This is a genomic window from Shewanella sp. AS16 (assembly GCF_021412365.1).
Taxonomy (GTDB): domain Bacteria; phylum Pseudomonadota; class Gammaproteobacteria; order Enterobacterales; family Shewanellaceae; genus Shewanella; species Shewanella salipaludis.
Genome location: NZ_JAKCLK010000003.1, coordinates 229,830 through 460,515 on the forward strand (window position 1 = coordinate 229,830; position 230,686 = coordinate 460,515).

Annotated in this window: 187 protein-coding genes, 9 tRNA genes, 1 other RNA gene and 1 CRISPR repeat array (2 of these 198 only partly in view); of the genes, 128 read left to right on the forward strand and 69 right to left on the reverse strand. The window is 56.0% G+C overall.

All coding sequences use genetic code 11. The features are described from left to right. Positions 1–219, forward strand: partial view of a TetR/AcrR family transcriptional regulator gene (locus LZP73_RS09600; RefSeq protein WP_234234610.1) — the 3' end only. The gene continues 411 nt to the left of window position 1, outside the view; 219 of the gene's 630 nt are visible here — the last part of the coding sequence; the start codon falls outside the window, past its left edge; its stop codon occupies positions 217–219. Positions 220–225: 6 nt separating this feature from the next. Here LZP73_RS09600 and LZP73_RS09605 read toward each other — a convergent pair whose 3' ends face one another. Further along, positions 226–597 (reverse strand): DUF1294 domain-containing protein, encoded by a 372-nt coding sequence (locus LZP73_RS09605; protein WP_234234611.1) that lies wholly within the window; start codon positions 595–597, stop codon positions 226–228. 449 nt (positions 598–1,046) lie between these two features. Between LZP73_RS09605 and LZP73_RS09610 the strand changes: the two genes are divergently transcribed. Beyond that, complete coding sequence (locus tag LZP73_RS09610) at positions 1,047–1,469, forward strand: hypothetical protein (protein WP_234235253.1); 423 nt, start codon at positions 1,047–1,049, stop codon at positions 1,467–1,469. A gap of 32 nt (positions 1,470–1,501) precedes the next feature. Here LZP73_RS09610 and LZP73_RS09615 read toward each other — a convergent pair whose 3' ends face one another. Then, the gene (locus tag LZP73_RS09615; protein WP_234234613.1) at positions 1,502–1,987 is read right to left on the reverse strand and encodes a hotdog fold domain-containing protein; all 486 of its coding nucleotides are present in this window, start codon (positions 1,985–1,987) and stop codon (positions 1,502–1,504) included. Positions 1,988–2,232: 245 nt separating this feature from the next. Between LZP73_RS09615 and LZP73_RS09620 the strand changes: the two genes are divergently transcribed. From LZP73_RS09620 to phrB, 4 genes are all read left to right on the forward strand, one after another. Further along, positions 2,233–3,159, forward strand: coding sequence for a DUF368 domain-containing protein (locus LZP73_RS09620; RefSeq protein ID WP_234234615.1), 927 nt, complete (start codon positions 2,233–2,235; stop codon positions 3,157–3,159). Between the two features lie 352 nt (positions 3,160–3,511). Then, the gene (locus LZP73_RS09625; protein WP_234234617.1) at positions 3,512–4,516 is read left to right on the forward strand and encodes a YbgA family protein; all 1,005 of its coding nucleotides are present in this window, start codon (positions 3,512–3,514) and stop codon (positions 4,514–4,516) included. A gap of 16 nt (positions 4,517–4,532) precedes the next feature. After that, a complete protein-coding gene (locus LZP73_RS09630) occupies positions 4,533–5,516 on the forward strand; it encodes a MerR family transcriptional regulator (protein ID WP_234234619.1) in 984 nt (327 codons plus the stop codon). Continuing rightward, positions 5,509–6,972, forward strand: coding sequence for a deoxyribodipyrimidine photo-lyase (gene phrB / locus LZP73_RS09635; protein WP_234234621.1), 1,464 nt, complete (start codon positions 5,509–5,511; stop codon positions 6,970–6,972). The genes LZP73_RS09630 and phrB overlap by 8 nt, the downstream gene beginning before the upstream one ends. 132 nt (positions 6,973–7,104) lie before the next feature. Here phrB and LZP73_RS09640 read toward each other — a convergent pair whose 3' ends face one another. After that, positions 7,105–7,449 carry a DUF3634 family protein gene (locus LZP73_RS09640; RefSeq protein ID WP_234234623.1) on the reverse strand — a complete coding sequence of 115 codons (345 nt, stop codon included), beginning with the start codon at positions 7,447–7,449 and terminating at the stop codon, positions 7,105–7,107. Between the two features lie 386 nt (positions 7,450–7,835). On the opposite strand from LZP73_RS09640, the gene LZP73_RS09645 reads away from it, so the two are divergent. Both LZP73_RS09645 and LZP73_RS09650 read left to right on the forward strand, forming a co-directional pair. Further along, positions 7,836–9,335 (forward strand): aldehyde dehydrogenase, encoded by a 1,500-nt coding sequence (locus tag LZP73_RS09645; RefSeq protein WP_234234625.1) that lies wholly within the window; start codon positions 7,836–7,838, stop codon positions 9,333–9,335. Between the two features lie 471 nt (positions 9,336–9,806). Beyond that, positions 9,807–10,199 (forward strand): DUF3718 domain-containing protein, encoded by a 393-nt coding sequence (locus LZP73_RS09650; RefSeq protein WP_234234626.1) that lies wholly within the window; start codon positions 9,807–9,809, stop codon positions 10,197–10,199. Between the two features lie 92 nt (positions 10,200–10,291). Here LZP73_RS09650 and LZP73_RS09655 read toward each other — a convergent pair whose 3' ends face one another. Then, on the reverse strand, positions 10,292–10,933 hold the full coding sequence (locus tag LZP73_RS09655; protein ID WP_234234628.1) for a Vgb family protein: 642 nt from the start codon (positions 10,931–10,933) through the stop codon (positions 10,292–10,294). A 36-nt stretch (positions 10,934–10,969) separates the two neighbouring features. Further along, complete coding sequence (locus tag LZP73_RS09660) at positions 10,970–12,190, reverse strand: hypothetical protein (protein ID WP_234234630.1); 1,221 nt, start codon at positions 12,188–12,190, stop codon at positions 10,970–10,972. 185 nt (positions 12,191–12,375) lie between these two features. On the opposite strand from LZP73_RS09660, the gene LZP73_RS09665 reads away from it, so the two are divergent. From LZP73_RS09665 to LZP73_RS09685, 5 genes are all read left to right on the forward strand, one after another. Beyond that, complete coding sequence (locus tag LZP73_RS09665; protein WP_234234632.1) at positions 12,376–13,239, forward strand: sulfurtransferase; 864 nt, start codon at positions 12,376–12,378, stop codon at positions 13,237–13,239. A gap of 367 nt (positions 13,240–13,606) precedes the next feature. Further along, positions 13,607–14,248, forward strand: coding sequence for a hypothetical protein (locus tag LZP73_RS09670; protein WP_234234634.1), 642 nt, complete (start codon positions 13,607–13,609; stop codon positions 14,246–14,248). A gap of 1,102 nt (positions 14,249–15,350) precedes the next feature. Further along, positions 15,351–16,520: a hypothetical protein gene (locus LZP73_RS09675; protein WP_234234635.1), complete on the forward strand. Its 1,170-nt coding sequence runs from the start codon at positions 15,351–15,353 to the stop codon at positions 16,518–16,520. Between the two features lie 49 nt (positions 16,521–16,569). Then, complete coding sequence (locus LZP73_RS09680) at positions 16,570–17,385, forward strand: hypothetical protein (protein WP_234234637.1); 816 nt, start codon at positions 16,570–16,572, stop codon at positions 17,383–17,385. A 189-nt stretch (positions 17,386–17,574) separates the two neighbouring features. Then, positions 17,575–17,949: a hypothetical protein gene (locus LZP73_RS09685; protein WP_234234638.1), complete on the forward strand. Its 375-nt coding sequence runs from the start codon at positions 17,575–17,577 to the stop codon at positions 17,947–17,949. 37 nt (positions 17,950–17,986) lie between these two features. On the opposite strand, the gene LZP73_RS09690 is transcribed toward LZP73_RS09685, so the two are convergent. Further along, the gene (locus tag LZP73_RS09690; protein ID WP_234235254.1) at positions 17,987–19,294 is read right to left on the reverse strand and encodes an NAD(P)/FAD-dependent oxidoreductase; all 1,308 of its coding nucleotides are present in this window, start codon (positions 19,292–19,294) and stop codon (positions 17,987–17,989) included. Between the two features lie 228 nt (positions 19,295–19,522). Between LZP73_RS09690 and LZP73_RS09695 the strand changes: the two genes are divergently transcribed. The 10 genes from LZP73_RS09695 to gabT all read left to right on the forward strand — a co-directional run bounded on the left by LZP73_RS09695 (position 19,523) and on the right by gabT (position 31,409). Then, on the forward strand, positions 19,523–20,071 hold the full coding sequence (locus LZP73_RS09695) for a cupin domain-containing protein (RefSeq protein ID WP_234234640.1): 549 nt from the start codon (positions 19,523–19,525) through the stop codon (positions 20,069–20,071). 365 nt (positions 20,072–20,436) lie between these two features. Continuing rightward, positions 20,437–21,210 carry a gamma-glutamyl-gamma-aminobutyrate hydrolase family protein gene (locus tag LZP73_RS09700; protein WP_234234642.1) on the forward strand — a complete coding sequence of 258 codons (774 nt, stop codon included), beginning with the start codon at positions 20,437–20,439 and terminating at the stop codon, positions 21,208–21,210. Further along, complete coding sequence (locus tag LZP73_RS09705) at positions 21,203–22,558, forward strand: glutamine synthetase family protein (protein WP_234234644.1); 1,356 nt, start codon at positions 21,203–21,205, stop codon at positions 22,556–22,558. The genes LZP73_RS09700 and LZP73_RS09705 overlap by 8 nt, the downstream gene beginning before the upstream one ends. A 324-nt stretch (positions 22,559–22,882) precedes the next feature. Then, entirely contained in the window at positions 22,883–23,989 is a 1,107-nt protein-coding gene (locus tag LZP73_RS09710) for a polyamine ABC transporter substrate-binding protein (RefSeq protein WP_234234646.1), read from the forward strand. Between the two features lie 90 nt (positions 23,990–24,079). Continuing rightward, positions 24,080–25,216 (forward strand): polyamine ABC transporter ATP-binding protein, encoded by a 1,137-nt coding sequence (gene potA, locus LZP73_RS09715; protein WP_234234648.1) that lies wholly within the window; start codon positions 24,080–24,082, stop codon positions 25,214–25,216. Then, the gene (locus LZP73_RS09720) at positions 25,213–26,118 is read left to right on the forward strand and encodes an ABC transporter permease subunit (protein WP_234234650.1); all 906 of its coding nucleotides are present in this window, start codon (positions 25,213–25,215) and stop codon (positions 26,116–26,118) included. The genes potA and LZP73_RS09720 overlap by 4 nt, the downstream gene beginning before the upstream one ends. Before the next feature lie 109 nt (positions 26,119–26,227). Beyond that, entirely contained in the window at positions 26,228–27,046 is an 819-nt protein-coding gene (locus LZP73_RS09725) for an ABC transporter permease subunit (protein ID WP_234234652.1), read from the forward strand. A gap of 195 nt (positions 27,047–27,241) precedes the next feature. Next, positions 27,242–28,528 (forward strand): NAD(P)/FAD-dependent oxidoreductase, encoded by a 1,287-nt coding sequence (locus LZP73_RS09730; protein WP_234234654.1) that lies wholly within the window; start codon positions 27,242–27,244, stop codon positions 28,526–28,528. A gap of 136 nt (positions 28,529–28,664) precedes the next feature. Beyond that, the gene (gene gabD, locus LZP73_RS09735; RefSeq protein WP_169564445.1) at positions 28,665–30,113 is read left to right on the forward strand and encodes an NADP-dependent succinate-semialdehyde dehydrogenase; all 1,449 of its coding nucleotides are present in this window, start codon (positions 28,665–28,667) and stop codon (positions 30,111–30,113) included. An 18-nt stretch (positions 30,114–30,131) separates the two neighbouring features. Further along, positions 30,132–31,409: a 4-aminobutyrate--2-oxoglutarate transaminase gene (gene gabT, locus LZP73_RS09740; RefSeq protein WP_234234656.1), complete on the forward strand. Its 1,278-nt coding sequence runs from the start codon at positions 30,132–30,134 to the stop codon at positions 31,407–31,409. A 99-nt stretch (positions 31,410–31,508) separates the two neighbouring features. Here gabT and LZP73_RS09745 read toward each other — a convergent pair whose 3' ends face one another. From LZP73_RS09745 to LZP73_RS09785, 9 genes are all read right to left on the reverse strand, one after another. After that, positions 31,509–32,258: a DUF6445 family protein gene (locus LZP73_RS09745; RefSeq protein ID WP_234234659.1), complete on the reverse strand. Its 750-nt coding sequence runs from the start codon at positions 32,256–32,258 to the stop codon at positions 31,509–31,511. A gap of 10 nt (positions 32,259–32,268) precedes the next feature. Continuing rightward, entirely contained in the window at positions 32,269–33,771 is a 1,503-nt protein-coding gene (locus LZP73_RS09750) for a tryptophan halogenase family protein (protein ID WP_234235255.1), read from the reverse strand. Between the two features lie 21 nt (positions 33,772–33,792). Beyond that, on the reverse strand, positions 33,793–34,824 hold the full coding sequence (locus LZP73_RS09755; RefSeq protein ID WP_234234661.1) for a cupin-like domain-containing protein: 1,032 nt from the start codon (positions 34,822–34,824) through the stop codon (positions 33,793–33,795). A gap of 10 nt (positions 34,825–34,834) precedes the next feature. Beyond that, positions 34,835–35,557 carry a SapC family protein gene (locus LZP73_RS09760; RefSeq protein WP_234234663.1) on the reverse strand — a complete coding sequence of 241 codons (723 nt, stop codon included), beginning with the start codon at positions 35,555–35,557 and terminating at the stop codon, positions 34,835–34,837. 59 nt (positions 35,558–35,616) lie between these two features. After that, positions 35,617–37,218, reverse strand: a complete 1,602-nt coding sequence (locus LZP73_RS09765; protein WP_234234665.1) for a tryptophan halogenase family protein — start codon at positions 37,216–37,218, stop codon at positions 35,617–35,619. A 240-nt stretch (positions 37,219–37,458) separates the two neighbouring features. Next, positions 37,459–40,452: a TonB-dependent receptor gene (locus LZP73_RS09770; RefSeq protein ID WP_234234668.1), complete on the reverse strand. Its 2,994-nt coding sequence runs from the start codon at positions 40,450–40,452 to the stop codon at positions 37,459–37,461. Between the two features lie 318 nt (positions 40,453–40,770). Continuing rightward, on the reverse strand, positions 40,771–41,772 hold the full coding sequence (locus LZP73_RS09775) for a LacI family DNA-binding transcriptional regulator (RefSeq protein ID WP_234234670.1): 1,002 nt from the start codon (positions 41,770–41,772) through the stop codon (positions 40,771–40,773). Positions 41,773–41,827: 55 nt separating this feature from the next. Then, on the reverse strand, positions 41,828–43,156 hold the full coding sequence (locus LZP73_RS09780; RefSeq protein WP_234234672.1) for a glycoside-pentoside-hexuronide (GPH):cation symporter: 1,329 nt from the start codon (positions 43,154–43,156) through the stop codon (positions 41,828–41,830). A 9-nt stretch (positions 43,157–43,165) separates the two neighbouring features. After that, on the reverse strand, positions 43,166–44,518 hold the full coding sequence (locus LZP73_RS09785; RefSeq protein ID WP_234234674.1) for a GH1 family beta-glucosidase: 1,353 nt from the start codon (positions 44,516–44,518) through the stop codon (positions 43,166–43,168). Between the two features lie 242 nt (positions 44,519–44,760). Between LZP73_RS09785 and LZP73_RS09790 the strand changes: the two genes are divergently transcribed. The 3 genes from LZP73_RS09790 to mak all read left to right on the forward strand — a co-directional run bounded on the left by LZP73_RS09790 (position 44,761) and on the right by mak (position 49,866). Continuing rightward, positions 44,761–46,053: a sugar MFS transporter gene (locus LZP73_RS09790; RefSeq protein WP_234234676.1), complete on the forward strand. Its 1,293-nt coding sequence runs from the start codon at positions 44,761–44,763 to the stop codon at positions 46,051–46,053. Between the two features lie 73 nt (positions 46,054–46,126). Continuing rightward, a complete protein-coding gene (locus LZP73_RS09795; protein ID WP_234234678.1) occupies positions 46,127–48,796 on the forward strand; it encodes a glycoside hydrolase family 3 protein in 2,670 nt (889 codons plus the stop codon). Between the two features lie 161 nt (positions 48,797–48,957). Continuing rightward, on the forward strand, positions 48,958–49,866 hold the full coding sequence (mak, locus tag LZP73_RS09800; RefSeq protein WP_234234680.1) for a fructokinase: 909 nt from the start codon (positions 48,958–48,960) through the stop codon (positions 49,864–49,866). 31 nt (positions 49,867–49,897) lie between these two features. On the opposite strand, the gene LZP73_RS09805 is transcribed toward mak, so the two are convergent. Then, positions 49,898–52,063, reverse strand: coding sequence for a lipase maturation factor family protein (locus tag LZP73_RS09805; RefSeq protein ID WP_234234682.1), 2,166 nt, complete (start codon positions 52,061–52,063; stop codon positions 49,898–49,900). 236 nt (positions 52,064–52,299) lie between these two features. Between LZP73_RS09805 and LZP73_RS09810 the strand changes: the two genes are divergently transcribed. The 7 genes from LZP73_RS09810 (at position 52,300) to cas6f (ending at position 61,864) form a co-directional block, all read left to right on the forward strand. After that, on the forward strand, positions 52,300–53,130 hold the full coding sequence (locus tag LZP73_RS09810) for a WYL domain-containing protein (RefSeq protein ID WP_234234684.1): 831 nt from the start codon (positions 52,300–52,302) through the stop codon (positions 53,128–53,130). 150 nt (positions 53,131–53,280) lie between these two features. Continuing rightward, positions 53,281–54,258, forward strand: coding sequence for a type I-F CRISPR-associated endonuclease Cas1f (gene cas1f / locus LZP73_RS09815; protein ID WP_234234686.1), 978 nt, complete (start codon positions 53,281–53,283; stop codon positions 54,256–54,258). Then, the gene (gene cas3f / locus LZP73_RS09820; protein WP_234234688.1) at positions 54,255–57,620 is read left to right on the forward strand and encodes a type I-F CRISPR-associated helicase Cas3f; all 3,366 of its coding nucleotides are present in this window, start codon (positions 54,255–54,257) and stop codon (positions 57,618–57,620) included. Before cas1f ends, cas3f begins: the two co-directional genes overlap by 4 nt. Beyond that, entirely contained in the window at positions 57,613–59,133 is a 1,521-nt protein-coding gene (locus tag LZP73_RS09825) for a type I-F CRISPR-associated protein Csy1 (protein WP_234234690.1), read from the forward strand. Before cas3f ends, LZP73_RS09825 begins: the two co-directional genes overlap by 8 nt. Beyond that, positions 59,130–60,179 carry a type I-F CRISPR-associated protein Csy2 gene (csy2, locus tag LZP73_RS09830; RefSeq protein ID WP_234234694.1) on the forward strand — a complete coding sequence of 350 codons (1,050 nt, stop codon included), beginning with the start codon at positions 59,130–59,132 and terminating at the stop codon, positions 60,177–60,179. Before LZP73_RS09825 ends, csy2 begins: the two co-directional genes overlap by 4 nt. A 9-nt stretch (positions 60,180–60,188) precedes the next feature. Further along, entirely contained in the window at positions 60,189–61,196 is a 1,008-nt protein-coding gene (gene csy3, locus LZP73_RS09835; protein WP_234234696.1) for a type I-F CRISPR-associated protein Csy3, read from the forward strand. A gap of 11 nt (positions 61,197–61,207) precedes the next feature. Next, positions 61,208–61,864 (forward strand): type I-F CRISPR-associated endoribonuclease Cas6/Csy4, encoded by a 657-nt coding sequence (gene cas6f, locus LZP73_RS09840; RefSeq protein ID WP_234234698.1) that lies wholly within the window; start codon positions 61,208–61,210, stop codon positions 61,862–61,864. A gap of 146 nt (positions 61,865–62,010) precedes the next feature. Next, positions 62,011–67,920: a CRISPR direct-repeat array (repeat unit 28 nt; unit sequence GTTCACCGCCACATAGGCGGCTCAGAAA). 455 nt (positions 67,921–68,375) lie between these two features. Here cas6f and LZP73_RS09845 read toward each other — a convergent pair. The 5 genes from LZP73_RS09845 to rpsU all read right to left on the reverse strand — a co-directional run bounded on the left by LZP73_RS09845 (position 68,376) and on the right by rpsU (position 73,115). Continuing rightward, positions 68,376–68,452, reverse strand: a tRNA-Ile gene (locus LZP73_RS09845). 220 nt (positions 68,453–68,672) lie between these two features. Beyond that, complete coding sequence (gene rpoD / locus LZP73_RS09850; RefSeq protein WP_234234699.1) at positions 68,673–70,508, reverse strand: RNA polymerase sigma factor RpoD; 1,836 nt, start codon at positions 70,506–70,508, stop codon at positions 68,673–68,675. A 134-nt stretch (positions 70,509–70,642) separates the two neighbouring features. Next, the gene (gene dnaG, locus LZP73_RS09855; protein ID WP_169564470.1) at positions 70,643–72,367 is read right to left on the reverse strand and encodes a DNA primase; all 1,725 of its coding nucleotides are present in this window, start codon (positions 72,365–72,367) and stop codon (positions 70,643–70,645) included. Between the two features lie 82 nt (positions 72,368–72,449). Beyond that, positions 72,450–72,893 carry a GatB/YqeY domain-containing protein gene (locus tag LZP73_RS09860; protein WP_169564471.1) on the reverse strand — a complete coding sequence of 148 codons (444 nt, stop codon included), beginning with the start codon at positions 72,891–72,893 and terminating at the stop codon, positions 72,450–72,452. Between the two features lie 6 nt (positions 72,894–72,899). Beyond that, entirely contained in the window at positions 72,900–73,115 is a 216-nt protein-coding gene (rpsU, locus tag LZP73_RS09865; RefSeq protein ID WP_006080725.1) for a 30S ribosomal protein S21, read from the reverse strand. 215 nt (positions 73,116–73,330) lie between these two features. Between rpsU and tsaD the strand changes: the two genes are divergently transcribed. Further along, entirely contained in the window at positions 73,331–74,347 is a 1,017-nt protein-coding gene (gene tsaD, locus LZP73_RS09870; RefSeq protein ID WP_169564472.1) for a tRNA (adenosine(37)-N6)-threonylcarbamoyltransferase complex transferase subunit TsaD, read from the forward strand. Positions 74,348–74,461: 114 nt separating this feature from the next. Here the strand turns inward: tsaD and plsY are convergent, their stop codons facing one another. Further along, positions 74,462–75,067, reverse strand: a complete 606-nt coding sequence (gene plsY / locus LZP73_RS09875; protein WP_425313963.1) for a glycerol-3-phosphate 1-O-acyltransferase PlsY — start codon at positions 75,065–75,067, stop codon at positions 74,462–74,464. Positions 75,068–75,328: 261 nt separating this feature from the next. Here plsY and folB point away from each other — a divergent pair, with 261 nt between their 5' ends. The 4 genes from folB to LZP73_RS09895 all read left to right on the forward strand — a co-directional run bounded on the left by folB (position 75,329) and on the right by LZP73_RS09895 (position 77,939). Next, a complete protein-coding gene (gene folB, locus LZP73_RS09880; protein ID WP_169564474.1) occupies positions 75,329–75,679 on the forward strand; it encodes a dihydroneopterin aldolase in 351 nt (116 codons plus the stop codon). Between the two features lie 33 nt (positions 75,680–75,712). Continuing rightward, positions 75,713–76,216 (forward strand): 2-amino-4-hydroxy-6-hydroxymethyldihydropteridine diphosphokinase, encoded by a 504-nt coding sequence (gene folK / locus LZP73_RS09885; RefSeq protein WP_234234701.1) that lies wholly within the window; start codon positions 75,713–75,715, stop codon positions 76,214–76,216. Positions 76,217–76,236: 20 nt separating this feature from the next. Beyond that, positions 76,237–77,037 (forward strand): undecaprenyl-diphosphate phosphatase, encoded by an 801-nt coding sequence (locus tag LZP73_RS09890; RefSeq protein ID WP_234234703.1) that lies wholly within the window; start codon positions 76,237–76,239, stop codon positions 77,035–77,037. A 65-nt stretch (positions 77,038–77,102) separates the two neighbouring features. Then, a complete protein-coding gene (locus LZP73_RS09895) occupies positions 77,103–77,939 on the forward strand; it encodes a putative RNA methyltransferase (protein ID WP_234234705.1) in 837 nt (278 codons plus the stop codon). 164 nt (positions 77,940–78,103) lie between these two features. On the opposite strand, the gene LZP73_RS09900 is transcribed toward LZP73_RS09895, so the two are convergent. Both LZP73_RS09900 and LZP73_RS09905 read right to left on the reverse strand, forming a co-directional pair. After that, positions 78,104–78,370 carry an Lpp/OprI family alanine-zipper lipoprotein gene (locus LZP73_RS09900; protein ID WP_169564478.1) on the reverse strand — a complete coding sequence of 89 codons (267 nt, stop codon included), beginning with the start codon at positions 78,368–78,370 and terminating at the stop codon, positions 78,104–78,106. A 219-nt stretch (positions 78,371–78,589) separates the two neighbouring features. Further along, positions 78,590–79,840, reverse strand: coding sequence for a multifunctional CCA addition/repair protein (locus LZP73_RS09905; RefSeq protein ID WP_234234707.1), 1,251 nt, complete (start codon positions 79,838–79,840; stop codon positions 78,590–78,592). A 186-nt stretch (positions 79,841–80,026) separates the two neighbouring features. On the opposite strand from LZP73_RS09905, the gene LZP73_RS09910 reads away from it, so the two are divergent. Beyond that, a complete protein-coding gene (locus tag LZP73_RS09910) occupies positions 80,027–81,772 on the forward strand; it encodes an ExeA family protein (protein WP_234234709.1) in 1,746 nt (581 codons plus the stop codon). After that, positions 81,772–82,842, forward strand: a complete 1,071-nt coding sequence (locus LZP73_RS09915) for a general secretion pathway protein GspB (protein ID WP_234234711.1) — start codon at positions 81,772–81,774, stop codon at positions 82,840–82,842. The genes LZP73_RS09910 and LZP73_RS09915 overlap by 1 nt, the downstream gene beginning before the upstream one ends. A 122-nt stretch (positions 82,843–82,964) precedes the next feature. On the opposite strand, the gene nhaD is transcribed toward LZP73_RS09915, so the two are convergent. From nhaD to LZP73_RS09930, 3 genes are all read right to left on the reverse strand, one after another. After that, on the reverse strand, positions 82,965–84,212 hold the full coding sequence (nhaD, locus tag LZP73_RS09920; protein ID WP_234234713.1) for a sodium:proton antiporter NhaD: 1,248 nt from the start codon (positions 84,210–84,212) through the stop codon (positions 82,965–82,967). Positions 84,213–84,714: 502 nt separating this feature from the next. Beyond that, the gene (gene hemL / locus LZP73_RS09925; RefSeq protein ID WP_234234715.1) at positions 84,715–86,001 is read right to left on the reverse strand and encodes a glutamate-1-semialdehyde 2,1-aminomutase; all 1,287 of its coding nucleotides are present in this window, start codon (positions 85,999–86,001) and stop codon (positions 84,715–84,717) included. Positions 86,002–86,027: 26 nt separating this feature from the next. Beyond that, on the reverse strand, positions 86,028–87,047 hold the full coding sequence (locus LZP73_RS09930) for an aspartate carbamoyltransferase (RefSeq protein ID WP_234234717.1): 1,020 nt from the start codon (positions 87,045–87,047) through the stop codon (positions 86,028–86,030). Positions 87,048–87,454: 407 nt separating this feature from the next. On the opposite strand from LZP73_RS09930, the gene LZP73_RS09935 reads away from it, so the two are divergent. Next, entirely contained in the window at positions 87,455–88,750 is a 1,296-nt protein-coding gene (locus tag LZP73_RS09935; RefSeq protein ID WP_234234718.1) for an O-acetylhomoserine aminocarboxypropyltransferase/cysteine synthase family protein, read from the forward strand. Positions 88,751–88,772: 22 nt separating this feature from the next. Here LZP73_RS09935 and LZP73_RS09940 read toward each other — a convergent pair whose 3' ends face one another. Further along, a complete protein-coding gene (locus tag LZP73_RS09940; RefSeq protein ID WP_234234720.1) occupies positions 88,773–90,497 on the reverse strand; it encodes a chloride channel protein in 1,725 nt (574 codons plus the stop codon). 73 nt (positions 90,498–90,570) lie between these two features. On the opposite strand from LZP73_RS09940, the gene LZP73_RS09945 reads away from it, so the two are divergent. From LZP73_RS09945 to LZP73_RS10000, 12 genes are all read left to right on the forward strand, one after another. Next, positions 90,571–91,374 (forward strand): DUF6776 family protein, encoded by an 804-nt coding sequence (locus LZP73_RS09945; RefSeq protein WP_234234722.1) that lies wholly within the window; start codon positions 90,571–90,573, stop codon positions 91,372–91,374. Then, entirely contained in the window at positions 91,367–91,717 is a 351-nt protein-coding gene (gene erpA / locus LZP73_RS09950) for an iron-sulfur cluster insertion protein ErpA (RefSeq protein ID WP_169564488.1), read from the forward strand. Before LZP73_RS09945 ends, erpA begins: the two co-directional genes overlap by 8 nt. 299 nt (positions 91,718–92,016) lie before the next feature. Next, positions 92,017–93,270 (forward strand): serine hydroxymethyltransferase, encoded by a 1,254-nt coding sequence (glyA, locus tag LZP73_RS09955; protein WP_234234723.1) that lies wholly within the window; start codon positions 92,017–92,019, stop codon positions 93,268–93,270. Positions 93,271–93,476: 206 nt separating this feature from the next. After that, positions 93,477–93,926 (forward strand): transcriptional regulator NrdR, encoded by a 450-nt coding sequence (gene nrdR, locus LZP73_RS09960; RefSeq protein WP_234234724.1) that lies wholly within the window; start codon positions 93,477–93,479, stop codon positions 93,924–93,926. A 28-nt stretch (positions 93,927–93,954) separates the two neighbouring features. Continuing rightward, positions 93,955–95,076: a bifunctional diaminohydroxyphosphoribosylaminopyrimidine deaminase/5-amino-6-(5-phosphoribosylamino)uracil reductase RibD gene (gene ribD, locus LZP73_RS09965; RefSeq protein ID WP_234234725.1), complete on the forward strand. Its 1,122-nt coding sequence runs from the start codon at positions 93,955–93,957 to the stop codon at positions 95,074–95,076. Between the two features lie 74 nt (positions 95,077–95,150). Beyond that, the gene (locus LZP73_RS09970) at positions 95,151–95,804 is read left to right on the forward strand and encodes a riboflavin synthase (protein ID WP_234234726.1); all 654 of its coding nucleotides are present in this window, start codon (positions 95,151–95,153) and stop codon (positions 95,802–95,804) included. 76 nt (positions 95,805–95,880) lie between these two features. Continuing rightward, positions 95,881–96,984, forward strand: coding sequence for a bifunctional 3,4-dihydroxy-2-butanone-4-phosphate synthase/GTP cyclohydrolase II (gene ribBA / locus LZP73_RS09975; protein ID WP_234234727.1), 1,104 nt, complete (start codon positions 95,881–95,883; stop codon positions 96,982–96,984). Positions 96,985–97,168: 184 nt separating this feature from the next. Beyond that, a complete protein-coding gene (gene ribH / locus LZP73_RS09980) occupies positions 97,169–97,645 on the forward strand; it encodes a 6,7-dimethyl-8-ribityllumazine synthase (protein ID WP_234234729.1) in 477 nt (158 codons plus the stop codon). 14 nt (positions 97,646–97,659) lie between these two features. Further along, positions 97,660–98,064 (forward strand): transcription antitermination factor NusB, encoded by a 405-nt coding sequence (gene nusB, locus LZP73_RS09985; RefSeq protein ID WP_234234732.1) that lies wholly within the window; start codon positions 97,660–97,662, stop codon positions 98,062–98,064. 77 nt (positions 98,065–98,141) lie between these two features. Next, positions 98,142–99,098, forward strand: a complete 957-nt coding sequence (gene thiL, locus LZP73_RS09990; protein WP_234234735.1) for a thiamine-phosphate kinase — start codon at positions 98,142–98,144, stop codon at positions 99,096–99,098. Next, positions 99,098–99,589 (forward strand): phosphatidylglycerophosphatase A family protein, encoded by a 492-nt coding sequence (locus tag LZP73_RS09995; protein ID WP_234234737.1) that lies wholly within the window; start codon positions 99,098–99,100, stop codon positions 99,587–99,589. The genes thiL and LZP73_RS09995 overlap by 1 nt, the downstream gene beginning before the upstream one ends. 32 nt (positions 99,590–99,621) lie before the next feature. After that, the gene (locus tag LZP73_RS10000) at positions 99,622–99,954 is read left to right on the forward strand and encodes a cupin domain-containing protein (protein ID WP_234234738.1); all 333 of its coding nucleotides are present in this window, start codon (positions 99,622–99,624) and stop codon (positions 99,952–99,954) included. A gap of 101 nt (positions 99,955–100,055) precedes the next feature. Here the strand turns inward: LZP73_RS10000 and LZP73_RS10005 are convergent, their stop codons facing one another. The 6 genes from LZP73_RS10005 to barA form a co-directional block, all read right to left on the reverse strand. Next, a complete protein-coding gene (locus LZP73_RS10005) occupies positions 100,056–100,442 on the reverse strand; it encodes a VOC family protein (RefSeq protein ID WP_234234740.1) in 387 nt (128 codons plus the stop codon). A gap of 78 nt (positions 100,443–100,520) precedes the next feature. Continuing rightward, positions 100,521–100,928, reverse strand: a complete 408-nt coding sequence (locus tag LZP73_RS10010; RefSeq protein WP_234234742.1) for a VOC family protein — start codon at positions 100,926–100,928, stop codon at positions 100,521–100,523. Between the two features lie 410 nt (positions 100,929–101,338). Beyond that, entirely contained in the window at positions 101,339–102,997 is a 1,659-nt protein-coding gene (recN, locus tag LZP73_RS10015) for a DNA repair protein RecN (RefSeq protein ID WP_234234744.1), read from the reverse strand. A gap of 118 nt (positions 102,998–103,115) precedes the next feature. After that, positions 103,116–104,096 (reverse strand): AEC family transporter, encoded by a 981-nt coding sequence (locus LZP73_RS10020; protein WP_234234746.1) that lies wholly within the window; start codon positions 104,094–104,096, stop codon positions 103,116–103,118. A 309-nt stretch (positions 104,097–104,405) separates the two neighbouring features. Beyond that, the gene (locus LZP73_RS10025; protein ID WP_234234748.1) at positions 104,406–105,002 is read right to left on the reverse strand and encodes a YjaG family protein; all 597 of its coding nucleotides are present in this window, start codon (positions 105,000–105,002) and stop codon (positions 104,406–104,408) included. Then, on the reverse strand, positions 104,977–107,781 hold the full coding sequence (barA, locus tag LZP73_RS10030) for a two-component sensor histidine kinase BarA (protein WP_234234750.1): 2,805 nt from the start codon (positions 107,779–107,781) through the stop codon (positions 104,977–104,979). The genes LZP73_RS10025 and barA overlap by 26 nt, the downstream gene beginning before the upstream one ends. A gap of 102 nt (positions 107,782–107,883) precedes the next feature. Here barA and rlmD point away from each other — a divergent pair, with 102 nt between their 5' ends. From rlmD to rpoS, 13 genes are all read left to right on the forward strand, one after another. Further along, positions 107,884–109,221 carry a 23S rRNA (uracil(1939)-C(5))-methyltransferase RlmD gene (gene rlmD / locus LZP73_RS10035; protein WP_234234752.1) on the forward strand — a complete coding sequence of 446 codons (1,338 nt, stop codon included), beginning with the start codon at positions 107,884–107,886 and terminating at the stop codon, positions 109,219–109,221. 158 nt (positions 109,222–109,379) lie between these two features. Continuing rightward, the gene (relA, locus tag LZP73_RS10040) at positions 109,380–111,584 is read left to right on the forward strand and encodes a GTP diphosphokinase (protein ID WP_234234754.1); all 2,205 of its coding nucleotides are present in this window, start codon (positions 109,380–109,382) and stop codon (positions 111,582–111,584) included. A gap of 156 nt (positions 111,585–111,740) precedes the next feature. Beyond that, complete coding sequence (gene mazG / locus LZP73_RS10045) at positions 111,741–112,571, forward strand: nucleoside triphosphate pyrophosphohydrolase (RefSeq protein WP_234234755.1); 831 nt, start codon at positions 111,741–111,743, stop codon at positions 112,569–112,571. A gap of 106 nt (positions 112,572–112,677) precedes the next feature. Then, a complete protein-coding gene (locus tag LZP73_RS10050; protein ID WP_234234757.1) occupies positions 112,678–114,315 on the forward strand; it encodes a CTP synthase in 1,638 nt (545 codons plus the stop codon). A 167-nt stretch (positions 114,316–114,482) separates the two neighbouring features. After that, positions 114,483–115,775, forward strand: coding sequence for a phosphopyruvate hydratase (gene eno, locus LZP73_RS10055; protein ID WP_234234759.1), 1,293 nt, complete (start codon positions 114,483–114,485; stop codon positions 115,773–115,775). Positions 115,776–115,897: 122 nt separating this feature from the next. Beyond that, complete coding sequence (gene ftsB, locus LZP73_RS10060; RefSeq protein ID WP_169564510.1) at positions 115,898–116,203, forward strand: cell division protein FtsB; 306 nt, start codon at positions 115,898–115,900, stop codon at positions 116,201–116,203. Positions 116,204–116,226: 23 nt separating this feature from the next. Next, entirely contained in the window at positions 116,227–116,952 is a 726-nt protein-coding gene (gene ispD / locus LZP73_RS10065; RefSeq protein WP_234234761.1) for a 2-C-methyl-D-erythritol 4-phosphate cytidylyltransferase, read from the forward strand. A 3-nt stretch (positions 116,953–116,955) separates the two neighbouring features. Continuing rightward, positions 116,956–117,456 carry a 2-C-methyl-D-erythritol 2,4-cyclodiphosphate synthase gene (gene ispF, locus LZP73_RS10070; RefSeq protein WP_234234763.1) on the forward strand — a complete coding sequence of 167 codons (501 nt, stop codon included), beginning with the start codon at positions 116,956–116,958 and terminating at the stop codon, positions 117,454–117,456. Positions 117,457–117,472: 16 nt separating this feature from the next. After that, entirely contained in the window at positions 117,473–118,537 is a 1,065-nt protein-coding gene (truD, locus tag LZP73_RS10075; protein ID WP_234234765.1) for a tRNA pseudouridine(13) synthase TruD, read from the forward strand. Further along, entirely contained in the window at positions 118,534–119,283 is a 750-nt protein-coding gene (gene surE / locus LZP73_RS10080) for a 5'/3'-nucleotidase SurE (protein ID WP_234234767.1), read from the forward strand. Before truD ends, surE begins: the two co-directional genes overlap by 4 nt. Then, entirely contained in the window at positions 119,280–119,915 is a 636-nt protein-coding gene (locus tag LZP73_RS10085; protein WP_234234770.1) for a protein-L-isoaspartate(D-aspartate) O-methyltransferase, read from the forward strand. Before surE ends, LZP73_RS10085 begins: the two co-directional genes overlap by 4 nt. A gap of 118 nt (positions 119,916–120,033) precedes the next feature. Beyond that, on the forward strand, positions 120,034–120,891 hold the full coding sequence (locus LZP73_RS10090) for a peptidoglycan DD-metalloendopeptidase family protein (protein ID WP_234235256.1): 858 nt from the start codon (positions 120,034–120,036) through the stop codon (positions 120,889–120,891). Between the two features lie 83 nt (positions 120,892–120,974). Further along, a complete protein-coding gene (rpoS, locus tag LZP73_RS10095; protein ID WP_169564516.1) occupies positions 120,975–121,958 on the forward strand; it encodes an RNA polymerase sigma factor RpoS in 984 nt (327 codons plus the stop codon). Positions 121,959–122,070: 112 nt separating this feature from the next. Here rpoS and mutS read toward each other — a convergent pair whose 3' ends face one another. Continuing rightward, positions 122,071–124,641: a DNA mismatch repair protein MutS gene (gene mutS / locus LZP73_RS10100; RefSeq protein ID WP_234234772.1), complete on the reverse strand. Its 2,571-nt coding sequence runs from the start codon at positions 124,639–124,641 to the stop codon at positions 122,071–122,073. A 330-nt stretch (positions 124,642–124,971) separates the two neighbouring features. On the opposite strand from mutS, the gene recA reads away from it, so the two are divergent. The 16 genes from recA to LZP73_RS10180 all read left to right on the forward strand — a co-directional run bounded on the left by recA (position 124,972) and on the right by LZP73_RS10180 (position 135,968). Then, entirely contained in the window at positions 124,972–126,036 is a 1,065-nt protein-coding gene (gene recA, locus LZP73_RS10105) for a recombinase RecA (protein ID WP_169564518.1), read from the forward strand. Continuing rightward, positions 126,033–126,491 carry a regulatory protein RecX gene (locus LZP73_RS10110; protein ID WP_442800737.1) on the forward strand — a complete coding sequence of 153 codons (459 nt, stop codon included), beginning with the start codon at positions 126,033–126,035 and terminating at the stop codon, positions 126,489–126,491. Before recA ends, LZP73_RS10110 begins: the two co-directional genes overlap by 4 nt. A 182-nt stretch (positions 126,492–126,673) precedes the next feature. Beyond that, positions 126,674–129,298, forward strand: coding sequence for an alanine--tRNA ligase (alaS, locus tag LZP73_RS10115; protein WP_234234776.1), 2,625 nt, complete (start codon positions 126,674–126,676; stop codon positions 129,296–129,298). Between the two features lie 37 nt (positions 129,299–129,335). Next, complete coding sequence (locus LZP73_RS10120; protein WP_326490340.1) at positions 129,336–130,610, forward strand: aspartate kinase; 1,275 nt, start codon at positions 129,336–129,338, stop codon at positions 130,608–130,610. Between the two features lie 118 nt (positions 130,611–130,728). Then, positions 130,729–130,926 carry a carbon storage regulator CsrA gene (csrA, locus tag LZP73_RS10125; RefSeq protein ID WP_006082602.1) on the forward strand — a complete coding sequence of 66 codons (198 nt, stop codon included), beginning with the start codon at positions 130,729–130,731 and terminating at the stop codon, positions 130,924–130,926. Positions 130,927–131,128: 202 nt separating this feature from the next. Then, positions 131,129–131,220: transfer RNA gene (locus tag LZP73_RS10130), tRNA-Ser, on the forward strand. 22 nt (positions 131,221–131,242) lie between these two features. Then, positions 131,243–131,319: transfer RNA gene (locus LZP73_RS10135), tRNA-Arg, on the forward strand. Positions 131,320–131,348: 29 nt separating this feature from the next. Beyond that, positions 131,349–131,425: transfer RNA gene (locus LZP73_RS10140), tRNA-Arg, on the forward strand. Positions 131,426–131,488: 63 nt separating this feature from the next. Beyond that, a tRNA-Arg gene (locus tag LZP73_RS10145) sits at positions 131,489–131,565 on the forward strand. A gap of 28 nt (positions 131,566–131,593) precedes the next feature. Beyond that, a tRNA-Arg gene (locus LZP73_RS10150) sits at positions 131,594–131,670 on the forward strand. A 125-nt stretch (positions 131,671–131,795) separates the two neighbouring features. Beyond that, positions 131,796–131,872, forward strand: a tRNA-Arg gene (locus LZP73_RS10155). Between the two features lie 67 nt (positions 131,873–131,939). Further along, positions 131,940–132,031, forward strand: a tRNA-Ser gene (locus LZP73_RS10160). 33 nt (positions 132,032–132,064) lie between these two features. Continuing rightward, positions 132,065–132,141 (forward strand) — tRNA-Arg (locus tag LZP73_RS10165). A gap of 602 nt (positions 132,142–132,743) precedes the next feature. Further along, a complete protein-coding gene (locus tag LZP73_RS10170; RefSeq protein WP_234234779.1) occupies positions 132,744–133,007 on the forward strand; it encodes an OadG family protein in 264 nt (87 codons plus the stop codon). Positions 133,008–133,029: 22 nt separating this feature from the next. Next, positions 133,030–134,829, forward strand: a complete 1,800-nt coding sequence (gene oadA / locus LZP73_RS10175; RefSeq protein ID WP_234234781.1) for a sodium-extruding oxaloacetate decarboxylase subunit alpha — start codon at positions 133,030–133,032, stop codon at positions 134,827–134,829. A gap of 8 nt (positions 134,830–134,837) precedes the next feature. Then, positions 134,838–135,968: a sodium ion-translocating decarboxylase subunit beta gene (locus LZP73_RS10180; protein WP_234234782.1), complete on the forward strand. Its 1,131-nt coding sequence runs from the start codon at positions 134,838–134,840 to the stop codon at positions 135,966–135,968. 90 nt (positions 135,969–136,058) lie between these two features. Here LZP73_RS10180 and LZP73_RS10185 read toward each other — a convergent pair whose 3' ends face one another. Continuing rightward, positions 136,059–136,247 carry a hypothetical protein gene (locus LZP73_RS10185; RefSeq protein WP_234234783.1) on the reverse strand — a complete coding sequence of 63 codons (189 nt, stop codon included), beginning with the start codon at positions 136,245–136,247 and terminating at the stop codon, positions 136,059–136,061. Between the two features lie 268 nt (positions 136,248–136,515). Further along, positions 136,516–137,811, reverse strand: a complete 1,296-nt coding sequence (locus LZP73_RS10190) for a dicarboxylate/amino acid:cation symporter (RefSeq protein WP_234234784.1) — start codon at positions 137,809–137,811, stop codon at positions 136,516–136,518. Positions 137,812–138,268: 457 nt separating this feature from the next. Here LZP73_RS10190 and LZP73_RS10195 point away from each other — a divergent pair, with 457 nt between their 5' ends. The 4 genes from LZP73_RS10195 to LZP73_RS10210 all read left to right on the forward strand — a co-directional run bounded on the left by LZP73_RS10195 (position 138,269) and on the right by LZP73_RS10210 (position 144,078). After that, entirely contained in the window at positions 138,269–141,103 is a 2,835-nt protein-coding gene (locus tag LZP73_RS10195) for a M16 family metallopeptidase (RefSeq protein WP_234234785.1), read from the forward strand. Between the two features lie 213 nt (positions 141,104–141,316). Further along, on the forward strand, positions 141,317–142,885 hold the full coding sequence (gene gshA, locus LZP73_RS10200; protein ID WP_234234787.1) for a glutamate--cysteine ligase: 1,569 nt from the start codon (positions 141,317–141,319) through the stop codon (positions 142,883–142,885). Further along, the gene (locus LZP73_RS10205) at positions 142,882–143,313 is read left to right on the forward strand and encodes a hypothetical protein (RefSeq protein ID WP_234234789.1); all 432 of its coding nucleotides are present in this window, start codon (positions 142,882–142,884) and stop codon (positions 143,311–143,313) included. Before gshA ends, LZP73_RS10205 begins: the two co-directional genes overlap by 4 nt. A gap of 147 nt (positions 143,314–143,460) precedes the next feature. After that, positions 143,461–144,078, forward strand: a complete 618-nt coding sequence (locus tag LZP73_RS10210) for a transglycosylase SLT domain-containing protein (RefSeq protein WP_234234790.1) — start codon at positions 143,461–143,463, stop codon at positions 144,076–144,078. 6 nt (positions 144,079–144,084) lie between these two features. On the opposite strand, the gene LZP73_RS10215 is transcribed toward LZP73_RS10210, so the two are convergent. From LZP73_RS10215 to LZP73_RS10230, 4 genes are all read right to left on the reverse strand, one after another. Then, positions 144,085–145,320, reverse strand: a complete 1,236-nt coding sequence (locus LZP73_RS10215; protein WP_234234792.1) for a sensor domain-containing diguanylate cyclase — start codon at positions 145,318–145,320, stop codon at positions 144,085–144,087. Between the two features lie 206 nt (positions 145,321–145,526). Then, positions 145,527–146,642, reverse strand: coding sequence for a 5-(carboxyamino)imidazole ribonucleotide synthase (gene purK / locus LZP73_RS10220; RefSeq protein WP_234234794.1), 1,116 nt, complete (start codon positions 146,640–146,642; stop codon positions 145,527–145,529). Next, positions 146,642–147,133 carry a 5-(carboxyamino)imidazole ribonucleotide mutase gene (purE, locus tag LZP73_RS10225; RefSeq protein ID WP_169564531.1) on the reverse strand — a complete coding sequence of 164 codons (492 nt, stop codon included), beginning with the start codon at positions 147,131–147,133 and terminating at the stop codon, positions 146,642–146,644. Before purE ends, purK begins: the two co-directional genes overlap by 1 nt. Positions 147,134–147,351: 218 nt before the next feature. Beyond that, on the reverse strand, positions 147,352–148,482 hold the full coding sequence (locus LZP73_RS10230; protein ID WP_234234796.1) for a PQQ-dependent sugar dehydrogenase: 1,131 nt from the start codon (positions 148,480–148,482) through the stop codon (positions 147,352–147,354). A gap of 484 nt (positions 148,483–148,966) precedes the next feature. Here LZP73_RS10230 and LZP73_RS10235 point away from each other — a divergent pair, with 484 nt between their 5' ends. From LZP73_RS10235 to LZP73_RS10250, 4 genes are all read left to right on the forward strand, one after another. Further along, entirely contained in the window at positions 148,967–149,548 is a 582-nt protein-coding gene (locus LZP73_RS10235; RefSeq protein ID WP_234234798.1) for a sigma-70 family RNA polymerase sigma factor, read from the forward strand. Continuing rightward, complete coding sequence (locus tag LZP73_RS10240; protein WP_234234800.1) at positions 149,535–150,233, forward strand: hypothetical protein; 699 nt, start codon at positions 149,535–149,537, stop codon at positions 150,231–150,233. Before LZP73_RS10235 ends, LZP73_RS10240 begins: the two co-directional genes overlap by 14 nt. A 313-nt stretch (positions 150,234–150,546) precedes the next feature. Next, complete coding sequence (locus LZP73_RS10245; protein ID WP_234234802.1) at positions 150,547–151,329, forward strand: substrate-binding periplasmic protein; 783 nt, start codon at positions 150,547–150,549, stop codon at positions 151,327–151,329. Between the two features lie 149 nt (positions 151,330–151,478). Next, positions 151,479–154,757: a S41 family peptidase gene (locus LZP73_RS10250; RefSeq protein ID WP_234234804.1), complete on the forward strand. Its 3,279-nt coding sequence runs from the start codon at positions 151,479–151,481 to the stop codon at positions 154,755–154,757. A gap of 78 nt (positions 154,758–154,835) precedes the next feature. On the opposite strand, the gene LZP73_RS10255 is transcribed toward LZP73_RS10250, so the two are convergent. The 4 genes from LZP73_RS10255 to LZP73_RS10270 form a co-directional block, all read right to left on the reverse strand. After that, complete coding sequence (locus LZP73_RS10255) at positions 154,836–155,321, reverse strand: OsmC family protein (protein WP_234234806.1); 486 nt, start codon at positions 155,319–155,321, stop codon at positions 154,836–154,838. Between the two features lie 104 nt (positions 155,322–155,425). Beyond that, on the reverse strand, positions 155,426–155,782 hold the full coding sequence (locus LZP73_RS10260) for a DUF3325 domain-containing protein (RefSeq protein WP_234234808.1): 357 nt from the start codon (positions 155,780–155,782) through the stop codon (positions 155,426–155,428). After that, positions 155,779–157,380: a PepSY-associated TM helix domain-containing protein gene (locus tag LZP73_RS10265; protein ID WP_234234810.1), complete on the reverse strand. Its 1,602-nt coding sequence runs from the start codon at positions 157,378–157,380 to the stop codon at positions 155,779–155,781. The genes LZP73_RS10260 and LZP73_RS10265 overlap by 4 nt, the downstream gene beginning before the upstream one ends. Before the next feature lie 3 nt (positions 157,381–157,383). Then, a complete protein-coding gene (locus LZP73_RS10270) occupies positions 157,384–157,704 on the reverse strand; it encodes a hypothetical protein (RefSeq protein ID WP_234234812.1) in 321 nt (106 codons plus the stop codon). A gap of 400 nt (positions 157,705–158,104) precedes the next feature. On the opposite strand from LZP73_RS10270, the gene hpf reads away from it, so the two are divergent. Next, complete coding sequence (hpf, locus tag LZP73_RS10275) at positions 158,105–158,461, forward strand: ribosome hibernation-promoting factor, HPF/YfiA family (RefSeq protein ID WP_169564537.1); 357 nt, start codon at positions 158,105–158,107, stop codon at positions 158,459–158,461. 142 nt (positions 158,462–158,603) lie between these two features. On the opposite strand, the gene LZP73_RS10280 is transcribed toward hpf, so the two are convergent. From LZP73_RS10280 to LZP73_RS10290, 3 genes are read right to left on the reverse strand one after another with little or no spacing between them, the layout of a single operon-like run. After that, complete coding sequence (locus LZP73_RS10280) at positions 158,604–159,116, reverse strand: DUF6622 family protein (RefSeq protein ID WP_234234814.1); 513 nt, start codon at positions 159,114–159,116, stop codon at positions 158,604–158,606. Positions 159,117–159,154: 38 nt separating this feature from the next. After that, positions 159,155–159,856, reverse strand: a complete 702-nt coding sequence (locus LZP73_RS10285; RefSeq protein WP_234234816.1) for a response regulator — start codon at positions 159,854–159,856, stop codon at positions 159,155–159,157. Further along, entirely contained in the window at positions 159,849–160,988 is a 1,140-nt protein-coding gene (locus LZP73_RS10290) for a sensor histidine kinase (RefSeq protein ID WP_234234818.1), read from the reverse strand. Before LZP73_RS10290 ends, LZP73_RS10285 begins: the two co-directional genes overlap by 8 nt. 539 nt (positions 160,989–161,527) lie before the next feature. On the opposite strand from LZP73_RS10290, the gene LZP73_RS10295 reads away from it, so the two are divergent. Next, the gene (locus LZP73_RS10295) at positions 161,528–162,070 is read left to right on the forward strand and encodes a cysteine hydrolase family protein (RefSeq protein WP_234234820.1); all 543 of its coding nucleotides are present in this window, start codon (positions 161,528–161,530) and stop codon (positions 162,068–162,070) included. Positions 162,071–162,138: 68 nt separating this feature from the next. Here the strand turns inward: LZP73_RS10295 and LZP73_RS10300 are convergent, their stop codons facing one another. Then, the gene (locus LZP73_RS10300) at positions 162,139–162,864 is read right to left on the reverse strand and encodes a YebC/PmpR family DNA-binding transcriptional regulator (protein WP_234235257.1); all 726 of its coding nucleotides are present in this window, start codon (positions 162,862–162,864) and stop codon (positions 162,139–162,141) included. Between the two features lie 368 nt (positions 162,865–163,232). Here LZP73_RS10300 and LZP73_RS10305 point away from each other — a divergent pair, with 368 nt between their 5' ends. Both LZP73_RS10305 and LZP73_RS10310 read left to right on the forward strand, forming a co-directional pair. After that, positions 163,233–164,816 carry a methyl-accepting chemotaxis protein gene (locus LZP73_RS10305; RefSeq protein ID WP_326490341.1) on the forward strand — a complete coding sequence of 528 codons (1,584 nt, stop codon included), beginning with the start codon at positions 163,233–163,235 and terminating at the stop codon, positions 164,814–164,816. 341 nt (positions 164,817–165,157) lie between these two features. Continuing rightward, positions 165,158–165,379, forward strand: coding sequence for a TIGR02922 family protein (locus LZP73_RS10310; protein WP_169564540.1), 222 nt, complete (start codon positions 165,158–165,160; stop codon positions 165,377–165,379). 126 nt (positions 165,380–165,505) lie between these two features. Here the strand turns inward: LZP73_RS10310 and LZP73_RS10315 are convergent, their stop codons facing one another. Then, positions 165,506–166,087, reverse strand: a complete 582-nt coding sequence (locus tag LZP73_RS10315; protein ID WP_234234822.1) for a TetR/AcrR family transcriptional regulator — start codon at positions 166,085–166,087, stop codon at positions 165,506–165,508. A gap of 128 nt (positions 166,088–166,215) precedes the next feature. Here LZP73_RS10315 and LZP73_RS10320 point away from each other — a divergent pair, with 128 nt between their 5' ends. Continuing rightward, complete coding sequence (locus LZP73_RS10320; RefSeq protein ID WP_234234824.1) at positions 166,216–167,259, forward strand: alkene reductase; 1,044 nt, start codon at positions 166,216–166,218, stop codon at positions 167,257–167,259. Positions 167,260–167,497: 238 nt separating this feature from the next. Here LZP73_RS10320 and LZP73_RS10325 read toward each other — a convergent pair whose 3' ends face one another. The 3 genes from LZP73_RS10325 to LZP73_RS10335 form a co-directional block, all read right to left on the reverse strand. Next, entirely contained in the window at positions 167,498–167,920 is a 423-nt protein-coding gene (locus LZP73_RS10325) for an organic hydroperoxide resistance protein (RefSeq protein ID WP_234234826.1), read from the reverse strand. A 160-nt stretch (positions 167,921–168,080) separates the two neighbouring features. After that, entirely contained in the window at positions 168,081–168,524 is a 444-nt protein-coding gene (locus LZP73_RS10330) for a MarR family winged helix-turn-helix transcriptional regulator (RefSeq protein ID WP_234234828.1), read from the reverse strand. 298 nt (positions 168,525–168,822) lie between these two features. Beyond that, positions 168,823–171,231 (reverse strand): Lon protease family protein, encoded by a 2,409-nt coding sequence (locus tag LZP73_RS10335; RefSeq protein ID WP_234234830.1) that lies wholly within the window; start codon positions 171,229–171,231, stop codon positions 168,823–168,825. 228 nt (positions 171,232–171,459) lie between these two features. Between LZP73_RS10335 and LZP73_RS10340 the strand changes: the two genes are divergently transcribed. The 3 genes from LZP73_RS10340 to LZP73_RS10350 all read left to right on the forward strand — a co-directional run bounded on the left by LZP73_RS10340 (position 171,460) and on the right by LZP73_RS10350 (position 174,991). Further along, positions 171,460–172,827, forward strand: a complete 1,368-nt coding sequence (locus LZP73_RS10340) for an NfeD family protein (RefSeq protein WP_234234831.1) — start codon at positions 171,460–171,462, stop codon at positions 172,825–172,827. Beyond that, positions 172,824–173,564, forward strand: a complete 741-nt coding sequence (locus tag LZP73_RS10345; protein WP_234234833.1) for a slipin family protein — start codon at positions 172,824–172,826, stop codon at positions 173,562–173,564. Before LZP73_RS10340 ends, LZP73_RS10345 begins: the two co-directional genes overlap by 4 nt. Positions 173,565–173,722: 158 nt before the next feature. Continuing rightward, positions 173,723–174,991: a DEAD/DEAH box helicase gene (locus LZP73_RS10350; RefSeq protein WP_234234835.1), complete on the forward strand. Its 1,269-nt coding sequence runs from the start codon at positions 173,723–173,725 to the stop codon at positions 174,989–174,991. A gap of 110 nt (positions 174,992–175,101) precedes the next feature. On the opposite strand, the gene ssrA is transcribed toward LZP73_RS10350, so the two are convergent. Together ssrA and smpB are read right to left on the reverse strand one after the other, a co-directional pair. Beyond that, positions 175,102–175,457: a transfer-messenger RNA gene (gene ssrA / locus LZP73_RS10355) on the reverse strand. 72 nt (positions 175,458–175,529) lie between these two features. Beyond that, a complete protein-coding gene (smpB, locus tag LZP73_RS10360) occupies positions 175,530–176,021 on the reverse strand; it encodes an SsrA-binding protein SmpB (RefSeq protein WP_234234837.1) in 492 nt (163 codons plus the stop codon). 206 nt (positions 176,022–176,227) lie between these two features. Between smpB and LZP73_RS10365 the strand changes: the two genes are divergently transcribed. Further along, positions 176,228–176,665 (forward strand): SRPBCC family protein, encoded by a 438-nt coding sequence (locus LZP73_RS10365; RefSeq protein ID WP_234234839.1) that lies wholly within the window; start codon positions 176,228–176,230, stop codon positions 176,663–176,665. Further along, positions 176,655–176,987 carry an RnfH family protein gene (locus tag LZP73_RS10370; RefSeq protein WP_169564177.1) on the forward strand — a complete coding sequence of 111 codons (333 nt, stop codon included), beginning with the start codon at positions 176,655–176,657 and terminating at the stop codon, positions 176,985–176,987. Before LZP73_RS10365 ends, LZP73_RS10370 begins: the two co-directional genes overlap by 11 nt. Positions 176,988–177,177: 190 nt before the next feature. On the opposite strand, the gene LZP73_RS10375 is transcribed toward LZP73_RS10370, so the two are convergent. After that, complete coding sequence (locus LZP73_RS10375; RefSeq protein WP_234234840.1) at positions 177,178–177,672, reverse strand: outer membrane protein assembly factor BamE; 495 nt, start codon at positions 177,670–177,672, stop codon at positions 177,178–177,180. A 493-nt stretch (positions 177,673–178,165) separates the two neighbouring features. Here LZP73_RS10375 and LZP73_RS10380 point away from each other — a divergent pair, with 493 nt between their 5' ends. The 3 genes from LZP73_RS10380 to LZP73_RS10390 are packed head-to-tail and all read left to right on the forward strand — an operon-like array spanning position 178,166 to position 181,011. Further along, complete coding sequence (locus LZP73_RS10380; RefSeq protein ID WP_234234842.1) at positions 178,166–178,957, forward strand: SAM-dependent methyltransferase; 792 nt, start codon at positions 178,166–178,168, stop codon at positions 178,955–178,957. Positions 178,958–178,992: 35 nt separating this feature from the next. After that, on the forward strand, positions 178,993–179,208 hold the full coding sequence (locus LZP73_RS10385) for a hypothetical protein (RefSeq protein ID WP_234234844.1): 216 nt from the start codon (positions 178,993–178,995) through the stop codon (positions 179,206–179,208). A 42-nt stretch (positions 179,209–179,250) separates the two neighbouring features. Then, positions 179,251–181,011 (forward strand): tetratricopeptide repeat-containing diguanylate cyclase, encoded by a 1,761-nt coding sequence (locus LZP73_RS10390; protein WP_442800738.1) that lies wholly within the window; start codon positions 179,251–179,253, stop codon positions 181,009–181,011. A gap of 96 nt (positions 181,012–181,107) precedes the next feature. On the opposite strand, the gene LZP73_RS10395 is transcribed toward LZP73_RS10390, so the two are convergent. Further along, positions 181,108–183,546, reverse strand: a complete 2,439-nt coding sequence (locus tag LZP73_RS10395) for a TonB-dependent receptor (protein ID WP_234234848.1) — start codon at positions 183,544–183,546, stop codon at positions 181,108–181,110. 775 nt (positions 183,547–184,321) lie between these two features. Here LZP73_RS10395 and aceB point away from each other — a divergent pair. From aceB to LZP73_RS10410, 3 genes are all read left to right on the forward strand, one after another. Continuing rightward, a complete protein-coding gene (gene aceB / locus LZP73_RS10400) occupies positions 184,322–185,950 on the forward strand; it encodes a malate synthase A (RefSeq protein ID WP_442800729.1) in 1,629 nt (542 codons plus the stop codon). A 142-nt stretch (positions 185,951–186,092) separates the two neighbouring features. Then, positions 186,093–187,418, forward strand: coding sequence for an isocitrate lyase (aceA, locus tag LZP73_RS10405; protein WP_234234852.1), 1,326 nt, complete (start codon positions 186,093–186,095; stop codon positions 187,416–187,418). A gap of 278 nt (positions 187,419–187,696) precedes the next feature. Continuing rightward, positions 187,697–189,151 carry an HDOD domain-containing protein gene (locus LZP73_RS10410; protein ID WP_442800730.1) on the forward strand — a complete coding sequence of 485 codons (1,455 nt, stop codon included), beginning with the start codon at positions 187,697–187,699 and terminating at the stop codon, positions 189,149–189,151. A 1-nt stretch (position 189,152) separates the two neighbouring features. On the opposite strand, the gene LZP73_RS10415 is transcribed toward LZP73_RS10410, so the two are convergent. The 4 genes from LZP73_RS10415 to LZP73_RS10430 all read right to left on the reverse strand — a co-directional run bounded on the left by LZP73_RS10415 (position 189,153) and on the right by LZP73_RS10430 (position 191,951). Continuing rightward, positions 189,153–189,746 (reverse strand): nuclear transport factor 2 family protein, encoded by a 594-nt coding sequence (locus LZP73_RS10415; RefSeq protein WP_234234854.1) that lies wholly within the window; start codon positions 189,744–189,746, stop codon positions 189,153–189,155. A 41-nt stretch (positions 189,747–189,787) separates the two neighbouring features. Next, positions 189,788–190,612, reverse strand: coding sequence for a zinc-dependent peptidase (locus LZP73_RS10420; RefSeq protein ID WP_234234856.1), 825 nt, complete (start codon positions 190,610–190,612; stop codon positions 189,788–189,790). Between the two features lie 261 nt (positions 190,613–190,873). Then, on the reverse strand, positions 190,874–191,248 hold the full coding sequence (locus LZP73_RS10425; protein WP_234234858.1) for a CopG family transcriptional regulator: 375 nt from the start codon (positions 191,246–191,248) through the stop codon (positions 190,874–190,876). Beyond that, positions 191,208–191,951: an AAA family ATPase gene (locus LZP73_RS10430; RefSeq protein WP_234234860.1), complete on the reverse strand. Its 744-nt coding sequence runs from the start codon at positions 191,949–191,951 to the stop codon at positions 191,208–191,210. The genes LZP73_RS10425 and LZP73_RS10430 overlap by 41 nt, the downstream gene beginning before the upstream one ends. Before the next feature lie 517 nt (positions 191,952–192,468). Here LZP73_RS10430 and LZP73_RS10435 point away from each other — a divergent pair. The 4 genes from LZP73_RS10435 to LZP73_RS10450 all read left to right on the forward strand — a co-directional run bounded on the left by LZP73_RS10435 (position 192,469) and on the right by LZP73_RS10450 (position 194,439). Beyond that, on the forward strand, positions 192,469–192,939 hold the full coding sequence (locus LZP73_RS10435; protein ID WP_234234862.1) for a GNAT family N-acetyltransferase: 471 nt from the start codon (positions 192,469–192,471) through the stop codon (positions 192,937–192,939). Positions 192,940–192,999: 60 nt separating this feature from the next. Next, positions 193,000–193,209, forward strand: coding sequence for a DUF3820 family protein (locus LZP73_RS10440; protein ID WP_169564188.1), 210 nt, complete (start codon positions 193,000–193,002; stop codon positions 193,207–193,209). A 76-nt stretch (positions 193,210–193,285) separates the two neighbouring features. Beyond that, the gene (locus tag LZP73_RS10445; RefSeq protein WP_234234864.1) at positions 193,286–193,873 is read left to right on the forward strand and encodes a GNAT family N-acetyltransferase; all 588 of its coding nucleotides are present in this window, start codon (positions 193,286–193,288) and stop codon (positions 193,871–193,873) included. Positions 193,874–193,941: 68 nt separating this feature from the next. Beyond that, the gene (locus LZP73_RS10450) at positions 193,942–194,439 is read left to right on the forward strand and encodes a GNAT family N-acetyltransferase (RefSeq protein WP_234234866.1); all 498 of its coding nucleotides are present in this window, start codon (positions 193,942–193,944) and stop codon (positions 194,437–194,439) included. Positions 194,440–194,454: 15 nt separating this feature from the next. On the opposite strand, the gene LZP73_RS10455 is transcribed toward LZP73_RS10450, so the two are convergent. Both LZP73_RS10455 and LZP73_RS10460 read right to left on the reverse strand, forming a co-directional pair. Then, the gene (locus LZP73_RS10455) at positions 194,455–195,147 is read right to left on the reverse strand and encodes a pirin family protein (RefSeq protein WP_234234868.1); all 693 of its coding nucleotides are present in this window, start codon (positions 195,145–195,147) and stop codon (positions 194,455–194,457) included. Between the two features lie 10 nt (positions 195,148–195,157). Continuing rightward, on the reverse strand, positions 195,158–195,601 hold the full coding sequence (locus LZP73_RS10460; RefSeq protein WP_234234869.1) for a DoxX family protein: 444 nt from the start codon (positions 195,599–195,601) through the stop codon (positions 195,158–195,160). A gap of 158 nt (positions 195,602–195,759) precedes the next feature. Here LZP73_RS10460 and LZP73_RS10465 point away from each other — a divergent pair, with 158 nt between their 5' ends. Then, positions 195,760–196,656 (forward strand): LysR family transcriptional regulator, encoded by an 897-nt coding sequence (locus LZP73_RS10465; protein WP_234234871.1) that lies wholly within the window; start codon positions 195,760–195,762, stop codon positions 196,654–196,656. A gap of 5 nt (positions 196,657–196,661) precedes the next feature. Here the strand turns inward: LZP73_RS10465 and LZP73_RS10470 are convergent, their stop codons facing one another. Further along, entirely contained in the window at positions 196,662–198,386 is a 1,725-nt protein-coding gene (locus LZP73_RS10470) for a bifunctional metallophosphatase/5'-nucleotidase (RefSeq protein ID WP_234234873.1), read from the reverse strand. A 71-nt stretch (positions 198,387–198,457) separates the two neighbouring features. Next, positions 198,458–199,546, reverse strand: coding sequence for a CNNM domain-containing protein (locus LZP73_RS10475; RefSeq protein WP_234234875.1), 1,089 nt, complete (start codon positions 199,544–199,546; stop codon positions 198,458–198,460). Positions 199,547–199,720: 174 nt separating this feature from the next. On the opposite strand from LZP73_RS10475, the gene LZP73_RS10480 reads away from it, so the two are divergent. The 8 genes from LZP73_RS10480 to der all read left to right on the forward strand — a co-directional run bounded on the left by LZP73_RS10480 (position 199,721) and on the right by der (position 208,641). Continuing rightward, the gene (locus LZP73_RS10480; RefSeq protein WP_169564196.1) at positions 199,721–200,842 is read left to right on the forward strand and encodes a bifunctional tRNA (adenosine(37)-C2)-methyltransferase TrmG/ribosomal RNA large subunit methyltransferase RlmN; all 1,122 of its coding nucleotides are present in this window, start codon (positions 199,721–199,723) and stop codon (positions 200,840–200,842) included. Between the two features lie 46 nt (positions 200,843–200,888). After that, a complete protein-coding gene (pilW, locus tag LZP73_RS10485; protein ID WP_234234877.1) occupies positions 200,889–201,677 on the forward strand; it encodes a type IV pilus biogenesis/stability protein PilW in 789 nt (262 codons plus the stop codon). Further along, the gene (locus LZP73_RS10490) at positions 201,674–202,687 is read left to right on the forward strand and encodes a RodZ domain-containing protein (RefSeq protein WP_234234879.1); all 1,014 of its coding nucleotides are present in this window, start codon (positions 201,674–201,676) and stop codon (positions 202,685–202,687) included. The genes pilW and LZP73_RS10490 overlap by 4 nt, the downstream gene beginning before the upstream one ends. Positions 202,688–202,724: 37 nt before the next feature. Then, positions 202,725–203,840, forward strand: coding sequence for a flavodoxin-dependent (E)-4-hydroxy-3-methylbut-2-enyl-diphosphate synthase (gene ispG / locus LZP73_RS10495; RefSeq protein WP_234234881.1), 1,116 nt, complete (start codon positions 202,725–202,727; stop codon positions 203,838–203,840). A gap of 146 nt (positions 203,841–203,986) precedes the next feature. After that, complete coding sequence (gene hisS / locus LZP73_RS10500) at positions 203,987–205,261, forward strand: histidine--tRNA ligase (RefSeq protein ID WP_234234883.1); 1,275 nt, start codon at positions 203,987–203,989, stop codon at positions 205,259–205,261. Positions 205,262–205,278: 17 nt separating this feature from the next. Further along, positions 205,279–205,899 carry a tetratricopeptide repeat protein gene (locus LZP73_RS10505; RefSeq protein ID WP_234234885.1) on the forward strand — a complete coding sequence of 207 codons (621 nt, stop codon included), beginning with the start codon at positions 205,279–205,281 and terminating at the stop codon, positions 205,897–205,899. 10 nt (positions 205,900–205,909) lie between these two features. Beyond that, positions 205,910–207,097: an outer membrane protein assembly factor BamB gene (bamB, locus tag LZP73_RS10510; RefSeq protein WP_234234887.1), complete on the forward strand. Its 1,188-nt coding sequence runs from the start codon at positions 205,910–205,912 to the stop codon at positions 207,095–207,097. A gap of 77 nt (positions 207,098–207,174) precedes the next feature. Further along, a complete protein-coding gene (der, locus tag LZP73_RS10515; RefSeq protein ID WP_169564203.1) occupies positions 207,175–208,641 on the forward strand; it encodes a ribosome biogenesis GTPase Der in 1,467 nt (488 codons plus the stop codon). Between the two features lie 326 nt (positions 208,642–208,967). Here der and LZP73_RS10520 read toward each other — a convergent pair whose 3' ends face one another. Then, the gene (locus LZP73_RS10520; protein ID WP_234234890.1) at positions 208,968–209,819 is read right to left on the reverse strand and encodes a GNAT family N-acetyltransferase; all 852 of its coding nucleotides are present in this window, start codon (positions 209,817–209,819) and stop codon (positions 208,968–208,970) included. An 875-nt stretch (positions 209,820–210,694) separates the two neighbouring features. Here LZP73_RS10520 and LZP73_RS10525 point away from each other — a divergent pair. Then, positions 210,695–213,112 carry a TonB-dependent receptor plug domain-containing protein gene (locus LZP73_RS10525; protein ID WP_234234892.1) on the forward strand — a complete coding sequence of 806 codons (2,418 nt, stop codon included), beginning with the start codon at positions 210,695–210,697 and terminating at the stop codon, positions 213,110–213,112. A 208-nt stretch (positions 213,113–213,320) separates the two neighbouring features. On the opposite strand, the gene xseA is transcribed toward LZP73_RS10525, so the two are convergent. Beyond that, the gene (gene xseA, locus LZP73_RS10530; protein ID WP_234234894.1) at positions 213,321–214,664 is read right to left on the reverse strand and encodes an exodeoxyribonuclease VII large subunit; all 1,344 of its coding nucleotides are present in this window, start codon (positions 214,662–214,664) and stop codon (positions 213,321–213,323) included. 120 nt (positions 214,665–214,784) lie between these two features. Here xseA and guaB point away from each other — a divergent pair, with 120 nt between their 5' ends. The 5 genes from guaB to LZP73_RS10555 all read left to right on the forward strand — a co-directional run bounded on the left by guaB (position 214,785) and on the right by LZP73_RS10555 (position 220,568). Then, complete coding sequence (gene guaB, locus LZP73_RS10535) at positions 214,785–216,251, forward strand: IMP dehydrogenase (RefSeq protein ID WP_169564211.1); 1,467 nt, start codon at positions 214,785–214,787, stop codon at positions 216,249–216,251. A 143-nt stretch (positions 216,252–216,394) separates the two neighbouring features. Then, complete coding sequence (gene guaA / locus LZP73_RS10540) at positions 216,395–217,972, forward strand: glutamine-hydrolyzing GMP synthase (protein WP_234234896.1); 1,578 nt, start codon at positions 216,395–216,397, stop codon at positions 217,970–217,972. A gap of 522 nt (positions 217,973–218,494) precedes the next feature. Next, positions 218,495–218,878, forward strand: coding sequence for a hypothetical protein (locus LZP73_RS10545; RefSeq protein ID WP_234234898.1), 384 nt, complete (start codon positions 218,495–218,497; stop codon positions 218,876–218,878). Positions 218,879–218,983: 105 nt separating this feature from the next. After that, entirely contained in the window at positions 218,984–219,448 is a 465-nt protein-coding gene (locus tag LZP73_RS10550; RefSeq protein ID WP_234234900.1) for a DUF2846 domain-containing protein, read from the forward strand. A gap of 130 nt (positions 219,449–219,578) precedes the next feature. Next, a complete protein-coding gene (locus LZP73_RS10555; RefSeq protein ID WP_234234901.1) occupies positions 219,579–220,568 on the forward strand; it encodes a transposase in 990 nt (329 codons plus the stop codon). Positions 220,569–220,798: 230 nt separating this feature from the next. On the opposite strand, the gene LZP73_RS10560 is transcribed toward LZP73_RS10555, so the two are convergent. Continuing rightward, on the reverse strand, positions 220,799–222,013 hold the full coding sequence (locus tag LZP73_RS10560) for an IS4 family transposase (protein WP_234234904.1): 1,215 nt from the start codon (positions 222,011–222,013) through the stop codon (positions 220,799–220,801). Between the two features lie 720 nt (positions 222,014–222,733). Between LZP73_RS10560 and tadA the strand changes: the two genes are divergently transcribed. Next, positions 222,734–223,291 (forward strand): tRNA adenosine(34) deaminase TadA, encoded by a 558-nt coding sequence (tadA, locus tag LZP73_RS10565; RefSeq protein ID WP_234234906.1) that lies wholly within the window; start codon positions 222,734–222,736, stop codon positions 223,289–223,291. 408 nt (positions 223,292–223,699) lie between these two features. Here the strand turns inward: tadA and mltF are convergent, their stop codons facing one another. Next, complete coding sequence (mltF, locus tag LZP73_RS10570; protein WP_234235260.1) at positions 223,700–225,142, reverse strand: membrane-bound lytic murein transglycosylase MltF; 1,443 nt, start codon at positions 225,140–225,142, stop codon at positions 223,700–223,702. Positions 225,143–225,454: 312 nt separating this feature from the next. On the opposite strand from mltF, the gene purL reads away from it, so the two are divergent. Next, a complete protein-coding gene (gene purL / locus LZP73_RS10575) occupies positions 225,455–229,336 on the forward strand; it encodes a phosphoribosylformylglycinamidine synthase (RefSeq protein ID WP_234235261.1) in 3,882 nt (1,293 codons plus the stop codon). 1,030 nt (positions 229,337–230,366) lie between these two features. After that, a protein-coding gene (locus tag LZP73_RS10580) for a cytochrome ubiquinol oxidase subunit I (RefSeq protein WP_234234908.1) crosses the window boundary here: on the forward strand, positions 230,367–230,686 show its 5' end (the start). Its footprint extends 1,237 nt past the window's final position; only the first 320 of its 1,557 coding nucleotides appear in the window; its start codon is at positions 230,367–230,369; the stop codon falls past the right edge of the window.

The window sequence follows — 230,686 nt, forward strand, 5'->3', positions numbered from 1 at the left end:
GCCCATAAGGACAGCATCATAGGGCTCATAGGCGAGCAGGTGGCCAGTCTGGGGTTGGCGCGCGAGGCCGGCCTGGAACTGACCGAAGCCTTGGGACTGCTCAAGGAAGGGGCGATCGTCAGTGCCCAGTTGCGGGATAACACGGCGGCGCTGCGGGCCCGCTCGCTGGCACAGGCCCTGGTGCAGGGCTATTTGGTCCGGCAGGCCGGAGGGGCATAACCGAGATTAGGCTGGGTTCACTGTACCCGTCAGGTAAAGCAGGGCATATAGCAGCAAGAGATTGCCGGCGACACTGAGCCAGAACATCAGTCTGAAGCTCAGCTTGAGGGACTTATGGCGTAACAGCTGACTGGCGAGCAAGGCCCCGGGCCAGCCGCCACAGAGCGCCAGCAGGTGCAGGCTGCTCTCCTGGGTGCGCCAGGCATCGCGTTTGGCGGCGGACTTGTCCCAGGCATACACCAGGAAAGTCACCAGGCTGAGCAGCGAATAGCCCCAGAGGAAATAGGACGGCAGCCTACCTGCCAGTGTCAGCACCAGCAACAGGCCGAGGAAGCCCAGCGCCAGCAGCAGGCTGGCAAAGCGTTTGTTATTCTTCATCTAAATGCCCTCTATACATGCAGCGCCTGCGGGTGTCTGTATCCGGGATAGCCGCCCTGCATTTCTGTCTAGGTGTTATTTTATCCGTGAGCGAACTTTTTCTGTGAGTGAATTACCACTCTGGCGGCGCCGGAACCAGGCAGGCCGGCATAAGTTGACACAGGCAACAGAACTCCAATCAAAAAACAATCAAAACACAATGAAAACACAATAACAATCAATATATAAGCATAAGTTTAACCGCCGAATGCGCGGCTCCATCTAGGTATCCGCAAGCGCATAACCTGGCCTGGTCTCTATGGAGCAATCAGGACTGGCAACTGATCGTCGCTGCCACTAAGATGAGCCAGGATAAACAACACTCTCAGTGACAGGGAAAATGCCAAGCAAGGGCTGCCGCTGCTTGTCCTCGCCTCTGTCGGGCTAAGGAAGGGGAGATAATGAAGGATATGAACCTGCTCTTGATCGTCGCCGGCGGGCTCAGTGCCCTTGCCGCACTGCTGCACCTTGGTTGCATTTACTTCGGTGCTCCCTGGTATCGCTTCTTCGGTGCCGGTGAGCGGATGGCGGCACTGGCCAGTCAAGGCAGTCGCTGGCCTACGCTCATCACCCTGGGCATAGCTTCCATGCTGGGCATCTGGTCACTCTATGCCTTTTCCGCCGCCGGTGTCATAGGCCGCTTACCCTTGCTGCGTACCTGCCTCATCCTCATCGGCTGCATCTATCTCATCCGCGGCATGGGAGGGTTTTACTTTGTGACTAGGCCCATGGGCAGGAGTCGCGGCTTTTGGATATGGAGTTCGGGCATATGTCTCACCCTGGGCTTATGTCACTTGCTCGGGTTGAAGCAGCAGTGGGCGCTGCTCTCTTAAGGCAGAGGCTCTCTCGAAAGCCAGCGGCTGGGCTATTGACCCTGCTTGGGTTTCTCCGAGATCCACAACTTGATATGACCTTTGACCACCACCACCCCTTGGGTGTCGTAGGCGGTCACTGCCACCTGCATGTCGCCAGGGACCCACTGTTCTTGAGTTACTTCGGCGACGCATAATATGTCGCTGCCGGCCTTGGCGGTGTAATCCAGGCTCATGCCCTTGGGGATCCAGCGCAAATGCTTGGGGATCGAGGCTTCCGCCATCACCCCCATGGCCATCTCCAGGCCGTTGCAGATGGCGATCACATGCACAGTCTTGATGTGGTTATGCACCCCATGACGTTTCTTGATGAGGCAGTGGCAAAGGTTGGGCCTGAGTTCGGTGATCCTCGGCCTTATGGTGCCGAAGTAGGGCGCCATCCGCGCCACTGTCATGGAGAAGATTTTCTTGCCCAAGGGATAGCCTGCGAGTCTGTTGTACAGGGCGAGCACCTTGTTGGGTGTTTGTTGGCTATTCATGGGCTAGGTCCTTCTTCTGCTTAGGGTGTGTCTGCTGCCTCTTCTGGTCGGATGAGCTTAGCATTGAGTCGCACCCGAATGCCAGCTCGCCTCACCCGGGGAAAACTTCCTTTCACAGATCCCGGATGTTGGACGTATAATCGGGCGGATGTTCTTTTCGTTGTTTTTAACTGACTGATTGCATGATTGTTTCTAACGGCAGCAGTTGATGACAATCCGCTAGCCATTCTAGACAAGGAAAACCAGTGAAATACTTGCTGACGTATTTAAAGGGCATGGCCATGGGCGCCGCCGATGTGGTACCCGGGGTGTCGGGTGGCACCATAGCCTTCATCACAGGGATCCTCGACACTCTGCTCGACAGTGTCAGCCGGATCAAGCCCTCGCTCTGGGGGGTGATCAAGTCTCAGGGGCTGAAGGCCGCTTTCCTGCAGATTAACGGGCCCTTTTTGCTGAGCCTGCTCGCCGGGATACTCACCAGCCTGTTCACCTTCGCCAAGCTGATTTCCTGGCTGCTGCTGACCCACCCCATTCCCGTCTGGTCCTTCTTCTTCGGGCTTATCATCATTTCCGTCATCCATATGCTCAGGCAGGTAAGGTATTTCTCTCTGCTGCGTTTCGGCTTATTTGGCCTCGGGGTATTGGCGGCCTGGATGATCACTGTGCTCAACCCGGTTGCGCTCGAGCCTTCCTACATCAATATTTTCTTCGGCGGCTCCATCGCCATCTGCGCCATGGTGTTACCCGGGATTTCCGGCAGCTTCATTCTGCTGCTGCTGGGCCTGTATCCTGTGGTATTGGCGGCGGTCAAGAATGTCGAGTTGGCCATCATAGGGGTGTTTGCCATTGGCGCCCTGGTGGGACTCCTGAGCTTCAGCCGCGTACTGCTGGCCTTGCTACGCAGCTATCATGATGCCACCATCTTCATCCTGACAGGGCTGATGCTCGGCACCCTGGGCAAGATCTGGCCATGGAAACAGACCCTCAGCTGGCGCACCAACTCCCATGGTGAGCAGGTGCCGCTGCTGGAGCAAAATCTGTCTCCGCTGAACTTCGAGCAGGTCACAGGGCAGCCGCCACAGCTGATGCTTGCCATAGGCTGCATGCTGGCCGGCATCTTGCTGGTATGGGGTCTGGAGCAATTGGGCTCTAAAGATAAGCCCGAATCCTAGGCCACAGCGAGCGGCTCTGGCGCGTCCAGAGCCGCTCGGCAGCGCAAGCTGCTGCCCTGGCCAAGGCTGGCCACCGCCTTTGTAACATCCCCTGTCCTCAGCACGCTGGTCTTCAGTGCCTTTCTCTTCAATGCTCTTCTCTTTAATGCCGTTGTCTGCAGTGCTCCTGTTTTCAGTGCTCTTGTCTTCGATGCCGCTGTCCCAAATGCAGAGCCTGGATAGGCGGGCCCGCGCCTGGGTTGAATAAGTGGATTGCAGAAAGTGGTTACAGACAAATAAACTTATACAAAAACTTGATCTTTGTACAAGAGTGAGCCTTAATGAGAGTCAAGGTTATACAAGGGGGCTCATCATGTACAAGTTTAATCCGCAGAAGATCCAGTTGGGGATCAGTGCCTGTCTCCTGGGGCAGAAGGTGCGTTTCGATGCCGGGCATAAGAATTCCGTCTATTGCCAGCAGGAATTGGCGGCCCATTTCGATTTCGTGCCCCTATGCCCGGAAATGGCCATAGGCCTGGGGGCACCGCGCAAGAGCATTCGCCTGGTGCGTGATGATGAACAGATCCTGGTGCAGAGCGCCGATGGCAGTCTGGATGTGACCGACAAGCTGAAGGCCTTCAGTGAGGCCAAGGTTGGGGAGCTGGACTTTCTCGGCGGCTATCTCCTGTGTGCCAAGTCTCCTAGCTGCGGCATGGAACGGGTGACAGAGTATAAGCCCGGGAGCCGCCAGGGTTCCAAGTCCGGGGTCGGGGTGTTTGCCAGGGCACTGATGGCCCGCTATCCCTTGCTGCCTGTGGAAGAGGAAGGGCGGCTGCATGACATGGTGCTGCGGGAGAACTTCTTCACCCGCGTCTATGCCTATCACGACTGGCATTGCCTGCAGCATGACGGCCTGACCAGGCATAAGCTGCTCCAATTCCATTCCCGCTACAAGTACCTGCTGATGGCCCATAGCCCCGCCTGGTATCGCCGCCTCGGGCCCTTGCTGGCAAACTTAGGCGCAGATCCAGGCACCGACATGAGTGTCGCCGATAACTGTGGCCGGGACCTGGCATTGGCGCGCGTCGCCGGGCGCTACTTCGAAGGCCTGATGACGGCGCTGAAGCTCAATGCGAGCCGCAGGAATCACACCAGCACGCTGCAGCATATCCAGGGTTACTTCAAGCAGCGGCTGAGCAAGGCGCAGAAGTCGGAATTGACTGCCTGCATAATGAAATACCATGGGGGGCTGTTGCCACTCCTGGTGCCCATCACGCTGATCAATCATTACCTGCGCGAGCACCCCACGCCCTATATTCAGCAGCAGGTGTATTTAAATCCCCACCCGGAAAGCCTGAAGTTACGTTATGCCTATTGAGATGAAAGAGACCCGGATGCAGCCAACGATAGATGCAAAAAACCAGACAACACAAGTAACAGCAGATGGCGACAGCGCCGGCTTATACCCTATAGGCGAGGTTTCGCGCCTGACCGGCGTCAATGCCGTGACCCTGAGGGCCTGGCAACGCCGCTTCGGCCTGGTGATCCCCAAGCGCACCCCCAAGGGCCATAGGCTCTACAGCGCAGCCGACATAGAGCAGATCCGGGAGATCTGCCGTTGGCTGGAAAGGGGGGTCGCCATCAGCAAGGTGAAGCCGCTGCTGTCCCCTGGCCCGGCGCAGACAAGCGCGCAGCCGCAAGGGCAGGTCGCAGCCCAGGCCCAGACAACACAGACGGAATGGCCGGCACTGATGCAGCAGTTGACCCAGGCCTTGCTCGATTTCAATGCCGCCCGCCTGCATGGCCTGCTGGACGCCAATATCGGCCTCTATCCCTTTGGCCTGCTGCGGCAGCAACTGCTGCAACCCTGGCTCGATGAGGTGGGGCTCAGGCTCTCCGGGCGCCTCGATGCCAGCTGGCTGTTGAGCTGGCTGTACGATCAGCTCAGTGTCCGCTTCGCCGCGCGCCGCTTAGGTGCCAACAAACAGGCCAGGAAACATTTGCTCCTGCTGCGCCTCTTGCCGTCGGCCGTCCCGGATGCGGCTAGGGATGTGGTGCCCGAGGGGGCTTGGGAGTCCATGCTGGTGGGGGCCGAACTGAGCGAGCTCGGCTTTGGACTGACGGACTTGGGCGCCCATGACCTCGCCGCCTTGCCGCTGGTGCTCGACAGGTTGAGCCCGGATGCGCTGCTGCTCTTGCCAGGACCAGGCTACAGTGCCGGTGAGCAGGCCAATATCGCCGCTCAGTTGGCGGCGTTGCCGCTCGAGTGCCACCTCTACGGCCGTTTCGCCCCGGCCCTGAGCGGCTTGGCGCCCTGGAGGCTGACGGAGCTGAGTGCCCTGCTGGCGTCATCCGAGACGGGGGGCGCAGATGAATAGGCCATCGCCACAGGCCCTCGTCTGGTTCAGACAAGATCTGCGCCTGACGGATAATCAAGCGCTCAGCGCCGCCTGTGACTGGGCCAGAGGAGGTGAGACAGGAGCCGCGGAGGGCAGCGGCTCGGTTCGCGCCTTGTATATCGCCACGCCCATGCAGTGGCGGGCCCATGATGTGGCGCCCATTCAGCTGGATTTCATCGAGCGGCATCTCAACTTACTGGCCCAGGGGCTGGCACGCCTGGGAATAGCGCTGGAGCTGGTGCATCTGGACAGCTTCGGGCAGGTGGATGATTTTCTGGCCGCGTATGTGCGGGAGCATGGGATAGGGCGCATCTTTGCCGGCGCCGAACCCGAGTTCAACGAGCGCATGCGCGATCGGCGGCTGATGGCCGCCGGCTTGCCTTTGCAGCTGAGTGATGAGCATTGCCTCCTGCCACCCGGCACTGTGCTTAACCTCGGCGGCGAGATGTACAAGGTGTTTACCCCCTTTGCCAAGTGCTGGCGCCGGCTGGCGAGCCGAGGTGCGATAGCGCCTCTGCCCATCCCCGCCCCTATGGGACCGGCATTGGCCGCCCCAGAGCCTTTGCACTTGAGGTGCGACAAGCTGTCCAGTCACTTGTGGCCGGCGGGAGAAGAGGAGGCGGGGCTTTTGCTGCATGCCTTCGTCGAACAGAGGCTGCAGGACTATGGTGCCGAGCGCGACTTTCCGGCGCTCGACAGCACCAGTCGCCTGTCGCCCTATCTCGCCATCGGGGTCCTGAGTCCGCGCCAATGTGTCGCTGCCTTGCTGGGGCGTTTTCCAGCGGCGCTGGTCGAAGATACGCCCGCCAAGGTGTGGCTCAACGAACTCATCTGGCGGGAGTTTTACCGCCACCTGCTGGTGGCCTTTCCGCGCCTGTCCAGGGGGGGGAACTTCAATCCGCGGGCAGACAAGTTGCCATGGCGCAATGACAGGGAGGATTTTGCCGCCTGGTGCGAGGGTCGCACCGGCTATCCTTTGGTGGATGCCGCCATGCGGCAACTCAGGCAAACCGGCTGGATGCATAATAGATTGCGGATGTTGGTGGCCAGTTTCCTCACCAAACATCTGTTGGTCAACTGGCGTTGGGGCGAGCAGTATTTCCGTCGCCAGCTGATAGATGGCGATCTGGCGGCCAACAACGGTGGCTGGCAATGGTCGGCGGGTGTCGGCTGTGATGCCCAGCCCTATTTCCGTATCTTCAATCCCATGACCCAGAGTGAAAAGTTTGACCCGGATGCCAGTTTCATCCGCAAGTATCTGCCCGAGTTGGCGCCCTGGAGCTTGAAGCAGCTGCACCACCCAGAGCAGCATGGCAGTGACGAGATGTTCGCTCCGCTTTCAGACCGGACGGCAACCTGCTACCCGCGGCCAATAATAGCCCATGCCGTGGCCAGGGCGCGGGCGCTGGATGTGTTGGGGATGTTGAAAAAGTAGTTGGAAAAGTAGTTGGAAAAGCAATTAAAAAAATCAGCGGATTAACACTCGAGCATAGAAGGGGCGGCAAGCATAGGCCGCCGAGGGGCGGCGGTCCATGCTCTTTAGTCATGTGCTGGCTTGCGGGCGAATTCAGCCCGTGAGTTTGCTGTTGTCCGTGGATTTTTTATCGTAATACTCGAACGGGAAGAGGTTGCGTATCATCTGGGTGGTGTTGTCACTGACATTGGCCGACACATGCAGGCGCACGTCACCCGCCTTCTCGGCCCTGATGGTGCAGCTGAGTTTTTCCGCCTTGGCGATGTTGCGGCAGTCGCGTTCGAATTTTTCCGGGATCTTACCCTTGTGGGACGTCATCCTGCCCTTCTTGAAGTGCATCTCGAACAAGGTTAACGCCTGCTTGCTGCTGAAGATCAACTTGTATACCAGGAAGATGGCTAAGGCGATAAAGCCAATTTTAATTAAGATAGGGGTCATGTCAGCTCCTGCCAAATGGACTGATTTAACCATACTCCGGCGCAGCGGATTTGAACAGTATCTCGAGGAGAAATTTCTCCTGCATGCCGGCAGCGATTTCTCTGTGACTCGCTGTTTCATCTGGTTTTTTTCCGAGCTTAGCCGTCTTGGCAACAGGAAACCGCCCCCGGCCAGGGTCGGCGCCAGGACTCGGTATATTCGCCATCTCATGTCAAAAATAACGAACACAAAGAGTGTTTGTGCCGATTTTTGTCGCAGTAAATACATACTTGTAAAAAATATTGAATTCAGACTTGGGGTACGACTATTCTGGAGTCATCGACTCGGGTGAGCCAAGCCGTCACCGGCTCATGTCATCCCATAGCATTTATCAGTAAGAGGTCATCATGAGCACACAGAAAAGCCGCCGCGATTGGGAGAGCCTGGCGGACACCTTGAGCATTCAAGGGCAGGCCTTCATCGATGGGCATTATCTGGAGGCCGCCTCCGGGGCGAGTTTCGACTGTATCAGCCCCATAGATGGCCGCATCCTGGCCAAGGTGGCCAGCTGCGATCTGGAAGATGCCAACCTCGCCGTTGCCAGTGGCCGGGCGGCCTTCGATGCCGGCAGCTGGTCACGACTGGCACCGGTCAAGCGCAAGCAGGTGATGATCCGCTTCGCCGACTTGCTCGAGGCCAATGCCGACGAACTGGCGCTGCTGGAAACCCTCGACATGGGCAAGCCCATACGTTACGCCAGGGCGGTGGATGTGGCGGGGGCCGCCAGGGCACTGCGTTGGTCCGGTGAAGCCATAGACAAGATTTATGACGAGATTGCCCCCACGGCCCACAACGAGATAGGCATGATCACCCGCGAGCCTGTGGGGGTCGTGGCGGCGATAGTCCCCTGGAATTTTCCCCTGCTGATGGCTTGCTGGAAACTTGGGCCGGCGCTTGCCAGCGGCAACAGCGTGGTGCTTAAACCCTCGGAAAAATCCCCCTTGAGCGCCATTCGCCTGGCGCAACTGGCTATCGAAGCCGGGATCCCCGCCGGGGTGCTCAACGTGTTGCCCGGCTTCGGCCATAGCGTCGGCAAGGCGCTGGCGCTGCATATGGACGTGGATACCCTGGTGTTTACCGGCTCGACCAGGACCGCCAAGCAGCTGATGATCTATGCGGGTGAATCCAACATGAAGCGGGTGTGGCTGGAGGCGGGCGGCAAGAGTCCGAATATCGTCTTCAACGATGCCCCGGATCTGAAGGCTGCCGCCGTAGCCGCAGCCTCGGCCATCGCCTTCAACCAGGGGGAAGTCTGCACCGCAGGCTCGCGCCTCTTGGTGGAGTCCGGGGTCAAGGACGAGCTTGTTCGCCTCATCGCCGCCGAGCTGCAGGCCTGGCAGCCTGGGCACCCGCTCGATCCCGCCACCACCTGTGGTGCCCTGGTGGATAAGCAGCAGCTGGAGACGGTGCTGGGTTACATTCAGGCGGGGCGGGACGAGGGAGCCAGCCTGGTGCAGGGCGGCGCCCGGGTGCTGGCGGAAACCGGCGGCCTCTATGTGCAGCCGACCATCTTCTCCGGGGTGCATAACAGGATGAAAATCGCCTGTGAAGAGATCTTCGGCCCGGTATTGTCAGTCATCACGTTCGACGGCATGGAGCAGGCGATAGCGATAGCCAACGATAGCATCTATGGCCTGGCGGCCGGGGTCTGGACCTCGGACATCAACAAGGCCCACAAGACGGCCAAGGCCTTGCGTGCCGGCATGGTGTGGATAAACCACTATGATGGTGGCGACATGACGGCGCCCTTCGGTGGCTATAAGCAGTCCGGCAACGGCAGGGATAAGTCCTTACATGCCTTTGATAAATACACAGAGATCAAGGCGACCTGGATAGCCTTGAACTAATTTTTGAACCCGCTCTGACCCGGCTTCGACCATTTCTTGTATCCCTTGGCCTGGTGTTAAGGGATACATGTCAGCCGCTTTAGCGGTTCACTGCGGGATGCCTTAACCGCATGCCTAATAGCCTGCGGCATGCTCGATAGCCGGCTCGAATGGCATGGCCTGAAATCCATGCCAATAGCCGAGGAAATATATTGTTACCTTTGGCAATACATTGTCACCATATGCACTTCCTGCTGCTTCATTATGTTCCCCTGTCGCCACTATACTTTATAGGCTATCTATGCCTGCTGTATAGCGTTCCATCAATTGGGCAATATTCGATATGCTGGAAACAATCGCCGGGTAATCAAATGGTTGGTGATTGTGGCACCTACTCTTGTGTTATGGCCTTAATGCGCAGGGACAAGATGGCAAGTATTGGTTGGTTGTGAAATGAAATCGGCTATCGCATTGATGATATTGGAGGTTGAGATGAAATCTTACCTTGTTATTTCTACATTGCTACTGAGTGGTTGGGCGATTGATACACAAGCTGAAAATTATGTTTTCGTGGCTGCAAATCATAAACCAGAAACAAAAATTTGTGTTTCGGCTGGCAGTAATCAACAGCCCAAACTTCGGCTTCAGATGAATGCTTACAGTCCTCTTTTAAGATTTACGACTAATAACATCATTTGTAATGACATGAGTCTGACCCAATTTGCCTATCGTTATGGCGCCATGGATTCGTACGCCTATTTGAATCGATATACCAGAAGTTACAATAAGGTCAAAGAAAGGGTCACCATCCATGACATTGCCGCAGTGCCCGGCCACAAAGCAGATGATAATGAAACCGTTTTTGTTTATGTATCTGCAAGATAGGAGGATGATAGCCTGAAGCCGGCATGGGCTTCAGGCTTTTTTCAATCGCAACTCCGCCGCAGGAGCCGCTCAACTAACGGGTTTGCCCATGCCTATTCCCGGCTGCTCCCCGGACGGCGAACGACTCTCAGCTTGCCTGTGCTTCCGCCGCCACAAAAGAAACGGGTATCGCCGTCAGACTCCAGCCCAGACACGCGGATCCCCCTGGGCATCGCCAGCCGCTCCAGCACTTCTCCGGTCTGAGCATCCACTCGCCTCAACTCGCTCTCATCATCTTCCCAGGTGCCGTGCCAGAGTTCGTGGTCAACCCAGGTGACTCCGGTCACGAAGCGATTGGATTCTATGGTACTGAGGATCTTCCCTGTTTCCGGGTCGACTCTATGTATCTTCCGATTCTGATACTGTCCCACCCAGAGCGTCCCTTCGGCCCAGGCGAGCCCCGAGTTGCCGCCATCGGGTGCCGGGATGGTGGCGAGTACCCGACCCGTGTCCGGATCGAGTTTCTGGATGCGGTCTTCGGCGATCTGGAACAGATGTTGGCCATCGAAAGCCGTCCCCGCATGGGCCGGGACAGGGATAGAGTGCAGCGTTTGCCCAGTTGCAGGACTCAGGGCGTTGAGCCTGTCTCCCGATGCAAACCAGACTTGCCGGCCGTCATAGCTGACTCCATGCACGTCATCGACACCGGGAAAAGGTCCGTACTCACAGATGATTTCGGCCGTTCTTGGTTTCATGTGTTGCTCCTTATGGTTCGATTCTACGCCCCAATTCTAGTCGCTCGGCAATGGACCCGGGAGTAACAAAGTTGTCGTGAATCCCGGCACCGAGGGGAGCAGCCAACGACGCGCCCGCCCGCGCCCGAAAGCGTGCACCTTGCCCGCCGCCGCGAGCGAGTCGAGCGAGCGTTGCACAGTGCGCTGACTGGTTCCCAACACCAGGGCGAGTGCCGAGCTCGACCAGGCTTCACCGTCGGCGAGCAAGGCGAGTATCTGCGAATGTTTATCTTCAATGGGCCGTGCCAATACCAGTATCTCGTCGGTATTGTGCGGCCGCAGGATAAAGCCCCGTTTGGTTGCGCTCACCCCGGCAAGGGGCCCGAGGGCGGTGCGCAGCCGCCCGAGTTCAACCCGTAAGCGTGCTCTATGGGACTCATCGGCAGGCGTCAATCTGAAGGCGTGCGCGATCAGCGCGTCCCTGGGAACGTCCTCGGGCCAAGCTTCTGCCAGCACCCGGGCGAGGGCGAATAACACAGGGCGTGTTGCCAGACAAACCCGGTTGCGCCTATCCCGCACCAGATGACGGCAGGCGTCCACTATCAAGGCCTTGGATGCCAGCAACGCCTCTACGTCCTCAAGCAGCAGGAGCCGTTCTTCGCCATGGGCAATCAGGCGCGCGGCCGGGGTGTCCAAGAGAAGACCTGCGCTTCTTGCTTCCGCCGTCAGTAGCGGGTTATGTGCTTGGTGTGCGGCGTCTTCGGCTCGCTTGAGTGCCATTCGTGCCGCCTTAGTCTGCAGGCGGCGTATCGCGAGCCCTGCAACAACCAGCTCGTGGGCGGCTGCAAAGGCGGGTGGGAAGTGCCCTGAGTCCAGCTGGGCGAGTGTCTGTTCGGTTTCGTCGAGGCGCCCCATGAGGAGTTGGCGCCGACTCTTGAGATGCAGTGCATAGGCGGCATTGATGTAGTCGCCGTGTCTCTGCAGGGTTGCTCGCGCGGCGTCGAGCGTCTTGGCGGGCCAGCCGAGATCGCGTGAGATCAGGGCTATCTCGGCTTCGGCGACCACACACCTGGCGCGGGCCACAGACTGCTTCGACCCGAAGGTGCGCGCCGCACTGCGCAACAGTTCCCTGGCTCGCACTATATCGCCGAGCTGTGCCATGGCAATGCCGCGCAGCGCCAGCGCCGGTGCGTCGTCACGCAGGGCGACCCGCTTCAGGGCGCCGAGGGGATCACCTGCGGCCAAGGCCAGTGCTGCGGCTGTGATCAGTGAGTCCATGGGTATCCTGTCATGCGCGTTACTCCCATCCTTCGGTGCCCTTGCTAATCTAGCTCACGACAGTTAATGAGTACAAGTGTGAGCCCATGGGTAGAGTGAGACTCAGGGCGCGGTGCGGTCAGCAGGGTGTCATCTGCCGCCGCATTAGGTTATGTTAACTAAATGAAATGCAACAAGGAGATACCATGAACTATCCATTGGTTAGCACGGCCTGGCTCGAGGCCCATCTGCAAGATGAGAAGCTGGTGTTGCTCGATGCCAGCATGGATACCGTCATAGGCAAGGAGCCACTGATCTACGACCGGCTGGTGTGCATCCCAGGGGCGCGCAGGTTCGAGCTGGAGCGCCAATTCTGCGATTTGCAGTCGAGCCAAATTCACGCCCTGCCAACCGAGGCGCAATTCAGTCTGGGCATACAGGCGCTGGGCATAGCGCCGGACAGCCTGGTGGTGATTTATGACAACCAGGGGATCTACTCTTCGCCCCGCGCCTGGTGGACCTTCAGGGTGATGGGCTTTGACAATGTCTTTGTGCTCAATGGCGGCCTGCCCCAATGGCTGGCCGAGGGCCGCAAAACCGTGAATGAGTATCAGGCCGTCGACGAGACTGCCAAGGGCAATGCCGTAGGTCATTACCGGCCGCAGTTGGTGTGTGATTCGGCCGAGGTGCTCAGGCGGCTGGATGATGCCGGCACGGCGATTTTCGATGCCCGCGGCGCGGCGCGTTTCCAGGGCAAGGCGCCCGAACCCAGGGCCGGGGTGCGCTCCGGGCATATTCCCCATTCCCACAATCTGCCCTTCGCCGAGGTGCTGGACGGTTACAGGCTCAGGCCGGTTGCCGAGTTGCGCCGGCGCTTCGCCGAGCTGAGCGGCGATGATGCAGATGCAGGCAAGAGGTGCATCTGCAGCTGTGGCTCGGGGATCACCGCCTGTATCCTGATCCTGGCGTTGGAGGCTGCAGGTTATGGTCATGCCGTACTCTATGACGGCTCCTGGGCCGACTGGGGCAGCAATCACGCCCTGCCGCTCGAGACGGACCAGGGAGAATGAGGCAGCATGGCGCCTGGCAGCTTAGGCACAGCCAGGCGAGCCTGGAACGCTAAGCTAAGTCCCTGCTTGCATTGTAATTGCTTGCCTGCTTATCACGCTCAAGCCATTGATCTATTGGGTTATCCCCAGGCTGCAGGGCGTCAGGGAAACCGGCGCACTTGTTTTATTCACACTGCAGCGACATCGAGTTGCCAATCCTGCAGTCTATTTCGGCCATGTGGCCGCCACTGCCCTGGTGCTGGTTATCGGCAGTTCGCTTGTGGTGGCACCCTTGTTATGGTTGCCGGTATTGGCTATGGGGTGAGAGTTTGCTCGGTACTTGGAAGCCTGCTGTCATTCATAATGGTAGACACTAGGTGGTATTGAAATGTCTTCTTGCTCCTCGGAGTTCGACCGTTTTGTTGATGTCTACAAAAATGGGGGAACTCTTCGCTTGGAAACCCAGGCGATAACACGGAATGCCAAAACGCTTTTTGATCGCGCGAAAATCGTCAGTAAGTTGGAACAAGCCAAGTTACTTAGAGAACTCTCTGAGACATTATTCGAAAGCCAGCCGCCTTTCAGAGATTTGGCGCTTAACGCCAGCCTCGTCCAACAAGAATTTTACAGATATTTGGAAGACGATATCCTGATAATGGCGGCGTTCGAATTATTTGCCAAAGCGTTCCTGCTGAAGTGTGGTTATCTGATACATAAGATTAAGTCTCCCTCGAACCTGCACAAACAGCAAAACCGCAAGCCTGTGAGCTTCTCCACCTATCGTGCTGAACTTAAGCGTCGTGAAGATATTCAATTATTACTACAAACCCTCAGCGTCTCTACGCTGCTCAAGACAGAGTATGTCCGGCTGTTGGAATTTGCACCTGAGGTTGTGAGCGAGCTGTCGCGGATAAACGAGCGCCGCAACAAGATTCATTTAGTGCTGTGCGGCACAGTGAAAATGGATATGAAGGCGTTGCGGGCAATTGAATATCTTGGACAGCGTATCAATGCCGAACTGATTTTTTAATTTGGGCCAACTTAAACTAATTGGGCTTAGCCGTCTTCTTCGACCGTCCCTCGGCCTCGGTGCCAAGGGATGTACGCCACTCGTTGTTTCAGGCAATCAAGATGGTCCGCAGCTTCACCCGGTTTAGCCGTTCATGGTGCGATACCGACCGTCGAGACAGCGTAGCACTTATTATCTGAATTCAAGTTTCGGCGTTTAGTAAGGTGATCATATACGTCTTCAGTTTTTGAGACCGAGGTGACCATCTCAGCATCCATAATGCTCTTTACAGGAAAATGATCGAAGAACGCAAATTTATAGTGACTTTAGTGCCAATGTGTACACCTGGATAGGTACTGTTGTGCCCTCAGGGATGGCTCTTTTGAGATCAAGAACCAGCGAGTCATTGATGCTTCTGATATAAGAGCTGTGCGAAGGGGTGCTCTATGACATCCCTGTCATTGTGACATTAGTGGTGCATCCCTGCACGGCTCCCACGGCAGGTGATTGGCTGCAAACGTACTTTGCAGCAACACTTTATTAGTGGTAGCACTATGCGCAATTGAGAGTGTCATGATTGAGAAAACGGCCTCATAGCCGAGATAAGCTTGTCTGGAACATCGCTTGAACAGCGATGGCTGGCCCCACTGGGGCGAGTCTCAGGATGAGACGAGTCAAGTCGTGGGCTTTCAGCCCACACCCGAGCAAGGAGGACTGCTCGTCCTATCCTCCTTGCATCCACCATGACGCCCCGACGAAGCGGACAACTCCTCGGGCTATGGGCATCTGAGCTATCGCCTCATATTCGCCATCCCTGGCTCACCTGAGGCTAGCTCGGCATCCATGCCTTGTTCACGCTCATCTGCTCCAACGCCCTTCGGCCGCTCCGAGGGGGAGTGGGTGTACTCTTCCGGCTATGCGCTCACTAGAGAGTGGCGGATGTCCGCATTCTCTGCCACGGCATTTTTATCTGTGTACTTCGTGGGAAAGGGGGCTTCTTATGGCATAGGGGGGGGCAGGCGTGACATGGCTGCCTTGATTCTTTATCAGACATTAACGTTGGATTTACCTGAAATTATTCATTAATATGTCGCACTTAATGGATTACATGGAGTAAATTACTATGGCTTGGAAGCATTCAGGGAAAACAACCGCATTCGATTACACTGGCTTAGACGCCGAAACCGCGCAGGCATATGGTATAGCTTGCGACCCCATCAGTTTAAAAAGCGCCCGCATTTTCATTACCCAGCAAGCTTTGGCCATGCTGGCAAATCTCAATCACTTCGATCAGCGCAAGGTAGTGAAAGAGATCGCCCATGTCTGCAACAATCCCGGCAGTTGCAGCTCAATCAAACACAGCAAGCTCCCCTTTAAACGCCTGTGGCGCAGTAAGGAGCAATTCCAGTCCTATCATTATTTGATTGACTATAAAATTGCCGCTGATGGCCGAGTCGTCATCCACGATATTTATTTCGATACAGATGTTACGGGGGCCAAGACGCGACATAGCCTTGAAAGGAATATGCTGTATACAGTGAAGCGTATTGGCGGTCGTTTTGATGGGGCATTTGATGGCGAGGACTTAAAAAACACCAAAGCGGCTTGGGGAAGACCTGAACCTACTCCGCAGGTGAGAACTCTCCATGCGGCGGTCAATGGCATGCAAAATGATCTTTTAAAAGCCAACTGGTTGATGGGGACTCACTTAGATGTAGCCTACCCAGAGGATGATTTTAAAACCTATACCTTGTTCCACAATCCCACGGATCGTATGTTCTACGATGTGGTTGAATGTGTGTTCGATAAACGCCAAGGCACTAAGTCACAGAATGCGCAACACCTAGCGGCTCTTTTTCAACAGACGCAACAGAAAGGCCAAAAAACCAAGTGGGTGGTGCATAGCCAGGGGGCGATCATTTTCAGCGCCGCCCTGGAGGAATACCGTAAAAGCTATACCAGCGCCTTAACTTGCCACCAAGTTGTCGTGCATTCACCAGGGGCCTGGCTGCCCAGATTGAAGCAAGCCGCGACAGCGCTGGGCATGACTGTCGTCAATGAACGCAGTAATCCCTTCGATATAGTGCCGAATTTGGCTGGGACCAATGATCTTTCGCCCAGCAGTCTGGTCCGCAGTTTGAAGTTTATGGGCTTAACCTTCCTTGGCTCCGAGACGACCAGCCCTCATACGTTGCCTTTCTTGGGCCTGGAGTCCTATCATGCTCAGTTGCGCTTTGCTGGAAATCACAGGCGTGCCAATGATGTCTTGAAATACATGGGAAAACACACTTAGATGGTAACTTATGAGCCAAGGATCTATATTCACCCAATAAGGCAGCTATATGGCACTATTACGTAAATTATTGCGCCGCTATCGCGGTGGCCCAGATTTTCATCAGACATTTACTGAAAACTACTATTTGGGTGAGCAGTTTAAGCTGTCATTTCGGCTGCCGACTTGTAATCCACCTAAGCCCCCGAGAGCCAAGATAGTCAACTATCCATTGGAACAGCTGAATTGGTTTGAGGATAATTATCGGCAAATTGGCCATTCAAAATATATACCTCTACATGAGGCGTACTGGTATTTCTGGCCCTTGATACAAACGCCATTTCGCGGTGAACAGGGGGATTTACGTTTAAATCTGATACTGGGGAAATTAGCGCCAACCCAGCCACAGCCTCAAAGTGCTGCAGAACTGGGGCGGGCATTATTGGATCAATATAATGGCTACTATAATTCGTCCGTCGTTGGCGATTATGCTCTCGGTCGGAATACTGAAATAAGGAATGATGTGGAGGCACATTCGGCCAGACGGGCGACACCTTTCACCGAGGAAGAAAAACAGGAGCTAATCTCCAAAAAGATACAAAACTATGGTTACCCCAAGATCACCGAATATGAGGTGTTTACTTTTAACCAGACTGAATGGGTACTCCACGTAGAAAATGAAACAGGTTTTAAAAAATATCTATATGCAACCTTGCTAGAGCATAATTATTATCTGATGGCTGAATTTACCCTAAGTACCAACATGTCCGACAATACCAAACCTTGGTATAAGGATGCCGAGGCCGCTATCGAGCCTATGATGCAGCAGATTAAACTGCACAAGCTTGAGCTGCTGGCGAGCGATAACCTGCTGGCGGCGCGATAGCCTTCCGTCATTGAGGTGCCTAGCCCGTCGGCTAGGATCGGCCTATGCTGTTCGCATCGTTCGCGGGAAAGCCGACAGTTTTTCGCCTGCCCAGGTGCGATACCCTGCGCTGGAGTATAATTAGGATCAATGATTTAGGGCTTTAGTCGTTGCTCTGTTTGCTCTGTTGCTAAGGGGGAGGGCTGGTTTATGAGTCTGCTGATTTTCCTCTTCGGGATCCTGATCGCCCTGGCCGGTGCTTGGTTGTTGTTCAGGCCCGAGTCTCTGTTCGGATTGCTCATTCGACATGGGCGCTCGTTCGGACTCTATCTTTTTGCCATCTTGATCCGGCTGCTGCTCGGGGCCGTACTCATACAGGGGGCGCCGGACAGCCGCTTTCCGCTGGTGTTGCTGATCCTGGGGGCAATAAGCCTGGTCGCCGCTTCGGCCCTGGTTTTCATGGGACAGACCCGATTCCACAAGCTGCTCGAATGGGCCATTAAGCTCGCCCCTGACTACCGCGTCGTGGCCGGCATGTCGGTGCTCTTGTTCGGCGTTTTCCTCATGTATGCCGTGTACCCATGACTTATGCCAGGTTGTCAAGGCGCACTTGGCACCAGGGCTAAAACAGCTCTTTGAACTTGTGATACAGCATGCCGAGCGCCAGCATGGGGGATCTCAGCGCCGGGCCGCCGGGGAAGGTTATGTGCCGGACCTTGGCGAAGATGTCGAAGCGCTCCGCCTGGGTGGTCAGGGCCTCGGCGATGAGCCTGGCCGCCATATGGGTGGCGTTCAGCCCATGACCAGAGTAGGCCTGGGCATAGAGGACATTGGGCGCGTCCGGCAGACGGCCTATCTGCGGCAGGCGGTTGGCGCCTATGCCCAGCATGCCGCCCCATTGATAATCTATGCGCACGCCTTTGAGTCGGGGGAATACCCGCTCCAGCCTGGGTCTCAGGGCGGCCTCTATGTCTTTGGGATCTTTGCCCGAGTAAGTGCATAGGCCGCCGAACAGCAGGCGCCTGTCCTGGGACAGGTGGAAATAGTCCAGGTCGATGCGCATGTCGGCAAACGCCATGTCGTGTGGAATGATGGCGTCACACTGGGCCTGACTCAGGGGAGCGGTCGCCAGCAAATAGCTGCCGGCGGGCAAGATCTTGCCTCCTATGTAAGGCTCGAGCCTATGGCCCATGTAGGCATTGCCGGCCAATACCAGATAGCGGCAGTTGACTTCCCCCTTGGCGGTGAGGATTCTGGGTCTGTCCCCCTTGATGATTTTCTCCGCCGCGCTGTATTCGAACAGTTTTACCCCCAGTGCCTTGGCAACTCCGGCCTCACCCAGCACCAGGTTCAGTGGATGCAGATGACCACTGCCCATATCCAGCAGGGCGCCTTGGTAGGCATCCGAGCCTATCACCCCGTGGACTCGGCTGCGGTCCAGTAACTCGGTTTTATACAGGTAACCGGCATCCTGCAGTGCCGCCTGCTCCCGGGCCAGCGCCTGCATGTGCCTGGGTTTGACCGCCAGATCGCAATAGCCCAGGCGCAGATGACAGTCTATGTTGTTGTCGGCGATGCGTCGCTTGACCAGTTCCACCGCCTCTAAGCCCATCTGCTGAATGGCGCGTACGCCATCGCGGCCGATTTCATTGCTGAATTGCGCCAGGTCATGACCTATGCCACGGATAAGCTCGCCGCCGTTGCGCCCGGAGGCGCCCCAGCCGATGCGTTTGGCCTCGAGCAAGGCCACGCCGAAGCCCTTCTGGGCCAGCTCTATGGCGGTATTGATCCCGCTGAAGCCACCCCCGACCACGCAGACATCGACCTCCAGGCTTTCGCTCAGCTGCGGCTGTTCGCACCAGGGATTGGCGCTGGCGACATAATAGGATTCCGGGTAGGTGTGGCTATGCACCCGGCTCGTGCGTGGCATCATGGTTTCCAAGAATTGTTTTTCCCATAAAGCTCAGTATACTCGTCAGTTTTTGCACACTTTAACTGACAGGTGTTCGTTTTATTTAACACAGTTTTTGTGTAGAATACAATTCGGTCCGAGTGACTCGGCCATGCCGGGTCGTGCCGGTGTTGGGTGCCCGCGAGGGCATGGAGTCAAGTATTTTTGTCCGGGCCCAGGCTTGGAACCTCTTGGGGGATGTTGGATTTGGATATTGGAGCCAGCCTCAAAACTGTCCGAAAAATGAAAGGCTTATCTCAGCGTGAACTGGCCAAACGCGCCGGGGTAACCAACAGCACTATCTCTATGATAGAGAAGAACAGTGTCAGTCCCTCGGTCAGCTCGCTGAAAAAAGTCCTGGCAGGGATCCCCATGTCGCTGGTGGATTTCTTCTCCATAGAAACCGCTGCCATAGGCGAACCCAAGGTCGTCTACCGTGCGGATGAGTTGCTCGACATAGGCACAGGGCCACTGGAGCTTAAGCTCATAGGCCGTGACTACCCCAACAGGGCCATGTCCGTGATGAGCGAAACCTATCCGCCGGGCGCGGATACCGGCGAAGAAATGCTTAAACATCAAGGTGAAGAAGCGGCCATGGTGATAGCAGGTCGGTTGGAACTCACGGTAGGCGACGAAGTGTACCTGCTGCAGGCGGGTGACAGCTATTACTTCAACAGCGAATCTCCCCACAGATTCCGTAACCCCTTCGATGAACCCTGTTGCCTAGTCAGCGCCACCACACCGGCCAATTTCTAGGCGTTGCAAGCTTTTCCCTCTCTTCTCTGTCTCCCGTCTTGGGCGGCGCTCCCTGGGCTTTAGGCCAGGTAAATAGGCCAGGTAAAGAATATCGACTCAAGCGGCGCCCTGTGTTTTTTCGGCTCCTGGCCAGGGCGCAGCAGACGCGCTTGGGTCGACATCCGCCGGCCGCGCGGCGCCGCCTGCCCGCGCATTATCATCTAAACTCATAGTGCTAAAGTGTAAGAATAATCGCCAGTTAGCCTCGTGGTTAACATTCGGATAACCTCTTGCTTGGGCGAATTTTCCCGTGTACTGTGTGAAAAAGTGAACATTAAACGAGCAAGTGTTCATTATGATATTCATGGCTATGCTGAAGGTGATATATGTCGGGCGCTGAGCTTCCTATCATAGGGGTTGTGGCTTGCAACCAGACGTTGGGTCTGCATCCTTTTAATATTGTTGGTGAGAAATATCTGTTGGCGATAGTCGAGGGCGCCGGAGGCTGGCCCCTGGTCGTGCCTTCCCTCGGCGAAGGGGCGCCGATTTCCGCCATACTTGCCCGCCTGGATGGCCTCCTCTTCACCGGCTCGCCATCGAATGTCGAGCCGCGGCATTACGCAGGTCCGGCGAGCGAGCCCGGTACCCTGCACGATGCCAAACGCGATGCCAGCACTTTGCCACTGATCCGCGCCGCCATAGATGCCGGCATTCCCGTGCTCGGCATCTGTCGTGGTTTCCAGGAGATGAATGTGGTGTTCGGTGGCAGCCTGCAGCAGAAGCTGCATGAGGCCGGGACCTATATCGAACACAGGGAAGACAAGAGGGCGCCATTGGAAGTGCAATACGGCCCGGCCCACGGCATCAGGGTGGAACCCGGGGGACTGATCCACCAGGCCTGGGGCCGCAGCTCAGCAGAAGTGAATTCTGTCCATACCCAAGGCGTAGCGCGCTTGGGTGCAGGGTTGCGGCCGGAAGCGTATGCGCCGGATGGTCTGGTGGAGGCTTTCTCCGTCGCCAATGCAAGAGAATTCGCCCTTGGCGTGCAATGGCATCCCGAATGGAAGGTGAGTGAAAATCCTTTTTATCTGTCTATTTTCAACGCCTTTGGTGATGCATGCAGACGCAGGGCAGCAGCGCGAGTGAAATCATATGGATAAGCTAATCGCTTTTTTGAAAGAGAAGAAAATCACGGAAGTAGAGTGTGTCATCAGTGACATGACTGGCATAGCCCGCGGCAAGATAGCGCCGGTAGACAAGTTCCTGGCCGAGAAGGGCATGCGTCTGCCCGAGAGTGTGCTGTTGCAAACAGTGACCGGCGACTTTGTCGACGACGAGGCCTATTATAAGCTGCTCGACGATGCCGATATCGACTTCGACTGTGTCCCTGATCAGAATGCCGTGTTCCTGTTGCCCTGGACGGTCGAGGCCACGGCGCAGGTGATCCACGATACCTATGACAAGATGGGCAACCCCATAGAACTGTCACCGCGCAACGTGCTCAAGAAAGTGCTCAGGCTCTACGATGAGCAAGGCTGGCAACCCGTGGTGGCGCCGGAAATGGAGTTCTACCTGACCAGCCGCAGCGACGATCATGACCTGCCGCTCAAGCCCCCGGTCGGCCGCTCAGGTCGCCCCGAGGCCGGCCGCCAGTCTTTTTCCATCGACGCCGCCAACGAATACGATCCCCTGTTCGAAGACATGTATGACTGGTGTGAGGCCCAGGGACTGGAGATAGATACCCTGATCCATGAGGATGGTCCGGCGCAGATGGAGATCAACTTCAGCCACGGCAATCCACTGGAGCTGGCCGATCAGGTGTTTGTGTTTAAACGCACCCTCAGGGAGGCGGCGCTGAAACACAATGTCTGTGCGACCTTCATGGCTAAGCCTGTGACCAATGAGCCAGGCAGCGCCATGCACCTGCATCAGAGCGTGCTGAATAAGGAGACGGGCACGAATATCTTCACCAACGATGATGGCACCAAGAGCTCCTTGTTTCTCAGCTACATAGGCGGACTGCAACAATTCATTCCCGAGCTGTTGCCTCTGATGGCCCCCAGTGTCAATTCCTTCCGGCGTTTCCTGCCTGGCACCTCGGCTCCGGTGAACCTGGAGTGGGGCGATGAGAACCGCACCTGTGGTCTGCGCATTCCCGAATCATCGCCACAGAATCGCCGCATCGAGAACCGCATTCCGGGTGCCGACGCCAATTGTTATCTGGCCATCGCCGCCAGCCTGCTCTGTGGCTACATAGGCATGGTCGACAAGCTCAAGCCTTCGACCCCGGTGCAGGGCAAGGCCAATGAGAGCCGCAGCAACAACACCCACAACCTGCCGCTGACCCTGGAAGAGGCGCTGGCGGCGATGGAAGCCAGTGTTGCCTGCAAACAGTATCTGGGCGAGGCATTTACCACAGGCTTCGTGGCGGTCAAGCAGGCCGAGTTGGAAAACTTCAGGCGGGTGGTCAGTTCCTGGGAGCGGGAATTTTTACTCCTGACGGTATAGCGCTGCGGGTGAACCTGGGATAGCAATGCACGCCTTTGGACACACATGCCCCAGGCGACACCTGTGGCTGTTAGTTTTCTCGCGGCGACAGTCGCCGGCATGGGCGGGAGACGCAGCGCGGCATCTGGCCCTTATGGGCGGGGGCGCTAGAGTTGGCATGGAAACTGATTGAGATTTAACCGCGCTACTGCCGCACCCGGGTGTCGCCTGTCTTCTAGACTGAGGTAATGATGGCAGCAAGGGCAGTGCCTGGGCGTTGCTTGAGCCGGCATTAACAGTAACCAGAAGAACCGGCGCCGCCGCTAGCCGATGGAAGGAGAAAGCATGAAACTATTCAACCGAGTGACCATCCTGACACTGGTGACCGCGGGCCTGCTGTCTGCGGGCCTGGCCCTGGCCGAAGATGAGAAAATAGTGCGTGTCTACAACTGGTCAGACTATATCGCCGAAGATACCTTGGATAACTTCAGGCAGGCCACGGGGATCAGGGCCATCTATGATGTGTTCGACAGCAACGAAGTGCTGGAGGCCAAGTTGCTCTCGGGCCGCAGCGGCTACGATATAGTGGTGCCTTCCAACCACTTCCTGGCCAAGCAGATCAAGGCCGGTGCCTTCATGAAGCTGGATAAGTCCAAGCTGACCAATTACAAGAATCTCAATGCCGAATTGATGCAGCAGCTGCAGAAGGCAGATCCGGGCAACGAGTATGCCGTGCCTTATCTCTGGGGCACCAATGGCATAGGTTACAACCTGGACAAGGTCAGGGCGGTGCTGGGTGACGACGCCCCGGTCGATTCCATGGCGCTGATGTTCGACCCCAAGTATGCCGCTAAGCTGGCCAAGTGCGGCATGGCTATGCTGGACTCGGCCGACGACATGGTGCCCCAGGCCCTGTTGTATCTTGGGCTGGATCCCAACAGCACCAGGCCAGGGGATTACGAGAAGGCGGGTGAGGTGCTGGAGAAGATCCGCCCCTATGTGACCTACTTCCATTCCTCGCGCTACATCTCGGATCTCGCCAACGGTGACATATGCGTGGCCTTCGGCTTCTCCGGCGACGTGTTCCAGGCGGCGGCCCGGGCCAAAGAGGCGGGCAATGGCCAGAGGATAGGTTATGCCATTCCCAAGGAGGGGGCCAACCTCTGGTTCGACATGCTGGCCATCCCGGCCGATGCGGCCAATGCCGACAATGCCCTGGCCTTCATAAATTACCTGCTGCGCCCCGAAGTGATCGCCTCCATCACCAACTATGTGTCCTACGCCAATCCCAACGATCCTGCCCAAGCGCTGGTCGATGCGGCCATACGCAACGACCCGTCCATCTATCCCTCCAAGGAAGTGCAGAGCAAGCTCTACATAGGCGAGATCCGGCCATTGAAAATCCAGCGGGTGATGACCCGCGTCTGGACCAAGGTCAAGTCAGGCAGGTAAGGCGCAGGGGCATGGTCCCAGCCAAGCCCAGGACTAGCCTATCTGGAATCCCAAGTCGCAGACCCCGATGACATAGGGGGGAGAAGTGTTATGCAAACCAGCCAGGGCATCACCCATGATTCGCCCCCCAAGACCCAAGCCCAAGTACTGCTCAAAGTAGAGAGGGTCAGTAAGTTATTCGATGATGTGCGCGCCGTGGACGAGGTGTCCCTGACCATCCACAAGGGCGAAATCTTCGCCTTGCTGGGCGGCTCCGGATGCGGCAAGTCGACCCTGCTGCGGCTGCTGGCAGGCTTCGAGAAGCCGAGCGCCGGGCGCATCTTTCTCGATGGTGAGGACATTACCGATCTGCCGCCCTACGAGCGGCCGATCAACATGATGTTCCAGTCTTACGCCTTGTTTCCCCATATGACGGTGGAACAGAATATCGCCTTCGGCCTGAAGCAGGATAGGCTGCCCAAGGCCGAGATCACCCGGCGGGTGCAGGAAATGCTCAAGCTGGTGCAGATGGAATCCTTTGCCAAGCGCAAGCCGAGCCAGCTTTCCGGTGGCCAGTGCCAGAGGGTGGCGCTGGCCCGCTCATTGGCCAAGCGTCCCAAGCTGCTGTTGTTGGATGAACCCATGGGGGCGCTGGACAAGAAGCTGCGCACCCAGATGCAGCTGGAGGTGGTGGATATCCTCGAGGCCGTCGGCGTCACCTGCGTGATGGTGACCCATGATCAGGAAGAAGCCATGACCATGGCGGGGCGGATCTCCATCATGCATGACGGCTGGATAGCCCAGACGGGCTCGCCCATGGATATCTATGAGAGTCCCAACAGCCGTATGATTGCCGAATTCATAGGCACGGTTAACCTGTTCGAGGGCGAGATAGTCACGGACGAAGTGGACCATGTGATCATCAAGCCCAGCAGCCTGTCCCAGCCCTTCTACATAGGCCATGGGGTGACCACCAGCGTCGACGACGCCCATGTCTGGCTGGCGGTACGGCCGGAGAAGACGCTGATGAGCAGTGACAGGCCGGAGGGCGAGTACAACTGGGCCAAGGGCCTGGTGCATGACATAGCCTATCTGGGGGGCATTTCTGTGTTCTATATCAAGCTGGAAAACCAGCAGCTAGTCCAGTGCAAGATGATCAACCGCGAACGCCGCGCCGAATACCCGACATGGCAAGATGAGGTCTACATCAGTTGGGAGGCCACCAGTGGCGTGGTATTGAGAACATGAAGCCGCCCCTCAGGCTGCAATTGCCCGGGGGGCGACTCTGGACCCTAGGGCTGCCCTATGTCTGGCTGCTGCTGTTTTTTGCGCTGCCCTTCGCCATAGTGTTGAAGATCAGCTTCTCCACCGCCGTCATCGCCATTCCGCCCTATGAGCCGACCTTCCACTATGCCGACGAGGCGTTGCAGATCTTCCTCAACCTGGGCAACTATCTGTTGTTGCTGGACGATTCCCTGTACTACATGGCCTACCTGAGTTCGCTGAAGATGGCGCTGGTGTCCACCCTCTGCTGTATGCTGCTGGGCTACCCCATGGCCTATGCCATAGCGCGGGCGCCGGCGCGGCAGCAGACTGTGCTCTTGCTCCTGGTGATGCTGCCCTCCTGGACCTCCTTCCTCATCCGTGTCTATGCCTGGATGGGGCTGCTGAGCAACACCGGGCTCATCAACAACTTACTGCTGTGGCTGGGGCTGATAGGCGAGCCGTTGCAGATACTCAACACCAACCTGGCCGTCTACATAGGCATAGTCTATGCGTATCTGCCCTTCATGGTGTTGCCCCTGTATGCCAACTTGGTCAAGCTGGACATGAGCCTGCTGGAGGCCGCCGCCGATCTGGGTTCCAGCAGCTTCAACACCTTCTGGAAGATAACCCTACCGCTCTCCAGGGGCGGGCTCATCGCCGGCTCCATGCTGGTATTCATTCCTGCAGTAGGCGAGTTCGTGATCCCCGAACTCCTGGGTGGCCCGGACACCCTGATGATAGGCAAGGTGCTGTGGCAGGAGTTCTTCAACAATCGCGACTGGCCGGTGGCCGCCGCGCTGGCGATCGTCATGCTGGTGTTGCTGCTGATCCCCATCACCCTGTTTCATCGCTATCAGTCCCGCAGCATGGAGAAAGAGCAATGAAAAGGAAGCTGAGGTTTTCCTCGGTGATCTTCGCTGATGTTGGCGCAGGTAAGCATCCCTGTCATACAGAGGTTCACCTATATCAGTCCCGCAGCATGGAGAAGGAGCGATGAAAAGAAAGCTGGGGTTTTCTTCGACAGTCCTCTGGCTGGGGTTGGTGTTTCTCTATGCGCCCATGTTGATCCTCATCCTCTATTCATTCAATGAATCCAAGCTGGTGACCGTCTGGGGCGGCTTTTCGCCCAAGTGGTATGCCGAGTTGCTTGGGGACCAGCAGATATTGGATGCCGTCTGGACCAGTTTACGCATCGCCTTTTATAGCTCGACCATGGCGCTGATCCTCGGCACCATGGCGGCCTTCGTCATGGTCCGCTTCAAGCGCTCATGGGGCAAGATGAGCCTGTCGAACATGATCACCGCGCCTCTGGTGATGCCAGAGGTGATCACCGGCCTTTCCCTGTTGTTGCTGTTCGTGCACATGGCGGACCTGCTCGGTTGGCCCAGGGAGCGTGGCATGCTCACAGTCTGGATTGCCCATTCTACCTTCTGCGCCTCTTATGTCGCCGTGGTGGTGGCGTCGCGGCTAAGGGAATTGGACTTGTCGATAGAAGAGGCGGCATTGGATCTCGGCGCCACCCCGCTCAAGGTCTTCTTCCTGATCACTGTGCCCATGATTACCCCCGCCTTGGTGGCGGGCTGGCTCTTGTCCTTCAGCCTGTCGCTCGATGATCTGGTGATCGCCAGTTTTGCCTCGGGTCCTGGGGCGACGACCCTGCCCATGGTGGTGTTCTCCTCGGTCAGGCTCGGGGTCTCGCCCAAGATCAATGCCCTGGCGACCCTGATCATCCTCTTCGTCTCGCTGATCGCCTTCTTCTCCTGGTATATGGCGCGCCGCTCCGAACGCCGCGACAGGCATGCCGGCCGCTAGCCGCTCTTGGGCCGGCGCGCTTGTCCTGCCAGCCGTCAGCATCCCAGGTTGGCGGGGGTCAGGGGCGAGTATGTGTGTGTAAAAAATATAAAACGAAGTGTAAATTATCACGCCTTTCTGGCTAGTGTTCCCACTGGCTTGGGTGTAGGATGAAGTCATTGTGTTATATGCAGAACATTCGCTTGAGGGAGCCAAATGCCAGCCATACCCCATACAGAATCTTATTATGCGGCCAGTGCCAATGATAAGCGTGAGCGCCCGCGGCTGCAGGAAAACCTGGAGACGGATGTCTGCATCATAGGTGCGGGTTATACCGGCCTGTCGGCGGCGCTGCACCTGCTGGAAACCGGCTTCAGGGTGGTGGTGCTGGAGGCGGCGCGTGTGGGCTGGGGCGCCTCCGGCCGCAACGGCGGCCAGATAGTCAACAGCTATAGTCGCGACATAGACACGATAGAGAAGCTGGTCGGCACAGATCTGGGCAAGCTATTCGGCGAGATGGCCTTCGAAGGCGGGCGTATCATACGCGAGCGGGTCGCCAAATACCGCATAGACTGCGATCTCAAGGATGGCGGGGTATTTGCGGCGCTCAATCAGAAACAGCTGAACCACCTGCGGCAGCAAAAACAGCTGTGGGAGCGCCATGGCCACAGAGACAAACTCGAGCTCTTGGATGCCGACGGCATACGCGCCCTGGTCGACAGCGAACGCTATATCGGCGGCATGCTGGACAAGAGCGGCGGCCACATGCATCCGCTGAACCTGGCGCTGGGGGAGGCCAGGGCGGTGGAGTCCCTCGGTGGCAAGATATTCGAAGACTCGGCGGCGGTCCGCATCGAGGAAGGGGCCACTCCCTTGGTGCATACCGCCCAGGGCAGCGTCAAGGCCAGGTTCGTGGTGGTGGCGGGCAACGCCTATCTGGGCAAGTTGCTGCCCGAGCTGCAGGCCAAATCCATGCCCTGCGGCACCCAGGTGATCGCCACAGAGCCCCTGGGAGAGGACCTGGCTCATCGCCTGCTGCCCCAGGACTACTGCGTTGAAGACTGTAATTATCTGCTGGACTACTTCCGGCTGTCGGGCGACAAGCGCTTGATTTACGGCGGTGGCGTGGTCTATGGTGCGCGGGATCCCGCCGACATAGCGTCCATCATAGTGCCCAATATGCTCAAGACCTTCCCTCAGCTCAAGGGAGTGAAGATAGACTATGCCTGGAGCGGCAACTTCCTGCTGACCCTGTCGCGCCTGCCCCAGGTGGGGCGCATAGGACAAAACCTCTATTATTCCCAGGGCTGCAGCGGCCACGGGGTGACTTATACTCATCTGGCGGGGAAACTCATAGCCGAGATGCTCAACGGCCAGGCGACCCGGTTCGACGCCTTCGCCAGCCTGCCTCACTATCCCTTCCCAGGTGGCCACGCGCTGCGGGTGCCCTTCAGTGCATTGGGCGCCTGGTACTACAGCCTGAGGGATAAGTTCGGCATCTGAGACGGCAGCAGGCATGGGGTCATGCAGGGCCAGGAATAAGACAAATAACCTGGGTGAAGCCCGGCAGCCGTCGGCGCCCGCTTCACCCTACATGGGCCGCACCCGAGGTGACGGCGAGAGAAACAAGGAGTCGCTTGTGAAGTTAACAGATCCTGACTTGCTGCGTGAGCAAGCCTATATAGATGGCAACTGGTGTGATGCCATTTCCTATGACACTGTCGTGATTTGCAATCCCGCCAACGGCAGGCCCATAGGCAAGGTGCCTGTGATGGGCGCCGCCGAGACAGAGATGGCGATAGCGGCCGCCGAGGCCGCCCTGCCTGAGTGGCGTGCCCTGAGCGCCAAGGCGCGGGGGCTGAAACTGCGTCGCTGGTTCGAATTGATCCTGGAGCACAGTGACGACCTGGCATTGCTGATGACCACAGAACAGGGGAAGCCGCTGGCCGAGGCCAAGGGCGAGGTGACCTACGCCGCTTCCTTCATCGAATGGTTCGCCGAAGAGGCCAAGCGTGTCTATGGCGATGTGATCCCCGGCCATCAGGACGATAAGCGCCTGCTGGTGATCAAGCAGCCAGTGGGGGTTACGGCGGCCATCACTCCGTGGAACTTCCCGGCGGCGATGATCACCCGCAAGGCGGGCCCGGCCCTGGCGGCCGGTTGCACCATGCTGGTCAAGCCCGCACCGCAGACGCCGTTCACCGCGCTGGCGCTGGCGGAGCTGGCCGACAGGGCAGGTATTCCGCCCGGGGTATTCAACGTGATCACAGGCGATGCCGTCGCCATAGGCAACGAGATGTGCAGCAATCCCCTGGTGCGCAAGTTGTCCTTCACCGGCTCGACCGCCGTCGGCATCAAGCTGATGGCCCAGTGTGCCCCGAGCATGAAAAAGTTGTCGCTGGAGCTGGGCGGCAATGCGCCTTTCATCGTCTTCGATGATGCCGATCTGGATGCCGCCGTCGAGGGGGCGATGATCTCCAAGTACCGCAACGCCGGCCAGACCTGTGTTTGCGCCAACCGCATCTATGTGCAGGATGGGGTCTACGAGGCCTTCGCCCAGAAACTGGCGGCGGCGGTCGCCAAGCTCAAGGTGGGTGAGGGCATAGCGCCGGGGATCACCACGGGTCCCTTGATCAACAGCGATGCCCTGGCCAAGGTGCAACGTCACCTGGACGATGCGCTGCAAAAAGGCGCCAAGCTGCTCGCCGGCGGCAAGCCCCATGCCCTGGGCGGCAACTTCTTCGAGCCGACCATACTGACGGAGGTCGACGCCTCCATGCTGGTGGCGCGGGAAGAAACCTTCGGTCCGCTGGCGCCGCTGTTTCGCTTCAACCAGGTCGATGAGGTGATACATCAGGCCAACGACACAGAGTTCGGTCTGGCGGCCTATTTCTACGGCCGGGATATTTCGTTGATCTGGAAGGTGGCCGAGGCGCTGGAATACGGCATGGTCGGGGTCAATACCGGGCTCATCTCCACCGAGGTGGCGCCCTTCGGTGGCATCAAGTCTTCCGGGCTGGGCCGCGAGGGTTCCAGATATGGCATAGAAGAGTATCTGGAAATGAAATACATCTGTCTGTCGGTATAACAGCACCAGGAGCATCCCATGGCAACAACCAATGATTCCTTGATGGCCCGTCGTCAGGCGGCCGTGGCCGGCGGTGTCGGACAAATTCACCCCATCTTCACCGCCAGGGCCGAGAATACCACTGTCTGGGACGTGGAGGGACGTGAATACATAGACTTTGCCGGCGGTATCGCCGTGCTCAACACCGGCCATCTGCATCCCAAGGTCAAGGCGGCGGTCGCCGCCCAGCTGGACAACTTCTCCCACACCTGTTTCATGGTGCTGGGCTATGAGAGCTATGTGCAGGTATGCGAGAAGCTCAATCAGCTGGTGCCTGGGGAGTTCGCCAAGAAGTCGGCGCTGTTCAACAGTGGCTCGGAAGCGGTAGAGAATGCGATCAAGGTGGCGCGCGCCTACACCAAGCGTGCCGGGGTGATCGCCTTCACCTCAGGCTACCATGGGCGCACCATGGCGGCATTGGCGCTGACCGGCAAGGTGGCCCCCTACAGCAAGGGCATGGGGCTGATGCAGGCCAACGTGTTTCGTGCCCAATACCCCTGTGCGCTCCACGGGGTGAGCGACGATGATGCCATGGCCTCCATAGAGCGGATTTTCAAGAATGATGCCGAGCCGAGTGATATCGCCGCCATCATACTCGAGCCTGTGCAGGGGGAGGGCGGCTTCTATGTGGCCTCGCCCGGGTTCATGCAGCGCCTGCGGGCCCTGTGTGACAGGGAAGGCATAATGCTGATCGCCGACGAAGTGCAGACGGGCGCCGGTCGCACCGGCACCTTCTTCGCCATGGAACAGATGGGCGTCGCCGCCGATATCACCTGTTTCGCCAAATCCATCGCCGGCGGCTTCCCGCTGTCGGGGATCACAGGCCGTGCCAGGGTGATGGATGCCATAGGTCCGGGAGGCCTGGGCGGCACCTATGGCGGCAGCCCGCTGGCCTGCGCCGCCGCCCTGGCGGTGATCGAGGTGTTCGAAGAGGAGCAGCTGCTGGCGCGGGCCAGGGCCCTGGGACTCAGGCTGAAAACGGCACTGGCCAAGCTGCAGGACAGCTTTCCCCAGCTGGCCGAGGTGCGGGGCCTGGGCGCCATGGTGGCGGTCGAGCTGATACAAGACGGCAAGCCGGCGCCCCAGTATTGTGCCGAGATCTTGGCCGAGGCGCGCGCGCGCGGCCTGATCCTCCTGTCCTGCGGCACCTATGGCAACGTGCTGCGCATCCTGGTGCCCCTGACAGCGCCTGATGAGCAGGTAGACAGAGGCCTGGCGATCCTCGGCGACTGTTTGGGGGCCGTGCTCAAGCCCTAGCCGGGTATCTGATCACAGCAAAAGCATCCCGTCCCGGGGCACCCAGGGCGGGATTTTTTATGTCTGTCGTTCGGCTGGAGAGCTCATCCTTGGGCTGGGTCACTTGAATTCGATGAACATATTGGCGGTCAAACGACCGGTTTGCGGGTTGGCATCTATGTCCGTGCCTGGCTCTACCAAGGTGGAATGCAACAGGTTACCAGGGTAAATCAGCAGGCGATTGGGGCGGTATTCCACCTGGTGATACAACTCGTAATGTTCGTTGCTCTGCACAAAATACCCGGGCGGCTCGGTGGCATTTTGACTGACAAACTGCTGCGCCGATTGAAAGTAGGCCGGCATTCGCGAATCGTCGATGCGCTCAAAGCCCGTGGGGATATGGCGGAAAAATGCGGTATTGCCATGGGGGCCGTCGTTGAGATAGTGCAGCAAGGCGAAATAGTGAGGCTGTGGGGTATCGAAGTGCGGCAGGCGCTGCAGCGGCTTGAGCGCTTCGGGATTGGTGCTGATCAGGGAGAAATGCAGTGCCTGCAGCCGGATGCGTTGCCTGGACGGGATCTCATACACCTCATAGAGCAACTTATACAGCCGATTGAGCACATCCTCCACATAGGGCCGCGGCAACGGAGCACGAACGCCAGGATAGAAGGAGTCGGGATCGGCGGCAAATGTGGCCCTGGTGCGGGCGAAATTCCGCAGTGGCGTCAGATCCGCGGCAAAATTATCTATGATGATCAGCGGGGTCTTCTCATGGCCAAGATAGAGAATTTGGGGTGTCAGCCGCACCTTTGGCTCGTTGCCGGCTTGTTGTGCTGTGGCGGCACCTTGGCTGTGCTCGGATACTGTCATGGTCTCTTACCTAGCCCAGGTTGGATTTACAGTAGTGCCGGATGAAATCGGCATGGGGCGGCAGGGCATCGACTTTGCGCTTCACTGTCGATCTTATGTTGCTGAGAAAGGCGTCTAATTCGGCTGCTTCCATCACATCGACTATCGGGTGATATTGTTTGGGCATTATGCCCTGTCCCAGCATCACCTGGATCCAGGAGCTTTCGCCGAACAGCTCATTGCCATGCTTGTATACCTTGCCGCCGTCAGCGAACATCTCGATGCGATGCCGCAGAGATTCGGGTATCGTCATCTGCTTGCAGTAACGCCAGAAGCGGCTGTCTTCGCGGTCGGTGACCTTGTAATGCAATATGATAAAGTCGCGGATGTTTTCTATCTCTGTCTTGGTTTGTTGATTAAATTCATCGACATCTGCCGGCACTATGCCATTGGCGGGGAAGAGCTGCATCAGGCGAATAATGCTGCGCTGAATGAGGTGTATGCTGGTGGACTCCAGCGGCTCGAGGAAGCCGCTCGACAGACCGATGGCGACGCAGTTTTTGTGCCAGTGCAGTCGGCGGGTGCCTGTCTTGAACTTGATGACCCGCGGCGGATTCAGTGGCTCGGCGTCGAGGTTGTCCAGCAACAATTGGGTGGCGGCCTCATCGGACAGATACTTGCTGCAAAACACCAGGCCATTGCCGGTGCGGTTTTGCAACGGAATGCGCCACTGCCAGCCGGACTCACGGGCGATGGAACGGGTGTAGGCCAGAGGCGTGGCCGTTGACTTTGTCTGTACTGCGATGGCGCTGTCACAGGGCAGCCAATGGCCCCAGTCTTCGAAGCCGGTATTGAGTGTCTGCTCTATCAATAATGCCTTGAAGCCGGTGCAATCTATGAAGAGATCGCCCGCGATGCGTTCGCCATTTTCCAGCACCAGGGCCTCTATGTGGCCGTTGAGTTTACTGTCCGGGGCATGATGCTGCAGCACCTGGCTGATCTTGCCTTCGATACGCCTGATGCCCTGTTGCTCCGCCAATTGACGTAAATACTTGGCATAGAGGCTGGCATCCATGTGGTAGGCATGGTTGTAATCCTGGTTGGGCAGCACGGCAAAGCGGCCTTGACGGGCGGCGAGATGCTCGCTGCAATAGTCGCCTATGTCGCCCACCATGCCCAGTTGCCTGCCCTTGAGCCAGAAGTGTTGAAAACCGCAGGCCCAGCAATCCTTGCCCAGGAAGCCGAAGGAATGCAGATAGTCTTTGCCTGTGTCGCGCCAGTTCTCGAAGGCGATACCCAGCTTGAAGGTGGCGTTGGTGGCGGCCATCACCTCCTGTTCTTTCAGTCCAAGTAAGCGGTGAAATATGTGCAGCGTCGGAATGGTGGCTTCGCCCACCCCCACTGTGCCTATGGCGTCAGATTCGACCAGAACCAGGTCCAGATGTTTGCCCATCAGCTTACTCAGTGCCGCTGCCGTCATCCAGCCTGCGGTGCCGCCACCGGCAATCACGACTCTTTTCTTTGTTGTTGTCATCATCTCGGTCCTTAACATGGATTAACGCTTGAGCTTATTGGTCAGATCTGCCCTGAGCTTGCGGGCATTGGACTCATCCAATGGAGTGGTGAGCATCCCCTGCGCCGCCTCGGGTATGTGGGCCAGCGCCTCAGGATCATGGTCAAAAATATAGTGGTCGAACATGGCCTTCCATGCCTGCCGCTGTGCTTTGGGCAAGGAGCGCAGACTGAGAATCGCGTGCAACAGCGCATTGTTGGGGCGGCCGAGGTAGTCCGGGCTATCGCGCCACCAATGGGTGATGAGCACATTGAAATCAGCGCTGGCACGCACATGGTGCCACCACATGCTGGGGATGAATAACACGTCACCGGCCTCCAGCTCGGCGGTCAGTGCCGCCGCCATCGCCATGGCAAACCTGGGAAAGCGCTCAAGATCCGGCTTGTCCGGATCCACCAGGCTGATGTCCCGACCACCTGGGGCAAATGCCATGGGACCTATATAGAGGTTGCCGACTTGCTCGGGTGGAAACAGGGTGAAGGTACGTTTGCCGACGGCGTTACAGGCCAGATTATGGGGCAGATCTAAGTGGGCTGCGATGCGTGATGGGTTGCCCAGCCAGATGTTGATTAACGGCGCTATGGGGGCGAGATCCAGGCTGTTGTCTATGCCGAGTCCCGGCAGACATCTCTGTATCTCAGTGGAGCCCATATAGATGCCGGCGGGCTTGTCGGCTTCAGCCTCTGCCTGCAGCCGTTCCAAGAGCTGCCTCAGGTCCAGCTTGCCGGCCTGATAGTTGAAGCCATCCAGGGTCTCATTGTAAAACACCCGGCCGTCATGTTCAGGCGCCACATGGTAGGCGGTGACCGGCATGCCCTGGTAGAACTGTGCCAGGTAAGCCATCGCCTGCTTGGAGGACCTCAGCCCGGCTTGTACCAGGGGCCAATGGCTGCAGAGGCCGCCGAACACCAGCGGTGTCTCGGCCGTGGCGATGAGGGCCTTCATCTCATCGAGTGAACACTGCTCCAGGCGTTTGACCCGGGCAGTTTGACAGACAGGGGCGGCAGCTTTCATGGTCGTCTCTTTATTGGCGGGCGTTTTTCAGATCCAGCAGCTTGCGCACCCTGGACTGGGATGCCAGCGTCATATAGATGGCCTGCAGATAGCCCTTGCGATGCAGTTGGGCCAGTGCCTCGGGCGGTAATTCGGCCAGGATGTCTTCGTTGATCGTGTAGAAACCTATCATCTGATGCTGCTGACCATTGTCCAGGGTGATGTCCAGGCTGAAAGACTCCAGCAGTTCGTGCTCTATCAGGGCGTCGATAAAGGTTTGGCCGTCGATGAGGCCGTAGTGGATGGTTTCCAGCATGTCGCCTATGTCATCGAGATATTGGGTGTTGCCGCCATAAGGGTGGAACAGCGGCTCGCCTTGGGTGCTGCTGATGCGCGGGCTGTTCATGTCGATATGGATGACGCGCTGTTTCAGCTCCAGGCCGTCTTCATGCACCGTCTGCAGGCCAATCAGGAAAGGCTGGCGCCTCAGGGTCAACGGAATATAAGAGCTCTGCCAGCCGTCGGCGTTCAGAAACAGATTCTCCTTGTGTTGAAAACCATGAAGGGCGACGGCAAAGAACTGACCCGTGGTCTGATCCTTATGGAAAAAAATCGGGTAGTGGGCCTGTAGGCTGCGAAATTCCGCCGGAAAGGTCACGCTGAACCACTGATTGTCGCCGTACTCGGCCGAACGGGCTGTGATGATCTTCAGATCTTTATGGTCAATGTTGTTGAGCAATACATGTTTGTTCATGGGCTGGCTGTTCCTTGTACAGTCTCACTCGGCGCGAGTTATTGTCATTATCTTGCAGGCTATATTTTGGCGAAACCCGCCTGTTTCACCCTGTCCAATAAGTCTCGGTTGGCGGGCAAATTTCGGCTCAGGGCTCGGGTGCGTTGCTGATTTTCGCTGAAGAGCTTTTGCGCCAACTGCTGTTGCGATGGTTTCACATGGGTGGGCAGGGCTGTGTGAAAGCCCATGCCGTAGAGCACGTACTGAAAACTTGCCGCGGGAAACAGGGGCTCCCTGTGGCCTATATCCTGTGGACCCGGAGCCTGGTGCCGCCAGAGCGCCAAATATTCATCGAGACGGGCCGGGACAGAGTTTGCTTCTCTGTGATCACGCCAATACGCGTCCGCCTCGCGGCGACTGACTAGATAGTGCAGCTTCAAGAAGTCGATGATTTGCAGCCAGTGGCGCTCGTAGCGCTCGTTGACCCTGGCGGCTATGGTGTCCATCACGGCGCGGTTGGCGGGCAGCTGCGTTGCCAGGGTGTTGGCGCTCCACTCGACCAATGCCAGGGCCGAGGCCTCCAGCGGCTCGATAAAGCCCGCGGCCATGCCGATGGCGATGCAGTTGTTTTGCCAGCATCTGGCCCTGTAGCCTGGCTTGATGCTGAGCCGGCGTATTTCCGCGGCGCCATGACCTTTGACATTGGGGTTGATATCGCCCAGGTAAGTAAACAGGCTCTGCTCCGCGTCGCTGTCGCTGCAGTGGCTCGAGGAATACACATAGCCTACCCCCCTGCGGCTGGACAGGCCTATATCCCAAATCCAGCCGCAGGGCTGGGCGGTCGACAAGGTGCAGGAGGCAATGGGACTCAGATCATCGGCATAGGGAACCTGAACCGCCAGGGCGCGGTCGTTGAACAGCACTGAATGTTGACTGAGAAACGGCACCTGCAGATGTTCGCCCAGCAGCAGGGATTTGACCCCGCTGCAATCGATGAAGAGATCGCCGTGAATGAGGCCGTTCTCCTTGGTGAGCAGGCTGTCTATGTCGCCATTGGGCAGCCCCTGAATATGGGTGACATGATCGCGGACATGGGTCACGCCTAGCTTCTCTGTGCAGTGCAGCATCAACATGCGGCTGAATTTCCCCGCATCCAGGTGATAGCCGTAATTGTTCTGGAAGTGGTATTCGGGGGTGGCTATGGTCTTGGGTGCCAGCCCCAACTGCGTGAGGCAATCCTGGCTCGAGACGGCATCGGCGAAGCTGACACTGTCCCTGTGGGGCAACCAAAAGGGGCACAGATCCAGCGTCTGGTGACCATGGGGTAAACTGAAGGGGTGCAGATACTGCTTCTGCGGCTGGCCTGGAAGCACCCCATCCTGTTGCCAGTCAATGAAGCGCGATCCCTGTTTGAAGCTGGCGTCGCATTGGCGGATAAACTCGGTTTCGCTTATGCCTATCTTGGACAAGGTATTGCGCATCGAAGGCCAGGTGCCTTCGCCGACCCCTATGGTGGCGACATCGGGTGATTCTATCAGGGTGATATCCAGCCTGGGGGAGGCAGCAACTTGCCCCCTGTCGACATTGTGCTCGGCAGCCAAGATAGCCGCGGTAAGCCAGCCGGCGCTGCCGCCGCCGACTATGACTATCTTGTGGATGGGTGTATGTGCTGCTTGCTGCATTGTGAGTGCCTGTTATTTTTATCTTTGTTTATTAAGGCTTTCTATCGTTACCGCCGCCGGCCCAGGCCGACAGTCTGGTTAGAATTGAATACTTGTCCCGTGATTTCAAGTCTTTGTTGGGTTCGCCGGGGTTAAAAAAAGCGGCTACTCCCTGTAGCCTCAGTGTCATCCTGATAAAAGCTGGGTATCTGGGGATACCCAGCACGACCTTAAGGAAAGATCTGTTGCGCTTTATTAGCCTTAGAAGCTGTAACGTGCTCCTATGCTGTAACGCGCTCCCGTCTGGGTGTAGTTGAGCACTTGCTCGCTGGCGCGGCCATGTACCCTGGTACTCTCATTGGTGATGTTCAGGCCCTCGAAGAAAATGGTTAAACCTGCAACCGCCTCCACATCGTAGCCTATGTTGAAATCGACCTGGGAATAGGCCTCGGTATATTGGGGGTTGGCCCCGGTACCTTGACCCGTCGAGTTCAGGAACTCATCGCGCCAGTTGTAGGCCAGTCGCGCCGAGAAACCATAGTTTTCATAGATGGCAACCAGGTTGGCCGTGTCACTGATGTTGGTCAGGACATTCTGGGTGGCATCACCCGGGCGGCCCAGGTTGCTGTTGTCGTATTCATCTCCGGCATCGACCAGGGTGTAGTTGGCCTGGAGTCCGAAGCCAGATTCACCGAAGAAGTGCTGCACGGCAAATTCCCAGCCGTCGATCACCGAGCTGTTGTCATCGTTGGTCGGTTTGGTGAGGATGAAATTCAGCTCAGGATCGCCAGGGTTACCGGTAATTTCTATGTTGCCGTTGGCCGGATTGATGGTGACGTTCGGATCTGTTGCGCCGTAATTGTCATAGATCCACTGACGCTGCTCGATAGCCGTGATGGCACCGGCGGCAATCGCCTCATCGACATACTTGCCGTGGGACGGGTCCGCAATGTTGTAGATGTTGGAGTTTTCCGGGTTGCTGCTGATGAAGTTGGTCACATCTTTCCTGAAATAACCGATAGAGACATAGCTGGCATTGCCATAATACCATTCCGCCGACAGGTCATAGTTGGTCGATTCCAATGGCAGCAGCCCTGGGTTGCCGGCCGAACCGCTGCCGCCGCCGCGGTAGGCCAGGGTGCTAACCACAGTGCCGCCCTGAATAGAGGTGTAATCCGGGCGTCCTATGGTTTCACTGTAGGCGGCACGCAGATACACATCGTCGACCAGCTCTATGTTGAAATTCGCATTCGGCAGGAAATAGTCGTAATCACCTGTCTGGGTCTGGAAGGCGCGCTCCCCTGTGGCATTCAGGGCTATCTCGGATTCCGCTATCCAGGTCGCCGAGTCGTAGGTTGAGACTGCTGAGGTGGATTCGACATCTGTCTGTTCATAGCGTAAGCCGAGATGCACATCGAATGGCATGTTGCTGATTTCACCGGCATAGTTATATTGCACATAGGCCGACTTGGATTCCTCCTGGGTGAACCTGTCGGTATCGCTGGCGTAATCGGTCGATGGACAGAAGCCGTTGCCACAGTCGCCAACCACGCTGGAGGCGTACAGTTCTGCGGCACGGGCACGGACCTTTTCAAAGTCCCATAGGAACATGGTGTTGAGCGGATCTGTCGAGGCCGAGCCCTGGTAGTCTGAGAAGTCACCCTTGGAACCGTCGAACTTGTCGATGACACCGCTGCTGGGGAACCAGGCGGCATCCAGATCGCCCGCGGCGCCTATGCCGCCCCAGTCATTGCGCTGCACCAACACGGACTGGGAGTGATTATTCACATCCGTCATGGCGAGGCCAAAATCTATGCTGTTGCCGTTGTCGAAGTCATAGTTGCCGGAAATTTGCAGTTGCTCTATTTCCGAGCGGTTGATGGCGTTGGTAAAGGTTGAGCCTGTGACGCGCATGTCTTCGGGACGCACCGCATTGCCGCCGCCAATGGCCAGCACAGGCACCTCGCCGGTGAAGTCGGTTGCGGCACTGGTGCGGATGAAGGCGGCGGTGCTCAGGTTGTTGTTGCTGCCGTAGCGATTATTTGGGGTACGCTCGGCATAGGAGTCGTGATAATCCAGCTTCAGTGTCAGGTTATCGCTGGCATTCCAGGCGAGGTTGAAGCCAAGTGAGCCGCTCTCATCTCGGGTGCCGTAGTCGCCGGCCGCCATCGACATATCGGCGACGCCATCATAGGTTTCCGAGTACACCAGCGGCGAGGAAACCGGGCCGTCGCTCCAGGTGCTTTCCTGGGTCGGCACGAAGTTGAACCAGGCCGAGACATCGTGCGACTGGGTATCTATGTCGTTACGCATGTAAGTGTAATCCAGGGTGGCGCGCAGCGAGTCTATCGGCTCGTATTGCAGCACTAGCTGGCCATTGGTACGTTTACGCTGTTGCTCTTCGAAACGGTATACAGTGGTCTGTGGCACGCTGTAGATGTCACCTTCGCCCGGACGATTGATCTGGTTGGCATCCTTGGGAACGCCGCCCCATTCGGCGTTGCTGCCGCCCCAGTCTTGATCTACCACTCCCGGGAAGCTGCGCCAACCTGTGCCGACCTGGGCCTGCTGATTGCCGCTTTCCCTGTCCTGATAGCTGGCAGAGATGGAGATGCCGAATTTATCGTCGGCGAAGGTATTGGAATAGAGGCCGGAAATCTCGGGGGTGACCGAGCCTTCGTCGGTAGAGCTGTCATCGACCGCCTTGACACCTAAGCTGGCCTTGAGGCCTGGCGAACTCAAGGGCCTGTGGGTCAGTACATTGATGGTGGCGCCTATACCGCCGGTCGGATTTTCTGCCTTGGCGGTTTTTTCCACTTCGACGGCACTGATGGCTTCCGAGGCTATGTTGGCAAAGTCGAACGAGCGTGATCCCGTGGTGACCGGCATCTGCCTGCCGTTCAACAACACCAGGTTCTGATCCGCACCGAAACCCCGTACCGAGACCCTGCTGCCTTCGCCGTTTTGACGGTCGATAGACACGCCCGTGATGCGCTGCAGGGATTCGGCCAAGTTGCTGTCGGGGAATTTACCTATGTCTTCGGCATTGATCGCATCGACTATGCCGTCTGAACTGCGTTTCAGATCCATGGACTTGATCAAGCTGCCGCGTATCCCTGAGACCTGAATGACTTCTATGTTATCTTCGGCTCTTGGGTCGCCGTCGGCGGCATGGGCCGGCATGAGGGCACTCAGGCCCAGCGCCAGCGACAGGCTGGTGGCCAGTCGGGTTTTTTCAAAGGTTTTACGTTCCATCACATTTCCCCGTTAAGTAGGTATACAGACTACAACTCTCTGATTTTTTGGTTTGTCTGAACAAAATCTGTACAGCTCACTCATATTTTTGTTCGAGTTAGGTTATGTAAGCGCTTACATAAAGCTAAGTGAAATCCTTATTCGAGTCAACGTAAAGTTGTGATTATGTTGCATTATGATTTAAGTTGCTGTTTTTGTTGGATGTTGTTTGGCGTGCCCAGCTCAGGCCGGGGTCGTTCCCCGGGGTAGCCCCAATCGACGGGCACAGGTTCGATGCGGGCGACTGCGCGGCTGAGTGAAACTGGGTGAAGCGGCGGGTTAAGGAAGGCGGCGCGCCGAGTCCCGTATGAACAGGCTGGGGGTGAAGCGGTTGGTGACCTCGACATCTGCCTTGTTGTAGACATGCTTGAGCACCCACAGGGCCGCCATCTTGCCCATCTCATGGATAGGGTTGCTTATGGTATTGAGTTTGGGGGAGATGTATTGCGGGAAGGGGATGTTGTCATACCCCATGAACGACAGATCCTCAGGCACCCTCAGCCCCTGCTCCAGGCAGGTGGCAATGGCGCCCGAGGCCATTTGATCGTTGGCGCATACCACAGCGGTGAAAGGGCGCTGTAGGCTGAGCAGGTGGCGCATGCCATCGCTGCCGCTGGACTCCTTGAAGGTGCCTTCATAGAAGAGCTCGCTCTCGTAGGCGACCGCAGATTCGGCCAGCGCCTTCTTGTGGCCACTCAACCTTTGCCTGGCATCGAGCTTAAACAGGGGGCCTGAGATATAGGCTATGTGCCTGTGGCCGAGCGACAGCAGATGCCGGGTCGCCAGATAACCGCCGAGCTCATTGTCCAGGTAGACGCAACGCTCACGGATCTCGGCTATATATCTGTTGATGAAGACTATAGGCGTATGCTGCCGGCAGAGTGCTATCAGGTAATCGTCGGATACGGCTTCGACATCGAGGATCAGGGCGTCGCAGCCGCGATCGAGCAGGAACTCCACCGCCTCCTTCTCCTGGGCTTCATTGCTGTGGCCGGCGGCGATGATCACATGCTTGCCGGCCGCACGCAGCGAGGCTTCGATCTCCGTCATCATGGGGCCGTAGAAGGGGCCATCGAGTTGTGACACCAACACACCTACGCTGTTGGAGCAGTTGGATGCCAAAGATTGGGCTATGGCATTGGGGCGATAGTCCAGTTGGGCCATCGCATCCAGTACCTTTTGCCGGGTTTTTTCACTGACGTTGGTGTTCTTGTTCATCACCCGCGACACAGTCGCGAGTGAGACACCTGCCAGGACTGAAACGTCATAAATGGTCGCCATATCGTCTCTAACTCTGGCCGTTCAAGAGTACAATGGCTCGAAGATTAGCACGTTTCTATTGAGCGACTCTATTTAATTCCATATTGATTTCATCGACTTTGCCATTGTTCAGCCTATACCAACGCATGACGATGGCGACCAGGATTGAACCTATGGCAGGGTACAAGGTGAAAGAGACCAAGATGCCATGCAAGGTGGCCTGCGACTGGACCAGCTCGGCCTGATACCCATAGCCCGCCAGCAACCAGCCGGCGGCGGCGCCGCCGATGGCGACCCCAAGTTTGATGAAGAAGATCACCGAGGAGTAGAGCATGCCTGTGATACGCACCCCCGTCTTGTATTGACCATAATCGACCGCATCCGCCATCTTGGCCCAGAGCAAAGGCGTCGCCATGTTGAAGGTGAAGCCCCAGAGAATGTACAGGGCAAAGGCCAACACCAGCTGATCTTTGGGGATAAAGTAGTGCAGCACGCACAGTGTCGCCGCCAGGATCTGCAAGCCAATGTAAGCCTTGACCTTGCAGACGCGTTTGGCCAGTGGCTCGGCCAGAACGCAGCCGAAGACGTTGCCCAGCATGCCCAGGGTGATAAACAGGGTGATCATCTCAGGCAGGCCAAGAAAGTATTTCACATAGTAGATCGCCAGACTGGTGCGCAGCACCATGCCGGACATCAGGCACACGGCCGCCACCGACAGTACCCGCCATTGATCGTTTTGTAACAGGAACTTGAAGTCCTGCCTGAAGCTGGAGTCTTGATCTGCCGGTGGATGCAGGCGTTCCCTGGTGCCCCAGAAACAGCCCAGGAACATGGCGACCCCCAGAATGCTCATGGCCAGTATGGTCAGCTGATAGCCCTTGGCCTGGTCGCCTTCACCGAGAAACTCCACCAGTGGCAGGGTCAGGCCCGAGACCAGCAGCCCCCCGAGCATGGCGAACACGAAGCGATAGGATTGCACCGACACCCGCTCCCTGGGATCGGCGGTGAGCACGCCACCCAAGGCACAGTAGGGGATGTTGATGGCGGTATAGACCATCATGAGTGCGGTATAAGTCACGAAGGCATATACCATTTTCCCCTGCTCAGACAGATCCGGGGTGCTGAAGGCCAGTACGCTGATCGCGCCGAAGGGCAGGGCGAACCACAGCAGATAGGGGCGGAATTTCCCCCAGCGGGTGCGGGTTCTGTCTGCCAATGCCCCCATCAGGGGATCTGTGACGGCATCGATCAGCCGTACCGCCAGGAACATGGTGCCGACGAATGCCGGTGAGATGCCGAAGATATCTGTATAGAAAAACGTCAGGAACAGCATAACGGTTTGAAAAACAATGTTGCTGGCGGTGTCACCCAGGCCATAGGCTATTTTTTCTCTTATGCTAATCATTTTTTTGCCTTATTTATTATTGTGATGGCTCGAGGCGCTTCGGCTGCAGATGAGGTCTCTGTAGGCCTGGCCACTGGCTTTTATGGTACGTGTCTGGCTTGGATAGTCGACATAGACTATGCCGAAGCGCTTGAGGTATCCCTCGGCCCACTCGAAATTATCCATCAGACTCCAGGCGAAGTAACCCTTAACATTCACTCCTTGCTCAACGGCCGTGTGTACCGCATGCAGGTGGCTCTGGTAATAGGCCAGCCTGTCCGGATCGTCGACCCTGCCATCGACACATTTATCGGCCATGGCTGCGCCATTTTCCGTGATGTAGATTGGCGGCAGCTCATAGGTGTCATTCAGCTTTATCAGCAATTCACTGAAGGCCTGCGGATAGATCTCCCAGCCGATATCCGTCTTGGGAGCCGCGGGCGGCACTTGCTCGAAGCCCTGCTGCGGACAGTGGCGGTACACGGCCCGGGTGTAGAAGTTGACGCCGAGAAAATCCAGCGGCCGGGCTATGATGTCCATGTCACCGTCGAGGATTACGGGTCTATCCTGTGAGTCCAGGGTCTCCAGCAGCGCCGGATAGGCGCCGTCCAGGATAGGCTTGATGTACCACTGATTGAAATAGTCATCGGCCAGCTTCGCCGCGGTTATATCTGCGTCATCGGTACTCTGGGGGTAACAGGGGGTGAAATTAAGCACTATGCCGTTGAGGCTGTGCGGGCTGTTGTTTTGCAACACCTGCATCGCCAGTCCGTGAGCCAGCAGCAGATGGTGGGCGGCCTGGCGGCCATAGGCTTTCTTCGCCAGCCCGGGCGCATGTATCCCAGTCTCGTAGCCAAGGTACGAGCTGCAGAAGGGCTCGTTGAGGGTGGCATAGGAATAGACCCTGTCGCCGAATAGGCGGCTGATTTTATCAGCGTAATCCCGGAACAGGTAAGGGGTCTCGCGGTTTAACCAGCCGCCCTTATCTTCGATATGCTGCGGCAGGTCCCAGTGATACAGGGTCACGAAGGCCTTGATATTGCGGCGTTTCAACTCATCGAGCAAGTCGATATAGAATTGGGCGCCCTGGGTATTGATGCTGCCGTCCCGGTGCAACACCCGTCCCCAGGAGACGGACAGCCGGTAGGCATCGACCCCCAGGGCCGCGATCAGTTCGACATCCTGTTGCCATCTGTCGATATGCTCGCAGGCGCTGTCGCCGTTGGAGCCGTCACGTATCTTGCCCGGGGTGGCACAGAAGGTATCCCAGATACAGGGGAGACGGGAAGCCGCGCTGCCTTCAATCTGGAAGGAAGCGGTGGCCACACCGTAGATGAAGTGTTCGCTCATGAGTCTGGAGTCTTGAGGTAGGGATATTTTCATTAGTTCAGTCACTTAATTTCGGTTCGTTAATGCTTGCAGAGATCTCTGAGTCAGGAAGCGAGTAAGCGTCGCTCGATATTACTTCCTGTGCTCTAAAATCGTTGACTTTGGTTATTGATATGTTAAAAATGAAAGCGCTTACATCGAGGTTAGTGACTAAAGAGATAAAGGTCAATAACCGCAGGCGATAATTTATCCGTTGCCGATATCGCGGCCGACGGGGATCAGAATGGAGTGAAAAGATGGCAGGAATATCGATTGACGCGGATGAGGCGCAGGCCGCCGGGGTGCATCAGCATGGCAACTTCAGGTTTGCCTTGCTGGTGTTGACCTCGTTGTTCTTCATGTGGGGATTTATCACTTGTCTCAACGATATCCTGATCCCCTACCTGAAGAATATGTTCGAACTGAATTACGCCCAGGCCATGCTGGTGCAGTTCTGTTTCTTCGGTGCCTACTTCATAGTGTCGCTGCCGGCGGGCGCCCTGGTTGGCAAGATTGGTTACCAGAAGGGCATAGTCGCCGGGCTGGCGCTGGCCTGCTGTGGCTGCTTGCTGTTTTATCCTTCGGCGAGTTACGCCTCCTACTGGATGTTTCTGGCGGCCTTCTTCGTGCTGGCATCCGGGATCACCATATTGCAGGTGGCGGCCAACCCCTATGTCAGCGTATTGGGACCGGCTCATACGGCATCGTCGCGCCTGACCCTGACCCAGGCCTTCAATTCTTTCGGCACCACGGTCGCGCCCTTCTTCGGCAGCTGGTTGATCTTGTCGACGTCACCTCAGCTGAGCCAATCGGCACCAGATGCGACCTTGGATGCCGCGGCCCAGGCAGGCACAGTGCAGCTACCCTATCTCATCCTGGCGGCAACGCTGGCCGTGCTGGCGCTGGTCTTCATCTCGCTGAAATTACCGCCGCTGGGCAAGAAAACCCTGGCCGCCGCCTCGACATGCGACAAGAACGGTGCCAGTGCCTGGCGTTATCCCCATCTGGTATTGGGCGCCATAGGCATCTTCGTTTATGTGGGTGCCGAGGTCGGCATCGGCAGTTTCCTGATCAATTTCCTCGTCCAACCCGAGATAGGCGGTTTCAGCCATGCCGAGGCGGCGCACTATATCGCCTACTACTTCGGCGGCGCCATGGTGGGGCGCTTCGTCGGTGCCGGCGTGATGCAGAAAATCAAGGCGGGCAAGGTGCTCGCCTTCAATGCCCTCTGCGCCTGTGCTCTGGTGACCCTGGCGCTGGCGAGTACAGGCACCCTGGCCATGTGGGCCCTGCTGCTGGTGGGCCTGTGCAACTCCATCATGTTCCCGACCATCTTCAGCCTGGCATTGCAGGATCTCGAGCAACACACCAGCCAGGGCTCGGGCATCCTCTGCCTGGCGATAGTCGGCGGGGCGATATTGCCACTGTTGCAGGGACTGCTGGCGGACAACCTGGGGATCCAGCTGGCGTTTCTGGTGCCACTGCTCTGTTACGGTTTCATCGCTTTCTACGGCGCCATTGGCTGTGATGCCAAGCGGCCAAGCTTCTGAACCTGCTTCGAGCGGAATGCGGCGTCAGCGGGCGCCGCAGTCTGAGTTTTTTATTTTGCATAAGGCGAACATCATGAGTGTCATCGCAACGAGAAAAAACCTCTCTTCTGGCCTGAGTCTGCTGGCCATAGCTCTGGCGACGGTCCTGAGTGGTTGTCAGGAACAGGCGCCAATCAGCAGTGCCGACCTGGGTGAACAGACAGCAGCAGCGACTGCGCCAACTGCCGAGCACGGCAACAGTCTGGACGGCAAGACCACTGATATAGGTATCTGGCCCAAGCTGGATATTCCCCACAGCAACGAGGCCGAGGTCGAGCGGCGCATCGGCGAGCTGCTGGCGAAAATGACTCTGGAGCAAAAAATTGCCCAGATGATCCAGCCGGAAATTCGCGACATCAGCGTCGAAGACATGCGCAGATATGGTTTCGGTTCCTACCTCAACGGCGGCGGAAGCTACCCCAACGATGACAAGCATGCCACCCCGGCCGATTGGATTGCCCTGGCCGAGGCCATGTATCAGGCCTCAATGGACGATTCGCTCGATGGCATCAGCATCCCCACCATGTGGGGCACGGATGCGGTGCACGGTCACAACAATGTTATAGGCGCCACCCTGTTCCCGCACAACATAGGTCTGGGGGCGGCCCGGGATCCCGAGCTCATTCGCCAGATCGCCGCCATCACGGCCAAGGAAGTCATGGTCACCGGCATCGACTGGGTATTTGCCCCGACAGTCGCCGTGGTGCGTGACGATCGCTGGGGCCGGACCTACGAAGGCTACTCAGAAGATCCCGTTATAGTGAAAGCTTATTCACACGCCATAGTCGAAGGTTTGCAGGGCAGCGGCGACACCGACTTCCTGTCGGATCAGCATGTGCTCGCCACTGTGAAGCATTTCCTCGGCGATGGCGGCACCGAGGGCGGCGATGACCAGGGGGACAATCTGGCATCCGAGCAGGCGTTGTTCGACATTCACGCCCAGGGCTATGTCGGCGGCCTGACTGCCGGCGCCCAGACTGTGATGGCGTCTTTCAACAGCTGGCATGGCATCAAAAACCACGGCAACCCCTATCTGCTGACCGAGGTGCTGAAAAACCGCATGGGCTTCGACGGCCTGGTGGTCGGCGACTGGAACGGCCACGGCCAAGTGGCAGGTTGCAGCAACGAGTCCTGTCCCCAGGCTGCCAACGCCGGCCTGGACGTGTTCATGGTGCCGACCCAGGCCTGGAAACCCCTGTATGACAATACCCTGGCGCAAGCCCGCTCCGGTGAAATCAGCCCGGCGCGCATCGACGATGCCGTCAGCCGTATCCTGAGAGTGAAAATCCGTGCCGGTTTATTCGAAAAGCCAAGCCCGGCTAAACGACTCCTGTCGGGCAAGACAGAGCTGATAGGGCAGGCGAGCCATCGTGATGTCGCCCGCCAGGCGGTACGCGAGTCGCTGGTGCTGCTGAAAAACAATGACCACCTGCTGCCGTTGTCGCCCAAGGCCAAGGTATTGGTGGCGGGCGATGCGGCCGACAACATAGGCAAGCAGAGCGGTGGCTGGTCCATTACCTGGCAAGGCACAGGCAACAGCAACCAGGACTTCCCCGGTGGCACCTCCATCTATGCAGGTATTGCCCAGACCCTGAAAGCCGCCGGCGGCATGGCCATGCTGAGTCCGCAAGGCAGCTTCGATGCGGCCGACAAGCCGGACGTGGCGATAGTGGTGTTCGGTGAGGAGCCCTATGCCGAGGGCAATGGCGATCTGGATAACCTCGAATACCAGCGCGGCAACAAACGCGACTTGGCGCTGTTACAGAAATTGAAGGCCCAGGGCATTCCCGTGGTGGCGGTATTTATCAGTGGCCGGCCGCTGTGGGTCAACCCAGAACTCAATGCCTCTGATGCCTTCGTCGCCGCCTGGCTGCCCGGTACCGAGGGCGCCGGCATAGCCCAGGTGCTGTTCGCCAAGGCCAATGGTGAGATCAATCACGACTTCAGTGGCAGGCTGTCCTTCTCCTGGCCGGCGACGCCACAACAGACCCGGGTGAATGTCAAAGATGCCGATTACCGGCCCTTGCTGCCCTATGGCTATGGCCTGAGTTATGGGCAACCGGATAAGCGCGTCGATGCCGACACTGCCTACGCCCTGGCGCTGACCGGCAACACCCTGTCGGAAGACAACTTCAGCCGCCGGACCGAGTTGGCACCGCGGCCTTTGTTCGAGCGGGCGGTCAAGTCTCCCTGGAAGATGCTGATCGGCAGCATCGAAGGTGAACGGATATCGACCCAGGCCATAGGCAGCAGCGTGCAACACAACTCAGTGCTGAGCATCAAGACCCAGGACAGGCGGGTGCAGGAGGACGCCCGCAGCGTCAGCTTCAACGGCAAGGGGCTGGGCTTTGTCAGCTTGCAGGGAAATTTCCCCGAGGATCTGCGGGCCTACACGGATGCAGGTGCGGCACTGACCTTCGGCATCAAGACTGCCGCCAGGCTGGATGGCGCCGTCAATGTCGGCATGAGCTGTGAGGGTGACTGCCGTGCGGCTGTGGATATTGCCGCCGCCCTCAACGCCGCCCCCCTGGGCAGCTGGCAGGAGATCAGTATCGATCTGGGTTGCTACCAACAACAGGGGGTCAACTTCGGCAAGATCCTCTCGCCCTTCGTACTGTCGACCGCCACGGCGGCCGACATCAGTTTCAGCGATGTGCTGCTGGTGCCCCATGGCGCAGCCGACGCGACGATCTCCTGTCAGTGACATTGCAGGGCAACCCCAGGGGCGGCAGCTTTTGTCGTTAGCGACCCGGACATGGCCATAGCCGGCAAGGAGAGCAGATGAGCAAGACAGGCTGTTTGGACTACTGCATCGAGCACCCGGCCAGCGGCCGGGATAACATTTTTCAGTGAAGGGGTGAACCAGTGGAACAGAAATCCAAATTCAGGATAGGCATCGATTTAGGGGGAACGAAGATTGAGTTGGTGGTGCTGGATGCCGGTGGCGCCGAGCTGTTCAGGAAACGTATCCCCACCCCGCGTGAGTATGTCGCTACCCTGGATGCGATCGCCTCTCTGGTCGGCGAGGCCGAAGCTGGGCTCGACGAAAAAGCCAGCGTCGGCGTCGGCATCCCAGGGGTGATTTCGCCCTTCACCGGCCTGGTGAAAAACGCCAACTGCACCTGGATCAACGGTCATCCGCTGGACAGGGATCTCGGTGAGCGGCTGCAGCGCCCCGTCAAGGTGGCCAACGATGCCAATTGTTTTGCGGTGTCCGAGGCGGTCGATGGTGCGGCGGCGGGCAAGTCCGTGGTGTTCGGGGTGATCATAGGTACAGGCTGTGGTGCCGGCATCGCCATCAACGGCCGGGTGCATGGCGGTGGCAATGGCATAGGCGGCGAGTGGGGCCATAATCCCTTGCCCTGGATGACCGCCGATGAATTCAACTCGACCCGGTGCTTCTGCGGCAATCAGGACTGTATCGAGACCTTTGTGTCGGGTACTGGCTTCGTGCGGGATTTTCGGGCGGCGGGCGGCGTGGCCGCCAGCGGCATAGAGATTGCCGAGATGATGCAGGCCGGAGACGAGCTGGCGACCCAGGCCTTCAACCGCTTCATCGATCGCCTGGCCCGCTCCCTGGCCCATGTGATCAACATGCTGGATCCCGATGTGATAGTGCTGGGTGGTGGCGTGTCCAATATCAAGGCCATTTATCGTCAGTTGCCTGCCGTGCTGTCCGGGTATGTCGTTGGTCGCGAGTGCCATACCCAGGTGGTAGCCAACCTCTACGGCAGTTCCTCCGGAGTACGAGGTGCCGCCTGGTTATGGGGCTGAATGCCGTCTCATCTCTTGAATCTCCATGGCGTTATTGCCGCTCCTGCTGTTCGGGCTGGGGCTCTGGGGCGTTGAGGGGCGAGGCCTTGATCTTGAACTGCACCGCGGGAAAATAGTTGCCTATTTCCCGTCTCTGCCACCAGGCGCCTGTGTCGCTGCGCTCGCGCCGGTTGCTGAAGCGGTAATTGTACAGCCGGGCGCGTACCAGGCGCGGCGGTTGTGCAGTCAAAATCCCCTTCTCTGTCTGCACTTGGTTTTGAAAAGGAGCCGCCTCGAACAGCGCCAGCACCTGGGGATTGTTGAACAGCAGGTTTACCATCAGGTTATGGAACCAGGGGGGCGGGGGCTGTCCGTCCAGTGCGGCAAACCACAGCTGCCAGTCGAGCCTGGGCTGATGGGGAATGTTCCAGAGCGGCGCCCGGGCAGGGTCTCCGGGTTTATAGGGCAGGGTATAGGGCAGCCAGTGCTCGCCATCCATTGAGCCTTCTATCTGTATCTCGGGTCTGCGGGTGGTCATCACGGCGAACACCCCGTAGGGATTGGCCAGGTACCAGGGATCGACGCGGCTCAGCAAGGCTGCGAGTGAGGCAGGCGCCGAGGCCAGCCCCAGACCGAGAAGAATTTGCCCCAGACCCAGGACGCCCAATACTATCCCCAACAAATACTTGGGCAGCTTCCAGACCAGCAGACGTGGGGAATCGGGCTCGGGAGGCTCGGGAGTCGCTGGTTTTCCCCTGGCCCAATCTAGGGCGCAGCGCAACCAGCTGGGCAGGTCGTTGTCGTCCAGCAGCAGCAAGCATAGCGTCAGGGTCAGCAGATTGAAGAAGTTGTAATTGCCCGTCAGCAGTATGCTCAGCTGCAATACCACTATTCCCCAGGCCGCCAGCTTGCGTGGCCGCCGCCCGAGAAAGATAAGCCAAGGCAATAGCAGCTCCATGGTCAGCACCATCAGGGTAAAGAGCTGCAGGCTCCAGGCGGGTAATTGCTGGGCATACCAGGCCAGCGGCGTCGGCAAGGGCTGGGTCTGGAAATGATACTCGAGTGCCGTCAGTCCGGCCCAAGTAGGATCGCCGCTGAGAACCTTGACCGCGCCGGACATGAAGATGAAACGAAACAGCAGCAGGCGCAGCAGCCAGACCCCCAGGCCCTTGCCCTGGACTCTGCCTTGTCCATTTCCCCCCACCAGGAATAGCGCCAGCAAGCCGGTTTCCAGCAACAGCAGATCCCATTGGTATTGCATGAAGTCCTGACCGCCATGCACCAGCGACAGATACAAGAGATACAGGAGCAGCAGGCATAGCCCGGGAAAGAGCCCGGACAAGAGCTCGGATAAGGCAGTGGCCAAGGGCCTGGCTTGGCTCTCGGATAAGCTCGTGGATGAGCTCTTGAAAGAGCTATTGAAAGAGCTTTTGAATAAGTGTTTGGATATGCCTTTGCATGGCTTGTTGAACAGGGCCCGGGGCAGGAAGCCGAACAGCAACAGCAGGCTCAGCCCCATGCCGGCCAGGGTCAGCGCCTGGATGCCGGTATCCGATGCGTCCCACCAGAACAGCGTTGGCAGTTGCCAGTAACCCGTGTCTCCGAACACCTCTTTGGCGGCCCGCATCAAGTCTGCCACCGGCTGCAGGCCATCATGACCTATGAGGCCGAGCGCCTGTACATGAAAGGAGGCGAAGGCGAAGAAATAGATCAGCGACAGCAGCCGCAGAAATAGCCAGCTTATCTGCGTATATTCGGGCGGATACAGCCGCTCACCCAGCAGCAGCTTCTGTGCGCCGAAGGCAAGCTCCCTGTGGCCCGCGACCCAATCATAGACCCACTCACTGAGCGGCGCACAGCCGGGGATATGTCGATAAGCCCAGGCATAGTGGCCCTTGCCCGGAATGCGGCGCAGCACCTCGCAGGCGGCCTCGGCCCCCTGGCAACGGCGGCCATCCTCATCGAAAAACTGGATATGGCCGCGAAAGACGGACTCGTCCAGTTCGGCCAACGACTCGGCCAGCTGCGGATTGTCTGGCTCTTGCAGCTCACTTCCTTGACGCTTGAGCCGCTGATAGGGGGCATAGCCTACCCGCTCGCCGGTTTGCCGCGACCAATAGTCAATCCAGGTCCGACAGAAGCGGCAATCACCGTCATAAACCAGCAGGGTCGAGCCAGCCACGGGAGACATAACAGTCATAGGAGACAGAGAAGTCATAAGGAGTCTTAGAGCTGAATATAGCCCAGTCCAGGAGGAGGCGCAGCCGCCCTGCGGGTATTCTATTGGCTGTTGACAGCCCAAGTGGGAAAGTGTGATGCTGTACGCTGTTTCGATAAATGAAAAAATATAGCATCATCAAATACCTGGAAGTTCATGGTGGTTCACGGAAGCTATGTCGGGGAGTGAGTTCTATCCCCAGGGGTAGGCAAAGGGCAGACCTAAGGATGGATAGAGTGGCCAAGGATAACCTGAGTCAAAGATTGTTGTTTATCGAATTACTCGCCTGGTGGGAAGGCGCTGTGAGCAACAAACAGCTCATGACGCAGTTTGGCGTGAGTCGCCAGCAAGCCTACCAAGATCTGAAAACCTATGCCGAGCGTTATCCGCACAATCTCGTGCGCAGCAACGCAGGCTTTGCGCCCACGGCCAGCTTCATTCCCTATTTTATCTCCACCGACGTCAATCATTACCTGCACTGGTTCGCCGGCGGCCAGCTCTATATCGACAATCCAGCAACACCCGCTGGGGTCAGCGAGCTGCGACTGCCCCCCAGAACTGTCTCGGCCGAAGTGATCCGCGCCCTGGTGCAGGGCATAAGGCAGCAGAAACGCGTCGAGGTCGACTATGTTTCCCTGTCCAACCCGGAAAATGACGGCCGTATCTTTCACCCCCACACCTTCGTCAATACCGGGCTGCGCTGGCACGTGCGGGGCTATTGCGAGAAGTCCCAGGGTTATAGAGACTTAGTGCTCAGTCGCTTTCGCGGCGCCGCCGACGTATTGGACGACTCACCTCATGGCATGGTGGGCGACAGCGCCTGGCAAACCCGAATTACCCTCATACTCCAGCCCGATCCGCGTCTCAGCGCCGCCAAACAGGCTGTGCTGGCCAATGACTACCGGATGGAAGGCGGCCAGCTAGTCCTCAACACCCGCGCCGCCCTGGCCAACTATTTGCTGCATGAGTTACAGGTCAACACCAAGATGCTCGACGGCACCCCGGAGGCCCAACAACTGGTGCTGGTCAACCGGGACGACATCAAACAATGGTTATTCAGCGGTTAACGGACTTTCAATGCAGATCTCGCCGTTAAAGGTAAAGTGAGTTTACCTGAGGATTTTTACAGCATTGCCAGCAGTTTGCAGTAGCGTAGAGTGAAGGGCTATAGCGAAGAGGGACGAGCACAGCATATGAAGACAAGGAGGAAGTAAGCTATGGATGACCTGAGACCATCCGACTTAAAGAGCATTCTGCATTCCAAGCGGGCGAACATGTATTACCTGGAACATTGTCGGATGTTGCAAAAGGACGGCCGGGTGCTCTACCTAACCGAGGCAAAAAACGAAAATCAGTATTTCAATATTCCTATCGCCAATACCACGGTACTGCTGCTCGGCAACGGGACGTCCGTTACTCAGGCGGTGATGCGGATGCTGTCGCAGGCCGGTGTGTTGGTCGGTTTTTGCGGTGGGGGCGGCACGCCCCTCTATATGGCAAATGAAGTGGAATGGCTGACGCCGCAAAACGAATACAGACCAACCGAATACCTGCAAGGCTGGCTGTCTTTCTGGTTCGACGACGGCAAGCGCCTGGCTGCGGCCAAACAATTTCAGCAGGCAAGAATCGATTTTCTGCAACGGGTCTGGCAAAAAGACAGGGAGCTGAAGGGCGAAGGCTTTGCTTTTGACGATCAGCAAATACAAAGCGCCCTAGATACTTTCCATACCCGCACTGACGTGGCGGTTAAACAATCGGACCTGCTGCTGACCGAAGCCCAGCTGACCAAGGCGCTTTATAAATATGCAGCCAACAATACCAACATCAAGGATTTCACCCGCCAACATCAAAGCACCGACAAGGCCAACGACTTTTTAAACCACGGTAACTACCTTGCATACGGCCTTGCCGCCAGTTGTCTGTGGGTGTTGGGAATTCCCCACGGTTTTGCCGTGATGCATGGAAAAACAAGAAGGGGAGCCCTTATTTTTGACGTTGCTGACCTGATCAAGGATGCCCTGGTGCTGCCCTGGGCCTTTATCTGCGCCAAGGAAAATGTCACCGAGCAGGAATTCCGTCAGCAAATCCTCCAGGCCTTTATCGATCATCAGGCACTCGACTTTATGTTTGATACGGTGAAAAACATCGCCTTGCAAGATTACACGTCGGCGAACATTGAGGCACAAAGCCTATGATGGTGACCTTTGTATCTCAGTGTGAAAAGAACGCGCTCAAGAAAACCCGCCGCGTGTTGGATGCGTTCGCCAACCGTATTGGTGACAACACCTGGCAGACACTGATCACCGAAGACGGTCTGGCAACGGCGAAAAAGATGTTGCGTAAAACCGCCAGCCGCAGCACCGCCGTCAGCTGCCACTGGATCCGAAGCCGCTCGCGCAGCCAGTTTCTTTGGGTGGTGGGGAACAGGAACAAGTTTAATGCTGAAGGAGTGGTGCCGGTCAATCGCACCGAGAAGGAGTTGTTAGTAAAAGAACATTTTTCATTGAATGTGGAAATCATTGCATACTTGGCCGCGATTGCAGGTTTTTTCCATGATATAGGTAAGGCAAACCAGCTGTTTCAGCAGAAGCTGGCGGCTAATAATGAAGGGAAGCGTTACGAGCCACTGCGCCATGAATGGGTATCTTTACGATTATTTCAGGCATTTGTCGGGAAAAAAAATGATCAGCAATGGTTAACTGCTTTAGTTGAGATAAATAATTCAACCGAAGAAAAACTGGTTAATGCGTTGAGTGGATATCGAGATCTCATTACCCAAAACATTCCTTGCCCATTTACGTCTCTGCCACCCATTGCAGCCATAGTAGGATGGTTAGTTGTGTCACACCACAGGCTGCCTCAATATCCCCACAAGCTAGATAATCAACCTGATCTGAGTAGTATCAGCCGTTGGCGGGGAATATTTGAATCATGTTGGAATTCGCCACAGTCGGTTTTAGAGTCATGGGCTGATCAAGCAAAAGAAGATAACTGGCACTTTCCGTTTGGCACTCCCTTTAAAAGCGCTTTTTGGCAAACTCACATATCAAATCTAGCGAGACGTGTTTTAAATTGCACGCGGTTATTTAAATCTGACTGGCATGACAATTTATTTACCAGGCACATGGCTCGACTGTCATTAATGCTGGCCGATCATGCAGAATCGTCTCGTCAAGGTATTGATAATACCTTATCCGATCGAAACTACTCGGCTTTTGCCAATACCGACATTAATGAAGAAGGTCAGCGGTATCACAAACAAAAATTGGATGAGCACAACATTAATGTTGGCACTTTGGCATATCAAATAGCCTGTGACGTTCCAAGGTTGAAATATAGTTTAAAGGCGCTTGATGATGTCAAAGCGCTAGGCGAAAAAGTACCGGAAGAATTGGAGCCGGAATTTGGTTGGCAAGATAAAGCCGCCAAATTAGCCGCGTCGATAAAAGAGTTAACACAAGATCATGGTTTCTTTGGTATATCTATGGCTTCAACAGGAAAGGGTAAAACTCGTGCCAATGCCAAAATTATGCATGGGTTATCAGATCCTGGACGTTGCCGCTTTAATGTCGCTCTTGGGTTAAGAACCTTGTCTATTCAAACGGCTAATGCACTTAAGGATGACTTATTTGGAAAAGATGCCGCAAATCGACAATTAGCAGAACAAAACATTGCACTCCTTGTTGGCTCCCAAGCGGTTAGAGACTTACAGCTACTATCTTTAGAGCCGGAGATTAGCCTTGAAGAGCAAAAAGGTAGTCAGTCAAAAGAGTCGCTGCTCAAAGACGAGCTGGCGTTATTAGACAATTTAGACTCTGAGTTACTTGAGAAAATTCCTTGGCTGAAACATGACCCTAAAATATCAAGATTATTACATGCACCGATCCTAGTCAGTACCATCGACTATTTAATACCAGCTACGGAAGGCGTCAGAGGCGGGCGCCAAATCGCCCCTATGTTGCGACTTTTGACCTCTGATTTAGTGTTGGATGAGCCAGATGACTTTAGTCTGGACGATCTGCCCGCTCTATGTCGGTTGGTACATTGGGCTGGAATGTTAGGGAGTCGCGTTTTGCTTTCTACTGCGACCATTTCGCCTTCCCTAGCAAGTAGTTTGTTTGAGGCTTATCAAGCCGGACGCAAACAGTATACACAAGCCAATGGTGAACAAGGGGTCGTCGATACAGTGTGTTGTGCATGGTTTGATGAATGCAATAAACCTAAGTCATTACTTACGGGCTCTGTCGAGCAATTTAAAGAGCTGCACGAAGAGTATGTAAGCAAAAGAGTGAACGAGCTGAAGAAATCTGCACGGCCATTAAGAAAAGGACGATTAGTTAACCTAAACGCTAATTACGAAACTTCACCAAGTCTGGCATTTGCAGATCGCATTTATCAATCCATTACCGAATTGCATTCACTGCACTCAATAGAACTAGAGCAAAAACAGGTTTCTATTGGGCTTGTCAGGATGGCCAACATTGATCCCTTGGTACATATTGCCAGACAGCTGATGAACAGGCCTGCACCAGAAAATACCCGTATTCATTATTGTGTTTACCATGGGCAATATCCGTTATTACAGCGCAGCAGTATTGAGAAAATGCTGGACAAAGCGTTGACGCGCCATGATAAGAACGAGTGGCAACAAAACTCTGGCATTTTAGACATTATTAATTCGACCCTGGAGCACCAGCATATTTTTGTTGTGTTAGCGACCTCTGTAGCCGAAGTGGGGCGCGATCATGACTATGACTGGGCAGTTGTTGAGCCGAGCTCTCAGCGTTCAATAATACAGCTGGCAGGCCGGGTGCAACGCCACCGGAAACAGGTGCCCGAACACGCCAATATTCATGTATTGGCGCAGAACTATAAAGGTCTCAAAGGAAAGTGTCCTAGTTTTATCAAGCCCGGCTTTGAAAGTAAAAAGCTGCAATATTCGACGACCAATTTACTTGATTTAAATATAGAAAAAGATTTATCGGTTATTAGCGCTATTCCCAGGGTTTTGTATGTTCCGAGTAAGGCTAACAGAATGCCGGACTTAACAGAGGAAAAGAAATTCAATAAGTTCTCTGAGTTGGAGCATTTTGCTCAAATGTTGAGGCTACAAGGCAGTGCCAATGATTACAATTATGCGGCGCAGTGGTGGCAACATGACGTCAGTTGGTGCGGCGAAATGCAGCGCCATCAACCGTTTCGAAAATCAAAAAGAACGGACGATTATTGCTTAGCTCTCACCCGAGAGAGTCAACCTAAATGGCAAAAAAAACAGCCAGGTGTTTACCCGATGAAATACAGCAATACAGATGACATAGGTACTCCATCTGAGTCACTTAAGCTAGGGGAGGGGATTGCTTTGTGGCACTACTTTAACTTGCATGAGCAGATAGAAATCCTAGCGCGAAAACTAGATAAAAGCCATAAACAAACGTTACAAGTCTACACGCATGTAGCCCTGAATGAGTTAGAGCAAGATACAGTTCAACAATGGCTATATCAACCAGAATTAGGCATTTATAAGATATTGAGAAAGGATGAATATTTATATGAGTGAGATCCCCGCTGAAAAGCTCCAGGAACGAGTGCTATCTTACATAGATGATGTAGGTGAACAAGCCATAGTAAACAGAACTCATGAGCGAGCACTGAAGGAGTATGTCAATTTTTGGAAGACATTTTTAAGTGTTGAAAAAAAGTTACTTAAAGCTGAATCAGAATACAAAGAGATACAATCTATAACGAAAAAGAAGCTTAAAAAAGAATCTTCTTATTTAGAAAATATACACCATCAAAAGTCTATAGGTTCCGAAGTTGCTCAATTGATTAGAGGAAAAGCAATTGCGTTAAAATTTGATGTTCAATTCTCGGCAGTTAATAAGCAAGTACAGTATCTGCTGTCTTTAAATCACTATGAGCAATGGATTGATTGGGCTCTAGTATTTGGAGAAGGGAGTTATTTAGCCACTCACATTGCAAAGTTAAGTCACTCCAGCAGTAAGGGGGCATCTATTGATGTGAGATACTTCAAGGGAAGTGAAAGCCCGAATAGTAGGTACTTAACAACTACTAATTTTGCTCATTTAGATTGTGCTTATCCAGACAATAAATACTCATCAATTTCTCAACTTTATAAAGTAGATGTTGAAGGTGTATATGTTGGTGATGTGTTAAGGGATCAACCCGAGGTGATTTTGAACGCTATTATCAACAACCGGCAGCTACTTAATAGAGCCAACAGTTGCTTTAGTTTAATGATTAAAAATGAGAAGAAGCAAAGCTACTTTTTATCAAAACAGGTGTATTTTCCCATAGCTGAAAATGACTACCATTTATTGCTCCCCTTGACATCTTCATCCCTTGCTCAGTCTATACATATGGAGCTGCGCAAATACTTTGACGATGAACAAGCGCAAGCTAGAGAGCAGCGAAAGAAAGGCAAATACAGCCCCTTCTCGGTGGTAAGTTATCCAAATAAAGCCAAGATCAACATCACAGCCTCTAACCATTCAAATGCTTCGGCATTAAACGGAAAACGTGGTGGAAAAATAACTTTGCTGTCTGCTCAGCCGCCTACGTGGATTCCTCAAGACATTAGCTATTTGCAAGCGGAAGAATTGTTTGATAAGTCTCTAACGCTTCAATTAGCGGCTGAAATTAAGGAATTGAAAGATTATTTAAAACTATTAAAAAACAAATCGTTGAGTGATAGTGCTCCGGTACGCGCTGCCGCGATTACTCGAAAGCTACAAACAATCATTAGCGCTCTATTTGATCTTGTATTAATGGCAAATATTAATGAAGCACAACCGAAATGGACTATTGAAAGCAAATTACCGCTTGCTTGTCAGTTACTATTCGAGCCTTGGCGTGACGACGAGATAGCCAAAAATGCAAAGCTTTCCGGTGATTGGAAAAAAGAATTAAGTCAAGAATTTGCTCTGTGGCTAAATCGCCAACTGAATAAAAACAGCAAGTTAAACCTGACACCGATCCATGCAGAGCTTTGGTCAACAATATTTACCGAAGAACTCAGAACCTTTATTGCAACACAGGAGGTGGCGCTATGAGTCAATATCTAGTGTTAAGTCACGTTAAAGTGCAAAACGCCAATTCCATTGCTGGTTTTACTTGGGGATTTCCGGCGATAACTCAATTTTTAGGTTTGACTCATGCACTAAATAGGAAGTTTTCTAGCAAATGCAAAGGCTCGTATCAAAGTGAGTTGAGCGGGTGTGCAGTGATTGCCAACCATGCAGATAATAAGGTTTACCAACCTAAGCCGTTTGGTGATTTTGAATTCTTACAAAGTAAAAATCCTCCTGTATTGGCAAGGCACAAAAATACTTCGCCACCCATTATTGAGGAGGGCAAAGTCAACCTGACGGTCAGCTTAGTGATTGAATTATCTGAATCCCTTGTCTTAACTACCGAACAAGCTACTGAACTTGAGCATTATATTGGGGGCTTGTGTCGCTCAATGCGAATGGCTGGTGGCACGGTGCTGGATATAGCCAAAGTAAAACTGCTCTCAGCGAGTACTGAAGAGCAAAAAGCCGACTTACTCACAAAAATAAAACGCCTGACAATGCCGGGTTTTGTGCTTAAGGACCGACATGAGTATTTAAAGCAGCATAGCGAGGCTTTAATCGCTCACGCCGAAGCCGGGCTGGTTAACCCTTTGTTGGATGCTTGGCTTGACTTTTCCGCGTTAAAATACACAGCGCAAGCTGAGTTAAGCGATAAACAGACTGAGCCGGATGAGACAACCAATGCTAATTGGAAATACCAGGCCAAACCATTTCCTGGTTTTTTGGTGCCGTTAATGACGGGCTATAAAGCAATCAGTGAAGTTTATGGACCTGGACAGGTAGGTAACCTTCGTGATCAACAGATACCAGCTCGTTTCGTTGAATCGGTACACAGTATCGGCGAGTGGCTCAGTATGCACAGAGTGGCCGATATAAAAGAATTCATATGGCGTTACTACCAAGATGGCGACTGGTATTTGTGCCAACAGAAAACCTTAAGTACGGCGGATTCTGAACTCTGTTCAGATATTCTGGCGACCCAATCACAAGCGGAAATTAATCAACAAATACTTAACTTATTTTAAGGATGAAACATGACAACATTAACGTTACCTTCCGTATTAGCATTCGACCGAAAATTGGAGCCATCAGATGGCGTGATGTTCTCGGGAAATTGGCAGGATATTGACAATGATAAAAATTGGCAGCCAATTGAGTTATTTGAACGTCGCAATCGCGCGGTAAAAAGTAACTTTAAACAGGAGGTATTGGATGATGAAAATGAGCTACAAAAACAAATAGCCGAATCCAATTTATCATGGGGAGACGATGCTGCGTTAAAACATGGGCAAGATACACTGCGTTTGAGTTTTAGCCTGCGGGTGGTCTCGGGTATTGATACACCGACCGCCTGTAACAAGATGGAGTTTGAGCGTCGGTTTAACGAAGTTGTTGATGGTTATGTCAAAACTGAAATAGAAGAGCTAGCAAAAAGATATGCCTACAACATAGCTAATGGGCGCTTCTTGTGGCGAAACCGTGTTGGTGCCGATCAAATTATGGTTCGAGTCTCAGCCAAAAGTTTGGATGAGCCGTTAGAGTTTAATTCTTACGATTTCCCGCTAAACGTAACTACATCAGATGACATTAATGTTCATAAACTTGCTCAACTCATAAATACTGGATTTACAGGTGAGAAAAGCCCGACACTTAAGATTGAAGCCTATGCCCAATTGGGCGATACGCAAAGAGTATGGCCCTCCCAGGAAATGGTATTAAATATAGCGAAAGGAGAAAAAAGCCGAAACCTATTCTCACTAGATGGGGTTGCTGCTATGCACTGTGAAAAAATAGGCAATGCGCTACGTACCATTGATGACTGGTACCCTGAGTTTGAAATTACCCGCAAGCCGATAGCGATAGAAGCTTATGGCTCAGTAACTCAACGAGGTGTTGCGTATCGATCGAGTAAAAATGACTTTAAAACCTTGTTGTTGAAATGGCTCTGCAGTGAAAGTTCATCGCAGTTAAGTGTTGAAGAAAAACACTTTGTGGTCGCTATGCTGGTCAGAGGCGGCGTATTTGGTGAAGGTGAAAGCTAGGTGGTAACGCAATGAAATATTATCTTGATATCACCTTGCTGCCAGATGCCGATATAAACCTCGGTTTTTTGTGGCATAAGGTGTACCTGCAGATCCACCTGATGCTGGTGGAGCATAAGGTGAGCGACAAAGACTCTGCGATAGCCTTGGCCTTTCCCAAATACGACACTACGCCGTTTCCGCTGGGCGACAAGCTAAGGCTGTTTGCCGAAACCGAGCAGCGGCTTGCCGATTTAAAGGTCGCGCAGTGGCTGGTTCGTTTTGAAGACTATGTGCATATCAAGGGCATCAAAGCGGTGCCCGGCAATATTACCGAATATGCCTACTTCAGGCGTTGGCACTTTAAATCGCCCGACAAGCTGCGCGAAAGTGTCGATTCACGAGCGGCTTATATAGCTCGTAAAAACGGCTTCGTCGTTGATGAAGTGAAAGCGCGTTTATTGGCCTCGATAGATAATTACAAGACCGAATCTATGTTGCCTTATATCAATTTGCGCAGTCTTTCGACGGACAAACACTTAAGTCCCGTGGAGCGTAAAAAGTTTTTACTTTTTATCGAGTGCCGAAAAGTATCCGAACCGGATGACAATCCCTGGCTGTTTAACTGCTACGGGTTAAGTCGACGTTCTGACGATGCGCAGGCAGCCGTCCCCTGGTTTGACGGCTGATCCGCCCGTAGAAATACCCTATATTTTCGCTCTTTAAAAATTAATCGTAAAAACATAGAGTTACAACGAACCGTTTTTGATAAGGTTAAATGAGGACTTTTAACCTAACGGCTTGTTGTAACTTATTTTTATTTTGATAGTCTACTGTTCACCGCCACATAGGCGGCTCAGAAATTGCAATAGCACCTGAGTACAACCATCAGTAAGTTCACCGCCACATAGGCGGCTCAGAAATCATCTACCCCATAACAGCGCACCACCTTACCGTTCACCGCCACATAGGCGGCTCAGAAACTGTCCGAAGAAAAATCATGCGCCCCACTCCAGTTCACCGCCACATAGGCGGCTCAGAAATCTGGTGACCACGTTCAATACTGCCATGCCTTGTTCACCGCCACATAGGCGGCTCAGAAACTTCAGGGCTGAAGCCATGGACAGGGCAACCAGTTCACCGCCACATAGGCGGCTCAGAAATTGATTATCTGGCCATTACACTCACCGCCGATGTTCACCGCCACATAGGCGGCTCAGAAAAGTACCGCACCGCAGCACGTTATTTTCTTGATGTTCACCGCCACATAGGCGGCTCAGAAAATTACCGAAGGTCACAGGGAGCTTCCAAAGCTGTTCACCGCCACATAGGCGGCTCAGAAATCTAACTGATCCGCTGCCATTCGCAGCTAAAAGTTCACCGCCACATAGGCGGCTCAGAAATCGTAATACCAAGCAGCTCATAAGGGAAACCAGTTCACCGCCACATAGGCGGCTCAGAAACAAAGGGCTCCGCAACAATAATCCGCTGAACAGTTCACCGCCACATAGGCGGCTCAGAAACGTTATTCTGGCGACTGATGATGGGTTGTGGCGTTCACCGCCACATAGGCGGCTCAGAAATATGTGGCGTTCGTCTATGCAGTTGCGCTTGAGTTCACCGCCACATAGGCGGCTCAGAAAGATATCGAGTGGCGCTGCATTGTTGCTGTATAGTTCACCGCCACATAGGCGGCTCAGAAACTGAAGGAGCTTTGCTGGACTGGCTTTCAATTGTTCACCGCCACATAGGCGGCTCAGAAAACCGCAGGCCGGGGATCGAGTGACCCGGGCATGTTCACCGCCACATAGGCGGCTCAGAAATGAGCCAATTTTAGTAATTGCAGCTAGGCGTTGTTCACCGCCACATAGGCGGCTCAGAAATTTCAACTTGGCGGTCTGCTGCGGGTCCTTGAGTTCACCGCCACATAGGCGGCTCAGAAAATTTCAAAGAGATGCCTGTTTTGTAGCTGATCGTTCACCGCCACATAGGCGGCTCAGAAAGCTAGTAGAGATGCGGGCACTTGCAAAACACGGTTCACCGCCACATAGGCGGCTCAGAAAAGGTACAGACCCAGGTACAGACCCAGGTACAGGTTCACCGCCACATAGGCGGCTCAGAAAGTGGTTTACTTTCCATCGCGCACCCCCTTGTAGTTCACCGCCACATAGGCGGCTCAGAAATTAACCATTACGTGGCTATCCCCGTTATTCTGGTTCACCGCCACATAGGCGGCTCAGAAAAACCCAACACACACCAGCAGAATCACGTCCAAGTTCACCGCCACATAGGCGGCTCAGAAAGTTAAGGAAAGGCTAGGTTTAATGCCGATAAAGTTCACCGCCACATAGGCGGCTCAGAAATCAAAATTCTGGGTCGTGCGCGACGGCTATCAGTTCACCGCCACATAGGCGGCTCAGAAAAATGGTAGTACGTTTTTGGATTGTTCTGTTGGGTTCACCGCCACATAGGCGGCTCAGAAACCCCTCCTGCTTCCTAGCGAAGTGCAAACTGGGTTCACCGCCACATAGGCGGCTCAGAAATTCCTTAACTGCGCACAATAAGTTATTGATTAGTTCACCGCCACATAGGCGGCTCAGAAATCCCAGGGACAATCCCCCCATAGACGTTGACAGTTCACCGCCACATAGGCGGCTCAGAAACAGGATGAAATTGTGGCTGAGTGTCAGTCATGGTTCACCGCCACATAGGCGGCTCAGAAACTCCCTGAGACGCGCTCTGAGGGACCAAATTTGTTCACCGCCACATAGGCGGCTCAGAAAACCGTCTTCAATCTCAACGATGTGGTCGACGAGTTCACCGCCACATAGGCGGCTCAGAAACGAATGATGTGACGGTCTATTACGCTGATGGTGTTCACCGCCACATAGGCGGCTCAGAAATCAGCATCCAGCTTGGTTTGAGGCAATAAGGGGTTCACCGCCACATAGGCGGCTCAGAAATCATCCCGGCCACAATTATGGCAGTGGCACAAGTTCACCGCCACATAGGCGGCTCAGAAAAATACGATAGCACCAACAGGTCCGCCAACTAAGTTCACCGCCACATAGGCGGCTCAGAAATCAGCCGAAAAAAGCCTGGAGGCCATGAATGCGTTCACCGCCACATAGGCGGCTCAGAAAGAAAACAAACACAGACTCATACCGTCCCAGATGTTCACCGCCACATAGGCGGCTCAGAAATCCCTCAGGATCACGCTGGCCAAGCTGGCTATGTTCACCGCCACATAGGCGGCTCAGAAATATCTTGAGCGTCCATTACCCTGTGCCAAAAAGTTCACCGCCACATAGGCGGCTCAGAAAATGGAGTGGGTGGTCAAGCTCGCTGTGCATATGTTCACCGCCACATAGGCGGCTCAGAAAAATATGGTTTCTGCTGTCTGATAGCCGAAACGGTTCACCGCCACATAGGCGGCTCAGAAACCTTAGTGACGAACTCGAGCACAACCTTGTCAGTTCACCGCCACATAGGCGGCTCAGAAAACTTTAATCAGGAGTTGGTCGGTTCATCAGATGTTCACCGCCACATAGGCAGCTCAGAAAAAGATGGCGGGCCACGCCAGCTCCGAAACAAAGTTCACTGCCGCACAGGCAGCTCAGAAATCGCCGCCATTAGTGTATGTGCCGCCCCGTTCGTTCACTGCCGCACAGGCAGCTCAGAAAGCCGGCCTTCTGCCTGCCGAGGATTTGGATAGGTTCACTGCCGCACAGGCAGCTCAGAAAACATTTTTAACTCTGACATTTGAGCCGGTCGCGTTCACTGCCGCACAGGCAGCTCAGAAAATACGCCCCTTGACGGGCGACATGACCGACGAGTTCACTGCCGCACAGGCAGCTCAGAAAGTATTGTCAGTTTTAGTTATCTGTGCAGCCAGGTTCACTGCCGCACAGGCAGCTCAGAAATAGTCGGCGGTGACTGGATTGGAGCTGAATTACGTTCACTGCCGCACAGGCAGCTCAGAAACACATAGTAGAGTCACCGTAGCAGTGAATAATGTTCACTGCCGCACAGGCAGCTCAGAAATGATTCGTTGCTGCGATATGTAAACTCTACACGTTCACTGCCGCACAGGCAGCTCAGAAATTTTCCGCATCACTCAATAAAGACGGTGATTTGTTCACTGCCGCACAGGCAGCTCAGAAATTGCCCAGTGTTATCACCGTCGAACTGTTCTAGTTCACTGCCGCACAGGCAGCTCAGAAAAGATACCGCTTATTTGTTTCGTGTGTCTACTCGTTCACTGCCGCACAGGCAGCTCAGAAATGAACAAGCTCAGCACGATGGGGCATCCAACTGTTCACTGCCGCACAGGCAGCTCAGAAAGCGAACAGCACACGCTAAAAATTGTCAACGTGGTTCACTGCCGCACAGGCAGCTCAGAAATGATTCGTTGCTGCGATATGTAAACTCTACTCGTTCACTGCCGCACAGGCAGCTCAGAAATATAGTAATTATGGACACTGCAAAATCTAAAAGTTCACTGCCGCACAGGCAGCTCAGAAAGATATGAACGGCAAGGACTGGTTTATCGGTGAGTTCACTGCCGCACAGGCAGCTCAGAAATTGTCGATAACACGTGCAACAAAGTAATCGGCGTTCACTGCCGCACAGGCAGCTCAGAAAAGTACCACGCGCCTGCGGCCAGCACGGCCCCGGTTCACTGCCGCACAGGCAGCTCAGAAAATGGCATGAAAGGCTTGATGGTACTGTGGATAGTTCACTGCCGCACAGGCAGCTCAGAAAACTAAATGCAGGATTAGGCCAATCCTCGTCAAGTTCACTGCCGCACAGGCAGCTCAGAAAAAAGTGCAGACGAGGACTTATATGAACCGGGTGTTCACTGCCGCACAGGCAGCTCAGAAAAACTGCGCCGCCTCCGCCTGCAGGCGCAGCAGGTTCACTGCCGCACAGGCAGCTCAGAAATTCCACGTTTCGTAATAATCAACAGATGCAAAGTTCACTGCCGCACAGGCAGCTCAGAAATGTCGCTGTCCGATTTGCTCAACCTGGATGTCGTTCACTGCCGCACAGGCAGCTCAGAAAACCAGCAAGAGCAAGTGCTTGATGAGCAGGGGGGTCACTGCCGCACAGGCAGCTCAGAAATGTTCGATGATGCAATTCAGGATAAGTGGGCCGTTCACTGCCGCACAGGCAGCTCAGAAAGCTTGCCAGCACGTATCGAAGTTCCTTTACTTGTTCACTGCCGCACAGGCAGCTCAGAAATATCGCTGCTAACCCTGCGTTACCGCCGCTAAGTTCACTGCCGCACAGGCAGCTCAGAAAGTTAGACATATCATGGTCGCATTTGCGACCGGGTTCACTGCCGCACAGGCAGCTCAGAAAGGACGGCGGATATTTTTATTTGGCCGTCCAGAGTTCACTGCCGCACAGGCAGCTCAGAAATATACGGTAGAGCATACGTTTGATGATATTCAGTTCACTGCCGCACAGGCAGCTCAGAAAATCAAGGCCTTCAAACATGGCTGGGCCCTGCCGTTCACTGCCGCACAGGCAGCTCAGAAATGTCCGTGTCGGCCCTGTCCCGGTACCAGCGCGTTCACTGCCGCACAGGCAGCTCAGAAAATACATAAAGCCGGCCGTTGTCGAGAGCCGGCGTTCACTGCCGCACAGGCAGCTCAGAAATGTCAAGCACAGACTCAATGTCCACCTCTTGTGTTCACTGCCGCACAGGCAGCTCAGAAATATGAGAACGCTGAGTTCCTGCCTCCTGATTAGTTCACTGCCGCACAGGCAGCTCAGAAAATCAAGGCGTGTCGCTCAGACTGCCCGCCCTTGTTCACTGCCGCACAGGCAGCTCAGAAAATCCCCATCATCTGTCCCAAGCATCTCATTCATGTTCACTGCCGCACAGGCAGCTCAGAAAGTTGACGGCGCAGTAGATGCAAACACCGCCGTGTTCACTGCCGCACAGGCAGCTCAGAAATTATACAGGTCAAGACCACACCGCTTGACCCAGTTCACTGCCGCACAGGCAGCTCAGAAATTAATCCCGGCGCGGCGATAGATACGGCTGATGTTCACTGCCGCACTGGCAGCTCAGAAAAGTAGTAAAGCTGGCAAACGTAAATGGCGACAGTTCACTGCCGCACAGGCAGCTCAGAAATTCGTACTAAACACTGACATTTACAGCTCCCCGTTCACTGCCGCACAGGCAGCTCAGAAATACTGCGCGTAGGCCTTCTCTGAGTTGACGATGTTCACTGCCGCACAGGCAGCTCAGAAACGTTTCAAGAGTCTGACCGAGCAGCTGGATGCGTTCACTGCCGCACAGGCAGCTCAGAAAAATATGGGTGATGCGGCCAAGCTGGATGTGGCGTTCACTGCCGCACAGGCAGCTCAGAAATGTTCCGGCGCAAGTATTTCCTCAATGGGGCCGTTCACTGCCGCACAGGCAGCTCAGAAAAAGACTCGGCTCATAGTCGTAATAGATAACTAGTTCACTGCCGCACAGGCAGCTCAGAAATCTAAGGAGTATCGCTTTCCTAAGATGCCTAAGTTCACTGCCGCACAGGCAGCTCAGAAATGTCCAGCGGCAATAAGATCAAGACGCTCAGCGTTCACTGCCGCACAGGCAGCTCAGAAATTACGGACTCACATTAAAGACTGAGGGGAAAAGTTCACTGCCGCACAGGCAGCTCAGAAAACGCAGCAACTGGCTGCGGTAGTTCTGCAGCGGTTCACTGCCGCACAGGCAGCTCAGAAAACCAAAGTAAACCTTGAATTCTTGCTCAGCGTGTTCACTGCCGCCAAGCATTCCCCGTGCTCACGGGGATGAATCGATGGGGTTCGCCGAGCAGTTTAGCCGCTCCGAGCGTTCCCCGTGCCCACGGGGATGAACCGCTAGCCAGGATCATCATCAATCACCTGGGCCTGCGTTCCCCGTGCCCACGGGGATGAACCGGAATAGGGGATATGGCATGGATGTGTATAATTGCGCTCCCCGAGCCCACGGGGATGAACCTAATGTCGAACACGCCAAAGAAGTCGCTAAAGCGTGTTCCCCGAGCCCACGGGGATGAGCTGAGACTGAGAGGCATCGCTGATGCCGGCTTTCTGGGAGAGGGGGCAAATAACGTGAAACTTGTAGAGCAGGGATATCGACTGTGGAATTGCAGACACAAAAAAGCCTGCTTGCGCAGGCTTTTTCGTTGAATCTGATGGTGGCCCCTCCCAGACTCGAACTGGGGACCTGACGATTATGAGTCGTATGCTCTAACCAACTGAGCTAAGGGGCCGACTTAAGACAGTCGTCACTGTCGAAAGCGGGGTGAAGTATACGAAGTTTATTTGGGCTTGTCACCCGTGTTTTGCAGAGAATTCACTTCAAACGTTCCGATTGCTTATCTGTTGAGCAAATTAGCTGTTTTGTGGGCAGTTTTCGTTGTTTGTCCCTGTTTGCACTGACAAAAAAGCCCTGCACGTTGGCAGGGCTTTGGGTTTTACGCCGGCCGAAACCTATTCGTCGAGGAACGACTTGAGGATTTCTGAGCGTGAAGGATGACGCAGTTTGCGCAGGGCCTTGGCTTCGATCTGACGGATACGCTCACGGGTGACGTCGAATTGCTTGCCGACTTCTTCCAGTGTGTGGTCCGTGTTCATGTCGATACCGAAACGCATCCTCAGCACCTTGGCTTCACGGGCGGTGAGGCCTGCCAGTACTTCGTGGGTGGCGTTTTTCAGGCTCTCGCTGGTGGCGCTGTCCAGTGGCAACTCGAGGGTGGTGTCCTCGATGAAATCACCCAAGTGCGAATCTTCATCGTCACCGATCGGGGTTTCCATGGAGATAGGCTCTTTGGCTATCTTCAGCACCTTGCGTATCTTGTCTTCCGGCATCATCATGCGCTCGGCCAGTTCTTCGGGCGAAGGCTCGCGGCCCATTTCCTGCAGCATCTGGCGTGAGATACGGTTCAGCTTGTTGATCGTCTCTATCATATGCACAGGAATACGTATGGTACGTGCCTGATCGGCGATAGAGCGGGTAATCGCCTGACGGATCCACCAAGTTGCATAGGTCGAGAACTTGTAACCGCGACGGTATTCGAATTTGTCGACCGCTTTCATCAGGCCTATGTTGCCTTCCTGGATGAGATCCAGGAATTGCAGGCCGCGGTTGGTGTATTTCTTGGCGATGGAAATGACCAGACGCAGGTTGGCCTCGACCATTTCTTTCTTGGCGCGGCGTGCCTTGGCCTCACCGATCGACATGCGACGGTTGATGTCCTTGATGCCGGCGATCACCAGGCCTGTCTCGTCTTCGATGGCGGCCAGTTTGCTGCGACAGCGAATGACGTCGTCTTCGACCATTCTCAGGCCTTCGGCGTAGGGCTTGGTGCCGGCTTTCTCGGCGTCGAACCAGTCGAGGCTGGTTTCGTTACCCGTGAAGGCCTTGACGAAGTTTTTCTTCGGCATCTTGGCTTGTTCGACGCATAGCTTGAGGATCAGGCGTTCCTGTACCCGTACGCGGTCCATCATGGTGCGCATGCTCTTGACCAGGCGGTCGAATTGCTTGGGTACCAAACGGAATTCTTTGAAGATTTCACCTATAACGAACAGGGCGCCGACGGCTTCCGGGTGTTCGCGGCCCTTGGCCTCGATCACTTTCAGCGCATGCTCATAGGCGGTTCTGAGTTGGGCAAATTTTTCCCTGGCTTCTTCAGGATCCGGTCCCTTGGCGCCTTCCTCTTCCTCTTCCTCATCATCCTCGTCATCATCGTCTTCGTCGTCGAGATCTTCGTCGGATAACTCTGAGCCTATGTGGGTCGCAGTGGGAGCCACATCTTCTTCATCGGGATTGACAAATCCAGAGATGATGTCGGTCAGGCGCAGTTCTTCGGCTTCGAACTGGTCGAACTGCTCGAGGATCATGGCGATCGCCTGCGGGTATTCGGCCACCGAACTCTGAACCGTGTTGATGCCTTCTTCGATACGCTTGGCGATAACAATTTCGCCTTCACGGGTCAGCAGCTCGACAGTGCCCATTTCGCGCATATACATACGCACGGGATCTGTGGTGCGGCCCAGCTCGCTTTCTACCGTCGCCAGGGCGGCGGCGGCTTCTTCGGCAGCATCTTCGTCTGTGTTGTCTTCCGACATCATCATGTCATCGGCATCAGGGGCTTCTTCGAACACCCTGATACCCATGTCATTTATCATCTGGATAATATCTTCGATCTGGTCGGAATCGACCATATCTGCAGGTAAGTGGTCATTCACTTCTGCATAGGTTAAATAACCTTGCTCTTTACCTTTGGCGAGCAACAGTTTGAGTTGCGACTGCGGAGTATGATCCATAGATATCATCCAAGTTGGGTAACTGTTACAACGATGGGCAATCAGGCTTCGCCGGATGCCGCGCAAATCGTCAATTATAGCCGTGCGCACATGTGTGTGCTAGTCCAAGTGCTTATTGCCGAGACATTTTCGTCTCAGGCAAGGCCCTTCATGATCGAGATAAGCTTCAGCAGCTGTCTCTTCTCTTCTTTAGTATGGGTCTGTTTCAGACTCAATTCCTGATAGCGTTGCTCAATGTACTGATTGTTCAGCCAGATCAGGGTTTGCTTAAACTTTTCGAGCAAGTTTTCATCCGCCACTTGATGGTCCCATTGGGCTAATTTCTTCAGTGTTCCCAAATGTTTATGGTCTCTGAATTGTTCAAGTAGTTGTGCGCTGTTTAAGGCTTGCTCTCGAGTCATATCCAATAACAGTGTCAGCACTTCAATGCCTGGCATCTGTATATGGCTTAAGGCAGGCTGCGGCGGTAAGGCCACTCCCAATTGCGGATGTTGTACCAGCAAGGCGATGGCGAGTCGCAATGGGGTACCCCGTCCCTTGAGGCCTGCGGCGTTCAATGGGTTTGCCGGTTTGACCCGAAAGCCCATTTTTTTCTTAAGATCGTCCGCGCCGTTCATTCCCAGCTTATGTGCCAGGTTTTCCAGCAACAGGTTCTGTAACACGCTGTCCTGTATTTTCTCTATCAAGGCAATGGCTTGCTTGGCGAGCGTGCCCTTGTCTGTGCCATATTTGCTGGCCAGGGTGTCGAACAAAAATGTCGGCAGGGCCTGGGCCTGATCCGTCATGGCTTCGAAGGCCGCCTTTCCCGTCTGGCGCACCATGGAATCTGGATCCTCGCCCTCGGGCAAGAACATGAAACTGACCTGGTCGCCCGGCTTCAACAGCGGCAGGGCGGTTTCCAGCGCGCGCCAGGCGGCTTCCTTACCCGCCCTGTCACCGTCGTAACAACAGACGACTTCCTTGGCATTGCGCAGCAGCAATTGGAATTGCTCCGCGGTGGTCGAGGTCCCCAGGGAGGCGACGGCATAGTCGACGCCAAACTGGGCGAGGGCCACCACATCCATATAGCCTTCGACTATCAGGATCTTCTGCGGATCTTTATGCCGCTGCCTGACTTCATACAGGCCATAGAGCTCATTACCCTTATGAAATATGGGCGTTTCCGGCGAGTTCAAGTATTTGGGGGTGCCATCCCCCAGTACCCGGCCACCGAAGCCTACGACCCGCCCGCGTCTGTCGCGGATGGGAAACATGAGCCTGTCACGAAACCTGTCGTAGCGTTTGCCGCTGTCGTTGCTGATCAACATACCGGCGGTGAGCAGCTTATCCTGGGCTTCCTGATTCTGGCGATAACGCCCCAGCAGGCCATCCCAGCCATCGGGCGCGAAGCCTATGCCGAAATGGGCTATGACTTCGGCGGATAAGCCACGAAACTCGAGGTAATCTATGACCTTCTGCTTATCCGTATGCTGCCTAAGCTGGCTCTGGTAATAGAGATTGGCTTCGTCCATCAGCTGGTAGAGGTCGCGGCTCAGGCCATTATCATGGCGCTTGCCCGTGCCTTGCTCCCGCGGGACATCCAGCCCCAGCTGACCGGCTAAATCTTCAATCGCATCGACAAACTCGAGTCTGTCGTATTCCATCACGAAGTCGATGGCGTTGCCGTGGGCGCCACAACCGAAGCAATGGTAAAATTGTTTGTCTTGGCTAACAGTAAATGAAGGTGATTTTTCGTTATGAAAAGGACAACAGGCAGAGTAATTCTTACCCGCCTTTTTCAGGGGCACCTTGCGATCGATAAGTTCGACTATGTCGGTGCGAGCGATGAGCTCATTGATAAAATCACGAGGTATTGCCATTAATGCTTAAAATCTCGCTGTGCGCGAATTTAAACAAACAAGCCGCGCATACGCACGGCTTGTTCATACACTGAACGCCTAATTATTGCAGTTTAGCACGTATCATGGCGCCTATGGCTGCCATGTCTGCACGTCCTTGCACCTTAGGTTTCAATGCTCCCATTACTTTGCCCATGTCCGCCATGGTAGAAGCGCCTACTTCGGCAATAGTGGCATCCAAAATGTCTGCCACTTCTGCTTCAGTCAGAGGGGTAGGCAGGAAAGCTTCAATGACTTGAATCTCTGCTGCTTCGGCCTCGGCCAAGTCGTTGCGACCCGCTGCTTCAAATTGAGCAATGGAATCGCGACGCTGTTTCACCATTTTGGTTAAGACAGCTAGCACCTGCTCATCGGACAGAGATTCGCGGGTATCCACTTCAATCTGTTTAATGGCGGCTAATGCCATACGAATAGTTCCCAATCTCGCCTTCTCTTTGGCGATCATGGCTTGTTTCATATGGTCTTTTAGCTGATCAATTAGGCTCATAACGGATTAGTATAAACGTACGCGACGTGCGTTTTCGCGAGAAAGCTTCTTCGCAAGACGTTTAACTGCAGCAGCTTTAGCGCGCTTACGGGCAGTAGTTGGCTTCTCGTAGAATTCACGAGCACGCACGTCGGCTAAGATACCAGCTTTTTCACAAGAGCGCTTGAAACGACGCAGAGCTACGTCGAATGGTTCGTTTTCACGTACTTTAATAATTGGCATACGCCATCACCCCTTAGGTGTAGGTTGTCTGGTTCAATTGCTCGAACCAAGTGTATTTAAAATGGTGCGAAATTCTATACCGAGAGCCTACCTCTTGTAAACCCCTAAAGCAGAACAGGCCCTGGGCTTAGTTTAGCTTGTGGTCGCAACAACTGGAGTAATAGTGCATCAAAGGGTAGAATCAGCGCCCATTAATGATATGACTATGAGGCAGCATGCGGGTTCTAGGTATTGAAACATCTTGTGATGAGACGGGCATCGCCGTGTATGACGACCAGCAGGGGCTCTTGTCCCATGCCTTGTACAGTCAGGTAAAGTTGCACGCCGACTATGGTGGCGTGGTGCCTGAGCTGGCTTCCCGCGATCATGTGCGTAAGATTATTCCCTTGATCCGGCAGGCGCTGGCCGAGGCCGGCTCCACTCCGGATGACATAGACGGCATAGCCTATACCAAGGGCCCCGGCCTCATAGGCGCCCTGTTGGTGGGGGCGTGTGTCGGCCGCTCGCTGGCCTTCGCCTGGGGCAAGCCGGCGATAGGGGTGCATCATATGGAAGGCCATCTGCTGGCCCCCATGCTGGAAGAAGATGCGCCCGAGTTCCCCTTCGTCGCTCTGCTGGTGTCCGGTGGCCATTCCATGCTGGTGAATGTCGAAGGCATAGGCAAGTATCAGGTGCTGGGGGAGTCTATCGACGACGCCGCCGGTGAGGCCTTCGACAAGACGGCCAAGCTGATGGGGCTGGATTACCCGGGTGGACCGCGCCTGGCTAAGCTCGCCGCCAAGGGCGAGAGTGTCGGTTACAAGTTCCCGCGCCCCATGACCGACAGGCCAGGGCTGGATTTCAGCTTCTCCGGCCTGAAGACCTTCGCCGCCAACACCATAGCCGCCGAGCCGGATGACGAGCAGACCCGTGCCAACATAGCCCGTGCCTTCGAAGAGGCCGTGGTCGATACCCTGGCGATCAAGTGTCGCCGGGCGCTGAAGTTAACCGGTTATAAACGCCTGGTGATCGCCGGTGGCGTGAGTGCCAACACCCGGTTGCGCGAGAGTCTGGCTGAGATGATGGCCGGCATAGGTGGCCGTGTCTATTACCCCAGAGGGGAGTTCTGTACCGACAACGGCGCCATGATCGCCTACGCCGGTCTGCAAAGATTGCGGGCAGGGCAGCAGGAGGATTTGGCGGTGAAGGGCCAGCCGAGATGGCCGCTGGATACCCTGGCCGCGCTGGATTAATCCCGGGTCGATGCGCTCGCTTAAGAGAATAAAAAACCGTGCCATGGCACGGTTTTTTATTCAATGCGGCATTGCATCAGTATTGCATCAGTATTGCATCAGTATTTCAACGGCTCATTTCGAGGTGGAGTGTTTCTTGCGTGACATCTTGCTCTCTTCTCCCCTGAGCAGCCGCTGAATATTGTCCTTGTGGCGAATGATGATCAGGGTCGAGAGCATGGCGACCGGAATGGTGAATCTGTCGTCGAGCCACCAGGTATACAGGGGCGCCAGCAGGGCGGTAAGGATCGCCGCCAGCGAGGAGTAGCGACTGATGAGCACCAGCACTACCCAGGATGCCAGCAGGCATAGCGCCAGATCGTCACCTATGGGCGCCATGGCACCGAAGGCGGTAGCGACGCCCTTGCCGCCTTTGAAGCCGAAGAAGATAGGGTATATGTGCCCCAGGCAGGCGGCGATGGCGATCAACCCCAGGGCGACGGCATCGACACCCAGGCGGTAGGCGATATAGGTGGGCACGGCCCCTTTGAGCATGTCGAACAACAACACCATGACCGCCGAGCTGGCGCCGCCAATTCGGAGCACATTGGTCGCCCCCGGATTACCCGAACCTTGGGTTCGGGGATCGGGCAAGCCGCGCAGCCGGCAGACCAGAACCGCGCTGGAAACAGAGCCGGCCAGATAGGCGGCTACCAGCATCAGTAAGGTCAGTAAAATCATGCTCAAATTGGTTTCCTTACGCGTCTTAAGGTATTATCGCGCCACATCAAGAATATGGCTCCAGCATAAGCCATCGCGTCAATGTGATGGCGTTGATTGGAATGAGAACTTTGGCAGCTTCTGTTCCGTTAGCCGTTATCCTACTTCGGATTGCCGCGAGTAGAAAGGGCTATGACCGAATATCTCAGATTGGCGGCGATTATACTGGCGTTAACAGTTTTAGCTTATCAGACCCGAGTGTCTGGATGATTTGGAGGCGCTATGGATAAGGTTTTGATACGTCGACTCAGGGTCGACACCATAATAGGCATTTATGAGTGGGAGAAGCAGTTGCACCAGAGTCTGCTGCTGGATCTCGACATGGCCTGGGACAACAAGCTGGCGGCGATCCATGATGATTATCAACATGCGCTCTGCTACGAGACAGTGTCCAATCGTTTGACCGCCTTGATCACAGAAAAACCCATAGAGCTGATAGAAACAGTGGCCGAGATGGTTGCCGACTGTGTCATGACGGAGTTTAATGTGCCCTGGGTCAGGGTGCGGGTGATGAAGCCCGGCGCCGTGCCCCATGCCGATGCCGTTGGTGTCGAGATAGAGCGTGGACAATAATAGACGCCCGGCTTAAGTTGGTAGGAATGAGACATGGCACGTATTTACATTAGTCTGGGCAGCAACATAGAAGCGCAGCGTTACATCGCCGAGGGACTGTTGGCATTGCAGGCCCACTTAGGTCGGCTGGGACTCTCATCCGTGTATGAAAGTGAAGCCGTGGGTTTCAATGGCACCAACTTCCTCAATATGGTGGCCGTGGCCGACACTCACTTGGATGTGGCCGCCGTGGTTGCGCTGTTTAAACAAATCGAGCAGAATCACGGCCGCATCGTCGGCGCCAAGAAATTCAGCCCCCGCACCTTAGATCTCGACCTGTTGCTTTACGATGATCTGGTGTGCCAATCCCCGGTGGAGCTGCCCAGGGCCGAAATCGTCAAGAATGCGTTCGTATTGCAGCCGTTGGCCGAGGTGGCGCCTGAGCTGGTCCACCCCCTGGCCGGACTCAGTTACCGCCGGCTATGGCAAGAATACGATAAAGACGCGCAAAAATTATGGCCCGTGCCATTCGCCTGGCCAGCCGGGCTCTCTGTATAACTTTTCCCGATAGGATAACCATGGATAGTATTCAAGTCATCATATTGGCCCTGATCCAGGGGCTGACCGAGTTTTTACCCATTTCCAGTTCGGCGCATCTGATCTTGCCGGCACAGCTTTTGGGCTGGGAGGATCAGGGCTTATCCTTCGATGTCGCGGTCAATACCGGGTCCCTGCTGGCCGTGGTGCTCTACTTCAGGCATGAGCTGCTCACCATGGCCAAGGCCTGGATCACCAGCCTGGTCAAACGTCGGTTATGTGACGAGAGTAAGCTAGCCTGGTGGATCATTCTGGCGACCCTGCCGGCGGTCTTCTTCGGCTTCGCCGCCAAAGACTTCATCGCCACCCACCTGCGCAGCGCCGGGGTGATAGCCGTCACTACCGTGGTGTTCGGCCTCTTGCTTTGGTGGGCGGATAAGATGTCCCGGCATGAGTTGAGTGAGTACCAGTCCGGCTGGAAGAAGGCGCTCATGATAGGCTTCGCCCAGGCTATGGCCCTGATCCCAGGCACCTCCCGCTCCGGCGCCACCATGACAGCGGCGCTCATGCTGGGACTGACCCGGGAAGCGGCGGCACGCTTTTCCTTCCTCATGTCCGTGCCTGTCAGCCTGGGGGCCGCCATGTTGGTGGGCAAAGATCTGGCCGAGAGTGGCCAGGCCATAGATTATCACGCCATGTCACTGGGCATTCTGGTGTCTTTTGTGGCCGCCTACGCCTGTATCCACTACTTTTTGAAGATCATCAGCCGTATGGGGATGATGCCTTTCGTACTCTATCGCCTGGCGCTGGGTGCCCTGCTCTGCGGGTTCATCTTCCTCTGAGACGGACCGTTAACCCAATGAAAATCGGGTCCGGTACCCGATTTTTTTTATCTTAAGGAATGCCGATGAAGCTAGATTTCCAATGTCCCGTGTGTGCTCAGCCGCTGCTGCAACACCAGGCATCCCAAGGGTTTTATTGCCAGAATAAACACCACTTCGATCTCAGTGAGCAAGGCTACTGGGTATTCGTCAAACCCTCGAAACAGAAGCCCACGGGCGACTCGCGCCAGCAGATCCGCGCCAGGCGTTTCCTGTTGGAGACAGGCATCTTCGCCCCCATGGTCGCGCGCCTGGCCGGCATAGTGGGTGCGGCCTGCGCCGGCCGGAGCGAGATGAGCCACCTGGATCTGGATTGCGGTGAAGGCTTCTATCTGCGGGCACTGGATGCCGAGCTGGAGCGCTCGGGTGGCGCCTTGCCCTCGGTGCAGCTGGGGATTGCCGACGCCGAAAATGCGATCTTTGCCGCCGCCAAGGCCAAGACCCCGGGGATGCTGATCCTGGGCACAGGCAAGAAGTTGCCCTTGGCCGACAACAGCCTGGATCTCATCACCCTGATAGAAAAGCCGCTGAAGGGGAAGGAATGTCTGCGCACCCTCAAAGCCGATGGCATGCTGCTGATGGTGACGCCGGGACCACGGCATCTATGGCAGCTCAAGCAGCGTATTTACCCTGAACTATCCGAGAAGCCCTTCGGTGCCAACCTGCCCAATGGTCTGACGCTAACCGACTGCGACAGAGTGAGTTTCAACCTGGATCTCAGCGGCGAGCAGGTCCTGACCCTGTTGGACATGACCCCCTATGCCTGGCGGGCCGGCGACAAGTTGCGCCATGAGATCCAACAGGCGGACTGGCATGGTTTGGAGATAGACTTCATGCTGGTGACGGCACGCAAGGCCGAATGACGGTTATTTGAACAGTCGTGCCTGGGCAAGGATGCGGGAAGCTTCAAAGGGCAGGGCGCCATGGGCGCTGAAAAAATAAAGGCTCCGATAAGCATGCCATCGCTCGGCATGTCACTCGGAGCCTGTTCGCTTAACCTATCTTGGATAGGTTATCTCGACAACTATTACTTCTTGTAAGAAGAAGCCATGTTGTCCAGACGGTCGTTGGCGCGCTTAGCTTCTGCCTGTGCGTCCATAGAGGCTGCTTTTGCATCTCTAACGTCTGCAGACATTTTGCTTTGCTCTGATTTCAGAGAGCCGACTTCAGCTGACAATTGATCAACTTTGTTACCCAGGTTAGCAACGCTTTCTTCCAGCGCAGTAGTGTTTGCACAGCCACCTAGCAGGGCAGTCATTGCTAGACCAGCAATCATCAGTACTTTTTTGTTCATTTTGGAAATCCCTTAAAATAGGTTGGATTTGGATGCCTCAGTTACTCGTACTCAGGGCAACTGAAACCGGCAAATTATGCCATAGCCAATGTAATTTACTACGAATATTAATGCTTGCGCTTATTTACCTTAACGAATATTCATCCAATTGCAAGTTATGGCGTCGCGTTAAGGCTAATGTTAGCAATTTTATGGTATTTTTTTCACAATTCAGCCACCTCAATCCTCTTTTTCGGCGGTTAATTCGACAGTTTCCGCCTTGATTGAGGCAACGGCTTTGACCCTGTGGAGGTGGAGCTGGCGCTTGATATCTGCGCCCTTGAAACCCGCCGCTATGATGGGTCCTACGGCCACTCCGAGGGCGGCCGCGAAACAGGCCTCGAGGTAGTCGCCCTGGGGATAGGCCTGCTGTTCCAGGCCCGTCCTGCCGCGGATATCTGCCTTGCAGGCGAGGATGAGCTGCGTCAGGCGCGCCGGTTTGCGCCACAGATCTGCCTTGTCGAATATCTTCACCAGGGTTTCGGGCTTGAGCAGGAAGGCCTGATGCAGGTTCTGATGTTGGTCACTGACCAAGAGGGCCAGCTCCCGGCATTCATTGGGGATACGCAATCTGTCGCATAGGGCGGTGATCAGCGGCAGGCCCTTCTGCCCATGGCCATGATGCTTGGGCAGGTGCGCCATAGGGCTCAGTGCCTTGCCCAAGTCATGCACCAGGGCGGCGAAACGTACCGCCTTGTCCCGGGTGAGCAATGCCGCCTGCTGCACTACCATCAGGCTGTGGATGCCGGTATCTATTTCCGGATGCCACTGTGGCGGTTGCGGCACCCCGAACAGGGCATCCAGTTCCGGCAGTATGATTTTCAGGGCATCACATTGCCTCAGTACCTCGAAGAACACCTGTGGGTCGTCGCCGCTCAGGCTCTTGTCTATTTCCAGCCATACCCTTTCCGCCGTCAGGGCTTGAAGCTCGCCGCTGGCGCTGATGTCGCGCATCAGCGCCAGGGTCTCGTCGGCAATCTTGAAGCCCAGGTGATGGAAGCGGGCGGCGAAGCGGGCTACCCGCAGCACCCGCAGCGGATCTTCGACGAAGGCCGGGGACACATGGCGTAAGGTTTTTTGCGCTATATCGGCCACGCCACCATAGGGGTCATGGAGTTTACCCTCGGCGTCCCGGGCGATGGCGTTGATGGTCAGGTCCCGGCGCTGCAGATCTTGCTCCAGGGTGACCCCCTTGCCGGCATCACAGCTAAAACCGCCGTAGCCGCTGCCGGTCTTGCGCTCGGTGCGCGCCAGGGCATACTCTTCCTGGGTCTTGGGGTGCAGGAACACGGGGAAGTCTTTGCCCACCTGTTTGTAACCCAGGGCGAGCATTTCCTCTGGGGTGGCGCCGACCACCAGGTAATCCTTATCTTTGACCGACAGGCCGAGTAAACTATCGCGCACGGCACCGCCGACTAGGTATATTTTCACACTGAACCAAGCTCTTGAGTCATCATGGCTCAAGCTTATCATGTATTGAGCAGGGCGAAACCCGGACTCTGGTGATGGCGCGGCCTAAAATCCCTGTTTTCAGCGGACTCATGGGCGCATTTTTTGACAAGTCCCGCGCTTAGCTTTACCTTGAGTCGATGTTTTCAATTAAGGATTAATGGCGGTATGTACAAGGCCTTCTACGGACTGAACGATAACCCATTTTCTATCGCACCCAACCCCCACTATTTATTTCTCAGCGACAGGCATAGGGAAGCGTTGGCGCACCTGACCTATGGCCTGGGAGAAACAGGTGGCTTTGTGTTGTTGACCGGGGAAGTGGGGACGGGCAAGACCACAGTGTCCCGCTGTCTGCTCGGACAATTACCCGCCAATACCGACACCGCCTTCATCCTGAATCCGTCGATGACAGAGCTCGAGTTGCTCGCCACCCTGTGTGACGAATTGCATATAGCCTATGGCGAGTCACCGACCCTGAAACAGCTGACCGACAGGCTCAGCAGCTACTTGCTCGCCAACCATAAGCATGGCCGCAATACTGTGCTCATCATAGACGAGGCCCAGCATCTCAGGCCCGAAGTGCTGGAGCAGCTGAGGTTGCTGACCAATCTGGAGACAGATACCAAGAAGTTGCTGCAGGTGATACTGATAGGCCAACCCGAGTTGCAGCAATTGCTGCGGCGTCAGGAGCTGAGGCAGCTGGCTCAGCGGATTACCGCCCGTTATCACCTCTTGCCCCTGTCGGAAGCAGAAATCGGCCTCTATGTGCAGCATAGGCTGCAGGTGGCGGGGCGGTTCGAGCCGCTATTCCACCGCAAGGCGATCAAGGCGCTGCATAAATACAGCGGCGGCATTCCGAGATTGACCAACTTACTCTGCGAGCGCGCCCTGATGGCTGGCTATGGCCAGTCCAGGCTGCCGATAGACAGCAAGATGGTGACGGCGGCCGCCACCGAGGTGCTAGGGCTGGAACCGCCCAGGCGCAGCTACCTATGGCCGGCAGTGCTGCTGGTGAGTCTCGCCCTGGCATTCGGGCTGTCTTATGCCTGGTTCAACGCCGGCGCCATGGCCTGGTTTGGCGCAGATGCGCAGGCCGCGGCTCGCCCCACAGGGCAAGCCCTGGATTCCGGCATCACAGCCGCCGGAGAGGATAGCGCCGGGGCAGCCGATGCCACGCCGGCAACGGCAGCAGCCACGGCAGCAGCCACGGCAGCAGCCACAGCACCAGCCACGGCAGCAGCCACAGCACCAGCCACGGCCGCAACAAGTGCCATACAGGCCAAACCCGACATGGGCCAGAGGCTGCTCAGGGATGCCATCAACCACAGCCGCGACATAGATACCGCCTTCGCCGCGCTGTTCGGCCTCTGGGACAAGGTGCCCTATCAGGGGCTCAGCGCCTGTCAGGCGGCGGTGCAGCAGGGATTGTCCTGTTACCAGCAGCAGGGCAACTGGTTGTCCCTGATGAGACTCAATTACCCGGCGGTGGTGTATCTGCTGGACGAGAGTCAGCAGGACTTCTACGGTGTGGTGGTCGAGCGTGAGGGCGAGCAAATATTGCTGCAGCTGGGCGAGCAGCGGCTCTGGGTCGACAGAGACTGGTTCAATCGCCATTTCAGCGGCACCTTCGAAATATTCTGGCAAGCCCCAGACTATGCCCCCAGGGAAATCAGCCAGAGTTCGAGCCCGGCCCTGTGGCAATGGCTGGAAAATGCCTTGGCTCAGATAGACAAACGCAGTGCCAGGGTACTGAGGACATTCGACAGCGAGCTTGAACGTCAATTGAAGGGCTTTCAGCGCCAGCATGGGCTCAAGGCAGATGGCATAGCCGGCAGTCAGACGCTGGAGCAGATGAACCTCTATCTCAGCCCAGCTGGACCTAGACTGACAAGAGACGGAGGGCAAGCCTGATGTCGATATTGCTTGATGCCGTGATGCGCAGTAAACAACAGGTGCCCGGTAGTCTGCCGGATGTCGTGCTGACCCCGAGGGCCGAGTATCGCGAGGCCGCCCCCAGGGGCGTCGGCGCCGGACGCTTGGGGTTGCTGGCATTGGCGATAGCTGTGGGTATTGGCGCCGCCTGGGGGCTAAGCCACTTGCACGGGCCTGCCACCGGGGCGCAGTTCAACCACAGTGCCGACTTGGCGGCGCAATCCCAGACTGGCGCTCGGCCAGGCCCCCATTTGAGCAAGGAGCTAAGCTCTGAGCCAAGCAAGGAACTAAGCACCCAGCCGGCTGCCTCCGAGGGCAAGGACTCTGGCGTGCGACTGGCGGGTAGGGTGGCGTTGCCATTGGCCCAGCCTCTGATGCGCCCGGCCGCCACTGCGCCAGTCTCTGGCACTGCTTCCGGCCACCCTATGTCCGCAGCCATTGCCCCGGGCATTGCCTACGCGCAGCAACTGCCCTTGCCCGTCACTGGCGCAAATGCTCATGACGCGGTCGATGAGCCGGCCTACGGGACGCAGGGGGCAAATACCGCGCCGGGCCAGGCCAATGGCGAAGAAGCTGGCGATGAACCTATCATGCTGGGGGCCAATGCCAATCGCCGCGGCTTATCCGAGCTGGAGGCCCTCAGACGCCAGGTCAGTGCCGCCGCCGTCGATGTCGGCCTGGAAACGGCGCAGAGCCGGGAAGAGGATAATCTGGTGGCCGCGTTTCAGACGGCGCTGAAAGATGTCGAGTATGAACATGCGGCCAGCAAGCCCGTCTCGGCGCCAGAGCTGGATCCCATAGTGGCCCCTAAAGCGGATGCCATTCCCAGTTATGGGCAGTTGCCCGCCGGGATACAGCTGCGGGTGCCCGAGTTCAGTATCAATGCCCATGTGTATTCCAGTGAACCGGCGCAGCGCTGGCTCAATGTCGATGGCGCCGAGTTACAGGAAGGTGACAGCATCAAGGGCAGCCTCAAGATAGTAGAGATACGTCCAAGGGATGTGATCCTCGAACTCGAGGGCCATGAGTTTAAGGTGCCGGCGATCTGATGGGCTCGTATGGCCGTGCTTGAATCCCAACCGGCAGAAACAAAGAAGGCGCCCGAGGGCGCCTTCTTTGTTTGACTCTTGGTTAACTAAAGTAGTGTAGCTAAAGTGGTTAAGCTAAGCCGTTAACCGAAGAGCTGGTAACCCAGTAGCAGGGTCAGGCCGTAACCCACGCTGTAACATAGCAGCAATGCCGGTACGTATTTGAGGTAGCTGACGAAGGTCAGCTCCTTGACCTTGCTCATGGCTATGATGCCCGAGGCCGAGCCTATCACCAGCAGCGAGCCACCGACACCGACGGCATAGGTCAGCCCCAACCACTCTGGGGTGTTGAGCACAGGCTCTGCCTTGAGCAGGGCGGCGGTGAGTGGCACGTTATCCAGGATGGCCGAGCCTATGCCTGTGACAAAGTTGGAGACATTGGGATCGAACATGGCATAGGCCTGGGTCAGTAAGTCCAGGGTGCCAATCTCCTTGAGCATGCCGACCAGCAGCAAGATCCCGAGGAAGAATAACAGGGTGTCGTATTCGACCTGACGTATGTATTCGAGGATCTTGATCTCTTCCTTGTCGCTTCTGCTGGTATGGCCGACGAGGAACATCACCGACAACCCGGTGAGGAAGGTCAGCACAGGCGGAATGCCGAACAGTACGTTGAGCACCATGGTCATTATGATGGTCAGGAAGAAAATGGCCGCGATCACCACGTCCACGGTTTGATAGTCGCGCTTTATCGGACTGGTCGAGACTTCGCCCTCGGCCTTGAGCGAGAACAATACCGCCAATAGCATGACGCTGATGGCGGCCGGAATGAAGAGCATCATCAGCTCGGACATGTGCACATGGCCACCGAGGAAGATCATCAGAGTAGTCACATCGCCTGTGATCAGCGAGACCCCGCCCGAGTTCACCGCGAAGATGATCAGCACCGCCATCCGCCGGCGCATCTGCTTGTCGAGTTTGAAGGTGGTCAAGAGCCCCAGGGAGACCAAGGTGGCGGTGACGTTGTCACAGATGGCGGACAGCAGCAGGGAGAAGAGTGCCACCTGGATCATCAGCAGTCTTACCGACACGCGTTGGGGAAAGAGCTTTTGCACCAGAATTTGGATCATGCCCTTGGCGTTGAGATAGGCGACGAAGGTCATGGTAGACATCAGAAACAGCCAGAGGGTGGCAATCTCCAGCAGGTTGTCATCCAGTCTATGTTCGACGATTTTCTCATGGCCTGGATCGCCGGCCGCCATGAACAGGGCTACCCAGGAGATACAACCAAGGAAAAGTGTGGTTTTGGCTTTATTGATATGTGTGACTTCTTCAAAAATAATACTGAGCAAGGCGAGCACTGCCAGTAATATCAGAAAGGTGTAGAGCATAAATACAATTCCAACTGCTGTGTTGATAATCGCTGACCGATAGAGCCAGACCCTTTTTCTGCCGCTGATTAAGCTAAATTTCGCTTCATCCCGAAAACGCGTGCGGATCAGAACATAATGAAGTTGAGAACGCAACTCTTAGCTGCCACTCACTTTTTGGCGCCTCGGCAACGCTTGTGATGGTGGAATATTGAATATCCGGCATCAATCTCTGTATTTTTGTTTATTTACGGTTATTAATGCTGCCGAGTGGTGATGCCAGGTGGGGTTGCAGGTGAATAAGAGGAGAAATATCGACTATTTGGGTGGTATTTTTTGAAAATGCTATTTTGCCGCCGCGGATGCCTTACTTTAACTGGGGTTATTCGTAAAGACTGAAAGACAGGCGAAGCGAAAATAATAAGGGCGGGAAGTTAACTTCCCGCCCTTATTCTCATATTAGTCTGGCCATAGCGCCCGGAACCTATGACTGGGGCGCCATGACGGCCAGGCTGAAGAGCCGTTACAACCTCATGCTCGCGAACACGCGCTCGGCCGCTTCCAGTGTCAGCTGCAACTCATGCTCACCATGGGCCATGGAGAGGAAGCCGGCTTCATAGGCGCTCGGCGCCAGGTAGACACCCTGGTCCAGCATGCCATGGTAGAAGGCGCGGAACTGTTCCATGTTGCACTTGGTCACTTGCTCGAAGCGGGTGATCTCCTGCTCTTCGGTGAAGAAGAAGCCGAACATGCCGCCGACATAGTTGATTGCCAAGGGAATACCATGCTTGTCTGCCGCGGCCTTGAAGCCGAGGGCGATACGCTCCGTTTTGGCCGTCAATGCTTCGTACAGGCCTTCCTCACACAGAGCCTCCATCTGCGCCAGACCTGCGCTCATGGCGATAGGGTTACCGGACAAGGTCCCCGCCTGGTACACTGGGCCGGTCGGCGCTATGTATTGCATCACCTCTTTGCGGCCACCGAAGGCGCCCACCGGCATGCCGCCGCCTATGACCTTGCCCAGGGTGGTCAGATCCGGCGTCACGCCGTAATGGCCCTGGGCGCCGCTCATGGCGACCCTAAAGCCCGTCATCACTTCATCTATGATCAGCAAGGCGCCGAACTCGTCGCACAGGGCGCGCAGCCCCTGGAGGAACCCGGGAACAGGCGGAATGCAGTTCATGTTGCCGGCAACGGGTTCTATTATGATGCAGGCGATATCGCTCGGGTACTGCTCGAACAGGCTTCTCACCGAATCCAGATCGTTATACACGGCGGTCAGCGTATGCTTGGCAAAATCTTCCGGGATCCCGGGTGAGCTTGGCTGTCCCAGGGTCAATGCTCCGGAGCCGGCTTTCACCAGCAGGCAGTCGGCGTGGCCGTGATAGCAGCCCTCGAACTTCAAGATCTTGTCCCTGTTGGTGAAGCCTCGGGCCAGACGGATTGCGCTCATGGTCGCTTCCGTGCCCGAGCTCACCATGCGCACCTGTTCTATGGACGGCACCATGGCGATGACTTTCTCGGCCATCTGCACTTCCAGCGCAGTCGGCGCGCCGAAAGACAGGCCATTCTCGGCGGCGGCCAGCACGGCCTGGCGGATCTTGGGGTGATTATGCCCCAAGATCATAGGGCCCCAGGAACCGACATAGTCGATATAGGCCTTGCCGTCGGCATCATAGATGTAGGCGCCATCGGCACGTTCGATAAACAGAGGCGTGCCACCGACACCGTTGAAGGCGCGCACCGGCGAGTTGACGCCGCCGGGAATGGTTTTCTTTGCCTGTTCAAATAAGCTTTCGGAACGGGTCATCTTAAGTCCTTAGAGTCTTGGCCGGATCAACGATCGGCTTTGCGTGAATACCAATTTACCGGACACTCGTATTTTTCCAGCTGGGTATCCACCCCGAGTGTCAATGCAAACAGCGCCATGCGGATCAACAGGCCATTGTCCGCCTGGCGGAAGATGGCCAGGTTAGGGTGGCTGTTGAGATCATTGTCCAGCTCGTTTGCCTGGGCGCGGGAATCGCGCGGCAGCGGATGCATGATCACTGTGTTGGATTTGCAATGCTGGGTGTAAATGCTTTGGTTCAACCTGAACTTGCCACGGTACTTGTTGGCCTCATCCTGGGACGGGAAACGTTCCTCCTGGATGCGGGTCAGGTAGAGTATGTCGGCCTGGTGCAGATTGCCTTCGAGTTGGTCCGTGACCGTAACCTTATGGCCGGCGTTGGCTATGTCGTCGAGCACATAGTCGGGCATGGCCAGCTCGCCGGGGGAGATCAGGGTGAAGCTGATGTTCTTATACATGCATAGCAGGCGCGACAGCGAGTGCACTGTGCGGCCATGCTTGAGGTCACCCACCATGGCGATATGCATGCCATCGACGCCGCGACCGGCGAAGCCGAGTTCTTTCTGTATGGTGAATAAGTCCAGCAGCGCCTGGGTCGGGTGCTCGTTGGCACCATCGCCGCCGTTGATCACAGGCACTCGGCTGCCTTCGGCAAATTCCTTGACCGAGTAGGCATCCGGATGGCGCATGGCGATCACATCCGAATAGGTGGATAACACCCTGGCGGTATCATAGAGAGATTCGCCCTTGGACAGGGAGGACGAGGCCATGCCCGTGGTTTCCCTGACATGACCGCCGAGCAGGTTGAAGGCACAACCGAAGCTGACGCGGGTACGGGTGCTGGGTTCGAAGAACAGGTTGCCCAGAATGGCGCCTTCGAGCACCTTGGTGCGTTTCTCCCGCAGTGCATAAGGGGTCATGCGGTTGGCAACATTGAAAATAGTGTGAATTGCGTCCAGATCTAACTGGTTTACTGAGAGGATATGAGATCCTTCGAACTGAGTCATCAGCCTGGGTTCCAATTGCTGTGGGCCGTCTTGGGCATTCTGCCTGCCAAAACAGCCCTGATGTTATGTAGGGTGGCTGAGGCGCGATTGTAGCAGAAGCCAAGGGACAGGGAAATAACCGCCGGGGATATTTGCCTGCCCTGGGAGGCATGCCCAGCAGATAATGAGTTCCCGCTAGGTATGCCGGCTGCGGCTTCCGGCTCGGCAATGCCAGGGTCATGCTTTTCCTGGAGTTCGCTACCCGGCAGGGGCATCTTACCGGCATACAGACATCCTATCTCGATAAACATCCAAGCTCGACATAGATTTAATTCTAGCATAGACATCTGGATGGCCATTTGTTAGCTTGGTTGCCTGGGTATGAATTTCATACAAGGCGAGACAACACTTTTGTTAAGGATGGCAGCATGAAACTTGAGTCTCTGGCGTTACATTATGGGTATCGGTCCGAAACGACCACCAAAGCGGCGGCGGTGCCTATTTACCAAACCACCTCTTATACCTTCGACGATACCCAGCATGGTGCCGATCTATTCGATCTCAAAGTCGCCGGCAACATCTACACCCGCATCATGAACCCCACCACTGAGGTATTGGAGCAACGCCTGGCGGCCATGGAAGGTGGCATAGGCGCGCTGGCCGTCGCCTCTGGCATGGCGGCGATAACCTATGCGATTCAGGCGCTGACCCAGGTGGGCGACAATATCGTCAGCAGCAGCCAACTCTATGGCGGCACCTACAACCTGTTCGCCCATACCTTGCCGCGCCAGGGCGTGACAGTGCGCATGGCGGCATTCGACGATTTCAGCGGTCTCGAGGCCTTGATCGACGCCAATACCAAGGCGGTATTCTGCGAGTCCATAGGCAACCCGGCGGGCAACATAGTCGATCTGCAGCGTCTGGCCGAGATAGCCCATCGCCACGGGGTGCCGCTGATCGTCGACAATACTGTCGCGACCCCTGTGTTATGCCGGCCGTTCGAGCATGGTGCCGACATAGTGGTGCATTCATTGACCAAGTATATCGGCGGTCATGGCACCACCATAGGCGGGGCCATCATAGATTCGGGCAAGTTTGACTGGCGCGCCGATAAGCAGAGATTCGCGCTGCTCAACGAAGCAGATCCTTCCTACCATGGGGTGGTATACACAGAGGCCTTCGGCCCGGCGGCATTCATAGGCCGCTGTCGCGTGGTGCCGCTGCGCAACACGGGCGCGGCCCTGTCGCCCCAAAGTGCCTTTTTGCTGTTGCAGGGACTGGAAACCCTGAGCCTGCGCATGGAGCGTCATTGCAGCAATGCCCTGGCCCTGGCCGAATATCTGACGCAGCATCCCAAGGTCAGCTGGGTCAACTACGGGGCCCTGGCACAGAGTCCCCACAGGGATAACTGCCATAAGATCACCGGCGGCAAGGCCTCCGGCATCATAAGTTTCGGCATAGAGGCGGCGACGGCCGAGGAAGGCAAGCTGGCGGGAGGACGTTTCATCGATGCCCTGCAGATGATCCTGCGCCTGGTGAATATCGGCGATGCCAAGTCATTGGCATGCCATCCGGCCAGCACCACCCACAGGCAGTTGGATGCCGGGGAGCTGGCCAGGGCCGGGGTGTCCGAGGACCTGGTGCGGATCTCGGTAGGGATAGAGCACATAGATGACATCATAGCCGATGTCGCCCAGGCCCTGGACAGGGCGACCTCGGCCTAGGAAAGCCGAGCGCGGCTGCCCGTCATACTTGCTCGGAGCGTATCTCCTGCTGCAGCATGGACCAGCTGATCACGCCGACGATCTGCTGCGGTGCATCCTGGTAGATATAGACCTCACCACTGCGTTTGGGTGAGAGCTGCAGGTAAACCTCATTCAAGGTGGCTGTGTCGGGCAGCCCGGCCATGGGATGGCGCGAGAGGGTGGTGCTGTCTTCGAGGGAGTGCATCTCCAGGCTGAGCATCTCTATCACTCCGTCGGCATTGCGCACCAGCACGGGCCGGCCCTCGGCGCGTTTGAGCACCTCCAGCAGCAGCTCGTCGTTGTTATTGACTATCACGAAGCGTTTATCCATCAGGGCCCGCACGCCTTTCTTCTGCAAGCCCAGGTTCACCGGCGCGACCTTGTAGCCCAGGCCCATGATATCCAGCTGGCGGAAGAAGATGGAACTGGTATTGAATCCCTGGTAAGCGATGAGGAATGCCGGGATGGTGACGAACATGGCCGGCAATATGATGGATGCATTGTTGGTCAACTCAAGCAAGGCCACCAGTGCCGCCAGGGGAGCACTCAGACAGACCCCCATCATGGCCGTCATGCCTATGACGGTATAGAGGCCGACATAGGGGGCACTGGAGGGAAACAGGCTGGCACTGACCAGGGCCAGGATGGCGCCGAGCAGGGCGCCTATGCCATAGAGGGGGCCGATCAAGCCGCCTGGGATCCCCAGGCCTATGGCCGCTATGGTGGCAATCATCTTGGCGACCAGCAGGGCGCATAAGAGCACCAGGCTGGGGTGCTCGCCTATGGCCTGGCCTATGGCGAGATCGCCCGTGCCCAAGGCCTGGGGCAACCAGAGGCCTATCAGGGTGGTGATGCCGCCGGCGAGCAGCAGGCGATAAATCAACGGCCAGTCCTGTCCCCTGGCCGTGACCCTGATGAGCGAGAAGTTGAACAGGGCGGCGGCGCAGCCGAGCACCACGCCGCCGAGGGCCAGTATGGGGTAATGATCCAGGGGAATATGGATCATCTGGATGCTGTCGTATTCATGGACATTGCCGAACACCAGCTGGCTGGAAACCGCACCGCAGATGGCCGACAGCATGATGGGGAAGAAGTAATGGATCTTGTATTCCCGTACCACCACTTCCAGCACGAAGATCACCGCTGCCAGCGGGGCGTTGAAGGTGGCGGCGATGCCGGCGGCGATGCCGCTGGCACACATGATGCGCACGCTGTTGTCCGGCAGCTTGAATTTCTCGGCCAGCACGCTGGCGCTGACGGCGCCCAGGTGGATCGCCGGTCCCTCCCGGCCGACGGAAAAATTGGTGCCCAGGGCAAACAGCGCCTGGAAGAACTGCCCTGGAGCGGATTGCAGCGGGATCTTGCCATAGTGCAATTTCACCCTATGCAATACATAGGCTATCCCCATGCGGCGGTAGCGTTTCGAGCCGATTCTGGCGACCAGCCAGATTAAAACTGCGCCGAAAAGTGGCAACAGGGCTCGCCAGTCACCCACTATGGCCGTAAAATCCATCTCCCGGGTCTGGGTATAGTGGTTGGCCCACAGCAGTAACAGGCGGAATAAAATGATCACGCCTGAGGCGAACAGGGCAAATAGCAATGCCAGCAGACAGAGCTGGGCACTGGTTCTGGCCTGGGAGAGTTGATCCCTGAGCTCGTTGCGCAGGTAGCTGCGCGTGGCTATGGCGGTGCGCGTTATTGTGGTTTTATTTATCGCTATTTGCACTGAGTTCGCCTGAATTTCATGGGTTTTGACTCTCGGGGAGTCGATTGTATTTTATATAAGGGTTTGTTAGCTAATGCTAAATTATCATCGTTGGCGCGATCGCCTGCAAGTGCTGGAACGCAAGTTTCGTCCCTCCAGCCTGTATTTGTCTCTGTTGGTGCTGGTGGCCTTCACCTTGGGTGGGTTGAGCTGTTATCAATTGCTGACCAGTGAACAACCTTTGCTCCAACATAACAGCGATAAGGTGCAAAAACTATCGACCCAGGTGCAGGAGCAGGCGCAGCAGCTGGCGAGTCGCAACCTGGAGCTGGCGGTCGAGCGTGAAGCCAACAGCCATATGCAGCAGATGTTTGCCGAGCAGTTGCAGCAACAGCAGGAGTTGCAGCATGAACTGGGCTTCTATCGCAGCATAATGGCACCGGAGAATAATGCCGAAGGGGTGGCCATTCATGGGCTGGAATTGACCCCAGGCTTGCTGGCGGGGCAATACCGGCTCAAGTTGATCCTGACCCAGTTGAAAAAACGGCGCCAGAAGATCAAGGGCAAGGGGGAGCTGACCCTCATAGGAATACAGGAGGGCGAGCCGCTGGAGCTGAGTCTGAGTCGACTGATAGACGGCAAGCTCAACTTCGATTTCCGCTATTTCCAGGTACTGGAAGCCGAATTCAGCCTGCCGGAAGGCTTTAATCTGCAGCGCATCCTGGCCAAGGTCATAGTGCCTTCGAGCCGCTGGACCAAGGGATCCCAGACGGAGCAGAGCTTCGATGCGGCCGAATTGCTGCAGGGCGAAAAAGAACCCAGGGTAATACTTGAACAAAACAGTCAGGTAAAGGATAATTTGCCACAGCAAACTGAAGTAAGAGGTAGTAATGACTGAACAAGCTGACGCAGCAATGCCGATCCAATTTACCGATGCGGCAGCGGCCAAGGTAAAGGGGCTGTTGGAAGAAGAGCAGAACCCTGATTTAAAGCTGCGGGTGTATGTGACCGGTGGCGGTTGCTCTGGATTTCAGTATGGTTTCACGTTCGACGAGAAGGTCAACGAAGGCGACTTTACCATAGAGAAACAAGGCGTGTTGCTGGTGGTCGATCCCATGAGCCTGCAGTACCTGGTTGGCGGCGAAGTGGACTACACCTCTGGGCTGGAAGGCTCACGTTTCTTCGTTAAAAATCCCAATGCCACTACCACTTGTGGCTGCGGCGCCAGCTTCTCTGTGTAAGCGAGCGCTTTTCTGTCCGGGCGCGCGCCCGTGACTGCCGGCTGAACGCCAGGTTTAAGCCGGAAAATGAATCCCTAGCCGTTGCAGGTTGGGGATTTTTTTATGCCCTCAGTTCCCGGCGGCTTAGGCGCCGGGCCCAGGCCTTGGGTTGACGCTCCGCTATCCTGGCGCCGGCAGTAATGAGCCGGACTCAAGCATAATTCCAAGGAATTTCATGTTTCAAATACTGGGATTGTGGCCGATTGCAGAGTAGAATACCGCGCAACCCTACCTATAAAAATTGGCTGCCGGAGTGAGCAATGCTGAAGAAAGAGATGAACATCGCAGATTATGATCCCGAACTGTTTAAGGCGATTCAGAACGAGACCCTGCGTCAGGAAGAGCATATTGAGCTGATTGCTTCTGAAAACTACACCAGCCCACGGGTTATGGAAGCGCAAGGTTCACAGCTGACCAACAAGTATGCCGAAGGCTACCCGGGCAAGCGTTATTACGGTGGTTGCGAATATGTGGATGTCGTCGAGACGCTGGCCATCGAACGTGCCAAAGCGCTGTTCGGTGCCACTTACGCCAACGTCCAGCCGCATTCCGGCTCACAGGCCAACAGTGCCGTCTACATGGCCCTGCTCAATCCAGGCGACACAGTGCTGGGCATGAACCTGGCCCACGGCGGTCACCTGACCCACGGTTCTCCGGTTAACTTCTCGGGCAAGCTGTACAACATCATTCCTTACGGCATAGACGAGTCCGGCAAGATCGACTATGACGAAATGGAGCGTCTGGCCGTCGAACATAAGCCCAAGATGATGATAGGTGGCTTCTCCGCCTACTCTGGCATAGTCGACTGGGCTAGAATGCGCGAAATCGCTGATAAAATAGGTGCTTACCTCTTTGTCGATATGGCGCACGTGGCAGGTCTCATCGCCGCAGGCGTGTATCCCAACCCTGTACCCCACGCCCACGTAGTCACTTCTACCACCCACAAGACCCTGGCCGGTCCCCGTGGCGGGGTGATCTTATCGGCAGCCGACGACGAAGATCTGTACAAGAAGCTGAACTCTGCGGTATTCCCTGGTGGTCAGGGTGGTCCTCTGATGCATGTTATCGCAGGTAAGGCCGTGGCCTTCAAGGAAGCGCTGGAGCCGGAATTCAAAGTTTACCAACAGCAAGTGGTGGACAATGCCCAGGCCATGGTTGAAGTCTTCCTGGCCCGTGGTTATAAGATAGTCTCAGGCGGCACCAGCAACCACTTGATGCTGGTTGATCTCATCGGCCGTGACTTGACGGGGAAAGAGGCAGATGCCGCTTTGGGCAGCGCCAACATCACAGTCAACAAGAACTCAGTGCCTAACGACCCGCGTTCACCTTTCGTGACCTCGGGTGTGCGTATCGGTACCCCGGCCATCACACGTCGCGGCTTCAAAGAAGCCGAAGCCAAAGAGCTGACGGGCTGGATCTGTGACGTACTCGACGATGCCCACAACAGTGAGGTGATAGCGCGGGTTAAGGCTCAGGTCTTGGCTCTGTGTGCCAGGTTTCCCGTTTACGGCTAAGCCTAAGTCCTGTCAGTCAAAGTTAGCACGAGCAGAGGCTTAACCTGAGACTGCAAATAGGATAAAATCCAATGGCCGCACTAGCGGCCATTTTTATTTCCGGGATCTGATGTTCAGGCTAAAATGTCGACGTCGGCTCGAGGTTTGCGGCCCGGCTATTCAGGTAGATCGGACCTACGCCTTAATTCAGTTCGGCAGGAGGCTCAATGCATTGCCCATTTTGTAGCGCAACAGATACCAAGGTCATAGACTCACGCTTGGTGGCCGAGGGGCATCAGGTGCGCCGTCGCCGTGAATGCACCGAATGTCATGAGAGATTTACCACCTTCGAAGGTGCCGAGTTGGTCATGCCGCGGGTGATCAAGCGCGATGGCACACGCCAGCCGTTCGACGAGGAAAAGCTCCAGGGCGGCATGTTGCGTGCGGTCGAGAAGCGTCCCGTGTCCATGGATCAGATAGAACAGGCGCTGAGCAAGATAAAGTCGACCCTGAGGGCCACGGGTGAGCGTGAAGTGAGCTCTGAGATGATAGGCAACCTGATGATGGAGCAGCTGATGCACCTGGACAAGGTTGCCTATATCCGCTTCGCCTCGGTTTACCGTGCCTTCGAAGATGTGTCCGAATTTGGCGAGGCCATCGCCAAGCTGCAGAAGTAAGCGGCTTGTCTACCCAAGGGATGCCACTATGAACTGGTCCGCACTGGATAATCAAATGATGAGCCGCGCCATCAGGCTGGCGGCCAAGGGGCGTTACACCACGCGCCCCAATCCCAATGTCGGCTGTGTGCTGGTGAAAGACGGCCGGATCTTGGGTGAAGGTTTTCATCACAGGGCCGGAGAGCCCCACGCCGAGGTGCATGCCCTGCGCATGGCAGGCGAGGCCGCGCGCGGGGCCACCGCCTACGTGACCCTGGAGCCTTGCAGCCATTACGGCCGCACCCCGCCATGTGCCCTGGCGTTGATCCAGGCCGGGGTGGCGCGTGTGGTCATAGCCACGGAAGATCCCAATCCCCAGGTTGCGGGGCGGGGCAGCCTGCTGCTGCGTGATGCCGGCATAGTCGTCGACCTCGGGTTGTTGGGCGCTGAGGCCTATGGCCTCAACTTGGGATTCATGAAGCGGATGCAAACGGGTTTGCCCTGGGTGACGGTCAAGTTGGCCGCCAGCCTCGATGGCAAGACGGCACTGTCCAACGGTGTCTCCAAGTGGATCACCGGGCCCGAGGCGCGCCGCGATGTGCAGCGGCTGCGCGCCAGCCATTGCGCCCTGATCACCGGGGTGGAAACCGTGCTGGCGGATGATCCCGGGCTCAATGTGCGCCATGGCGAGTTGGGGAGTCTGGGCTTGAGCCTCAGCGAAACCGAGCTGTTGCAGCCCCTGAGGGTGATCCTCGACAGCAGTGCCAGGCTGACGGCCGACAAGGCGCTGTTCGGCATCGACAGTCCCATCTTACTGGTATCCTGCCGGGCCTATTCAGCCGCCCGGCTGGCACAATTCCCCTCCCACGTCAGCTGCCTGCAGCTGCCAGGGGAGGATGGCAGGGTCGACCTTGCGGCCCTGTTGACCCATCTCGGCCAGAGCTGCAACTCTGTGTTGGTGGAAGCCGGCGCGACCCTGGCCGGCGCCGTTATCGAGCGGCGCCTGGCCGATGAGCTCATCCTGTACCAGGCGCCCAAGCTGCTGGGTGGGCATGGACACAACCTCTTGAACTTGAATGATTATCAGGCCATGAGCGAGTTGCCGCACTTCGAGTTGATAGACGAGCGCAAGCTGGGCGCGGATCGCCGCATGACCCTGAGATTCGGTTAGCCCAGCGCTAACGCGCCGGTCGCACCGCGGCGGGCGTCAGTATTTAGCCCCTGAACTGGGTAAGTGAGTAGAATATGTTTACCGGGATAATAGAAGCCGTAGGCACACTGCGCAAAATTGAACGCCAGGGCGATGACATTCGCCTGACTGTGGCCGGCGGCAAGCTGGATCTCAGCGACGTGCATTTGGGTGACAGCATAGCCACCAATGGCGTCTGCCTGACCGTGGTGCAACTGTTGGCCGACGCCTATGTGGCCGATGTCTCGGCCGAGACAGTCAGCCTGACAGGCTTCGCCCATTATGCCGTCGGCACCGAGGTGAACCTGGAGAAGGCCGTGACCCCGACCACCAGATTGGGCGGTCATATGGTCAGTGGCCATGTGGATGGCATCGCCTCGGTGGAGCAAAGGGTGATGCGGGGCCAGGCTATCGAGTTCTGGCTGACGGCGCCGGCCGAGTTGGCCCGTTACATAGCCCACAAGGGCTCGATCACTGTCGATGGTGTCAGCCTGACGGTCAACGAAGTCGACGGCAGTCGCTTCCGCCTGACCATAGTGCCGCACACCGCAGGCGAGACCACCTTGGTCAAGCTCAAGGCGGGTGACAGGGTGAATCTGGAAGTGGATCTCATCGCCCGTTATCTCGAGCGGCTGATGCAGGCGTCACCGGAACCACAAAAGGATGGCGTGACCATGGAGATGCTGGCGCGCAGCGGTTTCATCCGCTGAGGTTGGCGTGCCAGCCATAGCCTAGCCGGTGACAGCCGGTCATTCAATTTTACTACTCAAGCATAAAGGTCCTAACATGGCGCTACACAGCATAGAAGAGATCATCGAAGACATACGTCTGGGGAAAATGGTCATCCTGATGGACGACGAAGACAGGGAAAATGAAGGCGATCTCATCATGGCTGCCGAGTTGGTGACCCCGGCGGCGATCAACTTCATGGCGACCCATGGCCGTGGTCTCATCTGTCAGACCATGACCAGGGAACGTTGCCAGCAGCTGAACCTGCCCTTGATGGTCAGCAACAACAACGCCCAGTTCTCGACCAATTTCACCGTGTCCATCGAAGCGGCGACCGGGGTGACCACGGGGATCTCGGCCCACGACAGGGCGGTGACGGTTCAGGCGGCGGTAGCCAAAGACGCCAAGGCGGCGGATCTGGTGCAACCCGGGCATATCTTTCCGCTGATGGCCCAGGATGGCGGCGTCCTGGTGCGTGCGGGTCACACCGAGGCGGGTTGCGATCTGGCGCGTCTGGCAGGGCTGGAGCCTTCCGGGGTGATAGTCGAAATACTCAATGAAGACGGCACTATGGCGCGGCGCCCGGATCTGGAAATCTTCAGCGAGAAACATGGCGTCAAGATAGGCACAATAGCCGATTTGATCGAATACCGTAATACCAAGGAAACCACTGTGGTGCGCGAGGCCAGCTGCAAGCTGCCGACCCGTTTCGGTGAATTCAACATGGTGACCTTCAGAGACACCATAGACAATCAGCTGCACTATGCCCTGGTCAAGGGCGAGATTAAGCCGAATATCCTGGTGCGGGTGCATTTGCAGAATACCTTCAATGACTTACTGCATTCTGAGCGGGATCAACAGCGCAGTTGGCCACTGGAGCAAGCCATGGCGCGTATCGCAGCCGAAGGCGGGGTCCTGGTGCTGCTGGGCAACCGCGAACATAGCGCCGAGATGCTGGCCAAGGTGAAGGCGTTCGAGGCCGAAGACAAGGGCCAGGCGCAGGCATCGGCCAAATGGCAGGGCACCTCGCGGCGGGTCGGCGTAGGTTCACAGATACTGGCGAGCCTTGGGGTGACCAAGATGCGCCTGCTGAGTTCGCCCAAACGCTATCATTCACTGTCAGGTTTCGGCCTGGAAGTGACAGATTATATTGCCGATTGAGTCGCAGCTCGAGCCGCCCATGACAGCGGCTTTCGCGTTAGCGCCTGGCCGGGCAGGCCCCAGGTTGCAGTAAAGTAAAATTAACAATTTCTGATAATTTGCATAGCGCCCGGGGCAAATGCCTGTGGTATCATAGCGCCACTTTTCGCCCCGAGCGGGTGCTTTAGCTAATTTAGGTAAGATAATGAACGTAGTTCAAGGTAATATCGAAGCGAAAAATGCCAAAATAGCGATAGTCGTATCGCGTTTCAACAGCTTTTTAGTCGAGAGTTTGCTTGAAGGCGCAATCGATACGCTGAAACGTTTTGGCCAGGTGAACGACGACAACATCACTGTCGTGCGTGTTCCGGGTGCGTTTGAGCTGCCATTGGCCGCCCGTCGGGTTGCCGCCAGCGGTAAATTCGATGGCATTATCGCGCTCGGTGCGGTGATCCGTGGCGGTACGCCACATTTCGATTTTGTTGCCGGTGAATGTAACAAGGGTCTGGCCCAGGTGTCGCTCGAGTTTGACGTTCCCGTCGCATTCGGTGTGTTGACCACAGATACCATAGAGCAAGCCATAGAACGTTCCGGCACCAAGGCAGGCAACAAGGGTGGCGAAGCGGCCCTGGGTCTGTTGGAAATGGTTAACGTACTGCAAGAACTTGAACAACAGCTGTAATAGTAGGAAAAACAATGAAGCCTTCTGAGCGCCGCAAGGCCCGCCGTTTAGCGGTTCAAGCCATATATTCATGGCAACTAAGCGGGAATAACATTGCCGATGTCGAGCATGAGTTTTTAACCGAGCAAGATACCGACGGTGTTGATGTGGCTTACTTTCGTGAGCTGTTTTCAGGTGTTGCCACCAAGAGCGCCCAGTTGGACGAGTTGATCGTACCTTTCCTGGAGCGTCCTCTGGACGAGGTTTCGCCGGTTGAGAAAGCCATAGTGCGCCTGGCGACCTATGAGCTGACCTTCCGCAAGGATGTGCCTTACAAGGTCGCCATCAACGAGGCTATCGAGCTGGCAAAAGCCTTCGGTGCCGAAGATGGCCATAAGTTTGTCAATGGCATACTCGACAAGCTGGTTGCACGTAAGTAATAAGACAAACGGTATCTCAGGATACCGTTTTTCATTGCTAACTTAGGGGGACGGCCGCGGCCGCACCAAATTTTACAGTGAAAGAATTCCAACTAATCGAAAGTTTCTTCAAAGGACGTGGACCGGTTCGCCGTGACGTCACTCTGGGGATTGGCGACGATTGCGCCCTGGTTCAACCCGCCGAAAACAAATCCCTCGCCATCTCCTGCGACACCTTAGTCGAAAATGTGCATTTTCTTGCCGACATGCCGCCCAAGGCCCTGGGCTACAAGGCGCTGGCGGTAAATCTGTCAGACTTGGCTGCCATGGGCGCCGAGCCTGCCTGGATGACGCTGGCGCTGACCTTGCCCGAGGCGGATGAGGCCTGGTTGACCGACTTCAGTGCCGGCCTGTTCGAGATAGCGGATTATTACGGCATCGCTCTGGTGGGAGGCGATACCACCCGTGGCCCCAAGACCATCAACATCACAGTGCATGGCCAGGTGCCCCAGGGTAAAGCCCTGAGCCGCAGTGGTGCCAAGGTGGGTGATTGGGTCTATGTCACAGGTACTCTGGGGGATTCGGCCCTGGGGCTGGATATCCTGCGTGGCCGGCAGCAGGCGACTGCTGAGAATAGTGCCTACCTCATAGATCGCCATTATCGGCCAACCCCAAGGGTATTGGCGGGCCAGGCGCTGCGGGCCTTGGCCTCCAGCGCCATAGATCTTTCCGATGGTTTGATGTCTGATATAGGCCATGTGCTCAAGGCCTCAGGGGTTGGTGCCACCATAGAGGTTGGCCTATTACCCCTGTCGGCGGCGATGCGCGATACTGTGCCTTGGGAACTGGGGCTGAGTTATGCCCTCAAGGGCGGCGAAGACTATGAGCTGCTGTTTACCGTGTCCGAAGCACAGAAGGGGGCACTGGAAACCTCACTCGGCCATGCCGGGGTCAAGTTCGTCAAGGTCGGCCAGATCTGCGCCGGTGACAAGCTCAAGCTGCGCCACGAGGGCGAAGCCTTCACGCCTCTGTTGGATGGATTCGAGCATTTCTGATGAAATTGATTAGCACAGATCCGGCGCTGGCGCGTCTGTCACTTAAAAATCCGTTGCATTTCCTGGCGTTGGGCTTCGGCAGTGGCCTGGCGGCCAAGGCCCCAGGCACCTTCGGTACCCTGGCGGCGGTGCCGCTCTATTTGCTGATGCAACCTCTGGGGCTGGGCAGCTACCTTGCCTTGACCTTGGTTCTGGCCCTGGCCGGAATAGTGATTTGTGACAAGGCGGCCAAGGACATGGGGGTGCACGATCACGGCGCCATCGTCTGGGACGAAGTGGTCGGCCTGCTGATCACCCTGGTGGCCGCTCCTGCTGGCTGGGGTTGGCTGCTGGCCGGTTTCTGCCTGTTTCGTCTGTTCGATATCCTCAAGCCCTGGCCGATCCGCTGGCTGGATGCCAAGGTGCATGGTGGTTTCGGCATAATGATAGACGACGTGCTGGCGGGGATCTTCGCCTTCATCTGCCTGCAGCTGCTGGCCCGCTACCTTTAAAGCCAAAGACTGGTCGAGTTTTGGGAGCCGCTATGAGCAATATTTTTACTGCTATGCCCGAGGATCTGACACAGGAAGTGTTCGAGACCTTGGTCGAGGCTGAGTCGCTGCGTATCGAGCGCATCGTCTCCAAGGGGCATGCCTCGGCAGCGGATGCCTGGTACGATCAAAGCGAGCATGAGTGGGTGTTGTTGCTCGAAGGGGCTGGACGCATTCAGTATGAAGATGGCACAGAGGTCAGCCTGGAGAAGGGCGATTATCTGCTGCTCCCGGCCCACGTGAAGCACAGGGTGTCCTGGACAGAACCCGGGGTGGAAACCCTGTGGCTGGCGATCTTCTTCTCGGGCCCTCTCGGCAAAAGTTGACGCAACGCAGCCTAACCGGCGCCTGTGGCTAACCCCCTGGACTTCCCCGCGTCGGCCCTGCGCTGGGCATTGTTGGCGACCCAGCTGCATCTGCCAGGCGGTTAATCCCAGACATTGACATCGGCTGCATCCTGGAAATCGGCTCTTTGCGGATTGACGACACAGAATCTATGTCCCGTTGGGGCTTCCATGACCACCCAGCGCTCAAATCTCGTCAACACCTTTGCCCCCAGCTTGGACAAGCGTGCCACCTCGGCCGGAATATCGTCGGTTTCGATATCCAGGTGGACTCGGCTCTCATGGGTCACTTTCTGGATCAGCAGATTAGGCTGAGCATCAGGAACATCCAAATGCGAATACCTGTCTGACCATGCCTCGCTTGAGCGGACACAAGTGTAGCCCAATGCGCTTTCCCAAAACCTATTCGCCTCTTCAATATTATCCACTTTGCTGTCGATGACGAACGCGGCAAGCCTACTCTTATGCATCTTTCCTCCTTGGCGACTGACGCCTCTCACTCTTACTCGGACTCTTACTCGGCAGGTACGAATACTGAGCCGCCGAGGTCATTTGGCGGTTATTTCTACCGAGGCGACATTGCGCTCGAACGGACCATGAAAGACGGCTTCAATATTATTGCCGTCGGGGTCCAGTACGAATGCCCCATAGTAACCTGGGTGATAGGCCCGCTCCCCCGGCGCGCCATTATCCCGCCCACCTGCGGCCAGCGCCGCCTGATAGACCTTATGCACTGTTTCTCTGTCCTGGGTCTGAAAGGCGAGATGTACCCGGGTAATGTAATCCTGCGCCTCGTCTACGAACAGTTCATCCGCATGGAAGAAGCCCTGACCTTCATGGAGCGCGTCTGGGTGGCCCAGGGCGGTGAATACCGCATGATAGAAACGTTTGCTGGCGGCGAGATCTGCCACCCGCAGATGAATATGATCTATGAGTCTGCCTCGATGAAATTTCATAGCTCGTCCTTGTAGTCTGAAATTTATACCCTGCACAGGCGCAGTCATCACCCATTTGATATGGGTGAAAAGCATGCGCCTTGTCCCGCTGAGCCTGCCGTCATCTCACCATGAGTCGATTCAAACTGCAGGCTAATTCATTGGCTAAGCTACTGGGATTGCCGCATTGGCTCAAGCCTTTTATTCGCAAGCAGGATCGAGATTTGAGAGGTTAAGTGCCAACGGGACTCGGATGCCAGCCGGGGCGCCTGGGTGCTTAAGAGCGTGGGTGTTTAAGAGAGTGGGCTAAAATCCTAGACACAGGAGCCATGCTCCTATCTTAATGCCCTCATCTTCATGCCCCATTCTTCATTCCCCAATCTGCATGCTCCAATGGCTGACACTCCAATAATGAGCACAGCAAAATGCAATTATTGCAGTAACTCCCTGGCGTTTGCCAGGGTATTGCTGGTGATGGTATCGCCGCCGAGTAGGCGGGCCAGCTCCTGGATGCGTTGCTCCTTATCCAGCGGCGTCATCGACGTCTCAGTGCTGCCACCCTTGTTGAATTTATTGACGAACATGTGTTGATGACCGTTGCCCGCCACCTGCGGAAGATGGGTGACGCACAGCACTTGGGTCGACTCTCCCAGGCTGCGCAGCATGCGGCCGACCACGGCGGCGGTCGGGCCCGAGATACCGACATCCACCTCATCGAAGATCAGGGTCGGGGTCGAGACCTTCTTGGCGGTGATCACCTGAATGCCCAGACCTATGCGGGACAGCTCGCCGCCCGAGGCCACCTTGGAGATGGGCTGCAAAGGCTGGCCCGGGTTGGTGGTCACCATGAACTCTATTTGGTCACAGCCGTTGACCGACATCATCTCAGGGTTGAAAGTCACTGAGATGCAGAACTTGCCCTTGGGCATGTTGAGCTGGTGAATAGATTGAGTGACCAGCTTGTCCAGCTCCTTGGCGTAGCGGCCACGGCTTTGGCTCAGTTTCTGGGCATGGGCGAGATAGGCCTGGCGGTTGGCCTCGACCTGCTGTGCCATCTCTGCCAACTTATGTTCGTCGTCATCCAGGCTGCCGAGCTCGGCCTTGAGTTGTTCATGGTGAGCGGCCAGTAGAGGGGCGCCAACCTGGTGTTTACGGGCCAGTTGCATGGCCTTGGACAGGCGCTCCTCCAGATAGGCGAAGTGCTCAGGATCCAGTTCCAGTCCGCTGAGATAGTGCTGCAGTTCGCTTGTGCTCTCCTGTACCTGAATAAGGGCCTCGTTGAGCATGGCATTGACGTTGGCAAGGGCCGGGTCATAGCTTTCCAGTTGTTGTGCCAAAGCCACGGCCCTGTTGAGCAGCTGCTCTATATTCAGCTCCTCGCCTTCGCTGAGGAGTTCGACTCCGGCCTGACAGCTGGCAATCAATTCGGTGCCGTTGGCCAGGCGTTTATGCTCCTGCTCTATCTCTTCGAATTCCCCCGGCTTGAGGTCGAACTCGTCCAGTTCTTCGACCTGATATTGCAGCAACTGCTTGCGGGCGATGCGCTCCTGTTGTGACAGGGTCAGCTGTCTGAGCTCGGCTTCCAACTGCTTGCACCTGTGATAGCCGGCGGCAACGGCATCGCTCAGCAGCCTATGGTTGGCATAGCTGTCCAGCAAGGTGAGCTGGTGTTCACTCTTGAGCATGGCGTGGTGGGCATGCTGACCGTGGATGCCTATCAGCAATTGCCCCAGGCTCTTGAGTTGTGCCAGGGGGACAGGATTGCCGTTGATGTAGGCACGGGAGCGGCCGTCGCTGCCTATGGTCCGGCGCAGTATGCATTCCTGCTCTAGGTCGAGATCGTTATCTTCCAGCCAACGTTTCGCCAGTGGAATATCATCGAGTGAGAAGCGGGCGCTGACTTCTGTCTTGCTGGCTCCTGGGCGCACTGTATTGGCATCGGCCCTGTTGCCAAGGCATAGGCCGAGGGCGTCGATGGCGATGGATTTACCCGCGCCGGTTTCCCCTGTGATGCTGGTCATACCCGGACGAAAATCCAGTTCCAGGAAGCGTACTATGGCGAAATTGTTGATGCTGAGTTGGCAAAGCATAATGAATTCCTGTCGAATAACTTACCAAAACACTGTATTGATACACAGTATATACTGATTTTATATACAGTAAAGTTGCGTTTAATAATTAAGCACAACTTATTTTTTATCCCACTGATTAATTTAGGTTTTTTAGTAAGTAATCCAGCAGTGGCAGGCTGATGAAGGTCAGCAGCGTACCCAGGAGTATGGTGTTGGCGCTGGTGCCGACCAGCACCTGGTAGCGCTGTGCCAGCAGGTAAACGCTGGCGGCCGTCGGCAGGGCGGCCAGCAGGACGCCCATAGACAGATACGCGCCAGTGACGCCCAAGAGTTGCAGCAATACCAGCGTCAATGCCGGCTGGAGGACCAGCTTGAATAGATTGAGCAGGCCCAGCTCGGCCAGATTGCGTCCGCCGAGGGCGGGTGGCGCCTCTGGGCCCTCCCGCGTCTCCCGGCCCATGGCTTTGGTCAGCACCATGCCTATGGCAAACAGGGCGCAGGGGCTGGAGGTATTGCCTATCTGCTGCAACATGAGCGCCAGCCCGGCGGGCAGGGGCAGCGCCAATGCCGACAGGGCGACACCGAGCAGGCTGCCTATGACTATGGGATTGCGCACCAGGGCATTGAACATGGTCATCAGAGGGTGTACCAGTTTGGCCTTGGGGTTGGCGAGTTCCACGCTGACCAGGGCGACGGCGAACATGAGTACCGACAGCAGGCTGGCAATCGCCGCCGCGACCAGGGCACTCTGTTGCCCGGGAAAGAGGATGATCAGCAGCGGAATGCCGATGAAGGCGGTATTGCCGAAGCTGGTGTTGAGCGCCCGCATGGCGGCAATCGCCTTGTCTCCCGGGTCGGCCCAGAGTGAGAGCCAGAAGACACTGAAATAGGTGATTAACATGGCCAGGCCATAGCCGAGGATGAAACCCCATTGCAGTATCTCAGTGATGGGCGTCTGCGCCAGGGCGATGAGCATGATAGCCGGGAAGGCGACATAGTAGACATACTGGTTGAGCACCTGATCCGTATCGGGCGGCAGCAGCCTGAGTTTCTGTATCAGGGCGCCGAGCAACATGATGCCGACGACGGCGAGCAGTGGGGTCAAGATGGCGGGCATCCGCGACTTCCTTGGCTATTGAGGATTTGGGCCGAGACAGGAAAATTACCATGCGCGGCGCCTACTGGCTATTACGCTATGGTCTTAGGCTGCTTAGGTTTCAGACGGCTATGCTCTTAGACACCTTAGGTTTTAGACAGCTTTGGTTTTAGACAGCTTTGCTCTTAGACAGTTTTTTGAGGCAGGCGGCGTATTCCTGGGGTGGCCCGGGGCGCTGCTGTCCCCAAGCCCTGAGGCCTCAAGCCCCGATACCAGCGGCCGCCGGGCCAGCCTTAAGCTGGCCCATGATGGTGAGGCCGATGGCCGGACTCAGACGCTGATGCCTATGTTGGAGACGCCGGCCTCTATTATGTCTTGGCGCAGGCCCTTGACCAGGTCGGCGGTGATCTTCGGATTTTCTTCGATGATCTCCAGCAGGGTGTTCTGCAGCGCCTTCTCTTCTTCCATCACTGGATGGGCGAAGATGAAGTCGTCCATGGCATCGTCTTCCAGTTCGACATCGCTGACGGCTTCTATGTAGTTGGCCACCGTGCTGGAAGATAATTTGCTGATGTTGACTATGTCTTCTTCTATCTTGCCCTGGATAGCCCCCAGCAGGGTCGATAAGGCGACCACGGCATCCATGGCGGGGTAGACGCCATAGGCCTCGAAATCGCTTGGCTCAGGGGTATTGTCTTCGAGCCGCTGCAGCTGGACATCGATATTGAACTTGAGTTTGGGATCGTATTGGGCCTGCCACAGGAGTTCGAGCACTGTGCTGAGCACGGCTGGCTCGCCAAAATTGCACACCTCGGAGAAAAGCTGATAGTTAGGCAACATGCGCTGGCATAGGGCGACGGCGAATAATTGCTTCTGCGCCAGGCTCAAGGCCTTTAAGCGTTTAAAGAAGCCCGGTTTTTTTATCATCTGATAGTTCCACTGATAGCTGTGATAACACTTGTTTTGCTGCAGATTCTACCTTAGTTAACTCATCAAGTAACTCAAGTATTTCCGGTTCCATGTCTTCGATGGCGGTTTCGCGCTTGAGTGCAGATTCTATTTCCTGGCATAGCTTCTGGGTGGCGGGAACCCCGCAATAGCAGCTGGCGCCATGCAGCTTGTGGACTGTGCCGAGCATTTTCTCCTGATCCTTGGCATCCAGCGCCTGGTGAATTTGCGCCACGGTTTGCGGCAGCGAGTCGAGCAACATCTTCAACATCTCCAGCGCCAGATCCGGCTTCTGGTTGGCCTGGGTCAGACACAGGTCCCAATTGAGGGTATGGAGATCGAAGTGGGTAAACTTGGGACGGCTCAGCCAACGGTTGATGACCCCCTTGAGCGCCGCCTCGTCTATCGGCTTGGGCAGATAACCATCCATGCCGCTGCCGAGGATCAGCTCACGCTCTTCGGCGATCGCATGGGCGGTGACGGCTATTATGGGGGTGTTGCGGTTGATGGACTCCTGGCGAATGCTGCGGGTGGCGGTAATGCCGTCTATGCCCGGCATCTGGATATCCATGAAAATAAGATCGAAATTCCGCTTCTGGGCCTGAGTTATGGCTTCTTCGCCGCTGCCGACGGCGATGACATTGGTGACCAACTCCTTCAGCAGGGTATCTATGAGCTTGAGGTTGGCCAGGTTGTCATCGACGGCCAATACCGTCAGCGAGTGGCGTTCGGCCGTTGGCTGGTTGACTGCCTGTGCCGGACTGGCGTCTATCTCCAGCGGCCGGTAGATGAGGTTGCGCGCCAGCACATGGTCGCTGACGGGCATGGGCAGGACGGTATCCGCATTGGATCTCAGCTTGCTCTGCACTATCTGCTGCTCGAAACTGTCGTTGAGCAGGATAAGGCTGTCCGTGTGTCGCCTGGCGAGTTTCAGCGTGAATACCAGTTCATCCGGGTCGGTGAAGCCATGACAGCTGATGAGTATGACATCGAAATGGCTCGCCTCGTCCGCCAATGCCCCGGCCAGGTCCTGACGCAGGTGCAGGCCTGTGACCTTCATATGCCAATGGGTGAGGCGGCGCAACAGCAGATTGTGGGACAGGCTCCTGGGCTCGAACAGCAGCGCCTTCTTGCCGGCGAGTTTTTCCACCGGCAGCGAGTCGCCTATCTGGAAATGGCTGTGTTCCAGTGGCAGGGTGAACCAGAAGGTCGAGCCCTTCTCCGGGGTGGAGCTGAAGCCTATCTGGCCGCCCATCTGATTGATCAGGCGCTTGGTGATGATGAGCCCCAGGCCTGTGCCGCCGAAGCGACGGGAGATGGAGGAGTCGGCCTGGCCGAAGGCCTGAAACAGCAAATCCTGCTGGGTCTCGGCTATGCCTATGCCTGTATCTGTGACTTCACATCTCAGGAGCACTCTGTCATCGGCGCTGCCGACCCGCTGCACCTTGAGCAGGACACTGCCCTGATCGGTAAACTTGATGGCGTTGCCTACCAGGTTGGTGATGATCTGGCTGACCCTGATGGCATCGCCACTGAGACTCTCGGGCACGTCCGGATCTATGTCGACCACGAGTTCAAGGCTTTTTTCCTGGGCACTACCGCCGATCAGCCGCAGGGTGTCTGCGAGTGTGTCCCTGAAGGCGAACGGCATGTTTTCCAGCACCATCTTGCCGGCTTCCAGCTTGGAAAAGTCGAGAATATCATTGATTATGCTGAGTAAGTTGGTGGCGCTGCGCTCGATTGTCCTTATGTAGTCCAGCTGGCTCGAATGCAACGGCGTCTTGATCAACTGGCGGGCGAAGCCTATCACCCCATTGAGCGGCGTGCGCAGCTCGTGCGACATGTTGGCGAGGAATTCGGACTTGATCCTGCTCGCCTCCAGCGCCCGCTTCTTGGCCAGATCCAGCTCGACGTTCTGGATTTCTATCTGCTCCAGGGTTTCGCGCAGATCCGAGGTCGCCTGATCGATATTCTGCTGCATCTCGTCATGGTATTCCGACAAGGAGCCCGCCATGGCGTTGATGCCCCGTTTGAGCAAGTCCAACTCGCCTATCAGGTTGCCTGTGAGCCGGGTGTCTAGCTTGCCCTCACGTATCTTGGCGACCACGCGGACCATCTCGGTGATCGGCTGGGTGACGTTTTTCACCAGCCTGAAGGTGAACAGCAGGTTCAGCTGTACCCCTATGAGCACTATGATGAAGGCGGCCACCGCCGCCCTATGCTGCTCCAGCAGGGCCTTCTCTTTGTTGATCAGTATCGAGATATAGCCAATGCGGTTGCTGTTGTCCAAGGGGCCGGCATTGACCTGCGGCTCGCCGCCGGGATTGAGGGCGAAGATGGGGGTCCTGAGGACCAGGCTGTCACCCACATGTTCTATCTCTGTGCCCCTGAGACTGGCCAGCGTGTCCTTGTAGCGCATCACCTCGAAGTCTTTATGATAATGGGAGGTCACGAAGAGTTGATTGTCTGCGTCGAAAATGGCGATGGACTTGACCAGGGTGGACTTGTTGAGCTGGGCGGCGGCGAGCAATCTCTTGCTGGCCTCACGATTGTTGCTGGCCAGACCGTATTCGCTGGCGATCGCCAGTGGCTCTATGATGTTGCTGCCCTGTTCGACCAGCGTATCTTCGAGCTCATAAAAACGGTTTATGGTAAAGTAACTCCCAAGTAGAATACCGACCAGGATAGTGGGCGCTAACGCTAGTACCAAGACCCAAGATCTCAGGCTGTACTTAGTCATGTTGTTGGCACTGTTCATGGTCTGTGTGGGGATTCCCGGAAATTAACTCAGCTATTAATCTTCTAAGACTGCCAGAAACCCTGTCGTCTTTGCCAGTTTTTTATTGTATCAGGGGCCGAAATGGCACAATTTTTTAAAGCAAAACCAAATAGATCCAAGCAACTGTCGCCTAAGTTAACCCTGGATGTCGAGCAATTGGACCACTTGGGGGCGGGCATCGCCCAGCATCAGGGCAAGGTGGTGTTTGTCCCTGGCGCCCTGCCGGGCGAGCGGGCCAGGGTGCAGCTGACCGAGCAGAAGAAAAACTACGCCAGGGCCAGGCTGCTGGCAATAGAAACCCCGACGCCGGCCAGGACAGTGCCGCCATGCCCACATTACCAGGCCTGTGGCGGCTGCGATCTGCAGCATATGGCCTTGGCGGCCCAGCGTGAGCATAAGCAAGCCGCCCTGACATCCGTGATGGCCAAGTTTGCCGGTGCCAGCTCGGATCTGCTGGCAACGCCCCTGGAGGGTGAGGGCTGGCATTATCGCCGCCGTGCCAGGCTCGCCACCTGGTATGACAAGCCAAGCAAGACCTTGACCTTGGGGTTTCGCGCCGCCAGCAGCAGCCAAGTGGTGGCCATCAGCCAATGCCTGGTGTTGGCCGAGCCCTTGTCTGCGCTGATCGCGCCATTCTCCCTCTTGCTCAATCGCCTCGCGGGGCGCTCGACCCTGGGGCATCTGGAGCTAATCCAGGCGGATAACGGCCTGTTTGCGGTGCTGCGGATAACCAAGGCATTGAAGGATCAAGATAAGCAACAGCTTAGTGAATTTGCGGGCCAGCAGGGGATCCACCTGTTGCTGCAAGATAATGACGGTCAATTCGAGTATCTCAGTGCGGGCCGCCCCATGCCGCACTATGCTTTGCTCGATGGCGGGGTTTGCCTGAGTTTTACGCCGGGAAACTTCGTCCAGGTCAACGAAGAGATCAACCGCCGCATGGTCGAACAGGCGCTCGATTGGCTGGCCCCGGAGCCGGGTGAGCGCATCCTGGATCTCTTCTGTGGCGTAGGAAATTTCAGTGCGCCGCTGGCGGCCAAGGGCGCCGAGGTGGTCGGGGTCGAAGGCGTGCCCGAGATGGTGGCCCAGGCGCGCAGCAATGCCGCCGCCAATGAGCTGGCCAATCTGACCTTCTTCCATGGGGATCTGAGTGCAGATCTGTCCGGGGAAGCCTGGATGGGCAAGATAGATAAGCTGCTGCTCGATCCCGCCAGGGCAGGCGCCTTCGAGAGCCTGCAGTGGCTGAAGAAGATGAAGCCCCGCAGCGTGGTCTATGTCTCCTGTAATCCCGCCAGCCTCGCCAGGGACACAGGTGTGTTGTTGGCCCAGGGCTATAAGCTGCAGAAGTTGGGGCTTATCGACATGTTCCCTCAGACCCATCACATAGAGGCGATGGCGCTGTTCGAGCTGACCAGGTAACCCATGGGCGCGGGTTGGCCCGAGTCCGGGTTTAGCTAAACGGCAAAAATAGCAGCAATCGAGCCCTATGGGTTTGACAAAGAGGCAGCAATGCCGAAGATAGGGGAGGTAGAGTCGACCCGCTCACCTCTGTTGCTCCAGATAAGGAAATGTTGTCTATGGTATCTGTTCGCGAAGCGCACTTTAACGATCCGGATTTTCACCTGGAGGCATGGGTTGCCCGTCATGTCAGCCAGGCCGACGAAGCGCAGATACTCCTGACCCTGCTCAAACAGGTCGAGGCCCTGCCAGCCAAGAGTCCGGCGGCGCACCGGGCCTTGCTGGAACAGGCCAGGGAGATGATCGAAATTCTGGCGCCGCTGAACATGGACATAGAGACGCTGCAGGCGGCTGTGTTGTTTCTGGTGTTCGAGGCAGGTTTGCTGACCAAGGAAGCCCTGGCCGACAGATATGGCACTGGGTTGGCGACCCTGGTCGGCAACGTGGTGACCATGAATGCCATCGGCGCCCTCAAACTCAACCCCCAATCACGCGGCGGCGAGCCCCAGATAGACAATATCCGCCGCATGTTGCTGGCCATGGTCGAAGACGTGCGTGCCGTGGTGATAAAATTGGCCGAGCGGGTGTGTCTGTTGCGGGCAGTGAAGAATGCCGACGAAGAGACCCGGGTGCTGCTGGCCAGAGAAATTGCCGACATCTATGCGCCACTGGCCAACCGCCTGGGCATAGGCCAGCTCAAGTGGGAGCTGGAAGACCTGTCATTCCGTTACCTGCATCCAGCCACCTACAAGGACATAGCCAAGCAACTGGACGGCAAGCGCCTGGACAGGGAAATCTTCATCGACAAGTTCGTCAGCCAGTTGCAACAGCGACTGGATGAAGATCAGATCCGCGCCAAGGTCTATGGCAGGCCGAAACACATCTACAGCATCTGGCGCAAGATGAAAGGCAAGCATCTGAAGTTTGATGAGTTGTTCGATGTGCGCGCCGTGCGCATAGTCACCGAAAGGCTGCAGGACTGTTATGGGGCGCTGGGGGTGGTGCATACCCTGTGGCACCATATTCCCCGGGAGTTCGACGACTATGTCGCCAATCCCAAGCCCAACGGCTATCAATCCATACATACAGTGGTGGTCGGTCCCGAGGGCAAGACGGTCGAGATCCAGATCCGCACCCAGGCGATGCACGAAGATGCCGAACTCGGGGTCGCAGCCCACTGGAAGTACAAGGAAGGCACCAAGGGCAAGCCCAGCGGTTACGAAGAAAAGATCAACTGGCTGCGCAAGATACTGCAATGGCAGGAAGATGTGGCCGAGAGTGGCAATCTGGTGGAAGAAGTCCGCAGTCAGGTATTCGAAGACAGGGTCTATGTGTTTACCCCCAGCGGCGAGGTGATAGATTTGCCCCAGGGCTCGACCGTGTTGGACTTCGCCTATTATATCCACTCCCAGGTGGGGCATAAGTGTATCGGTGCCAAGGTGGACGGCCGCATAGTGCCCTTCACCTACCAGGTGGAGACGGGTGAGCGTATCGAGATCATCACCTCCAAGCACCCCAATCCCAAGCGGGACTGGCTCAATCCCAACCTGGGCTATATCAAGTCCGCCAGATCCCGTTCGAAGATCCAGCACTGGTTCAAGCAGCAGGACAGGGACAAGAACATCATCGCCGGCAAGGAGATGCTTGAAGCCGAACTGCTGCGGGTGAGCCTCAAGCTCAAGGACGCGGCGGTGGCGGTGGAGCGCTTCAACATGAGCGGCATGGATGACATGCTGGCGGCCATAGGCGGCGGCGATCTGCGCCTCAACCAAGTGGTTAACTATATTCAGAGCAGCCTGCGCCAGGAGCGGGTCTCGGACGAAGAAGCGGTCGAAGATCTGGTCAAGAAGGGCCACCATAAACCGGAGCAGGGGGGCAAGGGCCAGGTCGAAGTCAATGGCGTCGGCAATCTGCTCAGCCATATGGCCCGTTGCTGCCAGCCGGTGCCGGGCGATGAGATTTACGGTTTCATCACCAAGGGCCGCGGCATATCGGTGCATAAGGCAGATTGCGAGCAGGTCAAGGAATTGATGCGTGCGCACCCGGAGCGCGGGGTCGAGGTGGTCTGGGGTGAGAATTATTCGGGCGGCTATCGTCTGCGGCTCAGGGTATTGGCCCATGATCGCAGTGGTCTGCTGCGGGATCTGACCTCAGTGCTGGCGGCAGAAAAATCCAACGTCATGGCCATGAGTTCATCTTCGGATGTCAAGACCCAGACGGCCGCCATAGAACTCGAACTCGAATTGTATAATCTCGAGGGGCTGTCCAGGGTGATCTCCAAGCTGACCCAGGTCGATGGTATCATAGAGGCACGGCGGCTCTGATGGCTAACCTCTCCATCTCGGCATAGGCCATGTTATGCGCAATGTCATGCGCAATGTGATGAACAAGGTTATCAGCCATGTCATGAGTTAAACCTGTGTGAGGCGGCCGTGGCCGCCTCAGTTGTTAACCTGGCCCAACCTGAGTGGAAATACGCTATGCCCCTGAAATCTACCCCATCACAATCCACAGCTGCCGACATAGAGCGGCTGCTGGCCATCATGGCCAAGCTCAGGGATCCCGACTCGGGTTGCCCCTGGGATAAGGCGCAGAGCTTCGCCACCATAGTGCCTTTCACCCTGGAGGAAGCCTATGAGGTGGCCGACACCATAGAAAGATTGGCACTGGAGGAGTTGCCGGGCGAGCTGGGTGACTTGTTGTTTCAGGTGATCTTCTATTGCCAGCTGGGCAAGGAGCAGGGACTGTTCGATTTCTCCGTGGTGGTCGACAAAATTTGCACCAAGCTCACGGAGCGTCATCCCCATGTGTTCGGCGAGCACGGCGGAAACGGGGAATTGAGCGCCGCCTGGGTCAAAGACAGCTGGGAGGCCATCAAGGCCAAAGAGCGCCAGGCCAATGAACAACACTCGGTGCTGGACAACATTCCCCTGAGCCTGCCGGCGCTGGCGCGCTCGGTGAAGATCCAGCAGCGGGTCGCCCGTGTCGGTTTCGATTGGGCCGAGCTGGAGCCAGTGGTGGCGAAGATCCACGAGGAGATAGACGAAGTGCTGCATGAAGTGCGCCAGAGCCGGGTCGATGCGGCCAAGGTGCGCGATGAGATGGGCGATCTCCTGTTTGCCGTGACTAACCTGGCACGCCATCTCGGGGTCGAGCCGGAGCAGGCGCTGCGCCAGGCCAATGCCAAATTTGAGCGCCGTTTTCGCGGCGTCGAAACCTTGGCCACGGCCGATGGCAAGGCCCTGACGGACCATGACCTGGAGGCGCTGGACGCTTTCTGGGATCAGGTAAAACACCAGGAGAAGCGCTAAAGGCGAATTGGTGTTTGTCGAATCGCGGGGCCTTTGATATACTATTGCCCCGTCCTAGTGCTTTCTTACAAGCACGTATTTTCAAACTCATTTTCTCAGGTTCAGCATGACTACAAGGTATATCTTCGTTACTGGTGGCGTGGTTTCATCACTAGGTAAAGGCATTGCAGCGGCATCGCTTGCGGCAATTTTAGAGGCGCGTGGCCTCAATGTAACCATCATGAAACTGGACCCCTATATCAACGTCGATCCGGGTACCATGAGTCCAACTCAACACGGGGAAGTATTTGTTACTGAGGACGGCGCAGAAACAGATCTGGACCTGGGGCACTACGAGCGTTTCATCCGTACCAAGATGAACCGCCGCAACAACTTCACCACCGGGCGTATTTACGAAGAAGTACTGCGCAAGGAACGCCGTGGCGATTACCTGGGTGCCACCATTCAGGTGATCCCGCACATTACCAACGCCATTAAAGAGAAAGTGCTGGACGGCGGCGAAGGTCATGATGTGGCCATAGTCGAGATCGGCGGCACAGTTGGTGACATAGAGTCTTTGCCTTTCCTCGAGTCCATACGTCAACTGGGCGTCGAGCTGGGCCGGGATCGCACCCTGTTCATGCATCTGACCCTGGTGCCTTTCCTGGGCGCGGCTGGCGAAGTCAAGACCAAGCCTACCCAGCACTCGGTCAAGGAACTGCGTTCCATCGGCATAGCGCCGGACGTATTGGTCTGCCGTGGCGATCGCGCCATCCCCGCCAACGAGAAGGCCAAGATTTCCCTCTTCTGTAACGTCGAAGAGCGTGCCGTTATCTCACTGAAAGACGTCGACAGCATCTACAAGATCCCGGCCTTGCTGCGCTCTCAGGGACTGGACGAGCTGGTGATCAAACGCTTCCACCTTGAGTGTAAGGATGCCGATCTGTCCGAGTGGGAAAACGTCATCTATCAGGAAGCCAACCCCAACGGTGAAGTGACCATAGGCATGGTGGGTAAGTACATAGAGCTGCCGGATGCCTATAAGTCGGTCAACGAAGCCCTCAAGCATGCGGGTCTGAAGAACCGCGTGTCTGTGACCATCAAGTACATAGACTCCCAAACCGTCGAGGCCAAGGGGGATGAAGTGCTGCAGGGTCTGGACGGCATCCTGGTGCCGGGCGGCTTCGGTGAGCGCGGTGTCGAAGGCAAGATCCTGGCGGCTAAGTTTGCCCGTGAAAACAACCTGCCTTACTTCGGTATCTGCTTGGGCATGCAAGTGGCGTTGATCGAATTCGCCCGTAATGTTGCCGGCATGACAGATGCCCATTCGACCGAGTTCAATAAAGACACGCCTTTCCCTGTTGTGGGGCTGATCACCGAGTGGATCGACGAAGAAGGCAATGTAGAGCAACGTCATGAGTCTTCAGACCTGGGCGGCACCATGCGTCTGGGCGCCCAGCTATGCCATCTGATCGAAGGCACCAAGGCGGCACAGGCCTACAAGGGCACCACTTGTGTCGAGCGCCATAGACATAGATACGAAGTGAACAACAAGTACATAGAACGTCTCGAGCAAGCCGGGATGATCTTCAGCGGCCTGTCCTCCGACCGTAAGCTGGTGGAGATGATAGAGCTGCGTGATCACCCCTGGTTCGTCGCGGGTCAATTCCATCCGGAATTCACTTCGACGCCACGCGACGGTCATCCCTTGTTCGAAGGCTTCATTGCCGCGGCGAGCGCTTACCAGAAGCGCGATTTAAGCTAAGTTGTGAACGATAGCCGGTTTCCCATGGGGAGCCGGCTTTTTATTTAACGCGTCCGCTAAGAATCAGATACCCATGCAATAGCCCGAATGACTGCATTCCATGGATATTGGTTTTTACTTTATTCTTAATTTCTTATCTTTTAATTTAACCTTAAGTCGAGGACGATATGGCTAAGATTATTAACGTGATTGGTCGTGAGATCATGGACTCCCGTGGTAACCCTACAGTGGAAGCCGAAGTGCATCTGGAAGGGGGCTTCGTCGGCATGGCGGCGGCACCTTCGGGCGCTTCCACCGGCAGCCGCGAAGCCCTGGAACTGCGTGATGGCGACAAGAGCCGTTACCTGGGTAAGGGCGTGTTGAAGGCTGTGGCCAACATCAAGGGCCCTATCCGTGACGCGCTGCTGGGCAAAGATGCCACGGCCCAGGCCGAGCTGGATAGCATAATGATCGAGCTGGACGGCACGGAAAACAAGGACAAGCTGGGCGCCAACGCCATATTGGCCGTGTCGCTGGCAGCCGCCAAGGCGGCAGCGGCCTTCAAGGGTATTCCCCTGTATGCCCACATAGCCGAACTCAACGGCACCCCTGGGCAGTATTCCATGCCTGTGCCTATGATGAACATACTTAACGGCGGTGAGCACGCGGATAACAACGTCGATATCCAGGAGTTCATGGTCCAGCCTGTCGGCGCCAAGAGCTTCCGTGAAGCCTTGCGCATGGGCGCCGAGATCTTCCACACCCTGAAGAAGGTGTTGCAGGAAAAGGGGCTGAGCACTTCTGTCGGCGATGAAGGCGGCTTCGCGCCTAACCTGGCATCGAACGCAGATGCCTTGGCGGTGATCAAGCTTGCGGTGGAAAAAGCGGGTTATCAGCTGGGCACAGACGTGACCCTGGCACTGGATTGTGCCGCCTCCGAGTTCTATAAGGATGGCAAGTACGATCTGGCCGGTGAAGGCAAGGTCTTCGATTCCAACGGTTTCTCTGACTTCCTGAAATCTTTGGCCGAGCAGTATCCTATCGTCTCCATCGAAGACGGTCTGGATGAGTCGGATTGGGAGGGGTGGGCCTATCAGACCCAGATCATGGGCGACAAGATCCAGCTGGTGGGTGACGACTTGTTCGTGACCAACACCAAGATCCTCACCCGCGGCATCGAAAACAAGATCGCCAACTCCATCTTGATCAAGTTCAACCAAATAGGTTCCCTGACCGAGACCCTGGCAGCCATTCGCATGGCCAAGGAAGCGGGTTACACTGTGGTGATCTCGCACCGCAGCGGTGAAACCGAAGATGCCACCATAGCAGATCTGGCCGTGGGTACCGCCGCAGGTCAGATCAAGACGGGTTCATTATGCCGTTCCGACCGCGTTGCCAAGTACAACCAGTTGCTGCGTATCGAAGAACAGCTGGGTGACCGGGCCGCATATCGTGGTCTCAAAGAGATCAAAGGCCAATAATCGCCCCTGCCAGGGTGCAGTAATTTAACCTTTGACGCGAAAAGGCCACCACCGGGTGGCCTTTTTTGTTGTACTATCTGCACTATCTTATTTTGACTCGGATACGGGCTTTCACTTCCACCATGAAACGCTTTCTTCTTGTATTAATAGTGTTATTGAGTCTGCTGCAATACCGCCTCTGGTTGGGCGGCAACAGCCTGCCCGGGTATTTGGGGCTGCAAAAACAGATCCATGGCCAGCAGCTGGGTAACGCCAAGTTAGCGGCGCGAAATCAGGTTCTCAGGGAAGAAATTACCGATCTTCGCAGCGGCACCGAAGCCTTGGAGGAGAGGGCGCGCAACGAATTGGGCATGGTCAAGCAGGGTGAAACCTTTTACCGGGTCGTCGGCAGTGATCAGCGCTCTCCTGCGCGAAAAGGCCAAGATTAAGCTCGATGACAGAGACACTTGCAATGTTGCCAACTCAAGACAAGATTATCGCCATAGTGCCGGCGGCCGGCATAGGCAGCCGCATGGGCAGCGAACTCCCCAAACAGTATCTGCTGCTCGATGACCAGTGTATTCTGGCCCATACCCTGGACCGCCTGCTCGGACATCCGCAGATAAGCCAGGTGATAGTGGCACTGCATCCGGCGGACAAGCATTTCGCCGCCCTGGCCCAGGCGAGCCATCCGAAAATCATGACTGTCACCGGCGGTGGCGAGCGTGCCGACTCAGTGCTGGCCGCGCTCAACAGGGCCGATGAGCATGCCTGGGCGCTGGTGCATGACGCCGCCAGACCCTGCCTGGCGGCCGCCGACATAGACCGCCTGCTGGCCGCCAGGAGCGAATTCCCCCAGGGAGCCATTCTCGCTATGCCGGTGCGTGATACTATGAAGCGCGCCGATGCCAAAGGCTGCATCCAGACCACTGTCAGTCGGGAACGCCTCTGGCATGCCTTGACACCACAGATGTTCCCCGTGGCCAGCTTGCGCAGCCAGTTGGCGGCGGCATTGAGCGCCGGCGCCCTCATCACGGACGAGGCCTCGGCGATGGAGTGGGCCGGTGAGGCGCCCGGCCTGGTGGTTGGCCGGGCGGACAATATTAAGGTGACCCATCCGGACGATCTGCGTCTGGCGCGGTTATTTCTGACTCGGGCGAACGGCGCCTTGGGTCAAGACAATCAATCCTGGAAGTGACAGATGAAAATGCGTATAGGTCATGGGTTCGACGTACATAAATTTGGCGGTGATGCGCCGCTGATCCTCGGCGGGGTTGAAGTGCCCTATGAGACAGGCTTGATAGCCCATTCGGATGGCGATGTGGTGCTGCACGCCATAGCGGATGCGCTGCTCGGTGCCATGGCCCTCGGCGACATAGGCCGGCACTTTCCCGACACGGACGCCGCCTTTAAGGGCGCCGACAGCCGGGTGCTGCTGCGCCATTGCTACCGCCTGGCACAGGATAAAGGTTTCGAGTTGGGCAACCTGGATGTTACCGTCATAGCCCAGGCGCCCAAGATAGCGCCCCATATCCAGGCCATCAGGCAGGTATTGGCGCAAGATCTGGACAGCGACATAGAGACGATTAACGTCAAGGCCACCACCACAGAAAAACTTGGCTTCACAGGCCGAAAAGAAGGTATTGCCGTCGAAGCCGTGGTGCTGATGACGGCCAAGACAGCTAACCAAGCGACAAACTAAGAGATATCAGCTTCCCATGAGTGAATTACATTACCTGTACGGTAAACCTGCCGCCAAGGCAGATCTAAGGACCCACAACAGCGACTTTATCGTCAAGGAAATCCTGCCCTTCAGCCCGACGGGCGAAGGCGAGCATCATATGCTGCACGTACGCAAGGAAGGGCTCAATACGGTGCAGGTGGCGGAGATGCTGGCCAAGTTTGCCAAGGTGCATCCTAAGGAAGTGACCTTTGCCGGTCAGAAAGACAAGAATGCCATCACAGAGCAATGGTTTGGGGTGCGCATCCCGGGCAAGGACACGCCGGACTGGGCGAGCCTGAACAGCGATAAGCTGACTATCCTCACGAGCAGCCGCCATAGCAAGAAGCTGCGCACCGGGGCCCTGCTGGGCAACAGGTTCATCCTGACCCTGCGTAACGTCACGGATATCGCGGATGTGGTGACACGCTTGGTTGCAGTGGCCAAGACAGGGGTGCCGAATTATTTCGGTGAACAGCGTTTCGGTCACGACGGCAAGAATTTGGTGCTTGGGCGGCAGATGCTGGCGGGGCGCAAGGTCAAAGACAGAAACAAGCGCAGCATGTACCTGTCGGCGGTGCGCTCACACCTGTTCAACCAGGTGGTGTCTTATCGCCTGAGCCAACATGGCATAACGCCCATGGCGGGGGATTGCGTGATGCTCAGCGGCAGCAAGAGCTTCTTCGTCGCCGAGCAGTGGGATGAGGTGGTTGCCAAACGCTTGGCCGAGAAAGATATCCAGCTGTCGGCACCCTTATGGGGCCGGGGACAGATCTTGCCCAAGGGCGAGGCGGCGGCGATGGAAACCCAGGCTGTGAGTGAACTGAGCGAGGATTGCTACGGCCTGGAGCACGCCGGGCTGGAGCAGGAGCGCCGTCCCTTGATGCTGGAGCCCCAGGGGTTAAAATATCAGGTACAGGACGATGTGATGACCTTGGAGTTTGTGTTGCCGGCCGGCAGTTTTGCAACCTCCCTGCTCAGGGAGTTGTTCGATTACCAGGATGTCAAAGAGCGCCAGTGGCAGGAAAGTGTCGCGGCAGATAAGCCCACACAGGAGTCGTGATGAAAATATTGGTCAGTAACGATGATGGGGTGCATGCCCCGGGGATCAAGGCGCTGGCAGAGGCCCTGGGCGAGTTTGCCGAAGTGCTGACCGTGGCTCCCGACAGAAACTGTTCCGGCGCGAGCAACTCATTAACCTTGACTAACCCATTAAGAATTAATAGGTTAGAGGGTGGCTTCGTGTCGGTTAACGGCACGCCGACGGATTGCGTCCACCTGGCCATCCGGGAATTGTTCGATCAGGAACCCGATATTGTCGTCTCAGGCATCAACGCCGGCGCCAATCTGGGGGACGATACCCTGTATTCGGGCACCGTCGCCGCCGCCATGGAAGGGCGCTTCCTGGGGCTGCCGGCCATCGCCATTTCCCTGGTGGGGCGCAAGCTGCTGCATTATGACACTGCGGCTGTGTTTGCCGCCCGGATAGTGAAGGGCCTGCTGAGTCATCCCCTGGCGAAGGATCAGATCCTCAACGTCAATGTGCCGGATCTGCCCCTGGCGGAGATCCAGGGGATCCGGGTCACGCGTCTGGGTGCCCGCCATAAGGCCGAAGGCATGGTACGGATGGAAGATCCCGCCGGCAGGGAAATCTTCTGGTTGGGGCCTCCGGGAATAGAACAGGATGCCAGCCAAGGCACGGATTTCGACGCAGTGGCCAATGGCTATGTGTCCATCACTCCATTAACTGTGGACTTGACCGCTTACAGTCAGCTGTCGGGTTTGGAAAATTGGGTCAAGAATATATGAATCGGCTCGCCAGTGCATCGGCGCAGAATCTAGCAAAAAAACTCCATGAAGCTGGGATCCGGGATCAGGCCGTGTTGCAGGCCGTCGCCAACACCCCAAGAGAACTTTTTCTCGACGATGCCCTGGCCCATAAGGCCTATGAAAATACCGCCTTACCCATAGGCCAGGGGCAGACCATCTCCCAGCCTTACATAGTGGCGCGCATGACTGAGCTGTTGCTGCAGCACCACCCCAGGAAGGTGTTGGAGATAGGCACAGGCTCAGGCTACCAGGCGGCCATCCTGGCGCAACTGGTGCCCGAGTTATGCACCATAGAGAGGATCAAGAGCCTGCAGATCCAGGCGCGACAGAGGCTCAAGCGACTGGACTTGCATAATATCTCCTTCAAATACGGTGATGGCTGGCAGGGGTGGCCGAACCGCGGCCCCTTCGATGCCATCATGGTCACGGCGGCGCCTGAGAGTATTCCACAGCCGCTGTTGGAACAGCTGGCCGATGGCGGTGTCTTGGTGATCCCTGTCGGGGACGAGATCCAGGAGTTGCTGCGCATCACCAGACGGGGTGACAGATTCGAACATCAGGTGATAGAGGGCGTCAGGTTTGTGCCCCTGGTCAGCGGTGGCCTGGCTTAACTCGCGACCTATGCTTTCAGGGCCGGCCATGGCCCGGGTGAATGTGATTGAAATAGACAAGGGAAAAGGAAATTTGAACTTAGGGCAATTGACAATTCTGGCCTTGCTCATCACATTCATGCTCAGTGGCTGTAGTTTTCAGGCCAGACGCCCGGCACCCGTCGAAAATGTTTACCTTAACGGGACCCCAACCTATGACAGGGGCTCGATAAAAACCGGCGTCTATACGGTCAAGAAGGGCGATACCTTGTACTCCATCTCCTGGGGGGCAGGTAAAGATTTTGTTACAATTGCCAAACTGAATAAGCTGGCAAAGCCTTACACCATTTACCCGGGACAGAAGCTCAAATTGCAGCCGGGCAAACGCAGCTGGACCAAGAAAAAGCCATATACAGTGCGGCATACGGCCAAGGCGGGCACCCAAAAAACCGCTAAAACCACCTCGAACAAGACGCCCAAACCTGCCACTAATACTCAAACAACTCAAACCAGTAGTACAAAAAAAGTACTTGATCACAAGGTCAAGCCTGCGTACTCTGTTACAGGTGCTCAACAGGTTATTAACAAGTCTATCCACTCGGCAAGTCCGACACTTCCGGCCAGGGTAAGCCGATGGCGGTGGCCTGTAAGGGGAGATATTTTGAGTACTTTCTCTGCCAATGAGCAAGGGAATAAAGGTATTAAGATTGCTGGAAACAGGGGCACAGTCATCAATGCCGCTGCCGATGGACGCGTAGTGTATGCGGGTAGCGCACTGAGAGGCTATGGTAATCTTGTGATCATCAAGCACAGCGATGATTACCTCAGCGCATATGCTCATGCGGATAAGATCTTAGTCAAAGAGAAGCAACAGGTTGTCGCAGGACAAAGGGTTGCAACCATGGGAAGTACGGGGACCGACAGGGTAATGTTGCACTTTGAAATTCGTTACCACGGTAAGTCTGTTAACCCATTGAAGTATTTGCCAAAACACTGATTGTTTGGCTGCCGAATTGGCATGGAGGATAAAAAGAGGTGAAGTTAATTTAAATAGTGAGTTTATGTTTGGGAGATAAAGTTATGAGCCAAAATAACAGCATTGCCGCTGAGCTTATCGATTTTTCCACAAAACAGCCCGATTCAGCAGCCGACAATAAGGATGGCAGCAATACTCTGGTTCAAGATCTTGAGCTGGAACAACAGGTACAAGATGATCTGCAAAAGAATCTCGATGCCACGCAACTCTACCTGGGTGAGATAGGTTTTTCGCCCTTGTTAAGCGCGGAAGAGGAAGTCTACTTTTCACGCAAGTCACTCAAAGGTTGTGCCAAATCCCGCAACCGCATGATAGAAAGCAATCTCAGATTAGTGGTAAAAATTGCCCGCCGTTATAACAACCGCGGCTTGGCTCTGCTCGATCTTATCGAAGAAGGCAACCTGGGATTGATCCGTGCGGTAGAGAAATTCGATCCCGAACGCGGCTTTCGTTTCTCGACCTACGCCACCTGGTGGATAAGACAAACCATAGAAAGAGCCATAATGAATCAGACGCGTACCATACGCTTGCCTATTCATGTGGTGAAAGAACTCAATGTCTATCTGCGTACCGCCAGGGAATTGGCCCACAAGCTGGATCATGAACCTACGGCCGAGGAAATCGCGACCAAGTTGGACATTCCCAGCAGCGACGTCAGCCGCATGCTGAAACTCAACGAAAAAATCACCTCTGTGGATACCCCATTGGGGGGCGATAACGACAAAGCCTTGTTGGATGTGCTGGCCGATGACGATAATGTGGGCCCGGACTACAAGGTGCAGAACGAGGATATTTCCAACTCAGTGGTGAAATGGCTCAACGAGCTCAATACCAAGCAAAGGGAAGTGCTGGCGCGGCGTTTCGGGCTGCTGGGTTATGAGCCATCGACGCTGGAGGATGTCGGTGCCGAAATCGGCTTGACCCGCGAGAGAGTGCGGCAGATCCAGGTGGAAGCGCTCAAACGCCTGCGGGATCTGCTGGCATCCGAAGGCCTCTCTGTCGAAGCCCTGTTCAGAAGCGACTCCTGAGAGCCTGACATTGCCGCTCGGCTCCCGGCCCCAGACAAAAAGCTCAGATAAACAAACGCCCATCCTGGATGGGCGTTTTTGTCGCTGCTGCATGCACTCTGCTCTTGCCTGCCTAGGCGAGGCGTTTCAGCTCATAGAGCAGTTCCAGCGCTTGCCTCGGGCTCAGCTCGTCCGGATTGATGGCCTGGAGCCGCAGCAGCGCCTGGGACTCCTGCTGCAGTGGCTGCAGGGACAGGGCCTGCTGCGCGGGGAGGCCGTCCTGATGGGGTTGATCCCGGCTCTCCAGCTGATGCAACTTGAACTTGGCGGCCTTGATCACCTGTGCCGGCACCCCGGCCAAAGCGGCGACCTGCAAGCCATAACTCTTGCTGGCGGCGCCTTCCTGCACCGCATGCATGAAGGCTATGGTGTCTTCATGCTCTACCGCGTCCAGATGGACGTTATGGACCCCGGCGAGCAATTCCGGCAGCTGAGTCAGCTCGAAATAATGGGTGGCGAACAGTGTCATGGCGGCGACCTTTTGCGCCAGGTATTCGGCCGCCGACCAGGCCAGCGACAGGCCGTCATAGGTCGAGGTGCCGCGGCCAATTTCATCCATCAGCACCAGGCTGTTGGCGCTGGCGTTATGGAGTATATTGGCGGTTTCCGTCATCTCCACCATGAAGGTCGAGCGGCCGGAGGCCAAGTCGTCCGATGCCCCTATGCGGGTAAAGATCCTGTCTACCTGGCCTATCACGGCTTTTTGTGCCGGCACGAAACAGCCTATGTGTGCCATCAGGGTGATGAGCGCCACCTGGCGCATATAGGTGGATTTACCGCCCATGTTGGGGCCTGTGACTATCAGCATGCGCCTGTCAGAATTGAGTTCGACCGGATTGGCGATGAAAGGCGTCTGACTGACCCGCTCGACCACAGGATGGCGACCCGATTCAATCTGGATCCCGACCTGCTCTCTCAGCTCGGGTCTTTGGTAATCCAGGGTCTCGGCCCGATCGGCAAAGTTGCTCAGCACATCCAGTTCGGCCGCGGCGCGGGCGAAGAGCTGCAACTCATGGAGCCTGGGCAGCAGCAGCTCGAACAACTGCTCCCACAGCTGCTTCTCCAGTGCCAATGCCTTGCCCTGGCTCGACAGCACTTTCTCCTCATATTCCTTCAGCTCAGGGGTGATGTAGCGCTCGGTATTCTTGAGCGTCTGTCGCCGCTGGTAACTCAGAGGCACCTGGGAGGATTGCAGGCGGCTGACTTCTATGTAATAGCCATGGACTCTGTTGTAGCCCACCTTGAGGGTGGCGATGCCGGTTCTGGCCTTCTCACGCTGCTCCAGTTGCACCAGGTAGTCGCTGGCGCCTTCACTCAGGCCACGCCATTCATCCAGCTCGGCATGGTAACCCGGGCGGATCACCCCGCCGTCACGGATGAGCATGGGCGGGTTATCCACTATGGCGCGCGCCAGCAAGGCATGCTCCTCGGGAAATTCGCCCAATTGGCTGGCGAGTCTGTGGATATGGCTGGAGTGGCAAGAGCCCAACAGCTGCTGGATCTCAGGCAGCAAAGCCAGCGCCTGGCGCAGACGGGCGAAGTCCCGCGGCCTGGCGGAGCGCAGTGCCAGCCTGGCCATGATGCGCTCGACATCCCCCAGCGCCTTGAGTTGTTGATGCAGCCCGGCGTATTCTCCCGAGTCGAGCAATTCCTGCACTATCTCCTGACGGGCGGTTATGGCTTGGTGATCCCGCAAGGGTTGATGGATCCAGCGCTGCAACATGCGGCTGCCCATGGGGGTGGCGGTATTGTCCAGCACTGAGGCCAGGGTATTGTCGCGGCCACCGCCGAGGTTGCTGGTCAGTTCCAGATTGCGCCGGGTCGCGGCATCCAGCACTATGGTATCGCTCTGGTTGAATCTGACTATCGAGTTGATGTGCGGCAGGGCCGTGCGCTGGGTGTCCTTGACGTATTGCATCAGGCAGCCGGCGGCCTGCAGGGATGTGCGGGCATCGGCGATACCGAAGCCATGCAGATCTTTGGTGCCGAATTGCTCCAGCAGCAGGCGCACACTGGTGTCGTAATCGAATTCCCATTCGGGACGGCGGCGCTTGCCCTTGAAGCGCTCGATAAGGCCCATCTGGCTAAAATCTTCACTGTAGAGGATCTCGACCGGGTGGGTGCGCTGCAGCTCGGCCTCCAATGCCTCACAGGTCTCCAGCTCGGCGATGACGAAGCGACCGGAAGACACGTCCAGGGTGGCATAACCGAATCCCAGTTTGCCCTGATACACGGCCGCCAGCAGATTGTCCTGCCGCTCCTGCAGCAGGGCTTCATCCGTCAGTGTGCCAGGGGTGACTATCCGTACTACCTTGCGTTCCACTGGGCCCTTGGAGGTAGCGGGATCCCCTATCTGCTCACAGATGGCGACGGACTGGCCAATCTGCACCAGTTTCGCCAGGTAACCTTCGACCGCATGATAGGGGATCCCTGCCATGGGAATGGGATCACCGCCACTCTTGCCCCTCGCCGTCAAGGAGATCCCCAGCATTTCGGAGGCGCGCTTGGCGTCGTCGTAGAAGAGTTCGTAGAAATCGCCCATGCGATAGAAGAGCAGCATGTCTGGATGCTCGGCCTTCATCGACAAATACTGGCGCATCATGGGGGTATGTTTTTCTAGCTGATCACTGGCTATGAGATTCATTAACGGCTTTTATCCCTTGTCCTTTTTCCGCAGGTTTTGGCTGACCCATGGCGGCTTTCAATTCTGCGGCCAATATTAACAATTTTTTTGAATGAGTAGCGGTTTTATCTGTGCTTCAGGGCGCAAAAGATGGGTTATTTTGGCTTTTTCCCGAGCCGGCAGCGCACAAATATCTGGGTGACAAGGAGTTAAAATAAATTTTACCCAGCACTTGATACTGTATGATTGTACAGTATACTAGTGAGCATATTGAGACAGGCAGTGTTAACTCTTTTGTCTCGCACCATACTTTTTTACACGCACGATCGCGTGGTCGGAGAGGGAACAGGAATGAAGGTAGATCCAAATAAAGAGAAAGCACTTGCCGCCGTGTTGGGCCAGATCGAGAAACAGTTCGGTAAAGGTTCCATCATGAAACTGGGTGAGGATCGTTCCATGGACGTGGAAACCATCTCTACCGGTTCTCTGTCATTGGATGTTGCCCTCGGCGCCGGCGGTTTGCCTATGGGGCGTATCGTCGAGATCTATGGTCCAGAGTCATCGGGTAAAACCACTCTGACACTGGAAGTGATCGCCGCCGCTCAGCGCGAAGGCAAGACCTGTGCCTTCATAGATGCCGAGCATGCACTGGATCCTATCTACGCCCAGAAGCTGGGTGTAGACATAGATAACCTCCTGTGTTCTCAACCAGATACGGGTGAACAGGCGCTGGAGATCTGTGATGCCCTGACCCGCAGCGGTGCCGTGGACGTGATCATCGTCGACTCGGTCGCCGCCCTGACGCCTAAAGCCGAGATCGAAGGTGAAATAGGCGATTCGCACATGGGCTTGGCGGCCCGTATGATGAGTCAGGCGATGCGTAAGTTGGCGGGCAACCTGAAACAGTCCAACACCTTGCTGATCTTCATCAACCAGATACGTATGAAGATAGGGGTGATGTTCGGCAACCCTGAAACCACCACGGGCGGTAATGCGCTCAAGTTCTATGCTTCCGTTCGTCTGGATATCCGCCGTACCGGCGCCATCAAGGAAGGCGACGAAGTGGTAGGCAACGAGACCCGCGTCAAAGTGGTGAAGAACAAGATTGCCGCGCCCTTCAAGCAGGCCGAATTCCAAATCCTCTATGGCCAGGGCATCAACCGCACAGGCGAGTTGGTCGACCTGGGTGTGGCCCACAAGCTGGTGGAAAAAGCCGGTGCCTGGTACAGCTACAAGGGCGACAAGATAGGTCAGGGCCGTGCCAACGCCGGTAAATATCTGATTGAAAACCCTGCGATTGCCGCCGAGATCGACGGTGCCTTGCGTGCCTTGTTGCTGAGCAAGGGCGGTGCGCCTGTGGCTAAGCCGGCGGCCGGCGATGAGAACGTAGATCTGGAAACAGGCGAAGTATTCTGAGCCAGTCGGCCCGACAAGTTGCGGTAGCGCTGCTGGCGCGCCGCGATTATTCCAGGCATGAAATCAAGGCCAAGTTGCTGCTCAAGGGCTTCGAGACCGTCGAGATAGAGTCAGTGCTCGACGGCTGCGAAGCCAGCGGTTTTCTCGATGACAACCGCTATGCAGATCTGTTGCTGCGCAGCCATATCACCAAGGGCCATGGCCTGGGACGCATCAAACAGGCGATGGCCCAGAAGGGCCTTTGCGCCGGAACTATTGCCGCCGCAGTGGACAGATCCTCTTGTGACTGGTTCGAGCTCGCCAAGAGCAAGGCAGTCAAGAAATACACAGATCCCCGCACCCAGGACATGAAAGAGAAAGCCAGGCGCATTCGCTTCCTCATGGGGCAAGGCTTCAGCTACGATCAGATAGCCTACGCCTTGGATTACGATCCCTACGATGAATCGTCATTCTGAGTCTCACATCTGCTGCAACCCTTAACCCCGGCTTTCAAAATCCCACTCCCGGCCCGCTATCTGCCAAACAGCACTGGTCGTACTCCCTCAGTCTGCTTATAATGCTGGGAAAAATAGGCATTCCGGCTGCATCGCAAACCCGGATGTTGTTTAATTCAGACTTACCCAATTCAGGATGATTTATGTATCAAACCACCGCAGAGCTTAGAAGCGCTTTCCTGGAGTTTTTCAGCAAGAATGGTCACCAGATAGTGGACAGCAGTTCCCTGGTGCCAGGCAATGATCCTACCTTGCTGTTCAATAACGCCGGAATGAACCAGTTTAAAGATGTCTTCCTGGGGATGGATAAACGCAGCTATACCCGAGCCACGAGCTCACAACGCTGCGTGCGCGCCGGTGGTAAGCATAACGATTTGGATAACGTGGGCTACACGGCCAGGCATCACACCTTTTTCGAGATGCTGGGTAACTTCAGCTTCGGTGATTACTTCAAGGAAGAGGCGATTCGTTACGCCTGGACTTTTCTGACCGAGACCCTGCAACTGCCCAAAGAGCGTCTGTGCGTGACTGTGTACGAGACGGACGATGAAGCCTTCGACATCTGGGCCCAGAAGATAGGTGTGCCCAAAGAAAACATCATCCGCATAGGCGACAACAAGGGCGCGGCTTATGCGTCGGATAACTTCTGGCAGATGGGTGACACAGGCCCATGTGGTCCCTGTACCGAAATTTTCTATGATCATGGCGAGCATATCTGGGGCGGCCGTCCCGGCACTCCAGAGGAAGATGGCGATCGTTTCATCGAGATCTGGAACATAGTCTTCATGCAATATAACCGTCACTCGGACGGCACCATGGAGCCCTTGCCTAAGCCTTCGGTCGATACCGGCATGGGCATAGAGCGCATCGCCGCCATCATGCAGGGGGTGCACTCCAACTATGAAATCGACATTTTCAAGGCGCTGATCGCCAAGGCGGCCGAGATCATAGGCGTCACCGACTTAGAGAATAAATCGCTGCGGGTGATCGCAGATCATATCCGCTCCTGCGCCTTCCTGGTGGCCGATGGGGTGATGCCATCCAACGAAGGCCGTGGCTATGTGCTGCGCCGCATCATTCGCCGCGCGGTGCGCCATGGCAACAAACTGGGCGCCACCGAGACCTTCTTCTACAAGTTGGTGCCTACCCTGATTGCCGTCATGGGTGATGCGGCCAAGGGCCTGGCCGAGACTCAAGCCATAGTAGAGAAGGCCCTCAAGGCCGAAGAAGAGCAGTTTGCCCGCACTCTGGAGCGCGGCCTGGGGATACTGGATAACGCCCTGAACGAACTCGAGGGTGACACTTTGGACGGCGAAACCGTCTTCAAGCTGTATGACACCTATGGCTTCCCCGTGGATTTGACCGCCGACGTCTGTCGTGAGCGTAACATCACAGTGGATGAGTTAGGTTTCGATGTTGCCATGGCCGAGCAGCGCAGCCGGGCCCAGGCGGCAGGCAACTTCGGCACAGATTATAATGCCGGCCTCAAGATAGATGCACAGACGGAATTCTGCGGCTATACCCAGTTAGCCGCCGAAGGCAAGGTGACCGCACTCTATGTCGACGGCGTGGCCGTCGACGCCATAGCCGCGGGCGACAACGCCGTGGTGGTGCTGGATTCGACGCCTTTCTATGCCGAGTCGGGTGGTCAGGTGGGTGATAAGGGCCAGTTGCTGGCCAGCGGTATCGTTTTCGATGTGACAGATACCCAGAAATACGGTCAGGCAACGGGTCATCAGGGTGTCCTGACCTCGGGCAGCCTGTCACTCGGACAAGTGCTGGAGGCGAGGGTGGAGCAGACACTGCGTCAGCGCACCCAGCTCAATCACTCTGTGACTCATTTGCTGCACGCGGCGCTGCGGCAGATATTGGGCACCCATGTGACCCAGAAAGGCTCCTTGGTCGACCCTGAACGCCTGAGATTCGATTTCTCGCACTTCGAAGCGGTCAAGCCGGAGGAGCTGCAGCGGGTCGAAGATCTGGTCAATGCCCAGATACGTCTCAATCATGAGCTGAAAACGGCTGTGATGGACATAGATCAAGCCAAAGAGAAGGGCGCCATGGCGCTGTTCGGTGAGAAGTATGACGCCCAGGTGCGGGTCGTCACCATGGGTGACTTCTCGGTCGAGCTCTGCGGTGGTACCCATGTGGGCCGCAGCGGTGACATAGGTCTGTTCAAGATCACCTCGGAAAGCGGTATCGCCGCCGGTGTGCGCCGCATCGAGGCGGTGACAGGTGCCGCCGCCATGGCGTTCGTCGCCGCTCAGCAGGCCGAGCTTGCCGAAGCCGCATCCCTGCTCAAGGGCGATGCCGGCTCTGTCGTGGCTAAGCTCAAGGCGCAGCTGGACAAGATGAAGTCGCTGGAGAAAGAGCTGTCACAGCTCAAGGACAAGCTCGCCGCCGCTGCCGGTGCCGATCTGGCCACTGATGCCGTCGCCATCAATGGCGTAAAAGTGCTGATCAAGAAACTCGAAGGGGTCGATCCTGGTTCGCTGCGCGGACTGCAGGATGAACTCAAGCAGAAGCTCAAGTCCGCCGTCATAGTGCTGGGCACGGCCAAAGACGGCAAGGTCAACCTGATCGCCGGCGTCAGTAACGATCTGACCGCCAAGATCAAGGCCGGAGAGTTGGTGGCCATGGTTGCCAGTCAGGTGGGCGGCAAGGGCGGTGGTCGCCCCGATATGGCCCAGGCCGGTGGCACTCAGCCAGAGCACTTGGACTCGGCATTGGCGCAAGCCTTGCCTTGGGTAACGGAACGTCTGGCTTAAGGCTCGGTGCTGTTAAAGACAAAGTTAAGAGGTCAAAGTGCCCGAAAAACGAAAGCTTAGTAGTGGCAAGCTTTTTGTGAAAAAGTTCGGTGGTACCTCGGTAGGCTCGATTGAGCGTATCGAGGCGGTCGCCGACCAGATAGCAAAATCCGCTCACGCAGGTGAGCGTCAGATCTTGGTGCTCTCGGCGATGGCCGGCGAGACTAACAGGCTATTTTCCCTGGCGTCGAATATCGCTCCCAGCGCAGATGCCCTCGCCGCGGGCGAGGGCTGCGAGTATGCGCTGCTGCGTGAGAGAGACATGCTGGTTTCGACCGGTGAACAGATCAGCATAGCCCTGATGGCGATGGCGCTGCAGCGGCGCGGCCTAAGGGCCAGATCCCTGCTCGGCAGTCAGGTACAGATACATACCGACAGTCAGTTCGGTGGCGCCAGTATCGAAAGAGTGGACACTCAGTTGCTCGAGGCCTTGTTGGTCGAGGGGACCATTCCTGTGGTGGCCGGGTTTCAGGGCCGGGATAGCAATGGCGAAGTGACTACCTTGGGCCGTGGCGGCTCAGATACCACGGCGGTCGCATTGGCAGCGGCCATGGGGGCCGACGAGTGCCAGATCTATACAGATGTTGCCGGGGTGTTCACCACAGATCCTCACTTGACGCCGAGTGCCAGAAAACTCGACGGCATGAGTTTTGAGGTGATGTTCGACATGGCGAGGTTGGGGGCCAAGGTGTTGCACCCGGATTCGGTCGCCTACGCCAAACGTTATCTGGTGCCTTTGAGGGTGCTGTCGAGCTTCGAACCCGGTCCTGGTACCCTGGTGCAGCATGCCGAAGCGGCGGATGCCGTGGGCTCGGTGCAGGGGATTGCCGTCTGCAGGGCGCGTGTCTGGCTCAGTATCGAATGCCCGCCGGCCAACGAGGCCTTACTCAGGGATTGTCTCGAGGGGCTGGGCGCCGAGGCCGAGCTATGGTGCCAAGATGTCCAGGGCCAGTCCGGGCTCCAGCTGTTCCAGGTTTCGCTGGCGGCGGATTTCCTGGTCACGGCCCTGAAGCTGCTCGATCGCCAGAGTCAGTGTCTGGGCTTGGGTAAGGTGGAATACCATAAGCAGCTGGTTAAAGTGTCCTTGGTGGGCAGCCGCTTACCCCCCGACACTGGACTGATCAGTCAGGTTAACAATATTTTGGGAAGCCAAGGGATCCATGTTAGGTTACTCTCAAGGTCTCAGCGAATAGTGTCCATCCTTATCGATGAAGCAGAGCTGCATAACGGGGTCAGGTTGTTGCATCAGACCCTTGGGCTCGACAGGGTGTAATTAAATAACCGTTTTAGTATTGAATACTATTAATTTGTACTAAGCTGACCTTATAATAAGCTCATATAACGGATGCGTGCCGTATGTAAGCTGAAATGGAAACTAAAGGAGCAATCGAATGCTGATTTTGACTCGTCGTGTTGGCGAAACACTGATGATTGGTGATGAAGTCACAGTCACAGTACTTGGGGTAAAAGGTAATCAGGTGCGTATCGGCGTGAATGCGCCGAAAGAAGTTTCTGTTCATCGTGAAGAGATCTACCAACGCATTCAATCTGAAAAATCGGGTACACCTTCTGAAGGCGGCAATTTCTGAGCGATTCAGAATGAGGCATGCCACACCGTAGAAGAGTCAGTTTTTTAACTGGCTTTTTTATTTTCTACTGCCAAAGAACCTCTAAATCAACACATTGGCGTGATATACAGCCAATGTGCTTAAAAACAGTTCAAATGGGATTTGTTTGGGAAAAAGGGTTTGACTTATTTTCGTCAAACAGTAATATGTGCGCCAAGAAAACGGAGAGGTGGCCGAGTGGCCGAAGGCGCTCCCCTGCTAAGGGAGTATGGGCTTTAACTCCCATCGAGGGTTCGAATCCCTCCTTCTCCGCCATTTCTTACCGATAGAAAAAAGTGCGCGTGTAGCTCAGCTGGATAGAGTACCTGGCTACGAACCAGGCGGTCGGAGGTTCGACTCCTTCCACGCGCACCATTTTTTATCAAAGCAGTACGATACAATTCGCGCGTGTAGCTCAGCTGGATAGAGTACCTGGCTACGAACCAGGCGGTCGGAGGTTCGACTCCTTCCACGCGCACCATTTCTGCATTAGTTAATCTTTAACTCAATCAGTTTTGCATCAGTTGTAACGAATATTTGAAATGCGCGTGTAGCTCAGCTGGATAGAGTACCTGGCTACGAACCAGGCGGTCGGAGGTTCGACTCCTTCCACGCGCACCAAATCCTCTGCTTATTCATGTTTAAAAATGCGCGTGTAGCTCAGCTGGATAGAGTACCTGGCTACGAACCAGGCGGTCGGAGGTTCGACTCCTTCCACGCGCACCAATTCAATACTGATGAGATGAATATTTTGTCAGTGTGTGCGGTAGAAAGGTATGTGTGCAGTCGAAGGGTAGATTTGCGTCGAAGGTTAGATGCACTCAATACCTGTCACACAACAAGTTAAAAATGCGCGTGTAGCTCAGCTGGATAGAGTACCTGGCTACGAACCAGGCGGTCGGAGGTTCGACTCCTTCCACGCGCACCAATTTAGTCATCTGGCAGCTCTTTTGAACCTAGTTTGGTTCCCATGAGATCCCGGGTGCACAGTTTGCGGAGAGGTGGCCGAGTGGCCGAAGGCGCTCCCCTGCTAAGGGAGTATGGGCTTTAACTCCCATCGAGGGTTCGAATCCCTCCTTCTCCGCCATTATTCTGCTAATATCTATTAGCTCAAGTTTTTGCGCGTGTAGCTCAGCTGGATAGAGTACCTGGCTACGAACCAGGCGGTCGGAGGTTCGACTCCTTCCACGCGCACCAAATATGCAATAACAAGTTAAACGCCCTGCAGCAATGCAGGGCGTTTTTGTTTGGTTTTCTTATTGCCGTTGGCCTCTGTCCCGGGGCCGGGCAAGGACCGGCCGTTTCTATCTTTTCTTCCATTGCTGCTCCTACTTTTACCCTATAGATAGCCCATAGCCGGCCCATGCCCTCATACCTAACCCTAGGGATCTTTATGCTCCGGTGCATAAATTGTCATGGTGTTCCATCTCGGTTATGCGTTTGGCTTTTCGAGCGTTAAATAACGGCGCATGAAATATGCTCAACTTGGATTTTTGTGACAATAATCGCTTTGCCTGTCATGTATCAATAATTTTAAGGCGCTTTTTCTGGCTTATCTTCATCCGTCCAGGATAAAAACATCCCATTTGGTAAGACCAATTTACAATATGTTGGCAATCTTGTTGCGAACTGGTTATATTTTTTTAGCGTTTTTTCGCCGTTATCAGGCCCTGGGTTGTTGGCTATGTGCTTTTGGGCTGCATTTAAACTCTGTTGCTGCGAATAACTATGCTGTTGGCGTGTTTGTGAGCCGCAACAGCCGAATGGCGGACAAGGGAATCTTACTCTGGGAGGAAGCTATGACATCGTTAACACAACAGCTGGTGGATGCCCTCGGCATCATGGTGCTGGGCATGGGATTGGTATTCCTGTTTCTGGGGATCCTCATTCTCGGGGTGGAGCTGGTCGCCAGAAGCTTGAGCCGCGCTACCGAGGCGTCGAAGCAGTCTATGCCGGAGCAGCCTATGTCGAAGCAGCCTATGCCGGAGCCTATACCGACGCTGGACTCGAGACTCGTCGCCGCCATCAGTTCGGCGGTTCATCAATACCGTGCCTCGGCATGATTAAGCTTATTTGGGGATGATTATGAGTAAGTCGTTAGCCTTAACCGATGTGGTGCTCAGAGATGCACACCAATCACTGCTTGCCACCCGGCTGCGTATCGAAGATATGTTGCCGATAGCCCCCTTGCTGGACAAGGTCGGCTTTTGGTCGCTGGAGTCTTGGGGGGGCGCGACCTTCGACGCCTGCATTCGTTATTTGGGGGAAGATCCCTGGGAGCGGATCCGCGAATTGAAGAAGCTGATGCCCAACACACCGCAGCAGATGTTGCTGCGTGGGCAAAATTTATTGGGCTACCGCCACTATGCCGACGACTTGGTGCAGCGTTTCGTCGAGCGCGCCCATGAAAACGGCGTCGATGTGTTCCGCATCTTCGATGCCATGAACGATGTGCGTAATCTGGAGACGGCAGTCAAGGCGGTGACCCGGGTCGGTGGCCATGCCCAGGGCACCATTTCCTATACCACGAGTCCGGTGCACACGCTCGATACCTGGGTCGACATGGGCAAGCGCCTGGAGGATATGGGGTGCCATTCCCTCTGTATCAAAGACATGGCAGGGTTGCTTAAGCCTATGCAGGCCTTTGAGCTGGTCAGTCGTCTCAAGGCCCAGACGGGGCTGGTGTTATCCATGCAGTGTCATGCGACCACAGGCCTGAGCACCGCCACCTACCAGAAGGCGATAGAAGCCGGCATAGACGTGCTGGATACCGCCATCTCCTCCATGAGCCAGACCTATGGTCATAGCGCCACCGAGACCCTGGTGGCCATGGTCGAAGACACGAGTCGCGCCACTGGGTATGACATGCAGCTGCTGGAAGACATTGCCGCCTATTTCCGTGAGGTGCGCAAGAAGTATGCCCGCTTCGAAGGGACACTCAAGGGCATAGACTCCCGGATCCTGCGGGCGCAGGTACCGGGCGGCATGCTGACCAATATGGAGAGCCAGCTCAGGGAGCAGGGCGCCGGCGACAGGATGGATGCCGTGCTCGAGGAGATCCCCAGAGTGCGTGAAGATTTGGGCTTTCTGCCACTGGTCACTCCCACCTCACAGATAGTCGGCACTCAGGCGGTGATCAATGTGCTGATGGGCGAACGCTACAAGTCGCTGACCAAGGAGACCGAAGGGGTGCTCAAGGGCGAATACGGCGCCACCCCGGCGCCTGTCAATGTCGAGCTGCAGGCCAGGGTGCTGCAAGGCGCCGAGGCTATCAGTTGCCGTCCCGCGGATCTGCTGGCACCCGAACTGGATAAGCTGCGCGAAGAGCTGGCGTTCAAGGCCAGGGAGCAAGGGATCCGCCTGGCCACAGAGCTGGATGATGACGTGCTCACCTATGCGCTCTTTCCCCAGATAGGCCTGCAGTTCCTCAAGCACCGCGACGATCCCTCGGCCTTCGAAGCCAGGCCCGAGTCCGAGCCGCAGCTGCCGACGGCTGCCCCCCGCGGCGCCGAGACCTATAGGGTCAAGGTCGAAGGCCAGAGCTTCGTGGTCGAAGTCAGCCCGGGTGGCGAGATCAGCCAGATAGTCGCAGCCGAGACGGGCGCAGCGGCCAGCCTGCCGACGCCGAGTGCCGCCGCCATCCCTGGGAATTCCCCCGCGGCCGGCGAGATAAGGCACGAGATGAGTGCGCCGCTGTCGGGCAACATCTTCAAGGTGAATGTCGCCGCCGGTGACGCGGTACGCGAAGGCGATGTGGTGATCATATTGGAGGCCATGAAGATGGAAACCGAGTTGCGGGCCCAGGCCGATGGCATCATCGCCAAGCTGTGGGTGAAAGAGGGCGATGTGGTCGCCGTGGGTTCTCAATTGTTGGCCTTGGCCTAGGAGTCTTTATGGATGGATTAATGGCGTTCTGGGCCGAGACAGGCATAGCGCATTTTACCCCAGGGCAAATGTTGATGATGGCCGTCGGTGGGCTATTGCTGTATCTGGCGATAGTCAGGGGCTTCGAGCCGCTGCTGCTGTTGCCTATCGGCTTCGGTGCCGTGCTGGCGAACATTCCCCATGCAGGTTTCACCGAAGAGGGCGGCATGCTGTATTACGCCTATCATGTGGGCATAGAAACCGGGGTGTTTCCGCTGTTGATCTTCATGGGGGTGGGGGCCTTGACGGATTTCGGTGCCCTGATCGCCAATCCCAAGACCTTGTTGCTCGGCGCCGCCGCCCAGTTCGGGATCTTTGCCACCCTGATAGGTGCCATAGCCCTGAACCTGGTGCCTGGGTTCGAGTTCAGCATGAAGGATGCCGCCGCGATTGCCATCATAGGCGGGGCGGATGGGCCCACTGCCATCTTCCTGGCCTCCAAGCTGGCACCCGAACTTCTGGGCGCCATAGCGGTGGCGGCTTACTCCTACATGGCATTGGTGCCCATAATACAGCCGCCTATCATGCGCCTGCTGACGACCCGGGCGGAGCGGGAAATCAGGATGGAGCAACTGCGTGAGGTGAGCAAGAAGGAGAAGATCATCTTTCCGCTCATGGTGCTCGGCCTGACCATACTCTTTCTGCCGGCGGCCACGCCGCTGGTGGGTATGTTCTGTCTGGGAAACCTGATGCGCGAATCCGGGGTGGTCGATAGACTCTCCAAGACGGCGCAGAACGAGCTGATCAACATAGTCACCATCTTCCTCGGCTTAGCCGTGGGCTCCAAGTTGTCGGCAGCGCAGTTCCTGCGACAGGAGACCCTGGGTATTTTGCTGCTGGGCGCCGTCGCCTTCGGCATAGGCACTGCCGCCGGGGTGCTGATGGCCAAGCTGATGTGCAAGCTGTCGGGCGGCAAGGTCAATCCCCTGATAGGTGCGGCCGGGGTTTCGGCCGTGCCTATGGCGGCCAGGGTGGTGAATAAGGTAGGTCTGGAAGCCAATCAGCATAACTACCTCTTGATGCATGCCATGGGGCCGAATGTGGCCGGCGTGCTGGGTTCTGCCGTGGCCGCCGGTATCTTGCTCGCCGTCCTGGGCTAGGGCGGGTTGGCCTGCCAAGCTAAAATTCGCAGCCGGCAACCCTGCCGGCTGTTTCATGGCTGGCGAGGGCCAGGGATGCGCCTTTGCGGCTCAATAGTTGGCTTGATTCTGTCCCGAGGTTAGCCATAGCAGAGCCGCAAACATCAGCCAGATGACGGCACTGATCCCCAGTATGTAACCAAACCCCTTGCTGCCTTGTTTCAGCGGCACGCCGTTGATGCGCAGAAAGAGGGTCCATAACAGGCATAGGAGTAGCGGCAGCAGGAAGAGTTTGGCCATAGGTTTGATTCTAATCGTTTGAATAGCAATGAGTATAATACCAATAGTGCTAAATATCTGGTCATTCTGCGGGAATTGAAAGCACTTTAGGCAAGGTGAATGCTTGAAGACAATGCTTGAGGGCATAGTGGCGCTTGAAGACAGGCAATGTCTTGAAGATACAGTGGCGCTCTGTAAAAAGCCTGACCCAGGCTGGCCGTTTTTTCGCCATTAAAAAGGCCGCTTGCGCGGCCCTGTTATTCTGACTCGATTGTCTTAGTGATTGTCCTTAGCCGGCGGTGCGCTCCGGGCTGGCCGCCATGTCTGTGTCGTCGGCTTCTGCTGTCGGCGTGGCGGCGAGATCGTTGGCATAGAACTGAGCGAGATCCAGCTGCTGCTCCGACTTGCCGATCACCACGGCTGTCATCATGTCACCCGTGACATTGGTGGCTGTGCGTATCATGTCTATCACCCTGTCGATGGCGGCGATGAAGGCGATGCCTTCCAGCGGCAGACCTATCACCCCCAGGGTCACTGTCAGCATGACCATGGCACTGCCGGGCACGCCGGCGGTGCCGACGGAGGCGACGGTCGCAGTCACGGCAATCAACACATAATCTGTGGCATCGAGTGGAATACCATAGATCTGGGCGATGAAGATGGCGGCGATGGCGGGGTAGATGCCGCCACAGCCATCCATGTTCATGGTGGCGCCCAGCGGCAGTACGAAGGCACTGTAACGCTTGGATACCCCCATGGACTCGACGCAGCGGGTGCTGGCGGGCAGGGTGCCGAAGCTTGAAGCCGTGCTGAAGGCGACCAGCTGTGCCGGCATGGCCTTACGGAAGAACTGCAGCGGGCTCAGGCCGGCGCCGAATTTCACCAGCCCTCCATAGACGAAGATGATGTGGATCAGCGCCGCCAGGTAGATGGCGCCGATGAATTTCCCCAGCGGCAACAGGGTCGATAAGCCGTATTCACCCACCACCCAGGCCATCAGGCCGAAGACACCTATAGGGGTCAACTGCAGCACCATGCGAGTCAACTGGAACATGACTTCGGCACCCGCTTCTATGGCTTGTTTCAGTGGCGCCGCCTTGTCGCCCACCTTGTTGATGGCGATGCCGACCAGGGCGGCGAACACTATGATCTGCAATACCTTGCCTTGGGCCAGCGAGGCGAAGGGGTTGACCGGGATCATATCCAGCAGCACCTGGGCGAAGCCGGGAATGTTGCGCTCACGCACTTCACCCGCGACCAGCTGCATTGAGCCGCCCATGTCTATCATGCTGCCTATGGCCAGGCCTATCAGAGAGGCTATGGTACCTGTGAGCATAAACATGGCCAGGGTCTTGAAACTCAGGCGCTTGAGGCTCACCTGCGACCCCATGGAGGTGATGCTCACCACTATGGCACAGAAGACCAGTGGGGCAACCAGCATCTTGATGGCGGCGATGAAGAGATCCCCCAGGGGCTTGAGCTGGGTAGCCGACTCGCCAAAAATGACCCCGGCCAAGGCTCCGAGGAAAAAGCCTGCGAGGACTTTTTGCCAGAAAGGAATGCGTTTAAGGGTTTGAAAAATCATGAGTATTCCAAGTGTAAAGTGAGTTTCGTGTCTGTCTTGCGGACCATGGGGCATCCTCTATGACAGCTGGCGCAGTGCAAAGAGACGATCGCGATTGGCCATTGTATCCATAGCGGCCGCAGGATACCAAAGCGTTTTTATTATAACTTATTGTGATAAATGAGGTTGTTGTCATAACTTTAACATCGGGAGTAAGATGGCCGTCGGGACAGCTAAGGGGTCAGGCAATAAAAAGTCACAATTTATCATTCGCTAAGCCCTGATTGCCGGAGTAAGGTTGCCTGAGTCGGGTTGGCCTGAACGCGAATTGCGCCGCCGGGGAAACTTTGGCCCGGTCCCCGGGTCAGACATCCAAGATTGCCTCTGGCTATGCGGAGATAATGCTCCGCCTGGAGGCTTGAGCCCGAACGCACTGAATACCGCCGAGTGAGCGACTCGGCTGACGAAGGAGATAAGCTTGAAAAAATGGATATTGGCAACCTCGGTTGCCCTGGCCCTGTTGGGCTGTGCCAACGAGGCCTCTACCCCGGCCCTGCCCCAGGGCGTGAGCTTCGTCGAAGCCGTGGCCGTCAAGGATGGACAGGTGGGGATCCCCTATAAGAAATACCGCCTGGCCAATGGCTTGACCCTTATCCTGCACAGGGACGATTCGGATCCTTTGGTGCATGTGGATGTGACTTATCATGTGGGCTCGGCTCGGGAGGTGGCGGGCCGCAGCGGCTTCGCTCATCTGTTCGAACACATGATGTTCCAGGGCTCGGAACACGTTGCCGACGAGCAGCATTTCAAGTTGGTCACAGAGGCCGGCGGTAATTTGAACGGCACCACCAACAACGACAGAACCAATTATTTCGAGACAGTGCCGAGCAACCAGCTGGAGAAGATGCTTTGGCTCGAGTCAGATCGCATGGGCTTCCTCCTGCCGGCACTGACCGAGAAGAAGTTTGAGGTGCAGCGCGAGACGGTGAAGAATGAGCGTGCCCAGCGCATAGACAACCGCCCCTACGGCCGCATGGATGAGAAGTTCAATCAGGCCCTCTATCCACTCGGGCATCCCTATTCCTGGCCCGTGATCGGCTGGCCCGCTGATTTGGACAGAGCCACAGTCGATGATGTGAAGCAGTTCTTCCAGCGCTGGTATGGCCCCAACAACGCCACCCTCACCATAGGCGGGGACTTCGATGAAGCCCAGGCGTTGGCCTGGGTCGACAAATATTTTGCTGCCATCCCCAGCGGCCCGGCTGTGAGCGCCGCGCCCAAGTCTTTGGTGACCTTGGACAAGACCCGCTATCTGTCGATGGAAGACAAGGTTCACCTGCCGCTGATCCGCATAGGTTTCCCCACGGTTTACGCCCGCCACGCGGATGAGCCTGCACTGGATCTGCTGGCCAACATCATAGGCGGCGGCAAGACATCGCTCATATACAAAGATCTGGTGAAAGACGGCTATGCGGTGCAGGCCGGGGTGAGTCACCCCTGCCAGGAACTGGCCTGTCTATTCTCTGTCTATGCCCTGGCCAACCCGGCCAAGGGCGGGAAACTCGCCGAGATAGAAGCGCGCATTCGTGACGCCATCGCCGAATTTGAACAGCGGGGCGTGACGGACGCGGATCTGGAAAAAGCCAAGGTGCAATTCGAGGCGGATACCATCTTCGGTCTGCAAAGCGTCTCAGGCAAGGTCTCGACCCTGGCACTCAACCAAACCTTGGCCGGCAATCCCAACATGATAGCCGCGGATCTGGCGCGTTATGCCAGCGTCACCAGAGAGGATGTGATGCGGGTGTTCGAGCAATACATCAAAGACAAGCCCAGTGTGGTGATGAGCGTGGTGCCCGAAGGCATGGGGCAGCTGGTGGCACACAAGGACAATTTCCGGGTGCAGTTGCTGCCGGCGGTTGCCGATGCGGCGACGCCAACCCGGGTAGCGACCGCCATTCCCGAGGATGTGGATCGCAACAAGGTGCCGGCCCCGGGCGCGGCGCCGCTGCTGAAGGTGCCGACCCTGTGGCAGGATAAGCTGGCCAATGGCATAGAGGTATTGGGAACCCGGAGTCGGGAGACCCCGACCGTGGAGTTGGTGATCTATCTGGATGGTGGCCATAGACTGGAACCTGTGGCTAAGGCCGGCCTGGCGGGCTTGACGGCCGCTATGCTGAACGAGTCGAGCCGGAGCCACAGCGCTGAAGAGCTGGCCCAGGCACTGGAAATGCTCGGCAGTCATCTGAGCTTCGGTGCCTCGGATTACCAGAGCTATATCAAGGTCTCCAGCCTGAGTGAACACCTGGATCAGACCCTGGCGCTCCTGAACGAACACCTGTTCACCCCGGCCTTCGATGCCGCCGACTTCGAACGTCTCAAGCAACAGCAATTGCAGAGCCTGGAACACCTGAAATCGGATGCCAATTATCTGGCCAGCCAGGCGTTTTCCCGGCTGCTCTACGGCGAGCAGAGCCCGCTCGGGGTCAGCAGCTCAGGAACTCTGGCATCGGTTGCATCCCTGACTTTGGAGGATGTGAAAGCCTTCTACGCCAAGCAATACACGGCGGGCAACAGCCAGATGGTGGTGGTAGCAGATTTACCCCAGGCCGAAGTCATGAGCAAGTTGGCGGGTTTTGCCGCCTGGCAGGGGAAGGCGAGTCCGCTGCCGCCCCTGGCCCCCTTGCCCGAACCGCAAGCCGCGACTATTTATCTGGTGGATAAGCCGGGTGCCGCCCAATCCGTGATCAACATAGGCAAGCTGGCCTTACCCTATGATGCCACGGGTGAGTACTTCAGGGCATACCTGATGAACTACCCCCTGGGCGGGGCGTTTAACAGCCGTATTAACCTCAATCTGCGAGAAGACAAGGGCTACAGCTATGGTGCCCGCAGCGACTTCTCGGGTGGCAGCGAGCTGGGGCAGTTCAGTGCCTCGTCGAGCGTGCGCAGCGATGTCACCGCGCCGGCATTGAGTGAGTTAATCAAGGAGCTCAAGCGATACCATGATTCTGGGTTGACGGACAGTGAATTGGCCTTCATGCGCAGCTCTATCTCCCAGGGACAGGCGCTCGATTACGAGACCCCATACCAGAAAGCGGGCTTCATGCGTATGATCCAGCGCTATCATCTGCCAGCGGATTTTACCGCGCGACAGGCGAAGATAATCGCCGGCATCAGCAAGGATGAGTTGAACCGACTAGCCAATAACCTATTGGATATCAACCAAATGGTGATTGTGGTTGTCGGTGACAGGGCGAGCATCGAGGCGGAATTATCGGCACTCGGCTACCCGGTGAAGTTATTAACATTGTAAAAATGCTTTTTGCCCTCATATAGATAGTCGGCAGAATAACTGTGACGGAATGTGCAATCACAGTTATTTTGTCGGGCAATAGCCTAAATGGGCTTGCTCCCGCGGGGAGTTTGAGCTTATTTTGGAGCTGATAATTCGGATCCGGCTAATACCAAGGACAAAGGTCAGATGGGCCTTGTCGCGTGAGCGAACCACAAACCAGAGAAACGTACATTGAAGTCATTCAGCCAACTAGTAGAGCATCTCTCGGACGCCCAAGGGCGCACCGCCCTCCTGGGTATTTCACGTGGCATAGAGCGTGAGGCCTTAAGGATAGATCCCCATGGCATGCTGGCCCTGGATCCGCATCCACGAGCCTTGGGTTCGGCATTGACCCATTCGCGGATCACCACAGATTACAGCGAGGCCTTGCTGGAATTCATCACCCCTGTGCATTCAGATATAGATGAATTGCTCGAGGGGCTGACCGAAACCCACGCCTTCAGTGTCCGTAACCTGAATGGGCAATGGTTGTGGCCCGTGAGCATGCCTTGTTACGTCGGCGATGAGAAAGACATCCCCATAGCCCAGTACGGCAGCTCGAACATAGGCAGAATGAAGACCTTATACCGCAAGGGCTTGACCCTCAGGTATGGCGCCCTGATGCAGATCATTTCCGGGGTGCATTTCAACTTCTCGGTTTCCCATGAGTTGTGGCAGCGGCTCTATGAGCTGAGCGACAAGAAGCTTCCGTTGGCGCAGTTCATCTCCGAGTCTTACTTCGGCCTGATCCGTAATTACCGGCGTCTGGTGTGGGTCTTGCCTTATCTGTTTGGTGCCTCACCGGCCCTATGCAGCTCCTTCATCAAGGAACAAAACAGCAGCTTTAATTTCAGCAGCATGGGCAAGGGCACCTTGTATTTGCCCTATGCCACCTCCCTGCGGATGAGCGACCTGGGCTACACCAACAAGGAACAGGAAAACCTGAACATAAGCTACAACTCCCTGGACGCATATCTGGCCGGGGTGAGTCAGGCAACCCATATGCCCTCTGCCAGCTTCGCCCAGATAGGGGTCAAGGTCGACGGCGAGTATCGGCAGCTCAATGCCAATGTGTTGCAGATAGAAAATGAATTTTATTCGCCTATCCGGGCCAAACGTGTCACCCGCGCCGGTGAGAAACCCTCCGAAGCCTTGGCGCGGGCCGGGGTCGAATACATAGAAGTCAGGGCATTGGACGTCAACCCCTTCAGCCCTGTCGGCATAGAGGCGTCACAGGTGCGTTTCCTGGATCTCTTCCTGCTCTATTGTCTGCTCAGTGATTCGCCGCCCTCGAATGCCGAGGAAGAAAATGAGATGACGGCCAACCTCAAGGCGGTGGTGAGCGAAGGCCGCAAGCCTGGGCTGGAACTGCAAAGAGGCGGCCTGGCCATAGGCAGGGAGGCTTGGCTCAATGAATTGTTCGGCGAGCTCAAACCTTTGGCACTCTTGCTCGATGGCGACGACAATGATTACCAGGTCGCACTGGAGACCTGGTTTGCGGCGATAGCAGATCCGGATCTCACTCTGTCCGGGCGTGTGCTGCAGGAGATAAAGGCGCGGAACTGTGATCATGGCAAGTGGGTGATGGACCTGGCCCATGAGTATCATCAGTTATTGAGCGATTACCCCCTGTCGGACGAAGTCATTGCCGGCTATCGCGCAGAAGCTCTGGCTTCCCTGGCGTCCCAGAGTGCGCTCGAGGCCGAGCACGGCGAAAGCTTCGATGATTTCCTGGCCGATTATTTCGGTAGCCATAGATGAACTGGCGCTGCGCCGGCGGTATCTTGTTGGCTGCCGGCCTGACGGGCTGTGCCTCGGCGCCGGACCCAGGCCAGGCCTGTGGCACTGTCTCGGCCTACCTGCAACCCGACAGTCGGAGCGACTGGTACCGGGTGGTGGTGACCCATCTCGATGGCAAGGCGGTGATCTCAAGACCCAATTATGCCCTGTCGCCGGGAGTGCATGAGTTTACCCTGGCGGAGCTGATCGACGATCCGACCTTGAAGGTCGCCCTGGCGGCGCGGGTGCCTAAAAACTTGTCTGTGACAGTGGCTGCCGATGAGCGCTACCATTTAGGCGCCAAATTCAACAAGGACAGGCCTTACCAAGGCAATGACCCAGGTTATTGGCAGCCCGGCATCTGGCAGCAGGAAGCCCACGAATGCCGCCTATCCGAGTCGCAGCGCTAGGTGAGGCTGGTCGCCCATGCGGCTTTTAATGCGGATTTTCAGCCTATGCCGGCCTTAATTCAGACACCCGACTGAGATGCGACAATTGCATCTGTGGCTATTCGATGTGACACTGGCATGCCGATATAAATGGAGTTTTGCTGCACTATGAAATGCCTCCCGGGCTTTGCGCTCTTGTTGTTAGCCTCTCAGTTGGCCGCTTGTGCCACTTCCCCGCCCAAGGAACCTGATAATTTATGCGCTATTTTTCAGGAGCATAGATCTTGGTATGACGCCGCCAAGGACAGTCGTGAGAAATGGGGCGTGCCTGTGCATGTGCCGCTCGCCATGATGTATCAGGAAAGCTCCTTCAAACACGATGCCGCTCCGCCCATGGAGTATTTTCTCGGCTTCATTCCCATAGGGCGTGCCAGCGATGCCTACGGTTATGCCCAGGCGAAGACCATGACCTGGGATGACTATGTGCGCGAAACGGGGAACTCCTGGTCGAGCCGCAGCGATTTCGATGATGCCATGGATTTCATGGGCTGGTTTATCTATAAGACACACAAGCTCAACAAGGTTTCCAAGTGGGATGCCGGCAAGCAGTACTTGAATTATCACGAGGGCTGGGGCGGTTATAAGCGTGGCAGCTATAGATCCAAGGCCTGGTTGGTGAAGGTTGCCGCCAAGGTCGACGCCAGATCCAAACGCTACGCGGCCCAGTACCAGCGCTGCCAGGAAGATCTCGACTCATCCTGGCTGTGGCGTCTTTTCTTCGGTTAAGCGTCGCTAGCCCAAGTGTTTGGCCTTGGGGGCCTTATGCTCGCGTTTCTGGCGGTACATGGCGGCGTCGGCATCCTTGAGTGCCTGTTGCCAGTCGGGACCGAGCCTGGCCATGCCGACACTGAATTCCAACGGATAATCGACATCCTGCTTGAGCCTGTCCCGCAGCGCGGCAATATCTTGCTCCAGTTGTTGCTCCGAGCCTTCGCATAGCGCCACAAACTCATCGCCACCGAATCGGGCCAGCAAGGCCTGCTCCGGCCATTGGCTCTTCATCGCCCGTGTCAGGCTCCTGATGGCCTCGTCGCCCTGCTGGTGTCCCCTGAAATCATTGATACCCTTGAGGTTATCCATATCCAACAGCAACAACCAGCTATCCTGGCGGCTCTTGAGCGGCCATTGTTCGAGCAAGTCTTCGAACCTTTGCCTGTTGTACAGGCCGGTAAGGGGGTCGAAACTGGCCAATTTGCGGATCTGTTGTGACTTCTGATACAGGGAAATGGCGTTGCTGGCCTCGTGGGTGAGGATCCCCACCAGATTGCGATCATAGTCGCTGAAGGCGCCGGCCAGGCCGCTGTCCAAATTGAGCATGGCGTAGAGTTTGCCATCTATGTGTATCGGGCTGGAGAGGGTAGATCTTATGGGAATTTGCGCCGCCGTCAGCAAGAGCCGCTGGTTTTCTGCCGACAGACTGCTGCCCGAGTTGACGTTTTCCATGTCGTTTATGACCACGACCCTGTCACAGCGACCCTGGGTCAGGCGGTATTCGAAGGTTTGTTCCAGGGTGAAGCTGACTTGCCTCAGCTTCTGCAGATCCATGCCGACACAGGATTCGAAATTCAGCTTCTGGGTCTCGGGGTCCACACTTATGATGCTGCCCATCTCGGCGCCATCGACTATGCTGACCGCCTTGTTCAGCAGGGCATTGAGAAAGGCGTGCTCGTCCTGGTATTGACTGGAGAGATGGACCAGCTCGAAGGTCGAGTCATTGATATGGACCACTTGTTCCAGATGTTGCCATAGGCGACTCAGACGCCCCTGATACAGGTAGTAGCTCAGGCTGTAACCGAACAAATAGATGGTACAAAGCAGTATGAGCGGCAGCACAGTGACGGCATCCAACCTGGGATAAAACATGAATACCAGCACGAATAACAGCATGGGCAGTGCCAGTAACAGCAGGTGGTACCTGTAACTCAGGCTATCTATTTTATGGGAGTTAAGCTTGTCTCTTCTTGACACCTGTGTATTCCTTGACTGAGGTAAAGCTACTCAAAGAGGCTAGGCGATGCAGCTACCCTGCTGACCGGGCTGGGACAACGGTGCCATGGGTCTGGCACCGAAATATAAGCCTTTGTATATGATAGCCTATAATCCTTGGCTGCTATTCCTCATCCCCATCAAGGATGACGGGGATGAGGGCTTGGTCTCACTTCGCCGCTGTGGGCTCAAGCAGGATACGCCGGAACATGCGTGCCTGGGGCAAACTCCGCCAGTATCCACGCCAGTGGCGCCTGATATTGCGCCGGCATCCATTGCTGCAAGGCCTGAATGCTGCCGCTCAGCTGCTCTGTGTCATGGATAGACAGGTTTAAATGCCCCAGCTTACGACCCGGGCGAACCTCCTTGTTATACCAGAACAGCTCGGCATTGGGCAGGCTCAGCCAGCGATCGTCTTTCTCTATGCCGATAAGGTTGAGCATCACACACTGGAAGTTAACCTGAGGCTGGGGGATAGGCAATGAGCAGAGGGCACGCAGGTGCAGCTGGAACTGATCCATGTGGGTCGCAGCCTGGGTCCAATGACCCGAGTTATGTACCCTGGGCGCCAGCTCATTGACTAACAAGCTGTCGGCGACCCGGAAACATTCCATCGCCATCACCCCGACATACTCCAGCTCGTTCATGATGGCGGTCAGCATGGTTTCGGCCTGGGACTGCAGATGACTCAGGCGCGACAGCGGGGCGATAGACGCCATCAGTATGCCGTCCTGGTGCAGGTTCAGTGCCAGCGGGTAGAAGACGCAGCGGCCCTCACGGGTACGAACGCCCACCAGAGACACTTCTTCCTCGAAGGCGATGGCCTGTTCGGCGATCGCCAGGTTGCGCCAATCTGCGGGGATCTCGCCGGCTTCGGCCTGCTTCAGCCAGTGTTGGCCCTTGCCGTCGTAACCGCCGGTGCGGCGCTTCATCAGCACCCGCTCGCCATAGGTGTGATACAAGCGGCTCACCTGAGTGTTATCGTCGACCAGTTCCCAGGGGGCGGTGGGGATCGCCAGTTCATCGAGCAGGCTTTTCTGGCTGTATCTGTCGGCCAAGCGGCTAAATACCGGCCCATTGACGAAATGCGGGTGGCTGCTGAGCTGCAGGCTGAGGGCAGATTCGGGCCATTGCTCGCGCTCGGCCGTGATGATGTCATTGGCCCCCAGCGGCAGTATGGCATCGCTCGGGGTCATGATATCCACGGGGCGCACGTCGATAGCCAGAGGTTGGCCCGCATGGGTCAGCATGGCGCCGAGTTGACCGTCGCCCAATACCCAGACTCTTTGATTCTTATGCGGCATCAGACTTCCCTCGGATCCGGGTTGTCGAGCACGGCGCGGGTCTGTTCTTCGCGGAAGGCCTCCAGGCGACTGGCCAGGGCGGCGTCGTTGTTGGCGAGGATCTGACAGGCCAGCAGGCCGGCATTGAAGGCGCCGGCAGTGCCTATGGCCAAGGTACCGACAGCAATGCCCTTGGGCATCTGCACTATGGATAACAGGCTATCCATGCCCGACAGGGCCTTGCTCTGCACTGGTACGCCCAGCACCGGCAGGCGGGTCTTGGAGGCTATCATGCCCGGCAGATGCGCCGCACCACCTGCACCGCCTATGATGACTTTAAAGCCCTTATCTGCAGCCGAGTCTGCAAATGCCATCAGCTTGTCCGGGGTTCTATGGGCCGAGACCACTTCCACATGATAAGGCACTTGCAGCTTATCCATGATCTCTGCAGCGGCTTCCATGGTGGGCCAATCACTCTTGGAACCCATAACAACGGCAACTAGGGCTTGCATGATAACTCCTTAACTTACTGATTTTATTTATGTAGGTAGCCTTGTGTCAGGCTTGGGTACAGGCACGGCTTCCGCGACCCTCAAGGGTGGGAAGCCTGTGGCGCAGAATAATAACATGAGCCGGGTATTTTTTGCCTCTTTTATAGCGGATAAAAGCGCCGGAATGCCTAGGTTTGGGCAGGCTGCTGAGCCAAGGAATGGCGCCTTCGGCGTTTGCTTTAGTTCGGCTCTGTGGCCGTGCCTGGGGCGGCCGAGGGCGTGCGGTAGCTTATCCGGTAGACTCTGCCCTTGGCATCGTCGGCGACCAGCAGAGAACCGTCCTGCAGCTGCAGCACATCGGCGGGACGGCCGAGCACAGTATCCCCCTGCAGCCAACCGCTGGCAAAGTCGCTCAGCCCGACGACCCTGTTGCCTTCAAGGGCGACGAAACTCACTTTATATCCCACCTTGGTGCTGCGATTCCAGGAGCCGTGTTCGGCGATGAAGATCCCCTGGTTATAGGGCGCCGGGAACTGTTGGCCACGATAGAAGGTCATGCCCAGTGCCGCCACGTGGGCACCGAGTTTGACCTCTGGGGCCTGGTAGTCCTGCGGGCGTTTGCCCCGGCCGAATTTGGGATCGGGCAGATCCCCTTGATGAATGTAGGGATAACCGAAGTGCGACCCTTCGCGCTCGACCCGATTGAGTTCATCCGAGGGGATATCGTCACCCAGCATGTCGCGGCCGTTGTCCGTGAACCAGAGCTCCCGGCTCCTGGGATGCCAATCGAAGCCGACGCTGTTGCGCACCCCGGCGGCTATCAGCCGGGTTGCTTTGGTGGTGAGATTCAAGCCGATGATCTTGGCGTAGTCTTTTCCGGCATCGCATATGTTGCATGGCGCCCCTATGGGGATATAGAGCTCGCCGTCCGGGGCGAATTTCAGGTACTTCCAGCCGTGGTGGGTCTCGGAGGGCAAGTCATCGAACACCAGCTGCGGCTGTGGCGGGGGGAGATCCGGCCGGGCCAGCTTGGCGCTGAGGTAGGCTTCTATCCGCGGATAACGCAGTATCTTATCTACGGCGGCGACATAGAGGGCGCCGTCATGAAAGGCGATGCCCGAGGGCATCTGCAGCTCGCTGGCCAGGACGAACACCTTGTCCGGGCGGCCATCTGCATCCAGGTCCTTGACGCCGTAGACCCGGCCCTCACGGCGACTGCCGACGAACAGGCTGCCGGCATCGCCCAGCGCCATCTGGCGGGCATTGGGGATCTTGTCTATATAGATTTCTATGCTGAAGCCAGGTGGCAGGCTGATCTTGTCCGTGATGTCGTCCGTTGTCGCCTGGGCCAATCCAGGGATGAGCAGCATAGCCAGGCACCAGCCCGGCCGTCTGGCGTAGTCGCACAACTTGGCGATCAATGCCGGTGCAAGTGCCTGTATAAGTGCTTGTATAAGTGCCTGTGTTAGCGCCTGGGGTTTGGGGGCCATCTTCGCCTGCCAATGTTCGAGGTTGGTGTGCCAAATTTAGCACACAAACCGTCTCCGGGCCGTTTGGCTCATGCATGGGCTTGAGGCGGGCTGTCAGGCCTAAATCTTACAACTTAGAGCCTGCAGAAAAGCAAAAAGAGAGAAAAACCCTTTCGGGACCGAGCTGCGTTGTTAATATCGACGGCTTCCATGGGAAGCCGGCCCCAAGCCATGGCTGTCGATAGACAAGGGAGGCCGCAGCGGGCAAACTCAGGGCGGGGAATCGTCTCATATTTTTGAGCCGCTACCTTGAGCTGGTTTACCTGGTAGGGATTTCTGAACGGAGGCTGGAGAAGCTGTGGCGTTAGTCAAACAAAGAGAATCAATGCAGACGGATGAGGGCCTTATGTTGAGTTACGGCCGAGGCGATATCGCGGCATTCGAGCGCTTATACTTGAAACACAAGGGCGCCCTGTATCGCTACTTCGTACGCCAGATGGGCGATAAGCAGCTGGCCGAAGATCTGTACCAGGAAACCTGGAGCCGGGTGATAAAGGCGGCATCGACTTACCAGCACAGCGCCAAGTTTACGACCTGGCTGTATCGCATCGCCCACAATTTGCTGATCGATCATGTCCGGTCCGTCAAGCCCTTGAGCGAGTTTACCGAAGACCAGCAGCAGGATATGGGACAGGAGCCGCAGGCATTGGCCGACAGTTATCGGCCCGATGTCGAGTTGATGCAGACATACAAGGCGAGCCTGCTCAAGACCTGTATCGGCCTCTTGCCCCAGGTGCAGAAGGAGGCATTTCTGCTCAACATGGAGATGGGGTTCACCGCCGCCGTCATCAGCGACATAGCCGGGGTGACGTTGGAGGCGACCAAGAGCCGGATCCGTTATGCGCATCGGAGCCTGAAGGACTGTGTTGCCGCCAAGTGGCAGGGGGGAAGCCATGAAATCCAATGATATGAGTGAGCAAGAGCAGGCATTGGCGGCCGAAATTGCCGCCCTGTACCGCCTGACGACACAGGAGCAAGCGTCACTGGAGTTGGATGGGGAGATATTGGCGTTGGCCCGCAGGCAGTTGCAACTGGGCGAAGCGCAAGAGGCAGGGGCCGGCCAGCCGCCGCGGCCCTCACCCTGGCGCGCCTATCGTTGGCCCTTGTCTACCGCGGCCTCGGTCCTGCTGGTGGCCGGGCTCTTGCTGCTCGATCCTTATGCCTGGCACCGGCAAACCGTGCCCGAGTTGGCGCCTGTGCCGAGTCGGGTTCCTGCATCCGATGTTGCTGTAACCGGCGGCGCGCCGGTGGCCAAGCTGCGACAGGCGCCTGAGATGAAGATGCAGATGCAGATGCAGATGCAGCCTATGGCTGCGGATGTGACTGCGCCCCAGCCGACGCCCGAGCCTATGTCAGAGCCTATGTTCGAGCCGACGCCCGAGATGGCCGCCGAGCCGGACCTGGCCAACCTGGCGCTGGCGCTGCAACGACTGCAGCAATACCTGGATGAGGGGGACTATGCCGGCGCCAGCGCCTTTGCCGAGAGACTGAAAGCGCGCTTTCCCGAGGTGCAGTCGCCACAGAGCGGCGGGCATGAACTCTGGCTCAGATTGTCGGCCGAGATGCAGCAGGGCGATGGCCGAGCCCGCTGAGTCGCGAGCTCGGCCCTCCCGGCCACAACACGCAAGGCAGCCCCAGCTTTTTCCTTGGGTGGGCATTTAAGTCATGACAGCCGGCAGCACTCTGGAGGATAATCAGGCTTGCCCTCGGGCGAGTCTTGGTTGACTCGGCTGCGGCAGTCATTCGAGAAAGAGCCGGATGACGAATAGCGGATGGGTATGAGGGAGAATACCGCCGGCGTTGCAAGACGTTATTTTTGGCCGCTGCATGCGGAGGAGCCCTCACATAGACCCAGGAAGCGTAAAGTTAAGCAAGCTAGGGATGCGCGGCCCTGGCTTGAGGGGCATGGCTGTTGCCGTGGCTTTGTTGCTGCTGGGCCAGGGCGCATTGGCGGCCCCCGCCTGCGAGCGCCCCTTGAGCGTAGGTTATGATCTATGGCCACCCTACGCCTGGCGTGATGCTGCTGGCTTGCCCCAGGGACTGGACGTGGAAATGCTGCAAGGCCTGGCCGAGTATCTGGGCTGCGAGTTGCAATTTATCTACCTGCCGGCAAAGCGTTCACACCAGATGCTCAGAAGCGGCCGGCTGGACCTGATGATGGGCGCCAGTTTCACCCCGGAGCGGGAAAGCTATGCCTATTTCTCCGACAGCTACCGCGGCGAAGAGCTGAAATTATTCGTCCTGTCTCAACACCGGCATGAATTTCAGGTGACAAGCTGGAACGACATCCTGATCCAGGGACTGAGTTTGCTGGTGCCCGAGGCCGGTTGGTATGGGCCGGCATATGAGGAAAACGGGCCACGCCTCAGGCAAGCAGGACTCCTGGAATACAGCAGCAATGCCGCTGCCTCGGTGCAGATGCTCAGCTATGGCAGGGCGGATCTGGTGCTGGGGGATGCCATCGCCATGCCCTACATTGCCAGGAAGAACCACAACCTCAGCCTGTATCCGTTGGCGCTGCGGGTCGGCAAGAACGAGATCCACCTGATGCTGAGTAAGCTTGGGACCTCGCCGGCCCTATTGACGCACTTCAACCAGGCCATAGCGGCGCTGAAAAAACGCGGCGAGCTGGACGCTATCCTAGACAAGTGGCAACCAAACAAGCCGGTGCACCTGTCCACTCACTGAAGCCTCTGGGCCTCGCCCATAGCCGTTCCCAGGGCATACACATTTGCTAAAACTTCTTCCGACTTAAGTTACAGATCTTGCGGGCAAACTCTGGTAGTTTGTGGCAGGGAAAATCTTAACAATTAAAAACAACAGGATAGAGGACTCACATGAAACTTCGCCATTCCCTTGTCTGCTGCATGCTGGCCCTGGGTACCTTGAGCGCAGCGGCCATGGCGGCCGGGCAAACCGAAGCGACCCTGGGCTATTACCGTGCTCCGGCCCTACACGATCAAACCTTGGTGTTTACCGCCGAAGGGGATCTCTGGACTCAGACCCTTGGCGAGCCACAGGCGCACCGCTTGACCAGCCAGGCGGCGGAAGAGCTGGGGGCCGTGATTTCCGCCGATGGCAAGTTTGTGGCTTATGTCGCCAATTATGACGGCATGGGCGAAGTCTATGTGATCCCTGTCGCCGGTGGTCTGGCCAAGCGGGTCAGTTTTGAAAATAGCCGGGTGCGGGTTCAAGGCTGGACCTCGGATGGCAAGGTGCTGTACGCCACAGACAATGCCTCGGGTCCGGCGAACTACTGGGTACTGCGCACAGTCGACCCTCAAACCTTAACCACTGAAGATCTACCGCTCGCCGATGCCGTCGAAGGGGTTGTGGATGCCAGGGGCGAATACCTGTATTTCACCCGTTTCGGCCTGCAGACCACAGGCGACAATGCCAAGGTCTATCGCGGCGGCGCCAAAGGCGAATTATGGCGCTTCAAATTGGATGCCAAGGCCGAGGCCGAGCCTCTGACGGCCGCTCACCAGGGCTCGGTGCGCCGCCCCATGTTGTGGCAGGACAGGCTCTATTTCATCAGCGACAGCGATGGCAACGCCAACCTCTGGTCCATGGCGCTCGACGGCACAGATCCCAAACAAATCACGCATTACCAAGATTGGCAGGTGCGTGGCGCCCGCATGGATAGAGGGCGTATCGTCTTCCAGCAGGGGGCCGACATCAAATTGTTCGATCTCGCCAGCGGCAAGGACACCAGTCTGGAGATCGCCCTGACATCGGATTTTGCCCAGCGCCGCGAGCATTGGGTGACAGATCCCATGGATTATGTCACCTCGGTCAGCCTGGCCCCCAAGGGGGACAAGGCGGTGATCACCGCCCGCAGCCAGGTGGCGGTCGCAGCTACCGATGGCTCGCGCCTGGTGACAGTGAACCTGCCGGGTAACAGCCGTATCCGCAATGCCATCATGAGCGCCGATGGGCGCTGGATCTATGGCATCAGCGACGCCAGCGGTGAGCAGGAAATCTGGCAATTTCCCGCCGATGGCAGCCAGGGGGCCAAGCGCCTCACCAAGGACGGCAGCACCCTGAGGATGAACCTCTATCTGTCGGCCGATGGCCGCTTCATCGCCCACGACGATTATGATGGCAATGTCTGGTTGCTCGATCTCAATAAGCATAGCAACAAGAAGATCATCGCCAAGGGCGAGGGCCTGGGGCCCTACGCGGACATTCGCTGGTCGCCCGACAGTCGCTTCATCGCCCTGACCAAGTCAGAAGTGGGGAAACAGCGGCCACAGTTGGTCCTGTATTCACTGGAGCAAGAGAAGGCCGAATCCCTGACCAGCGACAAGTATGAGTCCTTCTCTCCCAGTTTCAGCACCGACGGCCATTGGCTGTACTTCCTCTCCAACCGTCAGTTTGTCGCCACCCCCAGCTCGCCCTGGGGCGACAGAAACATGGGGCCGGTATTCGACAAGCGCACCCAGGTGTTCGCCCTGGCACTGGATAAACGGGCCAGCTTCCCCTTCGCCAAACCCACTGAGCTCAGTGTCCCGGCCGACGGGGACGAGGCGGCAGACAGCGAGGTCAGGCTCAAGGTCGATTGGGACGGTCTGAGCCAGCGTCTATGGCAAGTGCCTGTGGCAGCAGGGAATTACACTCAATTGGCGGCACTCGATGACAGGCTCTATCTGCTGGATAACCCAGACAACGGGGATAGCCAGAGCCTGAAACTGATAAAATTCAATGCCCAGGCACCCAAGCTCGACACCTTTGCCGACGGGGTGGTCGACTACAGTGTGTCGAACGACGGCAAGAAACTCCTGCTCCGCAGGCAAGCCAAGGGCAAGGAAGTCTTGATCGTCGATGCCGGCGACAAGTTGGCGGCCGATGTCAGCCAGGCCAGGGTGCCCCTGTCCCAGTGGCAACTGGCTATCGAGCCGCAGCAGGAGTGGCAACAGATGTTCGAGGATGCTTGGCTGATGCACAGGGATTCCTTCTTCGACAAGCAGATGCGCGGCCTGGACTGGCAGGCAACCAAGGCCAAGTATCAACCCCTGTTGTCGCGCCTGACCGACAGACATGAGCTCAACGACATCTTCATGCAGATGATGGGCGAGCTCAATGCGCTGCATTCCCAGGTGCGTGGCGGTGACATGCAGCTTGCGGCCAATACCCCTGAGGCGTCCAGTCTCGGGGCCCGCCTGCTGCAGACCAGTGCCGGGGTTAAGATTGCCCATATCTATCAAACGGATCCCGAACTGCCCTCAGAGGCGGCGCCGCTCAGGCGCATGGGCGTCAATGCCAGAGAGGGGGACATCATCAGCGCCATCAACGGCCAGCAGGTGGCCGATCTGGCCGAGGTGAGCCGGGTGCTGCGTAATCAGGCGGGCAAACAAGTGCTGCTGGCGCTTTCCCGCAACCGGCAACAACATAAGACAGTGGTCACCCCGGTAGCGACCCAGGCCGATGCCAAGCTGCGCTATCTGGACTGGGTGGAGCACAATGCCGCCAAGGTGCGCGAGGCGAGTCGGGGCAAGATAGGTTATTTGCACTTGTATGCCATGGGCAGCGGGGATATCGCCAGCTTCGCCCGTGAGTTTTATACCCACTATGACAAGGATGGGCTGATCATAGATGTACGCCGCAATCGCGGTGGCAACATCGACAGCTGGATCATAGAGAAGTTGCTGCGTCGGGCCTGGGCCTTCTGGCAACCTACCTATGGCTCGCCCAGCACCAATATGCAGCAAACTTTCCGCGGTCATTTAGCCGTGCTGACGGATCAGCTGACCTACTCGGACGGTGAGACTTTCTCCGCCGGGATCAAGGCGCTGGGGTTGGCGCCCCTGATAGGCAAGCAGACTGCCGGCGCCGGTGTCTGGCTATCCGGGCGTAACGCTGTGACGGATAGGGGCATGGCGCGGGTGGCCGAATATCCCCAATACGCCATAGATGGCCGTTGGGTGCTCGAAGGCCGTGGCGTGAGCCCGGACATCGAAGTGGACAATCTGCCGTTTGCGACCTTCACAGGCCGGGATGCCCAATTGGAGAAGGCGCTGAGCTACCTTGAGGCCGAGTTGAAGGCCAAGCCGGTGCCGCCGCTGCAGGGCCAGCCCATGAGCCCAGGTGCCGAGGCGCAAGACATTCACTTATAGAAGTTAAGCGTGAGTTTAGGGCGCTGCCGACTCCTTAGTTCCCGGATCGGCGGCGTTTTTTTTTGTTTTTTTTTCGGTTCAGTCCTGGGCCTCTGAACCGGGTCTCAAGTCCCCGGCGCGCCAGTCTATCTCTATGGCTATCTCTGCCGACAAGCTATTGGCGATGAAGCAATTGGCATGGGCCTTCTGATGCATTTTTTCCAGTACTTCCTGAGTCACCTCGACGCCATCGGCGAAGACGATTTCCGGCTTGAGCTGTATCCGGCTGATGGCAGTTCTTCCTGCCTGATTCTTGCCCAGCTCGGCGCTGGCCTGGTCGACATAGCTCGCCACCGGCAGGCGTTTCAGATGGGCTATGGTGAGGAAGGTGAGCATGTGACAAGAAGACAGGGCCGCCAGCAGACTCTCTTCCGGATTGACTCTGTCGGCGCTGCCATTGTATTCGCTCGCCGATGATGCCAACAGCCGCTGGCCGCTGCCGAAGGCTATCTGGTGATCCCGGCAAAATTGACCTTCCTCTGTCCCGGCGCTGGCTTGCCAGTCCACTGTGACTTGAAACCCCATAGGAGACTCCTTATTGGACTCGATATCTTTGATCTGATCATCAACTATATCCCAGTAACCTGCTCCTGTCTGCGGGAGGAGATGATCTCGGCCGGGGTTTGGACTCAATAGCTGGCCAATGCCAGCAGGGCGCTGACCGAGCCCGTGACCCACATGGCGCCGGGCATGAGACGGGCGCAAAAAGACAGGTTCATTATGCACAGGAAGCCGCCGAGGCTGGTCAGGCCCAGGAAGACCAGGCTGCCATAACCCCAGCCAAAGCACTGGCCACACAGGATAAATACCGTTGCCAGCAACAGGCTGCCGGCGTAACTCAGTCCCCGCGACTGGGCCGCGCTCGGCGCCCTGGCGAACACCTCACGGAAATGGCCGAACTTGGCCAGGGCAAGCAAGGCCAATCCCAGGTAACTCAGTCCCATCAAGGCCGGCATCATGGCGCCTGCAATAGACGTTCCCGTCATAGGCTTGCCCTCGAAGGGGCCGAAGTCTGGGCACGCGAAACTGCTTTGTCTGCCCGCAACCTGGTGGCGGCATAGAATAAGCCGCAGCCAAAGACCAGCCCCATGAGATCGACGCCCACCAGGGCCCACTGCCGGCTCAGGACATTATGCAGCAGATCGCTGGGCGAGGTCAGGGCATTGAGCACAGGCAACAGCCCCCACAGGCCGGCCGCCAGGAGCAGCCAGTTGCGCCAGCCGTTAATGCTGCGATCGACGAGCGCCGTCAGGGCGACACAGCCCCAGGCGATGAAGAAACAATGCACTTCCCACTGGGCCCGCTGCTCCAGGCCGGGCGGCAGCAAGCGATTGGCATAGAAGAAGGCGGCCGTCGCCAGCGGCAGGCCGGCAATCACACTCAGGTTCAGCCCCTCGACCAGACGCAGCCCCAGGCTGGCAGCCTGGCCCTTGGCGAGGCGTTTCTGCTCTTGCTGGCGCAGTTTGCGCGCCCACATCAAAGTGCCTGTGGCCACCATGGCATAGCCCAGGAGGCCACAGCAGAAGAATAGCAGTCTCAGCATGGGATCGGCGAACCGCGCCGTGTGCAATGCCATGAAGGTATCGTAAGTGCTCATGGCGGCTGAAAACTGTTCAGGACTTGCCTGCAGCAATTCGCCGCTGACGCCATCGAACACCATGACCTTGGGCTCATCCGTGATGCTCCTGCCCGTGTTGAGATAGACCTTGATGCGGCTGTGTTCATCTCCCGGGTCGCTGATGACTATCCTGTCCAACGCCTGTGCTTGCCAGTGCGCTGCGACTCGGGGCAACAGCTTGTCTATGTCGAACAGCGGCGCCGCCCGGCCACTGGCCGCCAGCGGCACCCTGACAGGATTGAGTTCCCGGAGGAAGCTGTCTCTGTCGCCCTGGTATTGGCTCTGAATCGCCCATGGCATATAGACAAACATCAGGGTGACCAAGCCGCTGTAGGTGATCATCAGGTGATAGGGCAGGGCCAGGACAGAGCTCAGGTTATGAACGTCGAGCCAGCTGCGGCTGCCCTTGCCGCGGCGGAAGCTGAAGAAGTCCTTGAAGATGCGCTTATGTATCACTATGCCGGAGACTAGGGCGATCAACATGAACAAGGTACAGAAGCCGACCAGGTAGCGGGCATAGAGGGGCGGCAGATAGTGCAGGTCGAAATGCAGCCGATAGAGAAAGTCGCCACCCCGACTGTCGCGGATCTGGCTGATCACCCGCTGACCGTCGGCGCTGACCGCCTGTTCCAACTTGTCGCCCCGTCTTTGGCCAGGCAAAGGCGGCTTCTGCCAGCCGTAACTCAGGTAAGGGTGACGCTGGGTCGGGAATTCTATGGCCCAGCTCTTGGCTCCGGGCGCCTGTCGGCTCAGATAGTCCTGGGCCTGGCGCACCTGGGGGGCAAGCGCCTCGGCTCGATAGTCACGGTAGACACCGGCATGGAGTTCGGGTTTAAACCAGAGGCTGGTTTCGTGGCGGAAATAGCTCAAGCTGCCGGCAAAGAAAATCAACAGCAATACCCAGCATACCAGCAGGCCGGCCCAGGTATGCAGCCAGGTCATGGAGCGGAAGAAAGAGTCTTTCATAGATTATCCAAGCAGTTGGAGTAAGACGTAACACAGCAGCGGCAGGCCGGCGAGCAGCCCCCATACCCGCCAGACGCTGGCGGCGCCGAAGGCATAGATGACTGCCACTGCATACAGGACAAATGATGACATCATGGCGGTCAGGGTACTGTCGGCCTTCGACAGGGGCAAGAGCCGGGCCAGGGCGACGCAGAAGACGGCACTGCAGGCATAACCGCCAAAAATCGCGGCCGCAATCCTGGCGATCAGGGGCATGGCCCCGGCGGCGAGGGCCTGAGTGTCGCGGCAGCCTTGCCGGCGCTTGTTAGCTGGTGAGTGAGTCATGCTTGGGTCTCTGTGTGCTGGCTTGGCATTTCTAAGCTGCCGAAGTGGCGTCATTCTAATACAATAATTGTAAATGATAAAGATTAGCATTTAGGTTTGAGTGTGGGTGTATGTTTGGGAAGGCTAAATGAGCCCTTGCCTTTCTCTGCTGGGGGCGGATTTATGTGATGGCGGCACAGAATTTTACGTCAATGTTTTACAAGTGACGGCAGAGGTGGTATCTCTTAATCCGATGGTTGTTTTGCCTGCCCGGCATCGAATGGACTCGAACTGTACAGATGAAATAGCGATAGGTCCCGAGGCGGCCTGTCGGCTGAGACAGCATTTTTGGGAATGCCCTTGTGTTTTAGCCGCAATGCCCCAAGCTCTATATATGTACTCAATAGAAAAAGGAAAACCTATGAAAATAAATCTTTCTGGTCATCATGTTGATGTCACCGACACAGTTAAAGCCCATGTCAATGAGAAGTTTTCCAAAATCGCCAGCCACTTTCCATCCCTGCTCGCGCTCGATGTCATCATAGCCAAGGAACACGGTGAATTTGAAGTTGAGCTCAGAACCAATTACGAGGGTAGCCGAATTTCGGCCACGGGCAATGATGCCATCATGTATCCCGCCATTGCCTGCGCCGCGAAAAAACTCGATGCCGCCTTGAAGCATCGCAAGGGTCAACTCAAAGCCGATCTGCATGAGAAACCCGTTTGTACCACCCCCTCCATAGCGCATGAAATCATCCAGGAAATGAATTTAACCTAGGAGCAGAATCTAACCCGGGCTGGCGCGTCGAATGACGCGAGTGAGCCGCTAATGAAAAAGGGTCTGCGGGCCCTTTTTCGTTAGCTGCTGCAAGCTGCCTGAGCCTGGCTTGAGTCAACTTGCCCAAGTCAACCTGCTTGAGTCACCCCTGGCTGCTCAAGGATGTCTGGCTCCTTGCCGAGATGAGCAATTTCAAGGCCCTGGCGATAAATATGCCCCCGAAGGCGCCATAGACTAAACATACGGGCAAGACGAACAGCGCCCGCTCACTCAAATCCTGTGTTGTTGCCAGCGAATAATTGACCAGATAGCGGCTCACGAAGATTGCCAGCATCAGTATCAGGGGAACCGGGCTGCCAGGCAGCAGGTATTGCCCCGCGACGCTAGTCACCCTGGGAGTCGGCGCCAAGGTCAGCCACAGGGTCAGGGCGGCGGCAAGCCCGGCGAACCAGCACGCGCCGGATGTCGGGGTTAACCCGAAACTGGTTTTTATCGACATCAGGGTGAGCAGGGTCATCATGACCGGCAGCAGTATGATGCGTTGTCCGGACATGGAAACTGGGCGACAGAGTTTCAGACCCAGATAGATAAGGCCTGCGAGCACCAGGAATACCCAGTTTGGGGTATAACTGAGGATGGTGAGTAGGTGAGTCATCTTATTTCCTCTCTGTTTGAGTCGGTTATCAACCAGGCCTAAATCAGCCCCTGTGCCATTCCCAGCAGCACGGCCTGGGTACGGTCGCGACAGTCGAGCTTGGCGAGTATGTTGGAGACATGGTTCTTGACCGTGCCTTCGGCCAGAAACACCTGTGCGGCGATTTCCTTGTTGGCCAAGCCGCCGGCGATTAGCCTCAGTATGTCGGTTTCACGCTCAGACAGGGGGTTATGGGCCTTACCGCCTTGCTGTTTATGTTCCTGCAGTTGCTGCAGCACCTCGGGTTCGATCAGGCAAGCACCGGCCGCCACTTGGGTGATGGCGTGGCATAACTTGTCCAGCGACACGTCCTTGAGTAGAAAACCATTGGCACCGGCATCTATGCTGCCAAGGAATAACTCATTGTCATCGAAGGTGGTGAGCATGAGCACAGGCACAGGATTGCCATCGGCGCGCAGTCGTTGCAGCATGCCTATGCCATCGAGTTGCGGCATGCGAATGTCGCTCAGCAACACATCGACCGGCGTTTGTGCCAGCAGGCTCAGGGCTTGCTGGCCGTTTTCGGCCTGCCAACACACCCGGATATGCTCGGAAATTTCAAGCAGGCTGGCGATGCCCTGGCGGACCAGTTGTTGATCTTCCACCAGGCCGACGCTGATGCTCTGTCTTGGCTGTTGCGGCTCAGGATGCGAGGCTCCCGTCTCATCTTGGGGGGAAGTTATCAGGCTCGGGTTATCCATGTTGAGGCTCCTTGACTCGTATCTGTAATGAGCAGCCGCGGGTATTTTCCGTCTGCCCTGTATTGGCGAGCAGTTCGACCTCGCCGGAAAATCTGGCCAGTCGCTCGCGCATGCCAGTGATGCCAGTGCCTGCCTCTTGGCTTGGGTTCAGGCCGCGGCCATTGTCTGTCAGCAGCAGCTGCAGTGTGTCTTGTTTGCGCTGCAGCGTCAGTTGCAATTGGGTCGCATGACCATGCCTGACGGCATTGCTAATGCCTTCCTGCAACACCAGCAGCAGCTCCTGGGCCAATTCGGTCGACTGCAGGGGGACCAGCTCGTCGCAGTGCAAGCTGACGCCCGGCAGGCGGCTCATGAGTGCGTTCAAGGGGGGCCGCAGCGCCAAATGACTCTGCAGTCGCTGGGCACGCACCACGGCGCGTATGTCCTGCAGCAATTGTTTGGCGAGCTCTTTACTCTGCTGCACCTGGGCCTGCAGCTCAGACGGCGCCTTATGGCTGAGCACTTCCAGTTGCAGCGTCAGGGCCGTCAGCTGGTGGCCCAGGATGTCGTGCAAGTCCCGGGCGATGCGCAGCCTCTCCTGTTGCTGGCTCGTCTGGCTCAGCAGGGATCTTGTCGCCAGTAGCTGTTGGTTGAGCCGCTCTTGCTGGACCCGCGCCGCACGCTCGTTGCAGCGAGCCAGGCTGCTGCTGAGGGCAAAGAGCTGGAATCCAATGAAAATCAGTATGGTTAACCAGGCATCCTGGCTATGCCAGTAGCCATATATGATGGCGAAATAGCCGACATTGACCAGTAACAGCAAGCCCAGGGCCCGGCGCCGGGAGTAGAACTCGGGCAACAGAGTGGCCCATACCACCAGAAGTATCGGGCTGAGGCTATTGTCCATGAACATGAGCCCTAGGGCCGAGGCGGCGAGCAGCATCAGCGCCTGCTTGCTGAGTGAGCCGCTCATCCTCGGCAAGATGTCACTGGCGATGAGCAGAAACAGCAGCAGGAACAGGCCGCACAGGCCGGCGCTGGCCAGCCGGGCGGTGCCCTGGCTATTGAGTATTGTGACCCAAGTGACCAGGGCCCAGGTGAAGGCGCCGGCAAACATCAGCAGGCTTTCTTCTTTGGTTAAGCGATTCTTCAGCACGCGGCTTAATCCTTTAAGTCAAAATCTGCCGACCATTTTAGGGCAAGAGCCGAATAAGTCACTATGCCAAAAGTCATTTTTCTCGGGATGCGGCTAGTATCCAAGCCCTTACCCCAGGCTCGTACGTAAAGCCAGTACGCAAAGCTCTTACTCATAGCCATGGCCGGCTCGGATGCGGGTCATGACTCTTGGCTGCCGTTTTGGCGGTAGCGCTGTTTTGGCGGTGGCTTTGCCCTCGGCGATGCCTGGTACTGAGTTGGGGGTGACAGTTTGGAACCCAGGGTTGCTGTATCCGGGCATGAGCCTGAAAGCCGAATTAACCTGTTGACTCAAGACTGGTTTTTCATTAGCCTGAAACGATGAAAACAGTAATCGCCCCGTGCCCAGGCACAGTAAACATTAGCACTACCACCACCACGACTGCTTCGGCGGAGCGTGTGTAGCGGGCGATTCATTAAAACCTGATACCCAAGACCCCGCCAGCGATGGCGGGGTCTTTTTCGTTCTCCGTCTGCCCTGGCAACCAAAGGAGAACTAGCATGGAAAATATCCCCGTCCCCAAGTCGGCACTGCTGATAGTCGATATGCAACATGGGCTGTTTCATGGCCTGGAGCGGCCCTTTGCCGGCCAGCGAGTGCTCGGCAACATCAATAGACTCATCGCCAGGGCCCGCAGCAGTGGCGTGCCCATACTGGCGGCACGCCACACAGGGCCGCAAGGCTCGGCTCTGGCCGCCGGCAGCCTCAACTGGCATCTTTTGAGCGAACTGGAGCTGGACGCGACCAAGGATATCCTGTTCGATAAGCGCCAACCCAGCTGCTTTCAGGGGACTGGGTTGGCCGACAGGCTGAAGAGCCTGGGGGTGACTGAGTTGGTGATAGCCGGGATGAAGACTCAGTATTGTATCGATACGAGTTGCCGGGTCGCGGCTGAGCTTGGGTTCAGCCCTACTCTGGTCGCCGATGCCCATACCTGTATGGATACGCCACTCCTGGCTGCCGAGGCTATTATAGCGCACCATAACAGCACCCTGGCCGGGCCTTTCGTGCGCTTGCTCAACACGGTCGAGGTGACCTTCTAGGCTTCCCGCGCCTGAGGCATAAAAAAACGCAGCTCAGGCTGCGTTTTTTTGTGTGTTTCGGGCTCAGTCTATTCTTCGTCGAGCTCGGCGTTGTGGTAGACGTTTTGCACGTCGTCACAATCTTCCAGCGCGGCGATGAACTTCTCGAATACCGCCACGTCTTCGCCTTCCACCTTGGTCTGGGTCTGTGGCACGAAGGTGATCTCTTCCACTTCGAAGTTGATCTCCGGCATGGCTTCGGTCAATGCCGTTTTCACCTTATAGAATTCTGTGTGGGGGGCGAATACGCTGATCATGCCGTCTTCGACTTCGACATCGCTGACGTCGACATCGGCCATCATCAGCAATTCCAGTATGGCTTCATCGTCTTCACCCTTGAACACGAATACCGCCTGGTGATCGAACATGTGGCCCACAGTGCCTGGGCTGCCGAGCTTGGCATCATTCTTGACGAAGGCCTGGCGTACTTCGGTGAAGGTACGCTTGACGTTGTCTGTCAGGCAGTCGACTATCACCATGCAGTTGCCCGGGCCGAAGCCTTCGTAACGTGCGGTATCATAGTCTTCACCGCCACCGCCTTTGGCTTTTTCTATGGCGCGTTCGATCACGTGGGCAGGCACCTGATCTTTCTTGGCTCTCTCTATCAGTCGGCGCAGCGACAGGTTGCCGTCCGGCTCGACGCCGCCACTCTTGGCGCAGACATAGATCTCTTTTCCATAGCGCGAATAGATCCGGGTCTTCTGACCTGCGGTTTTCGCCATGGATTCTTTTCTGTTTTGATACGCTCTGCCCATCTTGATCTGTCTCATTCAGCTCATGAAAAAATGGCCTAGATTCTAGCAGCTTTATCCCCACAAGTGCAGTTGTCATGCAAGCTTTTTAAATTTTCATATTTAACAAACCAGTGCAATAACAGTATCTAACATCCGGCTCGGGTCCGCTCTACGGCGAAAAAGTCGATAGGTCTCTCATTTTGCCGCACAAATTCGGCATTTGAGACTAAGGTCTAATCCCAAGTCGGGCCCAGAGTGTTGAAGATAGCTTGATGGACAGAGTCGGAACAGGCATGGGATAACGGCACCTAAATCCGCGTCGCCTAAGCCGCTGCGACTCACAGATTCGAACTTCTCCTGCCGTCAACACCAGCTACAGGATGTACCCCATGACAGAAAAACAACGAAAGTGGCTCGAGTTCAGCATCTGTTTTTTGGTGGTCGCCCTGTGCGGCGGCGCCATCTTGGCATTGCAGAGCCTGTTGGCGCCCTGGAGCCTGGTGCTCATCATGGCCCTCTGTGCCTCCGGAGTCATCTGCCTGCTGATGCCGGCCTGGCGCCGCGGCTGGCAGGCGCCGCCGGCTTCGGTTGAGGCAGAAGCCCAAGAAGCGGCCGCGACGACGGCGCAGCAGATCAGCGTGCTAACCAGCAAGATAGCCATAGGCGCCGCCGAGGTGTCACATTTCATCGATGGATTGAATGCGTCAATCGATACCAATGGTGAATACACGAGTCAGATTGCGGTTGCCGCCGAGGAATTGAGTCAGACCACGGGGCAACTCAGTGACAATGCGGCTCATATACTGCATCAGGCACAGGCGGCGGAGAGTATCAGCATCGCCGGGCGTCAGCAGGCCCAAACCGGGGTGGGGACGATCCAGTCCTTGAGCCGGGATATAGACAATGCCGCGCAGAGGGTGCATTCCCTCAAGACCCAGGCCGAAGGGATCCAGAAGATCACCGAGGTGATCAATTCCGTGGCCGAACAAACCAACCTGTTGGCCTTGAATGCGGCGATTGAAGCCGCCAGAGCCGGCGAGCAGGGACGGGGATTTGCCGTGGTGGCGGATGAGGTGCGCAGCCTGGCATCGAAAACCGCCGGGGCAACCCGGGACATTGCCGGCATGTTATCCAGTATGCATACGGAAACGGATCGCACCTCGGCCCTGATGGAGCAGGTCGTTGGCCAGACGGCCGATGCCGTCTCCGCCATGGAACTGCTGGACGCGCGCTTCACCGAGATAGCCTCCTCCGTGGTGCAATCGGCCAATGCCCTGGCGGAGATGGAAGAGGCGCTCAAGGAATACACCAGCACCACCAACGACATCTCGGGTGCCATCAGCCAGATCCGCGACTCTCTGGCATTGACGGGTGAGGAGAGTCAGTCTGTGTCCAAGCAGGCCTTTAATCTGTCCCTGACCACCGAAGGCATATTTACGGCCTTGACCCTTTGGGATACCCAGACCTTAGATCAAAGGGTGTTGCAACTGGCGCAAGCGGCGGCCGAGCAATGCGGCCTGGTGCTGGAACAGGGGCTGGCGCAAGGTGTCTTCAGTGAGCAACAATTGTTTCAACCTCAATACCAGCAGATAGCCAACACTCAGCCGCCCAAGTTCAGCACAGGCTTCGATGCCTACACAGATCAGCATTTCCCGTCCGTGCAGGAACCTCTGCTGGCCCGGGAAGCGGCGATAAGTTACGCCGGCGCCGTCGACAAACGCGGGTATTTCCCCACTCACAACCAGCGCTATGCCAAGCCGCTGACGGGCAAACCCGAAATCGATATCATACACAATCGCACCAAACGCCTGTTTAACGACCCAACCGGCATTCGCTGCGGCCAGCATAGGGATAAGGTGTTGCTGCAGACCTACAAGCGTGACACGGGTGAGGTGATGCACGACCTTTCGGTACCCATTTATGTCAGGGGCAGGCATTGGGGCGGTTTCCGGGTGGGCTTCAAAGCCGCCTGAGTCGGCGCCATGGCGAGCATGCCGGCGGCGCACCTCAGGCCCTGGTGGCTGCAATCCGGCACCTGTGCCTTTGAAGTACAGGGAAAAAGTGCCGCTAAAAATAGATTGGCATATATTGTCTTAGATGCTTAAATGGCCGTCTATGGCATGGGATTTTTCGCCTGCGGCCTCAGGGCCGAGATAGAGAGTGGGCTTGGAACCGGGCCGGGCATGTTTGACGGCCAAGGTCGGTACCGGCCTTAAGCGCAAATCTCTCCGGGTGTTATCCGCAATAAGGGCAGGGACTGACTCTTATTTAGGTAAGCGAGCGCAGTAGCTTCTGCACATTAAGAGTTCATCAGATGCAAGATAAACAGACTGTTACAGTGTTATATTACGATTTCCCCGCAGGGCTCGTCATGCATAATGTCGTGCTCAAGGACTTGCCCGTCAGCGAGCAGGGCAGGGTATTGATCCCGGCGGCATTTCGCGAGGGCAAATCCATAGTGGCGATCATGGAAGGCGAGTGCAAGATGCTGAATTCTCTGGGAGAGCGGGTGTTCGCCAAGTCGGATATCGCCTGATTCCCTGCTCTTATGGGGCCTGTTTACTGCCCCATTCCGACAGCCTCAATTTCGACAGCCCCGGCTGCGGCCAGCCTGATCCCGGCCGCTTCACAGCTAAGCGCAGCTAAACACACCTAAGCGCAGCTAAGCACATAAGTCCCGATACAGCTGCTCCGCCAGTTGTTGCAGCGTATCCGGCGCCGGGTGGGTGTGTGCATAGGTCCTCAGGCCGTAAATCCCCATCACCAGATAACGTGCCAGATGCTCGACGTCCTTATCCTTAGCCAACTCCTCATTGTGCTGGGCATGGCGCAATTGCGCCGCCAGTCCCTGGCGCCAGCTGTCCAGATGGCTGGAGAGTATCTGTTGCACTTCCTCATCCTGCTCCGCCACTTCGTTCAGCGCCTTGGTCAGCAGGCAGGCCTGGGCGGCATCGCAGCTGATGCATTCCTTCACTATGCCGTCCAGGTATGACTTCAAGTTGCTCAGTACCGGGTGGCCGTTGGCAAAGACAGCGGCAAACTGAGCCTCCCTGTCGAGGCGATACTGCTCTATGGCGGCCAGCAGCAGGCCGCGCTTATTCTCAAATGCGCAATAGATGGAGCCCGGGTGCAGCCCGGTAGCCTGGGTCAGATCCTGCATGCTGGTCTTGGTATAGCCCTTGTGCATGAAGGCCGTCATGGCGGCCCTGAGCACCTGTTCTCGATCGAATTCCGCGTTTCGCATCTTAGCCTCTGGAGCCGGGAAAATGGTTTGGCTCAATTCTACTCCATTTGAATGACGATTCAAAAACAACTTGAATGAGCATTCAAATAAGAATAATCTTGAACGCACATTCAAGAATGGAGCCTGCTATGACTGACAACTTATTTCAACCTTATGCCCTGAACGACAGCCTGAGTCTGAACAACCGCATCCTGATGGCGCCTCTGACGCGCTGCATGGCCGACGATGAGTTGGTGCCAACCCAGGCCATGGCCGAGTACTATGCCCGCCGCGCCGAGGCGGGTCTCATCATCAGTGAGGCCACCATCATACGTCCCGACGCTCAGGGGTATCCAAACACCCCCGGCTTGTTTACCCAGGCGCAGATCGCCGGCTGGCGGCTGGTGACGGATGCAGTGCACCAAAATGGCGGTAAGATTTTTGCCCAGCTGTGGCATACGGGCCGGGTGGCACATCCGCATTTCTTCGGTGGCGGGGACGTGTTGGCCCCCTCTGCCGTGGGTGTCGAAGGCAGCGTGCCCAGGATGCGTGAACTGACTTATGTCACCCCCAAGGCGGTGACCCATGAGGATATGGCTCAGCTGGTGCAGGACTATGCCCAGGCGGCGGCCAATGCCATAGATGCCGGCTTCGATGGTGTCGAAATTCACGGTGCCAATGGCTACCTTGTCGATGAATTCCTGCATCATGACAGCAATCGTCGTGAAGACGAATATGGCGGCAGCCCGGAGAAGATGGCGCGTTTTCCCCTCGAAGTCGTGGATGCCGTCATAGCCCGTATCGGTGGCGACAGGACCGGCCTGAGGATCTCGCCGGCAGCCTACTTCAACATGGCGACGGACAGCCGGGATCGCGCGGTATTCGATTATCTCTTGCCCCAGTTGGAGCAACGCCAGTTGGCTTTCCTGCACATAGGCATCTTCGATGACAGCATGGAATTTGCCTACCTGGATGGCCGGGTATCGGATTATGTGCGTGCCAACTATGGCAACACCTTGGTCGGTGTCGGCAGCTATACGGCGCAAAGTGCCAATGATGCCATAGGGGCCGACAGGTTCGATCTGATTGCCATAGGCCGTCCCTTCATCGCCAATCCCGACTATGTGGCCAAGGTGCGCAGCGGCGCCGATCTGGTGGAGTATGCCGACAGTATGCTGACCAGCCTGGTCTAACGCCAGGCGTATAGACAGCAGGGATTGGGTTTGCAATGGCATTCCCACATCAAGCGGCTTAACCCAAGGTTAAGCCGCTTGTCGGTTTCGACCTAGACCTAGACCTAGACCTCGAACTAGACCTCGAACTAGACCTCAGGGGTAGGAGTGGTGAGGCGCCATAAAGAGCGAGGGCTAACCTGAGTTAGCCCTCGCTCTTTTACTTGCCGGTGGGTCGCCCCCGGCCAAGACACTCGTCTCAGACGAGTTTCAGTTCGACACCTATGTTGCCACGGGTAGCGTTCGAGTAAGGACATACCTGATGTGCCTTCTCGACTAAGGCGCGTGCCGCTTCGGGCGCCATTCCCGGCAAATTGATCTGCAGCTCGACATCGATACCGAAACCCACTCCCTTGGTATTGGCGCCTATGCCAACCAGGCCTGTGACACTCAGGTCCGGGCTGAGGCGGATTTTTTCCTGGCCGGCAACAAATTTTATCGCGCCGATGAAACAGGCCGAGTAGCCGGCGGCAAACAGCTGCTCAGGATTGGTGCCTTCACCACCAGCGCCGCCCAGTTCTTTCGGGGTGCTGAGTTTCACCGCCAGTTTGTTGTCCGATGAGGTCGAAGTGCCGTCGCGGCCACCGGTAGAAGTCGCAGTTGCTCTGTATAAAATGTCCATGCCTATCACCTATGGGTTGGAAGAGACGAAGATGCAATGCAACATATCCGCCTCAAGTTAATTGCCATCAATTGTTTATCGCAATAACTATACGGTTAAAAGAAAAGGGTCCTTGAACCCTTGCAATAAGACTATCGCGATATTTAATTGCGTGCAATATTTATTTGGCGCTTTTCTGCAACTTGTCGCGTAATAGATTGAGTTTAACTTTAAGATCAATAACATCAGGAATGGCCAAACCACACTGTTCGGCGATGCAGAGATTGATCTGCTTGGCGGCCTGCCGGAGATCTTGGCCTTTGTCCGTCAGTTGGATGTTGAGCTGACGTTCATCCTCGGCACTGCGTACCCTGAGAACCAAGCCATCGGCCTCGAGTCGTTTGATCACCGGGGTCAGGGCCCCGGACTGTTGTCCCAGCCTGGCCGCTATCTCCTTGAGGCTGATGGCATCTGCTTCCCACAGGACCAGCATGACCAGGTATTGGGTGTAGGTCAGGCCAACGGCATCGAGCAGCGGCTTATAGAGCTGAGTCATGGCGAGCGAGCTAGAGTAGAGGGCGAAACAGAGTTGATTGTCGAGCAAGAGTTGCCCGTTCTTTTGCATGGACTGATTTTTCATAGGCTTATTTTTAATAGACTTCTTCAGCATAGTTTTTCACATGGACTGCTTTCGCATGGCTTTCGCCACTGGGCTGTTGTCGATGGCCCGAGGCGCGCCGGGCCTGGTTGTCTGGCCTGGTTGCCTGGCGTGTCCCCCGTGACCCCAGAGTGGCGAGCGATTCGGCTCACTATAACAGTTATATCCGCCTTTGCTTCAGGGGAATAGCTCATTCATCCCGGGTTTGCCTCCCGGCGCGCCGGCATCCTGTCTCACGGCTCTATATCCCAGCCGGCGGCAACAGTCATTTTTTACGGCTCTTTTGGCGCAAGGCATCGAGCCTGGCCTGCGCCTGCCTGAGGGCCGAACCATAGTCGGGCACATAGTTTTGCGCTTGTTCGGCCGGCTTGCCGGTGAGAATGGCGATCGCATCCATCACATGAGTCACAGTCCAGATGTGGAACTCGCCGCGGGTGACGGCTTCGACTATATCTTTGCGCAGCATCAGGTTGCTGCTGTTGGCCTTGGGGATGATCACCCCCTGGCTGGCTTGCCGTCCCTTGATGACGCAGACGTCGAAGAAGCCTTCTATCTTCTCGTTGATGCCGCCTATGGGCTGGGATTCGCCAAATTGATTCATGGAACCTGTGATGGCCACATCCTGGCGCAGGGGCAATTCGGCGTAGGCCGAGATGATGGCGCAACACTCGGCCATGGAGGCACTGTCACCATCGACGCCGCCGTAGGATTGTTCGAATGTCAGATGGGTCGTCAGGGGGATGGGGGCGGTTTTTCCCAGTATGGAGGCCAGGTAGGCGGATAAGATCATCACTCCCTTGGAGTGTATGTGTCCACCCAGTTTGGCCTTGCGCTCTATGTCCAGCACTTCCCCCTTGCCGAAGGCCGTGGTGGCGGTGATCCTGTTGGGTACTCCGAATTGGTGATCTGCGGTGGCGATCACCGACAGGGCATTGATCTGACCGATCACCGCATCCTGGGTATCGAGCAGTGTGGTGCCATTGATGAAGTTTTCCATGACATTGTCCTGCAGGCGGCTGACTCTGAGCCTGTGTTGTCGCAACGCCTGCTCCACATGTTCGGCCTGGATGCGTTCGGCCCCCTTGCTGCGGGCACAATAATTGGTTTCCCGCAGCAGGTTGGCGATATTGGACGAGTGCAGCGACAGCTTGGTCTGATCTTCGGCCTGGCGTGAACTGTATTCTATGATCCTGGCGATGGCGGCGCGGTCGCAGTGCAGCATGGCGTTGTCGTGCACTATGCTGGAGATGAACCTGGCATATTGGGCCTCGGATGCATCCGTGCGTGGCATCACATCTTCGAAATCTGCCGTGACCTTGAACAGCTCGCTGAAGTCGGGATCATAATGCTGCAACAGTTGGTAGGTCTGATAATCGCCGAAGAGGATGATCTTCACGTCCAGGGGGATGGGCTCGGGATCCAGGGAGATGGTGCCGGACAGGGATATCTCGCGTTCCAGCGAACTCAAGTCAAGCTGGCGGGATCTCAGTGCCCGTTTCAGTCCATCCCAGACATAGGGGCGTTCCAACACCTTGACCGCATCCATCAGCAGCACGCCACCATTGGCCCTGTGCAGGCTGCCGGGGCGGATCAGAGAGAAATCGGTAAACACTGTGCCCCTGAAGGTGGTGGTCTCTATATAGCCGAACAGGCTGTGATAGTTGGGGCTCTCCTCCACCACTATCGGCAACTGTTGCTGCTCCTGGCTGACCAGCACATTCACCTGGTAGCGTCTGGGCATCTTCTTGTCCAGGGCCGCATAGGCCAGCGCCAGTTGCTCCTCGCTCTCTTCGAGGAAGATATCCAGGTTTTCCAGTATGTCGGTCTGCATGCCGGTGAGGAAGGTACGCACCTCATGCTGATGTTTGTATTTGTCCTTTAACGGTTTGATGAAATGCGTCAGGACCTCCCTGGCGACATGCTCGTCGTGGGCTTGCTGCTTATCCGAGAACTCTTCTTCCCATTCGGTCAGTTGGCGTATGATGCCGCGCAGCTTGACCTCAAGTTCGGCTATGTTGGTTTCGCAGCGGTTGCGCTCGGCCTCGGATAGCTTGGCGAAGCTTTCCTCCGTGTGCTCTTCCTCGCCATTCAGGGCGATCATCTGATATTCGCCCTGGCTGGTCAGGCTCAGGCTGATGCCTTTCTCCTTGGCCTCCTTGGTCAATTTCACCAGGGCGGCTTCCTGTTTTTGTGCCAGCTGGGTCTTGAGCTTGTCGGCGCGGGTATAGTACATCTCGTTGTCGAAGGCCAGCGGCAGGGCCTTGACCAGCCGCAACATCAACTTCTCAACGTCCTTCTTGAAGCCGTTGGCGCTGCCGGCGGCGAGCTTGAGCACCCTGGGGCTGCGGGTGGCATCGAAATTCACCACATAGCACCAGTCATGCAGCGTCTTTTCCGTCTGTTTTAGACGGTTGAGATAACGCAGCATCATGGTGCGTTTGCCCAGGCCATTCTGGCCCACGGCATAGATGTTATAACCTTTGTCCTTTATTCCCATGGCGAATTCGACCGCCTGCTGCGCCCTTTCCTGACCTATGATATCCGTCAGAGGTTGCAGATCTTGGGTCGATTGGTAGCCGCTGCCCAAGGCACCGAGTCGTGAAGCCCGATACACTTGTTCCCCACTCAGGGCCTCGATATTGCCTACATCCCCTTGCTTTCGCTGTTCAGGCATAGGTGTTCCTTGTTATCTACCGCAATAATTCTATTCTAGACAATAAGATAGCCATGAGGCTAACGCAATCTTATTTATCCTGCGATCTCCTGACGCCATGGCCGTCAAGCGCATGTCGGCGCTGGTTTTTTTCGGGGCCAGAGGGTCTCCGCGGAGCGAGGCGGCTTGCATTGGTCCAGCGACGGCTATACTTGAGTCAGGATTGTAAGCCGAGCGAGGCCGGCAAACATGCGCCAACATATAAAAAAGCTATTTTGGATTGCGTTATTCATAGGAATAGGATTTCTCCTGTATTCCTCGTATGTTGGCGCGGCGCAGAATAAGGTTTACCTCTTGACCATAGATGGCGCCATCAGCCCGGCCCATGCAGATTACTTCAGTCGTGGGCTGGATAAAGCCATAGAAGATGGCAGCCAGGCCGTGATCCTCAAGCTCAATACCCCTGGCGGCCTGGATAAGTCGATGCGCGAGATGATCCAGCGGATCCTCGACTCTCCCATTCCCATCATCATCTATGTTTCCCCCAAGGGAGCCCGCGCCGCCAGCGCCGGCACTTATCTCATCTATGCCAGCCATGTGGCCGCCATGGCGCCGGCGACCAACTTGGGTTCGGCGACCCCAGTCAGTATCGGCATAGCGCCACCGACACCGGCCGATGAGAAAGACAAGGACAAAGACAAGGCGGCCCAGGCCGAGACGCCACCGACAGATGTGATGCAGAAGAAACAAGTCAACGATGCCAAGGCCTATATACGCAGCCTGGCCCAGCTGCGTGGCCGCAACGAACAATGGGCGGTGGCGGCCGTGTCTGAGGCGGACAACATCTCGGCGCAGGAGGCATTGGACAAGGGGGTGATAGAGCTGATTTCCTACGATACGGCCCAGCTGCTGGCGCAATTGGACGGCCGTGAGGTCAATCTGGGGCAGAGGACGGTCCGTCTGGATCTCAAGCAGCCCGAGGTCATAGCCTATGACACGGATTGGCGTACCCGAATACTGGTCATAATTACCGATCCCAGCATAGCCTACTTGCTGCTGCTGGCGGGGATCTATGGTCTGGTGTTCGAATTCCTCAATCCAGGGACCCTGTTGCCCGGGACCCTCGGCAGTATCTGCCTGTTGCTGGCCATGTATGCCTTCAACATGTTGCCCATCAGCTTCGCCGGCTTGGCGCTCCTGCTGCTCGGGTTGGCCTTGATGGTCGCCGAGGCATTCGCCCCAAGTTTCGGGGTGCTGGGAATAGGGGGGATCTGTGCCTTCGCCCTGGGCTCCTTCATGCTGATGGATTCGAGCCTGCCCGGCTATCAGATAGCACCTGCATTGATCATCTCCATGACGGTTTTCAGCGCCGTGGTCGCCCTGTTCATGATCTCCATGATCATACGCGGGCGCAGCAGGCCCGTGGTCTCAGGGGATCAGGAACTGCTGCAACATGAGGCCGAAGTGATAGCGGATTTCAAGGGCAGCGGCCGGGTGATGATCCGCGGGGAAGTATGGTTGGCCTTCAGCGAAGAGCCGCTGCAACGCGGGCAGAAGGTCAAGGTGATCGGCATAGATGGCTTAACACTTATGGTGACAAGGGAGAATGACTCATGATGGCGCAAATCACAATACTGCTGATCTTTGGCGGGGTCCTGTTTTTGCTGAGCATGTTCCGTATCTTGCGGGAATATGAACGCGGGGTGATCTTCATGCTCGGGCGCTTCTATCGGGTCAAGGGCCCTGGGCTCATCATAGTGGTGCCCTTCATTCAACAAATGGTGCGGGTGGGGCTGCGTACCGTGGTCATGGATGTGCCGCCCCAGGATGTGATCTCCAGGGACAATGTCTCGGTCAAGGTCAATGCGGTGATCTACTTCAGGGTGATGGATCCCCAGAAGGCCATCATCAATGTGGAGAATTTCCTCGATGCCACCAGTCAGTTGGCACAGACGACCTTACGTTCCGTCTTGGGACAGCATGAGCTGGACGAGATGCTGATCGCCAGGGATAGGCTCAATGCCGATGTGCAGGACATTCTCGATCGCCAGACAGATGGTTGGGGCATCAAGGTCGCCAATGTGGAAATAAAACACATAGATCTGGATGAAAGCATGATCCGCGCCATCGCCAAGCAGGCCGAGGCCGAGCGTGAGCGGCGCGCCAAGGTGATCCATGCCGAAGGTGAATTGCAGGCCTCGGAGAAGCTACTCCAGGCGGCTCAGGTGCTGGCCCAGCAGCCGGAGGCGATACAACTCAGGTACCTCAGCACTCTGAGCGATATTGGCCGGGACAAGAACTCGACCATAGTCTTTCCCATGCCGATAGATATGTTCAACCGCCTGAAACTTTGATGCCGGTATCCACGGGCGCAGAGCCGTTTTGGCCTTAAATCCTAGCGTCAGGCCTGCCCCATGGCAGGTCTTTTCTTTATCTTGAGATTAAAAAGTCTGCCGCTTCTGCTAAAATTCGCCGCACTCAGTTAACCGCCCGCTTTTCATTGTGAGTCCGTATGTCTTTTTCCGCCTTAGAGCTCAATCCAAACTTATGTCACACTCTGGCCGAGCTGGGCTATGACTCGCCGACGCCCATTCAGTGCGAGGCTATTCCGGCCATCTTAGCCGGACGGGACCTGTTGGCGGGGGCCCAAACAGGCACGGGCAAGACAGCCGCCTTTGCGCTGCCGATAGTGCAGCTGCTGGCCCAGGCCCAAGCGACTGAGGCCCAAGCGGCTGAGCCCCAAGCGACTGAGCTCCAGGCTGCAGCCAGGGCCATTCGTGCCCTGATCTTGGTGCCCACCCGCGAGCTGGCGGTGCAGGTACACCAAAGTTTTGTTAAATATGCCCAAGGCAGCGGGCTCGAGTGTGGCATCGCCTATGGCGGCGTCAGCATAGAGGCCCAGGCCTCGCGCTTCAAGACAGGGATCGACATCCTGGTGGCTACCCCGGGAAGACTGCTGGACCATTTGCGCCAGGGTGCGTTGACGCTGTCACAGCTGCAGTTGCTGGTATTCGATGAAGCGGATCGCATGCTGGACATGGGCTTCATGGACGAAATCCAGGCCCTGCTCAGGCAAGTGCCGGACAACAGGCAGACTATGCTGTTCTCGGCGACCCTGGATGAGGCGATCTTCGGTTTGAGTAAAACCTTGCTGCGTGAACCGCTGCGGATCCAGATAGCCCGGCCCAACATGGCGGCCGTGGCCATAGAGCAGCGGGTATACGCAGTCGATGCCGAGCGCAAGTGTGAACTGGTATGTCACTTGATTGCCAGTCAGCAGTGGCAGCAGGTATTGATCTTCAGCCGTACCAGACAAGGGGCGGACAAGCTGGCGCAGCAAATGCTGCAGGCGGGCATTGCCGCCCAGGCCTTTCACGGCGACTTGTCCCAGGGCGGGCGCGAAAAGGTGTTGCAGGAATTCAAGCAAGGCAAGATCCAGGCTCTGGTGGCCACAGACGTCGCCGCCAGGGGGCTGGACATAGTCGAGCTCAAGTATGTGATCAACTTCGAACTGCCCTATGTCGCCGAAGACTATGTTCACCGCATAGGCCGCACCGGCAGGGCAGGCAATGCCGGACTGGCGATAACCTTGTTCAGCAGTGATGATGCCTTGCTGCTGGAAGAGGTAGAGGCAGTGCTGGATAAGCGTCTGCCGCAGCAATGGTATCCCGGCTTCGAACCGGATCTGGACAAGATGGAAGCCACACCCCGCAGAAACAGCAAGGCCGCCCAGAAGCAGAGGGCGAAGAAGCGGGCCTTGACCAAGGGTCAAAGAAGATAGAGCGGATAGGTGGGTGGCTTGTTAGATGAAACTTGCAGCAAGTCATCGCCACTTTGCCGCCATCGGCAAAGAAAAAGGGCTTAGCGTTTCCGCTAAGCCCTTGTTTTATTTGGTGGAGGCGGCGGGACTTGAACCCGCGTCCAGAAAGCCTACATCCAAGGCGCTACATGCTTAGTCTCTCTTTTAATTAACCCGAATAAACTCCGAAAGACAGGATTTCATCGGGCGAGTCCGGTACTGTTTCGCGGTTCACCCCCGGACGGAGTTCCCTCGCTATCAAATGTAAGATGACCATCTGTATACACCGCCCATTTGAGAGACCTGTGTCAGATGGCTAGCTAGCCTAAGCTGCTAGAGCGTAGTTATCGTCGTTTGCAACTATAACTGTGCGGCTTTTTACGAGGCCAACCGCCCCTCGGCATGCTCCCAGGGTTTCGTGAATCCTGTCGAATCCAAAATCGCCCCCAAGTAACCCAATTGTACCCTCTGAAAGCGCTAATAACTAGCAGCAATTTCAACGGGAACAACCTTTTGTTCATTATCCGCGCGTTTTCTCTTTCTTCATCACCCGCGCCTTTTCGACTTCCCATTCCCTGGACTTGGTGTCTTCGCGTTTATCGTGATCTTTCTTACCCTTACCCAGACCTATCTCGACCTTGACCCAGGCACCCTTACGCCAGTACATGGAGATGGGGATGATGGAATAGCCCTGACGCTCAACCAGACCCGCGAGCTTGTCGAGTTCCTTGCGGCTCAGCAGCAGTTTCTTCAACCGCAACGGATCGCAGACCACATGGGTCGATGCGGTATTCAGCGGGATTATGGTGCAGCCATGCATGAAGGCTTCGCCATCTTTGAGGAAGACGTAGCAATCGGATAAGTTGACCTTGCCCATACGGATGGATTTGACTTCCCATCCCATGAGTTGCAGGCCGGCTTCCATTTTTTCTTCGAAACGGTATTCGAAGGTAGCGCGTTTATTGCGTGCGATAGTCGCAGGCGCTTCTTTCTTTGATTTTTTCTTTACCATAGTGGCGCCATTATACCCACGGGCAGTGAATTTGGAATTGGATATGGGGGAATATTTGTGGCTTTTCAACTTTTAATGCCTGGCCTGCTGTTTTTTTGTGCATGCCAAGGCGCCGTGCGGCAATAAGGGTGCGTTTTTGCTTGTTCGTGATAAAATCCCGTTAATTTTTCGGCCCCAGAGCAGAACCAGGAATACAAGCAGAGCCCATGCCACAGATTTCACGCAGTGTCTTAGTTCGTTTCAGTGCCAAGCAAATGTACGATTTGGTGAATGATGTCGAGTCTTACAAGGAGTTCATCCCCGGCTGCGTCGGTGGCAAGGTATTGGAGTTTGATGGCCAGACCATGTTGGCATCCGTGGACGTGAGTAAGGCGGGCGTCAGCAAGACCTTCACCACCCGCAACCAGCTGGTACCGGGAAAGAGCATAGAGCTGAACCTGGATAACGGTCCGTTCAAACACTTACGTGGCCACTGGCGTTTCACCGAGTTGACAGAAGACGCCTGCAAGGTGGATTTTGAGCTGAATTTTGAGTTTTCCAGCTCGCTGGTGGAACTGGCTTTTGGTAAAGTATTTAAAGAGTTGATGTCTTCCATGGTAACTGCGTTTACCGGCAGGGCTAAGGTGATTTACAGTGGTGAATGAGACTGAGAAGTTTGCGGTGGATGTGGTGTATGCCCTGCCGACACAGCAGAAGGTGATTAGGGTAACAGTCAGTGCCGGTACCAGTTGCATCGAGGCGGTGCGCCTGAGTAATATGCAGCAATTTTTCCCCGAGATCGACCTGGAAACGGTGAAACTCGGGATATTCAGCCGTCTGGTGAAACACGATGAAGTGCTCGAACCCGGGCAGAGAGTTGAAATCTACCGGCCCCTGATTGCCGATCCCAAGGATGTGCGTCGCCGCCGCGCCGATAAGGCTAAAGACGAAGGCAGGGCGAATAAAATCACCGGCGGCCGCGCCTGATGGGCTAGGGCCGCACTGAGCCCTGTACAAACAGGCTTGAAAGCATTTTTTCCCAATGATTTTTGCACAATACTTTCTGCCCAATACTTTTTGCCCAATACTTTTTGCACAAGGATGTTTGCAGGATAAAGGTGCAAAAACAGCCAACAAAAAAGCGCCCTTGGGCGCTTTTTTGTTGTTCCAGCCGTGACTAATTTTGTGGATCGGCGGGGGGCTTCATTTCCAGTTTCTTCTCTTCGACCAAAGGTTTCCCATCGGCGCGCTGGGGCGGCACTTGAGGCACTGTTTCCTGGGTATTCAACGCAGGCAGGCTGCTCTGTTCCAGCGGGGTGTTAAACTCGGGACTGAGTTCGTAATCTCCGCTGACGCTCACCAGGTGTTGGTCCTTGAATCTCAGTATGAGTTCTTTATGTATTATGCTGGCATCGCGGCCACTCTTATAGTGGTAAACATAATACCAGGTATCGTCGGCGAAGCTATCGCGTAACACGGGACGACCGAGTATGTACTCCGCCTGTTCCTTGGTCATGTCGATACGCAGTTTCTCGACTTGCTGCGGCTCCATGTAGTTACCTTGCGGCACATCCGGCTTATAGATCAGATAGTCAAAAACACTACAGGCATTGAGTGACAGGGAGAGCGCAGCGGCGCCCAGCAGGGTAAGACTTTGCTTTTTATTGATCATTGTGTGCGCTACTTCCGAAAAATCTGTCGGCCATGATACCCAAGCATTCCCCCCGCTGACAAGGGTTATAGGAGGTTATAGCAGCCATGAAAACTATTGTGTCACAGTTGGACTGCGGCTTTTGGCATTAGTTCAGTAACATTGGTCTATAGTTAGATGACGTTTTACCGTGGCTGAGAGGGTAAAGGCCGGCGCCATGATTTTAATGTGAAGAGCTAGGGTTTGCAGCGGCGGCCAAGGCGTGGACAGGTGCAGTTTAGGCTGTGCTGGCTTGGGTGGTTAATAAAGTGGCTAACACTTGTTACCCCCTAAAAAAGTTAACAAAATGTTTTTATTTTGAGTTATTGTAAGTTGAATGTGTCCCTTGGTTTCAAGGCCTTATTTATAATTGGACCTTAGTTATAATAGGACCTTAGCCTGAGCCAAGTCGCTCAACAGCTGGGCCTGAGCATTCTCATGTTTTACCTAAGCAACCAATCTGAAGGAGTTAGATTTGGGTTCACTAGTATGTGTCGGTACCGGATTACAACTGGCCGGGCAGATCAGCGTGTTAAGCAAAAGCTATATTGAGCATGCGGATGTTGTTTTCAGCCTGCTTCCCGATAGTTTCGCCCAGCGTTGGCTCGAAGGATTGAATAACAATGTCATCGACCTGCAGCAGTACTATGCCCAGCAGGAGGGAGTGAAGAATCGGCGCGAAACTTATGCTCAGATGGTGGCAGCCATACTGAATGCGGTGCGCTCGGGTAAGAGTGTCGTCTGCGCCCTCTACGGTCATCCTGGGGTGTTCGCCTGTGTGTCCCATTTGGCGATTAAGCAGGCCAGAGCCGAAGGCTTCGCGGCGCAGATGGAGCCGGGGATATCCGCCGAAGCCTGTCTGTGGGCCGATCTCGGCATAGATCCGGGCAATTCGGGCCACCAGAGCTTCGAGGCCAGTCAGTTCATGTTCTTCCAACATGTGCCCGATCCCACGACCCATCTGCTCTTGTGGCAAATCGCCCTGGCGGGTGAGCACACTTTGACTCAGTTTCATACCACGGCCGACAGGTTGCAAGTGTTGGTGGAGTTGCTGCAACGCTGGTATCCGGCTGAACACGGAATTGTCATCTATGAGGCGGCTAACCTACCGACCCAAAGCCCGCGCATCGAGCGTTTGGCGTTAAGAGACTTGCCGGGAGCCAGGTTGACGGCGATCAGTACCCTGTTGATACCGCCGGCCCGCAAGCTGACATATAACCTGGAAATACTTGAAAAACTGGGAATTACCCCAGCGGATTTAGGATAGTTATTGTTACCACCACAGTAAAATAAGGAAATACTATGTCAAACTTAACTGGTTTTTTGAGTGAGCTGGGTCAGGATGCACGGCTGATGCGGGGCTACAAGCAAAATCCCGTCGCCGTGATGAGCGCCTATGGCGTGAAGGATGACGAGGCCGTTGCCGTGATGGCGGGGGACAAGTCAAAGCTGCAGTCTTTGGCTGGTGGGGATGAAGGTCAGTCCTTCCTGGTTGTTTATCATGGCAACGATAAATAGTGCCGGGTGAATAAGCTGTATCGCTGGCTATTTACTGCAATCATGGTGCTCTATAGTGGGCACTTGATTGCAGCTATGCAGGAATATGACCAAACTCTCGATGAGATTGGCGTTATTCTGCATTCTGATGTGTCGACATCTGTGACCAGATTGAATGAGTTGGAGCTTAGTTTCGATAAACTGAGCCCTGCACAGCAAGGTCGTTTCTTGACCTTCAAGGGCATTGCATTCATCTATAACGCCCACTATCGAGAGGCCTTGATAAACTTCAATCAGGCTGAATTGCTAGTTAAGGATACCTACCTTCTGGCATCCTTATATAGCTATAAGGCTACCGCCTATATTGCTACCCGAGATTTTGAACGGGCCTTGGCTATGATGGCAAAAAGTTTGGCATTAATTGTCAGAATCGAAGATGTGGACATCAAACGCAGTGCCTATTTGCGTCTTGCGAGTCTTTACAATGGTATGGAGGCGAGCGATGCCGTTGCCCTATATGCGACCAAGGCAATAGAGCTGGCCGATGCCGACGATGTTAAGGATATCTGCACCGCTAAACTCTATTTGGCTGTGTCGGCCTTAGAGCTGCGGAGTCTGGATTCCGCCTTTAGTGATTTCGAAAACACCCTGAGTTATTGCAAGCAAAATGGCTTGTCGCTGATCGCCAACATGGCGCTCAAGGGACTGGGATGGGTTAAATTGCGAGAGGGTGACTTCCCATTATCCAGAAATTTCTTGCTTAAGGCGCTCACAGGTTATGAGACATTCAATTTTCAGCTAGAAATCAGCCATGTGCATGCCTTGCTGGCACAGAATTATTTGGCCACCGGCGAAGATGCCGAGGCTAAGCTCCACGCCGAGCGAGTGATAACCCAGCCTGAAGATCCCAGTAGCATAGAGCATAAGCAGCTAGCCTACCGGGTCTTGTCTGAGCTGGCGGCCAGACAAGGAGCGTTCGAGCAAGCCTATGAGTATTCCCTGCAGGATCAACATTATAGTAAGTTGTTGTTCGACGAGAAGAAGATGAAGGCGCTCGCCTACCAGTCATCCAAGTTTAACGTCGATGAGAAGGAGCGGGAGATCAACCTGCTCAACCGTGAGCGTGAGCTGTATATGGCGATGCAGCGGGTCAAGGAGCGGGAACGCACCAATATGCTGATGCTGGTGACCATACTCATAGGTGGGGTGATTTTTCTCGCTATCTTATTCATCGCCGGCATGATGCAGAAGCGCAAGTACAAGCGCATGGCGAGCTTGGATAGTCTGACCGGCATACTCAATCGTGGTGCGGGTCAGGAGCTGGCCGAGAACCTGTTTGTGCAGACCCTGGCCAAGGGCGGGAGTTTCAGTGTCATCTTATTCGATCTGGATCATTTCAAGCGTATCAACGACAGTTTTGGTCATGGGACTGGGGACTGGGCGCTGAAAAAAGTGGTCGAAACCCTTAAGAGCCGCATTCGCAGCTGTGACGTGTTTTCCCGGGTCGGTGGAGAAGAGTTTGGCATATTTCTGCCATCTGCCAGCGAGGCCCAGGCATTGGAAGTGGCGCAGCTATGTCGGGAGAAGATAGCCGCCATCAATACCCAGCATTCAGGGCATGAATTCAGTCTGACCGCCAGTTTCGGCGTCAGCAGCATGGGTGATAGCGACCTGAGCCTGGATCCCCTGTTGCATAGGGCCGACTTGGCACTGTACGCAGCCAAGTCCCAGGGACGCAATCTTGTGGTGGCTTATTCCGCGGCATTGGGACCAGACAAAGGTTCGAACGCCGGACAGAGCAAGTTATCCCTTAGCCCATCCTGATCTTGGGCCGAACATTGATGAGGAAGAGGGCAGAGCTTAGCGTCTGCCCTCTTTGCTTTAGGACGAGTCGGCGGCGTTAAAAAGCCTGTGCATGCCTTAAAGGCGATAGCTCAGGCTGAGCTTGAGATTGCATTCGGCCCCAGGGAGGCCACCGAGGAACATTGCCTTATCATAGTAGTCTCGGTTGAACAGATTATTCAGGTTCAACTGCAGCGACCAGTCATCCGTGTCATAGGCTATCGCCGAATGCCATAGACTATAAGCGTCCACATGACCGTCGGGAATGCCGAAGGAGCTCGATGCCGTGCTGCGTTCGGCCACATAGTTGACTCCCAGGCTCAATGAAAGAGGTTGTGGCAACATGGCTAGATTGGCGCTGTAACTGAGCCAGGCGCCGGCGGTGATCATGGGAACGCCTTTTTGATGCGAGTTATAGTCGGATGAATTGGGATCGTTCTTGTTACGGGCATCCTGATATACGCCGTTCAGATTGAATTTCCACTGCTCGTCGAGAAAGGCATTAATATCCAGCTCGACGCCTTTGGTTTCATCGGCACCGTTAAAGAAGTATTGTGGCACTTCGACCGCCGATATCCCAAGTTCATAGTCTGGATTAGTGTACCTCAGGTTGGTGCGCGAACTCTGAAACAGCACCAGGGAGGCCAGCAGCTGATCGTCGAATTGCTTCAGCCGTATCCCCAGATCATAGCTGAGGGACTCAGAGTCCGGCCTGTCATCTTGTTGACCACTGACGCTGCCAAGCAGGCTGTAAGCTATTCTGCCCTTGGCGTGATTGATGAACAAAGACAGCTCATCCACTGGATGATAGGAAAGGCCCAGGTTATAGGTCATGCCATTGTCTTTGCTGTTTTTCTCAGGGATCGGCTCGGCTTTGCTGGTGCTGTAGCGGGAGTCGACGCCAAGATGCGTGTAGGATTGGGCTATCTCATTGAAGGCAAAGCCCAAGCGTGTCGTGAGGGTGTCGCTGAGGTAGCCCACATATTGCAGCCCCAGGCCCCAGGCTTGCACCTGTTTGCTGTAATTGGCGGTCAACAGGGGATCGTACTGCTCGAAGCTGCCCGTTCCCCAGTTGGGATCACGGATATCCAGCAGGTAGGGCAGTTGTCCAAGGTAGAGCAGTTCGCCATTCTTACCCTTGATTTCCTTGTCCGCATCATAGATAGACCAGTCCTGCAGCCTTATGTCCCTGTCTTCCAGATTGGCGTTGAGCAAGAGCTCACTGTCTATGCCGGCCAGGCTGAAGTCATACCTCAAGTCGGCAAAATACTGCCAGGAGGTTTCGTCGGCGTCGACTTTGCGATACTCCTGTCGCCGGGCCGCATAGGGATACAAGACACCATCCACAACCAGTGGTGCGCGGGGATTGGCGTTGGTTGCGCCGCTCCGATGCCAATAAACATAGTTGTAAGCCCCAGTTTGGCGCACGAAGTCGGAATGGTAATCCCGGTATTGCAGTTGTTGATTGAGATAAAGATTATCGCTTAAGTCCAGATTATGGTTGAGCTTGAACCTGAGTTCTTCACCCTGGTTTGGCTCGGTCAGACTCGACAGCAGGCTGGTATCCCCGAGTGCAAAGGGGGTTAGACCATCACCGGCCCTGAGGGAGTCTGCCAGTTGCTGGCGCTGGCTATCGCTCAGGTTCACGCCTTTGCCTTTGGGATCATTGACCAGATCCTGCCAACTGACCTCCATGGCTGACTTGCCCGCGACCGAGTCGCTGTTAAAGATGCGGATAGGATCCCCAATCGAGTCGACCCGCACCGCATCCTGAATATAGGCGACAGAGAACAGCAGATCCTGGGATGGGCCGAATCGCTGCTTGAGCGAGGCATAGATTTCATCTCTGTCTGTGCCCAGCTGACGATAGCCATCACTGCGGCCATGTTTCGCCACCAAGCGGTAGGCGGTATCCTGGGCTATGGCTCCCGTGGTATCCAATGCCAGGCTGTAGCTATCCCATTGGCCCAGTTCAGCCTTGAATTCGGTACCTGCATCGAACCTGGGTTTCTTTTCTATGAGGTTGATGATGCCGCCGGCACTGCCCATGCCGTAAAGCCCGGTAGCCGGGCCTTTCAATACTTCCACCGACTCCACATTGGTGAGTGAGCGGGTCGGATTGAAGCTATTGCCCAAGCCCGCACCACCGTACATGCCATCGTAGGTGTAACTGGTATCCAGGCCCCGGATAGACAGGTTATCGCCTATGCCATAGTTGTTACCCGCTTGGGTGACGCCGCTGATGTTGCGCACCAAGTCTTGCAGATTGCCTGCGCCTTGGCTTTCTATGAGTGCCTGATCCACCAGGACTATGGCCGCTGGCGTTTCCATCAGTGACATATCCGACTTGGTTGCCAGGCCCGAGTTCATCACCAGTCTGTTTTGTCTGCCGTAAACCGTGATGCGCTCGACATCGTCATTGGCGGTGAGCGGCGCCCGGCTCACAGCCGCATGACTCATGCTCGCCATGGCACTGCCGCATGTCAGTAGCATGAGTGAAAAGCCAACAGTTCTCATCTTTATATCCTTCCTTCTCAAAAGGATGGGAATGATAATGATTTTCATTTTTAAATCAATCTATGATTTCAACATTATTCGAGCTGGTTTTCGTCTGCCGTCTTTTCGGAAGAGCCCCGCAATGGCCGCGTCCAGTTGCATGTCAACGACTGTTAGGGGGCTTTGGGTCATGACTGTCATTAAATTGAAAAATAAATGAAAAAAATGTGATTTTTTTGCAGTAAACCAAAACAAATTTCTTTGATGATCGACAAACATAACTCGAATATGGGGTTTTGATGACTATCGCCACTCTTACCATTACGTAAAGGTAAAATTAAAACGCTCGTTTTAATTCAGAGTGGTAAGCCTGTCTATTATGCTTTTGAAAAATAATGATTTTATCTACTTACCTTAAGGGCAATCCAAAACGCTGAGCCGTTCTCTGGCTAGACATTTCGTTCTTATTTGTCGTAACCAAAAGTTTAACTTTGGTAATTTAATAACGTAACAAATTACACTGACGATGGATTGGTAAACTTGTCTGACAAATTTACACTTACAATTCAAACCACATTGCAATAATGATATTTTAATTTTAAATTCAATGCCTTAATTATAATTAATCGTCTTGGTCAGACCAATTTTTCCGCCTGTTATCGCTATTTTATTGCCGAATACAGCCTGTTGCAAAGCCTGTGCTTTATGCGTAGATTTTGGTTCGAAACGAACATTTGATGGTTTTTGGGGCGGCATAAGCGCAAAACCACAGGTTAAGGGTTATCGGGGGCATAAGATGGCGGAACATAGGTTAATGCAACAACAGAGCAAGGCCGGGCTGGCGATAGTTGGCCATGAGGTCACAGGACAAGAGTCACTCTTCAGTGAAGGCGCCGTCAGTCTGCTGGAGGCGCTCTGCCGGGAGTTTGCTGCCGAAGTGCCAGTGCTGCTGGGCGACAGAAAGCAACGACAGGCGCGTATCGACAGCGGAGCCTTACCGGATTTTCTGCCACACACCCAGGCCATTCGTGATGGGGACTGGCAGATAAGAGGGATCCCCGCCGACCTCTTGGATCGCCGGGTAGAGATCACAGGGCCTGTGGAACGCAAGATGGTGATCAATGCTCTCAACGCCAAGGTCAAAGTCTTCATGGCGGACTTCGAGGATTCACTGGCACCCAGTTGGCAGAAGGTGGTTGAGGGACAGATAAATCTGCGTGATGCGGTGCGTGGCGATATCGAATATACGGCGCCACAAAGCGGGAAACACTACAAGTTGGATCCCGACCCTGCTGTGTTGGTCTGCCGGGTTCGCGGCCTGCATCTGCAGGAAAAACATGTCGAGTTCAATGGTCTGGCGATCCCCGGAGCCCTGTTCGATTTTGCCTTGTACTTCTATCACAACTATCGCCAGTTGTTGGCTAAGGGCAGCGGGCCTTATTTCTACTTGCCCAAGCTGGAGAGCCATCTCGAGGCGCGTTGGTGGGCCAAGGTGTTCGCCTTCGTCGAGGACAGATTCTGCCTGCAGAGCGGCACCATCAAGTGCACCTGCCTGATAGAGACACTGCCTGCGGTATTCGAAATGGACGAGATCCTCTATGAGCTGCGTTCCAACATAGTGGCACTCAACTGCGGCCGTTGGGATTACATCTTCAGCTACATCAAGACCTTGAAGCAACATCCGGACAGGGTGCTGCCGGACAGGCAGGCGGTCACCATGGATACGCCTTTCCTGAGCGCCTATTCGCGACTCTTGATCAAGACTTGCCACAAGCGCGGTGCCCTGGCGATGGGCGGCATGGCGGCCTTCATTCCGGCCAAGGATGCCGGGCAGAATGAGGCGGTGTTGGAACGGGTACGCAAGGACAAGGAGCTGGAGGCCCGCAACGGTCATGACGGCACTTGGGTGGCACATCCCGGGCTCGCCGATACTGCCATGGCGATATTCAACCGCTACATAGGGGATGAGCACTGCAATCAACTGCACATCACCCGGGATGTCGACGCCCCTATTCTGGCCAGCGAACTCTTGCGGCCCTGCGAAGGTGAGCGCACTGAAACCGGGATGCGGCTGAATATCCGTATCGCGTTGCAATACATAGAAGCCTGGATCCAGGGCAATGGCTGTGTGCCCATCTACGGCTTGATGGAAGATGCCGCCACGGCGGAAATCTCCAGGGCCTCTATCTGGCAATGGATCCAGCATGGCAAATCGCTTTCCAATGGCAAGTTGGTCACCAAGACCTTGTTTAAAGACATGCTGGTGGAAGAACTCGCCAAGGTCAAAGAGGAAGTCGGCGGGGATAGATTTACCCACGGCAAGTTTACCCAGGCGGCGGTGCTACTGGAACAGATCACCGTCTCGGACGAGCTGGTCGATTTCCTGACCTTGCCCGGTTACGAAATCCTGACGGCTAAGCAGTAAGCATAGGCATACCTATATCACGGCTTCGAGCCTATTGAATCACATTTTGGCGAGTTATCGCCGCAAACGGGTTTGGCAGGGTGGAACTTGGGGGGCAAGTTTCATCCATGCCGAATTTACCACACAGAGGAAGGGGTACACTATGACTAAGGCAACGACTCAAATGACACGCCAGCAACAGATTGACGCGATAAAGCAGGATTGGGCCGAAAACCCACGCTGGAAAGGGGTGCGCCGTCCATACAGCGCGGAGGAAGTGGTCGCCTTACGTGGTTCCATCGTACCAGAGAATACCATCGCCAAGCATGGTGCGGCCAAGCTGTGGGAGCTGGTGAACGGCGGCGCCAAGAAGGGCTATGTCAACTCACTCGGGGCGCTGACCGGCGGTCAGGCGGTGCAGCAGGCCAAGGCGGGGATCGAGGCTATCTACCTCTCGGGTTGGCAGGTGGCGGCCGACGCGAATCTGGCGGGCACCATGTATCCGGATCAGTCATTGTACCCGGCCAACTCGGTCCCGGCAGTGGTATCACGTATCAACAATTCGTTTCGCCGCGCCGATCAGATCCAATGGGGCAATGGCGTCAATCCCGGGGATGAAGGCCATACAGATTATTTCCTGCCGATAGTCGCAGATGCCGAAGCGGGTTTCGGCGGAGTTCTCAATGCCTTCGAGCTGATGAAGTCCATGATAGATGCGGGTGCCGCCGGGGTCCATTTCGAAGATCAGCTGGCTTCGGTAAAAAAATGTGGCCACATGGGGGGGAAAGTGCTGGTGCCGACTCAGGAAGCGGTACAGAAGCTGGTGGCGGCGCGCCTGGCCGCCGATGTCAGCGGGGTGGAGACCCTGGTCATCGCCCGTACCGATGCCAATGCCGCCGACTTGCTGACCTCCGACTGTGATGCCTACGACCGGGACTTTGTCACGGGTGAGCGTACCAGTGAAGGTTTTTACCGGGTCAAAGCCGGATTGGAGCAGGCGATTTCCCGGGGATTGGCCTATGCCCCCTATGCGGATCTCATCTGGTGTGAAACCGCCAAGCCCGACCTGGACGAGGCGCGTCGTTTCGCCGAGGCGATCCACGCCCACTTCCCGGATCAGCTGCTGGCCTACAATTGTTCGCCATCGTTCAACTGGAAGAAAAACCTCGATGACGCCACCATAGCGCGCTTCCAACAGGAGCTGTCGGACATGGGCTATAAGTACCAGTTCATCACTTTGGCCGGTATTCACAACATGTGGTACAACATGTTCGACCTGGCATATGACTATGCCCGCGGCGAAGGCATGAAGCACTATGTCGAGAAGGTGCAGGAAGTCGAGTTTGCCGCGGCGAAGAAGGGCTACACCTTCGTGGCCCATCAGCAGGAAGTGGGCACAGGGTACTTCGATCAGGTGACCACAGTGATCCAGGGCGGGCATTCATCCGTGACAGCCTTGACCGGCTCTACCGAAGAGGAGCAATTCTAACCCTTGCTGTCCCAGGGCAGCCTGGTTCCCTGTGTCGCCTGTTTCAGGCGGCACCCTATTTACGCCAGCCGCGCCTTTGGCTGGCGTGCCTTCCCCTGCTTACCCGGCAGCGTATATACAAGCCAGGCATACAGCCAGAGTTCCAGGCTTTCATTTGCGACTCCTTAGAGTCGCTTTTTTTGTTATGCTAATGCTTCAGAAAAAATCCAGCGTCGCCACTATACTCACAGGTGACTCTTATAATAAGAAAACCATGATTAACATGGGCGGACCATGCAGTGAAAGCAAACAAACTTCCTTCAAAGGGCGTCGATTACTGGACCAAGAGGATCAGTGAGCAGGAAATGCCGGCCCTATGCTCGACCATCAAGGCGCTGGAGAAGCTGGAAAAAGACGACGTCTCATCTCTGGCCAAGCTCGGCAACTCAGTGATGCACGATAATGCCCTGACCTCGAGGATCCTGCGGGTCGCCAATAGTGCCATCTATAACAAGGGCATAAGTCATATCACCACCGTCAGCCGCGCCGCAGTGGTGCTGGGCTTCGATACCATACGCAATATCTGCATTACCGCTAAGTTACTCAGCAGCCTGCTGGAAAATAAGAATTTATCACCCCAGGTCTACAAGAGGTTGCTCAAGCTGATGGCGCAGGGGTTCCAGGCTGCCATGCTGGCCAAGATGATCCTGGGTGAGCATCAGGAAGAATTGCAGGAAGAAGTGTTTATCGCGGCCTTGCTCTACCAGTTGGGAGAGAGTGCCTTCTGGAGCATGGGCGGGGAGGTGACCGAGCAACTGGACGCCCAACTGACAGTGTGTCAGGACAGGGCGGCAATGAATGGCGTCACCCGGGAACTGCTCGGCACCTCCTTCGGCCCACTGACCCAGGGGATAGCCCGTCATTGGGGGCTGGGGGATGTCTTGCTCAAGTCGTTGAATCAGCCGAATGACAGGACGCCGGAGATCCGCAGCATTTTTCTGGCCAACAAATTGACCGAGCTCTTGGGGTCGCCGGGTCAGAATGCGCAGGAGCTGGAGAGGCGTTTGGCTCAGATAGCGGATGTGATGGCCATAGAAATGGATGAACTCAAGGGACGCATTCAGGCCTGCCGACTGGCGACCCAGGAGCTGGCGGAAATGTACGGCGCCAGGGCGCTGGTTGAATATCTCCCCGATACCCAGGCGTTGGCGGCGGCCGCTGCAGCAGCGCCGGCACGCGGCGCCGATGTGCATGTTCAACTGCTCAAATTGCGTGAGTTAACCGGCTTTACCGCGGTGAAGACGGACTTCAATCTGGTGCTCATGACCATGCTCGAGGGCATAGTGCAGGGTGTCGGCGTGGACCGCTGTGGGGTCTTGCTCTTGTCACCTAACCGCAAGTTGTTGCAACCCAGGCTGGTGCTGGGGGACGATGCCCAGCGGATGAAACAGAGTTTCATGCTGGAACTCACGGCGCCGACCAACCTCTTCCGGCGCTGTGTCGAGCTTAAGAGCCCGGTATGGGTGGACTCACCCGCCTCTGTCCATTGGTCGGCGCAGCTCGATGCCAGGCAAGCCGCTCTGGTGTCGGCCGCAGGTTTTTTACTGGCGCCCTTATTGGTGGCCAACAAGGTGATAGGCGTCTGTTATGCTGACAGGCACAGCTCCCAAAGCGGATTCACCCAGGAAGATTTCGACAGCTTCACCCATTTCATTCAGTTGACCAACATCTGTTTGGGTATATCACTGGGCTAGGCTAGTCATTGCCGTCATGGCGCTTGAGTTGCGCTGTGATCTCTTTGGCCATCTCGTTGGGAATGGGGAAGCTGAGGTGATATTGCAGCAGCTTCCATCCCGCCAGGGTGTGGATTAGGGTGCCGCTACTCCGGCAGGCACCATAGGCCGGGCTGCTCAGCCGCTCATCGAAGACGATAACCTCGGCGTGACGCAGCAGATGCCGCTCCATGACGTCATAGCGCCAGCCTTTAGTGGGGCGGGCGTATTTCTCTAACTCGGCCATCCCCCAGCGCTCATCTGCATCTGTGCCCAGAAATAGGGCATCCTGGCTGTAGAGCGAGAAATAGCTATCCCAATCGGCCGTCTTGGCCGACAGGTGCAAGGCATCGAGCACTCTTCCTGCCTCTAGCAGCGCCTGGTCCTCTGCCTCGGCTATTTTTGCTTTGCCGGCCAGGGTCTTGCCGGCAAGGGGCATGGCGGTGTCTGTGGCCTGGACTTGGGTTTCGGCGGCAAGCGGGCCGAACGGGCAGAGCAGCAGGGCGGCAGTCAGCGCCGGCGCCATGGCCCCAAGGCGGAGCTGGCTACAGGGTTTTTCGAGGGGCACTTCATGCATAAGACGTTTTCCTTCGTGAAGCAGTATTCTCCTTGGGCGCATCAGTGCCAGCTGACGGGATCCAAGCGGTAAAAGTGGCTCAGCTCAGTGTACAGTGCCGGATGCTGCTGGTAAAAGATCTCCGGACGTTCGAAGAAGACTTCGCTGATCACGGCAAAAAATTCGGCGGGGTTGGTGGCACCATAGTAATTGAATATCGAAGGCAAGCCATGGGCCGCACAGCGCTGGAGTGCGGCAAACTCCTCGCCCAGCACCTTGGACCAGGAAGGGTAGTCAGTGATGCTGGAGAGAAGGGGGGCACCGTTGGCCTGACCGCCTTCCTGATCCAGCTGATGGGCGAATTCATGGATGACGACATTGTTGCCATCATAGGGCTCGGCAGCATCGACCAGGGTATGGGTCCAGGAGAGTATGACCTTGCCCTGACCCCAGGATTCTCCCGCCAGTATGCGTCTGTGATCCCAGACGATGCCGTTGGCGTCTGCTTGCTGTTGCTTGACGATGAAGGCGTTGGGGTAGACCAAAATGTCTTTGAGTTTGGGGTAATAATCCGTCTTGCGATTGAGCAGCAAGAGGCAGGCCTGGGCGGCTATGGTGACCCTGACATCATCATCTATTTCGAAACCATTGCAGCCGATGAAACGCTTCTCATGGATAAAAATCTGTATGTGCTTCTTCAGCTGTAATTGCAGATCTGTGGGCAGCGCCTTGAAATAGGGCAGGCGCTTCTTGAGTATGCTGCGCCATGCCTTGGGGAAGGGCGTCTTGAGTATCTGTGCCCTGCGGCGGCGGGTGCGGGCGTCTTCAGAGACTATCCAGCCTATGGCGAGACCGCCGAGTAAAATTGTGACTGCTATTGTCAGCATAGTTTATCCGATACTTGTTCATCTACTACATAACTTGGGGGGATGTGGACATAAATCAAGGGGAAGGGGAGGATATCGCCTGTGTGGCATTCAGCCCCTTCAGCGGCAGATTATCCGGGGGAGAGAAAAAAGGCTGGTAGCGCAAAGCTAAAGTTAATTCGGCGCTAATGTCCGGGCGACAATGACATGAGATCCGGGCCAGGAAACCGTATCTACGAATCTGGATCTCATGTCATGCTACCAGCCAACGGGAGGAAAAGGTTAGTCTCTGTAAAGGCTTTGCTCTTTCTGTTTACGCTCATGCACGGGCAAGGCGTAGTGATGCTCTATCAAAAAGCGCACCAGTTTCGACTTGGCAATCTCACATTCGCTCGCCAGATCGGCCAGTTGGCTGATGGCCGATTCACTCAGGGTGAAGGTGGCCTTGCGAAACGGCTCATGGGGCCTGTTGTCCTGCTTGTTTTGCGCCCCTTGAGCCGGCCTGATGAAGGGAACCAGCTGAGCCGTGGTCTGGCGGGCCTCGGGCGCTTGACCCATGGCGTACAGATTGGCGGCTTCGATGAAGTCATCCAACGACAGCTGAGCGGTAACCTTCTTAGACTGCGTATAATTTTTCTTGAGATCGGCCAGTCCCATAGTTACCTCTCATATTGGTTATCTTGGTTTGTGTGATGCGCTGACGTATTTCATCTGCGTTGGCGGCCTCCAGCAGCTCACAGGCAATGCCACGAATTTCATCGGCGGCCTTGCCCTTGGGCTCTATTTCTATCACGGACAGGCCGGACTCTTCACTGTCGTCATAGATGTTGCGGCTATAGGTGATGGCCTTGAGGACATGGATGTCATAGGTCTGGCAGACTTCCTTGGCTTCCAGTATCCGTCCCGCCTGGTTGGGCAGGTTGGGGCACTGAGTGACCACGAAGGAGGCCTTCATCTTAGGGTTGATCATCATACAGGTGGCGACTATGTCATCCATGTGACTGACTGTCTTGAGATCGCGGCGTTTGGGTCTGAGCGGCATAAGCACGTGGGAGGCGACAGACATGCTCGCCCTCAATGCCAGGTTGTCTTGGCCGCCACAGTCGACTATGACATAGTCGTAGTGTTGTTCCAGGCTCAACAAGTCGTTGCGTATCTTGCCGTAGAGTTGCACGCAATTGATGCTGGCTAGCGCCGGATTATTGTTTCTGGCATGGATCCAATCCGACGTAGTGCGCTGGGGATCGCAATCAACCATGATAACCGCAGCACCACACTCGGCCGTGAGAAATACCGCAATGTTTTGCGCCAGACAACTCTTGCCACTGCCGCCTTTTTCGCCACCGACTAATATGATCATCTTGTTTATTCCTGTTATTGCCTGCTTGGCTATTTACTTTTACTGCGTCAACTGGAGCGGGCAGGGTTCAGATTCATTCGAGCCAACCGTCGCTGAACACAACGTTTCCCGGAGTATGCTCAATGTAGATGCATAACGCCTTTGGGTCAATTACTTGAATTTTGACGTTTTTTTACATTATGACCCGCGACATTATTTTGGCTTGGGTGGCTGGGATGGCAAAAAGTTGACACTCCTGGCTGTGGCGGGGAATTTCATTTTTTTACAATAAAAACATGTGATTAACATTTTTTTGATTTATATTTCGCCGTTAACGGCCTGAGTCGCCGGTCATGGGGTCGCATGGCGGCAACTCAAGTATTCCTTCAAGGTATAGATATTCAATAATTAATACATAAATGATATATAAGGAAAGCCCGTTATCTGGCGTGATGCTCGGGTCTGCCGCATTGTCATTTTTCTGCCAAATTGGCGGCGTAGGCTAAAAAACAGCTTTTATTACGAGAAAGGATGCGCGATGGACACCATGAATAAGATGCCGGAATTGGATGTTGGCTTCAGCTTGGCGGAAGAGTCGCCGCTGCTGCATGAGTTGTTGAGCCTGAGGCAAACCGCGGGCCAGGCAAGGTTTAATGCGGATCAATTCGATCCTGACGACACGGCGCCTCTCTATGCCGTCAGCGCCCGGCTCGACTCGGCCAGGGAGCCGGGTTCGCTGGCCAAGCTCGTCGGTGTGGTCAGTGTGGTCGAGGACATGCACCGGCATCTCTATATCCAAGACTTCATCGTCATGCCTCAATACCAGGGATCCGGGTTGTCGCGCATGATGCTCGAACGTGTGTTGGCCTTCGCCCAGCGCAGAGCGGCGCCCGGCACTTGTCTGCGCATTCACGCCCTGGGTGAGGACGAACGTCTCTGCCATGAGCTGGGATTCGTTTCTTCCCACTGCGCCAATCTCGGGCCCAATCTGTCCAAATTACTGCAATAGTGCATCGAAGGTGGAATTTGAGTAGACTGGCGCCAAGTTCCACCGCAGCGACTTATCCCTATGGACGAATCTTTACTGCTCGAAGCCATCAATCAAAAAATGCCTTTCGGAAAATATGCCGGCTGGAAATTGTTGCAATTACCCGAGCCTTATCTGGTGTGGTTTCATGGCCAGGGTTTCCCCCAGGGCAAGTTGGGTGAACAGTTGGCGCTCATCTATGAGATCAAGCTCAATGGCCTGGAAGCCATGCTGCAGCCCCTGCTCGAGTGAGCCGTCCCGGCTCGCTTAGACTGAGAATGTGATCCAACATTATTGAATCCAAAGTTAAACTCAAGTTATTGATACTATGCCACAGGACTCAGATTACCAGATCGTTGCCTTTCAGCCGGCCCATGCCCGGCAGGTGAGCCTCGTATTCCATGAAGCAGTGACGGCCATCAAGCACCCGCGTTATTCGCCCGAGCAGCTGAACGCCTGGTCGCGGGCGCCGCGCTCGGACAAGCACTGGCAATTGCGCCTCGCCCGCTCCCGGGGCTGGGTGGTGCTAAGGAAAGGCATGGCCGTTGAGGAGCCGGCCGCAGCGCAACCAGCCGCAGGGCAGGATGGCACTGGGGTGAACAGGCTGCCACTCTGTTGTGGCTTCATCAATATAGAGACAGGTTTCGGCAGTCGTGGCTACATTGACAGCCTCTACATAGCGCCGGCGCATCAGGGATTGGGATTGGCCGGACGGCTGTACGCCACGGTCGAGCTATGGGCCAGGGAGCAGGGGTATGACAGGCTGACGGTCGACGCCTCCTATGTCTCCAGGCCGCTGTTCGAAAAGTGGGGCTTCATCCTGGAGCGGCGCAGCTATCAGCAGAAGCTGGGGCAAGTCATCACCGGCTTTTCCATGTACAAGCCATTAGGGCATCACGCAGCGGCAAGGCCATAGCTTTTTAGTCGGCATAGCTTTTTAATCGCCATAGTTTTTCAGTCATTCTTTAGTCTGAGTCAGGATATATGCGGGTAAGATTATTTGAGCGTGCGGATGTGGCTCAGTTGGCTGAGGTGTTTCACCTGAGCATCTCGCTGGCCGCGGCGACGCATTATAGCCAAGCGCAGCGTCATGCCTGGTCGGGTGCCGTTCGCAGCGAGGCGTATTGGTTGGCCCGGCTGCAAGACACCCAAACCTGGGTCGCAGAAGAAGCCGGGGTTATCCTGGGGTTCATTAACCTCAAGCCGCCGGCTGTCGATGCCCCCGGCTCCGGTCGCCCCAGCGCCGAGATTGACTGCCTCTTTACCCATCCTGAGCATCAGCGCCGCGGTTTGGCGGGCCTGCTGTACCAGGCATTGCTGCAGCACGCCAGGGCGAGTGGCATGGGACACTTATGTGTCGAGGCCTCTCATCTGGCGATGCCCTTTTTCCTCAAGCAAGGTTTCGTGATCCACAGCCACAACCAACACCCTCGCGGCGGTGAGATCCTGGAGAACTTCAGCATGACACTGGCGCTTGGCTGACGTTCTCCATACAGCTTAAGGCAAGTCGAAGACCAGGGCTTCTACTGCGCTTGCCCGCGACGCCAGCCTGAGTTCGCTTATCTCTGTTACCCTGGCACCATCGCCCGGCTGCAGCGGCTGGCCGTCGAGCGTCAGCTCACCCGAGATCAAGTGCACATATGTATTGCGTGTCTCAGTCGTCAGGTAATTCAGCTGCTCGCCGGCAGCGAGCCGCAGGCGGTAGAGGGTCGCATCTTGCTTTATCTGCAGGGTGCCGTTTTCCCCATTGGGCGTGACAACCGCGGTCAAGGCGCCCGTCTGCTCGAACGCCTGCTGCTGATACCGGGCAGCCTGGCCGAACTCATTGGGCTGGATCCAAATCTGCAGGAAGCGCAACTCGTCGGTCTTGGAGGCGTTGTACTCGCTGTGGTAGATGCCTTTACCCGCCGACATGAGTTGGAACTCGCCCGCCGGCAACACCTTCTCATGCCCATAACTGTCCTTGTGGGCGATTTCTCCCTGAGTCACATAACTGATGATCTCCATGTCTTTATGGCCATGGGTATCGAAACCCATGCCAGGAGCGACATAATCATCGTTGATCACCCGCAGCGCCGAGAAGCCCATCTGTTCGGGATCATAATACTGACCGAAGGAGAAGCTATGGCGACTCTTGAGCCAGCCAAAATCGGCTTTGCCACGCTGTTCTGCACGTCTGATGTTGATCATGGGAACTCCGTTACTTAAGTTTCTGGGCTATGAGGTTATCCAGAGACAATTTGCCGGCTCCCTGGAGCGCCAGCGCCACAGTGATGGCGAGCAAGGCCAGGCCAAATTCATAGCCGTTGTTGGCCAGGAATAAGCCGTTGCCGGCGTGGACGCTGAAGATGGCAATGACCATGGTTATTGCCAGTACCGCTGCGCTTGGCCGCACCAGCAATCCCAGCAGCAACAAGAGACCGCCGAAAAATTCACTGCTGCCCGCCATCAGCGCCATCAGGTAGCCGGGTGTCAGCCCTATGGAGGCCATCCATTGGCCTGTGCCTTCCAGGCCGTAGCCACCGAACCAGCCGAACAGCTTCTGGGCGCCGTGGCCCATGAAGATGATGGCGACAGGGAGGCGCAGTGCCAAAGGTGTCCAGCCGGAGTTGCTGGTGATTAAGGTTGAAATGATTTTTTTCATGATCTTGCTCCAATGTTTGGTTAAGTGTGATGCCGTAGCGGACGCTCAGTGACAGAGTGAGCTCCTCGACTCGAAGCTCAGTCTATGCTTGACCCTGGCCGATAAAAATCGGAACATTTTGATATTAATATTCAAAATTTTTGAACAAAGGTGTCATCATGTATTCCGCCCTGAACCTGGATGCGTTGAGAGTGTTAGATGCTATTGATAAAAAAGGCAGTTTTTCTGCCGCTGCCGATGCCTTGTACAAGGTGCCTTCGGCCTTGACCTATACGGTGCAAAAGCTGGAGAGCGAGCTGGGGGCCAAACTTTTTGATCGCAGCGGTCAACGCGCGGTGCTGACCCAGGTGGGTCGCCTGGTGCTGACCCAGGGGCGGGAGATCCTCGCGGCGACCACGCGTCTGGAGGAAGCCGTGCGGCAATTGGAGACAGGTTGGGAGCGGCGCTTGATTTTGGCCAAGGATACTGTGGTGCCGGACGCGCCGCTATTTGGTCTGATCAGGGAGTTTTGCGAGCTGGGCAAGCAGATAGAACTTGAGCTCACCGAGGAGTCACTCGGTGGCAGCTGGGATGCACTCTACAGCGGCCGGGTCGATATCGCCATTGGCGTAGGTGAGGACAGGCCCAAGGGACAATACCAGATGCATAAGATGGCCGAGTTGAATTTCGTCTTCGCCATCAGCCCATCCCACCCCTTGGCGCAGTCTAACGCCGTCATCTCCAGCGAGGCCCTGCTGCAGTTCCCCTCTGTGGTGGTGGCCGACAGCTCCAGGTCCCTGCCGCAACGCTCATCCGGCCTGTTCGAGAGCCGCCAGGTTATCCGGGTGCCCAACATGCGCAGCAAGATAGAGGCACAGCAGGCCGGTGCCGGGGTGGGGTTCATCCCCAGGCATTTGATCGCCCAGGAGCTGGCGCAAGGCAGTCTGTTGGCCCGTGAGGTGGCGCTGCCACGGGCCCCCCAGGCGCTCTATGTTGCCTGGCGCAAGGACAATGACGCCAGGGCGCTGAACTGGTTTGCCAGCCGTTTGCCTAGCCTGGACTGGGGGATAGACTAGCAGGCTCAGCGCCTGTGGCTGGTATAGTAGACATGGGGAGCCAGGGGCTCGTCGAATAAACCTGCCTTGCCGACGAAGCTGATGAAGGCCCCTGGCAGGGTCAGAGATTCGAGCGGGTCTTGCCAGCGCGATGACAGCAATGCCTGGTAACCTTCCTTGCCGGCGGCCGTGTAGGCGCTGGACACCCCGACATAGTGGCTGTCATGGCAGACGCTATGCCATTCCTGCTCCCGCAGGATCTCCAGGCGGGTGATCCTCTGCCCCTGAACCCGGGTACCGTCATAATGAAACCTGAGGCCGTAGGTGTAGGGGAAACTGCCGGCCCCCGTGCCCGTCACGCCGTTATTGGTGGCGCCATCTATGGCGGACTCCAATGCCTGGTACAGGTAGAGTCCCTGAATTTCATACTTGACCAGCGGCAGATCGAATGGCAGCAAGCCACCGACCACATCGGCCAGGGTCAGCTCGCCCTGGTTGAGGGATTGGCGTACCCCGCCGGCATTATGCAGGGCAAAATCGACTCGAGCGTCGAGCTCCTTGGCTTGGTGATACATGCTGTAACTCACCCAGGGGGCGATTTCGCTGCCGTGGGGAAGGTTCTTGCTCGGCAGCCGGGTGTGAACCAATTCCCTTGGGATGAAGGCCAGCACCTGATTTTCCAGGGCGTCCAGTGCCGGACGATACTCCTCGGCTATGGTCCTGGCGAGGGTCGCAGATTCGTCATCCCAGAGTATCCCAGGGTGCGCCCTGAGCCTGGCCGTTGCTGCGTCATGGTCGGCGCGCGTCACCCCGGCATCGCTGCTGAGCTTGAACTGGGTATCCAGCATGAAGAAGTTGTTGCCCTCGAGACTCACAGCCTTGCCCTGGGCATCGAAGCGGATCTCCGCCAGCCCCAGGGTCTCGGCATACTTGCCGGCATGCACTATCGGGGTGTGATTGACTGTTTCACCATAGGGGATATGACTCAGGCCCAGGGTGCTGAAATCCCCCTGCAGGGTATGGGTATGGCCGCCGACGATCAGGCTGATGCCATCGACCTCGGCCGCCAGGGTCCTGTCTTGATCCAGCCCTAAATGGCTGAGCACTATGATATGGTCTATGCCATCGGCCTTGAGTTGCCTGACAGTGTTGGCCGTGGTGACTATGGCGTTGGCAAAGTGGGTGTCGGCATCGGGCCTGGCGATCAGCTTCATCTGATCCAGGGTGATGCCTATGATCGCCAGCGTCCTGTCATGGAAGGGCTTGAGCAGCACCTTGGCGGTCTGGCTCTGCTCCTGATAGTCGAACAGCATGGGATGATCCCTGAGCTTGCCTGGCTTATGGCTGTCTTCCTGGCTCAGGTCCATGTTACCGGCCAGCACGGGAAAATCGACACGATTCAAGAAGGCCTGCACCGGACTGTTGCCCGCGTCTATCTCATGATTGCCCAGCACCATGGCATCGGGTTTGAGCAGGTTCAGCAAATGGGCATTGGCGGCGCCCTGAAATTCACGAAAATACAAGGTGCCCTGAAAACTGTCGCCCCCGTGCAGGAAGAGAAACTCGCTGCCCTTGGCCTCGGCACTCTTTCGGGCGCGCGCTATCTGAAATCCGAGCCTGGCGTAGCCACCGCTGCGGCTCTGGAGCTGCAACGTCTTGCCCCCTTCATTCAGGCTGAATTGTACCCGGCTGGGTTCGAAATTGGAGTGGGTATCATTGATGTGAGCGAGCATTAAACTGTAGTTGCTCATGTGCGTCCTCCTGACCACGGCCGGCAGGTGCCGGCGATAAACAATAGTGCGGCGGATGGCAGCCGGTCGATTCAGCCCCCGGGGCTGACATCGTCGGCCGTCGATTCGAAATCGCCGTCGGCGGATAAACGAATGCCTTTCTGTTCCATCCTGCGGGTCCATAATCTGCGAGCCAGCTGCTGCATGTCGGTGGCCAAGTCGTTGCTATCGACTATCTCCAGTCCCAACATGGATTCTATTATGTCTTCCTGGGTCACTATTCCCTGACTGCTGCCGTATTCATCGACCACCATGGCGATCTGGGTGTTGCGTTTAATCATGAGTTCGAACAGCGGGAGGATCTTCGCCGTCTCCGGCACCACCACCAAGTTATTCTTGAGCAGGCCTATGGGTTCGTCCGGGCTGTAGCGCTCGGCCAGCAGGATATCTGTGCGGTTTACATAGCCTATGATGTCGTCATGATCTTCGTCATAAACAGGGATGCGGGAAAATGGCTTATCCATGTATTGCTGCACGAACTCATGCTGAGTCAGGCTCACCGGCAGGGAGAACATCACGGTTCTCGGGGTCATGATGGCGGTGACCGGCATATCCCTGACGGTCAGCATCTGGGTGAGGATCTTGGACTCCTGCTCGTCCAGTTCACCGGATTCCCGTCCCAGGCGGGCGAGGGCACTCATTTCCTGGCGTATATAGTGGCCCTCATCGCCCTTGCCAAGCAGCCGTGTGACCCGCAGCGACATCCACACCAGGGGGCGGGACAGGCTTGTCATCCACTTGAGGGCGACCGACACCGCCGGTGCCAGGCTGCGCCAATAATTGGCTCCCAGGGTTTTGGGAATGATTTCCGAGAAAAACAAGATGATGAAGGTCAGCACTCCGGAGAAGACTCCCAACAGCTCGTCGCCGAATACGTGGGAGGCCTGGGCACCGGCGACGGCGGCGCCGACGGTATGGGCTATGGTGTTGAGGGTCAGTATGGCAACCAGCGGGGCTTCCACATTGTCTTTTTGCTTGCTGAGGCGTTTGGCCGCCTTGGGATGGGACTGAGTCAGGCTGGCAATATAGCTGGGGGTAACAGACAAGAGCACGGCTTCAAACACGCTGCACAGAAAAGACACTGCGACGGCAACAAACACTATGATGATGAGGGTTAACATAAAAGTGGGTTTACAATTCCATACTTAGGGACAACGGTGACCCGGGGCAATTCTACCACAGTTTATCGCCCGGCTTATAAATCTTTAGCCGTGGCCGCTGCCGCTGGCTATAATTCCTCAGCCTCTGTATAATTTGCCGCCCTGTTGGCAGGTTTTAGGTGTTGAGGTTAGGCAATGAGTGAAAAAAAGATCAATTTATTAGACCTTGATCGCAAGGCAATGAGAGCGTTATTCGCTGATATGGGTGAAAAACCTTTCCGCGCCGATCAGCTAATGAAATGGCTTTATCATTTCGGTGTCAGTGACTTCGAAGAAATGACCAACATTAACAAAGTGTTGCGCCAGAAGCTGGCAGCACGTTGTGAAGTGGTCGCACCGGAAATTTCCAAGTACCAAAAATCCGAAGATGGCACCATCAAGTTTGCCATCAATGTGGGCAATGGTCAGGAAGTGGAAACCGTCTACATTCCGGAAGATGACAGGGCGACCCTGTGTGTCTCATCCCAGGTCGGCTGTGCACTTGAATGTACCTTCTGCTCTACCGCCCAGCAGGGATTCAACCGCAACCTGTCCGTGTCGGAAATTGTCGGTCAGATCTGGCGGGTATCGCATTTCCTCGGCTTCCAGAAAGAAACGGGTGAACGTCCCATCTCCAACGTGGTGATGATGGGCATGGGCGAACCCTTGCTCAACCTCGCCAACGTGATCCCCGCCATGGACATCATGCTGGACGATTTCGGTTTCAGCCTGTCCAAGCGCCGGGTGACCCTGTCGACCTCGGGCGTGGTACCTGCATTGGATAAACTCGGCGATGCCATAGATGTGGCCTTGGCCGTCAGTATTCATGCGCCCAACGATGAGCTGCGCGACATCCTGGTGCCTGTCAACAAGAAGTACCCGCTGCAGACGTTCCTCACCAGCATACGTGGCTATCTGGCCAAGTCCAACGCCAACCGCGGCCGGGTGACTGTGGAGTATGTGATGTTGGATCACATCAACGACAGCACAGATCAGGCCCATGAATTGGCGCAGTTGATGAAGGACACCCCTTGTAAGATCAACCTGATCCCTTTCAATCCCTATCCTGGCTCGCCCTATGGCCGTTCATCCAACTCACGCATCGACCGTTTCTCCAAGGTGCTGATGGAATATGGCCTGACAGTGATAGTGCGCAAGACCCGTGGTGATGATATCGACGCCGCCTGTGGGCAGCTGGCCGGGGATATTCGTGACAGAACCAAGCGTTTGGCGAAAAAACGCATGCAAGATAACCAGATTTCGGTCACAATGGATTAACTGTTTGTTTGCATTCTCTTTGTTCACATCGAATATAGGCTCGCCCATGAAGCATGGATTGCCAGGATTGGCGTTACTCTTTTGCGTGACTTTGCTGAGCAGCGGCTGTGTCACTGAACGTACCTATACGGGCACAGACACGCCTGTGTCGGAACGTAAACTGGACAAGGTAGCGGCGGCAAGGGAGCGGGTGCAGCTCGGTCTGACCTACCTCAATCGTGGCAATAGCGAACAGGCGAAATATAATCTCGACAAGGCGCTGGAATATGCGCCCGAACTGGAAGATGTGCATGTCGCCCTGGCGTATTATTACCAGACTGTGGGCGATCTGGTCCGCACCGAAGAGTCTTACAACAGGGCGATCAGCAGCAAGGATGCCAGTGGCGACTCAATGAATAACTTCGGGGTGTTCCTATGTCAGCAGAAACAGTATGACAGGGCCGAGAAGTTATTCCTGGCCGCGATTGAAATGCCCAAGTATACCCGTACCGCATCCAGCTATGAAAATCTCGGCATTTGCAGCCGGGACGCAGGTCAGGTAGAAAAAGCGCGACACTATTTTGAGATAGCGTTAAAGTATGATCCGAGACGACAAGTTTCATTACTCGAGCTCGCCGAACTCGAATTAGAGCAAGGTGAACTGACCGCCGCCCGTGCCCAGATGGTGCGTTATCATTCGGTGACGGCGCAGACACCAGAGAGTTTGGCACTCGCCATTCACATAGAGCAGGCGCTGAAGGATGATGCCGCGGCAAGAAGGTTTGGTATTTTACTGCTTGCCAAGTTCCCCGCATCACTTCAAGCCAAGCAATACAGAGCTAATTTGCACCAATGACAGATAAACACACAGATGTGCACAAGGATGATGCCCAAGACAAAGATTCGGCTCAGCAGATAACCCTGGGACAACTGCTGAAAACAGCCAGGGAAAACAAGGGCCTGAGCATTGACGATGTGGCTTTTAAACTGAATCTGCGGCCATGTATGGTACGGGATATCGAAGCAGATAACTTCGCCAATATTTCCTCCCCGACCTATGTGCGCGGTTACGCCAAAAATTTCGCCCGCCTGGTGGAGGCCGACAAGCAGGAGCTCGAAGCCTGCCTGCAGCGTCAGGCGCCTCAGGTTACCGAGCCGGCGATGCAAAGTTTTTCCCGCAAGACCACCCACGAGGCCCGCGACAGCCGGCTGATGCTGGTGACCTATCTGGTCATATTCGCCCTGTTGGCACTCCTGGTGCTCTGGTGGGTGCAGAAGTCGTCACTGACGACAGACATAGATTTCTCCAAACCTACCATGGAAGAAATTGCCGCCGCCGAGCAGGCCAAGGCACGGGAAGCCTCTTTTTCTGCGCTGGAGACTGGCAGCGAAGTGCATTCGGGTCAGAGCGGCACGCTTGCCATTACCCATGAGCCCATTACCACAGACCCCATTACCGCAAACCCAGACACAGCCGAGCTCCTGGCTTCGGCACCGGTAACACAAGGACAAACGCCCCGGAACCCGGCGGATGACGGCCAGGCAAGCCAACATGCTCAAGACAGCGCCCATGGCGGCGGGCCCGAGGCGCAGGATAATAGTGCCAGCCAGGCAGAGACTGCATCGACCCTGACTATCGTCCTCAGCGGCGACTGCTGGCTCAACATCAAGGATGCGAGCGGCAAGATCCTGGTCGATGGGGTCAAGAGCCCAAGTGATGAGCTCAAACTGAGTGGCCGCGCCCCCTTTAAGGTGATCCTGGGCGCGCCGCAGACCGCCATAATGCATTTCAATGGGCAGAGTGTCAGCCTGGCGGCGTTTCCTGCCGGCCGCGTGGCACGCCTGACCCTGCCGCAAACCGAATAATGCTTGCCCGTCAAAACGAGTAGTAGAGTAGAATCCTATGTACAACGAATCTCCCATCATCAGACGTCAATCCAGCCGCATCTATGTCGGTAAGGTGCCCATAGGTGACGGTGCACCCATAGCAGTGCAGTCTATGACCAACACCAAGACCACGGATGTTGACGCCACCGTGGCGCAGATCCGGGCGCTGGAAAAAGTCGGCGCCGACATAGTTCGAGTCTCTGTGCCGACCATGGATGCCGCCGAGGCCTTCAAGATCATCAAACAGTCGGTGAATGTGCCGCTGGTGGCCGATATCCACTTCGATTACCGCATCGCCCTCAAAGTCGCCGAATACGGCGTCGATTGCCTGAGGATCAACCCGGGCAACATAGGCAATGAGGCGCGCATTCGCAGCGTGGTGGAATGCGCCCGTGACAAGAATATTCCTATCCGCATAGGGGTCAACGGCGGTTCATTGGAAAAAGATCTGATGGATAAGTACCGCGAGCCGACGCCGCAGGCGCTGTTGGAATCGGCGATGCGCCATGTGGATATTCTCGATCGCTTGAATTTCGATCAGTTCAAGGTCAGCGTCAAGGCTTCCGACGTGTTCCTGGCCGTCGAGTCTTATCGTCTGCTGGCCAAGCAAATACGTCAGCCGCTGCACCTGGGGATCACCGAGGCGGGCGGCGCCCGCGCCGGTGCCGTCAAGTCGGCCGTCGGTCTGGGCATGTTGCTCGCCGAAGGCATAGGCGACACCCTGCGTATCTCGCTGGCGGCCGATCCCGTCGAAGAGATCAAGGTAGGTTTCGACATCTTGAAATCCCTGCGCATTCGCAGCCGAGGCATCAACTTCATCGCCTGTCCGTCTTGCTCGCGTCAGGAGTTCGATGTCATCAGCACTGTCAATGAGCTGGAGCGCCGCCTCGAAGATGTGACCACGGCCATGGACGTGTCCATCATAGGCTGCGTGGTCAATGGTCCTGGTGAGGCCCTGGTGTCCCACATAGGGCTGACGGGTGGCCATAACAAGAGCGGTTATTACGACGAAGGCGAGCGCCAGAAAGAGCGTTTCGATAACGACAATCTGGTGGATTCGCTGGAAACCAAGATCCGCGCCAAGGCCAGCATGATGGCCAATCGCATTCAAGTTCAAGACCAAACCGAATAGCGGCTGTTACCGCCAGGCACCTGTGCCGGTTGCCGTTTCGCTGCCGCCGGTTTCAGCCTGGAGAGCCAGTTTTGCGTTTAAGGCCGAAGCGCCTATAATGCGGGACGTTTTTTTATCAATTTACGTGAAACGGACGAGTCGACACAGTGGCAAAACAGATCCAAGCGATTCGCGGAATGAATGACATTCTGCCTACCCAAAGTCCTCTATGGCAAAAACTTGAAGGTGTCCTGCGCTCGACCGTGAGCGCCTATGGTTACAGCGAAATTCGCACTCCCATAGTGGAAAGTACCGATCTTTTCAAACGTTCAATTGGTGAAGTTACTGATATCGTTGAAAAAGAAATGTACACCTTCGAGGACCGCAACGGTGACAGCCTGACCCTGAGGCCCGAAGGCACGGCTTCGACTGTACGCGCAGGTAACGAGCATGGCTTGCTCTATAACCAGGAGCAGCGTCTGTGGTACATGGGCCCCATGTTCCGCCACGAGCGCCCCCAGAAGGGCCGCTATCGTCAGTTTCATCAGTTCGGTGTCGAAGTCTATGGCATAGGCACCCCGGACATAGATGCCGAAGTGCTGATGTTGTCGGCCCGTTTGTGGCAGAAACTCGGCATCAGCGAGCATGTCACCCTGGAGCTCAACACCCTGGGCGATCCTGCCGAGCGCAGCGCCTACCGAGATGCCTTGGTGGGCTTCCTGGAGCAGCATAAAGACAGGTTGGATGAAGACAGTCAGCGCCGCATGTACAGCAACCCGCTGCGGGTGCTGGACTCGAAAGACGCCGGCGTGCAAGCCCTGCTGGCCGATGCTCCCGCCCTGATGGACTATCTGGGTGAAGAGTCCCGTGGTCATTTTTCACAATTGCGTGAACTCCTGGACGCCGTAGGCATCCAATACAAGATTAACCCGCGTCTGGTGCGTGGGTTGGACTATTACAACCGTACTGTTTTTGAATGGGTGACCACGAGTCTGGGGTCTCAGGGCACAGTGCTTGCCGGTGGCCGTTACGACGGTTTGGTCGGTCAGCTGGGCGGTAAAGATACCCCGGCCGTCGGCTTCGCCATGGGGCTGGAGCGCATCGTCTTGCTGCTGGAAACCCTGGAATTGAATCTGGACTTGCCGGCCGAGGTCGATGTCTATGTGACCGCCATGGGGGATAGCTGCCGCATCGAAGCCATCAAGCTGGCCGAAGTGCTGCGTGATGCCTTGCCTGAACTCAGTGTGATGAGTCATTGTGGCGGCGGCAATTTCAAGAAGCAGATTAAGCGGGCCGACAAGAGCGGCGCGGCCATCGCCATCATCCTGGGCGAAGACGAGCTGGCGAATAATCAGGTCGCGGTAAAACCTTTGCGCAATGACAGTGAACAACAAATAGTGTCCAGAGATGAGTTGGTCTCTTTTCTGGCAGGACTTAGCTAACTAAAGGGGACGTGCGCGTGGAAATTTATAGCACAGAAGAACAACAAGTCGATGCTATCAAACAGTTTTGGAAAGACTACGGTAACTCTATTCTGATTGGCGCCATAGTAGGTTTGGGCGGCCTGTACGCTTGGAACTATTATTCGGATCTCAAGATTGCTCAGACCGAAGCCGCCTCACAGGCGTTCAGCAACATAAGCCAGAATGCGAGCGATGCCGCCGCGGTAGAAGCGGGTGCCGCCGAGTTTGCCAAGGTGCACGATCAAAGCGGCTACCAGGCTCTGCTGGATCTGATCCTGGCCAAGTCTGCGGTAGAAGCCGGCGAACTGACCAAGGCCGAAGACGCGCTCAAGCGCGTGATCGCCGCCAAGGCGGGTGCCGGCCTGGATATGATAGCCACGCTGCGTTTAGCCAGGGTACAGGCAGAGCAGGGCCAGTTGGCCACGGCGCTGACGACACTGGACCAAGTGACAGAGGATGCCTTCGCCGCCCAGCGTGATGAACTCAAGGGTGACTTCCTGGCGCGCCAGGGGGAAGTGGATAAGGCGAAAGCGGCCTATCAGGCTGCGATGGACAAGGGTGGCGTAGCCGCGAGTCCGGCGTTGAAAATGAAATTCGACAGTCTTAACCAGGCATAAGGAAACAGCCATGAAGTCTTGGTGCAAAAACCTGCTTGCCGCTGGATTGAGTCTGGCCGTACTGTCGGCTTGTTCGTCCAGTGATGTCGAGGAAGAGCCTGTCAGCGAGCTGACCGAAATACAAGCGAGTGTCTTCCCCGAGATCAGCTGGAGTACCAGCGTCGGTGATGGCGTCGGCGATTATTACTCCCGGCTGCGTCCCGCGGTCAATTATGGCAAAGTTTTTGTTGCCGACAGATACGGCACCATAGAAGCCTTCGATGAAAACACGGGGGAGCGGGTATGGGAGCGGGACTTCAGCGAAGCCTTCCGCGACCACCCTCTGGCGAAGAACAAGGGCGCCCGTCTGGCGGCCGGTGTCGTCGCCGCCCGTAATAAGGTCTTCATCGGCAGTGAGAGCGGTCTGCTCGGCGCCCTGAATGCCGAAGATGGCAGCAATGCCTGGCTCAGCAGCACGAATGGCGAGTTGTTATCCGCGCCGACGGTCGCCGAAGATGTAGTGGTAGTGCATACCAGTGCCGGCAACCTGGACGCCTTCGATGTCGACACGGGCGAGAAGCTGTGGAGCTACGAGATGCAGCTGCCCAACCTGACCCTGCGCGGTACGGGTTCGGCGGCCTATGAAGCCGGTGGCTTCTTCCTCGGCAGCGCCGATGGCAAGATAGCCGTGGTGATCAAGGGCAACGGTCAGGCGGCTTGGGAGCAAGCCATCTATAGCCCGAGCGGCGGCAATGAGTTTAGCCGCATGGCGGATGTCGATATGACGCCGCTGATCCTCGGCGAGAACCTGTACGCCGTCAGCTATAACGGTAACTTGGTGTCCATGGAACTGCGTACCGGCCGGGTGATCTGGAGCCGTAAGTATTCCAGTTTCAACGAGCTGGCTTCAGCTGGATTGAGCCTGTACCTGGTCGACGATCACAGCCGCGTCTACGCCATAGACAAACGCAATGGCCTGGAATTGTGGAGCAACTCTGAGCTGGCCAACCGCAGCCTGACCTCCCCGGCGGTATTCGGTAATTACCTGGTCGTTGGTGACTTCGAAGGTTATTTGCATTTCCTCGACAAGAGCACAGGCGCCATAGTGGGCCGGGTCCAGGTGGACAGCTCGGGTTTGTTCAGCCAACCTTTGGTGGTAGGCGACAAAATTTATGTTCAAGGCCGCAGCGGTAAGGTGGCGACAGTAACACTTCCCTAATTTAAGGTGTTATCCTTGTAGAGCCCCTGGAAGTGTTCCGGGGGCTTTTTATTGAAAAGTTTTATAGAGGCAAAATCATGATCCCTGTAGTGGCCCTTGTGGGTCGGCCTAACGTAGGTAAATCGACCCTGTTTAATCGTCTCACCCGTACCCGAGACGCCTTGGTGGCTGACTTTCCTGGCCTGACCCGTGACCGTAAATACGGCCGGGCATTCCTGTCCGGCTACGAGTTTATCGTGGTCGACACCGGCGGTATCGACGGTACCGAAGAGGGGATCGAAACCAAGATGGCCGAACAGTCCCTGGCCGCGATCGAAGAGGCCGATGTGGTGCTCTTCATGACAGATGCCAGAGCCGGCCTGACCGCCGCCGATCTGGCGATCGCCCAGCACCTGCGCAGCCGTGAGAAGACCACCTTCGTGGTCGCCAACAAGGTCGATGGCATAGATGCTGATTCTGCCTGCGCCGAGTTCTGGTCTCTGGGGTTGGGTGAGGTCTACCAGATGGCCGCTTCCCAGGGCCGTGGTGTGACCAACATGATCGAATACGCTCTTGGGCCTTACGCCGAAGCCATGGGCATCACCCGTGACGGTGAAGAAGGCGAAGAGGTCGCCGAGCGTGAATTCACCGAAGAAGAAGCTGAAGCCGAACAGAAACGCCTGCAGGACCTGCCTATCAAGCTCGCCATCATAGGCAAGCCCAACGTCGGCAAGTCGACCCTGACCAACCGCATCCTGGGTGAAGAGCGGGTGGTGGTATACGATGAACCCGGCACCACCCGCGACAGCATCTATATCCCCATGGAGCGTGAGGGTCGCGAGTATGTGATCATAGACACGGCCGGGGTACGACGTCGCAGCAAGGTGCACCAGGTCATCGAGAAATTTTCTGTGATCAAGACCCTCAAGGCCGTCGAAGACGCCAACGTGGTGCTGCTGATCATAGATGCCCGCGAAGGCATTGCCGAGCAAGATCTCGGCCTGCTGGGCTTCGCCCTCAACGCAGGTCGCGCCCTGGTGATTGCGGTCAACAAGTGGGACGGCATAGATCAGAACGTCAAGGACAGGGTCAAGAGCGAGCTCGACCGTCGTCTGGGCTTCATCGATTTCGCCCGCATCCACTTCATCTCGGCGCTGCATGGCACGGGTGTCGGTCACCTGTACGAGTCCATCGAGGAAGCCTACGACAGCGCCACCCGCCGCGTCAGCACCTCAATGTTGACCCGCATCATGCAGATGTCCCAGGACGATCACCAGCCGCCCATGGTCAACGGTCGCAGGGTCAAGCTCAAGTACGCCCACGCAGGTGGTTACAACCCACCGATAGTGGTGGTTCACGGTAACCAGGTCAGCAAGCTGCCGGATTCCTACAAGCGCTACATGATGAACTACTTCCGCCGTTCGCTTAAAGTCATAGGCACGCCTATCCAGCTGCGCTTCCAGGAAGGGGAAAACCCTTTCGAGAACAACACTGAAAAGCTGACCATGAGTCAGGAGCGTCGCCGCAAGCGCGCCCTGAGTCATATCAAAGACAGAAAGAAATAAGCCATTAGCCGTTCGGCCGCTTGCAATGAAAAAGGAACCCCAGGGTTCCTTTTTTGTTGCCCGTATCCCATATGGAGAGTATGGAGAGTATGGAGAGTATGGAGAGTATGGAGAGTATGGAGAGTATGGAGAGTATGGAGAGTATGGAGAGTATGGAGAGTATGGAGAGTATGGAGAGTATGGAGGCATCCCTGCCGGGGCAAGCGTGCGGCGGCTCGGGCGCCTGATCCGTCGCACACTGTATGGGACTCCCTGGACAGCAAGGCACAGGCGATATCCGCCGGGAAGGCTATCTAGGCTGCCGCGGCCGCGTGTTGACCCAGAGATCAGCCAATTTCAAATGAAGTGATGCCGAAAATTTTATCTAAAGGCAGCTCGGGCGTTTCCCTGGTATACATGCGGGAGGTTTCGAAGACGAGCTGCATCTTGTGGCGTTCGGCCAGTTCCACAGCCGCAGGGTTGAGCTCTGATATGTCGAGGTAAATGGCGTCCGACGCCTCGACCTTGGCTTTTAATGCCTGAAACAATGACTCGGCCAGTTCTTGGCTATCGGCAAACAAGGGGCCTATCTTGTAGCCCTTGCGGCATGGGCGAATGACCCCATAGCCTGAGAGCGTACCGTTGCGCATTATGCCCAGGGCATGGCAGCCTGGCTGGTTGATCCAGGCCTTGATGAACTCGGGCCGCTCTGTGGGGAAAAAAGGGCGCTCGTAGGCGGCTAGGGCGTCGAAAGCGAGCCTGTCCAGTGGGATGATTTCCGGGTTTTCCGGCTGGCTGCCACCACCCAGCCCCTCGTAGCGTATGTTGCGGTAAGCCAATTTGAAGCCGGACTTCATATAATTGTCCTGTTGGGCCAGCACACCATCCAGGCCTATATTCCGGCCTTTTAGGTAGTCGAGCGCCGCATTCCAGAGTTGGATGCCGTATCCCTGGCCACGGTATTGAGGTTTCACAATATAGAAACCCACGAAGCCGAAAGATCCGGCGTAGCGAATGGCAGATATGCAGGCGATGGGCTCGCCGTCGAGCAGGCCCATGAGGAAGCCATCAGGATCGGCCTCATAGTAGCAAGCCGCATCATGCAGGCCTGGATTCCAACCTTCCTGTGCGGCCCATTCGATGGCGAGTGTGACTTCTTCCCGTGTCATGGTTCTTATGTTGTAGTGTTTCTGCTGCATTTTTCATCCTGGAAAATTTGGTGTGGTTTGCAGTTTGGTCTCATCTGGATAAGAAAGTAGTCTTGGCTGCGATGAGCTAATTCCTGGTTCAAGACTAATGGCGTGAAACCAAACGTCTGCGAGTATGGAACCTGTCCCTTTATAGCGGAAGCTTGGCGACTTGTCAGGCATAAGCCTGTGCCTACTTGGATATTGAATGCCAGAAACCTGCCAGGAAAGCCTGCAAGCGCCCGCTGTCGAGGTCACAGGCAGAGGGCGGGCAAACCGAGCATTCACCTTATCACCGGATGAGGCCAACCCCGCCATTCCCGGATCCTTTTTCTTGGGTTAAGCCATCTAAAACCGCCATATGTTGCGCATTTGTTGTAAATAAATTGAGTATTCTGTATTTATTCCGGCCAAACACTGAACATTTCTCTTGTCCTTAATGATAAAGTTGAAATGCATAATCACCACTTTGGCTTTGCCTTGAGTATGAATTGTGAGCGGTTGAATTCAGTGCTTGAGTGTCTCCATATTGTTGTTGCAACCCATAACTCGCAGTAATTAAATACAAAAGTAATGCAGCCTTGGATGCGAACAAAAGCTTCTCTGTTTGGGGTGAGAAATTTAAGTTTGCATAAAAAGGTGGATTGCTGGATTATTCACGCGTTTTGGTCTACGCCGGGGTTGTAACGCCTGTTGACAATAGCGTTACAGGATCACTAAATGTGCTTAACGCCTGGCGTGTTGGTCGAGTTTTATTTTGCGGCCGCATACCAGCTCCGGGCGCCAGCGGTAGAGCATCGAAAGCTTGAGGTTCGGTGCCGGATATTCGATGTCAGATATTCGATGTCAAATAATAATAAGACAGTTACTTTGAGTAAGGGAAGTTCATGACAACAAGCAGTTTTCCACTGAGTAAAATCAATAAATTGATCCAATTGGGGTTATTTGCCATGACGGGTACCTGCCTGCTGCCTGCGGCCCAAGCCGCAGAGGCCGATACTCAGGTTGTAGAGCAGAAGATAGAATCGATTTCCGTCATCGGCACCCGGCGTGCAGCCCGGGTCGATACCGACACCCCTGTGCCCGTAGACATAGTGCCCATGGATCAGATCGCCGCCAAGTCGGGCCAGCTGGACATTGGTCAGCTGCTTAACTTTGCCGCCCCTTCATTCAACTCCAACCGCCAGGCGGGTTCAGACGGCAGTGACCACATAGATGCGGCGTCACTGCGTGGCCTGGGACCGGATCAGGTGTTGGTGCTGATCAACGGCAAGCGCCGCCATACCTCTTCGTTGATCAACGTATTCGGCTCCCGTGCCCGTGGTAACGTCGGCACGGATCTCAACACCATTCCCGTGGTGGCGATCAAGCGCATAGAGATCTTGCGTGACGGTGCCGCCGCCCAGTATGGCTCAGATGCCATCGCCGGGGTCATCAACATAGTGCTCAAGGACAAGATTGGTCTCGATGCCTCGGTCACCACGGGGCAATACACCCAGGGCGATGGCCAGAGTAATCAGATTGCGCTCAATTATGGCGTCGAGCTGAACAAGGATGGCGGTTTTTTCAACGTCTCGGGTGAATACACCACCAGAGACAAGACCGACAGGGCCCCAGAGGGCGAGCATAGGGTGATAGGCGACTCAGATGTCGACAATGCCTCCATGATGTTCAATGCCGAGTTGCCGGTTGACGACAAGACCACTTTCTATGCTTTCGGTGGTCTCAACGATCGTCAGGGACTCGCCGGTGCCTGGTATCGTGCCCCCATAGATGAGCGCACTGTGCCAGAAATCTATCCCAACGGCTTCGTGCCCGACATAGGCACCAGCATAGACGACAAGTCGCTGGCCGTCGGTGTCCGCAGTGAGTTGCATGATTGGGCAATAGACTTCAGCAATACCTATGGCAACAACAAGATGAAGTATTTCATCAGCAACACGGCCAACGCCTCCCTGGGTGCCAGCAGCCCGACCAGTTTCGATGCCGGTGGCTTTCAGTTCAGCCAGAATACCACCAACATAGACTTCAGCCGGTATTTCGACGGTTTCGATGCCATCGAAGGGGTGAACGTCGCCTCAGGCCTGGAATATCGTAAAGAGTCTTACCAGATCTTCGCCGGTGAAGAGGGCTCCTGGAAAAACTACCAGCTGGCCGAATTTACCGATCCCGACACGGGTGAAGTCAGCAAGCGTCCGGGCGGCGCCCAGGGCTTCCCCGGCTTCCAGCCGAGCAACGAGTTGGATCGCAGTCGCTCCAACATCTCGGCCTATGTCGATCTCGAGTTTCAGCTGACGGCCGATACCCTGGTGACCTCTGCTATCCGCGGCGAGCACTACAGCGATTTTGGCAGCACGGTCAACGGCAAGCTGTCGTTTGCCAACTCCAGCCTGGAAGACATAGTACTGCGCGGCTCTGCCAGCACAGGCTTCAGGGCGCCTTCGCTGCAGCAGCGTTATTACAACCAGGTGATCACCGACTTCGTTGCCGGCCAGCCGGTCGATACCGTCTATGAATCCAACGATGGCAAACTGGCCAAGGCCTTGGGGATCCCCAGTCTGAAAGAGGAAGAGTCGGTCAACCTGTCACTGGGAATGACGGCCCGCCTGGGCGATGTCACTCTGTCTGTGGATGCCTATCAGATCAGCATCAAGGACAGGGTGGTGCTCACGGGTAAGTTCTACAGTGACGATCCCGACATAGGCCCTATCTTGCAGGATCTCAACGTGGGGGCGGCGCAGTTCTTCACCAACGCCATAGACACCAAGACCCGCGGCGTGGACTTGACCCTGAGCCATGAGATGGACTTGGGCGAAGGCAGCCTGAAGAGCTTCCTCAGCGCCAATTACAACAAGACGGAAGTCGACGGTCAGATCAAGACAGCCGGTCTGCTGCAGGGCAAGGAAGTGAACTACTTCGATGCCCGTGAGCGCTCCTTCCTCGAAGGCGGTGCCCCGGATACCAAGTTTGCCCTGTCGTTCGACTATGAACTGGGGGATTTCAGCACCAGCCTGCGCACCACCTACTTCGGTGATGTCAGCATGGGGACCTGGTCTGCGGAAGGCACGCCCTTCGATGCCGCAGATGTGCCGACCCAGTCCTATGGCGCCAAGTTCTCCACGGATCTCAGCTTTAGCTACAGGCTCAACGACAACCTGAGCTTCACGGTAGGCGGCAGCAACCTGTTCGATGTCTACCCGGACAAGCAAGATCCCGATGAGACTGAAACCGGTGGTTTATATGAATCCGTGCAGATGGGCTTCAACGGCGCCTATTACTATGCCCGGGCTTCATTGAGCTTCTAAGGCCAAACCAGCCATATCAACCAATGATAAAATGCCAGTCGTTAATACGACTGGCATTTTTTGTCTCTGGCCGCCCGGAGCGACGGGAACACTTGTGATGCTTTCTGCTATCAAACTGAACATATGACGTTTTTGGTTGAGGTGAATGGGCTGGCAAATTCCAGCCTCAAGCAGCAAGGCTCATTTTACACGGCTCATTCTACACGACTCATTCCGGCTCGACCGCCACCACGGTCGACACCAGGCTCCCCTTGTGCAGTCGGGTATGCAGGCTGCTGCCGACCGCCAGCTGGGATGCCGACTGCAGCACCCGGCCACTGGCATCCATGCTGATGCTGTAGCCCCGGCTCAGGGTCGACAGCGGGCTGACTGTCTCCAGCTTATGGGCGGCGTAACTGATACTTTGCTCGGCGCCCTTGAGCCTGTCCCGCATCGCCTCGTGCAGGCGCTCGCCCAGGTAGTCGAGCCTGCGCGCCTCTAACGCCAACCTGTGGCTCGGGGTGTGGGCCGCGAGTCGATTGGCCAGCTGCTGCTGTTTCAGCGTCAGCTTGTGCAGCCTATGTTCCAGGGCATTTTCCAGTCTGAGCTGCATCTCATCGAAACGCTGGGCGAACTGCTGCAGTCGGCGCTTGGGATCCTGGCGTTGCAGGCCATGCTCCAGCAAGCTGAGCTTGCGCTCCTGTTTGAGGCTGTAATGTTGCCAACTCTGTTGCAGCCGTGACAGCATGCCGGCCAGGCGCTGGGCCTTGTTGGCCGCATCCTGGGACAGGAGTTCGGCACCGGCCGAAGGCGTGGGGGCGCGGACATCGGCGACATAATCGCTGATGCAGGTGTCCACCTCATGGCCGACGGCGCTGACCACGGGCAGGGCGCTGTTGTATATGCAGTGCGCCAGGGCTTCGCTGTTGAAGCACCAGAGATCTTCCAGTGAGCCGCCGCCGCGGGTCAGCAGCAATACGTCCACTTCCAGACGCCGGTTGGCGATATCTATCGCCTGGCAGAGCTGCTCGGCGGCGCTATCGCCCTGGACCTGAGCCGGGTAGATCACTACTTCTATGGAAGGATCGCGCCGCGCCAGCACATGCAGCACGTCGCGGATGGCGGCGCCGGTGGGAGAGGTGATGACCCCTATGCGCTGAATGTTCTGCGGCAGTGGCCTCTTGGTGTCGGCGGCAAATAGCCCTTGGGCGGCCAATTTCATCTTCAGCACTTCGTATTGCTGTGCCAATAGGCCGTCGCCGGCGGGCAGCATGGATTCGATCAACAGCTGGTAATCGCCCCTGGGCTCGTAGACGCTGATGGCGCCCTTGACCAGCACTTGCTGACCGTTGGCGGGCCGAAAGCCGACGCCTTGGTTGCGACCCTTGAACATGGCGCAGCGGATCTGCGAGGCACTGTCTTTGAGGGTCAGGTACCAGTGGCCGGAAGAGGGCGCAGAAAAGTTGGAGATCTCGCCATTGAGCCAGATCTTGCCCAGCTGGCCTTCCAACAGCCGCCGTACTTCACCGTTGAGCCGCGAGACGGTATAAACATTGTTTTCAGTGATTTTCATGGTTTTTCGGGCTCAAATGGAAATTTTTACTATTTTCCATTTACCAAGCCCAGTATGCAAGGTATAATCCCGCCGCAATATTTCACCTCTAAATCCTACTCAACTGGGGAGATGTTGCCAATGCTACGTTTAATTAAAGAAGCGCTTACCTTTGACGATGTGTTACTGGTTCCAGCGCACTCGACCGTCCTCCCAAATACCGCCGTCCTCAAGACTCGCCTGACCAATAAGATTGAATTGAACATTCCACTGGTGTCTGCCGCCATGGATACTGTCACCGAAGCGCGCCTGGCGATTGCCATAGCTCAGGAAGGTGGCTTAGGTTTCATTCATAAAAACATGAGTATTGAGCAACAGGCCGAAGAAGTCCGCAAAGTAAAAATTTACGAAGCGGGCGTAGTACAGCAACCTGTCACAGTGACGCCATACACTACCTTGGCCGAACTGAAAATCCTCACCGAGAAGAATGGCTTCGCCGGTTATCCCGTGGTCAACAGTGCCAACGAGTTGATCGGGATCATCACAGGCCGTGACGTGCGTTTCGTCACCGACTGGAGCAAGACGGTCGAAGAAGTGATGACGCCAAAACCTCGGTTGATCACAGTCGCCGAAGGCACCAAGCTGGATGAAGTGCAGAAGCTGATGCATGCCCACCGCATCGAGAAAGTGCTGGTGGTCGACGACAACTTCAAGCTCAAGGGCCTGATCACAGTCAAAGACTTCGAAAAAGCCGAACGTAAGCCCAACGCCTGTAAGGACGAGCTGGGCCGCCTGCGTGTCGGTGCCGCCGTCGGTGCCGGTGCCGGCAACGAAGCGCGTGTCGATGCCCTGGTCAAGGCGGGTGTCGACGTGCTGCTCATCGACTCTTCCCATGGTCATTCCGAAGGCGTGCTGCAACGCATACGTGAAACCCGTGCCAAGCATCCGGATCTGCAAATCGTCGGCGGCAACGTTGCCACCGCCGAAGGCGCAGTGGCCCTGGTCGAGGCCGGCGTCAACGCGGTCAAGGTCGGCATAGGCCCAGGCTCCATCTGTACTACCCGTATCGTTACCGGTGTGGGTGTGCCGCAGATCACCGCAGTCTCAGATGCGGCAGAAGCCATGAAATCCCTGGGCATTCCCGTCATCGCCGATGGCGGCATACGTTTCTCCGGCGATCTGGCCAAGGCGCTGGCGGCAGGTGCTTCCTGCATCATGGCCGGCTCCATGTTTGCCGGTACGGATGAAGCCCCGGGTGAAACCGAACTCTATCAGGGTCGTGCCTACAAGTCTTACCGTGGCATGGGCTCTCTGGGCGCCATGAGTCAAGGTTCATCGGATCGTTACTTCCAGACGGATAACGCCGCCGACAAGCTGGTCCCCGAGGGCATCGAAGGCCGCGTACCTTACAAGGGCAAGATCAAGGAAATCATTCACCAGCACATGGGCGGTCTGCGTTCATGCATGGGCCTGACTGGCTGCGCCACCATCAAGGAATTGGGTGAGAAGGCCCAGTTTGTCAAGGTGACCTCTGCCGGTATGGGTGAGTCCCACGTCCACGACGTGACCATCACCAAGGAAGCGCCTAACTATCGCTCCGGTTCATAACAGAGTTTAACAGGGCGGCGCGGGTCGCCCTTCGTTTAGCTGGCTCCCGGCATCTTCTGCCCGAGCCGGCAAACGTTAGCCGTTAACTGTTTGAGTGGAAACTTAAACGGGATTTCAGACAACTAGATAGATGAAGGTTATCCATGAGCAATATTCATGAGCACAAGATACTGATCCTAGATTTCGGTTCTCAGTACACGCAACTGATTGCCCGCCGTATCCGTGAGATAGGCGTTTATTGTGAACTCTGGGCCTGGGATGTGAGCGAAGCGCAAATTCGCGAGTTCGCGCCAAACGGCATCATTCTCGCCGGTGGCCCAGAGAGTGTCACCGCCGATCACTCACCCCGCGCCCCCGAATACGTGTTCAGCGCCGGTGTGCCTGTACTGGGGATCTGCTACGGCATGCAGACCATGTCCGAGCAGCTGGGCGGCAAGGTCATTCAGGGCATAGGCGAAGGCGAATTCGGTTACGCCCAGATCGAGGTCCTGACGCAATCTGAGCTGTTCAAGAGCATAGAAGATGCGGTCAGCGAGGATGGCAAGCCACTGCTGGACGTGTGGATGAGCCACGGCGACAAGGTCTCGGCCATCCCCGAAGGTTTCGTTGCCGTCGCCAAGACAGATACCTGTCCCTTCGCGGCCATGGCCAACGAAGACAAGCGCTTCTACGGCGTGCAGTTCCACCCCGAGGTGACCCACACACGTCAGGGCATGCGCATGCTGTCGCATTTTGCCCTGGACATCTGTGGCTGCGCCGCCAACTGGAAACCCGCCTCCATCATAGAAGATGCCATAGCGCGTTTGAAAGCCCAGATAGGCGACGATGAAGTCATCCTCGGCCTGTCCGGCGGCGTCGACTCTTCCGTGGTGGCCATGCTGCTGCACCGCGCCATAGGCAAGAAGCTGACCTGTGTGTTCGTCGATAACGGCCTGCTGCGTCTCAACGAAGCCGAGCAGGTGATGGAGATGTTCGGCGATCACTTCGGCCTCAACATCATCCATGTGGATGCGGAAAATCGCTTCCTGGATGCCATGAAAGGCGAGGCGGATCCCGAAGCCAAGCGCAAAATCATAGGTCGGGTGTTCGTCGAAATCTTCGACGAGCAAGCCAAGAAATGCGTCAACGCCAAGTGGCTGGCCCAGGGCACCATCTACCCCGATGTCATAGAATCCGCCGGCAGCGCCACAGGCAAGGCCCATGTGATCAAGTCGCACCATAACGTCGGCGGCCTGCCGGACGACATGGAAATGGGCCTGGTCGAGCCGCTGCGTGAGCTCTTCAAAGACGAAGTGCGCAAGATAGGCCTGGAACTGGGCCTGCCTTACAACATGCTTTACCGTCATCCTTTCCCTGGTCCTGGCCTGGGAGTGCGGGTGCTGGGTGAAGTGAAGAAGGAATACTGTGACCTGCTGCGCCGCGCCGATGCCATCTTCATCGAAGAGCTGCACAAGGCCGATCTCTACAACAAGGTCAGCCAGGCCTTCACCGTATTCCTGCCGGTGCGCAGCGTAGGCGTGATGGGCGACGGTCGCAAGTACGACTGGGTCGTGTCACTGCGTGCGGTGGAAACCATAGACTTCATGACAGCCCACTGGGCGCACCTGCCGTACGACTTCCTCGGCCGGGTGTCCAACCGCATCATCAACGAGATAGACGGCATCTCCCGCGTGGTGTACGACATCTCCGGCAAGCCACCGGCAACTATCGAGTGGGAATAAGCCGGGAAGGCTTATAGCAAGTGAAAAGTAAAAAAAGGCGCTCAGGCGCCTTTTTTTGCGCCTTAATCAGTTGCAAGAAAGCGTGTTGGACATTTTCGGCGTGAGTCTATTGGATGCTCTGGGAGTATCTGAGTTCATTCTGGCAGGTGCAGCTACTGTTGCGAGACGCCGCAGGTACAATCCCTGTAGGCTCTGGGATTTCATCCTTGAAATCCAAGCTCGCAGCCGCAACTGCACCTTCGCTATGGGAGCTTGTCTTTTCGACTTATTCCTAGGCTACTCTCGTGTCTGTTATTTCTCTGTTTGAGTTCCCAAATTTTTTACTTGCGATTAACCAGCCAGGCCTGCCAAGATACTGTGTCAGGTGTTTTGGCCAATGACCGTATTCAGCAAATAATACAAAAATTTAGCGATGCGAATTTTTAGCCTTTAAATGAGTAAAATGCGCATGCGCACTATACAGCTGTTACTTAGACTATGAATACATTTCGATTTAACGACTCACTTTACAAAAAGTACAACTTGAAAATGCTGTGTATTACCGCACCGGTAGTTTTGGTTTTTTATGCCCTAATCGAAGAATTGGGTTTACCGAATTTTGTTATTGCTGTGGTAATCTTCATATGCTGGCTCATCGTAAATCGGCCAATGTCTCTGATGCTAGATGATAATAAATATCGTTCTGATATCGAAGTAACGACAAGCACAAATGAAATAACCGTACTTAATCCGAAAACACATTATAAATTTACGAAACTGTATTCTGATATTGCGGAAGCTAAGAGCTACAACTACTTTGGTATGCCTATCATCAAATTGATATTTCAAGGAAATGAAGTGATTCATTTTGTCGGCTTAGAATCTAGCGACAGGCTGTTTGATATTGTGAGCAAGCGTCTTAAGTAACAAGTGCTTCAGGTTTGACTTCGTGCTGCTGCGCAGCACGAAGTTGGGAAGCTGGCGCCATCGCCCCTCAAGCAAACGTTAATTTTAGTACAGGGAACTTTGTTGATGTTTAAGAACTTTATTTTTTCGTTGGTTATGATTGCATCGCTTACAGGTTGCAGTGCAACAGGCCCAAAATTCACTCAAACGGAAGCGCCCAAGGCCAATCAAGCTAAGGTTTATTTCTATCGTCCCAAGGCCATGCTGGATGGTGCAGCCGCTCCAACAGTGCAGATAAATGGTGTTGATAGTTTTAATATCAGCAACGGCGGCTACCAGGTTTTGGATCTTAATCGTGGCGAAACGGTAATCTCGGTCAAAGAAGGCGGGTTTGTGTCCAATTGGCGTGCCGGGTCATTGCAAATCTCTTTCGACGCTCAAGCTAATCACACCTATTTTGTTCGCTTAACGGCTGAACTTGCCAATGCAGCATATCTTGGAGGCATAGTGAGTATTTCTGGTAATTACTCGCTTGGACTGGTTAATCAAGAAACCGCATTAAAAGAGTTGCATGAAACTAAGAAAAACTAAAAAAAGAAGATGGGACATCCAAATCTTTTTGTGCTTTTAAAAAAGAAGATGGGACATCCAAATCTTTTTGTGCTTTTGGGCCTGTCTGACTAGGCTTTGAGGTATCCCCTTTTGCCTGCCGAGGCTTGCCATGACTACTGCTCGTCGCCAATTGATTGATGCCGAAAGTACGCCCTTCTACCACGTGATTAATCGCTGTGTCCGAAGGGCGTTTTTGTGTGGCGAAGATGTGCTCACCGGGCGCAGTTACGAGCACAGGCGTGGCTGGATAGTCGATAAAATCAGGCGGTTGTCGTCGGTATTCTGCATTGATGTCTGTGCTTATGCTGTGATGTCAAATCACTATCATCTGGTGCTGAAAATCGACCTTGCCGCTCAAAAGGGCCTGGCTCCATTTGATGTGGTTGCACGCTGGACGACGCTGTTTGCGGGCAATGCCATTGCGACAAGATTTCTTAAAGGCGATAGCTTGTCCGAAGGCGAGCGAATGCTGCTCGACAGCCTGGTTGCTGAATGGCAAGAGCGGCTTGGCAGTGTGAGTTGGTTTATGCGCTGCCTCAATGAAGAGATTGCCCGTAAAGCCAATCGGGAAGATGGCTGCAAAGGGGTATTCTGGGAAGGGCGCTTTAAGTCTCAGGCACTCTTGGATGAGCAGGCGCTGCTTGCCTGTATGATGTATGTGGATTTAAATCCGATTCGTGCGGGTATTGCAGACTCGCTGCAAGGGTCTGATTACACTTCGATTCAGGAGCGGATTGAAGCGCTTGCGCAACAAAAGCCAGTTAGTGTGTCACTCAAACCTTTACTGCCTTTCGATGGTGCGGCCGTAGCCGCCGGACAAAGCGGTATTCCGTTTCACTTTGCCGATTATCTGGCATTGATTGACTGGACCGGTCGTGCTGTACGCGAAGATAAGCGTGGCTTTATTGATGGTACCCGCCCCAAATTGCTCACTGAACTGGGTATCAGCGAAGATGCCTGGGTCACTTCCGCCAAAGAGTTTCGCCGTCAATACAGCGGCATCAGCGGTAGATGGGATGCCATGTGTGCCATGAAAGCCAAATCCGGTGGCAAATGGTGCCGAGGCAAGCAGCAGAGTGAAGCACTGCATCCAGGCTGACCATCCAGTCCCTGATTGAGGCATTTTTACGACGACTGAGGTTTATCAGTGCATTGGTGCATTCAATCCTTGGCGCATTAACCAACTCAATCCCCGACAACCTTACCTTTGATGTGTTTGTTACCCCGTGACCGGTGAATCAGGGACTGACGGACTCTGTTCAGGATGTTTTATTACCGGGCAAAAGTGTTTAGGCTGTCCTTAAAATTAGGTTTAGGCTGTCCTTAAAATTAGGTTTCAGCTATAAATTTCACCGCCCAAGCCACGTCAGCAACAAGCTGACCTCTGGCTTGCTGCGCTAAGGATTTCATTATTGGCTCAAACCATCCTATTGGTGTTTTAGCCATCTTGAACATGGATAACCTGAGCATGGCTTTCGCTGCGCCAGCCCGGCAAAGGTAGCGTTTTACCAATAAACTGAGCAGGCTCGACCAAATTAACCCTTCCGCTAAGTGGGGTTGGCGGGTGGAAAAGCGTTTGAGGTTGTTGTGGCTCTTCCATTCTTTGAACAACAACTCCACTTGCCAGCGCAGCCGATACAACTTGCTGATGTCTTCAACACTGAAACGACTTCTCGGGAGGTTGGTCAGCCAGCACAGGTAGCGTTTTTCTTCCTTGTGCCAGATGGCGACCATGCGGCATTGATACTGCTTCCACGCCACATCCAGATCAACTAATACACGTTTTCTACCGCTTGATTTCAGTACCTCTTTCAGCGATTTGTTTGCCATTTTGTCTATTACCTTCCCCTTGTTATCAATGGCTCGAACGACGCTTGGGTTGAGATGTTTTGCCCCGCGCATCAAGAAATAGCCGCCGTGACGGGCCAATGCCGCAAAGTAATTCAGATCCATATAACCGGCATCGGCCAGCAGCAGGGTATCTGTCAGGGCTTCAGCCTTGGGCAGATGAGCACGTTCCGAGCTGCGATCCGGCGTCAGTGTCAGACTGACAGGTTGCTCGGACAGCAATGACATTGTCATGTGACATTTCACCGACGCCGGGGAAGGCAACATAAACCGATTGGGGTAAACGTCGGCCAGTTCAGGATGCAACACCACAGAGGAGCCATCCTGGATAAGAATGTCCTTGAACCGACTCAGTTTGGCAGGCAATGCTTGCTGGAACTGGGTTTGCAACAGTGCCATCGCTCTGCAGGTCACGCGTTGAACAAACTCGGCAAATTCTTGTTTACGCAGCTGGTTATGAAAGGGTTTATAGGCGACATTCAGAGTCGTATCCATGCCTATCCCATTGAAAGTGCGGTGCAGAGTTGCAATGGAATCAACGGAAGCATCCCCCATAGCAGAGACCAGGCTGGTCAGTAGCGGTAAAGGCTGAATGGCCCGCAATCTGCGGCAAAATCCCTGCTCTCTGGCGGTTTTGTTAAGATAATTTTCACTGAACAGTTGGCTTAAACGTTCGGATATGGAGCCGTGCTGCACGGCTCTTCGTCTGTGTGGTTTTGTTTGGCGACTAAATCAGATCACAGCAAGAGCCATTTTTCTATCTATTTCAGCAACTTTTACTAAAGATCCTGTCTATGAGGCTGTCCTTAAAATTTTGTTAAAATTCTCTGTCCCTGATTGAGGCATTTTTACGACGACTGAGGTTTATCAGGGCGCTTGTGCACTCAATCCTTGGCGCATTAGCCATCTCAATCCCCGACAACCTTACCTTTGATGCGTTTGCTACTCCCGTGACTGATGAGCCAGGGACTGACGGACTCTGTTCGGGATGTTTTATTACCGGGTAAAAGAGTTTAGGCTGTCCTTAAAATTGTTTTTTACCGGCAAAAGAGTTTAGGCTGTCCTTAAAATTGCGTCCCCCATAGCAGAGACCAGGCTGGTCAGTAGCGGTAAAGGCTGAATGGCCCGCAATCTGCGGCAAAATCCCTGCTCTCTGGCGGTTTTGTTAAGATAATTTTCACTGAACAGTTGGCTTAAACGTTCGGATATGGAAATATGCTGCACGGCTCTTCGTCTGTGTGGTTTTGTTTGGCGACTAAATCAGATCACAGCAAGAGCCATTTTTCTATCTATTTCAGCAACTTTTACTAAAGATCCTGTCTATGAGGCTGTCCTTAAAATTATGACAAATCAACGGCTGCGGTGAAACTCAAGTGAGCACTTGGTATACTGCGGTGCTGAAGTCGATAAGAGTTAATGGACAAAGTGGAAAATCAATCTCAATCTAAGGCAACGGAACTGACCCAAGAGCAGCAAGACGAGCATTGGATGCGGCTGGCGCTCGATTTGGCCGCCGAGGCCGAGAACCAAGGGGAAGTGCCGGTCGGCGCCGTGCTGGTCAAGGGCGGCGAGCTTATAGCCTCAGGTTTCAATTATTGCATAGGTCTCAAGGATCCCAGTGCCCATGCCGAGATGCAGTGTCTGCGTGAGGCGGGGCAAGTGTTGCAAAATTATCGCCTGCTGGATACCACCTTGTATGTCACCCTGGAGCCCTGTGCCATGTGCGCCGGCGCCATGGTGCACAGCCGCATTGCCCGCCTGGTGTTCGGCGCCAGGGATGAGAAGACCGGCGCCGCAGGTACAGTGGTGAACCTGGTGCAGCATTCGGCATTCAATCATCAGCTGGCGGTGACGGCCGGAGTGATGGAGGCTGTGTGCAGCGAGCAGTTGAGTCAATTTTTTCGCCGTCGCCGCAAGGAACAGAAGGCGTTGAAGAAAGCCGCCAAGGCCAGCCAACTCACTCAGGCTGGCTAGTTCAATGCCGGGCCCGACGCTTGGCTTGTTGCCGGGTCTTGCTTGTTCTCTGAATGAGTCGGTGGATTGGACGTCGGAGCTGGGGGCCGCTCCGAGCCTGGGCTTGCAGTCAGTCCTGTACCTGGAGAAAGGTAAAAAATAACTTTTGTCGGTTCAGAATGCGTCTGTGGCGTATCTTGAGCAGGGTGCGGCGTCTGGCGGCGGTATTGTTTATGCTTCTTCTTTTCATCTCAAACCTCTTATCTTAAACGTTTGATCTTAATTAAAAGTCTGGTCTCAAACGTTTGCAGTGCAAGTTCATTCTCATCGGCCATTGGCGGCCTATGCCTGAACCGTCAACGACAGTAACAGTTGCCCCGGCTGCAGGCAAGCACGCAGGTTTATCGGCAACTGTTTACCCCGGGATGCTCAGCGGGGGAGTTTGGGCTCGGCGAGCGGCACCTCGTTGGGCCCGTCCCCGGAAAGCGCCACCGGCTGGGGTTCTGCCGGCGTCAGAGTGCCCGGCTGGGCTGTCACTTCCAGATGCCGTTCCTGATTGTCTATCCACACCAAGGTATCGTAATAACGGCGAATGCTGTCGACATAATGCACCGCCTCGCTGCCTCTGGCGTAGCCGTAGCGTGTCTGCTGGTAGTATTTGCGCTTTTGCAACAAAGGCAGCACCTTCTTGATGTCACGCCAGGCGCTGGGATTGAGATCCATCTGGTCGGCGAGCTTTCTGGCATCTTCCACATGTCCCATGCCTATGTTGTAGGAGGCCAGGGCGAACCAGATGCGTTGGTTCTCCGGGATGGAGTCGGGCAGGCGATCCATTATGTCTGCCAGGTAAATGGCGCCGCCGCGTATGCTCTGTTCGGCGTCGAGCCTGTTGCTGATCCCCACACGTTTCGCGGTGGGCATGGTGAGCATCATCATGCCCCTGACCCCGGTGGGCGAGCGGGCATTGGGATCCCAGTGGGACTCCTGGTAGCTGGTTGCCGCCAATTTGCGCCAATCCAGGGTGCCTGCATAGGACTCGAACAGCTTGCGGTACCTGGGCAGCACCCTGTCTATGGCGCGGATGAAGGCCCGGGTATCGACATAATCGAAACGTTTGACGTGACCGAAGTATTTCTCGTTGAGATGTGCCAGGGTACCGGCCCTTTGCTCGCTATGCCAGAAGGCCAGCAGCTGGCTCATCAGGATATCGCTGCCCTGTGGGGCCAGCAGCCATACCACATCCAGCCCCTGTTCCAGGATCATGCCGTCCCTGAGCTCCGGCAGGTAGCGGCGGTTGATCTGCAGGCTGGTGGAGTCGGTTATTGTGTAGTCCAGCTCACCGTTGGCTATCATGGTCAGCAGTTCTTCATTGTCTTTGTCGTACACCTGTTCCCATAGCAGCTGGGGGTGATCTTGCTGCAACTGGGTGAGGGTATCGACGAAGGCGGAGTCGGCGATAACCGCTATGCTGCCTTCCAGCTGATCTATGGCCTGGGGCTGTGGCAGGCCCTCACGGTAGATCAACACCTGATTGACCTTGTAGAGCGGTGGCCCCAGGCGGAATTGTTCTTCACGGCTGGCGGTTTTGCTCATGCCGGCGGCTATGATGTCTATCTCCCCGGTTTTGAGTGCCCGATAGAGTTCGCTGCGGCTGGGATAGGGGGTCATGGTCATGGGCAGATGCAGATATTCGGCGAAACGGCTGGCCATCTCATAGTCGAAGCCGCTGAATCCCTGACCCGAATTCATGAAGATCTGCGGCCCGTAGAGGGTGCCGACCTTGAGTTCGACCAATGGGGCCTGAGGCGGGGCCAGGTCTATGTCCTCTATCCCGGCAGGTTGGCAGGCACTCAGCAGGCTGCATAGCAGCAGGGTAAGCCAGCGAGGGCGGCTGGGGCCGAATAGGAAGTAGGTAAACTTATTCAATATAATCAATTCAGTAGCTTGGCAATGCTGGGCTAGACAGCTTGTCGGGCTGGATTCTGGCTGAGGTGAGTCTGGGTATTTGTCATAGTGTCGACACCGCCTTTTTCTCAGTAGAATAATGTTTTCAGAAATAGATCCCTTTTATATCACAGGAAACTGGCTTTTGAGCAAGGTCAGCAGGTGATTTGTGGCCGACATTTCCTTATAATAGCGCCACCTTCGACCCTGCAATAATAAATAATAAGGTGAATAGACGTGATGGAGATCATCCGCGGAGCCCCTGCACTCTCGGCATTTAGGGTGCAAAAGCTGATGGAGGCCTGCGAAATCGCGGCGCTTCCGGTACGGCAAATCTATGCTGAGTATGTTCATTTGGCGGATTTGAATGAGTCGCTCGACACTAACGAACGTCAGCAACTCGAAAAAATTCTTACCTATGGACCGGCGATAGAATCCCATACGCCCCAAGGTTCACTTCTGTTTGTTACTCCCCGCCCCGGCACAATTTCCCCCTGGTCTTCAAAAGCAACCGACATAGCCCACAACTGTGGTCTGGGTAAGGTCAAGCGTCTGGAACGCGGCCTGGCCTACTATGTGGAGTCCGATGCCCTGAGCCAAGCGCAACAACAGACACTGAGCGCCCTGTTGCATGACCGCATGGTCGAAATCATCCTCGATGATTTTGCCAAGGCAGATGTGCTCTTTCGCCGCACCGAGCCGGCCGAGTTCAAGAGTGTCAACATTCTCGGCGAGGGCCGCCGTGCCCTGGAAGTGGCTAACACTCAGCTGGGACTGGCGCTGGCCGAAGACGAGATCGACTATCTGGTCGAAAACTTCGTGCGGCTCAAGCGCAACCCACACGACATAGAGCTGATGATGTTTGCCCAGGCGAACTCGGAGCATTGTCGTCATAAGATTTTCAACGCAGATTGGACCATAGATGGCGAAGTTCAGCCGAAATCTTTGTTCAAGATGATCAAGAACACCTTCGAAAAGACCCCGGATAACGTCTTGTCTGCCTATAAAGACAACGCCGCCGTGATGCAAGGTTCGGTTGCCGGACGCTTCTTCCCGGATCCCGATGGGGTTTACAGCTATCACACAGAGCCCATGCATGTGTTGATGAAGGTGGAGACCCATAACCATCCGACCGCCATCAGCCCATACCCGGGCGCAGCCACAGGCTCGGGCGGCGAGATCCGCGATGAAGGCGCCACCGGCCGTGGCTCCAAGCCCAAGGCAGGTTTGACAGGTTTCAGCGTATCCAACCTCAAGATCCCCGGCTTCGTTCAGCCTTGGGAAGGGGATTATGGCAAGCCTGAGCGCATAGTCAGCGCATTGGACATAATGACCGAAGGCCCATTGGGCGGCGCGGCGTTCAACAACGAATTCGGCCGTCCGGCGCTGGTGGGTTACTTCCGTACCTATGAGCAGCAGGTCAGCAGCCACAATGGTGTCGAAGTGCGCGGTTATCATAAGCCGATCATGTTGGCCGGTGGTCTGGGCAACATTCGCGAAGATCATGTACAGAAAGGTGAAATCACGGTCGGCGCCAAGCTGATAGTGCTGGGTGGCCCGGCGATGAATATAGGTCTGGGTGGCGGCGCAGCCTCGTCCATGGCCTCGGGCCAGTCGAGCGAAGATCTGGACTTCGCCTCGGTGCAGCGTGAAAACCCTGAGATGGAACGCCGTTGTCAGGAAGTGATCGACCGCTGCTGGCAGCTGGGCGATGAGAACCCGATTCAGTTTATCCACGACGTGGGCGCCGGCGGTCTGTCGAATGCCTTCCCCGAGCTGGTGAACGACGGTGAGCGCGGTGGTTTGTTCAACCTGCGCAAGGTGCCATCCGACGAGCCCGGCATGAGTCCGCTGGAGATCTGGTGTAACGAATCCCAGGAGCGTTATGTGCTCTCGGTCGCACCGGAAAACCTGGCGCTCTTTAGCCAGATCTGTGAGCGCGAGCGCGCGCCATTCGCGGTTGTGGGTGAGGCCACCGCCGAGAAACATCTGACTCTGGCCGACAGCCATTTCGACAACAAGCCGATCGATCTGCCGTTGGAAGTCTTGCTCGGCAAGGCCCCCAAGATGAGCCGTGATGTGGTCAGCGCCAAGGCGCAATCGCCGGCGTTGGATCAGAGCAAGATTGACGTCAAAGAGGCGGTCAGCCGTATCCTGCGTCTGCCGACCGTGGCCGACAAGACCTTCCTCATCAGCATTGGCGACCGCACCGTGACCGGCCTGGTCAACCGGGATCAGATGGTCGGTCCCTGGCAGGTACCTGTTGCCGACTGCGCCGTGACCGCGGCCAGCTTCGACAGCTATGCCGGTGAAGCCATGTCGATCGGCGAGCGCACGCCGCTGGCACTGCTCGACTTCGGCGCCTCGGCGCGTATGGCGGTGGCCGAGTCTGTCATGAACATAGCAGGCACAGACATAGGCTCGTTCAAGCGTATCAAGCTGTCGGCCAACTGGATGTCGGCCGCCGGTCACCCGGGTGAAGATGCGGGTCTCTATGAAGCGGTCAAGGCCGTGGGTGAGCAGCTGTGTCCCGAGCTGGAGCTGACCATTCCCGTCGGTAAAGACTCAATGTCGATGAAGACGGCCTGGCAGCAGGATGGCGAGGAAAAAACCGTCACTTCACCCATGTCGCTGGTGATCACCGCCTTCGGTGTGGTGCAGGACATACGCAATACAGTGACCCCTGAGCTGCGCAGCGATAAGGGCGACACCGCCTTGCTGCTGCTGGACTTGGGTGCGGGCAAGAACCGCTTGGGCGGCTCTTGTCTGGCCCAGGTGTATGGTGAGCTGGGCGATGTGGCCCCGGATCTGGACGATGCCGCCCTGTTGCGCGGTTTCTTCGAGGTGACGCAGGCGCTGGTGGCCGACAAGGCGCTCATCGCCTATCACGACCGCAGCGACGGCGGCCTGTTCACTACCCTGGTGGAAATGGCCTTCGCCGGCAACACAGGTTTGGCAATCGATCTGGCGGGCCTTGCCGGCACGGATCTCGAGCGACTGTTCAATGAAGAACTGGGCGCTGTGATCCAGGTCGCTGCCGCCGAAGCCGAGGCCATCCAGGCCAAGTTTGCCGCGGCCGGGGTGCCTTGTCATTCGATAGGCACACTGGCGGGCGATCAGCTTGTCAGCATCAAAGACGGCGAGCGTGCCATCTTCAGCGACACCCGCATCGCTCTGCGTACCCTCTGGTCCGAGACCACCTACCGCATGCAGGCGCTGCGTGACAACCCTGAATGTGCGCTGGAAGAGTTCCAGCTGAAGCAGGATGCCAGCGACTTGGGGCTCACAGTCAAGCTCGGCTTCGATACCCGTGAAGATGTGGCCGCACCTTACATTCTCAAGGGGGCCGCCCCCAAGATGGCGATACTGCGCGAGCAGGGCGTTAACTCCCATGTGGAAATGGCGGCGGCGTTCGACCGTGCCGGCTTCGAGAGCCGCGACGTGCATATGTCGGATATCCTCTCGGGTCGCATCAGTTTGGATGAGTTCCAGGGGCTGGTGGCCTGTGGCGGCTTCTCCTACGGTGACGTGCTGGGTGCGGGTGAGGGCTGGGCCAAGTCGATCCTGTTCAACGACCGTGCCCGTGATGAGTTCTCGCGCTTCTTCGAGCGTGATGCCAGCTTCGCCCTCGGCGTCTGTAATGGCTGTCAGATGTTGTCTAATCTGAAGGAAATCATTCCCGGCAGCGAACATTGGCCACGTTTTGTGCGCAATCGCTCCGAGCGTTTCGAAGCCCGTTTCAGCCTGGTGGAAGTGCAGCAGAGTCCCTCTATCTTCTTCGAAGGTATGGCGGGTTCGCGCATGCCGATCGCCGTTTCCCACGGTGAAGGCTTGGCCGAGTTTGCCAGCCCGGAAGCGCTGGCCTTGGCCGAAGCCTCAGGCACTATTGCGTTGCGCTTCGTCAACGGCAAGGGTGAGATAGCGACCCAGTACCCGCAGAACCCCAACGGTTCGCCAAACGGCCTGACGGGGATCTGCAGCACGGATGGCCGCGTCACTCTGATGATGCCACACCCTGAGCGGGTATTCAGGACGGTCGCCAACTCCTGGCATCCGGATGCCTGGGGTGAAGACAGCCCCTGGATGCGTATGTTCCGCAACGCCAGGGTCAAGCTGGGCTGATGCCATGATGCTCTGGGTTAAGTCCTGAGCCGAAAAGCCAATCAAGAAAGGAGCGATTCATCGCTCCTTTTTTATTGCTCTTTTTATGGCCCAGCCTTATCGCCGGGCAGGCAAAAAAAAAGCCCCCAGTCTTATCCAGACAGGGGGCAGGTTTTGCGCTAACAAAACTCAAGGTAAATCAGCGCGCCTCGTTTAGCTTTACGGCAAGTTAGCCTTATAGCTCTTTAGCAGTGTATAACTCAACGAAGACACGTTTGTAACTGTTAACCAGACGTTCGAATAAGTTTGTCATATCAATTTCCCCACACCAAAAGTAATGTTTATGTGCGCGAAGTTGGGCTTGACTGGGCATAACCACCAGTACCACCAGACCGTCTCCCTAACACTGGGCATATAATAGGCGGCGGCCGCGTTATTCTCAAACGAGAAAAAATACATTTTGCTATTAATAAAACTAATCAATCATATTGGTGATTATATATTCACAGATTGCGCATTGTTAGTAAGTTTATGATTTTAAGTTGTTATTGTTTTGTTTTGTTATGGCTTGGTATTTTTTTATGGTTAGTGAAACTAGGGTTTATATTGTTGTTGCGCTGTTTTTCATGACCCAGGGCAGCTGGGGGGCGCTAACGCGTTAAACCCGCCGAAAGCCTGTGGCCTGGCTTGCTATCCCATAGTGACTCCTATGTCAATATCGCTTGGGGTGGAAGTGTGCCGCCGGCCGCAAACCCCGGCTAATCTATTGACTCAGATTGATTTACATCAATTTAAGGTGGTATAAATTGGCCTCCGTGGAGAATGTCCTGGCTATCACTGCAGGCCATTGAAGGTCTCTCACACCGGGTGTCATCGCTGTCAGCATGAGAGCCTTGACTCTGCTAGAGTTGGCAGGTAACAGCAGCCTGCCCGGATCCAGGATCGCCGGGCCTATGCCGGCAAGGCATGGGACATTTTAAGCTTCACTCTACTGCCGCTCTTCATGGTTCGGGAGAACCCAGCATAGGGCGCACCACCTAAGGAGTCACAGATGATAGTCGCAGAGGTTGTTGAGCTATCGCGCTTGCAGTTTGCGTTGACGGCCATGTACCACTTCCTGTTTGTTCCCTTGACCTTGGGGCTGGCATTCCTGCTGGCTATCATGGAATCCCTCTATGTGATGACGGATAAGCCCATCTACAAGGATATGACCAAGTTCTGGGGTAAGTTGTTCGGCATCAACTTCGCCCTCGGGGTCGCTACGGGTCTGGCGATGGAGTTTCAGTTCGGCACCAACTGGTCTTACTATTCCCATTATGTCGGCGATATCTTCGGTGCGCCGCTGGCGATGGAAGCCCTGATGGCCTTCTT

What these genes read in the sequence shown, in the direction of transcription:
- LZP73_RS10255 (WP_234234806.1), bottom strand. Translation starts at nt 155,321, where the DNA reads ATGGGGTTTCAAGTCACAGTGGACTGGCAAGCCAGCGCCGGGACAGAG.
- oadA (WP_234234781.1), top strand. Translation starts at nt 133,030, where the DNA reads ATGAGTAAGTCGTTAGCCTTAACCGATGTGGTGCTCAGAGATGCACAC.
- LZP73_RS10345 (WP_234234833.1), top strand. Translation starts at nt 172,824, where the DNA reads ATGATGGCGCAAATCACAATACTGCTGATCTTTGGCGGGGTCCTGTTT.
- LZP73_RS09935 (WP_234234718.1), top strand. Translation starts at nt 87,455, where the DNA reads ATGAAACTTGAGTCTCTGGCGTTACATTATGGGTATCGGTCCGAAACG.
- bamB (WP_234234887.1), top strand. Translation starts at nt 205,910, where the DNA reads ATGAAGTCTTGGTGCAAAAACCTGCTTGCCGCTGGATTGAGTCTGGCC.
- LZP73_RS09645 (WP_234234625.1), top strand. Translation starts at nt 7,836, where the DNA reads ATGAGCACACAGAAAAGCCGCCGCGATTGGGAGAGCCTGGCGGACACC.
- alaS (WP_234234776.1), top strand. Translation starts at nt 126,674, where the DNA reads ATGTATCAAACCACCGCAGAGCTTAGAAGCGCTTTCCTGGAGTTTTTC.
- LZP73_RS09755 (WP_234234661.1), bottom strand. Translation starts at nt 34,824, where the DNA reads ATGAAAGCTGCCGCCCCTGTCTGTCAAACTGCCCGGGTCAAACGCCTG.
- ribBA (WP_234234727.1), top strand. Translation starts at nt 95,881, where the DNA reads ATGGCGCTACACAGCATAGAAGAGATCATCGAAGACATACGTCTGGGG.
- guaA (WP_234234896.1), top strand. Translation starts at nt 216,395, where the DNA reads ATGAGCAATATTCATGAGCACAAGATACTGATCCTAGATTTCGGTTCT.
- smpB (WP_234234837.1), bottom strand. Translation starts at nt 176,021, where the DNA reads ATGGTAAAGAAAAAATCAAAGAAAGAAGCGCCTGCGACTATCGCACGC.
- LZP73_RS09615 (WP_234234613.1), bottom strand. Translation starts at nt 1,987, where the DNA reads ATGAATAGCCAACAAACACCCAACAAGGTGCTCGCCCTGTACAACAGA.
- LZP73_RS10465 (WP_234234871.1), top strand. Translation starts at nt 195,760, where the DNA reads ATGTATTCCGCCCTGAACCTGGATGCGTTGAGAGTGTTAGATGCTATT.
- LZP73_RS10270 (WP_234234812.1), bottom strand. Translation starts at nt 157,704, where the DNA reads ATGACTCACTCACCAGCTAACAAGCGCCGGCAAGGCTGCCGCGACACT.
- LZP73_RS09790 (WP_234234676.1), top strand. Translation starts at nt 44,761, where the DNA reads ATGGCAGGAATATCGATTGACGCGGATGAGGCGCAGGCCGCCGGGGTG.
- LZP73_RS10340 (WP_234234831.1), top strand. Translation starts at nt 171,460, where the DNA reads ATGCGCCAACATATAAAAAAGCTATTTTGGATTGCGTTATTCATAGGA.
- folB (WP_169564474.1), top strand. Translation starts at nt 75,329, where the DNA reads ATGGATAAGGTTTTGATACGTCGACTCAGGGTCGACACCATAATAGGC.
- tadA (WP_234234906.1), top strand. Translation starts at nt 222,734, where the DNA reads ATGGACAAAGTGGAAAATCAATCTCAATCTAAGGCAACGGAACTGACC.
- aceA (WP_234234852.1), top strand. Translation starts at nt 186,093, where the DNA reads ATGACTAAGGCAACGACTCAAATGACACGCCAGCAACAGATTGACGCG.
- LZP73_RS10185 (WP_234234783.1), bottom strand. Translation starts at nt 136,247, where the DNA reads ATGGCCAAACTCTTCCTGCTGCCGCTACTCCTATGCCTGTTATGGACC.
- LZP73_RS09900 (WP_169564478.1), bottom strand. Translation starts at nt 78,370, where the DNA reads ATGAACAAAAAAGTACTGATGATTGCTGGTCTAGCAATGACTGCCCTG.
- cas1f (WP_234234686.1), top strand. Translation starts at nt 53,281, where the DNA reads ATGGATGACCTGAGACCATCCGACTTAAAGAGCATTCTGCATTCCAAG.
- LZP73_RS10305 (WP_326490341.1), top strand. Translation starts at nt 163,233, where the DNA reads ATGACAGAAAAACAACGAAAGTGGCTCGAGTTCAGCATCTGTTTTTTG.
- LZP73_RS09625 (WP_234234617.1), top strand. Translation starts at nt 3,512, where the DNA reads ATGTACAAGTTTAATCCGCAGAAGATCCAGTTGGGGATCAGTGCCTGT.
- LZP73_RS09650 (WP_234234626.1), top strand. Translation starts at nt 9,807, where the DNA reads ATGAAATCTTACCTTGTTATTTCTACATTGCTACTGAGTGGTTGGGCG.
- purE (WP_169564531.1), bottom strand. Translation starts at nt 147,133, where the DNA reads ATGCAAGCCCTAGTTGCCGTTGTTATGGGTTCCAAGAGTGATTGGCCC.
- dnaG (WP_169564470.1), bottom strand. Translation starts at nt 72,367, where the DNA reads ATGGCAATACCTCGTGATTTTATCAATGAGCTCATCGCTCGCACCGAC.
- truD (WP_234234765.1), top strand. Translation starts at nt 117,473, where the DNA reads ATGAGTGAATTACATTACCTGTACGGTAAACCTGCCGCCAAGGCAGAT.
- LZP73_RS10415 (WP_234234854.1), bottom strand. Translation starts at nt 189,746, where the DNA reads ATGCATGAAGTGCCCCTCGAAAAACCCTGTAGCCAGCTCCGCCTTGGG.
- LZP73_RS10315 (WP_234234822.1), bottom strand. Translation starts at nt 166,087, where the DNA reads ATGCGAAACGCGGAATTCGATCGAGAACAGGTGCTCAGGGCCGCCATG.
- relA (WP_234234754.1), top strand. Translation starts at nt 109,380, where the DNA reads ATGGTATCTGTTCGCGAAGCGCACTTTAACGATCCGGATTTTCACCTG.
- LZP73_RS09660 (WP_234234630.1), bottom strand. Translation starts at nt 12,190, where the DNA reads ATGGACTCACTGATCACAGCCGCAGCACTGGCCTTGGCCGCAGGTGAT.
- erpA (WP_169564488.1), top strand. Translation starts at nt 91,367, where the DNA reads ATGACTGAACAAGCTGACGCAGCAATGCCGATCCAATTTACCGATGCG.
- LZP73_RS09760 (WP_234234663.1), bottom strand. Translation starts at nt 35,557, where the DNA reads ATGAACAAACATGTATTGCTCAACAACATTGACCATAAAGATCTGAAG.
- LZP73_RS10170 (WP_234234779.1), top strand. Translation starts at nt 132,744, where the DNA reads ATGACATCGTTAACACAACAGCTGGTGGATGCCCTCGGCATCATGGTG.
- LZP73_RS09610 (WP_234235253.1), top strand. Translation starts at nt 1,047, where the DNA reads ATGAACCTGCTCTTGATCGTCGCCGGCGGGCTCAGTGCCCTTGCCGCA.
- LZP73_RS09685 (WP_234234638.1), top strand. Translation starts at nt 17,575, where the DNA reads ATGAGTCTGCTGATTTTCCTCTTCGGGATCCTGATCGCCCTGGCCGGT.
- ispG (WP_234234881.1), top strand. Translation starts at nt 202,725, where the DNA reads ATGTACAACGAATCTCCCATCATCAGACGTCAATCCAGCCGCATCTAT.
- recN (WP_234234744.1), bottom strand. Translation starts at nt 102,997, where the DNA reads ATGCTTTGCCAACTCAGCATCAACAATTTCGCCATAGTACGCTTCCTG.
- LZP73_RS10520 (WP_234234890.1), bottom strand. Translation starts at nt 209,819, where the DNA reads ATGCAGCAGAAACACTACAACATAAGAACCATGACACGGGAAGAAGTC.
- ispF (WP_234234763.1), top strand. Translation starts at nt 116,956, where the DNA reads ATGAAAATGCGTATAGGTCATGGGTTCGACGTACATAAATTTGGCGGT.
- LZP73_RS09970 (WP_234234726.1), top strand. Translation starts at nt 95,151, where the DNA reads ATGTTTACCGGGATAATAGAAGCCGTAGGCACACTGCGCAAAATTGAA.
- LZP73_RS10295 (WP_234234820.1), top strand. Translation starts at nt 161,528, where the DNA reads ATGGAAAATATCCCCGTCCCCAAGTCGGCACTGCTGATAGTCGATATG.
- rlmD (WP_234234752.1), top strand. Translation starts at nt 107,884, where the DNA reads ATGGCACAATTTTTTAAAGCAAAACCAAATAGATCCAAGCAACTGTCG.
- hemL (WP_234234715.1), bottom strand. Translation starts at nt 86,001, where the DNA reads ATGACCCGTTCCGAAAGCTTATTTGAACAGGCAAAGAAAACCATTCCC.
- LZP73_RS10450 (WP_234234866.1), top strand. Translation starts at nt 193,942, where the DNA reads ATGCGGGTAAGATTATTTGAGCGTGCGGATGTGGCTCAGTTGGCTGAG.
- guaB (WP_169564211.1), top strand. Translation starts at nt 214,785, where the DNA reads ATGCTACGTTTAATTAAAGAAGCGCTTACCTTTGACGATGTGTTACTG.
- LZP73_RS10335 (WP_234234830.1), bottom strand. Translation starts at nt 171,231, where the DNA reads ATGCCTGAACAGCGAAAGCAAGGGGATGTAGGCAATATCGAGGCCCTG.
- nhaD (WP_234234713.1), bottom strand. Translation starts at nt 84,212, where the DNA reads ATGCTCTACACCTTTCTGATATTACTGGCAGTGCTCGCCTTGCTCAGT.
- LZP73_RS10330 (WP_234234828.1), bottom strand. Translation starts at nt 168,524, where the DNA reads ATGCAAAAGAACGGGCAACTCTTGCTCGACAATCAACTCTGTTTCGCC.
- ispD (WP_234234761.1), top strand. Translation starts at nt 116,227, where the DNA reads ATGTTGCCAACTCAAGACAAGATTATCGCCATAGTGCCGGCGGCCGGC.
- LZP73_RS10180 (WP_234234782.1), top strand. Translation starts at nt 134,838, where the DNA reads ATGGATGGATTAATGGCGTTCTGGGCCGAGACAGGCATAGCGCATTTT.
- LZP73_RS09795 (WP_234234678.1), top strand. Translation starts at nt 46,127, where the DNA reads ATGAGTGTCATCGCAACGAGAAAAAACCTCTCTTCTGGCCTGAGTCTG.
- pilW (WP_234234877.1), top strand. Translation starts at nt 200,889, where the DNA reads ATGAAGCATGGATTGCCAGGATTGGCGTTACTCTTTTGCGTGACTTTG.
- LZP73_RS10230 (WP_234234796.1), bottom strand. Translation starts at nt 148,482, where the DNA reads ATGCTGCTCATCCCTGGATTGGCCCAGGCGACAACGGACGACATCACG.
- LZP73_RS09675 (WP_234234635.1), top strand. Translation starts at nt 15,351, where the DNA reads ATGGCTTGGAAGCATTCAGGGAAAACAACCGCATTCGATTACACTGGC.
- LZP73_RS10550 (WP_234234900.1), top strand. Translation starts at nt 218,984, where the DNA reads ATGTTTAAGAACTTTATTTTTTCGTTGGTTATGATTGCATCGCTTACA.
- LZP73_RS10210 (WP_234234790.1), top strand. Translation starts at nt 143,461, where the DNA reads ATGAAATGCCTCCCGGGCTTTGCGCTCTTGTTGTTAGCCTCTCAGTTG.
- plsY (WP_425313963.1), bottom strand. Translation starts at nt 75,067, where the DNA reads ATGATTTTACTGACCTTACTGATGCTGGTAGCCGCCTATCTGGCCGGC.
- rpoS (WP_169564516.1), top strand. Translation starts at nt 120,975, where the DNA reads ATGAGCCAAAATAACAGCATTGCCGCTGAGCTTATCGATTTTTCCACA.
- LZP73_RS10390 (WP_442800738.1), top strand. Translation starts at nt 179,251, where the DNA reads ATGGTGCTCTATAGTGGGCACTTGATTGCAGCTATGCAGGAATATGAC.
- LZP73_RS09730 (WP_234234654.1), top strand. Translation starts at nt 27,242, where the DNA reads ATGCCAGCCATACCCCATACAGAATCTTATTATGCGGCCAGTGCCAAT.
- LZP73_RS10475 (WP_234234875.1), bottom strand. Translation starts at nt 199,546, where the DNA reads ATGTTAACCCTCATCATCATAGTGTTTGTTGCCGTCGCAGTGTCTTTT.
- LZP73_RS09860 (WP_169564471.1), bottom strand. Translation starts at nt 72,893, where the DNA reads ATGAGCCTAATTGATCAGCTAAAAGACCATATGAAACAAGCCATGATC.
- LZP73_RS09665 (WP_234234632.1), top strand. Translation starts at nt 12,376, where the DNA reads ATGAACTATCCATTGGTTAGCACGGCCTGGCTCGAGGCCCATCTGCAA.
- cas6f (WP_234234698.1), top strand. Translation starts at nt 61,208, where the DNA reads ATGAAATATTATCTTGATATCACCTTGCTGCCAGATGCCGATATAAAC.
- LZP73_RS09745 (WP_234234659.1), bottom strand. Translation starts at nt 32,258, where the DNA reads ATGACAGTATCCGAGCACAGCCAAGGTGCCGCCACAGCACAACAAGCC.
- LZP73_RS09725 (WP_234234652.1), top strand. Translation starts at nt 26,228, where the DNA reads ATGAAAAGAAAGCTGGGGTTTTCTTCGACAGTCCTCTGGCTGGGGTTG.
- LZP73_RS10385 (WP_234234844.1), top strand. Translation starts at nt 178,993, where the DNA reads ATGTCAAACTTAACTGGTTTTTTGAGTGAGCTGGGTCAGGATGCACGG.
- LZP73_RS10480 (WP_169564196.1), top strand. Translation starts at nt 199,721, where the DNA reads ATGAGTGAAAAAAAGATCAATTTATTAGACCTTGATCGCAAGGCAATG.
- gabT (WP_234234656.1), top strand. Translation starts at nt 30,132, where the DNA reads ATGGCAACAACCAATGATTCCTTGATGGCCCGTCGTCAGGCGGCCGTG.
- LZP73_RS09775 (WP_234234670.1), bottom strand. Translation starts at nt 41,772, where the DNA reads ATGGCGACCATTTATGACGTTTCAGTCCTGGCAGGTGTCTCACTCGCG.
- LZP73_RS10245 (WP_234234802.1), top strand. Translation starts at nt 150,547, where the DNA reads ATGGCTGTTGCCGTGGCTTTGTTGCTGCTGGGCCAGGGCGCATTGGCG.
- LZP73_RS10455 (WP_234234868.1), bottom strand. Translation starts at nt 195,147, where the DNA reads ATGATCAACATCAGACGTGCAGAACAGCGTGGCAAAGCCGATTTTGGC.
- mutS (WP_234234772.1), bottom strand. Translation starts at nt 124,641, where the DNA reads ATGAATCTCATAGCCAGTGATCAGCTAGAAAAACATACCCCCATGATG.
- LZP73_RS10420 (WP_234234856.1), bottom strand. Translation starts at nt 190,612, where the DNA reads ATGCTGACAATAGCAGTCACAATTTTACTCGGCGGTCTCGCCATAGGC.
- csy2 (WP_234234694.1), top strand. Translation starts at nt 59,130, where the DNA reads ATGAGTCAATATCTAGTGTTAAGTCACGTTAAAGTGCAAAACGCCAAT.
- LZP73_RS09630 (WP_234234619.1), top strand. Translation starts at nt 4,533, where the DNA reads ATGCAGCCAACGATAGATGCAAAAAACCAGACAACACAAGTAACAGCA.
- LZP73_RS09805 (WP_234234682.1), bottom strand. Translation starts at nt 52,063, where the DNA reads ATGACTTCTCTGTCTCCTATGACTGTTATGTCTCCCGTGGCTGGCTCG.
- LZP73_RS10190 (WP_234234784.1), bottom strand. Translation starts at nt 137,811, where the DNA reads ATGATTTTTCAAACCCTTAAACGCATTCCTTTCTGGCAAAAAGTCCTC.
- LZP73_RS09995 (WP_234234737.1), top strand. Translation starts at nt 99,098, where the DNA reads ATGAAATTGATTAGCACAGATCCGGCGCTGGCGCGTCTGTCACTTAAA.
- LZP73_RS10260 (WP_234234808.1), bottom strand. Translation starts at nt 155,782, where the DNA reads ATGACGGGAACGTCTATTGCAGGCGCCATGATGCCGGCCTTGATGGGA.
- LZP73_RS10460 (WP_234234869.1), bottom strand. Translation starts at nt 195,601, where the DNA reads ATGAAAAAAATCATTTCAACCTTAATCACCAGCAACTCCGGCTGGACA.
- LZP73_RS09710 (WP_234234646.1), top strand. Translation starts at nt 22,883, where the DNA reads ATGAAACTATTCAACCGAGTGACCATCCTGACACTGGTGACCGCGGGC.
- LZP73_RS10085 (WP_234234770.1), top strand. Translation starts at nt 119,280, where the DNA reads ATGAATCGGCTCGCCAGTGCATCGGCGCAGAATCTAGCAAAAAAACTC.
- LZP73_RS10205 (WP_234234789.1), top strand. Translation starts at nt 142,882, where the DNA reads ATGAACTGGCGCTGCGCCGGCGGTATCTTGTTGGCTGCCGGCCTGACG.
- LZP73_RS10435 (WP_234234862.1), top strand. Translation starts at nt 192,469, where the DNA reads ATGGACACCATGAATAAGATGCCGGAATTGGATGTTGGCTTCAGCTTG.
- LZP73_RS10025 (WP_234234748.1), bottom strand. Translation starts at nt 105,002, where the DNA reads ATGATAAAAAAACCGGGCTTCTTTAAACGCTTAAAGGCCTTGAGCCTG.
- LZP73_RS09930 (WP_234234717.1), bottom strand. Translation starts at nt 87,047, where the DNA reads ATGACTCAGTTCGAAGGATCTCATATCCTCTCAGTAAACCAGTTAGAT.
- LZP73_RS10325 (WP_234234826.1), bottom strand. Translation starts at nt 167,920, where the DNA reads ATGGACATTTTATACAGAGCAACTGCGACTTCTACCGGTGGCCGCGAC.
- recA (WP_169564518.1), top strand. Translation starts at nt 124,972, where the DNA reads ATGAAGGTAGATCCAAATAAAGAGAAAGCACTTGCCGCCGTGTTGGGC.
- nrdR (WP_234234724.1), top strand. Translation starts at nt 93,477, where the DNA reads ATGCATTGCCCATTTTGTAGCGCAACAGATACCAAGGTCATAGACTCA.
- folK (WP_234234701.1), top strand. Translation starts at nt 75,713, where the DNA reads ATGGCACGTATTTACATTAGTCTGGGCAGCAACATAGAAGCGCAGCGT.
- LZP73_RS10050 (WP_234234757.1), top strand. Translation starts at nt 112,678, where the DNA reads ATGACTACAAGGTATATCTTCGTTACTGGTGGCGTGGTTTCATCACTA.
- LZP73_RS09720 (WP_234234650.1), top strand. Translation starts at nt 25,213, where the DNA reads ATGAAGCCGCCCCTCAGGCTGCAATTGCCCGGGGGGCGACTCTGGACC.
- LZP73_RS09700 (WP_234234642.1), top strand. Translation starts at nt 20,437, where the DNA reads ATGTCGGGCGCTGAGCTTCCTATCATAGGGGTTGTGGCTTGCAACCAG.
- purL (WP_234235261.1), top strand. Translation starts at nt 225,455, where the DNA reads ATGGAGATCATCCGCGGAGCCCCTGCACTCTCGGCATTTAGGGTGCAA.
- LZP73_RS10300 (WP_234235257.1), bottom strand. Translation starts at nt 162,864, where the DNA reads ATGGGCAGAGCGTATCAAAACAGAAAAGAATCCATGGCGAAAACCGCA.
- LZP73_RS10445 (WP_234234864.1), top strand. Translation starts at nt 193,286, where the DNA reads ATGCCACAGGACTCAGATTACCAGATCGTTGCCTTTCAGCCGGCCCAT.
- LZP73_RS10395 (WP_234234848.1), bottom strand. Translation starts at nt 183,546, where the DNA reads ATGAGAACTGTTGGCTTTTCACTCATGCTACTGACATGCGGCAGTGCC.
- LZP73_RS09690 (WP_234235254.1), bottom strand. Translation starts at nt 19,294, where the DNA reads ATGCCACGCACGAGCCGGGTGCATAGCCACACCTACCCGGAATCCTAT.
- tsaD (WP_169564472.1), top strand. Translation starts at nt 73,331, where the DNA reads ATGCGGGTTCTAGGTATTGAAACATCTTGTGATGAGACGGGCATCGCC.
- LZP73_RS10250 (WP_234234804.1), top strand. Translation starts at nt 151,479, where the DNA reads ATGAAACTTCGCCATTCCCTTGTCTGCTGCATGCTGGCCCTGGGTACC.
- rpsU (WP_006080725.1), bottom strand. Translation starts at nt 73,115, where the DNA reads ATGCCAATTATTAAAGTACGTGAAAACGAACCATTCGACGTAGCTCTG.
- aceB (WP_442800729.1), top strand. Translation starts at nt 184,322, where the DNA reads ATGGCGGAACATAGGTTAATGCAACAACAGAGCAAGGCCGGGCTGGCG.
- ribH (WP_234234729.1), top strand. Translation starts at nt 97,169, where the DNA reads ATGAACGTAGTTCAAGGTAATATCGAAGCGAAAAATGCCAAAATAGCG.
- LZP73_RS10285 (WP_234234816.1), bottom strand. Translation starts at nt 159,856, where the DNA reads ATGGATAACCCGAGCCTGATAACTTCCCCCCAAGATGAGACGGGAGCC.
- barA (WP_234234750.1), bottom strand. Translation starts at nt 107,781, where the DNA reads ATGAACAGTGCCAACAACATGACTAAGTACAGCCTGAGATCTTGGGTC.
- mazG (WP_234234755.1), top strand. Translation starts at nt 111,741, where the DNA reads ATGCCCCTGAAATCTACCCCATCACAATCCACAGCTGCCGACATAGAG.
- csy3 (WP_234234696.1), top strand. Translation starts at nt 60,189, where the DNA reads ATGACAACATTAACGTTACCTTCCGTATTAGCATTCGACCGAAAATTG.
- LZP73_RS09785 (WP_234234674.1), bottom strand. Translation starts at nt 44,518, where the DNA reads ATGAAAATATCCCTACCTCAAGACTCCAGACTCATGAGCGAACACTTC.
- glyA (WP_234234723.1), top strand. Translation starts at nt 92,017, where the DNA reads ATGCTGAAGAAAGAGATGAACATCGCAGATTATGATCCCGAACTGTTT.
- LZP73_RS10000 (WP_234234738.1), top strand. Translation starts at nt 99,622, where the DNA reads ATGAGCAATATTTTTACTGCTATGCCCGAGGATCTGACACAGGAAGTG.
- LZP73_RS10265 (WP_234234810.1), bottom strand. Translation starts at nt 157,380, where the DNA reads ATGAAAGACTCTTTCTTCCGCTCCATGACCTGGCTGCATACCTGGGCC.
- LZP73_RS10005 (WP_234234740.1), bottom strand. Translation starts at nt 100,442, where the DNA reads ATGCATAAGAGTAGGCTTGCCGCGTTCGTCATCGACAGCAAAGTGGAT.
- LZP73_RS10350 (WP_234234835.1), top strand. Translation starts at nt 173,723, where the DNA reads ATGTCTTTTTCCGCCTTAGAGCTCAATCCAAACTTATGTCACACTCTG.
- LZP73_RS09750 (WP_234235255.1), bottom strand. Translation starts at nt 33,771, where the DNA reads ATGACAACAACAAAGAAAAGAGTCGTGATTGCCGGTGGCGGCACCGCA.
- csrA (WP_006082602.1), top strand. Translation starts at nt 130,729, where the DNA reads ATGCTGATTTTGACTCGTCGTGTTGGCGAAACACTGATGATTGGTGAT.
- LZP73_RS09890 (WP_234234703.1), top strand. Translation starts at nt 76,237, where the DNA reads ATGGATAGTATTCAAGTCATCATATTGGCCCTGATCCAGGGGCTGACC.
- LZP73_RS09765 (WP_234234665.1), bottom strand. Translation starts at nt 37,218, where the DNA reads ATGCAGCAAGCAGCACATACACCCATCCACAAGATAGTCATAGTCGGC.
- LZP73_RS10365 (WP_234234839.1), top strand. Translation starts at nt 176,228, where the DNA reads ATGCCACAGATTTCACGCAGTGTCTTAGTTCGTTTCAGTGCCAAGCAA.
- nusB (WP_234234732.1), top strand. Translation starts at nt 97,660, where the DNA reads ATGAAGCCTTCTGAGCGCCGCAAGGCCCGCCGTTTAGCGGTTCAAGCC.
- LZP73_RS09910 (WP_234234709.1), top strand. Translation starts at nt 80,027, where the DNA reads ATGTACAAGGCCTTCTACGGACTGAACGATAACCCATTTTCTATCGCA.
- LZP73_RS10090 (WP_234235256.1), top strand. Translation starts at nt 120,034, where the DNA reads ATGCTCAGTGGCTGTAGTTTTCAGGCCAGACGCCCGGCACCCGTCGAA.
- LZP73_RS10440 (WP_169564188.1), top strand. Translation starts at nt 193,000, where the DNA reads ATGGACGAATCTTTACTGCTCGAAGCCATCAATCAAAAAATGCCTTTC.
- LZP73_RS09655 (WP_234234628.1), bottom strand. Translation starts at nt 10,933, where the DNA reads ATGAAACCAAGAACGGCCGAAATCATCTGTGAGTACGGACCTTTTCCC.
- xseA (WP_234234894.1), bottom strand. Translation starts at nt 214,664, where the DNA reads ATGAAAATCACTGAAAACAATGTTTATACCGTCTCGCGGCTCAACGGT.
- LZP73_RS10280 (WP_234234814.1), bottom strand. Translation starts at nt 159,116, where the DNA reads ATGACTCACCTACTCACCATCCTCAGTTATACCCCAAACTGGGTATTC.
- LZP73_RS09670 (WP_234234634.1), top strand. Translation starts at nt 13,607, where the DNA reads ATGTCTTCTTGCTCCTCGGAGTTCGACCGTTTTGTTGATGTCTACAAA.
- LZP73_RS10310 (WP_169564540.1), top strand. Translation starts at nt 165,158, where the DNA reads ATGCAAGATAAACAGACTGTTACAGTGTTATATTACGATTTCCCCGCA.
- LZP73_RS10020 (WP_234234746.1), bottom strand. Translation starts at nt 104,096, where the DNA reads ATGCCCGCCATCTTGACCCCACTGCTCGCCGTCGTCGGCATCATGTTG.
- LZP73_RS10375 (WP_234234840.1), bottom strand. Translation starts at nt 177,672, where the DNA reads ATGATCAATAAAAAGCAAAGTCTTACCCTGCTGGGCGCCGCTGCGCTC.
- phrB (WP_234234621.1), top strand. Translation starts at nt 5,509, where the DNA reads ATGAATAGGCCATCGCCACAGGCCCTCGTCTGGTTCAGACAAGATCTG.
- LZP73_RS10010 (WP_234234742.1), bottom strand. Translation starts at nt 100,928, where the DNA reads ATGAAATTTCATCGAGGCAGACTCATAGATCATATTCATCTGCGGGTG.
- eno (WP_234234759.1), top strand. Translation starts at nt 114,483, where the DNA reads ATGGCTAAGATTATTAACGTGATTGGTCGTGAGATCATGGACTCCCGT.
- LZP73_RS10470 (WP_234234873.1), bottom strand. Translation starts at nt 198,386, where the DNA reads ATGAGCAACTACAGTTTAATGCTCGCTCACATCAATGATACCCACTCC.
- LZP73_RS09915 (WP_234234711.1), top strand. Translation starts at nt 81,772, where the DNA reads ATGTCGATATTGCTTGATGCCGTGATGCGCAGTAAACAACAGGTGCCC.
- ftsB (WP_169564510.1), top strand. Translation starts at nt 115,898, where the DNA reads ATGAAACGCTTTCTTCTTGTATTAATAGTGTTATTGAGTCTGCTGCAA.
- LZP73_RS10240 (WP_234234800.1), top strand. Translation starts at nt 149,535, where the DNA reads ATGAAATCCAATGATATGAGTGAGCAAGAGCAGGCATTGGCGGCCGAA.
- ribD (WP_234234725.1), top strand. Translation starts at nt 93,955, where the DNA reads ATGAACTGGTCCGCACTGGATAATCAAATGATGAGCCGCGCCATCAGG.
- LZP73_RS09640 (WP_234234623.1), bottom strand. Translation starts at nt 7,449, where the DNA reads ATGACCCCTATCTTAATTAAAATTGGCTTTATCGCCTTAGCCATCTTC.
- LZP73_RS10425 (WP_234234858.1), bottom strand. Translation starts at nt 191,248, where the DNA reads ATGGGACTGGCCGATCTCAAGAAAAATTATACGCAGTCTAAGAAGGTT.
- LZP73_RS10525 (WP_234234892.1), top strand. Translation starts at nt 210,695, where the DNA reads ATGACAACAAGCAGTTTTCCACTGAGTAAAATCAATAAATTGATCCAA.
- LZP73_RS09895 (WP_234234705.1), top strand. Translation starts at nt 77,103, where the DNA reads ATGAAGCTAGATTTCCAATGTCCCGTGTGTGCTCAGCCGCTGCTGCAA.
- potA (WP_234234648.1), top strand. Translation starts at nt 24,080, where the DNA reads ATGCAAACCAGCCAGGGCATCACCCATGATTCGCCCCCCAAGACCCAA.
- LZP73_RS09825 (WP_234234690.1), top strand. Translation starts at nt 57,613, where the DNA reads ATGAGTGAGATCCCCGCTGAAAAGCTCCAGGAACGAGTGCTATCTTAC.
- LZP73_RS10555 (WP_234234901.1), top strand. Translation starts at nt 219,579, where the DNA reads ATGACTACTGCTCGTCGCCAATTGATTGATGCCGAAAGTACGCCCTTC.
- LZP73_RS10320 (WP_234234824.1), top strand. Translation starts at nt 166,216, where the DNA reads ATGACTGACAACTTATTTCAACCTTATGCCCTGAACGACAGCCTGAGT.
- LZP73_RS09680 (WP_234234637.1), top strand. Translation starts at nt 16,570, where the DNA reads ATGGCACTATTACGTAAATTATTGCGCCGCTATCGCGGTGGCCCAGAT.
- der (WP_169564203.1), top strand. Translation starts at nt 207,175, where the DNA reads ATGATCCCTGTAGTGGCCCTTGTGGGTCGGCCTAACGTAGGTAAATCG.
- purK (WP_234234794.1), bottom strand. Translation starts at nt 146,642, where the DNA reads ATGCCGCATAAGAATCAAAGAGTCTGGGTATTGGGCGACGGTCAACTC.
- LZP73_RS09780 (WP_234234672.1), bottom strand. Translation starts at nt 43,156, where the DNA reads ATGATTAGCATAAGAGAAAAAATAGCCTATGGCCTGGGTGACACCGCC.
- LZP73_RS10490 (WP_234234879.1), top strand. Translation starts at nt 201,674, where the DNA reads ATGACAGATAAACACACAGATGTGCACAAGGATGATGCCCAAGACAAA.
- LZP73_RS09770 (WP_234234668.1), bottom strand. Translation starts at nt 40,452, where the DNA reads ATGGAACGTAAAACCTTTGAAAAAACCCGACTGGCCACCAGCCTGTCG.
- rpoD (WP_234234699.1), bottom strand. Translation starts at nt 70,508, where the DNA reads ATGGATCATACTCCGCAGTCGCAACTCAAACTGTTGCTCGCCAAAGGT.
- LZP73_RS09945 (WP_234234722.1), top strand. Translation starts at nt 90,571, where the DNA reads ATGCTAAATTATCATCGTTGGCGCGATCGCCTGCAAGTGCTGGAACGC.
- LZP73_RS10235 (WP_234234798.1), top strand. Translation starts at nt 148,967, where the DNA reads ATGCAGACGGATGAGGGCCTTATGTTGAGTTACGGCCGAGGCGATATC.
- LZP73_RS10430 (WP_234234860.1), bottom strand. Translation starts at nt 191,951, where the DNA reads ATGATCATATTAGTCGGTGGCGAAAAAGGCGGCAGTGGCAAGAGTTGT.
- LZP73_RS09705 (WP_234234644.1), top strand. Translation starts at nt 21,203, where the DNA reads ATGGATAAGCTAATCGCTTTTTTGAAAGAGAAGAAAATCACGGAAGTA.
- LZP73_RS09605 (WP_234234611.1), bottom strand. Translation starts at nt 597, where the DNA reads ATGAAGAATAACAAACGCTTTGCCAGCCTGCTGCTGGCGCTGGGCTTC.
- hpf (WP_169564537.1), top strand. Translation starts at nt 158,105, where the DNA reads ATGAAAATAAATCTTTCTGGTCATCATGTTGATGTCACCGACACAGTT.
- cas3f (WP_234234688.1), top strand. Translation starts at nt 54,255, where the DNA reads ATGATGGTGACCTTTGTATCTCAGTGTGAAAAGAACGCGCTCAAGAAA.